217 protein-coding genes, 1 tRNA gene, 5 pseudogenes and 2 other annotated features (2 of these 225 only partly in view) are annotated in these 230,686 nt (G+C 50.2%); of the genes and pseudogenes, 58 read left to right on the forward strand and 165 right to left on the reverse strand.

Annotated features, from left to right (window positions below):
* The 12 genes from NYE29_RS30180 to NYE29_RS30235 all read right to left on the reverse strand — a co-directional run.
* Positions 1–779, reverse strand: the 5' portion of a protein-coding gene (locus tag NYE29_RS30180) for an LTA synthase family protein (protein WP_076111322.1). Its footprint begins 1,027 nt before the window's first position; 779 of the gene's 1,806 nt are visible here — the first part of the coding sequence; it begins with the start codon at positions 777–779; its stop codon lies beyond the left edge, outside the window.
* 183 nt (positions 780–962) lie between these two features.
* Positions 963–1,955, reverse strand: a complete 993-nt coding sequence (locus tag NYE29_RS30185) for an aldose 1-epimerase (protein ID WP_076111321.1) — start codon at positions 1,953–1,955, stop codon at positions 963–965.
* An 86-nt stretch (positions 1,956–2,041) separates the two neighbouring features.
* The gene (locus NYE29_RS30190; protein WP_038590644.1) at positions 2,042–2,764 is read right to left on the reverse strand and encodes an MgtC/SapB family protein; all 723 of its coding nucleotides are present in this window, start codon (positions 2,762–2,764) and stop codon (positions 2,042–2,044) included.
* Positions 2,765–3,026: 262 nt separating this feature from the next.
* Positions 3,027–3,818 (reverse strand): SDR family oxidoreductase, encoded by a 792-nt coding sequence (locus NYE29_RS30195; protein WP_076111320.1) that lies wholly within the window; start codon positions 3,816–3,818, stop codon positions 3,027–3,029.
* 139 nt (positions 3,819–3,957) lie between these two features.
* Entirely contained in the window at positions 3,958–4,797 is an 840-nt protein-coding gene (locus NYE29_RS30200) for a carbohydrate ABC transporter permease (protein WP_076111319.1), read from the reverse strand.
* 3 nt (positions 4,798–4,800) lie between these two features.
* A complete protein-coding gene (locus NYE29_RS30205; RefSeq protein ID WP_038599556.1) occupies positions 4,801–5,685 on the reverse strand; it encodes a carbohydrate ABC transporter permease in 885 nt (294 codons plus the stop codon).
* Between the two features lie 119 nt (positions 5,686–5,804).
* Entirely contained in the window at positions 5,805–7,130 is a 1,326-nt protein-coding gene (locus tag NYE29_RS30210) for an ABC transporter substrate-binding protein (protein ID WP_256718133.1), read from the reverse strand.
* 127 nt (positions 7,131–7,257) lie between these two features.
* A complete protein-coding gene (locus NYE29_RS30215) occupies positions 7,258–8,823 on the reverse strand; it encodes a response regulator (protein WP_340898778.1) in 1,566 nt (521 codons plus the stop codon).
* The gene (locus NYE29_RS30220) at positions 8,816–10,594 is read right to left on the reverse strand and encodes a histidine kinase (RefSeq protein WP_144024343.1); all 1,779 of its coding nucleotides are present in this window, start codon (positions 10,592–10,594) and stop codon (positions 8,816–8,818) included. Before NYE29_RS30220 ends, NYE29_RS30215 begins: the two co-directional genes overlap by 8 nt.
* Before the next feature lie 189 nt (positions 10,595–10,783).
* Positions 10,784–11,578, reverse strand: a complete 795-nt coding sequence (locus NYE29_RS30225) for an ABC transporter ATP-binding protein (RefSeq protein WP_076111316.1) — start codon at positions 11,576–11,578, stop codon at positions 10,784–10,786.
* Positions 11,565–12,491, reverse strand: coding sequence for an ABC transporter permease (locus NYE29_RS30230; protein ID WP_038590622.1), 927 nt, complete (start codon positions 12,489–12,491; stop codon positions 11,565–11,567). The genes NYE29_RS30225 and NYE29_RS30230 overlap by 14 nt, the downstream gene beginning before the upstream one ends.
* A 66-nt stretch (positions 12,492–12,557) precedes the next feature.
* On the reverse strand, positions 12,558–13,628 hold the full coding sequence (locus NYE29_RS30235) for an ABC transporter substrate-binding protein (protein ID WP_038590619.1): 1,071 nt from the start codon (positions 13,626–13,628) through the stop codon (positions 12,558–12,560).
* Between the two features lie 411 nt (positions 13,629–14,039).
* Between NYE29_RS30235 and NYE29_RS30240 the strand changes: the two genes are divergently transcribed.
* Positions 14,040–14,978, forward strand: coding sequence for a C40 family peptidase (locus NYE29_RS30240; protein WP_340898780.1), 939 nt, complete (start codon positions 14,040–14,042; stop codon positions 14,976–14,978).
* Between the two features lie 105 nt (positions 14,979–15,083).
* Here the strand turns inward: NYE29_RS30240 and NYE29_RS30245 are convergent, their stop codons facing one another.
* Positions 15,084–17,816, reverse strand: a complete 2,733-nt coding sequence (locus NYE29_RS30245; protein WP_445322188.1) for a calcium-translocating P-type ATPase, SERCA-type — start codon at positions 17,814–17,816, stop codon at positions 15,084–15,086.
* Positions 17,817–17,955: 139 nt separating this feature from the next.
* Complete coding sequence (locus NYE29_RS30250; RefSeq protein ID WP_256718132.1) at positions 17,956–18,375, reverse strand: DUF2500 domain-containing protein; 420 nt, start codon at positions 18,373–18,375, stop codon at positions 17,956–17,958.
* 181 nt (positions 18,376–18,556) lie between these two features.
* On the opposite strand from NYE29_RS30250, the gene NYE29_RS30255 reads away from it, so the two are divergent.
* The 4 genes from NYE29_RS30255 to NYE29_RS30270 all read left to right on the forward strand — a co-directional run bounded on the left by NYE29_RS30255 (position 18,557) and on the right by NYE29_RS30270 (position 21,644).
* A complete protein-coding gene (locus NYE29_RS30255) occupies positions 18,557–18,922 on the forward strand; it encodes a hypothetical protein (RefSeq protein WP_340898781.1) in 366 nt (121 codons plus the stop codon).
* Between the two features lie 75 nt (positions 18,923–18,997).
* Positions 18,998–19,492 carry a cation:proton antiporter regulatory subunit gene (locus tag NYE29_RS30260; RefSeq protein WP_076111311.1) on the forward strand — a complete coding sequence of 165 codons (495 nt, stop codon included), beginning with the start codon at positions 18,998–19,000 and terminating at the stop codon, positions 19,490–19,492.
* Positions 19,493–19,495: 3 nt separating this feature from the next.
* Positions 19,496–20,743 carry a cation:proton antiporter gene (locus NYE29_RS30265; protein ID WP_340898782.1) on the forward strand — a complete coding sequence of 416 codons (1,248 nt, stop codon included), beginning with the start codon at positions 19,496–19,498 and terminating at the stop codon, positions 20,741–20,743.
* Between the two features lie 31 nt (positions 20,744–20,774).
* Complete coding sequence (locus NYE29_RS30270) at positions 20,775–21,644, forward strand: YitT family protein (protein WP_076111309.1); 870 nt, start codon at positions 20,775–20,777, stop codon at positions 21,642–21,644.
* A 128-nt stretch (positions 21,645–21,772) separates the two neighbouring features.
* Here NYE29_RS30270 and NYE29_RS30275 read toward each other — a convergent pair whose 3' ends face one another.
* The 4 genes from NYE29_RS30275 to NYE29_RS30290 all read right to left on the reverse strand — a co-directional run bounded on the left by NYE29_RS30275 (position 21,773) and on the right by NYE29_RS30290 (position 26,914).
* Entirely contained in the window at positions 21,773–22,060 is a 288-nt protein-coding gene (locus tag NYE29_RS30275; protein WP_038590600.1) for a stage VI sporulation protein F, read from the reverse strand.
* Between the two features lie 66 nt (positions 22,061–22,126).
* Positions 22,127–24,178 carry an ATP-dependent DNA helicase RecG gene (gene recG, locus NYE29_RS30280; RefSeq protein WP_076111308.1) on the reverse strand — a complete coding sequence of 684 codons (2,052 nt, stop codon included), beginning with the start codon at positions 24,176–24,178 and terminating at the stop codon, positions 22,127–22,129.
* Between the two features lie 13 nt (positions 24,179–24,191).
* Positions 24,192–25,052, reverse strand: a complete 861-nt coding sequence (locus tag NYE29_RS30285; RefSeq protein WP_038590594.1) for a DegV family protein — start codon at positions 25,050–25,052, stop codon at positions 24,192–24,194.
* A gap of 83 nt (positions 25,053–25,135) precedes the next feature.
* Positions 25,136–26,914: a DAK2 domain-containing protein gene (locus NYE29_RS30290; RefSeq protein WP_340898784.1), complete on the reverse strand. Its 1,779-nt coding sequence runs from the start codon at positions 26,912–26,914 to the stop codon at positions 25,136–25,138.
* A gap of 191 nt (positions 26,915–27,105) precedes the next feature.
* On the opposite strand from NYE29_RS30290, the gene rpmB reads away from it, so the two are divergent.
* Complete coding sequence (gene rpmB, locus NYE29_RS30295; protein WP_019911441.1) at positions 27,106–27,294, forward strand: 50S ribosomal protein L28; 189 nt, start codon at positions 27,106–27,108, stop codon at positions 27,292–27,294.
* 100 nt (positions 27,295–27,394) lie between these two features.
* Here the strand turns inward: rpmB and spoVM are convergent, their stop codons facing one another.
* The 16 genes from spoVM to NYE29_RS30375 all read right to left on the reverse strand — a co-directional run bounded on the left by spoVM (position 27,395) and on the right by NYE29_RS30375 (position 44,680).
* The gene (gene spoVM / locus NYE29_RS30300) at positions 27,395–27,475 is read right to left on the reverse strand and encodes a stage V sporulation protein SpoVM (protein ID WP_020431362.1); all 81 of its coding nucleotides are present in this window, start codon (positions 27,473–27,475) and stop codon (positions 27,395–27,397) included.
* A gap of 186 nt (positions 27,476–27,661) precedes the next feature.
* Positions 27,662–28,330 carry a ribulose-phosphate 3-epimerase gene (rpe, locus tag NYE29_RS30305; RefSeq protein ID WP_340898786.1) on the reverse strand — a complete coding sequence of 223 codons (669 nt, stop codon included), beginning with the start codon at positions 28,328–28,330 and terminating at the stop codon, positions 27,662–27,664.
* Positions 28,331–28,333: 3 nt separating this feature from the next.
* Positions 28,334–29,239 (reverse strand): ribosome small subunit-dependent GTPase A, encoded by a 906-nt coding sequence (rsgA, locus tag NYE29_RS30310; RefSeq protein WP_038590583.1) that lies wholly within the window; start codon positions 29,237–29,239, stop codon positions 28,334–28,336.
* A gap of 119 nt (positions 29,240–29,358) precedes the next feature.
* Positions 29,359–31,587 carry a Stk1 family PASTA domain-containing Ser/Thr kinase gene (gene pknB / locus NYE29_RS30315; RefSeq protein WP_340898788.1) on the reverse strand — a complete coding sequence of 743 codons (2,229 nt, stop codon included), beginning with the start codon at positions 31,585–31,587 and terminating at the stop codon, positions 29,359–29,361.
* Positions 31,584–32,360, reverse strand: coding sequence for a Stp1/IreP family PP2C-type Ser/Thr phosphatase (locus tag NYE29_RS30320; RefSeq protein WP_076111303.1), 777 nt, complete (start codon positions 32,358–32,360; stop codon positions 31,584–31,586). Before NYE29_RS30320 ends, pknB begins: the two co-directional genes overlap by 4 nt.
* Positions 32,361–32,366: 6 nt before the next feature.
* The gene (gene rlmN / locus NYE29_RS30325) at positions 32,367–33,407 is read right to left on the reverse strand and encodes a 23S rRNA (adenine(2503)-C(2))-methyltransferase RlmN (RefSeq protein ID WP_218642525.1); all 1,041 of its coding nucleotides are present in this window, start codon (positions 33,405–33,407) and stop codon (positions 32,367–32,369) included.
* Between the two features lie 179 nt (positions 33,408–33,586).
* Positions 33,587–35,071, reverse strand: a complete 1,485-nt coding sequence (gene rsmB / locus NYE29_RS30330) for a 16S rRNA (cytosine(967)-C(5))-methyltransferase RsmB (RefSeq protein WP_076111301.1) — start codon at positions 35,069–35,071, stop codon at positions 33,587–33,589.
* Positions 35,068–36,006 (reverse strand): methionyl-tRNA formyltransferase, encoded by a 939-nt coding sequence (fmt, locus tag NYE29_RS30335; protein WP_076111300.1) that lies wholly within the window; start codon positions 36,004–36,006, stop codon positions 35,068–35,070. The genes rsmB and fmt overlap by 4 nt, the downstream gene beginning before the upstream one ends.
* A 5-nt stretch (positions 36,007–36,011) precedes the next feature.
* On the reverse strand, positions 36,012–36,497 hold the full coding sequence (gene def / locus NYE29_RS30340; RefSeq protein WP_076111299.1) for a peptide deformylase: 486 nt from the start codon (positions 36,495–36,497) through the stop codon (positions 36,012–36,014).
* Positions 36,498–36,608: 111 nt separating this feature from the next.
* Positions 36,609–39,140: a primosomal protein N' gene (gene priA, locus NYE29_RS30345; protein WP_076111298.1), complete on the reverse strand. Its 2,532-nt coding sequence runs from the start codon at positions 39,138–39,140 to the stop codon at positions 36,609–36,611.
* The gene (coaBC, locus tag NYE29_RS30350) at positions 39,140–40,375 is read right to left on the reverse strand and encodes a bifunctional phosphopantothenoylcysteine decarboxylase/phosphopantothenate--cysteine ligase CoaBC (RefSeq protein WP_076111297.1); all 1,236 of its coding nucleotides are present in this window, start codon (positions 40,373–40,375) and stop codon (positions 39,140–39,142) included. Before coaBC ends, priA begins: the two co-directional genes overlap by 1 nt.
* A gap of 340 nt (positions 40,376–40,715) precedes the next feature.
* Complete coding sequence (gene rpoZ, locus NYE29_RS30355) at positions 40,716–40,916, reverse strand: DNA-directed RNA polymerase subunit omega (RefSeq protein WP_038590559.1); 201 nt, start codon at positions 40,914–40,916, stop codon at positions 40,716–40,718.
* A gap of 54 nt (positions 40,917–40,970) precedes the next feature.
* Positions 40,971–41,540 carry a guanylate kinase gene (gene gmk / locus NYE29_RS30360; protein ID WP_076111296.1) on the reverse strand — a complete coding sequence of 190 codons (570 nt, stop codon included), beginning with the start codon at positions 41,538–41,540 and terminating at the stop codon, positions 40,971–40,973.
* 18 nt (positions 41,541–41,558) lie between these two features.
* Positions 41,559–41,819, reverse strand: a complete 261-nt coding sequence (gene remA / locus NYE29_RS30365; protein WP_006209218.1) for an extracellular matrix/biofilm regulator RemA — start codon at positions 41,817–41,819, stop codon at positions 41,559–41,561.
* A 51-nt stretch (positions 41,820–41,870) separates the two neighbouring features.
* Positions 41,871–42,767 carry a YicC/YloC family endoribonuclease gene (locus NYE29_RS30370; RefSeq protein WP_340898792.1) on the reverse strand — a complete coding sequence of 299 codons (897 nt, stop codon included), beginning with the start codon at positions 42,765–42,767 and terminating at the stop codon, positions 41,871–41,873.
* 38 nt (positions 42,768–42,805) lie between these two features.
* Entirely contained in the window at positions 42,806–44,680 is a 1,875-nt protein-coding gene (locus tag NYE29_RS30375) for a bifunctional homocysteine S-methyltransferase/methylenetetrahydrofolate reductase (RefSeq protein WP_340898793.1), read from the reverse strand.
* Positions 44,681–45,064: 384 nt separating this feature from the next.
* Here NYE29_RS30375 and NYE29_RS30380 point away from each other — a divergent pair, with 384 nt between their 5' ends.
* Complete coding sequence (locus NYE29_RS30380; RefSeq protein WP_340898794.1) at positions 45,065–45,322, forward strand: hypothetical protein; 258 nt, start codon at positions 45,065–45,067, stop codon at positions 45,320–45,322.
* Here the strand turns inward: NYE29_RS30380 and NYE29_RS30385 are convergent.
* The 5 genes from NYE29_RS30385 to NYE29_RS30405 form a co-directional block, all read right to left on the reverse strand.
* Entirely contained in the window at positions 45,295–46,395 is a 1,101-nt protein-coding gene (locus NYE29_RS30385; RefSeq protein ID WP_340898798.1) for a GerAB/ArcD/ProY family transporter, read from the reverse strand. The genes NYE29_RS30380 and NYE29_RS30385 overlap by 28 nt on opposite strands.
* A 22-nt stretch (positions 46,396–46,417) precedes the next feature.
* A complete protein-coding gene (locus NYE29_RS30390) occupies positions 46,418–47,629 on the reverse strand; it encodes a Ger(x)C family spore germination protein (RefSeq protein WP_340898800.1) in 1,212 nt (403 codons plus the stop codon).
* Positions 47,619–49,271 (reverse strand): spore germination protein, encoded by a 1,653-nt coding sequence (locus NYE29_RS30395; RefSeq protein WP_340898802.1) that lies wholly within the window; start codon positions 49,269–49,271, stop codon positions 47,619–47,621. The genes NYE29_RS30390 and NYE29_RS30395 overlap by 11 nt, the downstream gene beginning before the upstream one ends.
* A 232-nt stretch (positions 49,272–49,503) precedes the next feature.
* Positions 49,504–50,340 carry a diaminopimelate epimerase gene (gene dapF / locus NYE29_RS30400; RefSeq protein ID WP_076111289.1) on the reverse strand — a complete coding sequence of 279 codons (837 nt, stop codon included), beginning with the start codon at positions 50,338–50,340 and terminating at the stop codon, positions 49,504–49,506.
* Between the two features lie 84 nt (positions 50,341–50,424).
* Positions 50,425–53,241 carry a calcium-translocating P-type ATPase, SERCA-type gene (locus NYE29_RS30405; protein WP_340898804.1) on the reverse strand — a complete coding sequence of 939 codons (2,817 nt, stop codon included), beginning with the start codon at positions 53,239–53,241 and terminating at the stop codon, positions 50,425–50,427.
* Between the two features lie 192 nt (positions 53,242–53,433).
* Between NYE29_RS30405 and NYE29_RS30410 the strand changes: the two genes are divergently transcribed.
* Positions 53,434–55,347, forward strand: a complete 1,914-nt coding sequence (locus tag NYE29_RS30410; protein WP_340898806.1) for an Rqc2 family fibronectin-binding protein — start codon at positions 53,434–53,436, stop codon at positions 55,345–55,347.
* A 192-nt stretch (positions 55,348–55,539) separates the two neighbouring features.
* Here the strand turns inward: NYE29_RS30410 and NYE29_RS30415 are convergent, their stop codons facing one another.
* The 12 genes and pseudogenes from NYE29_RS30415 to NYE29_RS30470 all read right to left on the reverse strand — a co-directional run bounded on the left by NYE29_RS30415 (position 55,540) and on the right by NYE29_RS30470 (position 66,901).
* The gene (locus NYE29_RS30415) at positions 55,540–56,427 is read right to left on the reverse strand and encodes a PHP domain-containing protein (protein WP_340898808.1); all 888 of its coding nucleotides are present in this window, start codon (positions 56,425–56,427) and stop codon (positions 55,540–55,542) included.
* 22 nt (positions 56,428–56,449) lie between these two features.
* Positions 56,450–56,551, reverse strand: a pseudogene (locus NYE29_RS30420) (GNAT family N-acetyltransferase); the annotation flags it as partial.
* Between the two features lie 148 nt (positions 56,552–56,699).
* The gene (locus tag NYE29_RS30425; RefSeq protein WP_076111284.1) at positions 56,700–57,599 is read right to left on the reverse strand and encodes a selenium metabolism-associated LysR family transcriptional regulator; all 900 of its coding nucleotides are present in this window, start codon (positions 57,597–57,599) and stop codon (positions 56,700–56,702) included.
* An 87-nt stretch (positions 57,600–57,686) separates the two neighbouring features.
* A complete protein-coding gene (locus tag NYE29_RS30430; RefSeq protein ID WP_340899849.1) occupies positions 57,687–58,124 on the reverse strand; it encodes a hypothetical protein in 438 nt (145 codons plus the stop codon).
* A 115-nt stretch (positions 58,125–58,239) separates the two neighbouring features.
* Positions 58,240–59,208, reverse strand: a complete 969-nt coding sequence (locus tag NYE29_RS30435) for a GGDEF domain-containing protein (protein ID WP_340898809.1) — start codon at positions 59,206–59,208, stop codon at positions 58,240–58,242.
* A complete protein-coding gene (locus NYE29_RS30440; RefSeq protein WP_340898811.1) occupies positions 59,189–60,079 on the reverse strand; it encodes an EAL domain-containing protein in 891 nt (296 codons plus the stop codon). The genes NYE29_RS30435 and NYE29_RS30440 overlap by 20 nt, the downstream gene beginning before the upstream one ends.
* A gap of 532 nt (positions 60,080–60,611) precedes the next feature.
* Complete coding sequence (locus NYE29_RS30445) at positions 60,612–60,875, reverse strand: YlbG family protein (RefSeq protein WP_020432997.1); 264 nt, start codon at positions 60,873–60,875, stop codon at positions 60,612–60,614.
* 39 nt (positions 60,876–60,914) lie between these two features.
* Positions 60,915–61,355, reverse strand: coding sequence for a YlbF family regulator (locus NYE29_RS30450; protein ID WP_340898813.1), 441 nt, complete (start codon positions 61,353–61,355; stop codon positions 60,915–60,917).
* A gap of 46 nt (positions 61,356–61,401) precedes the next feature.
* Positions 61,402–63,390 (reverse strand): helicase-associated domain-containing protein, encoded by a 1,989-nt coding sequence (locus NYE29_RS30455; RefSeq protein WP_340898815.1) that lies wholly within the window; start codon positions 63,388–63,390, stop codon positions 61,402–61,404.
* Positions 63,387–65,096, reverse strand: a complete 1,710-nt coding sequence (locus tag NYE29_RS30460; RefSeq protein WP_340898816.1) for a DNA repair helicase XPB — start codon at positions 65,094–65,096, stop codon at positions 63,387–63,389. The genes NYE29_RS30455 and NYE29_RS30460 overlap by 4 nt, the downstream gene beginning before the upstream one ends.
* Before the next feature lie 125 nt (positions 65,097–65,221).
* Positions 65,222–65,653, reverse strand: coding sequence for a CBS domain-containing protein (locus NYE29_RS30465; protein WP_340898817.1), 432 nt, complete (start codon positions 65,651–65,653; stop codon positions 65,222–65,224).
* A gap of 78 nt (positions 65,654–65,731) precedes the next feature.
* Positions 65,732–66,901, reverse strand: coding sequence for a M20 family metallopeptidase (locus NYE29_RS30470; protein WP_340898818.1), 1,170 nt, complete (start codon positions 66,899–66,901; stop codon positions 65,732–65,734).
* Positions 66,902–67,140: 239 nt separating this feature from the next.
* Here NYE29_RS30470 and NYE29_RS30475 point away from each other — a divergent pair, with 239 nt between their 5' ends.
* Positions 67,141–67,488, forward strand: a complete 348-nt coding sequence (locus tag NYE29_RS30475) for a YugN family protein (protein WP_076112035.1) — start codon at positions 67,141–67,143, stop codon at positions 67,486–67,488.
* Positions 67,485–68,729, forward strand: coding sequence for a putative lipid II flippase FtsW (gene ftsW, locus NYE29_RS30480; protein WP_340898819.1), 1,245 nt, complete (start codon positions 67,485–67,487; stop codon positions 68,727–68,729). The genes NYE29_RS30475 and ftsW overlap by 4 nt, the downstream gene beginning before the upstream one ends.
* A 210-nt stretch (positions 68,730–68,939) precedes the next feature.
* On the opposite strand, the gene NYE29_RS30485 is transcribed toward ftsW, so the two are convergent.
* Complete coding sequence (locus NYE29_RS30485) at positions 68,940–69,305, reverse strand: Asp23/Gls24 family envelope stress response protein (protein WP_019911482.1); 366 nt, start codon at positions 69,303–69,305, stop codon at positions 68,940–68,942.
* Between the two features lie 155 nt (positions 69,306–69,460).
* Here NYE29_RS30485 and cax point away from each other — a divergent pair, with 155 nt between their 5' ends.
* Positions 69,461–70,531 (forward strand): calcium/proton exchanger, encoded by a 1,071-nt coding sequence (gene cax, locus NYE29_RS30490; protein ID WP_076112038.1) that lies wholly within the window; start codon positions 69,461–69,463, stop codon positions 70,529–70,531.
* 105 nt (positions 70,532–70,636) lie between these two features.
* Here the strand turns inward: cax and NYE29_RS30495 are convergent, their stop codons facing one another.
* The 5 genes from NYE29_RS30495 to NYE29_RS30515 form a co-directional block, all read right to left on the reverse strand.
* Positions 70,637–70,939 carry a YlaN family protein gene (locus NYE29_RS30495; RefSeq protein ID WP_038590492.1) on the reverse strand — a complete coding sequence of 101 codons (303 nt, stop codon included), beginning with the start codon at positions 70,937–70,939 and terminating at the stop codon, positions 70,637–70,639.
* Positions 70,940–71,087: 148 nt separating this feature from the next.
* Positions 71,088–71,333, reverse strand: coding sequence for an HPr family phosphocarrier protein (locus NYE29_RS30500; protein WP_038590490.1), 246 nt, complete (start codon positions 71,331–71,333; stop codon positions 71,088–71,090).
* A gap of 104 nt (positions 71,334–71,437) precedes the next feature.
* Positions 71,438–72,553, reverse strand: coding sequence for an aminopeptidase (locus NYE29_RS30505; RefSeq protein ID WP_038590487.1), 1,116 nt, complete (start codon positions 72,551–72,553; stop codon positions 71,438–71,440).
* Positions 72,554–72,651: 98 nt separating this feature from the next.
* Positions 72,652–73,518 (reverse strand): hypothetical protein, encoded by an 867-nt coding sequence (locus tag NYE29_RS30510; RefSeq protein ID WP_340898821.1) that lies wholly within the window; start codon positions 73,516–73,518, stop codon positions 72,652–72,654.
* 163 nt (positions 73,519–73,681) lie between these two features.
* Complete coding sequence (locus NYE29_RS30515) at positions 73,682–75,694, reverse strand: sensor domain-containing diguanylate cyclase (RefSeq protein ID WP_340898824.1); 2,013 nt, start codon at positions 75,692–75,694, stop codon at positions 73,682–73,684.
* Positions 75,695–76,085: 391 nt separating this feature from the next.
* On the opposite strand from NYE29_RS30515, the gene rpsD reads away from it, so the two are divergent.
* Complete coding sequence (gene rpsD, locus NYE29_RS30520) at positions 76,086–76,685, forward strand: 30S ribosomal protein S4 (protein WP_038590482.1); 600 nt, start codon at positions 76,086–76,088, stop codon at positions 76,683–76,685.
* A gap of 170 nt (positions 76,686–76,855) precedes the next feature.
* On the forward strand, positions 76,856–77,389 hold the full coding sequence (locus NYE29_RS30525; protein WP_076112044.1) for a GNAT family N-acetyltransferase: 534 nt from the start codon (positions 76,856–76,858) through the stop codon (positions 77,387–77,389).
* Between the two features lie 21 nt (positions 77,390–77,410).
* On the opposite strand, the gene tyrS is transcribed toward NYE29_RS30525, so the two are convergent.
* The gene (gene tyrS / locus NYE29_RS30530) at positions 77,411–78,664 is read right to left on the reverse strand and encodes a tyrosine--tRNA ligase (protein ID WP_340898826.1); all 1,254 of its coding nucleotides are present in this window, start codon (positions 78,662–78,664) and stop codon (positions 77,411–77,413) included.
* A gap of 68 nt (positions 78,665–78,732) precedes the next feature.
* Positions 78,733–78,988 (reverse strand) — a binding site (T-box leader).
* A gap of 137 nt (positions 78,989–79,125) precedes the next feature.
* On the opposite strand from tyrS, the gene NYE29_RS30535 reads away from it, so the two are divergent.
* Positions 79,126–82,035: a transglycosylase domain-containing protein gene (locus tag NYE29_RS30535; RefSeq protein WP_340898827.1), complete on the forward strand. Its 2,910-nt coding sequence runs from the start codon at positions 79,126–79,128 to the stop codon at positions 82,033–82,035.
* Positions 82,036–82,137: 102 nt separating this feature from the next.
* Here NYE29_RS30535 and acsA read toward each other — a convergent pair whose 3' ends face one another.
* A complete protein-coding gene (gene acsA / locus NYE29_RS30540; protein ID WP_340898828.1) occupies positions 82,138–83,862 on the reverse strand; it encodes an acetate--CoA ligase in 1,725 nt (574 codons plus the stop codon).
* 161 nt (positions 83,863–84,023) lie between these two features.
* Here acsA and NYE29_RS30545 point away from each other — a divergent pair, with 161 nt between their 5' ends.
* A complete protein-coding gene (locus NYE29_RS30545; protein WP_076112048.1) occupies positions 84,024–84,656 on the forward strand; it encodes a GNAT family N-acetyltransferase in 633 nt (210 codons plus the stop codon).
* Between the two features lie 19 nt (positions 84,657–84,675).
* Here the strand turns inward: NYE29_RS30545 and NYE29_RS30550 are convergent, their stop codons facing one another.
* The 3 genes from NYE29_RS30550 to NYE29_RS30560 form a co-directional block, all read right to left on the reverse strand.
* Entirely contained in the window at positions 84,676–85,371 is a 696-nt protein-coding gene (locus NYE29_RS30550; RefSeq protein ID WP_340898830.1) for a 5'-methylthioadenosine/adenosylhomocysteine nucleosidase, read from the reverse strand.
* Between the two features lie 93 nt (positions 85,372–85,464).
* Complete coding sequence (gene ccpA / locus NYE29_RS30555; protein ID WP_038590464.1) at positions 85,465–86,475, reverse strand: catabolite control protein A; 1,011 nt, start codon at positions 86,473–86,475, stop codon at positions 85,465–85,467.
* 335 nt (positions 86,476–86,810) lie between these two features.
* Positions 86,811–87,263 carry a hypothetical protein gene (locus NYE29_RS30560; protein ID WP_340898832.1) on the reverse strand — a complete coding sequence of 151 codons (453 nt, stop codon included), beginning with the start codon at positions 87,261–87,263 and terminating at the stop codon, positions 86,811–86,813.
* A 213-nt stretch (positions 87,264–87,476) separates the two neighbouring features.
* Between NYE29_RS30560 and NYE29_RS30565 the strand changes: the two genes are divergently transcribed.
* A complete protein-coding gene (locus NYE29_RS30565; protein WP_038590459.1) occupies positions 87,477–88,001 on the forward strand; it encodes a type 1 glutamine amidotransferase domain-containing protein in 525 nt (174 codons plus the stop codon).
* An 84-nt stretch (positions 88,002–88,085) separates the two neighbouring features.
* Here NYE29_RS30565 and NYE29_RS30570 read toward each other — a convergent pair whose 3' ends face one another.
* From NYE29_RS30570 to NYE29_RS30585, 4 genes are all read right to left on the reverse strand, one after another.
* The gene (locus tag NYE29_RS30570; protein ID WP_340898834.1) at positions 88,086–89,498 is read right to left on the reverse strand and encodes a DUF4179 domain-containing protein; all 1,413 of its coding nucleotides are present in this window, start codon (positions 89,496–89,498) and stop codon (positions 88,086–88,088) included.
* Complete coding sequence (locus tag NYE29_RS30575; RefSeq protein WP_076112055.1) at positions 89,488–90,021, reverse strand: sigma-70 family RNA polymerase sigma factor; 534 nt, start codon at positions 90,019–90,021, stop codon at positions 89,488–89,490. Before NYE29_RS30575 ends, NYE29_RS30570 begins: the two co-directional genes overlap by 11 nt.
* Positions 90,022–90,214: 193 nt before the next feature.
* Entirely contained in the window at positions 90,215–91,981 is a 1,767-nt protein-coding gene (ptsP, locus tag NYE29_RS30580; protein ID WP_076112057.1) for a phosphoenolpyruvate--protein phosphotransferase, read from the reverse strand.
* Positions 91,978–93,864 carry a glucose PTS transporter subunit IIA gene (locus tag NYE29_RS30585; RefSeq protein WP_340898835.1) on the reverse strand — a complete coding sequence of 629 codons (1,887 nt, stop codon included), beginning with the start codon at positions 93,862–93,864 and terminating at the stop codon, positions 91,978–91,980. Before NYE29_RS30585 ends, ptsP begins: the two co-directional genes overlap by 4 nt.
* 401 nt (positions 93,865–94,265) lie before the next feature.
* On the opposite strand from NYE29_RS30585, the gene NYE29_RS30590 reads away from it, so the two are divergent.
* The gene (locus tag NYE29_RS30590) at positions 94,266–95,384 is read left to right on the forward strand and encodes an IS4 family transposase (protein WP_340898836.1); all 1,119 of its coding nucleotides are present in this window, start codon (positions 94,266–94,268) and stop codon (positions 95,382–95,384) included.
* Positions 95,385–95,706: 322 nt separating this feature from the next.
* Here NYE29_RS30590 and NYE29_RS30595 read toward each other — a convergent pair whose 3' ends face one another.
* From NYE29_RS30595 to aroA, 3 genes are all read right to left on the reverse strand, one after another.
* Positions 95,707–96,375, reverse strand: coding sequence for a hypothetical protein (locus tag NYE29_RS30595; protein WP_340898837.1), 669 nt, complete (start codon positions 96,373–96,375; stop codon positions 95,707–95,709).
* A 241-nt stretch (positions 96,376–96,616) separates the two neighbouring features.
* Entirely contained in the window at positions 96,617–97,051 is a 435-nt protein-coding gene (locus NYE29_RS30600) for a CoA-binding protein (protein WP_340898839.1), read from the reverse strand.
* Between the two features lie 94 nt (positions 97,052–97,145).
* Complete coding sequence (gene aroA / locus NYE29_RS30605; protein WP_340898840.1) at positions 97,146–98,438, reverse strand: 3-phosphoshikimate 1-carboxyvinyltransferase; 1,293 nt, start codon at positions 98,436–98,438, stop codon at positions 97,146–97,148.
* 112 nt (positions 98,439–98,550) lie between these two features.
* Here aroA and NYE29_RS30610 point away from each other — a divergent pair, with 112 nt between their 5' ends.
* A complete protein-coding gene (locus NYE29_RS30610; protein WP_076112067.1) occupies positions 98,551–98,859 on the forward strand; it encodes a rhodanese-like domain-containing protein in 309 nt (102 codons plus the stop codon).
* Positions 98,860–98,884: 25 nt separating this feature from the next.
* Here the strand turns inward: NYE29_RS30610 and NYE29_RS30615 are convergent, their stop codons facing one another.
* From NYE29_RS30615 to NYE29_RS30625, 3 genes are all read right to left on the reverse strand, one after another.
* The gene (locus NYE29_RS30615) at positions 98,885–99,427 is read right to left on the reverse strand and encodes a shikimate kinase (protein WP_038590433.1); all 543 of its coding nucleotides are present in this window, start codon (positions 99,425–99,427) and stop codon (positions 98,885–98,887) included.
* Between the two features lie 156 nt (positions 99,428–99,583).
* Entirely contained in the window at positions 99,584–100,996 is a 1,413-nt protein-coding gene (gene gndA, locus NYE29_RS30620) for an NADP-dependent phosphogluconate dehydrogenase (RefSeq protein ID WP_038590418.1), read from the reverse strand.
* A gap of 266 nt (positions 100,997–101,262) precedes the next feature.
* Positions 101,263–101,859 (reverse strand): hypothetical protein, encoded by a 597-nt coding sequence (locus NYE29_RS30625; protein WP_076112069.1) that lies wholly within the window; start codon positions 101,857–101,859, stop codon positions 101,263–101,265.
* A 310-nt stretch (positions 101,860–102,169) separates the two neighbouring features.
* On the opposite strand from NYE29_RS30625, the gene NYE29_RS30630 reads away from it, so the two are divergent.
* Positions 102,170–102,373: a DUF1054 family protein gene (locus tag NYE29_RS30630; RefSeq protein WP_340898841.1), complete on the forward strand. Its 204-nt coding sequence runs from the start codon at positions 102,170–102,172 to the stop codon at positions 102,371–102,373.
* 108 nt (positions 102,374–102,481) lie between these two features.
* Here the strand turns inward: NYE29_RS30630 and NYE29_RS30635 are convergent, their stop codons facing one another.
* Entirely contained in the window at positions 102,482–103,771 is a 1,290-nt protein-coding gene (locus NYE29_RS30635) for an MFS transporter (protein ID WP_076112072.1), read from the reverse strand.
* Between the two features lie 90 nt (positions 103,772–103,861).
* Here NYE29_RS30635 and NYE29_RS30640 point away from each other — a divergent pair, with 90 nt between their 5' ends.
* Positions 103,862–105,337: an aminotransferase class I/II-fold pyridoxal phosphate-dependent enzyme gene (locus NYE29_RS30640; RefSeq protein WP_076112074.1), complete on the forward strand. Its 1,476-nt coding sequence runs from the start codon at positions 103,862–103,864 to the stop codon at positions 105,335–105,337.
* 120 nt (positions 105,338–105,457) lie between these two features.
* On the opposite strand, the gene NYE29_RS30645 is transcribed toward NYE29_RS30640, so the two are convergent.
* Both NYE29_RS30645 and NYE29_RS30650 read right to left on the reverse strand, forming a co-directional pair.
* Positions 105,458–105,781, reverse strand: a complete 324-nt coding sequence (locus NYE29_RS30645; protein ID WP_019911532.1) for a DUF1292 domain-containing protein — start codon at positions 105,779–105,781, stop codon at positions 105,458–105,460.
* 91 nt (positions 105,782–105,872) lie between these two features.
* Complete coding sequence (locus tag NYE29_RS30650) at positions 105,873–106,424, reverse strand: copper amine oxidase (RefSeq protein WP_038590410.1); 552 nt, start codon at positions 106,422–106,424, stop codon at positions 105,873–105,875.
* Between the two features lie 167 nt (positions 106,425–106,591).
* On the opposite strand from NYE29_RS30650, the gene NYE29_RS30655 reads away from it, so the two are divergent.
* The gene (locus tag NYE29_RS30655; RefSeq protein ID WP_340898842.1) at positions 106,592–107,329 is read left to right on the forward strand and encodes an MBL fold metallo-hydrolase; all 738 of its coding nucleotides are present in this window, start codon (positions 106,592–106,594) and stop codon (positions 107,327–107,329) included.
* Positions 107,330–107,444: 115 nt separating this feature from the next.
* On the opposite strand, the gene NYE29_RS30660 is transcribed toward NYE29_RS30655, so the two are convergent.
* From NYE29_RS30660 to NYE29_RS30670, 3 genes are all read right to left on the reverse strand, one after another.
* Positions 107,445–107,681: a DUF3892 domain-containing protein gene (locus NYE29_RS30660; RefSeq protein WP_340898843.1), complete on the reverse strand. Its 237-nt coding sequence runs from the start codon at positions 107,679–107,681 to the stop codon at positions 107,445–107,447.
* A gap of 85 nt (positions 107,682–107,766) precedes the next feature.
* A complete protein-coding gene (locus NYE29_RS30665; RefSeq protein WP_076112079.1) occupies positions 107,767–108,210 on the reverse strand; it encodes a GNAT family N-acetyltransferase in 444 nt (147 codons plus the stop codon).
* Between the two features lie 82 nt (positions 108,211–108,292).
* Entirely contained in the window at positions 108,293–108,508 is a 216-nt protein-coding gene (locus tag NYE29_RS30670) for a hypothetical protein (RefSeq protein WP_038590399.1), read from the reverse strand.
* A 158-nt stretch (positions 108,509–108,666) separates the two neighbouring features.
* Positions 108,667–108,932 (forward strand) — a binding site (T-box leader).
* 166 nt (positions 108,933–109,098) lie between these two features.
* On the opposite strand from NYE29_RS30670, the gene metG reads away from it, so the two are divergent.
* Both metG and NYE29_RS30680 read left to right on the forward strand, forming a co-directional pair.
* Positions 109,099–110,763, forward strand: coding sequence for a methionine--tRNA ligase (gene metG, locus NYE29_RS30675; protein WP_340898844.1), 1,665 nt, complete (start codon positions 109,099–109,101; stop codon positions 110,761–110,763).
* Between the two features lie 221 nt (positions 110,764–110,984).
* Positions 110,985–111,386 (forward strand): hypothetical protein, encoded by a 402-nt coding sequence (locus tag NYE29_RS30680; protein ID WP_340898845.1) that lies wholly within the window; start codon positions 110,985–110,987, stop codon positions 111,384–111,386.
* Between the two features lie 134 nt (positions 111,387–111,520).
* On the opposite strand, the gene NYE29_RS30685 is transcribed toward NYE29_RS30680, so the two are convergent.
* The 6 genes from NYE29_RS30685 to NYE29_RS30710 form a co-directional block, all read right to left on the reverse strand.
* Positions 111,521–111,742: an aldo/keto reductase gene (locus NYE29_RS30685; RefSeq protein WP_340898846.1), complete on the reverse strand. Its 222-nt coding sequence runs from the start codon at positions 111,740–111,742 to the stop codon at positions 111,521–111,523.
* A gap of 31 nt (positions 111,743–111,773) precedes the next feature.
* A complete protein-coding gene (locus tag NYE29_RS30690) occupies positions 111,774–111,953 on the reverse strand; it encodes an aldo/keto reductase (RefSeq protein ID WP_445322227.1) in 180 nt (59 codons plus the stop codon).
* A 166-nt stretch (positions 111,954–112,119) separates the two neighbouring features.
* Positions 112,120–112,857 carry a creatininase family protein gene (locus NYE29_RS30695; protein WP_340898847.1) on the reverse strand — a complete coding sequence of 246 codons (738 nt, stop codon included), beginning with the start codon at positions 112,855–112,857 and terminating at the stop codon, positions 112,120–112,122.
* Positions 112,858–113,056: 199 nt separating this feature from the next.
* Entirely contained in the window at positions 113,057–113,539 is a 483-nt protein-coding gene (locus NYE29_RS30700) for an NUDIX hydrolase (RefSeq protein WP_076112089.1), read from the reverse strand.
* 21 nt (positions 113,540–113,560) lie between these two features.
* Complete coding sequence (locus tag NYE29_RS30705) at positions 113,561–113,995, reverse strand: NUDIX hydrolase (protein ID WP_076112090.1); 435 nt, start codon at positions 113,993–113,995, stop codon at positions 113,561–113,563.
* Between the two features lie 169 nt (positions 113,996–114,164).
* Positions 114,165–114,701: a cupin domain-containing protein gene (locus tag NYE29_RS30710; RefSeq protein WP_340898848.1), complete on the reverse strand. Its 537-nt coding sequence runs from the start codon at positions 114,699–114,701 to the stop codon at positions 114,165–114,167.
* A 136-nt stretch (positions 114,702–114,837) separates the two neighbouring features.
* On the opposite strand from NYE29_RS30710, the gene NYE29_RS30715 reads away from it, so the two are divergent.
* Positions 114,838–114,909 (forward strand) — tRNA-Val (locus tag NYE29_RS30715).
* 192 nt (positions 114,910–115,101) lie between these two features.
* Here NYE29_RS30715 and NYE29_RS30720 read toward each other — a convergent pair.
* From NYE29_RS30720 to NYE29_RS30750, 7 genes are all read right to left on the reverse strand, one after another.
* Positions 115,102–115,497: a LytTR family transcriptional regulator DNA-binding domain-containing protein gene (locus NYE29_RS30720; protein WP_340898849.1), complete on the reverse strand. Its 396-nt coding sequence runs from the start codon at positions 115,495–115,497 to the stop codon at positions 115,102–115,104.
* Between the two features lie 16 nt (positions 115,498–115,513).
* Entirely contained in the window at positions 115,514–115,648 is a 135-nt protein-coding gene (locus tag NYE29_RS30725; RefSeq protein WP_081965804.1) for a cyclic lactone autoinducer peptide, read from the reverse strand.
* Positions 115,649–115,650: 2 nt separating this feature from the next.
* Positions 115,651–116,175: an accessory gene regulator ArgB-like protein gene (locus tag NYE29_RS30730; protein ID WP_340898851.1), complete on the reverse strand. Its 525-nt coding sequence runs from the start codon at positions 116,173–116,175 to the stop codon at positions 115,651–115,653.
* Entirely contained in the window at positions 116,168–116,797 is a 630-nt protein-coding gene (locus tag NYE29_RS30735) for a hypothetical protein (protein ID WP_340898852.1), read from the reverse strand. The genes NYE29_RS30730 and NYE29_RS30735 overlap by 8 nt, the downstream gene beginning before the upstream one ends.
* Before the next feature lie 337 nt (positions 116,798–117,134).
* Positions 117,135–118,346 carry a copper amine oxidase N-terminal domain-containing protein gene (locus NYE29_RS30740; protein ID WP_340898854.1) on the reverse strand — a complete coding sequence of 404 codons (1,212 nt, stop codon included), beginning with the start codon at positions 118,344–118,346 and terminating at the stop codon, positions 117,135–117,137.
* Positions 118,347–118,723: 377 nt separating this feature from the next.
* Entirely contained in the window at positions 118,724–119,011 is a 288-nt protein-coding gene (locus NYE29_RS30745) for a hypothetical protein (protein ID WP_076112099.1), read from the reverse strand.
* A gap of 221 nt (positions 119,012–119,232) precedes the next feature.
* A complete protein-coding gene (locus NYE29_RS30750; RefSeq protein ID WP_340898856.1) occupies positions 119,233–120,834 on the reverse strand; it encodes a helix-turn-helix domain-containing protein in 1,602 nt (533 codons plus the stop codon).
* Between the two features lie 174 nt (positions 120,835–121,008).
* Here NYE29_RS30750 and NYE29_RS30755 point away from each other — a divergent pair, with 174 nt between their 5' ends.
* A complete protein-coding gene (locus NYE29_RS30755) occupies positions 121,009–121,215 on the forward strand; it encodes a helix-turn-helix transcriptional regulator (RefSeq protein WP_340898857.1) in 207 nt (68 codons plus the stop codon).
* Entirely contained in the window at positions 121,212–121,601 is a 390-nt protein-coding gene (locus NYE29_RS30760; protein WP_340898858.1) for a hypothetical protein, read from the forward strand. Before NYE29_RS30755 ends, NYE29_RS30760 begins: the two co-directional genes overlap by 4 nt.
* 105 nt (positions 121,602–121,706) lie before the next feature.
* Here the strand turns inward: NYE29_RS30760 and NYE29_RS30765 are convergent, their stop codons facing one another.
* Positions 121,707–122,726, reverse strand: coding sequence for an ABC transporter substrate-binding protein (locus NYE29_RS30765; protein ID WP_340898859.1), 1,020 nt, complete (start codon positions 122,724–122,726; stop codon positions 121,707–121,709).
* A gap of 570 nt (positions 122,727–123,296) precedes the next feature.
* Positions 123,297–124,205, reverse strand: coding sequence for an Rpn family recombination-promoting nuclease/putative transposase (locus tag NYE29_RS30770; RefSeq protein ID WP_445322228.1), 909 nt, complete (start codon positions 124,203–124,205; stop codon positions 123,297–123,299).
* Between the two features lie 480 nt (positions 124,206–124,685).
* Between NYE29_RS30770 and NYE29_RS30775 the strand changes: the two genes are divergently transcribed.
* On the forward strand, positions 124,686–125,741 hold the full coding sequence (locus NYE29_RS30775; RefSeq protein ID WP_340898861.1) for a LacI family DNA-binding transcriptional regulator: 1,056 nt from the start codon (positions 124,686–124,688) through the stop codon (positions 125,739–125,741).
* 179 nt (positions 125,742–125,920) lie between these two features.
* On the forward strand, positions 125,921–128,356 hold the full coding sequence (locus NYE29_RS30780; protein ID WP_340898862.1) for a GH36-type glycosyl hydrolase domain-containing protein: 2,436 nt from the start codon (positions 125,921–125,923) through the stop codon (positions 128,354–128,356).
* A gap of 227 nt (positions 128,357–128,583) precedes the next feature.
* On the opposite strand, the gene NYE29_RS30785 is transcribed toward NYE29_RS30780, so the two are convergent.
* The gene (locus NYE29_RS30785; protein WP_340898863.1) at positions 128,584–130,548 is read right to left on the reverse strand and encodes a glycoside hydrolase family 127 protein; all 1,965 of its coding nucleotides are present in this window, start codon (positions 130,546–130,548) and stop codon (positions 128,584–128,586) included.
* A gap of 155 nt (positions 130,549–130,703) precedes the next feature.
* On the opposite strand from NYE29_RS30785, the gene NYE29_RS30790 reads away from it, so the two are divergent.
* On the forward strand, positions 130,704–131,591 hold the full coding sequence (locus NYE29_RS30790; protein WP_340898864.1) for a helix-turn-helix domain-containing protein: 888 nt from the start codon (positions 130,704–130,706) through the stop codon (positions 131,589–131,591).
* Between the two features lie 6 nt (positions 131,592–131,597).
* On the opposite strand, the gene NYE29_RS30795 is transcribed toward NYE29_RS30790, so the two are convergent.
* Positions 131,598–131,810 (reverse strand): hypothetical protein, encoded by a 213-nt coding sequence (locus NYE29_RS30795; protein ID WP_038599512.1) that lies wholly within the window; start codon positions 131,808–131,810, stop codon positions 131,598–131,600.
* A 185-nt stretch (positions 131,811–131,995) separates the two neighbouring features.
* Between NYE29_RS30795 and NYE29_RS30800 the strand changes: the two genes are divergently transcribed.
* The 5 genes from NYE29_RS30800 (at position 131,996) to NYE29_RS30820 (ending at position 135,884) form a co-directional block, all read left to right on the forward strand.
* The gene (locus NYE29_RS30800) at positions 131,996–132,514 is read left to right on the forward strand and encodes a DUF3231 family protein (protein WP_076112114.1); all 519 of its coding nucleotides are present in this window, start codon (positions 131,996–131,998) and stop codon (positions 132,512–132,514) included.
* Between the two features lie 116 nt (positions 132,515–132,630).
* A complete protein-coding gene (locus NYE29_RS30805) occupies positions 132,631–133,212 on the forward strand; it encodes a YitT family protein (RefSeq protein WP_076112116.1) in 582 nt (193 codons plus the stop codon).
* Positions 133,213–133,310: 98 nt separating this feature from the next.
* On the forward strand, positions 133,311–134,573 hold the full coding sequence (locus tag NYE29_RS30810; protein ID WP_076112118.1) for a DNA polymerase IV: 1,263 nt from the start codon (positions 133,311–133,313) through the stop codon (positions 134,571–134,573).
* Positions 134,574–134,669: 96 nt separating this feature from the next.
* Entirely contained in the window at positions 134,670–135,437 is a 768-nt protein-coding gene (locus NYE29_RS30815; protein ID WP_340898866.1) for a threonine/serine exporter family protein, read from the forward strand.
* A gap of 24 nt (positions 135,438–135,461) precedes the next feature.
* Entirely contained in the window at positions 135,462–135,884 is a 423-nt protein-coding gene (locus tag NYE29_RS30820) for a threonine/serine exporter family protein (RefSeq protein WP_076112120.1), read from the forward strand.
* Between the two features lie 158 nt (positions 135,885–136,042).
* On the opposite strand, the gene NYE29_RS30825 is transcribed toward NYE29_RS30820, so the two are convergent.
* Entirely contained in the window at positions 136,043–136,564 is a 522-nt protein-coding gene (locus NYE29_RS30825; protein WP_076112122.1) for a GNAT family N-acetyltransferase, read from the reverse strand.
* A 3-nt stretch (positions 136,565–136,567) separates the two neighbouring features.
* Positions 136,568–138,589, reverse strand: a complete 2,022-nt coding sequence (locus NYE29_RS30830; RefSeq protein ID WP_076112124.1) for a Na+/H+ antiporter — start codon at positions 138,587–138,589, stop codon at positions 136,568–136,570.
* Between the two features lie 258 nt (positions 138,590–138,847).
* Here NYE29_RS30830 and NYE29_RS30835 point away from each other — a divergent pair, with 258 nt between their 5' ends.
* Entirely contained in the window at positions 138,848–139,603 is a 756-nt protein-coding gene (locus NYE29_RS30835) for an MBL fold metallo-hydrolase (RefSeq protein WP_076112126.1), read from the forward strand.
* Between the two features lie 121 nt (positions 139,604–139,724).
* Here the strand turns inward: NYE29_RS30835 and NYE29_RS30840 are convergent, their stop codons facing one another.
* The 16 genes from NYE29_RS30840 to NYE29_RS30910 all read right to left on the reverse strand — a co-directional run bounded on the left by NYE29_RS30840 (position 139,725) and on the right by NYE29_RS30910 (position 151,015).
* Positions 139,725–140,585 (reverse strand): beta-1,6-N-acetylglucosaminyltransferase, encoded by an 861-nt coding sequence (locus NYE29_RS30840; RefSeq protein WP_076112182.1) that lies wholly within the window; start codon positions 140,583–140,585, stop codon positions 139,725–139,727.
* Positions 140,586–140,667: 82 nt separating this feature from the next.
* Positions 140,668–141,543: a VOC family protein gene (locus NYE29_RS30845; RefSeq protein WP_076112128.1), complete on the reverse strand. Its 876-nt coding sequence runs from the start codon at positions 141,541–141,543 to the stop codon at positions 140,668–140,670.
* A 196-nt stretch (positions 141,544–141,739) separates the two neighbouring features.
* Complete coding sequence (locus tag NYE29_RS30850; RefSeq protein WP_076112130.1) at positions 141,740–142,477, reverse strand: metallophosphoesterase family protein; 738 nt, start codon at positions 142,475–142,477, stop codon at positions 141,740–141,742.
* A gap of 42 nt (positions 142,478–142,519) precedes the next feature.
* A complete protein-coding gene (locus NYE29_RS30855; protein WP_076112132.1) occupies positions 142,520–142,903 on the reverse strand; it encodes a hypothetical protein in 384 nt (127 codons plus the stop codon).
* A gap of 11 nt (positions 142,904–142,914) precedes the next feature.
* Positions 142,915–143,466, reverse strand: a complete 552-nt coding sequence (locus tag NYE29_RS30860) for a GNAT family N-acetyltransferase (RefSeq protein ID WP_076112134.1) — start codon at positions 143,464–143,466, stop codon at positions 142,915–142,917.
* Between the two features lie 16 nt (positions 143,467–143,482).
* Positions 143,483–143,662 carry a hypothetical protein gene (locus NYE29_RS30865; protein ID WP_076112136.1) on the reverse strand — a complete coding sequence of 60 codons (180 nt, stop codon included), beginning with the start codon at positions 143,660–143,662 and terminating at the stop codon, positions 143,483–143,485.
* A gap of 421 nt (positions 143,663–144,083) precedes the next feature.
* Entirely contained in the window at positions 144,084–144,506 is a 423-nt protein-coding gene (locus NYE29_RS30870; RefSeq protein ID WP_038590310.1) for an Rrf2 family transcriptional regulator, read from the reverse strand.
* 64 nt (positions 144,507–144,570) lie between these two features.
* Positions 144,571–145,386, reverse strand: a complete 816-nt coding sequence (locus NYE29_RS30875; RefSeq protein ID WP_076112138.1) for a hypothetical protein — start codon at positions 145,384–145,386, stop codon at positions 144,571–144,573.
* A gap of 27 nt (positions 145,387–145,413) precedes the next feature.
* Complete coding sequence (locus tag NYE29_RS30880; protein ID WP_076112184.1) at positions 145,414–145,998, reverse strand: DJ-1/PfpI family protein; 585 nt, start codon at positions 145,996–145,998, stop codon at positions 145,414–145,416.
* A 32-nt stretch (positions 145,999–146,030) separates the two neighbouring features.
* On the reverse strand, positions 146,031–146,777 hold the full coding sequence (gene map, locus NYE29_RS30885; RefSeq protein WP_038590301.1) for a type I methionyl aminopeptidase: 747 nt from the start codon (positions 146,775–146,777) through the stop codon (positions 146,031–146,033).
* Positions 146,778–147,159: 382 nt separating this feature from the next.
* A complete protein-coding gene (locus NYE29_RS30890) occupies positions 147,160–147,789 on the reverse strand; it encodes an SGNH/GDSL hydrolase family protein (RefSeq protein ID WP_076112142.1) in 630 nt (209 codons plus the stop codon).
* A gap of 93 nt (positions 147,790–147,882) precedes the next feature.
* Positions 147,883–148,248, reverse strand: coding sequence for a DUF2785 domain-containing protein (locus NYE29_RS30895; RefSeq protein ID WP_445322189.1), 366 nt, complete (start codon positions 148,246–148,248; stop codon positions 147,883–147,885).
* 4 nt (positions 148,249–148,252) lie between these two features.
* Complete coding sequence (locus tag NYE29_RS34690; RefSeq protein ID WP_342439717.1) at positions 148,253–148,417, reverse strand: hypothetical protein; 165 nt, start codon at positions 148,415–148,417, stop codon at positions 148,253–148,255.
* Positions 148,414–149,154, reverse strand: a complete 741-nt coding sequence (locus NYE29_RS30900) for an alpha/beta fold hydrolase (RefSeq protein WP_340898871.1) — start codon at positions 149,152–149,154, stop codon at positions 148,414–148,416. Before NYE29_RS30900 ends, NYE29_RS34690 begins: the two co-directional genes overlap by 4 nt.
* Before the next feature lie 204 nt (positions 149,155–149,358).
* Positions 149,359–150,537, reverse strand: coding sequence for an NAD(P)/FAD-dependent oxidoreductase (locus tag NYE29_RS30905; protein ID WP_340898872.1), 1,179 nt, complete (start codon positions 150,535–150,537; stop codon positions 149,359–149,361).
* Between the two features lie 40 nt (positions 150,538–150,577).
* Positions 150,578–151,015 carry a DUF1641 domain-containing protein gene (locus NYE29_RS30910; RefSeq protein ID WP_340898874.1) on the reverse strand — a complete coding sequence of 146 codons (438 nt, stop codon included), beginning with the start codon at positions 151,013–151,015 and terminating at the stop codon, positions 150,578–150,580.
* A gap of 326 nt (positions 151,016–151,341) precedes the next feature.
* Here NYE29_RS30910 and NYE29_RS30915 point away from each other — a divergent pair, with 326 nt between their 5' ends.
* Positions 151,342–151,959: a nitroreductase family protein gene (locus NYE29_RS30915; RefSeq protein ID WP_340898875.1), complete on the forward strand. Its 618-nt coding sequence runs from the start codon at positions 151,342–151,344 to the stop codon at positions 151,957–151,959.
* Between the two features lie 82 nt (positions 151,960–152,041).
* On the opposite strand, the gene NYE29_RS30920 is transcribed toward NYE29_RS30915, so the two are convergent.
* Together NYE29_RS30920 and NYE29_RS30925 are read right to left on the reverse strand one after the other, a co-directional pair.
* Positions 152,042–154,231: an alpha-galactosidase gene (locus NYE29_RS30920; RefSeq protein ID WP_340898877.1), complete on the reverse strand. Its 2,190-nt coding sequence runs from the start codon at positions 154,229–154,231 to the stop codon at positions 152,042–152,044.
* A gap of 168 nt (positions 154,232–154,399) precedes the next feature.
* Positions 154,400–155,023 (reverse strand): hypothetical protein, encoded by a 624-nt coding sequence (locus tag NYE29_RS30925; RefSeq protein ID WP_340898879.1) that lies wholly within the window; start codon positions 155,021–155,023, stop codon positions 154,400–154,402.
* Positions 155,024–155,898: 875 nt separating this feature from the next.
* Between NYE29_RS30925 and NYE29_RS30930 the strand changes: the two genes are divergently transcribed.
* Positions 155,899–156,195 (forward strand): transposase, encoded by a 297-nt coding sequence (locus tag NYE29_RS30930; RefSeq protein WP_340893796.1) that lies wholly within the window; start codon positions 155,899–155,901, stop codon positions 156,193–156,195.
* Between the two features lie 11 nt (positions 156,196–156,206).
* Positions 156,207–157,064 carry an IS3 family transposase gene (locus NYE29_RS30935; protein WP_340899570.1) on the forward strand — a complete coding sequence of 286 codons (858 nt, stop codon included), beginning with the start codon at positions 156,207–156,209 and terminating at the stop codon, positions 157,062–157,064.
* 129 nt (positions 157,065–157,193) lie between these two features.
* Here the strand turns inward: NYE29_RS30935 and NYE29_RS30940 are convergent, their stop codons facing one another.
* Positions 157,194–157,904: an SAM-dependent methyltransferase gene (locus NYE29_RS30940; protein WP_340898881.1), complete on the reverse strand. Its 711-nt coding sequence runs from the start codon at positions 157,902–157,904 to the stop codon at positions 157,194–157,196.
* Positions 157,905–157,976: 72 nt separating this feature from the next.
* The gene (locus NYE29_RS30945) at positions 157,977–158,861 is read right to left on the reverse strand and encodes a LysR family transcriptional regulator (RefSeq protein WP_340898883.1); all 885 of its coding nucleotides are present in this window, start codon (positions 158,859–158,861) and stop codon (positions 157,977–157,979) included.
* Between the two features lie 127 nt (positions 158,862–158,988).
* On the opposite strand from NYE29_RS30945, the gene NYE29_RS30950 reads away from it, so the two are divergent.
* The gene (locus tag NYE29_RS30950; protein WP_340898884.1) at positions 158,989–159,729 is read left to right on the forward strand and encodes an SDR family NAD(P)-dependent oxidoreductase; all 741 of its coding nucleotides are present in this window, start codon (positions 158,989–158,991) and stop codon (positions 159,727–159,729) included.
* A gap of 152 nt (positions 159,730–159,881) precedes the next feature.
* On the opposite strand, the gene NYE29_RS30955 is transcribed toward NYE29_RS30950, so the two are convergent.
* Complete coding sequence (locus NYE29_RS30955; protein WP_445322229.1) at positions 159,882–162,953, reverse strand: X2-like carbohydrate binding domain-containing protein; 3,072 nt, start codon at positions 162,951–162,953, stop codon at positions 159,882–159,884.
* Positions 162,954–163,166: 213 nt separating this feature from the next.
* Positions 163,167–164,297 carry a purple acid phosphatase family protein gene (locus tag NYE29_RS30960; protein ID WP_340898885.1) on the reverse strand — a complete coding sequence of 377 codons (1,131 nt, stop codon included), beginning with the start codon at positions 164,295–164,297 and terminating at the stop codon, positions 163,167–163,169.
* Here NYE29_RS30960 and NYE29_RS30965 point away from each other — a divergent pair.
* The 3 genes from NYE29_RS30965 (at position 164,281) to NYE29_RS30975 (ending at position 167,699) form a co-directional block, all read left to right on the forward strand.
* A complete protein-coding gene (locus NYE29_RS30965; RefSeq protein ID WP_340898886.1) occupies positions 164,281–164,967 on the forward strand; it encodes a polyphosphate polymerase domain-containing protein in 687 nt (228 codons plus the stop codon). The genes NYE29_RS30960 and NYE29_RS30965 overlap by 17 nt on opposite strands.
* A 95-nt stretch (positions 164,968–165,062) precedes the next feature.
* Positions 165,063–165,722: a DUF4956 domain-containing protein gene (locus tag NYE29_RS30970; protein WP_052092536.1), complete on the forward strand. Its 660-nt coding sequence runs from the start codon at positions 165,063–165,065 to the stop codon at positions 165,720–165,722.
* 54 nt (positions 165,723–165,776) lie between these two features.
* Positions 165,777–167,699 carry a CotH kinase family protein gene (locus tag NYE29_RS30975; protein ID WP_340898887.1) on the forward strand — a complete coding sequence of 641 codons (1,923 nt, stop codon included), beginning with the start codon at positions 165,777–165,779 and terminating at the stop codon, positions 167,697–167,699.
* A gap of 715 nt (positions 167,700–168,414) precedes the next feature.
* Here the strand turns inward: NYE29_RS30975 and NYE29_RS30980 are convergent.
* The 3 genes from NYE29_RS30980 to NYE29_RS30990 all read right to left on the reverse strand — a co-directional run bounded on the left by NYE29_RS30980 (position 168,415) and on the right by NYE29_RS30990 (position 170,593).
* Positions 168,415–169,065, reverse strand: coding sequence for a YcnI family copper-binding membrane protein (locus tag NYE29_RS30980; RefSeq protein WP_340898888.1), 651 nt, complete (start codon positions 169,063–169,065; stop codon positions 168,415–168,417).
* A gap of 68 nt (positions 169,066–169,133) precedes the next feature.
* On the reverse strand, positions 169,134–169,799 hold the full coding sequence (locus tag NYE29_RS30985) for a response regulator transcription factor (protein WP_340898889.1): 666 nt from the start codon (positions 169,797–169,799) through the stop codon (positions 169,134–169,136).
* Positions 169,796–170,593, reverse strand: a complete 798-nt coding sequence (locus tag NYE29_RS30990; RefSeq protein WP_340899853.1) for a sensor histidine kinase — start codon at positions 170,591–170,593, stop codon at positions 169,796–169,798. The genes NYE29_RS30985 and NYE29_RS30990 overlap by 4 nt, the downstream gene beginning before the upstream one ends.
* 271 nt (positions 170,594–170,864) lie before the next feature.
* On the opposite strand from NYE29_RS30990, the gene NYE29_RS30995 reads away from it, so the two are divergent.
* The 4 genes from NYE29_RS30995 to NYE29_RS31010 all read left to right on the forward strand — a co-directional run bounded on the left by NYE29_RS30995 (position 170,865) and on the right by NYE29_RS31010 (position 174,195).
* Positions 170,865–171,560 (forward strand): response regulator transcription factor, encoded by a 696-nt coding sequence (locus NYE29_RS30995; RefSeq protein WP_038590252.1) that lies wholly within the window; start codon positions 170,865–170,867, stop codon positions 171,558–171,560.
* The gene (locus tag NYE29_RS31000) at positions 171,553–172,641 is read left to right on the forward strand and encodes a sensor histidine kinase (protein ID WP_340898891.1); all 1,089 of its coding nucleotides are present in this window, start codon (positions 171,553–171,555) and stop codon (positions 172,639–172,641) included. Before NYE29_RS30995 ends, NYE29_RS31000 begins: the two co-directional genes overlap by 8 nt.
* A gap of 151 nt (positions 172,642–172,792) precedes the next feature.
* Positions 172,793–173,659, forward strand: coding sequence for a M15 family metallopeptidase (locus NYE29_RS31005; protein ID WP_340898892.1), 867 nt, complete (start codon positions 172,793–172,795; stop codon positions 173,657–173,659).
* A 38-nt stretch (positions 173,660–173,697) separates the two neighbouring features.
* Positions 173,698–174,195 carry a VanZ family protein gene (locus tag NYE29_RS31010; protein ID WP_340898894.1) on the forward strand — a complete coding sequence of 166 codons (498 nt, stop codon included), beginning with the start codon at positions 173,698–173,700 and terminating at the stop codon, positions 174,193–174,195.
* Between the two features lie 40 nt (positions 174,196–174,235).
* Here the strand turns inward: NYE29_RS31010 and NYE29_RS31015 are convergent, their stop codons facing one another.
* The gene (locus tag NYE29_RS31015; RefSeq protein ID WP_340898895.1) at positions 174,236–175,231 is read right to left on the reverse strand and encodes a hypothetical protein; all 996 of its coding nucleotides are present in this window, start codon (positions 175,229–175,231) and stop codon (positions 174,236–174,238) included.
* Between the two features lie 23 nt (positions 175,232–175,254).
* Positions 175,255–176,175, reverse strand: a complete 921-nt coding sequence (gene cysK, locus NYE29_RS31020) for a cysteine synthase A (protein WP_340898896.1) — start codon at positions 176,173–176,175, stop codon at positions 175,255–175,257.
* A gap of 37 nt (positions 176,176–176,212) precedes the next feature.
* On the opposite strand from cysK, the gene NYE29_RS31025 reads away from it, so the two are divergent.
* Positions 176,213–176,467: a hypothetical protein gene (locus NYE29_RS31025; RefSeq protein WP_340898898.1), complete on the forward strand. Its 255-nt coding sequence runs from the start codon at positions 176,213–176,215 to the stop codon at positions 176,465–176,467.
* On the opposite strand, the gene NYE29_RS31030 is transcribed toward NYE29_RS31025, so the two are convergent.
* Entirely contained in the window at positions 176,457–180,314 is a 3,858-nt protein-coding gene (locus NYE29_RS31030; RefSeq protein ID WP_340898900.1) for a galactose-binding domain-containing protein, read from the reverse strand. The genes NYE29_RS31025 and NYE29_RS31030 overlap by 11 nt on opposite strands.
* 649 nt (positions 180,315–180,963) lie before the next feature.
* On the reverse strand, positions 180,964–182,658 hold the full coding sequence (locus NYE29_RS31035) for a methyl-accepting chemotaxis protein (RefSeq protein ID WP_340898901.1): 1,695 nt from the start codon (positions 182,656–182,658) through the stop codon (positions 180,964–180,966).
* A gap of 348 nt (positions 182,659–183,006) precedes the next feature.
* On the opposite strand from NYE29_RS31035, the gene NYE29_RS31040 reads away from it, so the two are divergent.
* The 3 genes and pseudogenes from NYE29_RS31040 (at position 183,007) to NYE29_RS31050 (ending at position 184,598) form a co-directional block, all read left to right on the forward strand.
* Positions 183,007–183,231 (forward strand): hypothetical protein, encoded by a 225-nt coding sequence (locus NYE29_RS31040; RefSeq protein WP_256718172.1) that lies wholly within the window; start codon positions 183,007–183,009, stop codon positions 183,229–183,231.
* Between the two features lie 51 nt (positions 183,232–183,282).
* Positions 183,283–184,377 (forward strand): annotated as a pseudogene (locus tag NYE29_RS31045) (alpha-galactosidase).
* Positions 184,314–184,598: a GH36 C-terminal domain-containing protein gene (locus tag NYE29_RS31050; protein WP_306080833.1), complete on the forward strand. Its 285-nt coding sequence runs from the start codon at positions 184,314–184,316 to the stop codon at positions 184,596–184,598. The pseudogene NYE29_RS31045 and the gene NYE29_RS31050 overlap by 64 nt, the downstream one beginning before the upstream one ends.
* Positions 184,599–184,893: 295 nt before the next feature.
* Here the strand turns inward: NYE29_RS31050 and ltrA are convergent, their stop codons facing one another.
* Positions 184,894–186,711 (reverse strand): group II intron reverse transcriptase/maturase, encoded by a 1,818-nt coding sequence (gene ltrA, locus NYE29_RS31055; protein ID WP_340898904.1) that lies wholly within the window; start codon positions 186,709–186,711, stop codon positions 184,894–184,896.
* 828 nt (positions 186,712–187,539) lie between these two features.
* Positions 187,540–188,511, reverse strand: coding sequence for an aldo/keto reductase (locus tag NYE29_RS31060; protein WP_076114638.1), 972 nt, complete (start codon positions 188,509–188,511; stop codon positions 187,540–187,542).
* 71 nt (positions 188,512–188,582) lie between these two features.
* On the opposite strand from NYE29_RS31060, the gene NYE29_RS31065 reads away from it, so the two are divergent.
* On the forward strand, positions 188,583–189,047 hold the full coding sequence (locus tag NYE29_RS31065; RefSeq protein WP_340898906.1) for a MarR family winged helix-turn-helix transcriptional regulator: 465 nt from the start codon (positions 188,583–188,585) through the stop codon (positions 189,045–189,047).
* 305 nt (positions 189,048–189,352) lie between these two features.
* Here the strand turns inward: NYE29_RS31065 and NYE29_RS31070 are convergent, their stop codons facing one another.
* The 6 genes and pseudogenes from NYE29_RS31070 to NYE29_RS31095 form a co-directional block, all read right to left on the reverse strand.
* The gene (locus tag NYE29_RS31070) at positions 189,353–189,718 is read right to left on the reverse strand and encodes a collagen-like protein (RefSeq protein ID WP_340898907.1); all 366 of its coding nucleotides are present in this window, start codon (positions 189,716–189,718) and stop codon (positions 189,353–189,355) included.
* Between the two features lie 183 nt (positions 189,719–189,901).
* The gene (locus NYE29_RS31075) at positions 189,902–190,324 is read right to left on the reverse strand and encodes a VOC family protein (protein ID WP_076114664.1); all 423 of its coding nucleotides are present in this window, start codon (positions 190,322–190,324) and stop codon (positions 189,902–189,904) included.
* A gap of 79 nt (positions 190,325–190,403) precedes the next feature.
* A pseudogene (locus NYE29_RS31080) lies at positions 190,404–191,378 on the reverse strand (sigma-70 family RNA polymerase sigma factor); the annotation flags it as partial.
* A gap of 408 nt (positions 191,379–191,786) precedes the next feature.
* Entirely contained in the window at positions 191,787–193,415 is a 1,629-nt protein-coding gene (locus NYE29_RS31085) for a copper amine oxidase N-terminal domain-containing protein (protein ID WP_076114547.1), read from the reverse strand.
* A gap of 669 nt (positions 193,416–194,084) precedes the next feature.
* A complete protein-coding gene (locus NYE29_RS31090) occupies positions 194,085–194,534 on the reverse strand; it encodes a WapI family immunity protein (protein ID WP_076114546.1) in 450 nt (149 codons plus the stop codon).
* 233 nt (positions 194,535–194,767) lie between these two features.
* Complete coding sequence (locus NYE29_RS31095; protein WP_340899854.1) at positions 194,768–195,046, reverse strand: helix-turn-helix domain-containing protein; 279 nt, start codon at positions 195,044–195,046, stop codon at positions 194,768–194,770.
* A gap of 137 nt (positions 195,047–195,183) precedes the next feature.
* Here NYE29_RS31095 and NYE29_RS31100 point away from each other — a divergent pair.
* Positions 195,184–195,766 (forward strand): annotated as a pseudogene (locus NYE29_RS31100) (M24 family metallopeptidase).
* An 83-nt stretch (positions 195,767–195,849) separates the two neighbouring features.
* Here NYE29_RS31100 and NYE29_RS31105 read toward each other — a convergent pair.
* Positions 195,850–196,548, reverse strand: coding sequence for a Crp/Fnr family transcriptional regulator (locus NYE29_RS31105; protein ID WP_340898914.1), 699 nt, complete (start codon positions 196,546–196,548; stop codon positions 195,850–195,852).
* A gap of 89 nt (positions 196,549–196,637) precedes the next feature.
* On the reverse strand, positions 196,638–198,137 hold the full coding sequence (locus NYE29_RS31110) for a DUF4153 domain-containing protein (RefSeq protein ID WP_340898917.1): 1,500 nt from the start codon (positions 198,135–198,137) through the stop codon (positions 196,638–196,640).
* 113 nt (positions 198,138–198,250) lie between these two features.
* On the opposite strand from NYE29_RS31110, the gene NYE29_RS31115 reads away from it, so the two are divergent.
* A complete protein-coding gene (locus NYE29_RS31115; protein WP_340898919.1) occupies positions 198,251–199,927 on the forward strand; it encodes an ABC transporter substrate-binding protein in 1,677 nt (558 codons plus the stop codon).
* 76 nt (positions 199,928–200,003) lie between these two features.
* On the opposite strand, the gene NYE29_RS31120 is transcribed toward NYE29_RS31115, so the two are convergent.
* Positions 200,004–200,498, reverse strand: coding sequence for a DinB family protein (locus tag NYE29_RS31120; protein ID WP_340898922.1), 495 nt, complete (start codon positions 200,496–200,498; stop codon positions 200,004–200,006).
* Positions 200,499–200,646: 148 nt separating this feature from the next.
* On the opposite strand from NYE29_RS31120, the gene NYE29_RS31125 reads away from it, so the two are divergent.
* The gene (locus NYE29_RS31125) at positions 200,647–200,874 is read left to right on the forward strand and encodes a DUF2651 family protein (RefSeq protein ID WP_340898924.1); all 228 of its coding nucleotides are present in this window, start codon (positions 200,647–200,649) and stop codon (positions 200,872–200,874) included.
* A gap of 196 nt (positions 200,875–201,070) precedes the next feature.
* On the opposite strand, the gene NYE29_RS31130 is transcribed toward NYE29_RS31125, so the two are convergent.
* From NYE29_RS31130 to NYE29_RS31160, 7 genes and pseudogenes are all read right to left on the reverse strand, one after another.
* Positions 201,071–201,514 carry a GNAT family N-acetyltransferase gene (locus NYE29_RS31130; RefSeq protein WP_340898927.1) on the reverse strand — a complete coding sequence of 148 codons (444 nt, stop codon included), beginning with the start codon at positions 201,512–201,514 and terminating at the stop codon, positions 201,071–201,073.
* A 20-nt stretch (positions 201,515–201,534) separates the two neighbouring features.
* Positions 201,535–202,083, reverse strand: coding sequence for a histidine phosphatase family protein (locus tag NYE29_RS31135; RefSeq protein ID WP_340898929.1), 549 nt, complete (start codon positions 202,081–202,083; stop codon positions 201,535–201,537).
* Between the two features lie 3 nt (positions 202,084–202,086).
* Positions 202,087–202,572, reverse strand: coding sequence for a hypothetical protein (locus NYE29_RS31140; RefSeq protein WP_340898931.1), 486 nt, complete (start codon positions 202,570–202,572; stop codon positions 202,087–202,089).
* A gap of 31 nt (positions 202,573–202,603) precedes the next feature.
* Positions 202,604–203,149, reverse strand: coding sequence for an AAA family ATPase (locus NYE29_RS31145; RefSeq protein ID WP_340898933.1), 546 nt, complete (start codon positions 203,147–203,149; stop codon positions 202,604–202,606).
* 237 nt (positions 203,150–203,386) lie between these two features.
* Positions 203,387–204,475, reverse strand: a complete 1,089-nt coding sequence (tnpB, locus tag NYE29_RS31150) for an IS200/IS605 family element RNA-guided endonuclease TnpB (protein ID WP_340898935.1) — start codon at positions 204,473–204,475, stop codon at positions 203,387–203,389.
* A gap of 231 nt (positions 204,476–204,706) precedes the next feature.
* Positions 204,707–206,116, reverse strand: coding sequence for an NAD-dependent malic enzyme (locus NYE29_RS31155; RefSeq protein ID WP_340898936.1), 1,410 nt, complete (start codon positions 206,114–206,116; stop codon positions 204,707–204,709).
* 208 nt (positions 206,117–206,324) lie between these two features.
* Positions 206,325–206,402, reverse strand: a pseudogene (locus NYE29_RS31160) (TetR family transcriptional regulator); the annotation flags it as partial.
* 83 nt (positions 206,403–206,485) lie between these two features.
* Between NYE29_RS31160 and NYE29_RS31165 the strand changes: the two are divergent.
* Positions 206,486–207,478 (forward strand): acrylyl-CoA reductase family protein, encoded by a 993-nt coding sequence (locus NYE29_RS31165; RefSeq protein ID WP_340898937.1) that lies wholly within the window; start codon positions 206,486–206,488, stop codon positions 207,476–207,478.
* Between the two features lie 72 nt (positions 207,479–207,550).
* Here NYE29_RS31165 and NYE29_RS31170 read toward each other — a convergent pair whose 3' ends face one another.
* The 6 genes from NYE29_RS31170 to NYE29_RS31195 all read right to left on the reverse strand — a co-directional run bounded on the left by NYE29_RS31170 (position 207,551) and on the right by NYE29_RS31195 (position 215,345).
* Positions 207,551–209,890, reverse strand: coding sequence for an ABC transporter permease (locus tag NYE29_RS31170; RefSeq protein ID WP_340898938.1), 2,340 nt, complete (start codon positions 209,888–209,890; stop codon positions 207,551–207,553).
* A gap of 1 nt (position 209,891) precedes the next feature.
* Positions 209,892–210,653, reverse strand: a complete 762-nt coding sequence (locus tag NYE29_RS31175; protein ID WP_340898940.1) for an ABC transporter ATP-binding protein — start codon at positions 210,651–210,653, stop codon at positions 209,892–209,894.
* Between the two features lie 99 nt (positions 210,654–210,752).
* On the reverse strand, positions 210,753–212,012 hold the full coding sequence (locus tag NYE29_RS31180; protein ID WP_340898941.1) for a HAMP domain-containing sensor histidine kinase: 1,260 nt from the start codon (positions 212,010–212,012) through the stop codon (positions 210,753–210,755).
* Positions 212,009–212,692 (reverse strand): response regulator transcription factor, encoded by a 684-nt coding sequence (locus NYE29_RS31185; RefSeq protein WP_340898944.1) that lies wholly within the window; start codon positions 212,690–212,692, stop codon positions 212,009–212,011. Before NYE29_RS31185 ends, NYE29_RS31180 begins: the two co-directional genes overlap by 4 nt.
* Before the next feature lie 152 nt (positions 212,693–212,844).
* Positions 212,845–213,585: a cupin domain-containing protein gene (locus tag NYE29_RS31190; RefSeq protein ID WP_340898946.1), complete on the reverse strand. Its 741-nt coding sequence runs from the start codon at positions 213,583–213,585 to the stop codon at positions 212,845–212,847.
* Between the two features lie 167 nt (positions 213,586–213,752).
* The gene (locus NYE29_RS31195; RefSeq protein ID WP_340898947.1) at positions 213,753–215,345 is read right to left on the reverse strand and encodes a sensor domain-containing diguanylate cyclase; all 1,593 of its coding nucleotides are present in this window, start codon (positions 215,343–215,345) and stop codon (positions 213,753–213,755) included.
* Positions 215,346–215,523: 178 nt separating this feature from the next.
* Here NYE29_RS31195 and NYE29_RS31200 point away from each other — a divergent pair, with 178 nt between their 5' ends.
* The gene (locus NYE29_RS31200; protein ID WP_340898948.1) at positions 215,524–216,378 is read left to right on the forward strand and encodes an alpha/beta hydrolase; all 855 of its coding nucleotides are present in this window, start codon (positions 215,524–215,526) and stop codon (positions 216,376–216,378) included.
* Positions 216,379–216,458: 80 nt separating this feature from the next.
* On the opposite strand, the gene NYE29_RS31205 is transcribed toward NYE29_RS31200, so the two are convergent.
* The 5 genes from NYE29_RS31205 to NYE29_RS31225 form a co-directional block, all read right to left on the reverse strand.
* Positions 216,459–217,025: a YfiT family bacillithiol transferase gene (locus NYE29_RS31205; RefSeq protein WP_340898949.1), complete on the reverse strand. Its 567-nt coding sequence runs from the start codon at positions 217,023–217,025 to the stop codon at positions 216,459–216,461.
* 45 nt (positions 217,026–217,070) lie between these two features.
* Complete coding sequence (locus NYE29_RS31210; RefSeq protein ID WP_340898950.1) at positions 217,071–217,745, reverse strand: HAD family hydrolase; 675 nt, start codon at positions 217,743–217,745, stop codon at positions 217,071–217,073.
* 102 nt (positions 217,746–217,847) lie between these two features.
* Positions 217,848–218,588, reverse strand: a complete 741-nt coding sequence (locus NYE29_RS31215; RefSeq protein ID WP_038590140.1) for a GTP pyrophosphokinase — start codon at positions 218,586–218,588, stop codon at positions 217,848–217,850.
* A gap of 204 nt (positions 218,589–218,792) precedes the next feature.
* Positions 218,793–219,827 (reverse strand): HD-GYP domain-containing protein, encoded by a 1,035-nt coding sequence (locus tag NYE29_RS31220; protein WP_340898952.1) that lies wholly within the window; start codon positions 219,825–219,827, stop codon positions 218,793–218,795.
* A gap of 159 nt (positions 219,828–219,986) precedes the next feature.
* Entirely contained in the window at positions 219,987–220,448 is a 462-nt protein-coding gene (locus tag NYE29_RS31225; protein ID WP_340898953.1) for a hypothetical protein, read from the reverse strand.
* Between the two features lie 200 nt (positions 220,449–220,648).
* On the opposite strand from NYE29_RS31225, the gene NYE29_RS31230 reads away from it, so the two are divergent.
* On the forward strand, positions 220,649–220,954 hold the full coding sequence (locus NYE29_RS31230) for a Dabb family protein (RefSeq protein ID WP_340898955.1): 306 nt from the start codon (positions 220,649–220,651) through the stop codon (positions 220,952–220,954).
* Between the two features lie 4 nt (positions 220,955–220,958).
* Here NYE29_RS31230 and lepB read toward each other — a convergent pair whose 3' ends face one another.
* From lepB to pgsA, 4 genes are read right to left on the reverse strand one after another with little or no spacing between them, the layout of a single operon-like run.
* Positions 220,959–221,453 (reverse strand): signal peptidase I, encoded by a 495-nt coding sequence (lepB, locus tag NYE29_RS31235; protein WP_340898957.1) that lies wholly within the window; start codon positions 221,451–221,453, stop codon positions 220,959–220,961.
* A 22-nt stretch (positions 221,454–221,475) separates the two neighbouring features.
* Positions 221,476–221,877, reverse strand: coding sequence for a DUF4265 domain-containing protein (locus tag NYE29_RS31240; protein WP_340898959.1), 402 nt, complete (start codon positions 221,875–221,877; stop codon positions 221,476–221,478).
* 30 nt (positions 221,878–221,907) lie between these two features.
* Positions 221,908–222,774 (reverse strand): SDR family oxidoreductase, encoded by an 867-nt coding sequence (locus tag NYE29_RS31245; RefSeq protein ID WP_445322190.1) that lies wholly within the window; start codon positions 222,772–222,774, stop codon positions 221,908–221,910.
* 16 nt (positions 222,775–222,790) lie between these two features.
* Positions 222,791–223,381 (reverse strand): CDP-diacylglycerol--glycerol-3-phosphate 3-phosphatidyltransferase, encoded by a 591-nt coding sequence (gene pgsA / locus NYE29_RS31250; RefSeq protein ID WP_340898960.1) that lies wholly within the window; start codon positions 223,379–223,381, stop codon positions 222,791–222,793.
* 246 nt (positions 223,382–223,627) lie between these two features.
* Here pgsA and NYE29_RS31255 point away from each other — a divergent pair, with 246 nt between their 5' ends.
* On the forward strand, positions 223,628–224,440 hold the full coding sequence (locus tag NYE29_RS31255) for a hypothetical protein (RefSeq protein ID WP_340898962.1): 813 nt from the start codon (positions 223,628–223,630) through the stop codon (positions 224,438–224,440).
* A gap of 61 nt (positions 224,441–224,501) precedes the next feature.
* Here NYE29_RS31255 and NYE29_RS31260 read toward each other — a convergent pair whose 3' ends face one another.
* From NYE29_RS31260 to NYE29_RS31285, 6 genes are all read right to left on the reverse strand, one after another.
* Positions 224,502–225,293, reverse strand: coding sequence for a lipid II flippase Amj family protein (locus tag NYE29_RS31260; RefSeq protein ID WP_038590118.1), 792 nt, complete (start codon positions 225,291–225,293; stop codon positions 224,502–224,504).
* A 148-nt stretch (positions 225,294–225,441) separates the two neighbouring features.
* Positions 225,442–226,953 carry a serine hydrolase domain-containing protein gene (locus NYE29_RS31265; RefSeq protein WP_340898967.1) on the reverse strand — a complete coding sequence of 504 codons (1,512 nt, stop codon included), beginning with the start codon at positions 226,951–226,953 and terminating at the stop codon, positions 225,442–225,444.
* Positions 226,954–226,955: 2 nt separating this feature from the next.
* Positions 226,956–228,305 (reverse strand): FtsX-like permease family protein, encoded by a 1,350-nt coding sequence (locus NYE29_RS31270; protein WP_340898968.1) that lies wholly within the window; start codon positions 228,303–228,305, stop codon positions 226,956–226,958.
* The gene (locus NYE29_RS31275) at positions 228,280–229,056 is read right to left on the reverse strand and encodes an ABC transporter ATP-binding protein (RefSeq protein WP_340898969.1); all 777 of its coding nucleotides are present in this window, start codon (positions 229,054–229,056) and stop codon (positions 228,280–228,282) included. Before NYE29_RS31275 ends, NYE29_RS31270 begins: the two co-directional genes overlap by 26 nt.
* A gap of 139 nt (positions 229,057–229,195) precedes the next feature.
* Complete coding sequence (locus tag NYE29_RS31280; RefSeq protein ID WP_340898970.1) at positions 229,196–230,290, reverse strand: sensor histidine kinase; 1,095 nt, start codon at positions 230,288–230,290, stop codon at positions 229,196–229,198.
* Positions 230,287–230,686, reverse strand: the 3' portion of a protein-coding gene (locus tag NYE29_RS31285) for a response regulator transcription factor (protein WP_340898971.1). Its footprint extends 326 nt past the window's final position; 400 of the gene's 726 nt are visible here — the last part of the coding sequence; its start codon lies beyond the right edge, outside the window; the stop codon is at positions 230,287–230,289. The genes NYE29_RS31280 and NYE29_RS31285 overlap by 4 nt, the downstream gene beginning before the upstream one ends.

A 230,686-nucleotide genomic window follows, 5' to 3' on the forward strand; every position in this document is an offset into this window, starting at 1 on the left:
TCAAAGAAGGCTTCGTCCATCATGAACAGGATGTTCGGCTGCTGCGTTGCCTGTACGTTCGGAACCGGATCCGGCAGCTTGCTGTATTTAGCGGCGATCTCCTCAATTGCTCTGCGGCTGTAGCCCTCAGGCTCTTCGATCAGGCTCTGGCGCAAATTGCCGGCAAAGGCAAATAAAAGACCGTTCTGTTTGTAATTCACCTTCTGGTTCCAGAAAATGTTCTGATATTTCATCGAAACAGCCAAAGAAGACTGATGGGCGACCATCGAAACAAATCCGGTTATCATCGCCACCGAAAGCGCGGCAAAGAGCATTCTCAGCGGCAGGGACACCTTAATCTTCGGCAGTTTGAAGAGCAGCCAGACCACAGCGGCAATAAGCAGAACAGCAGCTGCCAGCGCAAGCGGTGGAATCATGCCTTTGGTAATATGGCTCATCTCCCCGGCATTTTTGAGCAGCATCAAATCCCAGGGAAACAGCGGTTCTCCGGTGGTGGACAATTTCTTGTAATCGACAATACCCAGCACGATGCATAACACAGCGGCTACCGCAGATCCGGCGTAGACGCTCGGCAATATCATGGAAAATACCAGCAGGAGAAAGAAAAAGAACAGGCCTCCGGCTAAATACAACCAGTAATATTCTCCGATCCAGCTGAAAACACTCATCGCATCCATATTTAATGAAGCGGCCTGCATGAAGAAATTCAGAGCAAAGCCGCATAGCAGCAGAGCGAGCAGCAGGAAGCCCAATCGTTTGGAAGGTAAAAAATAGCGCATATAATATTCACTCCTAACTATACTAAACGTGTAGTATACGCCATTTAGCTTAAAGCTGCATTAAAAGAACGCACAAAAAAAGCCCCACAAAAGTGAGGCTTGGCTTTCCTTCCCATTTGAGACCTTAGCACCGCACACATCAGTTAGATGCACCCGGCTTGTTCAGCTATGAATCTCTACTCCCTATTTCACGTACAGACGGCTGGTTTCTTCCCAGAATTCGCCCGGCTTCAGGCCGAACAATCCGATCTCATCAGCAGGAAGATCCACCTTCGGCGCATTCACCAGGTTAATCTGCGGCTCCGGACAGAAGAATCCTTCTGTAGCGCCATTGTTCCAGATCATCCATTGCTTGTACGAGGTTCCGACATCATACACGAGCGTAACGCCGGACTTGCTGTCCGTCAGTTCCATCCGGTTGCGGCCATTTTGCGGTACAGCGGTGTAGTGGTTGTCCATCGGCGCAAAAAACGGATTAACTCCTTCATCACGCAACGCGATTTCGTCTGCCGTCAGCTCCTGGAATGCACCGGTAGGCAGCATGCGCTCACTCAACTCCCAGCGCTCGCCGATGGTTGCCTTCACGCGGTAATCCTGAGGCGAGCTGTCCGGTGCAAACGGCGCATTGATCGCCGTGTGGAAGGCCAGCAGGCAAGGCATCAGCTCGCCGCCGTCATTGTGGACCAGCAGTTGCTGGGACAGCCCGGTTGCTTCTCCCAGCGTGTAGCGCAGCTTGACCGTATATTTGAACGGCAGGTATTGATAGGACGGGTGAGTCTCGTCTACCTTGATCGCCACCGTAACGAAGCTTTCGCTCTTACCGCTGCCGAATTCTTCAACTTCCCACGCAGCCGTATGTAAAAATCCGTGCAGATGGTTGCCTGTTGCAGCCTCATTCACCGGAAACTTGTAGGTTTGTCCATTCCACGGAAATTCCCCATCTTCATAACGATTCGGAGGAAACAGTACAGGTATGCCGTGAATTCCAGGGCTGGCCTTAAAGGCCTCCATCTCTGCCGCTCCCGGCTCATGCAGGAAACGGTAACCGTTTTCGGTATCACGGAAGCAAATCAGATTGCCGCCGATGCCCGGCAGGATAGCTGCCTCGTAACGTCCCGCTTTTAGCCAGACTGCAGCTTCTCCTTCATATTGTCCTTCGAATGCAGTAATCGACATGATAACTTTATTCTCCCTTCCATATGTTCGAAATGACTATCTCCTAAATAGATTACCACATCTGCCCAGAAGCGAACATGTCATTTTTACAACTGTTCCACTTCTACGCTCATTACATGTTCAATTTTCTTCACATCATAATAAATTTCCGTCGCATAATCCTGATCAGGCGCAGACAGCACCATGTCAATCAGTTGTCTGCCGTCATCCAGATCCTTGATCTTCATCCGCCGGATCGTCCGTCCCGGTCTTCTCGTCTTTCGTTGATCGGTCATCTGACGTCCCTCGATCTTCTGGATCACCTCGGTCAGCACATAATTGGGCTCCATTATGATCTTGACGGAAATCTCATGCTTGTTCAGCACCTGTGGTCCAACGGCTTTGATCAGCAGCGGCACAGCATTGACGGCAAACATCAGCAGCACAACTGCATACCCCGCTTCCACATAAAAGCCTGCTCCAACCGCGATGCCAATCCCCGAGGCCGTCCAGATCAGCGCCGCCGAAGTTAATCCGGAAATCGCGTCTCCGCCTCTGCGCAGGATTACACCCGCGCCCAAAAATCCGATCCCGCTGACAATCTGCGCCGCCAGGCGCATCGGGTCCATGTTGGGGTGGTCCGTTCCCCCGAACTTGTCATAAGCATGGATCGAGACAAGCGTCACTAAACAGCTTGCGATACTGATGACCATACTGGTCCGAATCCCCAGCGGCTTTTGTTTTAATTGCCTGTCGATACCGATGAACAGCCCGAACAGCATGGCCACAAGCAGCTTTACTATCGATTCCGTGTGCAGATCAATCTCCATAGCTCCTCCTAAAAGTATATTTGTGAATAAACAGATAGAATCAGTATACCTGAAAACAACATGAAAGCTTAGCTTTATTTATAGCATGTTAACCCCATAAAACATTTAAATCTAAATGAACAAGAAGAAACGGCATCCCCGGCCTTTTGCGTCAGCGATGCAGCCCTCTCGGGCTGAGCCTATGACAAGGAACGGATTCCGTTTCTTCTAAGGAAGAGCTATTCAGTTCATTATATGCTTGGCTGCCCTTGGTTAGAAGAGATCAGCCATGCAGCAGCGACTCGGCTCCGTCACAATAAATCTCTGTTCCTGTAATATGATCCGAATCTGCGGATGCCAGGAACAGGGCAAGTTTGGCCACCTGATCGGGCCTTCCGGGACCTTCCTCCAGCGGCTGCCCGCCGTCCGGAAAGTTCACCTCGATCTGCACTTCTTTGAGATCGTCGGAAGGATACGTATTGTCATCAATATTCGTCTTGATCGCCCCCGGACAGATGGCATTCACACGAATTTTGTATTGGGCCAGCTCCAGTGCAGCCATCTTCATAAAAGCCACCTGACCGGCCTTCGTCGTGCTGTAGGCTGAGAAACCGATATTAGAGAACACGCGGTTACCGTTGATCGAGCTGTTGATCAGTATGCTGCCTCCGTTCTCCTTCAAATGCGGAATTGCATATTTGACAGTGGCAAAGGTTCCACGGAGGTTGATATGAATCGTCTGATCCCAGGATTCAATATCCATCGTTTCAATCGGAGTCATCGCTCCGTTTATCCCGGCATTGGCGAACACAACATCAAGCCGCCCCCACTTCGCGGCCGCTTGCTTCACCGCCGCTTCCACCTGCTGCGGTTCGGCAATGTCACATTCAATGACGACGGCTTCCCCGCCTTCCTGTTTCACCTGACGTACAACCTTCTCGGCATTTTCAACCGTCCGGTCGAGCAGTACCACCTTTGCTCCGTTTCTGGCGAACTCCAGCACCGATGCTCTTCCGATCCCGGAACCGCCTCCAGTAACAATAGCTACCTTGCCTTTTAGCTTCTGGTCTGTCATATTAGCCAATCCTCCCAATCTAGATCATCTGTATACGCTTACCGGTTAAGTTCTTTCCTTAACCTTTACCTCACATACAGGGGAGTGAATCGGTGTGCACACCTTTCCTGCTCTGCTCCAGAGCAGATCATACTTTGACTCAACCCTTCAGTCCGCTGGTACTGATACCATCCACTATCTGCTTCTGGAAGATAAAGAATATCAGCATAACCGGCGTGAGACTGAGCACAGACATCGCGAACATCGGCCCCCAATTGGAAACAGATTCACTGTCGAGAAACATTTTTAGACCCATGGATACTGTGTATTTGGATGGAGAGTTCAAATACAGCACAGGCCCGAGCAAATCCTCCCAGCGCCAGTAGAAAGAGAAGATTGCTGCAGTCGCCATAGAAGGCCGGATCAGTGGCAGAATAATCTTGTAATACAATCTGAATTTACCGCAGCCGTCAATCGTCGCCGCCTCGTCCAGCTCCGCGGGAATCGTGCGGATGAACTGCAGCATCAGGAAGATAAAGAACGGGACACCGAAAAATTGCGGAATTACAATCGGTCTGATGCTGTCCAGCCAATTCAGCTTCGTATAAATTATATATTGCGGCACCAGCACTACATCCGAGGGCAGCATCAGCGTCATCATCATGATCCCGAACCACAGGCCATGGCCGGCAAATTTGTTGCGGGCGAATCCGAAGGCAACCAGTGAGGAAGAGAACACCGCACCAAAAGTAGCCACAATGACGATAACGAATGAGTTCTTGATAAAGACGCCGAACGAATATCCTGCGACCCCTTCCCAGCCATTGGCGTAGTTCCCCCACTCCCAGGGATGCGGAAGCAGCTGCTGCGCCGTGACGAACACCAAACGGCTCTCCTTAAAGGAGCTCATAATCATCCATACAATCGGGTACAGCATGATGATGGCGAGTCCGCCGATAAGCAGGTGATAGATCGGCCATTTCATTTTATTCTTCGCCATGGCTCATTTCCCTCCTCCCGATTCATAGAAAACCCATGATCTGGATGTTTTGAACAGAATTCCAGTCATAATTCCGACGAGCAGGAGCATCACCCAGGCCATAGCCGACGCATAGCCCATATTGTTGAACATAAATGCCTGGCGGAACAAATACAGGGAATAAAGCATGGTTCCGTCCATCGGCCCGCCTTCGCCCTTGGAAATAATGTAGGCCGGCACAAATGTCATAAATGCGCTGATCGTCTGCATAACCAGATTGAATAGAATCACTGAACTAAGCAGCGGCAGCGTTATTTTGAAGAACTTGCGGAAGAAGCTTGCACCGTCTACACTGGCGGCTTCATACATTTCACCGGAAATATTTTTTAGACCGGCCAGAAAGATCAGCATCGAGGAACCGAATTGCCAGACCGATAAGGTTATCAGCATTATGAGTGCGGCACCCGGATCTCCGAACCAGCTCACGGGCCCAAGTCCGAAAAATCCCAGCAGGCCGTTGATAATTCCGGTATCGCTAAAGATGTTGCGCCACATAATTGAGACAGCCACACTGCCGCCGATGATGGAGGGCAAGTAATAAACGGTCCGGTAGGCCCCCACCATTCGCGACTTTGTATTGAGGATCATCGCCACGAACAGGGCAAATCCCAACCGCAGCGGGACACCGATGAACACGTACATCAGGGTGACTTTCAGGGAATGCAGGTATTTGGGATCACCTGTGAACATCTTGGTATAATTGTCCAGCCCCACCCATTGAGGGGGGGCGAACAGATTATATTTGGTAAAGGACAGATACAAGGAAATAATCATAGGAACCAGTGTGAAGCTCAGGAATCCAATAATAAAAGGACTGATAAATGCGTATCCTGTCAGGTTTTTGCGCAGCCTCTGCCCTAGCGGTTTCTTCGCTCTATAGACGGGAGGCTGTGCGGTAAGGGGATGGCTGGAAGGCAAGGTTCTCCAACTCCAATCTTTTTAGAATTCACAGTACGGCGGGGTTTGCCTTAACGGTTCGCGAGAATTTCATTCGCTTCCTTACGGAACCGGGCAGCGGCAGCATCTGGCTTAATCTGGCCGAAGTTCATTTGCTCGGCAAGGTCGGTCAGCAGGGCCACCACTTCCGGCGATCCCACCGGCGGACTCATTGGCGAAGTCTTCGGCTCCATGTCCGCTACGAACTGGAAGACCTGTTTGCCGGAATCTGTCAGTTCAGTGGACAGTGATTCTTTGATTTTGCTGGAAATCGGCACGCCGCGTTCACCTTTGATCAGCTTGTTGGCTTCTGCATTATTGATCCAGAAATCAATAAATTTCGCCGCTTCTTCTTTAGCCTTGGAGTTGGCCGTGATCGACCAGTACATGCTTGGCTGCATATAGAGCCCTTTTTCCATGTCCGGACCAGGCATTTGCGCCAGCGCCATCGGACGGTTCACAGCAATTTGCAGGGCCACATACTGGTTCGACCACTGCCAGACCCCGACCCCCGTTCCTTTGACCACATCCGTCTCTTCAATAACCCCTTTATTCTGGCTCAGCTTATCCTGGGAAGGTACAGCCCCTTTGACAATCAAATCAGAGAGCATTCCGAAAAAGTCACTGAACATTGCATCATCTTCATAACCCAGCGCAGAACCGTCCGTGTTGTAGAGCGACACTCCTTTGGTGCGCAGATAGTAGTTGAAAAAGACATCCGCCGCCATCGAGGTGTCTATATACAACCCGGCGTCTTTGCTCTTGAGTGCAATTTCCTTATAATCGTCCCAAGTCCAGTTCTCAGGAATGCTGTCCACACCGGCTTTCTTGAGCAGTGCCGGATCGTATTGGAAACCAAGAACATTGACACCCAGTGGAATGCCGTACTGTTTGCTGTCAATTTTACCGGTCGCAAGCACATTCTCATTCACGTCTCCGACCTGAATCGATTTGTTTAAGTAGGCGCCCATATCCTCCAGCTGACCGTTCGTTCCATATTGATTAATATAGGAAATATCCATTTGCACAATATCGGGCAAGCGGTTGGCCGCCGCCTGGGGAGCCAGCTTCTTCCAGTAATCATCAAAGGAAGCATATTCAGGTTCAATCGTAACGTTCGGATTCTGCTCTTCATACATGTCGATCACTTGCTGAGTATACGAATGACGGGTGTCTCCGCCCCACCAGGCAATACGCAAGGTTACAGGCTCCGCTGAGGTTGTAGCTGCCGGCTTGTTATCTGCTCCTGCTGTCACTTCCGAATTAGTTGCGGTGGCCGCAGTGTTATTGTTTCCTCCGCAGCCGGCAAGCATGGACAAAAGCATGGGAACCGCCAATAAGGCAAATCTCTTTTTCAATTTCAGTTCTCCCCTTTTCGCAAATGGATTAAGAAGGACCCACTTCAATGGTAACGCTTCCATATGTAAATTCTCTCAAATTCAGCAGCATACTTGAATACAAAAAACCGTTCTCTTTGTTCAATAATCAGCTTCCTTGCGGCTTCATAAAGTCTGTAGGGGTCTGGCCGGTCACTTTTTTAAACACCTGGCTGAAATATTGGGCATTCCCGCCGAACCCGAACATTTCCGCCAGCTCAAATACCTTGACGTCACCGCTACGGATAATATGCTCTGAAGCTTTTGTAATCCGGTAATTAGTCACATAGTTGGAGAATTTTTCGCCGGTGATTTTTTTGAATATTTTCCCCAGGTAATCCGGGTTCATATATAACATTTTTGCGGCCACTGAACCAAGCGAGAGCTCCGCATTCCAGTAATCGGTTTCGATGATGTGCAGCATTTTATCTACGATGGAGGATTGGCGGGTGACGAAATGCCGTTCGTACATTGCCGTTAGACGGCAGGCCGCCTCTTTCACATAATCCTTAAGACTGCCGAGGGTACGCAGCTCTACCAGCTCCGCAAGCCCTGAAGTAAAGGCGCCTCTCTCCTCCGGTATACACAGTCTGATCATCGCCGAATACAGCTGCAGCACATAGGAACGGGTCACATTGATATCAAACCGCTCTGCCGATAATACGCCGAATAAGCGATCCAGTTCACTTTCCACCGCATGCCGGTCGCCAGCTTTGATAAGCAGACAAATTTGCTCCTCCTGCAGATCAATCTCGTTTCGTCCGCTGAGTTCATCTTCAGGAATGTCACTTCCCGTAATCAGGCTGCCTTCTTCCAGATAAAAACGATGGTTCATGCACTGCAGTGTCTGCCGGTACAGGCTGCGGGAGTGGTTCATCTGCCCCTGGTCACTGACCGCAATCGTCGGATATATTTTGTAAAAAGTATTAAAAATCTCCTTCACCTCTGAGATCCGCTCCAGCAAACCCGGCTGGTCACTGCCATCCTCCGGCTGCTCCACCAGGATTAATAGATGGTTGCCGATAGTGGTGCTGAGAAGCACCTCATGAAGCATATCCTGGGCGATATTTTGCAGCGCGAACAAATGCTCATATTCACAGCCATCCTCCAGCCGGAACAGGATCAGCCTGACTGATTTATCATCCAGCGTGAGGCCAAACAGCTCTTGATAATAATCCAGGTCACGGCTTCCATAGGTTTTGTTGGAAATCCATTCCTTAAGAAATTGCGCTTTGACATGCGGCAGCACCTTCTTCAGACGCTCTTTCATGTCACCCACAAACTGCTCCCGTCTCTTGATCTCACCCAATTCCAACGTCAATTCGCTCAGCGCTTCATGTATCTGCCGCTCGTTGCACGGCTTCAACAGGTAATGTTTGACCCCGTGCTGCATAGCGCTGCAGGCATAATCAAAATCCTTATAGCCGGTCAGCATAATGAATTTCACCTGCGGAAAGCGCACACTGCACTGCTCTACCAGCTTCAGGCCATCCAGACCGGGCATGGAAATATCGGTGATCACGATCTCCGGCTTAAGCCGCTCCATTTGGGCCAGCGCTTCAATGCCGTTGCGGGCTGTTCCTGCCAGCACTGTGCCTGCCTTCTCCCAATCCACAACCTGTGAGATCCCTTCCAGGATCAGCCTTTCATCGTCGACCAACAGCAGTTTATACATGGCCATGCTCCCCTTTCAAATAAGGAATTAGTACATGAATAACCGTACCCATCCCCGGCTGACTTTCAATTTCGGTTCCCCACTCCCCGCCAAAAACCAGTTGTACACGTTCCTTGATATTCGCCAGCCCGATTCCCTCACCCCGGGTCTGAATCCGCCCCTGCTGCAGATCGCGAATAAATTGATCCGTCATACCGGGTCCATTGTCAGCTACCCTAAGATCCAGTCCGTTTGAAGTACGGCTCACGGAAATTGTAATCGTGCAGGGTTCAATATTTGGTTCCAGCGCGTAGCGGATGGCGTTCTCTACCAGCGGCTGCAGGGTCAGCTTGGGAATCAGCGCATCCTGCAGATCGGCAGGAATGTCCATTCTGAAGTCCAACCGCTCCTCAAAACGTGTTCTTTGAATCGTGACATAACTCCTCACAATACTGAGCTCCTTCTCCAATGTGATCAGCGGGTCTTTCAGCCCTATCGAGCTGCGGAGCAGGTAACCCAGTGCCTCCACCATCTCTGAAATCTGCTCCTGCTTGTTCACCTTGGCCAGCCAGTTGATCGATTCCAAAGTGTTGTATAGGAAATGCGGATTTATCTGCGCCTGTAGCGCCTTCAGCTCTGTTTCCCGGATCACCAGCTGCTTTGCGTAGTTCTCATCAATCAGTTCTCTGATCCGGCGGATCATCATTTTGAACGTACGGTTGAGCTGGCTTACTTCATCCTGGGCATTGCGCGAGACAAGTCCCAGCGACTGCTCCTCCAGATTGTCCAAGTCACCTTTTTCGATCCGTCTCATCTTCTCCGTCAGCTTCGAAATCGGCCGTGCGATGCTTCGGGCGAGACGATAGCCAAGCAGCAGCCCTAGCAGGAGAATGCAGGCAAATACGATGACGACCATTCTTTTGAGAATAGTGATCTGCTTGAACATTTCATTGAACGGTGTCGCGTTAATATAAGTCCAATCCATATAGGAGGACTCCGTCTTAGCAATGAAATACGTGCCTTGGGCGTAGCTGCCGGTCCGGTAAGGTTCAGGCCGTCCCACTTCCACTGCCAGCTCGAGCGGTGTAAGCAGCGGCTCTGCGGGATAGATTGAGCGGTTGCTGGCCGTATCAACTACAATCAGCTGGCCGTCACCCGAGACCATATTCGTGCTGTCGGCAACGATCCTTTCTACCCGTATGCGGATAACCAGCGTCCCCAGATGATCCAGTGTAAAAGTTGAGCCTGTATAAGACTTGATCTGTCGTACGGCAAGCAGTGAGTTTTTGCTGCCCTGGGTGTACCAGACGTTGCTTCCTCCACCCTCTACAGCCAGCGGCTTCAGCTGATCCTGCAGGGACTGCGATACTCCTTCCCGGTTGCCGGCTGTCATCACACCGTCATTTGCATCCATCAGCATCATGGAATACACATACTTCTCCGCACCCGCAAAAGCCACCAGCCGGTTAATAATCTTGTTATGCAGCACCAGCCGCTGATAGGGTGTGGGATGATCCAGCAGCTTGCGCAGACAATCCTGGATCTGTTCATCCGAGCCGACCGCAAAGGACAGCTGCTCCAGCTCCTTAAGCTCACTCTCTATGCTGACTGCCGACATACCAAGGACTTCAGATGACTTTTCATAAATTTGCCGGTCGTAGATCCGGTACACGTACTGAAGAAATATAAGAGAAAACAGAAACGACAGCAGCAGTAAGAAGGAAATGAGCAGAATCATTTTGTTAAAGATCCCCGAATTCCTGTAAGCGCTTTTATTATTTCTCAAGTACATTTCTCTTTTCAATCCGCCTTTCCGTATCATTTATGAGGCCAGTTCGCTTCATGGACATTATTATCATAAACGAATGACACGGTTATGGAAATATAAACCAAAAAAGACCTGAATAGCAGTTCCATGAGAAACTGCCTATCCAAGTCTATAGGGTGATGATTGTAAATGCGTATTTAAGTAGAGCACATATTATCCCAGCATCATCCGGTCATCCGCCAGCTTATGTCCGCTGATGGTTTCGAATTCACCAAGCAGCCGTTCGACGGTCAGATCTTTTTTCCGCTCTGCATCAATGTCCAGGATAATAGTCCCTTTATCCATCATGATCAGCCGGTTGCCCAGCCGGATGGCCTGCTCCATGTTGTGGGTAACCATCAGCGTAGTGAGCTTCATCTCACGGACAATCGATTCCGTCAGTTTCGTAATCAGCTCCGCGCGGGCCGGGTCAAGGGCTGCAGTATGCTCGTCCAGCAGCAAAATCTGCGGCTGGGTAAAGGTCGCCATCAGCAGGCTTAGCGCCTGTCTCTCTCCGCCGGACAGCAAGCCCACTTGGGCGCGCAGCCGGTTCTCCAGCCCGATGCCGAGGCGGCTCAGCTGTTCACGGAACAGCGCCCGTCTGGCGCTGCTTACTCCGAAGGTCAGACCGCGGTTTTGGCCCCGTTTGAAAGCCATCGCCAGGTTCTCCTCAATCGTCATATGAGGGGCCGTACCGGCCATCGGATCCTGAAAGACCCGTCCGATCCAGCGGGCGCGCTGATACTCAGGCAAATGGCTGATCGAGCTGCCTTCGATCCGTGCTTCCCCCAGATCCGGCTTCATTACTCCGGAGATCACGTTCATCAAAGTGGATTTACCTGCCCCGTTGCTTCCGATAATCGTAACGAAATCGCCGGCTTGAAGGTGAAGGTCGATGCCCAGCAACGCTATCTTCTCATCCGGGCTGCCGGGATTAAACAGCTTGGATACATTATCAAGCTTTAGCATCGGCTGTTCCCCCTTTCTTGCTTCTTAGTGCCAGCGCCGCTAGTTCAGCGCTTCTTCTGCGGGCTGTTCTCTTCTGCTTCATATACCGCTGAAGCGACGGGAACAACAGGGCAATAATGACGATAACTGCCGTAATCAGCTTCAAGTCGGAGGCTTTTAACCACGGAACCCGCAGGGCCAGCGCTACAACTATCCGGTAAACGATCGAGCCCAGCACAACGGCCAGCGTAGCCCGGAACACATTTCTGGCGCCAAAAATCGCCTCTCCAATAATTACCGAAGCCAGTCCGATTACAATCATCCCAATACCCATGGTTGAATCGGCAAAAGAGGAAGACTGAGCGATTAGTGCTCCCGAGAGCGCTACTAAGCCATTCGACAGGCTGATGCCGAGAATAGTCGTTGTATCTGTGTTTACACCAAAGCTGCGGATCATTCTTGAATTGTCGCCTGTGGCCCGCAGGGCCAGGCCAAGGTCTGTGCGCAGAAACAGATCCATCAGCAGTTTAACAGCAACCACAATAAACGGCATGACCAGCAAAGGATTTATTGAACTAAGCAGGGTGTCTTCGCCCATGATCGAAACGTTGGGCTTATCTAATATCCGTAAATTAATGGAATAAAGAGCTATCATCATCAGGATCCCGGACAGCAACCCGTTAATTTTGCCTTTGGTATGCAGCAGGCCCGTGCACATGCCGGCTGCCATACCGCCAGCCATTGCACAGAATGTAGCCAGCCAAGGGGAATAGCCCTGAGTAATCATCACTGCGGCGATCGCCCCGCCAGTTGTAAAACTTCCGTCTACAGTTAAATCCGGAAAGTCAAGAATCCGAAAGGTTATATATACCCCCAAAGCCATAAAAGCGTACAGCAAGCCCGATTCCAAGGCTCCCATTATTGAATCATACATAGGTGACTTCCTCCCTCAAGCGGCAAGGGGCGTTCTTCTCGAACCGCCCCGTCATAATATCTGAACTTATTGAATGATGTTGTTGGTCTGATCGGCGACTTCGGCTTTCATGGCATCTGTAACTTCAATGCCCTGCGCCTCTGCAGCCTTCAGGTTAAGTATAAGGTCCAGCTTCTCCTGCATGGTCACTTTCATGTCGCCTGGGCTTGTGCCGTTCTTCAGCACCTCCACAGCCATTTCACCAACCTGATAGCCGTGGTCATAATATTTGAAACCGACAGTGGCAAAAGCGCCCTTCTCTACCGTATCACGGTCAGCGGAGAAGAAAGGAAGCTTCTTCTCATTCGCGGTTTGGATGATCGTATCTACAGCACTTACCACCGAATTGTCCAGCGTAATGTAGAATGCGTCTACACGTCCGACAAGCGATTCAGCCGCCTGCTTCACTTCAGAAGTATTCGTAACTGCAGCCTTCACCAGCTCAATGCCGTGTTTGTCGAGCTCTTCCTTGGCGATTCCTGCCATAACTACAGCATTCGGTTCGCCCTCATTAATGACAAGACCCAGTTTCTTCACCTTCGGGAATTGTGCCGCAATAAATTGCATCAGCCGGGTGATTGCCTCCGGATTGGTATCGGAAGCACCGGAGACATTGCCGCCCGGGTGTTCCAGATCGGTTACAAGTCTGGCATCCAGCGGATCTGTAACAGCGGCGAACAATACCGGTGTATCCTTATCTACCTTTTGCACAATTGATTGAGCCGAAGGAGTGGCAATCGCGAGCACGAGATCGTTTTTGTCGCCGGCAATCTTCTGTGCGATGGACAGGTTGTTGGCTTGATCGGCCTGTGCGTTCTGGAGATCCACCTTCAGGTTCTCGCCTTCAATAAGGCCGGCATCCTTAAGCGCGGCCATGAAGCCTTCGCGCGTCGCATCCAGCGACGGATGTTCTACGTATTGGGAGATGGCAATACTGTAGGATTCTTTGCTGCCTGCATCTGCAGGAGCAGCCGTAGCATTTGCCGGTTTGTTAGCAGCTTTTTCCGTATTCACCGCAGCATTGTTGTTCGATCCGCAACCCGAAGCTACAAGCATCAGACACAAGCTCAACCCTACCCAAATATTCTTTTTTTTCATCATATAACCCCTTTTCTTTTACGGTATCAGCGCGTGCATCAAAGTGAGCGACTCAGCACTATCGCTTTCATCTTTAAAAGCGTTAAAGCGAAAGCTTACACTAACCTCACATAAAATACAGCCAATCTATTAAACATAATATTATATGGCGGTCGTTTATCCGTCAATGACTTATCGGCTCTCCAATTTATTCTTGCAAGATCAGGAAGCTAATCCAAGATGTTCACTCCTTCTGACCCTACAAGAAAAGCTTCGATTGATGTCATTTCGGGGATGTCGCCGAATCCTTCCTTAAAGGATGCTTTTCTTGCAAGATCAGGAAGCTAATCCAAGATGTTCACTCCACCTGATCTTATAAAAAAAATCTCCTTGCGCAAACTGAACTTACAGTCTGAACATGGAGTGTGTCCAATGACATTTACTTATCCAACTAAAACATTCACGAAAACTGCTGTGATCCTTGCCATTGTTATGTCCACCAGCGCTTGCGGGTATTACAAAAACGAGGCAAAGCCAAAAGTCAATTCGGTGACACCTGCCGGCACTTTTGCGGGCAGCTATTATGAGAAGTCCCATGTCACCGACAAGCAGGGAAAGTTCTGGATTCCGCTGAAACCCGCCGCTGCCTCAATCGGCTACCGGATGAAGGATGACACCGCAAGCGGAGGTTATGCCAAGCTCGGCTATACGGATGTGATGTACATGCTGCGCCCGAACTCCACTCAGGTCTTTTCACTGGGGGAAAAAATCACCCTGCCTGACGCGCCAGTTCGCCGTGATGGTCAAATCTATATCACCCCGACAGCTTTGTCCAAGCTGCTCCAAACCGAGGTGGGCTGGAACCCCACCAGCGGTGAGATCAATATTGCTTTACCGTCAGACAAGGAAGCCCTTAGCAATACTGAAAAGAACGGTAACACCAATATAGCCAAACCGCTGCGCATCCAGAGCGCTTCGAGCGTAGATACCGGTCAACTAGTCGCCTTTGCCAAAAGATTTCTGGGTGTACCTTACGATTTTGGCGCCGGTCCTTATGAGGATACCGGACGTTTCGACTGCTCCTCCTTCACAAGACATGTATTTAAAAGGTTTGGCGTGGATCTGCCCCGGCTGGCTAAAGACCAGGACAACATCGGCAGACGGGTAAGCCGCAGTGATCTGCAGGCCGGAGATCTGATTTTTTTCACCGTGCCAGGACGTTTTGACAGTGACGCCATACCGGGGCATGTAGGTATTTATATCGGCGACGGAAAGTTCATCCATACCTGGGGTGATCCCGGTGTACAGATCAGCGAACTGGACAGCGGATATTGGAGCAACGTGATACTGCATATGCAGCGCGTGCTGTAACCACATAGCAGCGTAGGCTGCTGAAGTAAAGAAGAGCCTGGTCTCCTGCTAAAGAAGACCAAGCTCTTTTTTACATTTTAAATCAACTGATGTGATCCGGTTTCACTAGTCCCAACCTTTGCCTTTGCCGCTCAGCCGGACAAACAGCTTCACCAGTTCAACTAAAACAACGATGGACACGGCTGCCCCGCAGACAATCCACCACTGCAAACCGTTCAGATGCTGTACACCAAACCAATCGTTCAGACCCGGAATAATGATGACCAGCACCAGCAGCAGTCCGGAAATCACCGATGCGCCCAGCATATATTTGTTGCTGAACAAGCCGATCTGGAACAGAGATTTCGTATTGGATCTGACGTTGAAGGCATGTGTAATTTGAAGCAGACCGAGGGTGGCAAAAGCCATCGTAACCGCAACACCCTCATCATAATGGGTATGCGCCCAGTAATAGACGAGCAGCGTCAGTGCCGCTTCGATGATCCCCTGATAGACAATTCCAGCCCCCACACCACCGGAAAAAATACTGCTGCTGGACTTGCGGGGTTTCTTCGTCATTACATCTTCCCCGGCTTTTTCCAGCCCCAGTGCCAGCGCAGGCAGCGTATCCGTCACCAGATTGATCCAGAGGATGTGAATAGGCTCAAGAATCCGCCAACCGACCATTGTGGCGATGAACAAGGTCAGCACTTCCCCAAGGTTAGCGGAGAGCAGGAACTGGATGGCTTTGCGGATATTGCTGTATACCTTCCGTCCTTCTTCCACCGCAACTACAATGGTCGTGAAGTTATCGTCGGCCAGCACCATGTCGGATACGCCTTTCGCGACATCCGTTCCCGTAATCCCCATGCCCACACCTATATCCGCCGATTTCAAAGCCGGTGCATCGTTCACCCCGTCTCCAGTCATGGCGACGATCTTGCCCTTTTTTCTCCACGCTTTGACGATCCTTACCTTGTGCTCCGGAGAAACACGGGCATATACGGAATAATCCTCGACCCTATTTGCAAAATCCGCCTCGCTGATCTTATCCAGTTCGCGTCCGGTCAGTACACTCTTGTCGTCATCGATGATACCCAGCCGTTTGGCGATAGCCGCAGCAGTGTCCCTGTGGTCGCCGGTAATCATAACCGGACGGATACCCGCCTTGCGGCAGACCGCTACAGCGTCGCGCACTTCATCGCGCGGGGGATCAATCATCCCGACGAGGCCGATGAATACCAGATCCTTCTCTGTTGTGTCCGGTGAAGGTTTGTCTGGCAGCTCTGCATAATCACGGTAGGCAAAAGCCAGCACCCGCAGCGCTTCATCGGCAAGCGCCTTATTGCTTGCAGTGATCTTGCGGGAATGCTCCTCTGTGAGCGGAATGAGCTCCCCGGCCTCATAAATGTGGCTGCACTTGGAAAGCAGCACATCGGGAGCACCTTTCGTAAGCCCGCGGAACTTCCCTGCCTCCACCTGATGAATTGTTGTCATCAGCTTGCGGTCCGAGTCAAAGGGCAGCTCGCTTTTCCGGGGATACTGCTTCTCCAGCTCCCGCTTGTCAGTGCCGATGCTCAGCGCATAGTCCACAAGGGCTGTCTCCGTGGGATCCCCGATAATCGCTTTGCCGCTTTTGGTCCCGCTGGCTTTATCCCCCTTTGTGTTCTCTGAACCTTGCTTGCCGGTAGTGCTGCCTTCGTCAATGCTGGAATCATTGCACAGCGTCATCGCCTGCAGCAGCAGCTCACCGCCCGGAGTTTCCTTGAGCTGTTCGGTCGCCTCAATAGTTGCTCCATTGGCGTACAGCTTCTCGACAGTCATTTTGTTGAGTGTCAATGTTCCTGTTTTGTCGGAGCAGATAATTTCTGTACTGCCCAGCGTCTCCACCGCAGGCAGCTTGCGGATAATCGCTTTGCGTCCGGCCATGCGCTGAACGCCAAGCGCCAGAATGATCGTTACGATCGCCGGCAGTCCTTCAGGAATCGCCGCAACCGCCAGCGAGATCGAGGTAAGTAGCATATCCAGCATTTCTCTGCCCTGGAGCAACCCTACCGCAAAAATGACTACACACACGCCCAGAATAATATAGGTGAAGTATTTCCCCAGTTCATCCAGCTTCTTCTGCAGCGGAGTGACATCCGTTTCCTCCTCTGCGATAAAGCCGGCAATTCTTCCGACCTCAGTCTTCATCCCTGTGGCTGTAACAACGCCAACAGCTCTTCCGTACGTGACGCTGCTGCTCATATATGCCATATTTGTCCGGTCGCCGATTACGAGATCTGTCCCCTCCAGTTTGTCGGCATGCTTATCCGAAGGCAGCGACTCGCCGGTTAACGCAGCTTCCTCCGTCTGAAGTGATGCTGTTTCCAGCAGCCTGACATCGGCAGGTACGACATTGCCTGCTTCCAGCAGTACAATATCACCGGGCACAAGCTCCTCGCTCTTGATCTCTGTCACCTGGCCGCCGCGGCGGACCCGGGCATGCGGTGAAGACATGCTTTTCAGCGCTTCCAGCGCCTGTTCTGCTTTATTTTCCTGGATGACTCCAAGCACCGCATTCAATATAACAACCAGCAGGATAATGATTGTATCCGTCCATTCCCCGAGAATCCCCGACAACACCGCAGCCGCCAGCAGAATAAAGATCATTACATTTTTGAACTGCTCAATAAATTTAGCCAGCAGCGACTTTGGCTTTGCCTCCTGCAGCATATTTTTCCCGTACCGTTCCAGCAGCTGCGCCGCCTGTTCTGAAGTTAATCCCTCTTCTCTTGTCTCCAGCCGTTTCAGGACTTCCTCTTTCTCCAGCAGGTGAAACGGCTGTTGATCTTGTTGATTTGCAGAGTTCGAATTCAAGCTGTCAGCTCCTCCCATATTATAAAGTGGTGTATAGCAAATCACTTATATGGAGTTTTACCCAAAATTAACCGCAGAATTCTGAAAATTTAAGGACATTTTTCAAAGCTTGCTCAGAAACATCTGCAAACAACGACGATCAGCCTTCAGTATTTTGAAAACCGGGATGCTCAAAGCCCTTAAACCTGGTTCCCTGATATACAAGCTCCCCCCGGTCTCCTTCAACAATCAATCCAAATGCCTTATTTGGTACCTGCAGTTCGACGCGGCGTCCATCTTGAAACTCAAAAGTTACATAGTAGCTCGTGTGGGCCCCGGAGTCGCCTGATCCGCCCCAGACCTCCGTCCTTTTGGTCACGGCCGAAGCGTACGCGGAGACCAAGGGACTGGCATTATTGCTGCTCCAGATACCGATGGATTTGATGATTACAAAGATGAAAATACCAATCACCAGCAAAAACATCAGTTTGAAAAACAAAGGCATTCCATAAATAAAACTCCAAAAAAAACTGCCCTGTGGAAATTGCCCAAAACCGCTAATAAAGCTCTGTCCGTTCAAATCCATCTCTCCTCTTTCAAAAAAAATATTAAAAGTACGATTTACTTTAAAATACGCTTTATTCCTCCATCAGTTTCAGTTTTTCAGCCTTGTAAAATGAAAAAAGAGCTGATTTGAATTTGGCCCGGCACAGGAACGTATGTTATGCTTTATATACAAGATACAGTAAGGAGGTGATCTAATGAGGGCATATCTAGCGTATTTTCCCTACTCAAAACTGCTTCAGGCCGCATTTATTCCGATTCTTCTGTTTACCCTGATAGCAGGAGCCATCGGTGCTTTCAGCACTGTGGAGTATGAAGGCGAGACCCTCAAATTTGAACGCTACGAGCATAAAATGGCGACGCCGGTCCGTGCACATTCAACACCTATTAAATTTGTACCCGCTGTCCGCTTACCGCATCATGGGATCACTCTGGTAGTTCTGCCGGAACCTCCCGTACCTGTACTTGTTGTTTCGCTATCCCCAATTATTTACATTACGCTGAAGCGGCTGCTGCTGCAACCGCTTAGATATACTTCAAATTTGGTGCATCGCCCCATTTAACGACAGAAAAAGAAATGCATATTTGCTCACACAGTAGAACACTCTTAAGACATATCAATTGGAGGCTGGACTTTCATGAACTATAGAGAATCAGATCTGCCGGGAATCGGCAAAAAATTTCTGCTGCAAACACGCAGCGGCGACAAGCTAGTGGTCATTGTGCATGACGACGGCAGACGCGAGCTGTACCATTTTGATTATGATGATCCGGACCAGAGTGTATCCATGGTTACACTGGACGATGATGAAGCAAGGCATATCTCTGCCATTGTAGGTGGAGTCACCTACAAGCCCAAGGCCCTGGAGTCCATTGAGGTGGCACTGGATGATTTGATCATCGAATGGTACCGCCTCGAGTCAGGATTCAAATGCATCGGGCATACGATCGGCGAACTGGATGTACGTGCACGTGCAGGCGTCACTATTATTGCGATCATTGAAAAAAACCACCAGAAACATCTGAGTCCTGGACCGGAAGTTTTGCTGAAAGCGGACTGCACCGTTGTCGCTGCCGGGGAGAGACATCAGCATAAGCAGTTCAAACACATTCTACGAAATGGATGTGGTTAATAGATGAGTCATTATATTATTTTTGAAGTAGGCCTGGCCATTGTCCTGATTGCGCTTGCCGGAATCATCTCCACCAAGCTCCGCTTTTCTGTAATTCCTTTCTATATTCTTGTCGGGATGGCCGTTGGGCCCCACGCCTTTAAAATTTGGCATCTCGATTTCCGCTTTATCGAAAGTGCTTCCCTGATCGAATTTATGGGCCGCATTGGAGTACTCTTCCTGCTGTTCTATCTGGGGCTGGAATTCTCCGTGGGCCGGCTTGTCAAAGCAGGACGTTCGATCGTAACCGGCGGTACGATATATATCCTGATCAATTTTACGCTGGGGCTGGTCCTCGGCTGGGCACTCGGTTTCCCTCTGGAGGAGATTCTGATTATTGCCGGGATCACCACTATCTCTTCCAGTGCGATTGTAGCTAAGGTATTGGTTGATTTGAAGCGAACCGCAAATCCCGAGACTGAAATGATTCTCGGCATCATCATGTTTGAGGATGTATTTCTCGCAGTCTACATCTCCATTCTCTCGGGCCTTGTCCTCAGCGGCTCTTCGTCGCTTGGCGGCGTGCTGCTGTCCGCGCTGCTCGCGCTTGGATATATGCTGGCCCTCCTCGTTATCGGACGCAAGCTAGTTCCCTGGCTCAACCGCGTCCTGAACATCCGTTCCAGTGAATTATTCGCGCTCGTCATCTTCGGTGCCCTCTTTCTCATTGCCGGCTTCTCCGAAACGATCCATGTCGCCGAAGCGATCGGAGCATTACTTGTCGGGCTGGTGCTCGCTGAAACCGAGCATGTGAAACGGATTGAGAAACTGGTCATCCCGTTCCGTGATTTCTTTGGAGCCATCTTCTTTTTCAGCTTCGGCTTGACCATTGACCCGCTCTCCCTCGGAGGAGAAGCGTTCTGGTATTCATTAGCTGCGGTAATCATAACACTGATCGGAAATTTCTTGGCAGGAATGCTGGCGGGACGCAGTGCAGGTCTCAGTCCGCGGGCTTCGTCCAACATTGGCCTAACTATCGTCTCCCGTGGGGAGTTCTCCATTATTATGGCCAATCTTGGCAAAGCGGGCGGACTGATGGCGATCCTTCAGCCTTTCGCTGCCATGTACGTATTGATGCTGGCCATCCTTGGACCGCTGCTGACAAAGGAGTCCAAGACGGTTTACAAGCTCCTGGATAAGGTATTCAAGTTCGAAAAGCGGCATCTCGCCCGCAAAGCGAAACATGCTGCCCCTGTACTCGACAAAGAGTAAATAGAGTTCCCTGTTGAAGGGAGGGACGTGTATGAAGAAACGTTTACGCGGGGAATACACCCCGCCACAGCACAAGGGAATCCGCATTCTCTCCGTTATTGGCGGAGGACTGCTGGCCGCTGTCGGGCTGGAGCTGTTTCTGATTCCGCATAAGCTGGTCCCTGGCGGAATTGCCGGACTGTCTGCTCTGCTCGCCCATCTTACCGAAATGCGGCTTGGCCTGTTTCTGTTTCTGTTCAATCTGCCGTTTATTCTTTTGTCGCGCAGGCAGATTGACTTTCGGTTTGCACTTTATACGATGCTCGGGTTGATCTGCTTGACCATAGGCTCATTGGCCTTGCATCACTTTCCAGCCGTTGTCAGTGAGCCGCTTGCTGCAGCAATAGCTGGTGGTCTCTGCCTTGGCTTTGGAATCGGTATTTCAATCCGCTTCGGCGGCATCAGCAACAAGACCAGTGAACAGGGTTATGTCTTGCTAAGCGGCAGCTTGCCGAAATCGGCGGAAACCGTCATTATGCTGCTCAACTGTGTCATTCTGCTATTCGGAGGTGTGCTGTTTGGCTGGGATCAGGCGATGTACAGCATTATCGCCTATCTGCTGGCCTTTGAAGGCATCCGGATCTCGCTTCGGGACCTATCGCGCTCCCGGGCTGTCTGGATTACCAGCAGCCACTGTGATGAAATCTCCAAAGCGCTCCACCAATCGCTCGAGCGGGAGACCAAACTTGTCCAGGCTTCCGGGCCGGCGGGACAGAAAGGTACACTCTTCTGTCTTGCCAGCAAGATGGAGGAAGCCACTTTGACTTCAATTGTGAAGGAATGCGACGAGGACAGCCTCATTGTCGTGCGCGCAGCGCAGGGCCGGGGCATCGCCGATTTTTTCCGCAAAAAAATCAGCTGAAAGATGACTCTGCCGGACTTTCCTGAACTGTGAATGGCTATAACCTATGAAAAAGGCGTTCCCGCTGCTGCAGCGCGGGAACGCCTTTTCCTATCTGCCAGATCCGGGTCTAGCAACCGCCCGTTTCTTCAACGGAACATGCCCCATAACCGGATCAGGTGAAACGTATTGCTCGGATCAATCTTCTGTGCGATCACAAATTTCACGATTTGCTCTTCCTGGGCTGACGACAGCTTCTCACCCATCACTGCCGCAGCATTGCGTACCAGCCTGCGCACAACTCCTGTGTCCTGCAGCTCTTGCTTGGAAATACCGTTAATCATATTTTTGATGCGTTCCTTGACTGCCGGATTCTTCATCTTCAGCTTGATGCGTTCCACCAGCTGCGGGCTGATTCCGTATTGCTGATAACCCAAGCGCAGCACCTCCCGTCATATCCAATCATTCACAGTATATGAGGGCCGGTTGCCGCATGTGCCTATTTAATCGATAATATCCCCCTGGAATATTTGTTCGTTCTGCAGATAGCTCCGCAGCGGTGCATAATCTGGGGATGTCCAGAAGGAAGAATCCTTCAGCAGCTCCGCAGCATCGTCGCGCGCCTGCTCCAGTATCTCAAAATCCGCAGTCATATCCGCCAGCCGGAATTCCGGCAGACCGCTTTGCTTCGTACCAAAGAAATCCCCCGGACCTCTTAGCTCCAGGTCACGGCGGGAGACCTCGAATCCGTCGTCTGTATCGGTCATGGCGGTCATCCGCTCCCGGCCGATCTCCGATTTGGGATCAGCCACAAGCACACAGTAGGACGCATGCTGACCTCTACCGACCCGCCCGCGCAGCTGATGCAGCTGCGACAAACCGAAACGGTCCGCATCCATAATGATCATCAGCGTGGCATTGGGAACATCGACGCCAACCTCCACGACCGTAGTGGAAACAAGCAGCTGAAGCTCGTTGCTGTAGAAGGCGCGCATCACTTCATCTTTCTCACCCGGCGTCATCCGTCCATGCAGCAGCCCAACTTTATAGTTCGGAAAGGCCTGGGACATCTGGACATGCAGGTCTATCGCGTTCTGCACATCCAGCTTCTCCGACTCTTCGATCAGGGGGCAGATGAGATAGGCCTGACGGCCTTGATCAATCTCACGGCTGACCAGGTTCAGCACACGCTCCATCAGATCATGCTTCACCCAATAAGTCGTGATCGGGACCCGTCCTTTAGGCCGCTCTGACAAAGTCGAGACGTCCATATCCCCGAAGACCGTAATTGCCAATGTCCGCGGGATCGGGGTCGCCGTCATCGTCAGAACATCCGGGTTATACCCTTTGCGCCGGAGGACACTGCGCTGGTTCACTCCGAAGCGGTGCTGTTCATCGGTAACCACAAGCCCCAGCCCGCGGAAGAATACATCATCCTGAATCAAAGCATGGGTGCCGACCACAACGTCCACCACGCCCATTTGCAGTGAGGCCAGCAGATCCTTGCGTTTGCGCCCTGAGACACTGCCCGTTAACAGACCTACCGTGATGCCAAACGGCTCAAACATTTTGGTCAGCGAGCGCATATGCTGCTCGGCCAGAATCTCCGTCGGCACCATCAGCGCGCCCTGAAACCCCGACCTCACGGTGGCAAAGAGCGCAATGGCCGCAAGCACCGTTTTGCCTGAGCCTACATCCCCCTGCAGCAGCCGGTTCATGCAGTACCCCGACCGCATGTCCTGCAGAATCTCCAGCTCTACATGCTTCTGCGCATCCGTCAATTCAAACGGCAGACTGCGCACAAAGGAGCGGACGGTTGAGTTATCAACTGTATGCACTACACCGTCCATTCTGCCGTGGTTCAGCACCCGGAAGGCCTGTACCTTAAGCTGGAACAGAAACAGCTCTTCATACACCATTCTGCGCCGTCCCTGCTGTCCTTCGCGGGTATCCTCCGGCTGGTGGATCGTAGCAATCGCCCGCTTGCGGGGCATAAAATCATATTTTCGCATAATGACGTGCGGCAATATTTCCGGAATCATCTCTCCGAACTGCTGCATGCCCTGATTAATAACCTTGCGGATCCAGGACTGGGTGATCTTGCCGCCCACAGAGTATACCGGCTGCAGGGTGCCTGTCTTGCCCTCCCCGCGGTCCGGGAACTCATAATCCGTCACCGTAATCTGGCTGCGCTTCTGGTCCCATTTACCGGTTAACACGATCTCCCGGCCTACAGTCAACTGCTCGCGCACATAATGCTGATTGAACCATGTAGCGGTGAACATCCAGGGTTCAGCCACCATCTTACAGCTTAAGCGCGACTTGCCGCCAAACCGCTGCAGTACGGGGATGCCAATCACCTTGGCCATCAGGGTAGCCTTGTCACCATGCTTCACTTCACTCAGCGAGCGGGGACGGAAATCCTCATAACGGAATGGATAATACTCCAGCAGATCCTTTACTGTAAAAACGCCAAAGGCGTGGAGCTCGGATTGCTTTTGAGCGCTCACGCCAGTTATTTGCTTCACTTCAATTTTTTCCAAAGACAGGTTCATGTTCATCCCCTATTTACGCGGGCCAAATGAATACGGCTAAGGTACCGTTGCCGACATGGCTGCCTACGACAGGGCCGATGTTGGTCAGCACTTTCTCATTCAGGGTGAAGTGCACGGCTAATTCCTGCAGGAATTCTTCGCCGTAAGCCGGTTCAGCCGTATGACCCACGGCCACATTGATTTTGTCCACACCCGGCAGATCGTTTTTGAACAGCTCGATCATGCGGGCTATTGCCTTCTTCCGGCCTCTGACCTTCTCTACCGCATAAATAATGCCTTCTGCATCAATGGAGAGAATCGGCTTGATATTCAGCAGCGTGCCCAATATGGCGGACGCTTTGCCGATTCTGCCGCCCTTTTGCAGATATTCCAGTGTATCTACCAGGAAATAAAGTTTGCGCGATTGGCGCAGCTTCTCCACAGCTGTCAGAATTTCCTCCGGGCTTATACCTTCTTTAGCCATTCTGGCCGCTTCCACTACCATAAAGCCGAAACCGTAGGATGCGGACAGGGAATCTACCACAGTGATGGCGTCCCCTTCCTCATCCAGCATCGATTTAGCCAGGACTGCAGACTGATAAGTTCCGCTAAGTCCGGATGATATATGAAAAGAAAGAATCGTACTGCCTTGATGACGCTCCAGAATACTGCGATACAAATTCATATATTCCACCGGAGACGGCTGAGATGTGGTCGGCAGCTTTGCTGAGTGGGGAAGACGCTCATAGAACTGCTCCGGTGTCATATCCACATTGTCCCTGTACGCTTCCTCGCCGAACATTAATGTCAGCGGCACGACCTCAATGCCATATGCTTCCGCCAGAGCCGGCGGAATATCTGAGGTGCTGTCTGTGACAATTACGGTACGATTCATGGGTTTCCTCCCCAAACTATGATTAAGCAGTCCGCACGAGGCGGAGTATGCTTTGATGCTGGCAGAAGGAATTCAGTCTCCGCCTATGGCTCTACCGAGAAAACATAATAATACAGCGGCTGCCCGCCCTCATGAACCTCAACTTCAACCTGAGGATAAGCCTCTTCCAGCCAGCTGTTGAGTGACGCGGTTACATCCGCTTCTGCTTCAGCACCGGTCAGAACTGTAACGATCTCGTCGCCGTTCTCCAGCATGCTTGTGAGCAGTTGCTTGCTTGCAGCGAGCAATTCATCGGAAGCAGCAACGATCTTCGAATTGGAAATACCGATATACTGTCCGGATTTGATCTCCAGCTCTTCAATCACGGTATCACGTACGGCGTTCGTAACCTGGCCGGATTTCACATGTGCGATGGCTTCCAGCATGTTGCTTGTATTGGCTTCCACCGCATCATCTTCCTGGAAGGCAAATGCAGCGGCAATTCCCTGCGGGATGCTCTTGCTCGGAATAACCGTGATATCCCGTTCGTCCTCAAGCAGCTCTTTAGCCTGCTGTGCGGCAAGCACGATGTTGGAGTTGTTAGGCAGAATATATACATGCTTCGCAGAGATGGATGAGATCGCATTTACGAAATCCTCCGTACTGGGATTCATGGTCTGTCCGCCTGCTAGAACCGCATCGACCCCGAGGCTTTTGAAAATATCGGTAATCCCGCCGCCGGAGGATACGGCGATGAAGCCGTACGGTGCCATATCGTCCGCCGGAGGAACCGCCGGGGCAGGCACTGTGCTCTTCTCGCTAGGGATATCTGCAAACAGATCCGGCATTGGAGCGATATCCATACCGGTTGTCAGCAGATCGCGATGCTGCTCACGCATATTCAGAATATGGATCTGGGTGATCTCGCCGTAGAGCAATGCCAGGCTCATCACTTCACCAGGAGTCTTGGAATGCACATGCACTTTGATCGTGTCGTCATCGGAAATGACGATGATTGAATCCCCATTAACTGACAACGCTTTCCGAAAAGCTTCCTCATCAAAATCCGCTTTCACGGCTGCGCCAAGCTGGCGGTTGATGAAAAATTCCATATCATATAAAAATTCGATATCTTCCGTGGACAGCTGGGATTGCGCAGAAGACTGCACGGAGGACAATATATTCTCAGGTTTGGTGAGCACAGGTGCCGTTACAACGGCAGGTGCCGGAGCTTGTCCTTGTACAGACGCCGGAGATGCGGAGACTCCGCTTGTCAGATACTGATGAAATCCTTCATAAATGTAGACCAGACCTTGGCCTCCAGAGTCAACCACGCCAACCTGCTTCAGGACAGGCAGAAGTTCCGGAGTATTGGCTAATGCCTCTTTGGCTTTGGCTAGAACCTCCGTCATAAGCTCCGTAATGTCTGTTGTGCGGCGAGCGTAATACACCGCATGTCTGGCAGCTTCTTTGGCGACCGTGAGTATAGTGCCTTCTACAGGCTTGACCACCGCTTTGTAGGCCGTATCCACTCCGGTCTGCAGCGCTGCCGCGAACTGTTGCGTGTTCAATTCATCATATTGGGCTGCGGAACGTCCAAGACCTCTGAACAGCTGTGACAAAATAACGCCAGAGTTTCCCCGTGCACCCATCAGGAGACCTTTGGAGAGTACTCCTGCACATTGTCCGACAGAGGCGGTATTATTCTTTTTCAATTCGTTCGCGCCTGCAGTCATCGTCAAGTTCATATTAGTTCCCGTATCTCCATCCGGAACCGGAAATACATTTAAGGAATTGACGTGCTCTGCATGCTGCTGCAGCTTTTCCGCTCCGGCGAGTACCATTGCGGTAAAATCTGCTCCGTTTATAGAACGCTTACTCAATGAGAATTCCCCTTCCTAACTTCATGCCTAATCAATTCTATGATTAACTGGACATAATACACTAATTTATATTGTACTATAAGAGCCAAAAGAAATAAATGTTTTTGAATCGGTTGACGTAGCAAATTTTGCTGTGATATTATATTTAAGTATTGTTTTATGCAGGTGTTAGTAACAAGGAGGTGTAATCTATGTCCCGCAAATGTACTGTAACAGGCAAGAAACCGGGCAGCGGCAACCACGTGTCTCACGCAAACAACCGCAACCGTCGTTCTTGGGGAGTTAACGTTCAGAAGGTCCGTATCCTAGTGAACGGCAAACCGAAACGCGTGTACGTCAGCACCCGTGCTTTGAAAGCCGGCAAAGTTGAACGCGTTTAGTCTTGGATTATCCTAGACCTAGCGATATCTCATATGAAGCAAAAAGCACCCTTTACATACGTAAGGTGCTTTTTTTCATGTTTTCAGTTCTGATCCTTCCTCAGCTTTTCTGAAAAGTATTCAAAATCGCTTTAACAAAACCTCCCAAGAATCTTGGCAGCTTAAACGTGTAAAATTTCATCATTAACCCTCCCATCAATTCATGCCGTACGCTAGGAGACTTTCCTGTCTTTTCTGTTTGCGCAAACGAGCTGCAGAGCTCCCTTATGGAACAAAAAAAAGGCTACATGAGATTTCTGCTCATGTAACCATATTTATGCGCCCACAACTTGGCCTATACCTCAAGACTAATTAGGCGGCAGCCCGATTAACGGATTGCTGTCTCTGCTGCTTCACGAATTGCTCTGATGGCGGCTGCGCGATCGCTGCGTCCAAACACGGCATTGCCTGCGACAAGGGTGTCTGCGCCCGCTTTAGCCACCAGGGGTGCCGTTGCTTCGGCAATTCCGCCGTCGACCTCGATGCGCAGCCCTTTGTGATTGGCTTCGTTCGCCCACTCCCGGATCTGCCGGATCTTGCGCAGCGTATGGGGAATGAAGGCTTGGCCGCCAAAGCCCGGATTCACGGTCATCACAAGCACCATATCCACATCCTCAAGCACCTCGCGCACGGCTGAAGCCGGAGTTCCCGGATTGATCGCCACGCCAGCCATCAGGCCCAGCTCCTTGATCTGATGGATAACCCGGTGGAGATGCACACAAGCCTCCGCATGTACCGTAATCACTGCTGCGCCGGCAGCGGCAAAATCGGCAATGTAACGTTCCGGATTCTCAATCATCAGGTGCACATCAAGCGGTAAAGAAGTGTGGGACTTCACTGCTTTGACAATGGGCGGACCCAGCGTAATATTCGGCACAAAATGACCGTCCATCACATCCACGTGAATCCAGTCTGCACCACTGGCCTCAGCTTCCGCTACTTCAGTACCAAGTGCGGCGAAATCCGCCGATAACAAAGATGGGGCAATTATAATCATCAGTTAGTACCTCCGCTTTTTGTCTTTCATTTCATTGTAGAACAGCTTGTAATGCTCATAGCGGCTGTCTGCAATTTCTCCAGCCTGCCATGCCTCAATGACACGGCAGGATGGCTCATGCAGATGACTGCAGCCGCGGAACTTGCAATTCTCCGCATAAGGAGCAAACTCCCGGAAGCAGACCGAAAGCTCCTCCACGCCGAGTTCCAGAAAGTCCAACTGGCTGAACCCGGGGGTATCGGCCACGAAGCCGCCATTACCGATATCCATCAGCTCCACATGGCGGGTAGTATGGCGTCCCCGGCCGAGCCGCAGGCTGATTTCACCCGTCTCTAGTTCAAGACCGGGCACCAGCCGGTTCAGCAGCGTTGACTTGCCTACACCGGATTGTCCAGAGAAGACACTGATGACTCCGGCAAGCCGGTTGCGCAGCTCATCGCTGCCAGAGCCGGTTAAAGAGCTAGTAACCATCACTTCGTAGCCGATACGCTCATAGAGCTCTTTAACCATTTGCGTTGCTTTCCCATCGTCATCCGCTAAATCCTGTTTGGTCAGCACAATCAGGGTGTTCAGACCGGAATGTTCGATGTGGACCAGAAACTTGTCCAGGAGATTCAAATTCATATCCGGCTCCCGCACCGAGAACAGCAATACAGCCAGCTTTACGTTGGCAACCTGCGGGCGGATGAGTTCCGATTCACGTGGAAGCAACTCGTCAACCATCCCTTCCCCGTTTTCGGTCAGAACATAAATTATACGGTCACCTACGAGCGGAGCAACCCCTTTTTTCTTAAGAATCCCCCGACCACGGCATTGAACGGCCTCTTCCTCTGTCGCTATTACTCCGTCCCGGAGCGGCTTAACGTAATAATATCCGCTTAACGCTTTGATAATTATTCCTTCAGGCATACATAGTGAGCCTTCCTCTCCTGATTTTGCGCAAATGACCCAAGCTTGAAGCTCCCCGGGTCATTTCGCTGCCGCAGCTTCCCTGGTCAAATTCACCAGTTCAGCTTCAGCTTTTCTCTTTAGGATTTGTTTTTTTCTTTATTTTTACCGTTTGTTTTCTTGTCATTCACCAGTACATTTGCATTCTTGGAGTTATCCGGCAAATATCCGGTCTGATTCTGACCCACTTCACCCGTGTTTTCGCCTTCGCCGGTAGGCGGAGACAGAATCTCCGGTTCAATTGTCTCTTCAGGCGGACTTTCAGTTGGCGCCTGAGTAGGTTCAGGTGTAGGTACAGGTGTCGCTGTCGCTGGAGGCTCAGGCACCTGCACAGTTCCGTTTTTGGCATCCGAGTAACGGATCTCAAAAGCCTCAATATAATCTCCGTTCTGGTAGATCGAGACTGCTCCGTCTTTATTCGGGGCAAGGATCAGAGGTACGGATAAGACCTGACTCTTCGCGATCGTGCGGGTTCCCCATTCCTGCTGGGCTCCATCTTTGGTGGCATCAGAGAAAACAATACGGATTTGAGTCCTCTTACCGTCACTTGACGGAGCTACAGGCACTTTAAAGACATATTCAATAGCCTCCGGCGGAAACCCTGTGCTTATGGAAATGGAGACTTTGTCGCCTGGTGCAGCAGTATCCCCTTCTTCATAAGGCCATTGCTTCATGACCTGTCCCTTTTCAACGGAATAACTGGTATCTTCCTTGACCTCATCAAGAACAAGGCCCAGCTCCTCCAGTTTCGCTTTTGCCTGCTTCTGGGTTGAACCGGTAAGATCAGGCATAGTAACCGTGTCTTTGCCTTGACTGACATAAAGCTTAATAGAGCTCGTCTCGGGATCATAATCACTCCCCGCAGCCGGTTCAGAACGAATGACCTGTCCTTCAGGAATGTTATCGTTGTGCTCTTCAACCGGGGTGATGAGTTCTTGCTCGACACCCTCTGCAATCAGCGCTTTAACGGCTTCGTCGTAGGTTTGTGTGGACAATTCCAGCATTTTAGATGGAGTCTTTTCTGTACTGACTGACAGGATGATATGCGTTCCTTCTTTGACGATTGTTTCAGCCTTTTTACCCTGTTCCCATACGATATTCTCAGCGAAATCCGGGTTGTACTGCATAACCGGTTCCGCAATGAGTCCTGCCTCATCCAGCATGGAAGTGGCTTTCTCAAGCGTTTGGTTAACCACATCCGGCACTGTCACTTCGTCAACGACCAGCTTGGCATTTACATACCACACAACACTGCCCATAGCGAGCAAGATTACAAGTGTAAGACTAATCCATAAAGCTGGGCGGCCCCATCTCCGCTTACCCGGGTTGGAAGGAATGATCTCCGCCTCTTCCCGCTGCACTTGCATCCGGTCTTCACCGCCGCTGCGGTTGCCAAGCCCCCGCTGGAGCGGCTTGATCGCCGGTATAACCCGTGTTCTGTCCTCGTCATCCCCGTCATCGTGGAACAGGGATTTGGCTTCACTGCGCCGCTCAGGCAGCAGGCATGTCTCTAAATCCTGCAGCATCTGCTTGGCCGATTGATAACGTTCCTCCGGATTTTTGCGCATGGATCTCAAGATTACATTCTCCACGCTCTGCGGAATCAGCGGATTGAGCAGACGTGGCTCCTCAAATTCCTCCTGCAGATGCTTCAGCGCAACACTGATCGGACTTTCGCCCAGAAAAGGCAGCACGCCCGTCAGCATCTGATAGAGCACAATCCCCAAAGAATAGAGGTCAGATTTCTCTCCAGTGGTCACACCCTTGGCATGCTCCGGGGAGAAATAGTGCACTGAACCTACAACTGAACCCGTCTGGGTGATTGTAGTGGAAGTAACAGCACGGGCAATCCCGAAGTCCGTTACTTTAACCCGTCCATTGCGGCCGATCAGAATGTTATGAGGTTTAATATCGCGGTGAATGATCTGGTTCTGGTGGGCATGGTCGAGCGCATCGCAAATCTGTGAAGCGATACGCACCGATTCATCTACCTGCAGCGGAGCCCGTTCCTTAATGATCTCATTCAGGTTCTTGCCTTCTATATATTCCATTACAATATAATGAACTTCGTCTTCTTGCCCCACATCATATATACTGACCACATTCGGATGTGATAAAGATGCGGCTGATTGCGCCTCCCGCCTAAACCGGCGGATAAATTCCTCATCATGCACAAATTGATTGCGCAGCACTTTAATGGCGACGTTACGGTTGAGCAATATGTCATGCGCTCTGTAGACGAGCGCCATGCCGCCTCCACCGATCCGTTCGATGACTTGGTAACGGCCGCCCAATTCGTGACCGATCATCTATTCCACTCCTTTGTTTCGGGCACAGCGGCCTCTCCTTGATGTTCTAGCATAGCGAGGCTGATATTATCGCCGCCCCCAGCAAGCAATGCCAGCTGAAGCAACCGATCCGCTCTTTCCTCTAACGGTATTTCTTGTATTCCAGCAACCTTACCCATATGCTCCAGGCTGACAAAATTACTCAGGCCGTCGCTGCATAGCAGCAGAAGTTCCCCCATAGCCAGATTGACAGGAGCCAGATCAGCATGGACCTCGGGATCCGTCCCCAGTGCTCTTGTCAGCACGTTGCGGCGCGGATGGTTGTCGAGCTCCTCCAGGCTGATCTGGCCGTTCTTGAACAGCTCATTGACCAGCGTGTGATCCTCGGTTAATTGCGTAGCTGCACCGTCCTTAACCAGATAAGCCCTGCTGTCCCCTATATGGCCAATATATCCCGCTGACCCCTTCAGTAGAACAGAAACGACTGTAGTTCCCATATTATGGTACTTCTCGTCGCGCGAAGCCTCGCTGTGGACGATACCATTGGCTTCTGTAATTGCGGCAGCCAGCGCTTCCCGCAGCTCTTCCTCTGAAAGATCAGGCTGTAACCCTTCAAGGGCATTCCTCATCGTCTCCAAGGCGAGCCGGCTTGCGGTGTCGCCAGCCAAATGTCCGCCCATTCCATCGGCGATAATACCGAGAGTATAACCGTGGCGCGTCGCGCCGATCCAGACCGAATCCTCATTGACGGTACGTACCCGGCCAATGTCGCTGGCATGAACTGTTCTGATCAAATATCCTCACCCCAACTCCATATGTTTGGCGCGCAGCTGTCCGCATGCGGCCGCAATATCATGGCCCTGCTCACGGCGGATGGTAACATTCACACCCTGATCGGCCAAAATACGCTGAAATTCAAAGATATCGTTACGTGAAGTTCTTACATACTTGCGCTCCGGCACGTGGTTAACCGGAATCAGGTTGACGTGGCACAGCATTGTTTTGAGCACCCCCGCCAATTCCTTCGCATGCTCTGGCTGGTCGTTTACTCCGCCGATCAGTGCGTACTCGAAGCTGATGCGACGCCCAGTCTTGGCCTGGTAGTAACGCAAAGATTCAATCACGTCGTCAAACGGATAGCGGCGGTTTACCGGCATCAGCTTGGAGCGCAGGGCATCATTTGGCGCATGAATGGAAATGGCCAGATTGATTTGTGTATCTTCCTCAGCGAATTTGTAAATGTTCGGTACAATTCCGCTGGTAGAAACGGTAATATGGCGCTGGCCAATATTCAGGCCTTTTTCATGGATCATAAGACGCAGGAATCTCATCGTTGCGTCATAGTTCTCAAAGGGCTCGCCTGTACCCATAATTACAATGCTGCTGACACGCTCGCCGCGCGCATCAAGAATTTGCTGTGAACGGACGACCTGGGCAACAATCTCGCCTGCGGTCAAATCGCGTTTCAGCCCGCCAAGTGTGGAAGCACAGAAGGTGCAGCCGATCCGGCAGCCTACCTGTGTCGTTACACACACGCTATTGCCATAGTTATGTTTCATAATAACTGTCTCGATCGCATGATCGTCATGCAGACCGAACAGGAATTTTACTGTACCGTCCTTGGACTCCAGCTTCGTAATCTCGGTAAGGGCAATGATGCTGAACTGATCATTCAGCTTCATGCGCAGCGCCTTGGACAAATTGCTCATGGATTCAAAATCGCTTACACGCTTTACATACAGCCAGTCGAAGATTTGCCCGCCGCGAAAAGCGGGCTCACCGTTATCTTTCGCCCACTGCTGCAACTCTTCCAAAGAAAAATCATATATTAAAGGTTTCATTATATTCAGCACCTGTTCTTTCATGAAGTATAAAAATGTATTGATTATACGCTTAGGATATGCGTATTATTTCTCATTCTTCCTATTTTAACACAAATTTCAGAGACGGTAAAAGAAAGCCCGCCACGCACAATACCCTGCGGGCGGGACAACTGTAAATCCCTTGCCGATTTACTATTTTACGAGAGTCGTTCCAGCCGGGCAATATAGAACCCATCGCTTCCAAAATGCTGCGGCAGGAGCTGTATGCCCTCTCCTGCGGCAACTGCAGTTTCTTCAAGACGCTCCCATACAGGGGAGCTGAAAGTCACAGGTGCAAACCCGGGATTATTCTTTAGAAAATCAGCGACAATGCCGCTGTTCTCCGCCTGCTCTGTCGTGCAGGTGCTGTAAACCAGCACGCCGCCGGGTTTCAGCAGTCTGGCAACCGATTGCAGCAGCTCGCCCTGCAGGACGGCAACACTGGCGACATCCTCCGGCTGCTTGCGCCACTTCAGGTCCGGCTTGCGGCGGATTACGCCAAGGCCGGAGCACGGGGCATCCAGCAGGATGCGGTCAAAGGATTCCGGCTCAAGCGTATCCTCAAGCTCAAGTGCATCGCGGCTGCCTGTTGTTATGGACTCCAGGCCCAGCCGCAGCGCCTGATCTGCAATCAGCTTTGCCTTATGTTCATGCAGATCATTGGCATAGATGCTGCCTTCGTCTTTCATCAGCTCAGCCATATGCGCGCTTTTGCCGCCCGGGGCAGCGCAGCAATCAAGCACGTTCATTCCCGGCTTAGGATCAACAGCTTCAGCCACCAGCATAGAGCTCTCATCCTGGATCGAGATGTATCCATCACTGTACCAGGAGGTTAATGCCAGATTACCTCCACCTTTTACAACAATCCCGTACGGGCTTACTCTTGACACAGAGGCTTCCATTCCCGCTTGCTGCATCTGTGCCAGCAGATTGTCCCTGCTGATCATCGTTGTGTTCACACGCACGCTGACCGAAGGGGGTTCATTATTGGCCGCACACATGGCTTCAGCCGTTTCCATACCATATTCAGCCGCCCAGCGCCGCACCATCCAGAGCGGATGCGAATGGAGAATGGAAATCCGCTCCTCCCCGCTGAGTCCTTCTTTTAGTACAGGCAGATCACCGGCCCTCAGCACGCTGCGGAGAACCCCGTTTACCATTCCCGAAATCCCTTGGTGCCCACGCTTCTTGGCTATATTCACAGCCTCATTTACGGCTGCATGTGATGGAATCCGGTCGAGATACATGATTTGATACAGACTCAGGCGCAGCAGATTACGCACCCAAGGCTGCAGCTTGGCGATTCCCTTGGTCACGAAATCTCCCAGTACATAATCCAGCGTTAACATCCTAGAGATGCTGCCGTATACAAGCTCTGTGACAAGTCCTGTATCTTCCCGGCTAAGCCCTGATTTCTGCAGGCTGCTGTTGAGCAGCAGGTTACTGTAAGCTCCCTGCTGTTCGACCCGGACGAGAACATCGAGAGCTACCTCACGGGCAGAATCTGCCGACGATTTGCCGCCAGCAGCGCCCTTGCGGTTTGGTTTGGCAGTTGCCCCTTTTGCGCCAGTCCCCGTATTCCCCCCTCTTGAAGAGGGGGCCTGTCCACTTCGTCCTGCGCCATTGTGGCCGCCCGCGCTCAACCGAGCACCGTCCCGGGCTTCATGGCCGCGCCACGGCTAAAGTCGCCAGCGCTCATCGCTTTTTTGCCAGCAGGCTGCACTGAGGTCAACAGCACAACTCCGTCGCCGGTCTTCACCTCAACGCCCCGCTCGTTAACAGCTAATACCGTGCCTGGCGCAGACGTTCCACCCGTGCTGTTCCCGTCAGGCTTTGCTGCCGCCCACACCTTGAACGTTTCACCGTTCCAGAGCGTAAACGCCCCGGAGAACGGGACCAGTCCCCGAATGCGGTTATAAATTTCGCGCGATCCGGCATTCCAGTCAATCCGCTCGTCTTCCCGGCTGAGATTCGGCGCATAGGTGGCTTCACTGTCGTCTTGGCGCGTAGCCTGAAGGCGACCGGTAGCCAATCGCGGCATTTCTGCCTTCAGCAGATCCCGTCCGGCAAGACTCAGCTTCTCAAACAATACCCCTGAAGTATCTTCATCTCCGATGGGAACCTCAACCCGCGATATCATATCCCCGGTATCCAGCCCTTCCGCCATGTACATCAGCGTGACTCCGGTGACCTGCTCACCGTTGATAATACAGCGCTGAATCGGCGCTCCACCGCGGTATTTCGGCAGCAGCGAGCCATGAACATTGACACAGCCATTCACGGGCAGCTCCAGCACCGATTTGGGCAGAATTTGACCGTATGCCGCAGTAACAATCAAATCCGGCTTATAGGCAGCCAGCTCCGCTACGGCTTCCGGCCGGCGCAGCCGTTCTGGCTGCAGGACTGGCAGCCCCAGAGACAGCGCCGCCTCCTTCACCGGAGTTGGTACAAGTGTCTTCTTGCGGCCTTGCGGCCGGTCAGGCTGGGTGACAACGGCCACAACTTCGTAACCTTCCTCCACCAGCATCTGCAGGGAGGGCACCGCAAAAGCCGGCGTTCCCATGAACACTATTTTCATTTCATTCACTCCTCGGCTTCACTGCGTTCAGCTGTATATTCATATACCTTCTCGGCAATATCCGTGAACACTACTCCGTTGAGATGATCGATTTCATGCTGAAAAGCACGGGCCAGCAGACCGCTTCCCGTAATCGTCACTTCCTTGCCTTCACGGTCAAGGCCACGCACCGTAACAGTCTCCGCGCGGCGCACATCGCCATTTAGCCCGGGAATACTCAAACATCCCTCAGGTCCAAATTGTTCGCCTTCCATACTGAGTATTTCCGGGTTGATCAATTTGATCAAACCATGCTCCTCATCGGCATCCACTACGATCAGCCGTTTCAGGATACCCACCTGCGGTGCCGCCAGGCCAACGCCTTCAGCGTCATACATCGTGTCCGCCATATCGTCCAGCAGCTTCTGGACATTGGGTGTTACTTTCGTTACTGTTTTCGCTGTCTTGTGCAGCACTTCATCCGGTTCTTTCACGATCAGCCTGATTGCCATTACCAAAACACCTTCCTTGTTCTGAACATTTCTATAGTTAGTAAAACGAATTAATAAACCAAATCATGCCTAGAGGCAATATTTCCTTACCCATTGTAACATGTCTTCCGGTTACATCAACATCTGCGGATCAACGTCGATGCTGACCTGCAGTCCTGTGTCACGGACCGAATCCTCCAGCTCTTCAGCCACCTGCTTGGCCAGCCCAATCGCATCTATGGCTCCCCGCCATTTAATGATGCACTGGAATCTGTATCTGCCCTTCAGGCGGGGCAACGGTGAAGCCACCGGTCCCAACAGATCAAGCGCGTCCGTGGACAGCTTATCCAAGCTGCCGTACCAGCGGAGCTGTCTCGCTTTGCCCTGAAGGTTCAGCGCATAATTCTCGGCCAGACGCAGCAGCAGCGGCAGCTGTTCATGTGACAGGGTCACGAGAATCAGCCGGCAATAGGGAGGATAATGCAATTCTTTGCGGTGCTTCAACTCTTCACGGACAAAGGAGCTGTAATCATGGCCGCTGGCATGGATAATCGAATAATGCTCGGGGGTATAGGACTGGACCACAACTTCACCGGGTAGCTGATGCCGCCCCGCCCGCCCAGCCACCTGGGTAAGCAGTTGAAACGTCTTCTCCGCCGCGCGGAAATCGGGCAAGTTGAGCGCGGAATCCGCCGTAATAACTCCGACAAGTGTAACATCGGGGAAATCCAGCCCCTTCGCCACCATCTGCGTTCCGAGCAGCACATCCGCCTTTTTGTCCCTAAACTGGTTCAGCAGCTTCTCATGCGAGCCCTTTTCCGTCGTTGTATCCACATCCATCCGGATTACGCGGATGCCGGGAAAAAGTTTGCCTAATTCTTCTTCCACCCGCTGTGTGCCTGTCCCGAAGAAGCGGATATGCTCACTTCCGCATTCAGGGCATACCTTCGGCGAAGGTTCCGCATGGCCACAGTAATGGCAGCGCAAATTGTCGCTGCGGGCATGATAGGTCAGTGAGATGTCGCATTCCGGACAGCCCGCGACATAACCGCAGCTCCGGCACATCACGAAGGTGGAAAACCCTCTGCGGTTCAGCAGCAGCACTGTCTGCTCCCCGCGTTCCAGCCTGCTCTCAAGCGCAGCGTGCAGCCTGCGGCTGAACATGGAGCGGTTGCCTTCCTTGAGTTCATCGCGCATGTCTACCACATGCACCTTCGGCAGTTCATTGCCAAGCGCACGGCTCGGCATCTCTAGCAGAACTGGAGAGAAGTGAATATCGCTTTGTGCCCGGGAAGCATGATAGCTCTCCAAAGAAGGAGTGGCTGAGCCAAGAATTACTGCAGCCCCTCCCTGCTCTGCCCTGCGGACAGCCACATCGCGGGCATGATACTTCGGATTCTCCTCCTGCTTATAGGAGCCTTCATGCTCCTCGTCCATAATAATCAGTCCAAGATTGGCGAATGGCGCGAATACCGCTGAACGTGCTCCGACGGCAACTGCCGCTTTGCCCTCACGGATTTTGCGCCATTCGTCGTATCGTTCTCCGACAGACAAGCGGCTGTGCATCACCGCCACTCCGCTTCCGAACCGGCCCTTAAACCGCTCAACCATCTGCGGAGTGAGCGCGATCTCGGGAACCAGCACCACCGCCTGCCTGCCCTGATCCACTACCCGCTGGATGCACTGCAGGTAAATTTCCGTCTTTCCGCTCCCGGTTACCCCGTGCAGCAAAAACACTTCATGCCGCTGCTCATCCACCGTCCGGACAATCCGTTTATATACGGATTCCTGTTCGTCTGTCAGTGGCAGCGGAGTGCTCGGTTTGAAATCGCGTCCCCGGTAGGGATCACGGTACACTTCAATTTCGCTGATCTCAATGAAGCCCTTGTCTTCCAGCGACTTCACGGTACCGGCTGTAACCTGCAGCACCGACAAAAGATCCTTCATCGGCATGGGTAGCATCGGCTCCATGTCGATCAGGAAGGACAGCACTTCCTTCTGCCGTGCTGAACGTGCCGGGAAGCTGCCCAGTGATTCGCGGGCTGCGGCAACGCCTATCGCCAAATCTACGGCCTTCAGCTTCTTTTTGCCCATTTTATCCTTAATCGACTGGCTCTCGGACAGCACTCCCCGCCGCAGCATGAACTTCACTGTCTCCGCCGCATCTGGAAACGTCCGGGTCAATTGTTTCATGGAGACCTCCCCGGCACGTCTGACAAAATCGGTGATCTGCTGCTCCTCCTGGTCCGTATCCAGAAACAGCGGAAACAGTTCATCCTCAGGGCTCCCTGCTTCCTCTGCCGCTTCTCCGAGGGAGATCAGACGCTCGGCTTTGCCCTTAAGGGCAGTCGGAAGCATAGCCTGCAAAGCGGAGATCCGTCTGCAGGCATATCTTTGACTCATCCAGTCCCCAAGTTCTACAAGCTCTGGCGACAAAGGCGGGAGCAGATCAAGCACTTCCTGGATGGGCTTAAGGGTAGGGCCCGAGCCGGTCTCTCCCGATTCCAGTGAGACTACAAAACCCTGTACAGTCCGGTGACCAAAAGGAACAGCCACTCTGCTGCCCACTTCAATCCACAGTTTCAGGTCAGCGGGAATCAAATAATCAAATGGCCGGTCAGTGCTGCGCACGGGAACATCGACAATGACCTTGGCTATATCCATTATAAAGCAGCTCCAGCGATACGCTCTGCTGCGAGTCCCAGCAAGCGGCGCGCCACTTCATCTTTACTTACCAGGGGAAGATCCAGCACAAGGCCTTCGGCCCCATAAATAGAGACAATATTGGTATCCGTGCCAAATCCGGCCCCTTCCGCAGCCACATCGTTAGCCACAATAAGGTCCAAATTTTTGCGGACCAGCTTGTCCTTCGCGAAGGCTTCGGCGTTTCCTGTCTCGGCGGCAAATCCGATCAGGAACTGCTTGTCCTTCATTTTCCCCAGACTCTCCAGGATGTCGGTTGTCTTAACCAGTTCAAGCGTCATTGTTTCTCCGCTTTTTTTGATCTTGGATGGGGCACTCTGCTTAGGACGGTAATCTGCTACAGCAGCGGCCTTGATCAGAATATCGCATGCCTTCCACCGGCCGGCAACCGCCTCATACATCTCCTGGGCCGACTCTACCCGTACCACTTTGATGTCCGGGTCCTGCGGGGGCTTCTCATCCGTACGCGCAGCAATCAAGGTTACCTCCGCACCCATAGCCCGCGCAGCACGGGCCAGGGCAAAGCCCATTTTGCCTGAGGAGTCATTGGAGATATAACGCACCGGATCAATCCGCTCCACCGTACCTCCAGCCGTCACAATAACTTTTTTACCAGCCAGCGGACCGGATGCAGCGCTGTTCTGAAGAGCGAAGAACGCATCCACACAGCTCACAATCGTCGCCGGCTCCTCAAGCCTGCCTTTGCCTACATAACCGCAGGCCAGCAGCCCTTCACCCGGTTCAATAAACTGCACACCACGCCCGGCAAGAGTATTCATATTGCTGATTACCGCCGGATGCTGGTACATATGGACGTTCATTGCCGGTGCAACCATAATCGGAGCGGTCGCGGCCAGCAGTGTGGTGGACAACATATCATCGGCAAGGCCATGCGCCATTTTGGCGATGATATTGGCCGTAGCCGGTGCGATCAGGACAAGGTCGGCGGCATCGGCAAGGTCAATATGCGATATCGATGACGGGTCGCGTTCCTGGAAGGTATCGCTGTATACCCGCTGCTTCGAGAGTGACTGCAGTGTCAGATCAGTAATGAACTGTTTAGCCGAGGCCGTCATAATGACATGGACTTCGGCTCCCCTTTGTGTAAGCTTGCTGGTCAAATCCGCTGCCTTGTATGCAGCAATTCCCCCTGTAATGCCAAGAATAATCGTTTTACCCTTGATGTTGTTCAACATGATCTCCCCCCTGTTCCTTTCCTGCGCCAAAGCTCTATAGTTCGGATATAAAATGAAGAAAACTTGAAATTCTAATATTTCGGGCAAGAAGAAACGGCTGCATCGGCCTATCTCGAGACGGCATCCGTTTCTGCAATAATATAAGGATAATATAGCGTAAATCCTCGAGTCTTATCTCTTTAAAAAAATAACAACCTTCCGGTTGTCAGGAACAGCCCGGTACGGGCTATGGGTCACTAGGTTCATGCGCTGCCAGCCCCTTAACCTAAGAAGAAACGGTAGCGCCGCCTTATACAAAGGCGGTGTCCGTTTCTACAGTAGGCATGGCAAGCTATCCGGACTATTCTTCGCCGCGTGTTACAATGATGCGGTCTTCATAAATTTCTTCCAGGGCAACGCCAACAAACTTGTGGGATCTCGGCGACTTGATATCAGTCTTGCCGCCTTCACGGAGAGCTCTTGCCCGGCGGGCAGCTGCAACAACCAGCGAATACTTGCTGTCGACTTTGGTCATCATTTCATCAATAGATGGATATAGCACGTAAGACACCTCTTCATCTTTTACTGTTAAATATGATCAATCTTGCTGTGCATATCATCTTACCTTACAATGTTCGGCGATAATAATGCTTTCTATTCGCTTACAGGCCAGATCAATCTCATCATTCACTACGGCATAGTCATAATGCCGGATCAGACCAATCTCATCTTCTGCTACGGACATGCGGTGGTTAATCACATCAGGATGCTCCGTACCGCGTCCGCGGATGCGGTCCTTCAATTCGTCCATGGATGGAGGAAGAAGGAACACAAAGATGCCTTCCGGGAATTTGTCTTTGACTTTGAGAGCTCCCTGAACCTCGATCTCCAGAATAATATCTCTTCCGCTCTCGAGTGTTCTCTCCACAAAATCACGCGGAGTACCGTAATAATTGCCTACGTACTCCGCATACTCCAGCAGCTGGTCCGCTTCTATCATTGCCGTGAACTGCTCTCTGCTCTTGAAAAAATAATTGACGCCGTTCTCCTCACCCTCACGCGGACTGCGTGTGGTGGCGGAAACGGAATAGACAAGCTCGGGCATCTTCGGCCGCAGCGCGGTACAGACGGTACCTTTACCAACGCCGGAAGGGCCGGACAATATGATCAGCAATCCTTTTGACATAGTACACTCCATTTGTTGTTATTCGTCGTTATCGTCATCTTTGCTGGATAAGCGGTGCGCCACAGTCTCCGGCTGAACGGCCGACAGAATGACATGATCGCTGTCTGTAATAATGACGGCCCGCGTCCGGCGGCCGTAGGTCGCATCGATCAGCATATGCCGGTCTCTGGCCTCCTGGATAATGCGTTTAATTGGTGCAGATTCCGGGCTGACAATGGAAATAATGCGGTTGGCCGATACGATATTTCCAAAGCCGATGTTGATTAATTTGATTGCCATGTTCCGGTTGTTCCCCCCATAAGTTACATCTTTGCTTGATTGAACTACCTGTTATTCTAAGTTCGCTGCTTGCTCGCGTATCTTCTCCAGCTCAGCTTTCATATCAAGCGTGAGGTTCACTAGAGTCAGATGGTTGCATTTCGACCCGATTGTATTCGTCTCCCTGTTCATCTCCTGAATGAGAAAGTCCAGTTTGCGTCCTGCCGGCTCGCTTCCCTTCAGCAAAGCTCTGCATTGTTCAAAGTGACTGTACAGCCGGGTAAGCTCCTCATCAATGTTACAGCGGTCGGCAAAGGTAGCAATTTCCATTCCGAATTTATGCTCCTCAAAAGGGAAAGTCCCGTCATTCAGCGCGTTCAGCCGCAACCGCAGCTTATCACGGTATTCAACTACTACTGCAGGAGCAAGTGCGGCCATTTCAGCGTGCAGCTCCTCCAGATGCCCTAGCCGGCGCGTTAGATCAGCGGCAAGATAACCGCCTTCCCGGGCGCGCATTTCCAGCAGGGAATGAAGGCTTTGCTCCAGCCCCAGTTCAAGCATCCCGGAGTACTCTTCAAAGGATGCAAATCCTTTGGCGGCTGCCTCCTCCTTGAGCTCCATTACACCGGGCATAGAAAGTATATCACGTAAAGTCAACTCGCCCGTAAATCCGAACTCGTCCTTCAGCGCTTCCGCGGCTTTCAGATAGGACTTGACCGCCGGGCGGCTCAGCATCTGAACGGAGGCTGTCTCTTCAGTGATTTCTCTATTAATGACGACATCTACCCGTCCCCGTTTGATATGATGCAGAACTTTTCTTCGCAGCATATCCTCATAACCCGTCCAATCCCGGGGCATCCGCAGCACAACTTCGCAGTAACGGTTATTCACCGATTTGACTTCGAACGTAATCTTGTAACCGCCGAATTGCAGGGATGATTGACCGTATCCGGTCATGCTAAATGACAACGGAATCACATCCATTACACTATTGTAATTGATTATTACTAGCGAAACAAGGGGGACAATTTGCGCCCTTGTTTCTCCCAAATGTACTCCAGCAGCTGGACGCTCATCTCGTAGAACATGAATGGCGTCATCAGATAGATGCCGTTAAAATGCTCTGTCGCCGCGTCCAGCAGCTCTTTGGCGATGGCCACGCCTTCAGCCCGGCCAACCTCTCCTTCAAGACCCTGCATCCGGCTGCGCACCTCTGCGGAGAGCTGAATACCGGGAACCTCGTTATGCAGGTATTCTGCATTGCGGCCGCTTGCCAGTGGCATGATCCCGAGGAATATCGGAATATCCAGATGCTCGGTCGCTTTGGCGATGCGGGCGATCAGCTCTGGATCATACACCGGCTGGGTCATAATATAATCCGCGCCGGAAGCGATCTTCTTCTCCAGCCGCTCCACCGCCTTGTCCAAATGTTTGACATTGGGATTAAATGCGGCTCCGATCACAAATTTCGCCTTCTGCTTCAGCGGCTTGCCGGAGAAAGCGATCCCGTCGTTCAATTGCTTAATCATCCGGATGATCTCAAAGGAAGTAAGATCATAGATCGAGCTGGATCCCGGCAGATCCCCGAAACGGGCCGGATCTCCGGTCACCGCCAGCACATGGTCGATGCCAAGCGCATCAAAACCCATGAGATGCGACTGGGTCCCGATCAGATTCCGGTCACGGCAGGCCACGTGCACCAGTGGCCGGAGTCCTGTGCGGGCCTGAACCAGATGCCCGAGAGCCATGTTGCTCATCCGAGTTACGGCGAGTGAATTATCCGCAAGGGTCAGCGCATCTGCACCTGCTCTGCGCAGCGCATCTGCACCTCTCATAAACTTGGCGATGTCCAGATCACGGGGAGGGTCAAGCTCTACAATAACGGTGTGGCGCTCCTTGACCAGATCGACAAGTGTCGGTTCGCCGCCGCTGCGGCCTTCATCCTCGCCGAGATGTTCCTGCACCACAATCCGTTCCGGGCTCTTCTTCTGAGTCGGTTCTGGCAGCGGCTGTGGGGCATAATCACGCAGTGCAGCCGAGATTTCAGCAATATGCTGCGGAGTAGTCCCGCAGCAGCCGCCGATGATCCGGCTGCCCAGCCCGGCAAACACAGGAGCCATTTGGCCGAAATAATCCGGTGTGGCGCCATAGCGGTACTGCCCGTCCACATAATCCGCCACTCCGGCATTGGGATATACCGACGCTGGCAGTGTCAGACTGCCCTGAAGCGTCTTCAATGCACGCTTGATGCCGTTGGGACCGGTCCGGCAATTGAAGCCGATCACATCCGCTCCGTCCTGTTCCAAAATGCGGAAGGCTTCCGGCAATGTCAATCCATCCAGCGTTCGCGCCGTTTCATCTACAGCAAGCTGGCAAATGACCGGAAGCCCGCTGAGCTTCCGCACTGTCCGCAGTGCCAAATGCAGCTCTTCCACATCGTAGAAGGTTTCCAGCATGATGCCGTCCGGCTGCTCTTCCAGCAGTGCGGTGATCTGCTCCGTGAAATAACGCTTCAGCTCCGACGAAGAAAGATTTGCCCGTTTGCCGGCACGAATGGAACCTACCGCACCGACTACATATCCTGCTTCACCGGCAGCTTGCCGGGCAATCCGCACACCTGCACGGTTGATTTCCCCAACCTTTGATTCCAATCCGTATTTGGACAGCCTGTCATAATTGGCAGAGAACGTATTGCTCTCCAGCAGCACGGCTCCAGCTTCAATATAGCTGCGATGCACGTCTTCAATGACCCCCGGAGAGGTCAGATTCAATTCCTCGTAGGAGATGCCGACAGGAAACCCTTTTTGATATAAAAAGGTTCCCATGGCTCCGTCCCCGACCAAAACATTCGTATTCCACGCAGAGCGCAAATCCGGCTTCACCGCAAGAACCTCCCCTATACTGTCATTAGTTTCATACTAATGTAACATAAATCGGGTTGGATGATAAGCATTCAAAGCCCAAAAGCCTAACAGCTCCATCACTGCCTTTGCATGGCAAGGAAAGAAATGATTCATACTATATAGATTGAACTTATGGTTTTAGAGTACAGGATCATTCGCAACTACGGTGAATATTTGGACTTCCGGCCGCTGTTGTCTTCAGATTTCTTGATCAATACCGCTATTAGCGGTAGAAATCCGAAGACAAAGGCGGACACTACCGCTCCTCCAGTTCCAAAATTCCCCTCCGTTGCTCCTTTCCCTTATCTCTAGGTTTTATGTTCAATCTATATAGCTTTATTCTTATATTAAGGAGGAAGTACCTTGAAAAAAAAAACAAGAAGGCTGCTGCTGCGCAAATACGCTGTAATCCTGTTGTTATCCACACTTTCCTTGCTTTACTTATATTTTGGCGACTGGCTGTTCGGCTATGGGATGGGTAACATCAGATATATCCTGAACTACCTGCTCTATTCCGCCTCAGAGAAGCTGGCTGCGGCAATCATGCTGCTGTGTCTGCTGGTTCCAGACCTAATCTATTGGGTTCGCGGCAGTCAGCCCGGGCGGGGGGCCGAGAAATAGCTCTTCAACGCCGTGATTATAATCAGGATGGCTGGGATAACCACTATAAACAGAGGATATACCATATACAGCAGCCTTCCGCCTTCATCCAGATGTTCGATAAAGCTGCGGGCGTCCAGGATGGAGGTAAACAGGATAATCAGCGCGCACGGATAGATCATTCTCCGGTAAGGGATGCCGAACAGCTCGGATATTCCAATCAAGGCGGCGGCAAAAAACACGGACATTTTGAAAAACACGCCGATAATCAGCACCATAACCACAAAAATATCTACCCGCTGAATAAAATCAGAAATGGAAATTTTGCTGATTGTCGGCATCAGCGGTAGCGGCGAGCGCTGAACGATATCTGCACCCAGCACCGATATATTAAGAGCCATGGTAAAGCTCAGCAGCAGCGCGGATACCAGCATGGCTGCGGCAATAATCCATGGGCCTTTTTTTACATTGGACAAGTAGGGCATCAGCATTGTAAAACTGATCATTTCGCCAAAAGGAAACATAAAGTTCTGATGTGCGACTGAGACCAGTACCGGTTTGATCCCGTCCTCCAGCATGGGAAGCAGGCGGTGCAGGTTAATTGAGCCTGACAATACCAGCATAATTGTACTGAACACACCGATGATCATAACGATAGTGGCAAAAACAAGCGAAGTTCTGGTCAGCACCTCTATCCCTTTATGCAAGACATAGGCTCCTGATAAAATCATCAGACTGCTGAGAATAAACATCGGGGTATTATGCATGGTCGCCATGGCCAGCATCGTGCTGCCGTCACGCAAATCCCGTGCTGCCAGGTTGAGATATAAAATGATGTACAGCACCGCAACCGGTACTCCCAGCGTTTTGCCCAGCAGTTTCCGGGTATAGGCTGTAAAAGGCAGCTCCGGGTGTTTCCGGTACAAATAAGTGTAGCCCGCAAACACGACAATTCCTGCCAGACAGCCGACCAGTATTGAGAGCCAGGCATCCCTCCCCGACTCCATTCCCAAATTAACGACAAGTGCCGTCCCAAGTTCAAACAGCAAGGTCAAGCTGAAAAACTGGGTTAGACCAATTTTGATGGTTCCCATCATGCCCCCCCTTTATTTCGCATCACTTATTGACCTGAAAAGAATTGCTCCTCATATCCGTATGCCTGATCACAGCATCCCCCTCGATTCTGACCTCACAATGCGCAAATACATCCTCCCAGTGATCTCTGACCTTTTTCCAGCCGCGCGGATTCCTCCGTTCTACCGCCTCTCCGAAGCCGAGATAATCACTCTTTAGCTCCCTGGCTGCCGATACCGCTGCCTCAATCTGTTTTCTCGTCTCATCGGTCAGCCGGCCCGAAAGCTCTTCCAATACCTGGGGAGAGGTAAGATTAAGCACGTTAGCCGATTCCTTAAGCGCGGCCTGCTGGGTTATTTTAATAGTAATTACAGGATGCTCCGGATCCTTCGCCTGGACCTCCAGATGAACCTGGGATTTGTATACATTGAAGGAAATATAGCCGCCCGCCGGGCTCTTTACTATTACAGGCACCTCTTTAATTTTGTTATGCAAAAGTACGGTACCGAGCGCAGCGTTGCCATCCAGCCAACCCTTCAACTTATCATCCCTAAACGCCGCCATACCAGACACTCTCAGAATAGCGCTCGGAGCAATCGTCTTCATGTTATCGTTGGTGTCTGCGGAATTCCTGTCCCCTGTGGTAAACACCCCGTTAATAATCGGACCTCCTCCTACGGTCTGAATCCCCCTGACGACATCATCCACCTCCACCCTGAAGTTGTAACCGAACTGCTTCGAGGTGGTATCCAGCTTTTCCACCAGATCATTGGCGGGGATTTTGCTGAACACAGTCATCGTTGACATTAGGTCGCTCGCCGGCTGGCCTCTGGAAATGAACATCAGGCTGGTGAGCCGTGTATCGCTCTCCCGTTCCAGCACATCCAGCATGTCCTTAATTCCCTCACGGGCAAACTCCTCCGAGATGACAAGCACCCGGACATGGGCAAGCGACAGAAATCTCGCAGTTTGCCGCGAAGCGTTGGCCAGTGCCTCGAACATCGTGCGGCCGCTGCCTGTATACAAAGACACCGGTGAAGTACTCCGGGTATTCTCTCCGGAGATTTCCTCCGAGACAATCACCTGAAAGGACAGCCGATACTTCTCTTTCTCCGAGGGACCTCTGTCAATGGCCACGCCGGAGACGATGGCCCTCCTGTTCAGCTCGACACTGTCCCAGCAGCCGGTAAGAACAAGCGGCAGCACAATCTGCAGAATGGACAATAAGATCAGACAGGAAGGCTTAATCTTCATTTCGCCCTCCTTCATCGACCGGCATAGCATCGTTTTCCTTAAGAATCAGAGGTGCGAGTTCAGAATCATGACCTGTCGTGACCCTCATGTAGTCCGGCAGTTCCGCTCGCATCTGCTGCGGGGATTTGCTTGGTCTCATCAGCCACAAGGGCAACCGCAGTATCGTATCTTTCTGCCCTTTTATAGAGAGCGGAACAAACGGCGACAAATAGGGAATGCCGAAGGAACGCAGACTGTTCATATGTGCTACGAGTACAATTAAACCAAGGGTGATGCCATAGAAGCCGAACATGGCGGCCAGCAGCAGAAAGCCGAAGCGGATAATCCGTCCGGCAATCGCCATGTTATAAGCAGGAATGGCGAAGCTCGCAATCCCTGTTAATGCAATGACAATAACCATAATCGGGGTAATAATGCCAGCTTCCACAACTGCCGAGCCAAGAATCAGCGCACCGACGACCGAGACCGTCTGTCCGATAACACGCGGCATCCGCACACCCGCTTCACGTAAGATTTCAAATGCACTCTCCATCAGCATGGCCTCTACAAAAGCCGGAAAAGGTACATTTTCCCGCTGGGCCAGCAGATTGATCAGCAGGGTTGTCGGGATCATCTCATAATGATAAGTGGTCAAAGCGATATAGATAGAAGGGCCGAGAAGCAGAACGACAAAGCTCATGTAACGGACGATCCGCATCAGTATCGCAATATCGAACCGTTGGGAATAATCCTCCGCCGACTGAAAAAATTGAGTAAACACCGCCGGCAGAATCAGCACAAAGGGTGTACCGTCCACGATCACTACAACTCTGCCTTCCAGCAGATTACCTGCTGCCACATCGGGCCGTTCAGAATTGTATATTGTCGGAAAGGGCGTAAAGGTCTTGTCCTGAATCAGCTCCTCCAGGAATCCGGATTCCAGCACTTCGTCAATGGCGACTTTTTGCAGGCGGTCTCTGACCTCCTGCACCAAATCCTCACCGGCGATTTCCTTCATATACATGATGGCCACATGGGTTTGGGTTTCCGAGCCGATTTTCATATACTCCAGCCGCAGCTTGGGAGACTTGATTCTCCGGCGGATCAGCGCGATATTAGTTCCCACGGACTCTACGAAGCCATCTTTGGGCCCGCGGACAACGAGCTGCGAAGACGGCTCAGTGACAGAGCGCTGTTCGCCGCCTCTGGTCTCACACACAATAGCTGAAGTGTAACCTTCCACCAGAATCGCCGTATCTCCGGAAAGCAGTGCCAGCATGATATCGTTCCATTCCTCTTTGAAGTCCGCTTCACCTATTTCCAGAGCAGAGCTTAGTATCCGTGATGGCAAGTCCACCCCTCTGTCAGCTTCGTCCATGCCATCCGTAAGCCCTGCGGTATTATCGAGCAGTGACCCCACCACAAATTCATTGACTGCGACGGTATCTGCGAGCCCGCTCAGATGAACAGCCGCGGCTTGCACAGGGTGGACTCCGCCAATTTCGATCTGGCGGACCTTGAGATCAGGGCTGTTACCAAGCTCAGTTTGTATGTTCTCTATGCTCTGTCCAAGATTTTCTGACAGTTTTGGACCGCCGCTGCTTAAACGCTGCTCGCGGGCATCCTTTGCCCCGTTTCTTGTAAGATATCGCTTCGAGTTCACCACGCTCCCCCCTCTCGTACTGGTTCTTATTATTCACGGTTAACTCTGCCATTATTCGGATATGATGCCATTCTGGAACAACAAGTGGAAACGGAAATAGAAGGATGATTTATAGGGTGAAGCATATAAATGCTTATATTTGCAAAAAAAGATGACCTGCAAGCGGGCTGCTTGAGGTCATCCTTTTGTATTGCACACCTTATTCAGTTTCGATAACGAAATCCCTGCAGGATTAAACTTCTACCGAGCCGGTATATACAACCTGGGCAGGTCCGGTCATATAGACATGGTTGTCATGCTCATTCCACTCAATAAACAGATCGCCGCCCTTCAGGCTGATCGTGGCCGAGCGGTCTGTATGGCCATTCAGTACCGAGGAGACCAGCGTTGCGCAGGCTCCGGTGCCGCAGGCCAGTGTCGGTCCGGCGCCGCGTTCCCAGACACGCATATCGACATGGCTGCGGTTTAGCACTGTCGCGAATTCTACGTTCACTTTTCTCGGGAAAAGCGGGTGCACCTCAAGCTTTGGCCCCCAGGTCGCAAGATCAAACGACACGGCATCCTCCACATAGATTACACAGTGCGGATTGCCCATGGATACGGCCGTGAACTTGAATTCCGTTCCGTCCGCCTCGATGGGCTGGTCCAGCACAGGCTCGGCATCTATTGCCACCGGAATCTGCAGGCCCGACAATACAGGTTCTCCCATATCGACCGTAACCTTCTCCACCACGCCGTTCTTCACCTGCAGGGATACCTTTTGTTCACCGGCACCGATGGTTTCAATCACAATCTGCTCCGAGCTGACGAGACCCTGCTCATATACATATTTGGAGACGCAGCGGATTGCATTTCCGCATTGCTCCGCTTCTGAGCCATCCGAATTCATAATGCGCATCATATAGTCTCCGCGCTCCGACGGAAGAATGTAGACAAGACCGTCGGCTCCGATGCCGAAGAACCGGTTGCACAAGGTAACTGCAAGCTCGGAAGCATTGCCCGGCAGCTCCTGCTCACCGAATACGATAATAAAATCATTTCCAAGTCCGTGCATTTTTGTAAATTCCATTGAAAATCCCACTCCTAAAAGTTTTGTTAGCATTCACATCTTCTGAACAAGCATACCTTAAGGAGTGGTCTTAAGCTATTGACTTTATGCTGAAATTTTTGTACTTTTTATCATCGTCCGGCTTCCGCTGCGGCTGCGGTTCTTCTTACCGCCCCACACGCTGCCCGCTCCCATCAGGAAGGTAGGGATACCGGCGGTGACCAGCACCAGACACCATTCGCGGAAGCTGAGCGGTACGGTCTTAAATACCGGCTGCAGCGGCGGCAGATACATAACAGCCAGCATTAGCAAAATAGATGACAAGACGGCCAGCACCAGATATTTATTCTGGAAAGGATTGCGGTGGAACACCGAACGGGAACTGCGGCAGTCAAATACATGAATAAGCTGAGCCATAACCAGTGTAGCAAAAGCAACCGACTGTGCGCGGATGAGCTGCTGCGGGCTGCCTGGATCAATACGCAGCGTCAACCAGAAGGCGCCCAGGGTGCACAGACCGATCAGCAGGCCCCGGCTGATGATTTTCCAGCCCAGGCGGCGGGCAAAAATATTCTCCTTCGCTCCGCGCGGCTTGTGCTCCATCAAATCCTTCTCCGGCTGATCCACGCCCAGCGCCATCGCAGGCAGTCCGTCGGTGACCAGATTGACCCAGAGAATCTGGATTGGCACCAGCGGCAGCGGCAGCCCCAGCATCATAGCGAAGAACATGGTCAGGATCTCTCCGACATTGGAAGCCAGCAGGTAACGGATAAATTTGCGGATATTCTCGTAAATATTCCGCCCTTCTTCTATAGCTGCCACGATCGTTGAGAAATTATCATCTCCGAGAATAAGCGCTGATGCTTCTTTAGTGACATCGGTGCCGGTGATGCCCATGGAAATCCCGATGTCCGCCGCTTTAATTGCCGGAGCGTCATTCACACCATCTCCGGTCATAGCCACAACATGGCCCCGCCGCTGCAGAGATTTGACGATCCGCAGCTTATGCTCAGGGGAGACGCGGGCGTATACATATACAGAGTCTGACACCTTATCCAGCTCATCATCAGTCATCCGCGTTAGCTGGGAGCCGGTCAGAACGGTTCCACCCCGCTGCAGAATACCTAGCTGATGGGCAATGGCTTCGGCGGTAGTTCCGTGGTCACCGGTAATCATCACCGTCTTGATTCCTGCCCGCCGGGTAATGCTGATCGCGTCGCGCACTTCACGGCGCGGAGGATCGATCATTCCGGCCAGTCCGACAAATATCAGCTGGGATTCCGCTTCTTTTTCACTGTCCGCTGCTTCGCCTGATCGCAGCTCACGGTAAGCCATCCCTAATACACGCAACGCTCCGGAAGCCATCTCCTCGTTCGCTTCCAGCACCTTCTGGCGCAAAGTCGGCGTACAAGGGACAACCCCCCCTTCCCACAGCATATAGGCGCAGTTGCTCAGCAGCACATCCGGCGCTCCCTTGGTGCAGATCATGCGTCCGCCGGGATGCCCCACGATCACAGACATCAGCTTGCGCTCAGAATCGAAAGGAAACTCCTTCTCTCTGGCATACGTTACAGCAAGCGACTGGGCAGTAAGCCCCATCTTCGCGGATAAAGCAACTAATGCGCCTTCGGTAGGATCGCCCTTGAGCTCCCATACCGACTGGGTGTCTGCCGCCTTGTCCGTTTCCCCCTTATCCTTTCCCTTGCGTTTCCCCCGGCTGTCACTGGACAGAGACTCAACAATTTCGGCATTGCTGCATAAAGCCCCGACCTGAAGCATGCGCCGCAGGCTTTGATCATGCTTGAGATCAACGGCTCGCCCCTTCTCCATCACTTGTCCGCTGGGAGCATAACCTTCGCCCGTCACGTCCAGACTGCGTCCTCCGGTCCACAGCCGCGTTACCGTCATCTTGTTCTGGGTCAGGGTGCCGGTCTTGTCTGAGCAGATTACGGAAGCACATCCGAGAGTCTCCACCGAAGGGAGCTTGCGTACGATCGCTTTGCGTTTGATCATCCGCTGCACGCCAAGTGCGAGCGCGATAGTGACAATCGCCGGCAGACCTTCCGGAATGGCTGCAACTGCAAGACTGACGCCTGCCAGGAACATCGCTGTAGCGGGCTGACCGTGCAGAATGCCAGCAACGACGACGACAATGGTCAGACCGAGCGAAACGTAGATCAGGATCTTCCCAAGCTGCTCTAGGCGGTGCTGCAGCGGCGTTTCCTGCGATTCAGTGTTTTGGATCAGATCGGCAATTTTGCCCATCTCGGTATCCATCCCTGTACGGACTACAACCGCCCTACCTGTGCCCCGTGTTACCATCGTCCCCATGAAGCCGATATTTTTCTGGTCCCCCAAGGGAATCTCCTCGGCATGAATCGGTTCCGCGTGCTTAGAGACGGGCAGCGATTCGCCGGTCAGTGCAGATTCCTCGGCATAAAGTGCGCTGCACTCCAGCCAGCGGATGTCAGCTGGAATCCGGTCGCCGCTTTCCAGCAGAACGATGTCGCCGGGCACCAGCATTTTTGCCGGTATAACTTCCTGCTTTCCGCCCCGCAGCACTTTGGCAGAAGGTGCCGAGAGCTGCTTGAGTGCGCGCAGTGAACGCTCGGCACGGAATTCCTGGACAAAACCCAGAACTCCGTTGAGTAAAATAATGGCGATGATCGTAATTGCATCCAGATATTCACCTAAAAGTCCGGATACCAGCGTCGCTCCCATCAGCACAAGCACCATAAAATCCTTAAACTGATTCAGCAGCAAGGTGATCGGAGAAATTGTCTTCCCCTCCGAAAGCTCGTTATACCCGCTCTCTTTGCGTCTCTCCTCCGCCTCCTCTCCGCTTAGGCCTACTCCAGGATGAATGTTCAGCATCCTCTGCAGTTCCTCCGCACCGAGCCGGTGCCAACTTTTTTGTTCCATGACTATTCTTTCCCCTCCCGGTCGTTTCTTGACTTCCGGCGGCGCACAGCTTTTCCACCTGTTCATGACAAAGTCTATTCATGGTCGTCCCAAAATATCACAGCTTCAGAGCTTCTCCTTTTGCGCGAATGTGTTAAAGTATGGCATCATAGAGAAGAGAAATTTATTATTATGCGACAGGAGAACATTATCATGGCATTAGACGGCATCGTTACAAGAGCGATCGTGCATGAGCTTGGGCCTTTCATCGGTGCACGCGTCGGCAAAATATATCAACCAAACGCTCACGACCTCATCTTCATCCTGCGCGGCTCAGGCGGCGGAGGCAAGCTGCTGCTGTCGGCCAATCCGACCTACCCGCGACTGCATCTGACAGACCGGAACACGGTTAATCCTGCGGAAGCACCGATGTTCTGCATGCTGATGCGCAAGCACTGCGAAGGCGGCACGATTGAGAGCATCACCCAGGTCGGCATGGAACGCATCATTCATATAAACATCAAGACACGGGATGAGCTGGGAGACGTTTCGGCCAAAAAAATTATTATTGAGCTCATGGGACGGCACAGCAATATCATTCTGACCGATCTCTCCACGGGCACGATCATCGACGGTATTCATCACGTTACCCCATCGATCAGCAGCTACCGGAATGTCATGCCCGGCATCGCCTACCTAGAGCCGCCGCAGCAGCACAAGCTGAATCCGCTGGAGATCGGCAAAGAGGATTTTGTTACATTGTTCTCCTCGGCAGAAGAAGCAGCACTGTTGGCAGGCACCCGGGAGGAGGAAGAGCCAGAGGAAATTATTGAGGGCGAGATTGCGGACCTCCTGCGGTCTCTGGAAGAGCCCAAAGCAGATGGTTCAGGCGGTCCATCGCCAACAGCCGATCCAATCGGATGGATGGTGCATGCCTTCAGCGGCATGAGTCCGCTGATTGCCGGAGAAATTGTGCGGCAGCGCAGCGCCGGCGGTTCCGAAGCCGCGGAGGCCGGACGCGATCAGCAGGATGTTGGTTCAGACGACAGCAGCGGGAATCCGCTCCTGTTGTGGGAGGCCTTTAATCAGGTGCTGGCTCCGGTGCGGGAATTCCGGTTTTCACCGGTTATAGGGACGAATGCCAAAGGCAAACCCGTTTTCTCGGCAATTCCGCTGGCATTGCCGGATGAAAGCTTGAAGCATTACAGCTCGATCAGCGTTTGTATGGAAGACTATTACGGGGATAAAGCGGAGCGGGATACCGTGAAGCAGCGCGTCAGCGATCTGATTCGCTTCCTGGGCAATGAGCGGAGCAAAAACATTAAAAAGCTCGCCAATCTCCAGAAAGACCTGGAAGAAGCGGAAGATGCCGACCGTTACCGGATTTGGGGCGAGCTGCTGTTTGCGTCACTGTATGCCGTGTCCAAGGGCGACAAGGAAGCACGGCTGGTGAACTATTACGATGAGAACCAGGCGGAGACGACCATTCCGCTTGATCCGCTGCTGACGCCTTCGGACAACGCGCAGCGTTACTTCAAGAAATACAACAAATACAAGAACAGCCTGCGGGTCATCGGTGAGCAGCTGATCAAAACCCATGAGGAAATTGCTTATATGGAAACACTGCTGCAGCAGCTGGCCCACGCCTCCCTCAATGATATCGAGGAAATCCGCGATGAGCTTGTCAGCCAGGGTTACATGCGCGACCGCAGCAAAAAGGGCAAAAAGAAGAAGAAAACCACCCGTCCTACCTTACAGGTGTTTACCTCCTCCGAGGGCGTGGACATCTATGTCGGCAAAAACAACCTGCAGAATGAATACGTCACAAACCGGCTGGCTTCTGCCAATGACACTTGGCTGCACACGAAAGATATCCCCGGCTCGCATGTCGTGATCCGCAGCGAGGAATTCGGCGATGCCACCCTAGAGGAAGCGGCTCAGCTTGCCGCCTACTTCAGTCAGGCCAAGCAGTCAAGCAGCGTGCCAGTGGACTGCACCCTGATCCGCCATGTCCGCAAGCCAAGCGGTGCAAAGCCCGGCTTCGTCATTTACGATCACCAGAAGACACTGTTTGTTACACCGGATGAGGCGCGGATCAAAAGTCTGCCGAATGCTTTGAGAAGCTAGCTCCGGGCCCTTCTTCGTTATTTCAAATATCCGGACAGACCAAAGAACCTCCAAGCCTGACGAAACATCGTCTGGGGCTTGGAGGTTCTTTATCTATTCTGGTGTTTAAAATCGTCAATGTTCATAACTATTACTTTCAGCTATTGTATTGACCCCTGTGGTTAATTGGATTAAGCAGGCATACTTAACTCTCTATCCCTTCAGCCGCTCCAGCACATCGGCAGAAACCGTAACGCTTCCCAGATCACCATGGAAGATTACACCCTGCCGCGCACCGTGAAAATCCGAGCCGCCGGTAACAACCAGGCCGAATTCTTCGGCCATCTCCAGATAACGCTCCTCATCGGCAGGAGTGTGGTCGGAATGATAGACCTCAATGCCCCGCAGAGAGCTTCGGGTCAGAATGCCGCGCACCAGCTCATCATCGCCGTAGATGCCGGGGTGAGCCAGCACTGGAGTGCCTCCGGCTTCAATAATCCACTCACAGGCCAGCTCAGGTGTTATCCGCGGGGGAGAAACATAAGCCGCTGCACCAGTTGCCAAATATTTATCGAAGGCCTCACGCATATCCGCTGCCGCGCCCAGCCGTACGAGTTCATCAGCGATATGGGGCCGCCCGATACTTTCATCAGGCTTCAACTCACGGCCGATCCCTGCAACAACATTGTCCAGCGTAATATTGATGCCAAGTCCGCGCAGCTTGCCGATAATAGACGCATTGCGCTTGGCACGGGTATCTCTTTGCTCTGCAAGCCGCGAGAGAAACAGTTCCTGCTGAGTATCGATATAATATCCAAGCACATGAATCTCCTTACCTTCTGCACGGGTGCTGATTTCTACGCCGGGTACAACAGTAATCCCGTACTTCAGGCCCGCCTCCAGCGCTTCGGCAACGCCGCTTACCGTATCATGGTCGGTAATTGCTACTGCGGCCAGCCCTTTATGACGGGCAATCCGCACATTTTCCGCCGGTGGCTGCATCCCGTCCGAAGCCTGTGTATGGGTATGTAAATCACATCGGCCATGTACTCCTGGTTTAGCACCATCTATTATGTTGCTGGCTTCCACATCGTTCTCCATCATGCCACTCCTTGTCCCAAGTTTATAATGTACCTGTTGACTCCCATTCTTCACGAAGAATCCCCATCTTTATGGCATCATAATATTCGCCCCGCACAATCCGCGCTTTACGGACGTGGGCTTTGCGGATATCCTCTTCCCTCAGGTCCCGCAAGACAACCTTCTCTCCGCGCAGCAAAATGACCATCATCAGACTCCCCTATCCCACTATTATTCGCATACCTCTCCTCGTAAACTTCATCCAAGGGATTCCGCAATACCATCCCAATCGCCTACTGGTCGTTCGCGTGCTGGCGTAAAAAGGTCAGAAACGTAACCGCAGAGATCGGCAGCAGCGTTGATTTTAGATGAATCGCATAGAATTGTCTCTTAAAAGAAGTATCCGACAGATTCACAATCTTCAGCAGCCCCAGCGTCACCTCATGCTTAACCGAGGAGGCTGAGATTATGGTCAGACCCAGCCCGGCCTCCACCGCTGATTTTACCGCACCTGTGCTGCCCAGCTCCATCACAACTCGCATAGCGGCCGGATCCAGCCCCTTGGCTATCAGCTGTTCTTCCATCACCCGTCGTGTTCCCGAGCCCTGTTCGCGCAGCACAAACGGATACTCCAACGCTTCCTCTAGTGTAACTTCATCCCTGTCTGCCAGCGGATGCTCACTGGGAACAATCAGCTTGAGCTCATCGCCCATGACTGGTTCAATCTCCATGTCGGGATGGGACACCGGCGCCTCGATCAGCCCGAAATTTAGCTGGTGTTTGTGAATTTCCTCCATGATCTGCGACGTATTCATCACTTTCATCATGATCGAAATATTTGGATACGCTTTGCCAAAAGGGCCAAGCAGACGCGGCAGTACATATTCTCCAATCGTCAGGCTTGCCCCGAGCTGCAGCCGTCCCTCCAGCATATGGGTAAAGGCTGACATCGCCTGATCCGTCTCCCGCATCAGTTGAATGCTGCGCAGCGCGAAGGGCATAAGCGTCCGTCCGGCCTCGGAGAGCACAATTTTTTTACTCGAACGGTCGAACAGCTTGGCTCCGAAATAGTCTTCCAATGCCTGTACCTGCATCGTTACCGCCGGCTGCGTCATATGCAGTGTCTGGGCTGCAGCAGAGAAGCTCCCCCGTTCAGATACCGTATAAAAAATATGAAGCTGATGAAAATTCATGCACTCAAAGCCCCTTCATAGATCATAAATTATTCTAAAAAAGGCATGCAGCCACCCGCCGCATGCCTTCTTTGTAATTGCTGTGCATTATTTGCGTTTGCGGCGCTTCTTCATCAGCTTCATGCGGCGCGAGTTGCGCAGACGCGAATAATAAGCTTGCAGGTCACGCAGTTGGGGAGTCGCGGAGATCCGCCCCAGATAAGATACGATTACCATAACATACAGCGGACGCCCGGAGAGGCTCGTTACATCTTCCAGTTCCCTAAACTCGGCAATAACTAACGTATCCTCGTCAATCAAATACGCGTTATGCTCCTTTTGCTGGTAAGGTTTGATCCGGTTTTGCTTCAGGCATTGCCACATCCATGCACTGAGTTGTCCGCTGTCACTGCTCTCCGGGTTAATCCGGTCCAGATAGCGGCTCTTGGCATGATTGGTAATCACAATATCAGCGACCCTGTAGTCATTCAGCATGATGTGGAAGGGTTCAAACGCCCCCCACCATTCCATCCCCTTGCCATGCATTATCATCACACTCCACCGAAAGGGTCTTGGCATGCTCTCTTATTGTTGTCAATCTTACCGCATTGACGCGGGTTGTTCAAGCACGCCCCTAGTCAGCGAATGCGAAATACCAGTGTTAGTTGCCGGACCCGCTTGCAATTCTGTCTGCGTCATCCACAAGACTGCTGCCTTTGATCATTTTGCATTTTTTCTTGATCCGCGCCGCCTCACCCGAAATGGCTTCGATGGAATCAAAACGCTGGAAGCGGTTGGTCACTATGGCGATGGAAATCGAGACGAGCGGAATTTCTTCCATCACTCCTGAGCGGCTTTCAGTCAGCACATACTGCTGTGCAAGATGGCCGGTATGATAAAAGCCCTTCACCGCTGTCTCAAATTCCCTGATAATGATCCTGCAGCAATCCTCATAATCATAATTATTGATGAAAATGATAAAGTCATCCCCGCCGATATGCCCTAAAAAGCCCTCCAGACGCAGCGCACAGTGCTTTAAAATTTCCGCAGTCGCCTGAATCATCCGGTCCCCTTCCTTAAATCCATAGGTGTCGTTATAAGCTTTGAAATGGTCAAGGTCAATATAAAGTACGCTGAATTGCTCCTGCAGCAGTGATTTCACCATCGATTCATTGATGCTCAGATTACCCGGCAGACCGGTAAGTGGGTTCAGAAAACTGGCGGCTACAGCCTGAATCTCGGCAAAATTAAGCAGCAAATCTCTTACACTCACGGCTCCGAACATTACACCTTCATGGATAACGATCACATAATCATAAAGATTCTCTTCATTTCTGTTCATTGCCAGCCTGCTGACCTCGGTGATCGGTGTTTTGTACTCTACGGCAAGCGGATTTCTGTCCATCACGAGCGAAACCGCTCTTCCCATATACAGCGTATAACCGTATAAAGTGCCTATCTGCTGGTAAAATCGGATCCTCATAATTAATGCAACCGGATGCCCGTTTTCGGTTACCGCTACTCCTTGGAGCTGGGGATTGCTTTTAAATATTTGATCCACGTATTCGCATTTATGATGAGGGGAAATCTCCGGAATTTGCTCCGCGATTTCACCGATCTGAAGAAACATGCTTGTAGCCTCCTCTCACCGGAACTTTAATGATATCGGAGGGGAACGATCCATGCACGGGACGATGGACGGGCCTGCCCAGAGCGTACCCTTGACCGAATTCAATCCCCGCCTGCTGCAAAAATTGCAGCTCCCCGGCTGTCTCGATTCCCTCGGCAATCACCCGGGTCGATGAACGTTCGGCGTATTCCCGGACCAGCTCCAAAAGTTCCTGCTGTTCCCGGTTGCCCTGAATGCCGTGGATCAGAGACTTGTCCAGCTTGATGAATTCCGGCTTTAAATACACCAGTGTCTTCAAGCTGTTATACCCGGAGCCGGCATCATCGACAGCGATCCGGAAGCCCTGCTCGCGGTAGTGGGACAGCACTTTTTCAAAGCCTACATAATCCTGTACAGCCTGCCTTTCGGTCAGCTCAAAGACAATCCGCTCAGGTGACAACCCGAGCTCCTGCAGCAGTCCCAAGGTTTCTCCGCTTTTATGGCGGGCATCATTCAGCACCCCCGGATGCACATTGATGAAGACAAGCCGTTCACTTTCCACACCTGATTTCGGAAACCGCTCCACATACCGTGAAAGCGACAGCCTGCGGCAATCCTGCTCGAAGCGGAACATCTGCTCCGTCCGTCCGGCAAACTCATAGAAATGCTCTGTAGTCGGGAAATGTACCGAGCCAGGAGGCCTGTTCAGTGCCTCATGTCCGATGGTCCGTCCGGAAGACAGCTGCAGTATCGGTTGAAAAAAAGTATCCAGCCGTTTGTTATTCATAATATCCAGGAAGGCGGTCAATCTTCCCAGTTCCTTGATTTCACCTCTCATCCTTCCATTGAGATGCTGAAGGTATTGGGAAATCACTGCTAATTTTGGGGGCATTGCCCACGCTTTGGTCATCATATCACCTATATGCTCTTCTACGTGAATTTTGTCACTCTCTTCCGAGTATAAACAGGAAATATTAAGCAGCGATAAAGTGACCGTCCTACACGCTCTATTTCCCTTTTAATATGACCGCTAAAGACTTCAAGTTATATAAGTTGAACTTTAGATTTACCGGGCCGGTATAGAACGCAACTGCGGTGAATGTTTGGACTTCCGGCCGCTGTTGTCTACAGATTTCTTGATTTATACCGCTATTCGCGGTTGAAATCCGTAGACTGCTTATGCTTTCGAAGCGAGCTTTCCTACGGAAAGCTTTCAGGCGGTCGCTATCGCTCCTACAGTTCCAAACTTCCCCTCCGCTGCTTTAGCCTCTAGCTAGTTCTTTAGTTCAACTGATATAGCCCGCCAACAAAAAAACCTCTGCCTGCAACAGCAGGCAAAGGATTAAGTGGAAAGCCAAACCGAGCGCATAAAAAAACAGGCGCCAGCGGCGCCTGTCATCCTTCGAGAGTTTCAGCTTCAGGAATTACAATCCGTAATAACGGGACTTGTCCGGTCCGTTACTGGTGTATTCCGTCTTCAACTCATTGCGGTAAGATCTTTCAATCTTGCGCACGTAGGAAAGTCTGCGGACATTCTTCATAACTTCCTCGGCGCGTTCCGCGTTCACATACATGACCGCATAATGCATCTTCCGCGATACATAATGCAGTGTTCCATATTTCTCCAGATTACGCGCCGCCTTAACGTCGCTAACCCATACGATATATCCTGTCCGTTCCGCAAACATTAGCTCATCCGCCTTTCTTTCTCTCCCCCTCAGAGGCGCTTATCCGCAGGAGCATTTGCCTCCGCTGCCGCATCCGCCGCCCTTAGGATTCGGGTCATTGCTTGGAACCTTGATGCTCTCCGATACAGAGAACGCAATCGCTTCCGACATGGAATGAAGAATATCGTCCAGCGTCTTCTCGGCCAGCTTGAAGCGGGCAACTTCCTCGAACTGTTCAAGTTCCTGCTCCACCCGCGATACCTCATCCTTGGCCGAATGATAGTTCGGGTGAAAATGTCCGAACCGCTGTGTCTCTTCGAACAGCTCCTTCTTGTTCTGCAGCTGTTTGACCATGGCCTGGATTTCCGGGTTGCAATCTACCCGGCCTTTCCAGTATAAGTAATCCGACACTTCGGCCGATTGGTTAATCATGTCGCCTAATTCATAGGCGTATGTCAGCACTTCGGTCATATCGACCGTATTCAATTCCGCTACGCTCATGAACTTCAACTCTTTTCTACGTTAATGTTCTACCGTACACAGTAGACTACCTTATCATAACATAACCACTTGCTCCAGCAGAAGAAGAATTTCTCAGCTCCGCAGGAATCAACAGCTTCATTTCATCCCAATCTCCCGGGTCCAGTTCCATTTCCGCATCACGAATCTGTGAATCGGAATCCAGCAGGCATCCGGAGACTCTCCATGGATGTCCGCTGATCCGCCCGGGAATAAAGTCGCAAACTTCATCTCTTATGGAAAGCCGGACTTTAATTCCCCACTTCAGCGCCTGCTCCATCACCTTTTGGGCCGTGGAGCTGTGATACTTCCGCCATTCCTTGATCCACATTTGCGGAACGTTTTCTTCACCTGTCCAATTGCTCTCTTCCACTTCAGCTGAGGACAGCGGTAAGGGCTGATAAACAGCTTCCCCGCCAAGGATTCCCCGCTTGGGGTCCGGAGACGGGAGAACGAAGTCAGCCAATGGCAGGCCGGGATCGCCTAGATCAAATAGTTTTTGCTTTACGTTACCTTCCCTGCCGCCGATGATCCGCGGCGGGGCCATTCCGGCTGCCGCAAGCTCCTTGCGCACCTGCTCCACCTGATCACCCTGCACAATAAAATGAAGCGGACCTACACGGGTGAGGCTGCCGCCAAGCCGGGGATGGGCGGCAATATCCGCTCCATCTGCCTCACTGCTGCAGGATAGCAGAATCACCTCGGAGAATGCCGTTCGGCCAATCCCCTTTGCCCACTGTCTTAAAGATAGGTCCACCTGTTCCGGCAATCCCCCTTGTGCATGGGAAGCCAGCCAGGAAATCGCCGTCTCTGGCGACAGTCCCTGTTCAGCGGCATGCTCCAGCCTTTCCCGGGTCAGCCTGAAGCTCCACAGATCATCACTATGCAGCAGCTCCGCGCAACCGCCAAGCGTCCAGCGGATAGTGTATGGCACTTCCGGCGGCACCAGCACCTCGAAATCCGGCTGAACAATAAACGACTGAAGGGAGGAATCTTGTAATATCTGCTTCTCCACGGGCGCTGGAGCATTCAGGTCTTCCACTGTCCCGCAGCCGGGAGCTGGCCTATCCGCAGTGAACAGATTCACGCAGCCGTCTCCTGCTTCCCCGCATGGATCGGACGAAGGCTTGGAGTCCGTCCAGCGGAAGCACCAGTCCCCGTAATCACTATACCCCAGCTCGCACCAGCCAAACCCGGCCAGACAGCTAAACCATGCCAGACAGGAGGCTTCCACTCCTGTTTCAGGATAATCTGCCGCAAGATTTAACTTATGCAACCTGTCCAGAATATCCGGCAGGGAGAACCATTGACCAGGCGCGAACTCTCCAGCGGAAATACAGTATCGAAAATGCTGCCTGACTGGCTCCTGCAAGCCGTAGCGGTTCAAGATCAGGTTATACAAAATATCGTTCATCTGCGGCTCATTGAGCGCAAACCATTGATCCAGCCTTTCTATCTCCAGCACATAAGCCTCACTCTTCCGGCTGATCAGTCCAAGCATGAGCATAAGATCAACCATAACCATGGCTGTCAGAGGCTGGGGCTCAGCATAAGCATCGCCGGGAATCAAACCCCGTAAATGCTCTTCGCGCAAAGAGAGCAGTGCTGTCAGACGGCTGATATTCTTCTTGTGGATCACACCTTTGGCAGTCAGAGGCAATCCTTCACGCGCTGTGAACAGCAACGCACGAAACAGCTCACCCGGCAATCCGCTGCCTGCGCCAAGCTTGAGCATTACCCTGTCGCCTGCCACTGGCAACGGGCTCATGGAGAAGAAATGCTGGTGGATAGCTGCGAGCTGCCGCACGGGAATTTGATACAGCTTCTCCCCCCATATTTTCTGCCGCAGCTCCAGCATTCCAGCCTGACGAAGCTCCTTCAGTGCAAGCCGCTGCTCGGCTCGGCACAGGGTGGCAGGACGCAAGCTGTCTGCCTTCTCTACCGCAAAGGGCTGGGCCGCATGGACCGCGCATATCATTTTCAACACTTCCTGCGCTTCGGGCGATAACCCGTTCATAAAACCGCCTCCTCTTGCGTGTCCACGCCTCTGACGGCGTAATCGTAGCCTTGCTCGGTCAGAAACAGCCGCCGCCGCAGAGCAAAATCCTGTTCTCTGCTGTCCTCCGAGACAAGTGTATAGAAATACGCTTTATTCTCACCCGGCTTCGGTCGCAAAATCCGGCCCAACCGCTGGGCTTCCTCCTGCCGTGAGCCAAAGGCTCCCGAAACCTCGATCGCCACCGAGGCATCCGGAAGATTCACGGCAAAATTGGCCACCTTGGAGACCACCAGCACCGGCAGCTGCCCTTCATTGAAGGCAGCATACAATTGGCTTCTTTCCCGCTGTGGCGTTTTCCCAGTGATCAAGGGTGCCTGCAGGCTTTCGGCCAGCTGCTCCAGCTGATCCAGGTATTGGCCGATGACCAGTACAGCAGCACCGGCATGGGACTTAATGATCTTAGCGGCAGCCGCTGCTTTGGCCGGATTCCCGGCAGCAAGCCGAAACTGCTCTTTTCCGCCAGCATAGATATATTTGCTCCTTAAACCGGAGTTCATGGGTATCAACATCTCTATGCAATCCACAGCGGCGATCCAGCCCTCTTTCTCCAGCGATTTCCAGGGCAGATCATAACATTTCGGCCCGATGAGGGAGAATACATCCCCTTCCCGCCCGTCTTCTCTGACAAGCGTGGCAGTAAGCCCCAGACGGCGGGTCGCCTGTATATCCGCCGTAGCCCGGAATACAGGAGCCGGAAGCAAATGGACCTCGTCATAAATGATCAGTCCCCAGTTCCGTTCATTAAACAGATTCATATGCAGAAACGGTCCGTCTTTGGCCCGGCGAAACGTCAGTATTTGATAAGTGGCCACAGTGACTGGACGTACTTCTCTTTTCTCACCGGTATACTCCCCTACGGCATTTGCATCCAGATTCGTCCACCGCAGCAGTTCATCACGCCATTGTCCTACGGAGGTAGAGCTTGAAGTCAGAATCAGCGTCTCGCATTGCAGATCTTCCAACACAGCAAGACCTACAACCGTCTTGCCCGCCCCGCAGGGCAGAACGACAACACCGCTGCCTCCCGTGCCCCCAATCCCCCGAAACATACGGACAGCTTCCTGCTGATAATCCCGAAGTCCGAATGAGGCTCCCGGTTCCAGCCCCAGTTCCAGCCCCTCTGCTCCCCTCCAGGCGAGACTTAAAGTCTGCCCTTCACGATAACCGGCATAATCCAGCACAGGATAGCCCAGCCTGGTCAGCTCTTGCTTCAGTATCCCGCGCTGTTCAGCGGGACAGACGCTTTCCTGGGGGAGGTGCCTCCGCAGACCCAACGCCTGTAAGGATTGGTTCACTTCCAATTCATCCAGCAGTCCGGGTTGAATGGCACGTAGAATAATATAGCGGGGATCCCCCGTATGAGCATACAGCTCCAAGCTGCCGTACCGGGACATCAGCTCACCAATCTCCTGCTCCAGTTCGGCAGGAAGCCCCCAGCGGGAGAGCTTTTTCAGGCTGGAAATAATGTTCTCCGCTGTATGACCGGAAGCGGCGGCATTCCAGAGCGACAATGGTGTAATCCGGTAGGTGTGGTAGGCGGCAGGGCTTTTGACCAGCTCCGCGTAATCCGCCAGTGCAATTCTTGCCGCCTCGAACCCGGGATGAGCGCAATCCAGCAGGATTGTCCGATCTTTCCGGGTGATGCAGGCCCCTGTTCCATTCATCGAATCCCTCCTGTGTTTATGTCATGTTCAACCTGAGTTGGGGTATGTATCCCGTATCCCGCCCGCAGGATAGCGGAAAAAGCCCATCTCCGCACCAGCGGACATGAGCTTCCCTTGTAATCTTATCAATGCAGCTGCCGCTGCGAAATTTCGCTCAGCGCTTCTCCCGCTTCGTCCGCGAAGATACGCTTCACCGCCAAATCGCCGAGCGATACGATGCCGATCAGCTTCTTCCCCTGGACCACCGGCAGGCGGCGAACTTGTGCTGAAGCCATGAGTTCAGCCGCCTCGTCCACAGATACAGATTCGGAAACAGTGATGACCTCTTTGCTCATCACCGTTTCCACGGAGGTTGATCCGGAATGCTTGTCCGCATAACCTCTAAGCACGAGATCCCGGTCGGTAATTACGCCAATCAATGTTTCTCCGTCATTAGAATCAACTACGGGAACAAATCCGGTGTCATAGTCTCTCATTTTGACGGCAACCTCATATACATTATCGAGCAGTGTAACCGTCGCTGTGTGCGTGGTCATTACCTCTTTGACTGTCTTCAAGAAGCCTTCCTCCTGTCATGTCGCTATGTTATACGGGAGTAGGGTTTCCTCAATGTCTTCAAATTATACGGTAAAAGATTATTCGTTCAGACAAGAATCAGCCATTGCCACCAGCAGCTTGGCGCCATGCAGCATGGCCTCTTCGTCAAAATCGAATTTGCTGTGGTGATGCGGATAAACCGCCCCTTTATCCGGATTGCCTGCGCCCACAAAGATGAAGCAGCCGGGAATCTCTTTGACATAATACGAGAAATCCTCCGCCGGCATAAGCTTCTCCATAAGGATAACATCTGCGGAATCACCTAGTGCCTCAGGAGCCACCCGGAAAAAGCGGTTGAATTCCGCTTCATGATTGACCAGCGGCGGGTAACCCATGAGGTAGTCGATCTTGGATTCCGCACCATATGCTGCGGCTATAGAGGCTGTAAGCTCTTCGATTCTCCGCCGGATTAAATAACGCGTCTCCTCATCAAACGCGCGCACCGTTCCGGTTATCCGGCAGCGTTCCGCGATGATATTCTGCGCAGAGCCTCCCTGGATCGTTCCCACGCTGACAACAGCGGGACACAGCGGATCAACGGAACGGCTGACAATGCTTTGCAGTGCAGTGACAAGCGCTGCACCGGCCACAATGCTGTCGATGGTGCGATGGGGCATGCCGCCGTGTCCGCCTTTGCCGGCAATATCAATAAAAAACTCATCGGCAGAAGCCATTAGCGGTCCGGGGGCACTGCCGATGGTGCCCAGTGGAAGCGGAGTCCACAGATGCAGGCCATAGATAGCGTCCGCCCCCTCCAGTACCCCTTCGGCTATCATGCCCTGCGCTCCACCGGGGCAAATTTCTTCCGCCGGCTGGAACAGAAACCGCAGTTCTCCTGTGATCTCTTCACGGCGGGTGCTGTAATACGAAGCAGCGGCGAGCAGCATGGCTGTATGCCCGTCGTGGCCGCAGGCATGCATGACCCCTGTATTCTGTGAGGCATACTCGCTGCCGTTCTCCTCCGTGATATTCAGGGCATCCATATCCGCGCGCAGGACCACTGTTTTGCCTGGCCGCGTTCCCTTAAGGATTCCTGTCAGTCCATAACCGGCTCCGCTTCTTCTGACCTCAATTCCGAATTCGGCCAATCTGGCCGCTACATAAGCTGACGTCTCCTTCTCCTGGTACGACAATTCCGGATGACGGTGCAGATGGCGGCGCCATTTCACCATTTCCGGCAGCAGCTGTTCGATTGCTAACCTGTCCATATTCGCTCCATTCCCTTCTCCCGATAACCCGCTCCGGCCAAGACAGCAAGCGCTCCGCATCTTCATATCCCGGCCGCAAAGAGCTATATTTCTTTTATTGTAGCAGAAACGCAAAAAAGTGGGTATCTCCAGGCCCCGCCTGCCCTTGCGCAACCTTGGGAAACATACTATCATGAGGTAGACGTCTATAATTGCGATCAGAAATAATCATTATACTTCATAAAGGGGATATGTGCGCTATGATATTTGAGAACACGGGCCTCGTAGGATTGAAAAGCGATCTTCTCTATCTGGACGAAAGCGCGGCCAAGGCCGGGTTCATCCGCTGGCAATGGGAATACTATCGCGCCACTTACGACTGTAAGATCGAAGATCAGCAGAACGGCGGAGAATACTTCCTGCGGATCAATACGCGCGCTGTCGAAGGAAAGCTGGAGAAGCCGGATACCATACTTACCATTGAAGCCGTTTACTTGGGCAAAGCAACCTTTCCCCATGGCCTGGAGTATACATCCCCTGTGCCGCAGCCTGTACTGGACACTGCCGCTAAGCGGATACTTGAACTGAAAGAGCTGTTGGAAGCTTGAGTAGCGTAAAGGGAAAGACAACCAAAAAAGTCAGCCTGCCCAAAAGAGGAACACCCGACTTCCAACTGCTTATTCTCACTTTGCTCCTTGTCGGCTTTGGACTGGTTATGGTTTTCAGCTCCAGCTCCAGTCTCACTCTGGCCAGTCAAAAATTCGGCAATGATTCGTTGTATTTTGTAAAAAAACAAGTTGTCTTTGTCATACTGGGAACTATCGTCATGTTTACGGTCATGAATATCCATTACAGCAAATTCAAAAAGTGGTACGTGCCCATCTTCATCCTTACCTTGATTCTGCTGCTTGCAGTGGCCTTCGCGGAGCGTATCAACGGTGCAAAAAGCTGGCTGAGCATCGGGAAGCTGGGCATCCAGCCTACCGAGCTGGCCAAACTCTCAATTATCCTTTATTTATCTGCACTCATTTCCAAAAAAGGCGAGCGGCTGAGGGATTTGCGCACCGGTTATATTCCGGTGATGGTCATTGTGGGAATTGTGGCCGGTCTGATTATGATGCAGCCGGATCTGGGCTCCTGTCTTATTCTGGTGGCTACCAGCGGGCTTGTCATTTATGCCGGGGGGGCCAGTATGAAGCATATTCTCGGTTCAATCGCCTTGCTAGTGCTGGGGGTTGGACTTGTCATGGGGGCAAAGACAGCGATTGATTCCTTGTCCCCGCCTACAAGTGAGAACATAGCCGCCAATGATTACAGAAAAGACCGGATTTCAGCCTTCCTGGATCCCTCTCAAGATGCTTCAGACAGCGGCTATAATATCATGCAGTCTTTGATTGCCCTCGGAGAAGGCGGAACAACAGGCTCCGGATTTGGACAAAGCGTGCAGAAGCTTCATTACCTGCCATATCCGTATACTGACTTTATATTTGCGATAATCGGGGAGGAACTGGGGTTTGTTGGAACCTCGATCTTTCTCCTGCTGTATCTGTACTTTATCTGGCGAGGCATTCTGATTGCACTCAGGTGCACCGATCCCTTCGGCACACTCGTCGGCATCGGAGTCATGGGACTGATTGCCATCCAGGCCTTTGTCAACATCGGCGGGGTGACGAAGACGATTCCGTTGACGGGGGTAACCCTGCCTTTCATCAGCTATGGCGGTTCCTCTCTGCTTGTTTCCATGCTGTGCATGGGAATCATGCTCAGCATTTCGAGAGAAACCAACCGTCCCGCCAAGGAGGAGGTCACGAAATCCGTGACCACTGTCAGAGGTGTCCGGGCCCGCTAAGGGTACATAGGAGGAAATCTTGGTTAAATCAAGTGGAAACGACTTCTCCGTCCTCAAAAGGACGGTATCCGTTTCAGCGAGAAATAGAAGGATAATTTATAGCGTGAAGCATATAAATTATTATATTTACAAAAAGGCAGTCCGGAGAGAACCTCCCGGACTGCCTTTTTGTCATGCCCCCCGCCTCACTGGAGAGACGGGAATAACCGCTTACGAAATTTCGTCATTCTTGAAGGCTACGCCTTCCACTTTGACATTAACCTCAACAATATGAAGCCCTGTCATGCTCTCTACTGCTTCGCGCACATTCTGCTGAAGCATCCGGCATACCTCGTGAATCGGAGTTTCATAGAGAACAATAATACGCAAATCAACTGCCGCTTCAAGCTGTCCCACTTCAACGGTAACACCCTTTTGCACGTTTTTACCGCTCAGACGCTTAGCCCAGCCTTCTGACAAGCCGCCTGACATGGCCGCAATTCCCGGAGTCTCCAAGGCAGCCAAGCCGGCAATTTTCGAGACGACATCATTTGATATCCGTATGTTTCCCATTTCCAATTGAAGTTGTTCCGCCATGCCATATCCCCCCTACACTCATTATCAATTATTGTAATTCGAAAACAGGCTAAAAAGCAAATGACTTTCTATCATGCCCGTTTACACACTGGATCAATTTGGTTATATTGAATTATGAATTCAACCTACATATACAAGACTGGAGTGTGCCACACTTGAAAAAATGGATTTCACCTTCGCTAATGGTCATTACTTTCCTACTTAGCGCAATTGGTCACTATGCAGATTGGGACCACACCCTTCAGTTCGTGGTATCTGCCATCGCCGTCATTTTTGTGGCAGGCTTCCTCGGAAGGGCCACAGAAAGCGTAGCCCACTACGCCGGTCAGCGGCTCGGAGGTTTTCTTAACGCAACCTTCGGCAATGCGGCCGAACTGATCATCGCCTTCTTCCTGGTCAAGGAAGGGCTGTATGACATGGTTAAAGCCTCTCTCACCGGTTCGATCATCGGTAATCTGCTGCTCGTTCTCGGGCTCAGCATCTTTGCCGGCGGCATGAAATTCAAGGTTCAGAATTTCAATGTCACGTTGGCCGGACTGAACGGTTCCTTGATGATCGTGGCCGTCATTGCCTTGTTTGTTCCCGCCATGTTCTTCAACACCCACTCCATCACGGAGAAGGACACCGACGTGCTAAGTCTTGTTGTCGCAGGGCTGCTTATCGCTGCGTATATCGCCTGGCTGGTCTTCTCCATGATAACACACAAGAAATACTTGGAGGATGTCACTGTGGACGGCGACGAAGAGCTGCCGAACGAGCACGCGCCCGCCTGGTCGAAGAACAAATCCATTCTTTATCTTGTACTGGCTACAGTGATGGTCGCTTTCGTCAGTGAATGGCTGGTCGGGACGCTAGAGACGTTAACCGAACGTTTCGGGTTCAGTGAGCTGTTCGTCGGTGCATTCCTTGTGGCGATTATCGGTAACGCCGCGGAGCACAGTGCCGCAATCATGCTGGCGATGAAGAACAAGATCGGCGCCGCCGTGGAGATCGCCGTCGGCAGCAGCCTGCAGATTGCCTTGTTCGTAGCCCCCGTTCTGATCTTTGCCAGCTACTTTATGGGCGATACGATGGATATTGTGTTCACCATCATCGAGATCGTTGCCATCGCCGTCTCAGTGTTTATCGCTAAATCGATCATACAGGACGGTGCAACCAACTGGTATGAAGGACTTCTGCTGCTCGTTGTTTATATGATTCTAGGTGTCTCTTTCTACCTGGTATAAGGTTGACGCCCCCCAGAAGCTGCTACACTTCATACGAAACAAAAAACGCACATGAGCGGCCCGGCGGTCCTCATGTGCGTTTTTATAAATGGTTAGAGACTTGGCTTACAGCTCGCGCTCTTCCGCCTTCTTATTCAGAGCCTCGTATAGCACGGCCAAATTGCGTTCCAGCTCGCTCAGCACAAGCTTGCCCGTTTGCTCAGGCACCAGTCCCGCTCTGACCGCAAAATCGACCTCTTTGGAGAAGCCGTACATCTGGGTATCCAGCACTTCCTCATAGAGAGGGCAGTAACGTGTCGCCAGATTCTCCATCTGCACTTCGATGAGCTTCTGAATTTTATCGGCATCTTCTTGTAGAAGAGTAATCGCTTTAAGATTAAGCTGTTCCTGCAAATCCGATGAAGTCATGCATTTTCCCCCCCATGTCTAAAAGTTACAGCTGCAAATGCTATTTAATTTAATATTAGTCGAAATCCGAACCCAATACAAGAATTCAGTTTTTAATATATATAAAAACGTCCCACCGCAAGGGCAGGACGTCTTCGGAAATAGTAGATTACTCCGCAACAACTGTAAAATTCAAACCGTGTTTGGCAAAAACTTCACTCATTGCTTTTTTCGCTTCTTCGGCATCTGTGCCATGAACATGAAGCTCGTAGCTTTGGCTGGAGACCAGAGTAGTGAACAACCCAAGAATACTCTTAACATCAATATACTTGTTGTCCGCTTGAAGAACGATAGAAGAGTTGAACTGGCTTGCCGTTTGGGCAATATCCACGATTGCCGCATTGTTACTGGACATAGGAATCCCTCCGCAACTTGATTATGGAACAAAGTCTTTTCTAATCAATTCCATGATACATTGAATCCGCTTACTCGCGCAAGGTGTTTTCTTTTTATTACATCTTATTTCAGGTTTTCGGGGTTCAGACCTTGAAGTTCCGGAATAACGAAGATACCATCCTTGCGGATCAGCACATCATCAAAATAGATTTCTCCGCCGCCGTATTCCGGACGCTGAATCAGCACCAGATCCCAGTGAATGGACGAGCGGTTGCCATTATCAGTCACATCATAAGCCTGGCCCGGGGTGAAATGCAAGCTGCCGGCGATTTTTTCATCGAACAGAATGTCCTTCATAGGATGCAGAATGTAGGGGTTGAAGCCAATGGCAAATTCACCGATATGGCGTGCGCCGTCGTCGGAATCCAGAATTTCGTTCAAGCGAACCGTATCATTGCTGGACGCTTCGACTATTTTGCCGTTCTCGAATTTGAATTTCACATTTTCAAAAGTCACGCCGTTATAAAGTGTCGCAGCGTTGTAGCTGATCGTGCCGTTGACGGAATCACGAACAGGAGCACTGTAAACCTCGCCGTCGGGAATGTTTTTTTGGCCGGAGCATTTCTCGGCGCCGATGCCCTTAATGGAGAATGTGAGCTCTGTTCCCGGTCCCGCGATACGAACCTTATCAGTTGCACGCATCAGCTCGGCAAGCGCATCCTGTGCTTTGTCCATTTTGGCATAATCCAGGTTACACACCTCGAAGTAGAAGTCTTCGAATGCTTCCGTAGTCGTATTTGCCAGTTGGGCCATACTCGCATTCGGATAGCGCAGAACCACCCATTTGGTGTGCTTCACGCGTTGTTCACTATGTACCGGGTGGGAATACAGGGAGTTGTACAGCTTCATATTCTCTTCCGGCACATCAGCCAGATCATTGACATTCTCTCCTGCACGGATACCGATATAACAATCCATTTGCTTCATCCGGTTCAGATCAATCTCCGCCCAGGTCTGCAGACTCTCACGGGTAGCATATTGAAGCATGCTGCGCAGAACAGTCCGGTCCGTCAGCTGCACGAATGCGTTACCTCCGGCTTTGCCGACTTCCTCCACAACAGCTTTAATCAGATCTCTTTCGCTGCCGATCATTTCAACGAGCACGTTCTCGCCCGGCTGCACATTTACGGAATACCCTACAAGGTTTGCCGCAAGCTTCTGAATTCTTGGATCCTTCATTCTTCTCTCTTCCTTCCTCATCACTAAAAATAAACATACTATTCTATTGTAGCACGCCCGCAAAAGAGCGCAAGATCTCATGGTCAGTTAGCTCTGCTTCACCGGAACCCATAAAAATCAACTTTGGTGATGTAAGTTTCTTCGGCGTCACTTCCGGCGGCAGTTGGATATTTTACCTTACGGGTCCAGGTCAGCCGCTTGGGCAGATTGCGCTTCACATCCACCTTCAGATAATACACCGATGAAATTTCGGCTTGCTCGAGCCTCTGCCGCAGCTCCTCGTCCTTCTGCTCCCATAATGCCATCATTGCCTCATTGACCTGCTTAGGCTTGCCTGCGGCCTCCTGTGGCTTGCTGTCACCGGACGGACGGATCAGCAGCATCTCTCTCTCCAGCTCGGCAGACAGCTGTTTCCTTGCCTCTCCTGATGTCAGCTCAATCCGAAGTTCTTTGGTCCCTCTGGCGGCTCCTGCCCGCTTCGTTACCTTTTTCTCATTGCCCTCCAGTTCTTCCAGCTGAAGCAGCGGATTGAGCGCAGGAAGCGGATTACCTGCATTGGCTGCTGGAGCACCGGTCAGCAGCGTCCATTCCCCGTCTTTTTTCTCCAGTTGCGTGAAGTATGCCTCGGGAGTTTGTCTCTGTTCAAGCTTTTTCAGACCAGCTTTAGCTGCTGCCTTGGTCTTCCCATTCTCATCCGGCAGCAAAGTATACAGACTTACCTTGTTGTGATCTGCAACCTTCCCACCATAATAGAGCGCCGATTCCTCAAGCGGCTTCCCTCCCAGCAGTAATGCAGCGGCACCTTCAAAGGATACCCCGTCTGTACCGTCCATCCCGGCCAGAACAAGACTCAGTTCCTGGTCAGCCGGCTTATCCGAAATGGCACCACAACCGCTGCATAGCAGACAATATAAAGATAGAACTACGGCAAGGATCGCCTCGCGCCGCCATAAAAGTAATTTCATCGTGTTCAAGCCTTTCCCGGTCAAGTGTAGTTGCTCCTACAAATTCACCCGGAGGCGGAGCCGAGGCCAAGTAGAAATATCCGGGTGAACAATTATTAATAGGTTCCCCCTGCTGCCCGGGCTTATACTTTGATATATATCTCAAAAAAAAGAATCCCCGCCGTCAGGCCAGAGGATTCTTTGCCGTACTATCCACTTTCTTGGTATCAATGACAACCTGATTGCGGCCGTTGTTCTTCGCTTCGTAAAGTGCCATATCGGCCCTGTAGAACAGTGACTCCACACTCACCCGTTCATCTGTCCAGCTCCATTCCGCGATGCCGCAGGATACGGTAACACGAGGCTCGGTCTCACCCATTACCCGCTTGCGGATCCGTTCGGCTACATAAAAAGCCTGCTGCACCCCCAGCTGCGGCAAATAGACCGCCAGCTCCTCCCCGCCCCATCTGGCAGCGATATCGCCTTGTCGGATGGAGGACTTCACAATCTCGCTCACCTGCTTCAGAATTTTGTCGCCCTTCTGATGGCCGTAGGTATCGTTGACCGTCTTAAACTGATCAATATCAACGACAATCAAAGAGCCGCAGAAGTCCGACGTCTGCCTCTCCTTGATCTCCTCATCCAGGTAATGGCGGGCATAAAGACCGGTGAGACTATCACGGTTGGCCAGGAACCGCACCTCAGCATGCAGCCGGGCGTTGCCTACCGCAAGCCCGATGTGGCCCGCCATCGCCTGCAGCAGCCTGAAGCTGTCATAGGAAAAGAAATACGGTTCCCGGTGGGCAAGCATAATAGCACCGCGTACTTCTCCGCCTACATTAAGGGGAGTAGCAATCAGCGACTGCGAGCAAGTTGCGTCCATGAGCTTCGAAGAGGGTCCCGGCGTATTTAAATAATCCGACAAAATGATCGGCTCGCCTGTAGTGTAGACATTGCCTCCCAGCCCTTGTCCTACTTCTATAAGTTCATTGCGCAGCGGAAGATGATTGCAGGCAATCGCCTCCAGCCCGCCTTTCTCTTCATTCATATGCAGAATGCAGCAATAATCGGCAGCAAACATCTCCAGCAGTTCTTCAAAGGCATACTGAAAAATATCGCCCAACCGCAGGCTTTGGTTCAAACGCTGTGTCATTTCATTGCTCATACGCAATTCACGAATAAGCTGGTTGGAGCGTTCATACAGCTTGGCATTCTCAAACGCTGTCCCGGCCGTATCGGCAACCATCGAGAGGAAACGCAGGTCAACCTCCGAAAAAACGGGCTTATCCATAATCATATGGAAGACACCGTACACGCCTTGCTTCCCTCCGAGCGGGAGGCCGACCTCCACATGCTGACTGTCCTCGCGCCCGGCATGCAGCGCTACCCGGCCGTCCTTGAAGGCACGCGCGCAGACATCATCACTATCCCAAAGCAGCGGAAGCGGCTTTACCTGCGGATGCGTGCTGCGGTGGTCCTGTGACATAAACAGCTCCAGACGGGCACCCGGATACATCGCAGCAATGCTCTCAATGACCTCGGTTAGAACGGCGTCAACATCAATGTTGTCGTGCATCCGCTGGACAATTTGAAACAGGAGCGAACGGCGGATGCTTTCCCGTTCGGCATGCTGGTACACTCCCGCTAGATCTGATACAAAAACATGCTCAAACCTGCGGTAAAAACAGGTCTGGAAATGCATGGCCATTGCTTCAGCCGTATTCTTTCCGCCCTGCTCATACTCCACGGCTGTCATGGAGCAGGCAAGCAGAGCGAAGATTTCCCGTTGACCTCGGGTAAACACCGGCAAGGTCAAGAGGTACACAGCTTGTCCGTTCTTCTGTTCCGGGGCAGCATTGGCCTCTCCGGAAAGCAGGCTTAGTCCTGCAGCTTCCGCCCATTGCGCATCCCAGCCCTCCTCTCGGATACTGCCGGCACCTGAGTCTAAAGGTTCAATCCATTTCCCTTCAAAATCCAGCAGACCCCAGTCCCATGATTCCGCGAAGGGAGGGACAGCCAGTCCACGCCAGTCCGCGAAGCTTTCCGCAATTAAATTGGCTGCATACGGGAAATCATAGGATACAATATCCGTTTCCCTGAGCCATGCGGCGGGATCTATCACATCTCCGCTTGACTGCATAGTGTCCTGCAACAGCATACGAGTGTCTTTGCGGCCGTATGCTTCCTGAACTGACATAAGCGGATCCCCTTTGCGTCTCATATTATTAATCTTCCGATAACATCTAATTAGCTATATTTTACTCTCTTTTTTCCTGTATTGCATTATATTTTCCTGATTTGAGGGATTTTTTTTAGGACCAAAGAACTAACGACAAAGATAGACAAAATCTCCTTAAAGATGCACTTGACTTTAACTGTTGTTTTCATATAATATTTATTGTTGAACAAGACTGTAACAAGTCTTAATTGGGCGTAACGTTGTGTCACCCTCTACGCATTTCGTTACTGCCAGGGCAGCGGCTGAACTTCCCTGGCAGTGTGAAACCATTTGACGCTTTCACGGATACGGATTGCGGCGCAAATAGGCCCTACAATGAAATTTCAAATATAAAGGAGTCTACTATAACATGGCACGTTACACCGGACCTAAATTCAAACTCAGCCGCCGTCTGGGCATTTCCCTTAGCGGTACAGGCAAAGACCTGAAACGCCCTTTCCCACCAGGACAGCATGGCGCTAACCAACGCAGAAAAGTAAGTAACTACGGAATGCAGCTTTTGGAAAAACAAAAACTGCGCCACATGTACGGCTTGGGCGAAAAGCAGTTTAAAACTCTTTTCACTAAAGCACAAAAGATCCAAGGTATCGCGGGCGAAAACTTCATGTTCCTGCTCGAAAGCCGCTTGGACAATCTGGTTTACCGTCTTGGTTTCGCTAACTCCCGTGCAGGCGCACGTCAGTTGGTATCCCACGGACACGTAACCGTTAACGGCAAAAAAGTCGACATCGCTTCTTACCGTGTAAGCGTGGGCGACGTTATCGGACTTCGCGAAAGAAGCCGCGCTATGACTTCTATCAAAGAAGCTTTGGAAAACCGCTCCCACCTTCCAGCTTACCTGGAATATGCTGACGGATCTTTCGAAGGCAAATACATCCGTTTGCCAGAACGCGCTGAGCTTTCCCAAGACATCGATGAGAAACAAATCGTCGAGTTCTACAACCGTTAAGATTTCGCGAACAGCGAATGCAAAGCAAAGCCTCCGGAGAATTCCGGAGGCTTTTTTGTATGCTTGTTCTTGTGCCAGGCGAGATAATTCTATTTAACAAGTCTTTTCCATTCCTTCTGAATTAGCTTCTGTGGTAAATTCAGGATAACTACTGAATCGGAGGAACCTGAATGCATCTAATAAAAGATAATTTAGTCATTCGTGAAGCAACTGCCGACGATGCGCAAATATTGTGCAACTGGTGGAACGATGGAATGATCATGGCCCATGCCGGATATCCTGAAGGTCTCGGTACTACAGTCCAAGAGACTCTGGATATGCTTCAGACTGCTGCCGGCTGCAACCATCGCCTGATCCTGGAAATCGATGGTATGCCCATTGGGGAAATGAACTTTAGAATATTTGCCGGGCACTGCGCAGAGATTGGCATTAAAATCTGCAACTTCAACCACCATAATCAAGGACTTGGGAGTGCGTTTCTTACTATGCTTATCAGCTCCCTGTTTAAGCAGATGGAGATTCAAAAAATCATTCTGGATACCAACCTCAAGAACTACAGGGCACAGCATGTCTATGAGAAGCTCGGCTTTCGCAAAGTTGCGGTTCATCATGACTCTTGGAGAAATCAGCTCGGGGAGCTGCAATCTTCAGTTGACTACGAGTTAACTAAAGAGAATTATGTAATAAAAGCTTCAGCAGATTAGCTGAAATATGCAAAATAACCCCTAAGCTAATGTTAATTTGGCAAACTTCCGCTTGCCTATCTGGACAATGTCGCCCTCCTGCGGCTGGATTTCTCCGTTCGGATCCCCCTGCTTCACCCCGTTCAGCTTCACTGAGCCCTGCTGGATCGAACGTTTAGCTTCGCCATTGGAGCCTGCAAAACCAAGCAGCGTTAACAGCGTGACCAGCTTGATTGTGCCGCCCAACAACTCTTTAGACGGTATGCCGATTGTCTCAATATCCTCCGGGAGCGCACGCTGCTGGAACACCGTAATGAAGTGCTGCTGCGCGGCCTCCGCGGCGGCTGTTCCATGGTACATTCGTACTAATGTATATGAAAGACGCATTTTGACATCCCGCGGATGGGCCGTCCCGTCGGCCAGACCCGCTTTCAAGGCAGCGAGCTCCTGATTGCTGATATCTGTAGCCATTTCGTAGTATTTCAGCATCACCTCGTCCGGCACGGACATCGCCTTGCCATAGATTTCATTAGCCTCTTCATCAATACCGATGTAATTCCCGAGACTCTTGCTCATCTTCTGCACACCGTCGATTCCTTCCAGCAGCGGCATCAGTATAACAGCTTGCGGTTCCAGACCATATTCCTTCTGCAGTGTACGGCCCATCAGCACATTGAACTTTTGGTCCGTACCTCCAATCTCCATGTCGGTCTTAAGAGCAACGGAATCCATCCCTTGCATCAGCGGGTAGAAAAATTCATGAATGCTGATGGCCTGGCCGCTATGGAAGCGTTTGGAGAAATCGTCGCGTTCCATCATCCGGGCTACAGTTACTTTTGCCGCCAGATTTACAACATCCGAGAAGGACATCGGGCTGAGCCATTCCGAGTTGCAGAAGATCTTTGTTTTCTCCGGGTCAAGAATCTTATAAATCTGCTTCTTGTAGGTCTCGGCATTGCGCTGCACATCTTCTTCGCTAAGCTGCCTCCGTGTCTCGGATTTGCCCGTAGGATCCCCGATACGTCCGGTGAAATCTCCGATAACCAGCTGCACCTGATGTCCGAGTTCCTGGAACTGGCGCAGCTTATGAATCACAATGGTGTGTCCCACGTGAATATCCGGCGCCGACGGATCAAGACCCAGTTTGATGTTTAGCGGAATACCCGCAGCAACGGATTTGATCACTTTGCGCTTCATTTCCCCCTCTGGCACTATTTCCACGGCACCGCGCATGATCACTTCCATCTGACGCTCGACTTCCTGCTGTTGGCTGATTGAAAGCTCTTCCCATGTCATTTCCTTATTCCTCCCAGTTTTTCAACACTAATCATTCCAAAGAACGCAAAAAGAGCCTCTCATTCATCCCAAGGGACGAGTAAGAGGCTCGCGGTACCACCCTAATTAAAGATTTGCCGTGCCGGAGCACAAGCATTCTCTTTCACTTCATTGCCATAACGGGCTTGCACCCGGTCCAGGACTACTGAACAAGCGAAATGCGCTTGTAGTTCCTCCGGACAGCTCCAGACTGTAATTCAAAGGGGCCTGCTGCCGGTTCGCACCACCCACCGGCTCTCTGAAACACATGGCTTCCCTTCTACTGATGTCTTTCCACGCTTTTCGAATATCCAATTGAGTAAACTTATACCATAGGACCTTTTAAAAAGTCAACACCTCATGAATTCGACTTTCAGGCAGAAGCGCATTCAAATACGCCAAATTGTGCTATAATAGTTCCGTTAAAAGGAGGATTATCGTCGATGGTTGAGGAGAACAAAAAGAAGACCGTAAAACAGCATCCACCCCGAAGATCCTGGCTCCGCAGGTTCGGTTCAGTCGTAAAGTGGATGTTTATACTCGGCATACTAGGCATTCTGTTTGCTGGTGGTGCCTTGGCAGGCTACATAACTTCCATTGTGAAAGATGATCCTGTGCGCACCGAGGAATTGATTCAGCAGCAAGTCAGCTTGAACGCCGTCACCGGGTTTGCCTATTTCCGGGATGGGCAACCGATCGGTCAGCTTCGAACCGAAGAAGACCGCAGGCTAATTGAATTCAATGATATTCCACAGCTTGTGATTGATGCCGTCCTCGCTATAGAGGACAATAACTTCTATGACCATAAAGGAGTGGATTTCAGCAGTACCCTTCGTGCCGTCAAGCAGAAGCTGCTCAACGAATCGGTCCAGACCGGGGGCAGTACGCTTACCCAGCAGCTCGCAAGACGTGTATTTCTGAATCTGGACCGTACGGAAGACCGCAAAGTGAAGGAAATCCTGCTCTCCCTGCGGCTTGAACGTTTCTTATCCAAACAGGAAATTATTACGGCATATCTTAATAAGGTACCCTTTGGGAACGGCTCCAACGGTTATAATGTGTTCGGTATCAAAGCCGCATCCAAGGGCATCTTCGGTGTGGAGGACCTTGAGAAGCTGAATGTTGCGCAAGCTGCCTATTTGGCCGGTCTGCCCCAGCTTCCTTCCAAGTATTCCGCATTTAACGGGGTGGGTGAATTCAACGAGACGGCCTTTAACAGAGCCATGGAGCGCCAGCAGCTCGTACTGCGGCGGATGCTGGAGGAGAATAAAATCACTTCCTCCCAGTATGATGAAGCGCGCCTCTTTGACATCAAAGGCTCTCTGGCACCGCATTCTAAGAAGGCCTATGCTACATTCCCTTACTTGATGCTGGAAACCGAACGCAAGGCGGCAGAGATCCTACTGTCGATCAACGAAGACAAGAAAGAAGCGAAAGATACCACGAGTTCGGCAGAAGACACAGTGCTTCTGGAGGAAGCCCGTCAGAAGCTAATGACCGGCGGATACCGTGTATACACTACGATTGACAAAAAAGTATACAGCGCTATGCACAGCATCTCCGAGAACAGTGATAATTTCACAAAAGACAGCAAGGCCAGAGGCAAGGAACAGACAGCCGGGATGATGATTGAGAACAAAACCGGAGCCATCCTGGGGATGATCGAAGGCCGGGACTTCAACATTGAACAGATGAACTATGCTACTCAGATGGTCCGTCAGCCCGGCTCGACCATGAAGCCGATTGCTGCTTATCTGCCTGCACTTGATGCAGGTCTGATCCAGCCTGCCGGCATCCTCGACGATGCTCCAATCATATTGAAGGATGGTTCCAAGGGATTCCACATCCCCAAGAATGCCAACAACCGTTATCAGGGTCTGGTTACCGCCCGCTATGCGCTTAACAAGTCTTTGAACATTCCTGCGCTCAAGCTGTTTAATGAGAAGGTTGGCATCGAAGACGCCTGGGCTTTTTCCAAGAAGCTGGGGATTACGACCATCCAGGATGAAGACTACAGTGCAAAAACCGGCGTAATCGGCGGTCTGCGTTATGGTGTATCCGTCGAGGAACTGACCAATGCCTACTCCTCCATCGCGAACAATGGCGCTTTTACCGATGCCTATATGATCGAGAAGATCGTCGATTCGGAAGGAAAAGTCGTTTACCAGCATAAGGTCAATCCGGAGCAGGTCTACTCCAAACAGACGGCATACCTCATGACGGATATGCTGCGCACAGTCATTACCGACGGAACTGCCAGCACTGTCAGAAAGAATTATAAACACTTCAAGGACGTACCGATTGTCGGAAAGACTGGTTCTACCCAGAATTACGGCGATGTGTGGTTTATGGGCTATTCACCGGATGTCACTCTCGGAATGTGGGTTGGCTATAAGGAGCAGATCAATACGCTCCAGGGAGATGCCCAGAAACGGCAGGCCCAGACGTTATGGACCAAGGTCATGAATGCTGTTATTGACAAGCGGCCTGAGCTGTTCGTAACGAAAGAGTTCAGTAAGCCTGACGGCATCGTCAAAAAGACGGTTTCGGCGTACAGCGGCAAGCTGCCTACCTCTTTAACCGACAAGTTTACTACAGACATGTTCAATGCCAAGTATGTACCGACTGAAAGTGATGACGGTATATCCAAAGCCAAATACATCACATACAAAGGCGTGAATTATATTCCGCTGGAAGGAACCCCTGAGGATTTCCTGAAGGAGAAGATCGTGGTGAAACGCGAGAAGCCGATTCAGGATCTGGTCAAGGAGCTGCTCGCTGCTTTCCCTGCAATGAAAGAGCATAAGGATTTGTCATATTATATGCCGGCTGATGCCAAAACCGATTTCCCGACCGAGGTGGATCCGCGTGTCGACGACGGTACAGCTCCTGCTGCTCCAGGCGAAGTAAGCGTGTCTTACAACAGCGGCAAAGCCGTAATCAGCTTTACGCCTAGCAGCTCATCAGACGTTGTAGGCTACCGGCTGTACCGTTCCATGAACGGAGGCCCATTCAAGAAACAGCTTGTACAGTCAGCCGGTGAAGGCACCGCTTTCTCATCAGGCACACCTTCCAGTGTGAATGCCACCTTCTACGTGGCTGCCGTTGATGTGGCCGATCATGAGTCAGCTTCCGGCAGTGTAGCCGGGGGTGCTACCCCGACTCCCGAAGCGACGCCTGCTCCGACAGAACTGCCGGGGACAGAACCAACGCCGGAAGGGGAGATTATACCGGGTGCTACCGAAGATCCCGGTATGATCATCGTTCCGCCAGTGAACGGAACGGAGACACCTCTTGACAGCGGAAGTGGAAGTAACGCTGCCGGAGGAAATGCTACCGGCAACGGGCAATAACCGCTATAGCGGATTGCCTGAGGCAATCCATACAGAACAGCAAAAACACCGTTTCCGCGGATTCGCGGGAAACGGTGTTTTTTGTTATGCTGCCGGTATGGCTTAGTCCTCAATGGTCGACAAATCCCCTTCAGGCAGATGCAGCTCCCAGGCTTTCAGCACCCGGCGCATAATTTTGCCGGAGCGTGTCTTGGGCAGCTTATCTTTGAATTCGATCTCCCGGGGCGCTGCATGAGCGGATAAACCGGCTTTGACAAAAGCGGCGATCTCTTCTTTAAGCTCCGTGGTCGGATAATAACCTTCCCGCAAGGAAATAAACGCCTTGATGATCTCTCCCCGCAGCACATCAGGTTTGCCGATGACTCCAGCCTCGGCTACCGCCGGATGCTCTACCAGCTTGCTCTCCACCTCAAATGGACCAATCCGTTCACCAGAGGAATTGATTACATCATCTATCCGGCCCTGGAACCAAAAATAACCATCCTCATCCATGTAGGCTGAGTCACCCGAGATATACCATCCGGGAATCCGGAAATACTCGTCGTATTTGGCCTTATTGTTCCAAATGGCGCCCATCATGGACGGCCAAGGGGTTCGAATCGCAAGATTTCCCATGGAATAAGGCGGCAGTACATTGCCCCGGTCGTCCAATATCGCTGCTTCAATGCCCGGCAGCGGACGTCCCATGGAGCCCGGCTTAATGTCCATCCGCGGGTAATTGCAGATTAACTGCGCGCCTGTCTCTGTCATCCACCACGTATCATGAATGCGCTGATGATAGAATTTGTCACCCCAGCGGACAACTTCCGGATTTAACGGCTCCCCTACGGACAGCACATGGCGCAGGCTGCTTAGGTCGATGCCCTCCAGGCTAGCCTCCCCTGCTCCCATCAGCATGCGGAAAGCGGTAGGTGCACTGTACCATACAGTAACGGCGAAACGCTCAATCGTCTTGTACCAGTCCTGCGGGCTGAAACGCCCGCCCCGCACCACATTGGTTACTCCGTTCAGCCAAGGGGCAAAGATGCCATAAGAAGTGCCGGTGACCCAGCCTGGATCAGCCGTACACCAATAGACATCGTCAGGCTGCAGGTCCAGTACGATTTTGCCGCTATAATAGTGTTGGATCATTGCTCTTTGTACATGATAGACACCTTTGGGTTTACCTGTGGAACCCGAGGTGTAATGCATAATCAGCCCGTCATCCAAACTGAGCCACTCGGGCTCAAGTTCAGCTGAAGCTGCCACCATCTCTTGTTCAAAGCCTAATATCCCCTGCTCCACATCGGTTGCACCGCCGACAACAATAATATGGCGCAGTTCCGGCAGCTCACTCTGCTTCACCCGGTGTAGGAGCTCCGGTGTAGTCACCAGCGCCACTGCACCGCTGTCCTCAAGCCGGTCCTTAACCGCCGTTTCCATAAATGCCTCGAATAGCGGACCAGCCACTGCTCCGATCTTAAGAATACCCAGCAGACTGAAATACAGCTCCGGCTTCCGCGGCATAAAAATAAACACGCGGTCTCCTTTGCCAATGCCGTGCTTGCGCAGAACGTTGCCGAACCGGTTGGAGCGTTCCTGCAAATCGGAGAAGGTATATCTTTCCTCTCTCGACGAATCGCTGTAAAGTAAGGCGGTTGACGCCCCACGGCCTTCCTGCACATGACGGTCCACGGCTTCATGGGCCATATTCACCTTGCCGGTACTATACCAGGAGAAGTCCCTCTCTACATCCTCCCACCGGAATTCGCTGACTGCCTGGGAATAATCCGCCATATTTGCGTTTTGCACGGTGCCCGGCAAAATTTCGCTGTGGACTTGCCCCATTACTCTTGCCTCCCTTACTAGTTTGATTTAAGCTTTAAGGGCGAGATTGATTTCCATGAAAATCCTGTCAATGTATTAAATGTGAAGTTTTTATGTCGGAATTAGTATATCACAGCAAGCGGTTACATTCCATATTTTAGTTAAGCGAAGGGAGCCCATTCATGGAGCACCGCAAAATCCGCGTTTCCCATACCTTTGTATATAACAGCAAGAATATTACAGTCAGTGGACCTTTATCTCCAGGCCTGCTGGAGGGCCTGCATATGCATCCTGATCTGGATGCCTTCCGCAAACCAAGCGAACAGCTGGAAGCACTCATAGACATCGCAGGCCTGCCTGAGGGGCGGGTGATCGCCGCTGTCGAAGACCAAACTGTTATAGGCTATGTAACCTTTCACTATCCGGATGAAATGGAGCTTTGGTCACAGGGGGGAATGATGGATCTCATTGAGCTGGGGGCTGTAGAGGTGGCTAACGGGTATAGAGGGAGCGGGCTTGGCAAGCTGTTGATTTCCACCGCCTTTGAGCGGGAGCAGTTGGAGAACTGCATCGTATACACCACGGAATATTACTGGCACTGGGACCTGAAAGGCAGCGGGCTTGATGTATGGGCCTACCGGAAAATGATGGAGAAGCTGATGAAAACCGTAGATATGGTATGGTATGCTACGGATGATCCGGAAATCTGCTCTCATCCGGCCAACTGCCTTATGGTCCGTATCGGACGGGAAGTTCCGATGTCGTCTCAGGAAACCTTTGACAGAGTGCGCTTCAGACAGCGCTTTATGTATTAGGATAACCTGCTCTGCCCGATCACATTGCCTTCAGCATATATTCAAGTATGGCATGGGAACGCTCGGAAGCCTCTACTGTGAATTCGTGATAATTGACATTCGCCGACCCGTCAGCCTTATCTGACATTGAACGTAGGATGACAAAGGGGATTTCATTCATGAAGCACACCTGTGCAACAGCAGCCCCTTCCATCTCGGCGCAGGCGCCGTTTAGCTCCAGCCGCAGCTTGGCAACCAACTCTGCACTGGCTATAAATTGATCACCGGACAACACAACTCCGGTCACGGATTGCTGCTTAAGGTCATGACAGGCTTGTTCAGCAAGCTGCACCAGTGTTTGATCTGCCGGAAAGGCGGAAATCTCCTGATAAGGAATAACCCCTCTGGGGTATCCCAATGCAGATACATCCATATCATGCTGAATACACTGCGAAGAAATCACGATATCACCGATGTTCAGTCCAGGATGAACTGCACCTGCTACTCCTGTGAACAATACCCGCGAGACGCCGAAGCTGTCCAGCAGAATTTGCGTCGTGACCGCAGCGTTGACTTTGCCTACCCCTGATTTGCACAAAACAGCCGACTTGCCAAACACCGTCCCTGTGTAGTACTTTATACCTGCCTTAACCGTTGTCAGCCTATTGTCCATACTCTCCAGCAGCAGTTTAATTTCTTCATCCATGGCTCCGATTAATCCGAACACTTCACTCATCGGTACTCCTCCTGATCATTAATTATATGTATACAGCATAAAAAGCCCCAAAAGGAGCTTTTTACGATCTTATATGCTACTTGTAAGCCAGTATTATTTGTTCACATGATTGACGGACAAGCGGAGAATCGTTTCATGCGGCAGAATGACGCGCGGATTCTCAACGGTTTCCTTCTTCATCAGCTTCGTGAGCAGTCTCATAGCTACCGCTCCCAAGTCATACATTGGCTGGGCTACAGTCGTCAATAGAGGGCGAACCATCGAAGCCATGCGGATGTTATCCACACTGATGATCGAGAAATCATCCGGCACCTTAAGGCCTTCATCCTGGATGCTGTGAATGGCGCCAATTGCCATTTCATCTGTTGCGGCAAAGATCGCAGTTGGTTTCTTCTTAAGGCCCAGGAAGTACTTCATGGCTTCGACACCGGATTCGTACCGGTAATTACCGATTCGCACGAGATCCTCCTGATACTCAATACCTGCAGCTTCCAGTGCTTTCTTGTAGCCATGGAAACGTGCATAACCGTTTGCAGGATCCTGCAGCGTTCCGCTGATCATTGCAATCTCACGATGACCGTGGCGGATAAGTGTGTTGACAGCGTCAAATGCAGCATTCTCATGATCGATATCAACCGAAGGATAGGTTCCCTTCTCATCACGCGTTGCGCAAAGAACAATCGGTACGGCAGAAGTCTGGAAGGCTTGGATATGTTCTTCCGTCACTGTTCCGCCCATGAAGAGCAGCCCGTCCACTTGTTTCTCAAGCAGGGTGTTGATGACCCGGATTTCCTTCTCTTTGCGCTTGTCTGCGTTACACAGAATAATATTGTAATGATACATATTGGCGATATCTTCAATCCCGCGTGCAATTTCAGCAAAAATCGAGTTTGAGATATCGGGGATGACAACCCCAACAGTTGTCGTTTTCTTGCTGGCGAGTCCTCTCGCCACGGCATTTGGACGATAGCCCAAACGCTCAATCGCTTCAAAAACCTTCTTCCGAGTCTGCGGTTTCACATTGGGGTTATTATTCACAACCCGTGATACCGTAGCCATAGATACGCCTGCTTCTCGAGCTACATCGTAAATGGTTACCGTCAAATTACTCTCTCCATTGCGATAAATTTTATCGTTCGACTAATTAAAATTATGATACGACACTTTGTACAATTGTGCAATGATAACGCTTCATTTTCCTTTCAAAATTCTTTCAAAGGCTGAACACATCATCCTGACGCGGGCTGTATTCACTAATGCTTCAATATAGCTCTCCACTCGCAAAACTGAAATATCAGCAGCCAGGGAAGGGGTGGAAATCAGCAATAGTTCTCATCCGCGCTGCCACAATTCAACTAACCTAGTACTATCGTAACAAAAAGCGCGTGAAAAATCCAACATTCGTGAAAAATTTTCAATGATTTTGCAGAAAAAACTTTTCATTTAGCGCTTTTTGTACATTGTAACGTCAATTGTGACAGTCTTTGAGCCGTTTCTTCCATCCATTTCAGGTCAGCCAGATCCCCGGCAACGCGATAGACATCAAGTAACAGATCAATACGGCTTTGAATAGCTGAGCGAATGCTCTCTTCCAGCTCAGAAATACCGCCGTGGAAAAAGCCCGAGGAGAAAGTTTCCTTCAGCACATTGGCCCATTCATTTATGTCAGCAAGAGAAAGATGGAGTTTGGCTGGATGCTCCCCCATCTCACCGATCAGTTCGCCCAGATCCCGTTTGATAAAGGGCAAGGGTTCGTAACGGGCACATACTCCGCAGGTGTAGACCGGAACATGGGTAATCTTTATCTTACCGCTATAAATCAATGTATGCATATGTATAGTCATAACTCCGCCGCAGCCGCATGTCTTCTTTACCAGATTGTCTTTTTTCATCTCCCACACCTCAGGAATAATATTGAAACAACACGAGAGTCCGCCTTTTCAATAGCTATATTCGACCTCTCTCTCCATAATCCCTGCTGATTTGCATATAAAGATTTATTTGGCAATTAACCCAGTGTTTTCAATACCGAAAGATGACTTCATATTTCAAATTTGATAGAATGTACAGGACAAGAATCATATTCCTGAAAGGAGCTGCAGAACATGAGACTGGCCGGTAAAAAGGTCATCGCACTTGTAGACGATGAATTCGAAGATTTGGAGCTCTGGTATCCCGTATACCGGGTAAGAGAAGAAGGAGCCGAAGTGCATCTGGCAGGCCTAACGAAGGACAAGACTTATGTCGGCAAATACGGGGTTCCCGCCACAGCTGAATATTCCTGGGATGAGCTCAGCGCAGCCGATTACGACGGCATTCTGGTACCGGGAGGCTGGGCGCCCGATAAGATCCGCCGTTACAGCGCCGTACTAAAGCTGGTACAGGATTTCAATGAAGCCAAGAAGCCGATCGGCCAAATCTGCCATGCAGGCTGGGTGCTGATTTCAGCCAAAATCCTGGAAGGCGTAACCGTTACTTCTACGCCCGGCATCCGTGATGACATGGAAAATGCCGGAGCCATCTGGAAGGACGAGCCCGTGGTTACTGACGGGCATATTATCTCCGCCCGCCGGCCGCCGGATCTGCCGCCTTACGGCAAAGCCTTCTGCGATGCTCTAGCCGGAGAATAAGCTGAAAGCAATCTTCTCACAAAGATAATTAAGCCCTGCCTCTCAACTTACCGAGGTGCAGGGCTTGTTGCCGCGTTAAGGCAGCTATTTGCGGATGGAGAGGGATACCGTTTCCTTCAGCGGATTCGGGTAGCCGTTCAATGTGAATGTCAATGGCTGAGGAAGCTTTGCTTTGCCTAAAGCATAATAATACAATGTTGGCGGTAAGGCCGCCTTGTCTGATGACTCCTTGCGCGCCGGAATACTGATATCGGACATAATGGTGGAGTACACCTGGCCTGAGGCATCCTTAAACTCATCGTTTAACAGCAGTATTATTGAATCAGAAAATCTGGTCTTTGGTGACGGTGAATAATATTCCAGAATCATGGTGGAACCTTCTGCAGTACTGTTTACGGAGACCTTCAAATTTTTATCGGGTGCTTTAATAATCTGCTGCTTCTCTGTGTCGATAATCAATTCCGTTGCATCCTTGGCCAGCGCATGAATTCCGTCAATCTGCAGTCTGAGCGGCTGCTTGGAATTGTTATCATTTGCAAATACCAGACTCTTCTTGCCTTCTACAACTAGTGTACGGAATGAACTTAGACTCATAAATTGATCTTCACTGCCTAATAACATTCTGGGATTAAGCAGTGCGAAAATCCGCTTTGAATTCTGCGGATTATACTCCTCTTCCACATAAATACCGGTTGTTGAAATGTATACCTCATTGACATCGACCTCTTGTCCTGCAATGGTCAGAGTACGGTCTACATGGATGAGTTCTCCTGTTTTAGCCATTTTATCGTGATCAAGGGTGACCGGTACGGACAGTTGTGCCAGAGGCTTTACTCCACTTGAAGTAGCTGTCTGTGTCTTCTCACCAAGATTCAGTTCCAATGTGATCTGATCAGGCAGTGACCTGAAATCGCCGCCCCACTGCAATACCTCATAACCGAGGGTAATACCTGGCTGCACATCTTTAGGAGACCACGCGTTAGGATAGTTCACGGCTGAATATCCTTCACCCGCAAACTGTAGACGGTTCACCTGCGACTTACGGCTCGTATTGTTTTGCAGCGAATACAATATGAGGATTCCCTTGCGGTCGGCGGCGATCCCATCCACCGTTAGCACGTACCCATTCTGCTGTGCCGAAGCACCGCTGATGCGCTGTACTAATCCCGCATCGATTGCCGACGATACCGTAATATTGCTGCTTGCCACTTTACGGTATGCCTCAAATGCATTGCTGCTCTGGGCTGATACCAGCGGACTCTGGGCATTTTGCGGCTCTGACTGCTTACCGATCCAAGGGAAGGCAAACAACATCACAATTGCCAATACCGCCGCTATACCGATCGAATACCGCTTGCCTGCAGATATACGGTAACTTCGGGGTCCAGACATCCCGCTGCGTATCGCCGCATTCAATTTGATCTCCGATATCTCCTCTACCTGCCCAGACAACCCGTCAAAATATTCCTTCAGCAAATTCTCCTCGCTACCGGCCATGTACAAGTCCCCCTTTCATTTGGTCACGCAGCTGCTTTAAGCCCTTATTCAGCCAGGTCTTGACCGTCCCCTCCGGCTTGCCGAGGACTTCCGCAATCTCTGTAAGTGTCATATCACGGTAATATTTCAGTACAAGCACCTGACGGTATTTCAATTTCACACTGTCAAGGGCCTGTTCCATGTCCAGCTTGCGGTCACTGGTCATTTCCATCACTCCAGTACTGCCTGCATTCGCAGGCTCTACGGAAACTAACCGTTTTCTCCGCTTCAGTTCATCGTTGCAGCAGTTGATCAGAATTCGTGTCACCCAAGGTGCAAACCGTTCCGGATCTTTGAGACTTTTCCGTTTGCTCCACGCCCGGTACGTAGCTTCCTGCAGCATTTCGAGTGCATCTGACTCACTGCGGAAGTAACTGAAAGCGATCCCGTATAGTATTTTCTTTTGCTCTGATACGAGCCGGATAAAAGCCTGTCCACTCTCATCACCAAACTGGACCCGTTCAGCCTCCATTAGATTTTCCATTCTCCGCTTGCTTTGCCTCCCTCATACAGCAGCCTCAAAAAGCGCCTTTTTATACTTTCATCTATACTGACTCTCCCAAGGGAAAAACGGTTTTGCTTTTTTTATAAATGGCTGTTCAAGACCAGTAACGCAAAAAGCCCGGCGCGTTCGCCGGACCCTTCACTTCTTCGAATATTATTCTGATTCCCTAAGACTAGGATGTCTTCTCTTTCGGATCTTCACCCGCACTCAGCGATAGGCCACTCCGTCCTGCAAATGCGCTTAGCATCTCTTCTGTCTGCAAACTGGTACGGTGCCGGAAACATGCTTTGGCCATCTCACTGGCTTCCGACGCCAGTGTGTTCAGTGTACGGTGCTTCACCCGGAGCAGCGCCTGCGGCGACATACTCAGCTCGCTGATTCCCAGCTCCAGCCAGAGCGGCAGAGACCGTTCATCGGCAGCCATTTCACCACAAATACTCACGCCGATGCCAACTTGCCGCGCAGCTTCCACTGTCATGCGAATCATGCGCAATACCGCTGGATGATAAGGGTGATACATATGGGCGATCTGTTCATTCATCCGGTCAACAGCCAGCACATATTGCACCAGATCATTTGTCCCAATGCTGAAAAAGTCCACTTCTTCCGCCAGCAGATCCGCGATCATAACGGCAGCCGGAACTTCAATCATAATGCCTACCGGTACATTGCGGTTATACGGAATGCCTTGCTCGTCCAGCTCTGCCTTGACCTCGTTCAGCACCGCTTTGGCAGCTTGTACTTCTTCTACGGAAGAAATCATCGGGAACATCATCTTCACATTGCCGTAGTGGCTGGCACGCAGGATCGCAGTCAGCTGTGTTTTGAACATATCTTTGCGGTCGAGACTGATCCGGATGGCGCGGTAGCCCAGGAATGGGTTCTGCTCGTCAGGAAGCTGGAAATAATCCAGATGCTTGTCTCCCCCGATATCCAAGGTACGGATTACAACGGTGTTGCTGCCAACCTTTTCGGCGACAAGCTTATAGACCTCAAACTGCTCTTCTTCTGTCGGGAAGGAATGGCGGTCCATGTACAAAAATTCCGTACGGAACAAACCAACGCCCTCCGCTCCGTACTTCAGGGCCATATCCAGCTCTTTGACCGAGCTGATATTACCGGCCAGCCGCAGAGATACACCATCTTTGGTAATGGCCTCCACTGTAGCAAGCAGCTCCAGCTGTTCTCTCTTACGCTGCTGCTTATCGCGTCTCGCTGCGTAGTCTCTTACCGTTAGCTCATCCGGATGAAGCTGCAGAATCCCGGTTTCACCGTCGAGCACCAGCAGATCTCCGGTCTGAATCGGATTGGGCAGTTTGTTCTCCAAGCCAGCCACCAGCGGAATACCAAGCGCCCGGGCCATTATGGAGGAATGGGAAGTTTTGCCGCCCATCATGGTGACAATTCCCAGCACATAGACCGGATTCAAATGAACCAACTGAGAGGGAGATAACTCCTTCGCCACCAGTATATAGGGCTGTGTATCAGACGGCAGAGTTACCTCGGGTGCACCCAGCAAATGCTTTAGCAGACGGTTGCCGACATCCTTGATATCAACTGCCCGCTCTTTCATATATTCATCGTCCAGCAGATCAAACATCGCTACAAAATGGTCAATGGCTTCCTTGACCGCCACTTCAGCCGCCTTGTATTGGCGTTCGATAATGCCACGGATTTCACTCATGAACACGGGATCATCCAGAATTGCCAGATGGGCGTCAAAAATACTCGATTCCTCCGGCCCCACGACTTCCCTGAATTCTCTTTTGATAAACTCAATTTCATCTTTCGAGGTGCGGATTCCTTCGTATAAACGCTCAAATTCCTTGGCCAGATCCACCGGATTTACCTGCGTATCCGGCAGGCTCCATTCCCAGTTCGGCAAGACAAAGGCCTTCCCGATGGCAACACCTGCTGCAGCGCCTATGCCTTGTATCATGCTTCAATCCCTCCAACATTGCTTTCATGTAATACCACGGACATTACGGACGATTGCCCCTTTTTCACAGTTTTAAATGGAGCATAGCTCCAGGATTTCACACGGTCAGGGTTGGTAATCACCATCGGTGTAGCAAGCGAAGCCGCATGTTCACGCAAAAAGGTAAGATCGAATCTCACCAGCAACTGGCCCGGCTCCACACTGTCCCCTTCCTGCACAAGCGCCTCAAACGGCCCCTTAAGCTGTGAAGTGTCGATCCCGATATGCATAAGCACTTCCAGCCCTTCGGGCGTTGAGATGCCCACTGCGTGCATTGTAGGGTACACGTGCATCACCTTGCCAAACACGGGTGAGACCAGCTCCCCTTTATCCGGGAAAAAGGCCACCCCGTCCCCAACCAGCTTCGCGGCAAAAATATGGTCCGGCACTTCCTCAATCGGCATCATTCGGCCCTGCATTGGAGAACTGAACAGCACCTGCGGCAGATCACGAAGCATCAGCTTGTCAATCTCCTCACGGATTAGCTCTGAGTAGGTGCCGAATACCACCTGCACGTTCCCGCCGCCCAGCTTTATAATTCCGGCCGAGCCCAATCCCTTGAGCGCCCCGGTATCAATGAATCGGTCATTATGCACAGTTAATCTTAAACGGGTGATGCAAGCCTGAACTTGTACGATGTTCTCTTTGCCCCCCAGCGCCTCCAGAATGAGCGGAGCCTGATACGGGATATTCCCTGCCCAGTCGCCCAGTTCAGAGCCTTCCTCACGCCCCGGCGTCGGAATCTGGAAACGGCGGATCGCCCAGCGGAACACGTTATAATAGACAATCCCATAACCGATCCCGATCGGGATCAGCAGCCAGGCGCGCTGCGACAGGTGCAGGTTCAGGATGAAGTCAATTACCCCTGCCGAATAAGAGAAGCCATGATGGATGCCAAGCGAATAGGTCAGCACCATCGCAAGACCGGACATGACTACGTGCAGTGCGAATAAATATGGCGAAGCGAACAGGAAAGCGAACTCAATTTGCTCCGACACACCGGTCAAAAAGCAGACCATTGCGGCACGCAAAAAAGTTTTGCGGATCTTCGGCTTCAAATCCTCCCGCGCTTCCTGAATAATAGCTAAGGCAATCGCTGGCAATGCGAACATCATGATCGGAAAAAGTCCGGCCATAAAGATGCCCGCAGTAGGATCTCCCGCAAAAAACCGCGGCAAATCCCCCTGGACGACCGCGCTGCCGTCAGGAGTAGCAAAGCTCCCCAGCTGAAACCAGAACAAATTATTTAAAATATGATGGAGGCCAAAGGCCGTAAGCACCCTGTAAAGCACCCCGTAGACGAACACGCCATATCCGCCGGTCGCCTGTATATCCCGGAAAAGCACGTCCAGCCCTTGCTGAAGCAGCGGAGAAACGCCGAGCATCACCCAAGCGAATAAGGCCGAGAACAGGCCCATGAACAGCAGGACAAACCGCGAACCTCCGAAGAATTGTATGGCTTCTGGAAGCTTGATATTTTTAAACCGGTTATGCGCCACGCCGGCGACAATCCCGAGTATGATTCCGATTAATGTAGCAGGCTGAATATCCCCGTTCCCCATATGGGTAACAATCCGGTCATAAGTAAACATTCCAGCCAGTGCAGCCAGCCCAGCCGGTCCGGCTTGATTAGACAACCCCCACGCTACGCCGACAGCAAACAAATAAGGCATGAAATAAAATATTCCCTGCCCCGCATATGTAGTCACTTCGGATACCGAAGAAAGTCCCCATGCAGACCACGGTAAGCTGCCCAGACTAAGCAGGATGGCGGCCGCCGGAAGCACCATGGTAGGAAGCATTATGGCTCTGCCCAACTGCTGCAATGATCCGAGCCAATTCAAGGTGACCCTCTCCTTTCATTCTATATTGAATGGTACGCGCTGCGACAGCTTTTGTCAAAAGAATGCGGCAAGAATTAGGATACCACGGTTCCCGTGATTATGGGAAACTTTATTCGTAATTTAGTGTGGTCTGGATGTGGCGTTCGCTGCTGTGAAGGAAACAGAGAAGTAGGCCTTATAAGGCATTATAACGATCATTAGTGAGCATGCGTGGGCATGAGGAATCGATCCAGCTACTCCAGCTACTCCAGCTACTCCAGCTACTCCAGCTACTCCAGCTACTCCAGCCTCTTAAGTGTATTCTGTATAGGCATGTTGATTAACCAGAAAAAGGTAGAAAAAAGGCCGCTCATTCGGTAAAGTGTTTGTACCCCTACAAACATCCGAAACGAGGCGACCTCATGAAAAAGTCTACTTCATTATCGAATATTCTGCAATTGGTGATTCCCGAAGAAAAAATGCTCCCATTCTTGGAAGAACTAAAGTATATCGATGTGGCGCGAAAGTTTACTGTCTATGATTTATTTCTATTTTTGGCCGAAGCCGCCTTCCAGCAGTGGGAGGGGTATCGGGACGGAGAACAGCGAATGGCCCTTTGTGGGCAGCGTTCTGTGGATCACTCAACCCTCTCGAAAAAAGCCAAAGACGTTCCTTTTCAATTATTCAAGCGTTTGCTAGATCTCATGATTGGGCTGTGCAATCGAAAGACTCGGCGTGTACTCGGTATTCCGAAGGAGCTGCTAATCGTTAATTCCACTACGATTACGGTAGGTCTGGGACGGTTGACTTGGGCTCCGCACAAAGGCCAAAAAGCAGGCGTTAATCTACACGTGGGGATCATTGGAGACCAAGGCGAATTGCACAAAGTTACCGAAACGACTGGATATGAGCCTGATTTGAAGAGTTGCCCTGACCTGCTGGACAGAAGATTTATTTTGGTGGCAGACCGATCTTATGGTAAACACAAGCTGTTTGACAGTTACCAAGAGCAGGAAAACCGGCAGTACTTTGTGATTCGGCTTCGGGATAATACAACCTTTACGAATCCAATCTCACGATGTCGAAAGCGTCCCTTTTCGGGAAGTATTAAGCAAGATTTGATCTGCCAATTGGGAAAGAACATGGCACTCTCCCAGAACAGATTTCGGGTGGTCATCCTAGAGGATCCCAAAGGAAATCCCGTTATTCTCGCCACAAATCTGCACTGGTATTCCCCCGAAGGAATTGCAGAAATCTATAAAAAACGGTGGCAGATCGAAGTCTTTTTTCGTTGGATTAAGCAGCATCTAAACATTCCAAAATTATTCGGAACAACACCAAATGCAGTGTATGGACAGCTGTACACAGCTTTACTGATTTATGTTTTGCTTAAGTTCCTGTTTGAGCAGGGAAATGCTGCGGTGCATCCGAGTGCTAAATTAACATTCGTCGACTTTGACCGGTTATTTACTTTGGAAACTTTACCACCGGAATGGAGGATTTATTTAGCCAATGTAGTGTTTCCCACTTCCATAATTTAGCTAATCAACAGACCTGTATTTTGTACAACTAAAACAGCACTTTCAAACAGTAATATTAGTTTAACTGCACTTTATACATCTACAAATCGCATTTCCTGCTCCAAAGAACCATTTAGCAACTTTTAGTTGTACCAAGTGCAGCTAAACTTCAAAAAAGAAACTTTCAGCATCATTTAGTTGCACGAAGTGCATTTATTCCATTTTTATCCTAGTATTTAATCAAACCTCACCCTAGTTCCTTCATTCCATCTGCACCTCAATCAGACTGCATTCAAGAATGCAGTCAAGATTGCTTTGTTTTGCTTTTCATTTCCCTATCCACTTACCATATTTGATCAGCCTGCATTGCTTTTACTTCGTAGAACCGCACCCTCTGCTTTGGATTTACCGGTTTGAGTAATCCTTTGTCACTGAGTGACTGTAACAGCCTCCGGGCCGTACGATAGTTAATCTTGAAATGGTCGCACACATCTTTGGGGCGGAGCGGTTTAGCGATACGCCAGGCCAGGCGCAGCACTTCTTTCTCTTCGGACAAAATATCTGCGGCTAGCGTCTTTCTGGCTAAATACGGCGCAAGTACCAGTTGCAGGAGCATCCTGCATACTTCAGGATGCTGCTGAACATCGTCGAAGGAAAAGTGGAGCATCCTCCAGCCCATCCCGGTGAGGAAACTATCGCGGTTCAAGGAATAGCTGAACTTCTCGCGGTCCATGTCTTTGACATGACTTTGAAAGCCGTCGCATTCGATCCCGAACCGGCCCCCATTTTGCGGCAGAAAGGCGAAGTCCAAGAACTGCGATTTGCGGTTCCAATCGTAAACTTCATATTCCGGATGCAAATGCTCAAGCGATTCAAACAGCGGCCACCACACATTCTGCAAAAACAGCCGCTCCGCAAAATTGTGACCTCTGACCAGCCTCCCCTTACGCTCCCCACTTCTCTCCGTCGTATGCTGCTCGATGAATAAACGATGTGCTTCCTCAAACTCCATCTGATCCCCTCCCGTAAATAAAAAAAGAACGCCCATCTCCCGCAAAATAATCACGGCTAAATGGACGTTCTTCGTCTAATTCCAGTATAGCAACACAGCCTGGCTATTTCTAGATGAAATAGGATCAGAGCAGCAAAACTTGCTATGTACCCTTCCTTCCCCACCTAGGCTAAAGGGTTCCGGGGTTCCGGGGTTCCAGAATTACGAAAGTACTGGATTCTCCCCGGACTCCCCCTGAATACTACTGCCGGCTGCGCCCGTGCATCGTGATCGCTTCCTCGACCTTGATGCAGCGGTCCATGATTGCCGTCATGCCATGCTCTGCGGCGATGTCAGCAGCCTCCTTGCTGATAATGCCCTGCTGGAGCCACAGCACATGTGCGCCGATATCAGCTGCCTCCTGCGCCACTTCGGCGCAGTATTCGCTGCGGCGGAACACATTGACAATGTCCACCGGCTCCGGTATTTCAGCCAGCGTATGGTAGCATTTCTCCCCTAGAATCTCACCGTCTACTGTAGGATTAACCGGAATAATCCGGTATCCGCGGCTCTGCATCGCATAAGCCACCATATAGGAGGTACGGTCCGATTTGTCAGAAAGGCCTACAACAGCAATATTACCTGCGGAAGCAAGAATATCACCGATTTGCTCCCGGGTCGGGTTCTCAAAGCTCATGTTTGTTACCCCTTTCGCTTTAGTGCCGAATCAGCAGGTGAAACCAAAACTTCCTATTATAAGCCGACTTCGCCTGGATCAGCATCCTTTATTGTTATTGTACCCACTCCACATTTGCTCCAAGCGCGCGCAGGTGGTCGAAATATTGCGGATAGGACTTGGCGACATGATGGGCGTCCTTAATCAGCAGCGGCTTGCGGGCACGAAGGCCCACTACCGTCAGTGCCATGATTACCCGGTGATCATAATGCGCATTGATTGTTACTCCACCTTCGACACCCTCAGGCATGCCATGCACGATGATCTCGTCGCGGCGTTCCTCAACCTTAGCTCCGGCACGGGCCAGCTCCGTCAGATAGTCGGTAATCCGGTCGCATTCCTTGTAACGCAGATTCTCCACGTTGTAGAAACGTGAGGTCCCTTCAGCAAATACCGCCGCCGCCACCATCGCCAGCACGGCATCGGTTGCCGCATCGCCGTCGAATTCCACAGCCTTTAGAATGCCGTTTCCCTGTACATGTACTGTGCCGTCTTCGTGAGTAAGCGGTACTTCCATCATACGCAGCACATCCACAATTGCCCGTTCCCCTTGCTTGCTCTTCTCGGCAAGCCGGTGAATTTTCACATCCGATTGGGTGACAGCCGCTGCCGCAAGTACAGCCGCAGATCCCGGATAATCCCCCTGCACAGTGTAAGATTTGGCCGCATACGCCTGGCGCCCCGGCACCTTAAAGGACATATAATCGTCAGCAGCATGAACTACGATTCCTGCCTGCTCCAGCACCTCCAGCGTCTGGCCGACAACAACCTTCGACTTCAGATCATCCAGTACGATGATCTCGCTGTCCTCTTCAAGCAGCGGCGTCAGGAAGAGCAGTGCACTAAGATACTGTGAGCTTACTGCACCGGAGACGGTAATCCTGCCGCCAACCGGCTTGCCGCCGCGAATGGTAATCGGAAGTCTTCCATTATTATGCTCCACTTGAACACCAATCTGGCCGAGCGCTGCAATGAGATCGTCATGCGGGCGTTTGCCCAGAGAATCCGGGTACGTGTTCACGAAAGTCACCTCCGGGCTCAGCGCAGCTACAGCCATCAGAAAGCGCAGGACGGCCCCGGCATTCCCTACATTAAGTTCCTTGACGTCACGGGGATGCCGGCCAAAGCCTTGAATGACAATCTTCTCTTCATCCTCCGTAAGAACCGCTCCAAGATCGGCGATACATCTGCGGATCGCATCACTGTCCTCACTATGTGCAGGATAGTAGATCGTGCTGACGCCCTCGGACAGAGCGGCAACGAGCAGGTAGCGTGTAGTGTAATTTTTGGAAGACAAAGCTCCAAATTCTCCTTGCAAAGCTGGCGTCGGCCTAACAATAACGTCCATGATATAAGCGCTCCTTAGTTAATGTAGTTGATATATAGTGCTTCGTTTGACAGGCTATTCTCCACTTGTGTTATCATTAAACCAATCTTCCGATAGAAAAGAGGTCACAACCATGAATGAGATCCCCCAAATTACACCGCAGGAATTGCGGAAGCGTCTGGAGACAGGCGAAGACCTTGTATTGATAGACGTACGTGAAGATGATGAAGTCGCCTTTGGGATGATTCCCGGCGCTCAGCATATCCCAATGGGCGAGATCCCACAGCGCAAGGAAGATCTCCCGGCAGAAACCGAAATCGTCTTCATTTGCCGCTCAGGTGCCCGCAGCCAGCGTGTCTGCGAATATCTGCAGCAGTTCGGCTTCAAAGGCTCCAACCTCAGCGGCGGAATGATTGAATGGAATGAAAGTGCAGAGGCGTAAGCCGCACACAAGTATACTTAAAAGCTCAACCGCGGTAATGCATTAAAATATGCTGCGACACTTCTGCCGCACTCAGCTCCGAAGTATCGACTGTGCAATGCGCGAAACGGTAAGCCTCCCGGCGCTGCTCCATGATGGTGCGGACCCTTTCCTGCGCGTTGCCAGCGAGCAGCGGCCGGTTCTGATCTCCGCTGACGCGGGATAAGATGACTTCTTCCGTGGCCGTAAGCGCCACAACAAGCCCTTTTTCCAACATCATCTCGGCATTCCCTGGAGCCAGTGCTGCACCTCCGCCTGTCGAAATAATTCTGCCCTCTCCTTCAAGCATCCGCTGAAGTACTGCAGTTTCAACCTTCCGGAAATACGTTTCACCGCCATCGGCAAAAATATCGGCAATGCTCCGGCCTTCACTCTCTATAATGACATGATCCAAATCAACCAGTTCAAAGCCCAGTTCCTCCGCCAGCATGGCACCCACTGTTGACTTGCCCGTGGCCATCATTCCTACAAGGATAATATTTTTATGCAAGGTATTGAAACTCTGTTGTTGTTCTAACTCCCCAGTCATGACTACCCTCCAACCGCGACATTTGTCATATCATAACACAGGGTGAAAACTTTGCACAATGCGATTCCCGTCCTGCAGATTCCGAAAAAAAAGGCCCGAAAGCCTCCCGGGTGCGGGAAGCCGTTCGGGCCGCTGTTTGCAGCTGAGCCAAATAACCTATTCAGCTAGCCAGTTGTGGTGGAAGACGCCTTCCTTGTCCACACGTTGGAAAGTATGGGCGCCGAAGTAGTCACGCTGTGCTTGCAGCAGATTCGCAGGCAGGCGTTCCGTACGGTAGCTGTCATAGTAGGCCAATGCACTTGCGAATCCCGGAACCGGAACCCCTTGAGTTACAGCAGCGGCAACAACCTTACGCCATGCGGATTGGTACGAACCCATGATGTCTTTGAAGAACGGATCCAAGAGCAGGTTCTTCAGCTCTGGATTGGTTTCATAGGCATCGGTGATATTCTGGAGGAAACGGGAGCGGATAATGCAGCCGCCGCGCCAGATTTTGGCCAGACTGCCGTATTTCAGATCCCAGCCGTATTCGTCGGAAGCTACGCGCAGCTGCGCAAAACCTTGCGCATAGGATACGATTTTGCTCGCGAACAACGCTTTGCGCACATTTTCGATAAATTCTGCTTTGTCCCCTTGGAAAGGCTCGGTTTCCGGTCCGCTCAGCACTTTGCTGGCTTCTACACGCTCATCCTTCATTGCAGACAGGAAGCGGGAGAATACGGATTCGGTGATCATGGACAGCGGCACGCCAAGATCGAGCGAGCTCTGGCTTGTCCATTTGCCTGTTCCCTTTTGGCCGGCGGCATCGAGGATAACGTCAACCATCGGTTTGCCGGTTTCTTCATCATATTGTGCAAAAATATCCGTTGTGATTTCGATCAGATAGCTGTCAAGCTCGCCGCTGTTCCACTCTTTGAAGATGCTGTGCAGTTCTTTGGCATCCAGACCAAGCACATCCTTCAAAAGCTGGTAAGCTTCGCAGATCAGCTGCATGTCGCCGTACTCGATGCCGTTGTGCACCATTTTCACATAGTGTCCTGCACCGTCCGGTCCGATATATGTACAGCAAGGCTCTCCGTCCACTTTGGCCGAAATTGCCGTAAGGATAGGTTCAACAAGCTTATATGCACTTTCTTGACCGCCTGGCATAATGGAAGGTCCTTTAAGCGCGCCTTCTTCACCGCCGGAAACTCCGGTACCGATGAAACGGAAGCCTTTTTCTTCCAGTTCTTTGCTGCGGCGAACCGTATCAGGGAAATAAGCGTTACCGCCGTCGATAATAATATCGCCTTGGTCAAGATGCGGCAAAAGCTGCTCAATTGTGGCATCGGTAGCTTTACCTGCCTGAACCATGATCAGAATTTTGCGCGGTACTTCGAGTGACTCTACAAACTCTTCAATGGAAAAAGTACCCACCAGATTTTTGCCTTCCGCTTCGGCAATAAGATCATGTGTCTTCTCCGGGGAACGGTTGAATACCGATACGGTAAAGCCTCTGCTCTCGATGTTAAGAGCCAAATTTTTACCCATTACCGCTAAGCCAATAACGCCGATTTGTTGTTTTGCCATCTGGTCCTCCACCCTTTGCATCCTATATTTTTGTGAAATCCATTTCTCGCAGTATAAGAATACCACCCTTTGTCAGATACAGCAAAGTTCCGCCTGCGAAATAGAGAGCAATTTCATTGACAAAGTCCTTAAGTTGCAGGAAATTGCTCACAATGACTATTTTAACGTTTTTACCGCCAGAAGTGAACCCCTGTCCACAAGTTGAAATACAAAGTTAAGGGCACCCCTGCTGAGGGATGCCCTTAACCAAATGAAGCCGATCGTTGTTACCATTCAAGCATATTTAGCTCCCGCTGCAAAAAGCTGAGCTCCGCCATACAGGACTCTGCAAGTGCAGCGTCTTCACTGCGAAGGGCCTCATTCAACCGGTCCAGCTGTTCATCAACCTCAATCCTCCGCTGGCGGATCCGTTCTTCTCCTTCACCGGAGTAAAAAAGCTTTGTCAGCTCCTGATCCGTGAGCATCGGCCCTTTCTGATACAGGACACGCTGCTGATACCCTGAAATTTCCACCAGACGGATCACTTCACCAAATAAAATATTCTCAATGATAATCTGGCGGTCGCGGAAACGTTTGACTACGGCATGCCCGCGCATATCGCCAATCAGCTTCTCCATCCATTCGGACAGGCGCGCATCACGGATCATATAATCGCCCACCAGCTTGTAGCCATCCTTAATCCGCTGGAAGCGGAGCTTTACCAGCTTGCGGCCGGTGCGCACCGAAATCAAAAAAACACTTTCATTCTCACTCCAGTAAAGGGAATAGCCATCCTTTATCAAGTCCTTGATAAGATCCTGTATATGCTGTCGGTCAAACCGCAGCTCCAGATTGCAATACTCCACTTCGTCGTTTTTGTTCACGGCACTCCCCCCTAACAGCTTTGCTTCTGCAAAACCAGCTTTATTAGCTTTTTTCCTAGGTAAAATTGACTGCCGGACCTCCACTTGCGATACTTTACTTTGCGTTCGTCTTACTCTTATTTTATACTTCATTTTATGTAGCGGTAACTTGGTTTATTGACTATTTTTACCCGTTTCCTGCTAATCCCAAACGCTTCCCGCTGTTTTTACTGGATTTAGAGGCTTTGAGATGGAAATATGCTGCAGCTGCAGCAATTTCAGCAATCCTTATATGCATGCTAATCTATCTTTTGAACAAGGAGACGCTATAATGCCATTTCAAGGATTTACACATGATGATTTTGCAGTATTTCAAATTGAGGGGCGTAAGCTGAAGGAAGTCAAGAAAGCCGAGATTACTTGCGGTCTGCGGATCGACAAGGATGATCCGATTCTGTCGGATGAGGATAAGCTCCTTGAGCTTATTCGGCAGACCTTCGAGACGCTGCTGCCCCTGTATCGTATGTCCTTCTAGACACATACATAGTCTATGGCTGCAATAAAGCCGCAGGCAGACGGATGAATTCATTCCGTCAGCCTGCGGCTTATTTGGTGTCACCGATCGGTTTAAACCCACCCCAGCTCAGCTAGTTCCTGTCTTTAATTTTGTCCGATGGACAATAAGCAGATGCAGTCCGAAGAGCAGCACCATCACAAATGAGCTGGCCAGAAAAGGAGCACTATGGCTGACTGAATCCCACAGTCTGCCTGACAGTACAGGGCCTGCTACCATGCCGGAGCCTTGGAGTGTCAGGAAAAGGCCCCATACGGTGCCCCGCTCCCCCTTAGGCACCTGGAAAGCAATAAAGGCGTTCCAGGCCGGAAGAATAAGCGCATAACTTACACCAACCAGGGCAACGGCGCAGAAGGCCAGCGGCAGCCAGCGCACCTGGGAGAAGAAGGCCAGTGAACCGGCTGCCAGCAGAAATCCGATGTTCAGAAACACTGTAGTCCCGATCCTGTCCACCAATTTCCCGGCGGGAATGAGCGCCAGCACAGTGATCCCCCCACCGGCAATGAGCAGCAGACTGAACTGATTCGGCGTGACATGCAGCTCTGAATGGGCAAACAACGTAACTACCGGTGTCATAAGGCCAATGGCAAAAGCCTGCAGAAATAATGCCGGGAACAGAAGCCGGCTTACCTTCAGTGAGCTTCTAACCGCGTGCATCGTCCGCTTGAGGCTCTGCAGCGGCTGAAACGGCCTGCGCTGTTCCACAGGAGCTTCTTCACTGTGGATGTCACGCACAACATGGGGAGCATGGCCACCAATTTTGGACGGGAGCAGCAGGGCAACGGCAGCAACGGCAGCTGCACATCCCATAAGCACAAGAAATACCGTGCGGTAGCCTTGACCGCCATGATCCATCAGAAAATTCATGGTGATCGGCCCGATCCCGGTTCCGGCCAGCGAGGCCATCTCTACTGCGCCCATCGCCGCACCGCTGCTGCCGCTCTTCGTAGAACCGGCCAGCTCCGTAATCCCTGTCATTGTGCAAGGCCACAGCGGCGATGTTCCAATGCCCAGAATCAGGCAGGCTATGGATAAACTGACCGCATCTTTGGCATAGACAATCATTCCTACCGCTACTACCAGCAGCAGCAGGGCGCCCGTCATTGTCCAGCGGTAGCCGATACGCTCCATCACCCAGCCGAACGGGCTGCGGAAGAGGTTGTCCCCCAGATATTGCAAGGCAAAAGCAAAGCCTACCACCGTTACCGACAAGCCGAGGATATTCTCCATATACACAGGCAGGAGGGCGACAAGCAGCGAGCCTTTCACAAATTCCACCAAAAAGATAATAGCCCACATTTCCATAATGAAGGGCGAGGCCAAGCTGATATGCATACGTTGTGCTACTTTGCCAGACATTAGATCACATCCTAGTATTATGTTGATTGATTTGTTATACTGATGCTTGCTTGAAAAAAAACTATTCGCGAAAGGTTGTGACAGCATTAAATGGATCAACACCGTACTCCCCTCTTCACTGCTCTCAAAAAGCATGCCGCTGGAAACCCAGTTCAATTTCATATTCCCGGGCATAAGAAGGGGCTAGGAACCGATGCCGAATTCCGTGAGTTTATCGGCGATAACGCTCTATCCATAGATTTGATCAATATCGCACCGCTTGATGATCTTCATCAGCCTACCGGCGTAATACAAGAAGCTCAGAAGCTGGCTGCGAAGGCTTTCGGCGCCGACTATACGTATTTTAGCGTACAGGGCACGAGCAATGCCATCATGACTATGATCCTCTCTGTCTGCTCAGAAGGAGACAAAATAATTGTGCCGCGGAACATTCACAAATCCGTGATGTCGGCAATTATTTTCTCCGGAGCCAAGCCTGTTTTCGTCTCACCTGTACAGGATGAGAATCTTGGGATAGACCACGGCATTACCACCAGCTCGCTGGAACGAGCATTAAGGCGCCATCCGGACGCCAAAGGAGTTCTAGTAATCAATCCAACGTATTTTGGCGTATGCGCTGACCTGCGTTCGATTGTTGACCTGGCCCACAGCTACGGGGTTCCCGTATTGGTGGACGAGGCACATGGAGTATTGATTCATTTTCATGAGGATCTTCCGGTATCAGCCATGCAGGCCGGTGCCGATATGGCGGCAACCAGCGTTCACAAGCTGGGCGGCTCCATGACGCAAAGCTCGGTGCTTAACGTGAATGCCAAAACCGGGCTGGTCAACCCGCAGCGGGTACAGACGATTCTCAGTATGCTGACGACAACTTCCACCTCATATATTTTGCTTGCGTCACTGGATACTTCCAGACGCAATCTGGCTCTGAACGGCCATGAAATGGCCGAGAGAACAATAGCCTTGTCCAATTATGCCCGGGAGACCATCAACAACATCGACGGTCTGTACAGCTTTGGCAGAGAGATTCTTGGCACAGAGGCCACCTTTAATATTGATCCAACCAAGCTTAACATTCATGTCCGCCATTTGGGAATAACCGGTTATGAAACAGAAAACTGGTTGCGCCAAAAGTATAACATCGAAGTAGAACTAAGCGACATGTATAATATTCTTTGCCTGATTACGCCTGGTGATACCCAAGATTCCGTAGATAAGCTGCTTTCCGCCCTGCGGGTATTGTCAGCCATCCATTACAGCAAAGGTGAGATCTATGAGCTTAAGGTGCAGGTGCCGGAAATTCCACAGCTTGCCCTTATTCCAAGAGATGCCTTTTATGCGGATACTCAGGTAGTTCCGTTCCGCGAATCCGCAGGTTATATCATTGCGGAATTCATCTATGTTTATCCTCCGGGCATTCCGATTTTGCTCCCCGGTGAAATAATTACCCAGGATAACATTGATTATATCATCGACCATGTGGAAATCGGGCTGCCGGTCAAAGGTCCGGAGGACCGCAGCATCAACTTTGTCAAGGTAGTCGTGGAAGCTGATCCGATCTCTTGATCGGCCAGCCTTCCGCAAAACATAGGCATTCATACAAAAACCCGATACTTAGGTATCGGGTTTTTGCATGCAAGCCTCAGTGCTGAATTCATGCAACCTCAGGCTGTGCTACACTGAAATCTATTCTTGCTGGGCAAGCAGCTCGTTGTAAGCTTCTTCAACGGCTTTCCATTCAGCTTCATCTTCAATGTTGTAAAGCACCATTTCTTCATCTTCTTCTTCCATACGCAGAATGATGCCATCCGCTTCAGGGTTTTCGCGCTCCAGCAACAGCGCGTATAATTTCTCGCCCACATCGAACGTTTCTACCAGCACCATTTCTACATCTTCGCCCTGCTCGTTCGTCAAGGTCAGCACAAACTCCTCGTGCTCATGGTCGTGATCATGTCCGCAACCGCATGCTTCACCATGTTCATGGCCATGCTCATGTTTGTGATCGCTCATTGAAATACCTCACTTTGAATTGAATTATCCTACATTTGGTATCGTAACACGTATGATAAGTTCAGGTCAATTTGAGGGAGGTGCAAAATACCTAATCTAGTGCAGTGATTACCTTCTCTGACACAAGTACGTAATCTACATTCTTGGAGGCTTTAATATAGAAGCCCACACGGTACTTCCCGGACTCTTTAAAATCATAGGTGAACTCCGAGGTGGAGAACCAGAAATCTTCTTTTTTCGAACCGCCCAGCTCCTGCGACTGAATGTCCTTCACATTTCCCGATGGATCGGTAATGGCTACTTTTACTGCTGCGATGCTATCTGTCAAGCTGTCCACCTGTGACAACACCTTAAATTTGAGTTTTCCGATATTCACGTTACCAAATACATCATCGCCCTTATACAGAATAATCTGTACATTCGGCTTAAGAATGGTCACTTTGCCTGAACCGTCCCAGTTCACGACGCCTCCAGCTTCCCTGGCCGGGATATAAGCCTTGCCATCAATCAAATAGCCGCCATCGGCCATTTCCTTCCCATTGCTCCATACCCTGATTTTCTGATTTACAGCGTCCGCGAACAATAATGAACTTCCCATCAGGGAAAATACAACTACGCACAGAGCAACTTTTTTCCACCTCATAAGCAGAGACCCTCCAAATAATTCATGCTGTTAATATATACTGCCAAGGGTGACACAAGTTGCGCCGAAGTGAGATGAAAATTTCATTTCTGTCATCAAAATGTTACTATATTGAAAATATAACGTTAACCTGCTTTGGCAACAATTAGAACTGGAGGATTTTCGGTATGACAATACAACTGCAAATGATAGGTACGGGCGATGCTTTTTCCAATAACTACTATAATAACAACGGGCTGCTGCTGGATGGCAACTTCTCGCTTCTCATAGACTGTGGTGCTACAGCCCCGCTCGCCATGCGTCAATTAGGGAGATCGTTCCGTGAGGTGAACGCGACGCTAATCACACATATCCATAATGATCATGTCGGCGGACTGGACGAGCTGGCACTGGAGTTGATGCAGTATAATAACCGGAAAATGCAGCTGCTGTTGTCAGAGACACTGCTCAAACCGCTTTGGAATCACATCCGCAAGAGCGCTCACTCAAAGGAAGGCCGTGCAGATTCCCTCGAAGAAATGTTCAATGTAACTGCCCTGCGTCCAGGTCAGTCTTATACCCTTTCCCCGGAAATCACACTGCAATTGATTCGCACCCCGCATATTCGCGGCCGGGACAGCTACTCGCTGCTGCTGAATGATGATATCTTTTACAGCGCCGATATGACCTTCCAGCCTGAGCTGCTGATCAAGCTTGTCCGCAAGCATGGCGTCCGGAAGATTTTTCACGACTGTGAGCTCAGCGGATCGGGTAAGGTTCATACTACACTCCGGGAACTGATGTCTTTGCCTGATGATGTACGCAAGTTAATCTATTTAATGCATTACAGCGACCGGAAGCCTGAATTTGAGGGGATGACCGGAGAAATGGAGTTTCTTGTTCAGCATGAGATATATGAGCTTTGAGGTTCAGTTTCCCGTATCTTTATTAACCGCAGTTTATAACCTTGAAGCTGCAAAAAAAGCCGGATGGGTAGTGTCAACTGACACTGCCTGTCCGGCTGTTCTTATCTATGCAGTTTTAGAACTGCGGCAGCTGATCCAGATTATTCGTGGGATCGCCATCCGCATCGCCACGGATGTATAGTTCGCCATCTCTGCCTTTGAACACATTCACTCCGGCTATACTTCCCGCTAGAACCTCCTGCAGCGCCTGCTGGTAGTCCAGTACTCGTCCTGAAGAGGTCTGGAACTTCATCAGGTCGCCGTCACCGTTTCTTTGGGCCGCTGTAAACCGTTCGCGTTCATTGTTCATCACTTAGGATCTACTCCTTCGCGCTTGGATTGGCCATTAGGCTCAACTCTAGCTTGCCCTGCTAACGAAAGAATATGTACTTTGAGGTTTACAGCGTTTTCTGCATTCTCACATGCAAAATACCCGCATCATAGAATGGCTCTGGAGAGATCACTTCATACCCCAGCTTGTTATAAAAGTCTTCCGCCTGGCATTGTCCATCAAGGATGGATGATTCGAGGCCCAGCTCACGGGCAAGCTCCTCCAGTGCCAACAGCAGGATACGCCCGTATCCCTTGCTGCGGTAGTCTTTGTCGACTGCTATACGCTGCATTTTCGCAGTGCCTGCTTTATAATAAATCAATCTTCCGGTAGCTACCGGGAGACCCTCATCCATCAGCAAGATATGATGCACATTGTCGCCGATTACATCATACTCATCAATTTCCTCTTCTTCCGGTACCTTTTGCTCTTCAACAAATACTTTTTTGCGGATGTCCAGTCCCATCTGGAGCTGTTCATCTGTCGTTACATGTACGATTTCCGCCGCCATACTTCCACAGGTCTCCTCTCTTTATATAAAAACGATAGTTGACCCATTATACAGAATTTTCATTACGCTGTGAAGAGCGCCATTATTCGACCGAATAGACCTCAGTGGAAATCGAGCGGTCGTATACATCCTCCAATACAGGCGATAAAGGGCTGTCTAAACCTTCAGGCTTTCCATCCAAGCCAGTCATGCTCTGGATCTCCACAACACTCGGCGCCTGATAGGACGAAGCACACCCAACTGCCGTCAGAAGCAGCATTAAACACACTACCGCTTCCCATATCTTAATTCTGCGCATCTTTTCCCTCCTATCGTCTTCTGCTCTACACAGCTTTGACGATTCGTGAGGTTATTAAACTGTTCAGCGGTCTTTGTTGAATCCAGATTCAAAAACTGCATTTAACGCTTGACTTCTACCACGTTCCTCCCGTAAGATAACCATTAATTAGGATAACCACAAAAGCTAAGAAGAGAAAGAGTACCTTGGCCAATCTTTCACAGAGAGCTCCGGCCGCTGAAAAGGAGCAAAGAAAATCCAAGGGAATATGGTCTCTGAGCTGCGCATCGAACCCCTCCAGGAGGGTTGTAGGCTGCGCCGGAACCCGCATCCGTTATCATGCTAGGGTATACCCGCGAACAGCGGACGTACCTGAAGAGGTGAATGCCGCAAGGCATTGATGAAGTTGGGTGGTAACACGTGAGCACAGGCTCTCGTCCCTTTTGGGGACGGGAGTCTTTTTTGTTGCCCAAAAATGCTTCTGGAGCGAGTTTTGTTGGAAGGGAATTCAGGGAGTAGCGCTCACAAAACTTGAGCATATGCTTCCGAAGCGAGTTTTGTTCGAAGGACAATCTGGGAGTAATGCGCACAAAACTTTAGGAGGAGATAAAATGTCCAATATCTTTATCGGAGGGGCGTGGCCTTACGCCAATGGCTCTCTGCATCTGGGAAGGCTGGCAAGCATTCTGCCCGGTGACATTCTGGCCCGCTACCACCGGGCTAAAGGTGATCGGGTGCTGTATGTGTCCGGCAGCGATTGCCATGGAACACCGGTTGCTGTCCAGGCAGCCAAAGAGGGCGTAACGCCGGGCGAATTCGCCGACCGCTATCATGAGGAATTTGTGGAGTGCTTCGGCAAGCTTGGTTTTACTTACGATTTATACACGCGGACAGATCAGGAAACCCACCACACGGTCGTTCGTGAGGTATTTCTTAAACTTCTGGACAACGGGCACCTGTACAAAAAGACAACACTCCAGTGCTACTGCGAGCAGGATCAGCGGTTTCTACCCGACCGGTACGTGGAGGGAACGTGTCCGGTCTGCGGGCAGCAGGCACGCGGTGATCAGTGCGATTACTGCTCCACCCTGCTCGACCCGTCCGATCTGCTGGACAGATCCTGTAAAATCTGCGGAACCCCTCCGGTGCTGCGGCCTACAGAGCATTACTATCTTTCTCTTTCAAGCTTTCAAAAGGAACTGGCAGACTATGCAGCATCATCTCAGGGCTGGAGGGATAATGCCGTCCGGTTGACTCAGCGTTATCTGCAAGAGGGACTTCAAGACCGCGCGGCTACCCGTGATCTCGATTGGGGCGTGGATGTGCCGGTAGACGGATTCACCGGCAAAAAAATCTACGTATGGATCGAAGCGGTCAGCGGCTATCTGTCCGCCAGCAAGCAGTGGGCCGCAGAGACAGGAAACCGCTGGGAGGATTTTTGGCTGGAGAATCGCGACAGCATCGATGAGGATGGCAAGACAACCGCTTATTATGTACATGGGAAAGACAACGTGCCTTTTCATAGTCTGATTTGGCCGGGTATACTATTGGGAGCGGGCGGACTGCATTTGCCTGACCGTCTGTTTGCCTGCGAATACATGACACTGGAAGGGCAAAAATTCTCTACCAGCCGCAACTGGGCGGTCTGGGTACCGGATATTCTCAGCCGCTATCAGCCGGATTCAATCCGGTACTTCCTGATTGCAAACGGCCCCGAGAAACGTGATACCGACTTCTCCTGGAGGGAGTTCATCCACAGCCATAATGGCGAGCTGCTCGGCGCCTTCGGCAATTTTGTAAACCGCAGCCTGGCCTTCATAAATAAAGCCTTCGGAGGTTATGTGCCGGACGGAATACTGGAGCCTAAGTGGAGAGCGAACTTCGACAACTTATACGCTGAAGCCGGCAGGCTGATCGAATCCGGGCGTTTTAAGGAGGCTCTGGAGTTTATCTTTGGTTATATTCGCCAAGCCAATAAATACTTTGATGAACAGAAACCCTGGCTGCAGATCAAGGAAGACCGCAACGCCTGCGGAGATACCCTCTACACCTGCGTACAGATCATTGCTAATCTGGCTAATCTGCTGAATCCGTTCATTCCTTTTTCCTGTGATGAGCTCCGCACCTTCTTGTCCCTTGATGAGGCTGGATGGCAGCAGTCCTCTGTTCCGGCAGGACAAACCATCAATGAACTGAAGCTGCTCTTCGAACGCATTGATACTGTACGGATTGAAGAGGAAACAGCCCGGCTGGAGAGCCAGATGCTAAGTAACTAATCCTTATTACACCTGCTGGCTATATGGCGGAGGATGAGTTTAGTATGTAGTAGGCAGCCTCCGCCTGTAAGTTGCAACTTTTTATTCGGGATGATATCAATTCTATTAAAGGTGAAACTATGAGAAAAACTCTAACTCTAGTTCCAATTTTATGTATATTACTTTTTCTGCCTTCTTCTTCTTTTCTAATGAAGCATTCCTTTCGGAGCGCCGACTGGGGAATGAGCATTACCGAGGTTAGGGAAAGCGAAACGTTGGATTTCAAAGATCTCGGCGATGGTGCTCTAAAGATTCTGCAATATAAATATCCGTCACCGGAGTTTGACGATGCTTGGGTGTACTATTTGTTCCCGGAACAGCAGAACCACAAGTTAGGCGGCGCCGGTTACATCTATTATATACAGGATCAAGAGGCCAGAGCAGCACTCGTCCGGAAGCTGTCGGAGAAATACGCGGGCATCTACGGTGTAGGGCAGTATAGCAATGATGCCAATTTCCAACGGTATTACTGGAATTTACCCGACAAGAGGCTGATCATTTACAACGATTTCGGAGCAGAAGCGGCGGCTCAGTTCTACTATGATTATGAATTCATTGAAACTATCAATGCAGGAACACAATAACTGGTACCGTCTCTCGAAAAAAGCCGATTTTTCTATAGCCCGGTTGATATCGTAAGGCTTGTAGAAAAAAACGGCTGTACCGCAAAAGACCACTGTATACCTCATGCTTTCTCTAATTCTACCGGTTATCCAGGTTAATTCTGGCCGGGAAACCACCCGCCGGCTACTGCCCCCTTCGGTGAGATATTTTCGATTTGAGCAAGCTCTTCCGCCGACAGGGATACCTGAAGCGCTCCAAGGTTCTCCTTCACTCTATCCAGCCGCTTTGTCCCCTGGATCGGGACAACACTGTCGCCCTGTGCCAACAGCCAAGCCAGAGCAAGCTGTGAAGTCGTGCAGCCTTTTTGTACAGCCATCGCTTCAATCAGGGAGACGACTTCAAGGTTTTTAGTGAGTATGCGTCACCCCGAATTTGGTCGCAATTACAGCCTTATCCCTGCGGCCTTTAAGCGCCCGCCCCAGCAGGTATTCCTCACCATAAAGATCTGCTGTATCAAAAAGTGTCACACCCAGCTCCAGCGATCCACGGATCGTATCTACCGATTCTTCACTAGCAGCAGCTTTCAGGGAGTTAGGGCGTCTATTTTAATAAAATTCCATTAATTGTTATCCATTAAAACGGATGTTCATCATTGTGCAAGCCTACGCGTTACGCGTCCCCGCAGCGTCAGAATAAAAAAAGTGCCCGAACAGTCATAGACACAACTGCTGCGGACAAACTTTTGTGCAACTTTTACTGAGCTAGAGCAATTTCCTGCAGCATTGCTGCAATGGCTTCAACGGAACCTTTCCACAACTTCTCGCCAAGATCCCTACTGGCATGGGTTGGGTCACCTATAACGCCTGTTGTGGAATATTTGCCAAAATCCAGATTGGGATCATCCCATTCCGGCTCGCTGCTGCCAGGATTAAAGATCTGCGCTTCCCTAATATCCTCAGGATGTTTATAAAGTCCCAGCGAAGTAGTGAAGCTGTCTGCATGACCACCCGGAATGTCGGGATCAGCATGCCTGCACCAGATCTCATGAAACGGATGATGGGGAATATCGACCTTGGCTTTCCCCTCATATTCCTGATTGAACCTTACTGCCACATTGCCCAGCAAATGACCGCCACAGCCGCGAAAAATAACCAGCTGTCTAAAGCCTTGGTCCACCAGGGAAGTCAGAACAGCGTATATTACATCTTCATACAGCTTCTGCGGAATATCGATAAAGCCGTATCCAAAGCTGCGGTGCTCCGGCGTAGGTCCAAAAGGAATTGTCGGTATCACCAGGGACTTGACTCCGTATTTCAGCTTGGCCTGCTGCGCTGCTTCAATGGACAGCTCTGTGGCCAGCCAGGTATCAAAATCAACGGTGGAGTGTGGACCCTGCTGCTCCGTACAGCCCGTCGGAATAATTGCCAGATAACCTTCCGCTGCTTTTTCTTTAATTTCCAAAAAGGTGAGTTTTCCGTATTCGACTGTCATTTGAATTTCCCCTTAGGTTGTCTAATAGTAAATAGTCGAAGCGAGGTGTTTGTTTATGCGCAGATTTTCATTGTGGCTGCCCCTCGGAACCTTTCTTGCCGCAGGAATTCTTATGGATTTCCTGATCCATACCCTTAACGAGAAATGAAGGCTAGCTGCAGCCATCGAAGTGAAGAATAGCAGGATTGCCACGCTGGTTCTATATCTTCCGTTTCAGCGAGACGGCAAACTCTGGTTTGGTCTCATAGGCCATGTAGGATACGATCCCTGCAAAATCCAAATAAGCCTGATAACGCGTGCGGATCGCCATGCTTGTGATCTTGTCCAGCACAAGCTCCTTAGCCACCCAGCAGCTTTCCGACGTTTCCTCTGAAACGGCAAGTTCTCCGCCCACCGGCTTACATACATAATCCAGCATTACTTTCGTCGGAACATCGGTGATGCCGTCATGCCATTTGTACATTCCGGTATTCGAATACACTCCGATCAGGTGAGAGACCTCGGTGTCTATTCCGCTTTCTTCCTTGATCTCCCGGATGAGTGCATCCATCAGATTCTCTCCGGCCTCTACTTGCCCCCCAGGGAACACCCAGCCACCATGAAACGTTTTGACCAAAAGCACTTCTCCCTGCTCATTCTCCACGATCCCGCCGACAGCCACAATATGAGTTGGCATAGCCATGTTATTGACCTCCCATGATCTTTATAGTTGAATATTGCACTGCTCAGCAAATTCATTGACTTTGGACAGCAATACAGGATAGATCATCGGATAGGTTAACTCTTCCGGTACCTCCGTGAACCCGCATATTTCTTCCATTTCATAAGCCGGCAATTGTCCGAACTTATTAACGGTGGCCAGGTAGAGCTTTCCGAAACTATCCGGCATTGACTCTCCGGTAACCGAATAAATACTTATTGGAAATAACGTATAGTCTTCCGCTCCTGTCTCTTCATACAGTTCTCTTGCCGCTGCTTCATCAGGCGTTTCATTCTCATCAATATGTCCACCTGCAAATTCCCATGTGGTACGACCACGCTGCCGAGCTAATATCCACTGCTCATTATGCCTTACGATAATAACGACGTAGGTTAGATTTTCCTCCTTTATTCCCGTCTCGTGTATAGTAACTTTCATTCACAAGCATCTCCTTAGACGGCAAAACCGATAGAGTTTTGGTGGATTACCGGATGTGACGTTCCTATTATCTCTGGTTTTTAACCTATGTATAGAATATCTTGATATTTCTTCCAAAAGTTTCTTCTATTATATAAAAGAAGCATTCATAAGTCCGCCGGCAAAAGAATCACTCACCACCGTCTTCTCCCCGCTTCTCCTCACCCTTGCCCGGAGCGTTCAATTGCGCCCATATCTCCCGGGTCAAATGTTCGCCTTTATAATAGTCCACCCTATCCTCCGTTTCATACAGCTCTTCATACGGCAAAATATTGATTTTCCCGGAGTCAGGGTATTCCGCAACATCCAACCCGTTATTCGTCCGTAAATCGAGATAGCGGCAAGGCGTCTCCGTATGATTGAACAGCTGATGCGCACCTGATGGACCGGTTTCGAAAAATATCGTATCGCCCTCATGGACTTCCTGTAACCCGGCGGGAGTTCTTAACATAGCACTGCCCGCCATAATCACAAACAGCTCTTCAGCATTTCTATGAAAGTGATACGGATACGAGTACTTGCCCGGGTCCAATGACCGGATATCAAAAATCAAATGCTTCGACCCTACCATCCCCGCCAGCTTCTCGCTGGTGTGCCAAGCAAATTCCGGAACCGGAGACTGCCTTTGTTTAAAAGAGATATTCTGTTCATTAAAAATGGTCGCCATGGAATCACTCCCTACGCAAAAGTTAATTTAATCCGAGCATAGAGACTATGGAACAAGTTGTAAGTGAGTAAATTCATATGCCGTGAAAAAAACATTGCCATCTCCTCACATCCTGTGGTATTATAAATTTCGTTGCAGGACGGTAGCTCAGCGGGAGAGCACTATCTTGACAGGGTAGGGGTCATGGGTTCGAACCCCATCCGTCCTATACTGCATCACTACGTAAAACTCCTTATTTTATAAGGAGTTTTTCTTTTTCTATTCCCCACTCGCATTGGGGACGGAATTTTTCGCTTATAAAAACAACCACTCATGTCAGAGTGGTTGTTTTTATAAGTCTGATGCGATTGATAATCAATTTATATGTTTTATCCTGAGTGATTATTTTAGAAAAAAAGAGTTACCATAAAGGCAACTCAATGAAATTGATTTTTGTAGTTGTTAAATTAATATTTTTTCTGACTTCTTTGTATCCTTTTTCAGAAAGGAAACACTTTTGCTCGACTCCTGATAAATTTTCCCCGAAGTAGGCCACATGAAACGACTTATCCACTTGAAAGATATTAGAAACATGAATCAATGTGTTTCTGACTGCTAGCACGAAGTTATATCCCGATGCCTCTAGAGTGCTTAGCCAGTATTTCAATGTGCCGACTGTATAGTAAACTCCTTCTATCGTGTGGACGAGTATCCTATATATGTCTCTCTCAAATTCCATATAATTAATTTTAGGTATTTCAAGAGAAAACAACCCGGTAATGCCTTTTGGGTCTTTATTCACGGATATGATACTCAAACGGACCACTCCAGTATTATTTAAGTAGTTCTTCTGGAACCTCAGGTTGATGCACATACAACGCACTGTTTGTATTTGCAATGAATAACGCTACCATCGATAAGCATGTCGCCAAACCAGACACGATTCGAACATTCGCTTTTTTCAACATTTTTACTTCACCTCCTTTCTGGCAATTAATAGACTTAGAGATTGAGCAAAATAACTCACGGCTATAGCAGATGAACAAATTATGACATTTGTAGCAACCAAGACCAGACCGATTATTTTAAGCTTCGGATAGTGACGCTTGGGAATTCTAGTCTGCTTTTCAATCCCAATAGGCGCTAACCACAAGATGATCAAAAAACTGATTCCATTCATAACCTGTACAACTAATAAATTTACGTTAATAAACGATAGTGCAGTAAACAACGTCGTAGTAAATATGACACATGCTATACCCGACTTAAGGTGAACACCGCCCGACGATTGCCGTAGTAATGCAAAAGAAACTAATATCGTTGAAGCTTCAGAGAAATTACCTGTGAGCAAAGATATCGCAAGTGTAATGACAATGATAAAAACAATATTTAGCACAACCTCTAATGCATACTTTAGAACCGCTTGCGATGCGGGGTGATCAGGAACAACTTTTTTTATGTTGTAGGCTATCCTCTCAGATATACGATCAATCATTTTCTTTTTCCTTCCCAATAGAGTAATAAATGAAGAAAATTGAGATCACTAAAAAGAACAATATATTCAAATAAATTTCGTTGTAGTATAAAAGAATTGACATTCCAATTAGGAAAATTATGATGATCGTCGTTAAAAAAATATCTTCTAATTTAAATCGAAGTTTCTCTATGTCAAAAGTAAAGCCTTTGCCTTTTCTGTAGTAGTGCCAAAAAAAGGAGCAAATAACTACGGAGGTGAGTACTTGTAATATGTATCCATTGCTTTTTTCCCCTTCTATTGCTCCTATTGAACCGAATAAGATAAGTACAATAACAGTTTGTATGACTGCAAAAATAGCATATCCTGATATAGTTGCAATAACGGACAGTATGAGGGGCATCCTAACAACTGCAGCAAAAAACAATATGAATATTACTATCAATATTAAAGGTGCGATATTGCTCATATCAAGCTCTTTCCTCACCAAATAGCTCTGCAAATTTATAATTAAAGTAACAAACAAGGCTTGCCAAGCATGATGTTTCCACTTAAATCTAAAGAGCGACATAATCAAATAATAAATAGACATGAGTTCAATAGTCGAAAAGAACATGAAAAGCATTGGCTCCCATGGCAACACACAACACCGCCTGACATTATTTTCATTCAATGCATTAATTATAAATCCGAAATAGAGTTACCGTATACTACTTATTTACTACGAAATAGGTCCGCTTCCTCATGATAATTGATCGTTACGTTTTACTCGCTCCTTTCTGTTCTGACTCTCAATATCCCTTATCCCTCCCGCGTATGCCCGCCGATAGATTTTTTTGAATTATTTGTAAGTCAGCAGACCAGAAGACGAAGAAATCCCGCCAGCTCAAAAAAGCCCGGCGGGTTATCATATCGTTGGGTCAAACACACGAAACCAAGGCGGATAAGCTAAACATCAAATATCCATTCAAGAGCGGCGTTCATCCCTCCAGAGCATCATTTATATATTGAACAAACAATTTGTCCGAGAACAGAACAACCTTATTGTCCTTCGTCAGCATATAGATGCTTTTAGCATCAGCACTTACATACGCAGTAGTCACATAATAATAGGGATTATTTGCCCCTACAAAACACACTTCGATAACATAGTAATTTTGCTTATTGATTGTCTTAACCTCACCATCATCCATAAGATTAGGTTCATTTCCAAGAAGGGATCTAACTTTTTTATCAAGAACTTCTAAAGCTTTTACTCTCAAAGAAACAGCATTCATACTTTCTGAGAAAGCTTTGTCAGAGAAACCAACAACTTGATGGTCTTTATTCAACATGAGGAAAGTTTCTCCATCTACACTGACATACACAGTGGTAACAACATAAGAGTTAAAATATTTTTCATCTCCTATTTCAACATTAAAAGCGTAGTATTTGTTCCCGTTGATGATTTTAATCTCATCGTTGTCGTCAATAGTTAGTTCCTGTGACTGAGCTTCTATCTTTGCTTCCAAAACTTCAAGGGCATTACTTCGAGATATACTTTGAAAAGCTCCATCAGAAATAGAATAATAAAGCACTTCACCGTTGTACTTATCAACAAGGTACACACCGTTATTGTAACCGTCCAGATTAACGCTATAGTATCTTAGAAGCTCCTGCCCCTTGATTTTTGCTGTGCTGTTGTCTCCATCTATCAGGTACTTAGCTTTTTGTAATGCTTCAGCTTGCGTTGTAACTACCTCACTAGCCGCATGCTTCGATTCGATAGCTACGGTCTTCCACACATCTTTCCATACCACATCTGTATTCATTCCTTTGGAAATTAACTGAATGGGCACCATCATGGTATTGTTGATGTTCTGCGGCGGAACCTCAAGAGCAAGCTTCTTACCGTTCGTATAGGCCGTTTTTTGCCCCAAAGTAAAAGAAACCTCGAAGGAACCGCTTTTGATCACAATCGGCTTCTTAGCAGACTGGAATTTAATAGTAGCATTTAAAGCTTCAGTGACAGCACGCATAGGTACCATTACCCGGCCATTTTTATAAACGGCTGGCTGGTTCATGTTTAAAAGCTGACCATTCACCATTACTTGGATTGTCTGATTCATGTCGGCATGTACATAACTACCTGTGCCAGCGGAAGCCAAAATCAAACACATGATAAATAGCACTCTTTTTACTATATTTCTCAATACGAAAACTCCTTTGTTTCAAAATGATATGACTATGTGTATGTATAATATTTTGCCTAGTACTTGTATGGTTTCGTTCACTATTGATCAGCTCATACAACTTCTAAATAATATCGCAAAGACTCCTCATATTTTCTGATCCGTTTATTTTGCGCTCCCTCCCCCTAGTTGTTCAATAAGCATACAAAATGTGCCAATATACGTCAAAGATATGATTAATTCTTATAGTACGTTCGGAACTGCTTCATACATGGGGCTTCTTGATTCTTCATGATGTCAGCAGCCGAATAAACAATAACAAACCCGTCAGGCACTATGCCCGACGGGTTATGATACACATGCTCTACATTCAAATCTATCTATTGTCGTTTTTAAAACTAGAAATCAGCAGTAGCAATTTGAATTGAACCCGTAGCAGGACCAGCAGCTGTGGTCTGGAGAGCCGCTGCCAACAGCAAAGCAACTTCCAGCGTGAGGCTATTGACTGGAGGTATTTCATAAGTGATAACAGGAGCATTGACACGTGTAACTACAAGAAGGATCGGAAACGGACCGTTGTTATTAACGGTAATTGTAGCATTTGCTCCATTGTTCAAGTTTTCAAAATAAGATTTACCAACATTGGTAGCCAGAGAGTAAAACTGCTGAGGTAAGAGAATCGACATAAGAATCACCTCCTAGAACTAGATATAGTATTCTATTCTTCCAAAGAATAAATGTAATAGATAAGTGAATCAGTAATAAAATACATTTTACTATTATTAAATAGTGGTGAAACTATCTTCTATGGCCTAGATTCAATCAAAATTAGATATAAAAAAAGACCCCGCCGCATCCGGCAGAGCCAAATCATTCATGAACTTATCCCACATAGGTAACCGGCTCTTTACGCCAGTACCCGCAGCACATCCTCGATCTTCCGCTGATGCGAAAGCACACCATAATTCATCCAGGCCATAAAATCCACCTCGTACACGTTGCGGTTGCGCACAGCGGGCAGGCTTCTCCATAGCGGCGTATCCAGCAGCTCCCGGCCTTCACCTTCCTGCCGGTCAAAAGTAATGAACAGATGATCCGCCGTCAGGCCTGACAACTCTTCACTTGTTAGGCTCACGCGCTTCTGTCCCCGGGTGAGCTGCCGGACCAACGGATGCCGCTGGAGCCCGAGATCCTCATGCAATACGCTTGCTGTATATCCCAGACCCTCACATCCATAGAGAGCAACTCCGCAGGAAGAAATTCGGAGTAACGCTACTGTCTGTCCCCGGACGCTGCGGCTGAGGATCCGCTTCGCCTGCTGGGCCTGCTGCTCATAATGGCCGATGACCTCCTGCACATGTTCCGTTCTGCCGAAGACAGCTGCTGCAGAACGCAGTGTTGCACGCCAGTCTTCCTGGTGGAACGGGAGTCTGAACAGCGGAGCAATCTGGCGGCACTCACCCAAATGCCAGCGCTGAAAGCCGTCATCCAGCATAATCAGCTCGGGCGTGTAACGGGAAAGCTCTGACCAATCTCCGCGGGAAATATCAAACGTCGGCACCTGATCCAGACCCAGGTACTCTTGCTTGCCCCACTGGGCATGACAATATTGGGCCACCGGAGTAATGCCCAAAGCCAGCAGATAATCCTCCAGAAAAGGCGCGAATACACGGACCCCATCCTGATGAAGACTCCTGTATTGACCGGGTGTAACACCTACTGCTCCCTTGAAACGCCGGTTAAAATAATACTCATTGCTATAGCCGACAGTCAGTGCAATATCATGCAGCCGGTCCTTGGTCAGAAGCAGCTGCTGCTGCGCCCGTTCGATACGGAGGCCGTTCAAATGCTCCAAGGGAATCCTGCCGGTAATCTCTTTAAAAAGCTGTGTATAACGCGCGCGCCCAATGCCTGCAATCTCTGCCAGTTGGTCGACGGATACCGGTTCACTGTAATGCTCCTGCATATAGTGAATGGAACGTTGTACCGCCTCATGATCATTCTTTGTCTGAACTGCCGGGGAATTGGCTCGCATGATCAGCAGCAGCAGCTCCTGAAAACGGGTATGACCCGCGAACCATTCGATGTCATCGGGGCTCCTGCGGCTATGATAAATGGAATCCAGCAGCAGTGCACATTGTGAAAAAGGTCTGCAGCTTAAGAGACCCGGCTGGAGCATGGCATTCCCGGTCAATTTCCCCTTTCCGCGGTGTCTGCCATCCCCAGTGCCGATAACCTCAAAAGCAAGCCGGTAAAAGCTAAGCCCCCGCTCTCCGGCCTGAATTCTGCTCATAGATCCAGCCTTAATCAGAAAGCCTGCGCCCTTGTCCAAAGGATAACGCCTTTCCTCCGCTTCGAGCCAGCCCTGCCCTTCCGATACTATGATTAATGTGTGCTCCTGAAACACAGCCATTTGTCCGTTTCCCGCAGGGGATTGGGCTATTGCTTCTATGTTAGTCAAGCTGTATAACAGCTTTTTTTCAGTGCTTTCACTGAGCTGTTCTGCCATTCTCCCGCCCCCTAATTGAGAATCATTTTCATTTCCTTAGTGTAAAACAAAAATGAAAGCCTATCAACCATGCTGTTCAAAGGTGTAAAAGATGTTTGACACTTTAACCATGTTATTTTAAAATCTATATGTAAATACTTTTTTACACCCATCTAACGAAGAAGGTGGAATTTAATGCAAAATCATATCAAAAAATTTCGAGAGCAAAAAGATATATCACAAGGCAAGTTAGCAGATTTATGCAATGTTAGCAGACAGACCATAAATGCCATTGAAAACAACAAATATGACCCAAGTTTGCAATTAGCTTTTGATATTGCCAAACACTTAGGAGTTAGAATCGATAAGTTATTCTTACATGAAGGGAGAGAAGAGGAATGAACACCCGAAAAATAGGTGCAATCGCAGTAGGGGCAGCCGCTCTAATTGTGGTGGTTTTTACCATCTATAAGGTCATGGTTGGAAAAGACGTTGGATTTAACGAAATAATAACAATCGCAACGCTATTAATGATGTTTTTTCCTATGATCACCTGGGGAAGCAAGGCAGACAAAGATGGTATATTTGAGGATGACGAGTTAGGAAAAAAGATTACGGAGAGAAGCTCGAAAATAAGTTACTTTCTTCTTCTTTTTTTTATACTTGCAGCTTTAGTTGCTGATGAAATCGTAAATGAAACAATGAACATTTTTTTATTAGGGATATTAGGATTAGCAATGATTACATTACCTATTGTTGAGTTTTTAGTGAGTAAGAAGTATCGCTAGCGGGAACGACAGTTCAATAAAAAAGCGGCAGTCCAGACTTTATTTCTCGTCCATGGCTGCCGCTGTTTATTTTTGGGGGGTTAGTCTATCAGTTTGCCTGGCGTTTTATTGCACCATTGCTTTCAGCAGATCATCCAGCTTCATCGAATTGGCTGTAATCGCGCCGGATTGCCAGTGGGAGCGTTCCATTCTGTAAATATTCCCGTTCTTCACCGCAGGCAGATTCTTCCACAACGGGCCATCAAGAATTTTGATTGCTTCCTCATTCTCCGCAGTGTCCCATCCTCCGTTGTCAGGGAATACAATGATATGATCCGCCTCAAGATCTGGTATCACTTCTTCGGAAATAATGGACTGAAATTCAGTCATCTCCGCAGCCATAGGGACGGGAGTCAGACCGAATTGATCATAGATTACACCCGTAAAGCGGTTTTTGACACCAAATAACGCAAAGGTTTTCTCGGCAACGTTAAGCCGGATTACAGCTACCTTCTCCTGCCCCAACGCCTGCTGCAGCTTGGCTTTTCCATCTGCTACCTTCTGGTCATACTCCGCAAGTACAGCTTCGCCCTTTTCCGGAATGCCCAGCACCTCTGCGATAGCTGTGAGCATTTGTCTTGAATCCTGCAGCACTTTCTCCGGCAGACGGTAGGTTGGCGCTACCTTGGAATATTGTTCGTATTTTGCTGCATCTGCTCCTCCGTCGGCAATGATTAAGTCTGGATTTTTTTCCAACAATGCCTCAATGCTCCCGGTAATATCGTATTCCGGCACATCCAGATTCAAATAATTCTGCTTGCCCCAGCTGGGATGATACCATTGCACGACCGGGGTAACGCCTAACGCCTTCAGGTAATCCTCCACATAGATCCCTGCCACCCGCTTGGGACTAACAGGAATTTCAACCTCTCCGAATTCCCCGACGACAGTCCTTGTGCCATTATCGGCTGGAGTATCGGTACTTGCATCGGTAGATGTATTGCTTGCTGCGGTTGGATTCGCCGCATTCTCTGTTTGAAGGTTTTTTCCTCCGGCAGCATTATTATTCGTGCCGCAAGCCGCCAAAGCGGACATTGCCAGTACAAGTACAGCTGTCCAAATACATTTTCGACCCCAACTTGCCATTGATCTCTTCACTCCTATACATCATTGTGATTGATTATCATTCTCAATAATCCTAATCACAATAGTAGCACGTCTTCATCAGCTTTCAATGCACTTTCTCTGCGGCAATCTTATACAAACTTCTAACTCGCATAGTATCTCACGTCGATTTGCAAACCTATAAACAAGCTGAAACGGATAATTTATAGCGTGAAGCATATAAAAATTCATATAATTTAAAAAACGACCCTGCCAGCAACTGGCAGAGTCAAGAGTTCATGAACGTATATACTACATACAAGCTGGGGATATCTTCAATTTAACACCTGATTGTTAATAGAGTGTGTGAAGAAATCATGGAATGGATAAATTATCCTTCGAAACTTCTAAATCTAACCAAACGTAGTCAGACCCATGAACAAACCTTTTTCCTTTGGCTCTAAACTTATCCTTACCCTCTTCACACAGTGTGGAGAAGTCATATCCATTAGGGTTGAAAAATTCGATAAATTCTAAGCGGACCTCAAAACAAGAAAGCCTTCCGTAGTTTGGAGAGGCTTTCTTGTGCTTGTAGCTAACTATGGCAGATGTTCATTGCAGTGGCTTCAGTTGTTTAATTTCTTCTACCGTCAGGCCAGATGCTTCAGCGATTACAGGCAGATCAACGCCGAGTCCAAGGAGCTTCCGCGCAATCTCTCTTTTCGCCTGAGCTTCACCTTCAGCCTTTCCTTCAGCCTTTCCTTCAGCTTTTCCTTTTGCTTTTCCTTCAGCAACACCTTCAGTGAACCCTCTGGTCTTCGCCGTTTCATACATTGAAGCTTCATCATGTAAATATTTTTGGCGATCTTCATACTGTCTGCGGGCTTCCTCATTCTGACTTAAGAACTCCAGCGTATTCATGGCCTTCTTTAGTATAGGCTCATTCATTGTCAGCACCTCCCATTTGGATTGATCTGCGCCTTTCAAAAAGAGCAACCAATTCGCAAGACCGCCTTGCTCCAGCGAAACGATTTGCTCATCCAGCTTCGGAAGTTCCAAAAAATGAATTTCAATGTCTTCAACCAGCGAAATACCGGTCCGGTCTTCACGCAGATGAAACACGTTATGATACATCTCATTGGGCAGCAATGTATAGTTTAGGATATTAATAGTCACACAACGCTTCAATAGGCTATAAGACTGGCTTTCCTGTAATTGGCTGGAGTATTGTTTACTCCAATAGAACAAAGTTCTCTTCTCTGTATCATATTTATTAAACAATTGCATCTCGACATTAATGATTTCGCCTTCTATTGTTCTGGCACGAATGTCCAGTATAGACTGCTTATCGCGAGGAGAATCTTTGTCTGTGTACGGGTTAAGAAGAATGATCTCGCTTAGTGGCGGCTTCCCAGCCTCAGCAAATGTCCGGTTAAGGAAAGCGAGTAGTACATCACGGTTCTCTTCACTGCCAAATATACGCTTGAACAAAAAATCATTGCGCGGATCAAGTAGCTCCATCTTGACATCTCCGTTCTTGTTCATTATAACATTATCGCTTCCAGTTGCGCATGTTCTATGTAATCCCCGACCATCTCCACATATTTATTCCTGTACTTACTCCCCTCAATGGCGGCAGCTTCCAGGTCGTTCAGCCACCTTTTTTTACAGATTTAGGATTTAAGATAATATAACCTTGATACTAACAAACAAATGTTCGTATATCAAGACATGTTTTGAGGATACTTTTCCTTTTGATACTTACTATCTATCCTATCCATATTCTGAACACAAATAGAGCAACCTCGGGGTTGATCCAGTTTGTTTTATCCGTATGTTTCTCTGTCTACGCCTATAATAGCGTGATTGAAGCTACTGAATTAGTTGAAGCTTAAAAAAGAGCTTCCCCGCAAGGCAAAATTCTTTAGTCTGGTGATTGATTTCTGTAGCGATTTATTTTACAATGAACTCATAAACGCGCGTTTATTTAAAGGGGGCACTATGCGCAGCGAAGATATTGCTAAGCTCGCCGGGGTATCCCGTAGTACGGTATCCCGCGTGATCAACAACTATTCCAATGTCCCTGAAGAGACCCGGGCCAAGGTGCTGAAGGTTATTGAACAGCATCAATACGAGCCAAACAGCTTTGCCCGGGCTCTGGCCGGCAAGAAGACCGATACGATCGGCCTTTTCGCCATCAGCATGAACGAGAAGGAGAATGCAACCCGGATCTATCAGAACAATTACTTCGCGCCTTTCGTCGATGCCGTAGTCGACACGTCGAATGCCCGCGGCTGTTATGTGCTGATTCATACCGTATACTCTCCCGACGATTTCCTGAAGGTTAAGCAGGCTTTCCTGCAGAAACGGATTGACGGCGGCATTATCGTCGGCACCCAGAAGGATATTGATATCGTACGGGAAATGGTTGGACTTGAATCCCCGCTAGTGCTGATCGATTATGACATTTCGGAGATTATGTCGGAGCATCTGGACCGTAATCATCTGGCCATTGTGAACTCCAAGGACTATGAGGGCACAGTCGAAGCCATCGAGTACTTGATCGGCCTTGGCCATGAAGAGATTGGCATGATCTGCGGACGAATGAACACGTACTCCGGACGGGAACGCTATATGGCATACGAGGATACGTTGAAGCGGCATGGATTGCAGCTCAATGAGAACTTCATTCTGCAGGGTGATTTCCTGAAGGAGAAGGCCTACGAAGAGGTCAAGAAGCTGCTGGAGTCCGGCGGCCCATTGCCGACTGCCTTCTTCTCGTCCAATGATGACATGGCTATCTCAGCGATGGAAGCGTTCTCCGAACACGGAGTATCCGTGCCTGAGGATATGTCCATTGCCGGATTCGATGATGTGCAGCTTGCCTCGCGCATTCATCCCAAGCTGACCTCCGTACGTCTGCCGATTTACGAAATGTCCAAGGCCGCTGTCGAGAAAGTGATCGAGCTGTGCGATTCCGCTCAGCCGACCTTTAGCACCATCAGCTTCCCGGCCAGGCTAATCGAAAGAGACTCCTGCCTGCCGCCGAAGAAGTAAAGCTCCCTGCAAGAATGCTGCATCATCCGTCCAGCGTATACCATTTCACTGGATGTACCAGCATTTCTTTAAGGAGTGGCAATCATTATAATGTTTTGCAGGAAAATCCCTTTGCCCCGAGGGAATTTTTTCTCAGCTTTATAAACGCGCGTTCACAATTGAAAGGAGACTTTCCTCTTATGAAATTCGGAACTTTTGACGACACTCGTAAAGAGTACGTAATCAACACCCCTAAAACACCTTACCCATGGATCAACTACCTCGGTAACGAGCAATTTTTCGGCCTTATCTCCAATACTGCCGGTGGTTACACCTTCTATCGCGATGCCCGGATGAGAAGATTGACCCGCTACCGGTATAACAATATTCCGCTGGATACAGGCGGACGTTACTACTATCTGTATGACGACGGCGATTTCTGGACCCCGGGCTGGATGCCGGTCAAACGCGACCTCGATTTCTACGAGTGCCGCCACGGTCTTGGCTATACTTCCATCACCGGCGAACGCAACGGTATTTCTGTGAACCAGCTCGCTTTTGTACCGATGGGCCACAATGCCGAAGTTCACCGCCTTGTTGTGAAGAACACCGGATCTGCTAAGAAATCGGTGAAGCTGTTCTCTTTTGCCGAGTTCTGTCTGTGGAATGCCCAGGATGATATGACCAACTTCCAGCGTAATCTGAGCACTGGTGAGGTTGAAGTCAAGGATTCCGTAATCTATCACAAAACAGAATACCGTGAGCGCAGAAACCACTACGCTTTCTATTCTGTAAATAAAGAAATCGCCGGCTTTGATACCGACCGCGAATCCTTCGTGGGCATGTATAATGGCCTCGATGCTCCACAAGCAGTAGCTGCCGGGGAAGCAACCAACTCCGTAGCCAGCGGCTGGTCGCCAATCGGCTCTCATGCACTGGAAATCACGCTGGAACCAGGCGAAGAGCAAAGCTTCATCTTCGTACTCGGCTATATCGAGAACCCGGAAGATGAGAAATGGGAATCCCTGAATGTCATCAATAAAAAACCGGCGCAGGCTGTCATCGAGCAATTCGCTACAGACGCTCAAGTGGATGCTGCTCTGGCTGTTCTGGCTGCACACTGGGATAACCTGCTGTCCAAATATCAGATCACAAGCGGCGACGACAAGCTGAACCGTATGGTTAACATCTGGAACCCATATCAATGTATGGTTACCTTCAACATGTCCCGCTCCGCTTCCTACTTCGAATCCGGGATTGGCCGCGGTATGGGCTTCCGCGATTCCAACCAGGACTTGCTCGGATTTGTACACCAAATCCCTGAGCGCGCCAAAGAGCGTATTCTGGATATCGCCGCTACCCAGTTCGAAGACGGCAGCGCGTACCACCAATACCAGCCGCTGACCAAAAAAGGCAACAACGAAGTCGGCACCGGCTTTAACGATGATCCGCTTTGGCTGATCCTGGGAACGGCTGCCTACATTAAGGAAACCGGCGACACATCCATCCTGGATGAGCAGGTTCCTTTCGACAGCAACCCGGACAACACTGCTACCCTGTTCGAGCACTTGAAACGCTCCTTCGAGCATGTCACCAACAATCTCGGACCTCACGGCCTGCCGCTGATCGGCCGCGCGGACTGGAATGACTGCCTGAACCTTAACTGCTTCTCAACCGAGCCAGGCGAATCGTTCCAGACGACTGCCAACATCGAAGGCCGTGTAGCGGAATCCGTCTTCATCGCCGGTCTGTTCGTCTTTGTTGGACCGGACTATGCGGAAATTTGCCGCATGCGCGGACTTAACGATGTTGCTGCGGATGCCGTAGCCAAGATCGACAACATGCGTGAAATCACACTAACCCATGGCTTCGACGGTGACTGGTTCCTGCGCGCTTACGACCACTACGGCGACAAGATCGGCAGCAAAGAAAACGAAGAAGGCCAAATCTTTATCGAGCCGCAAGGCATTTGCGTAATGGCCGGTATCGGCGTGGAAGACGGTCAAGCAGCCAAAGCTTTGACTTCCGTTGAGGAACGTCTGGACACAGATTATGGTATCGTGCTGCAGCAGCCGCCATACTCCAAGTACTACCTGAACCTGGGTGAAATTTCTACGTATCCGCCGGGCTACAAAGAAAATGCCGGTATTTTCTGCCACAACAACCCATGGATCATGATTGCTGAAACGGTACTTGGACACGGCGACAGAGCATTCGATATCTATAAGAAAATCGCTCCGGCTTACCTGGAAGACATCAGCGAAATTCACCGGATGGAACCTTATGTGTACTCGCAAATGATCGCTGGTAAAGATGCCGTACGCCACGGGGAAGCGAAAAACTCCTGGCTGACGGGTACCGCTGCCTGGAACTATGTAGCCATTACCCAATCCATTCTCGGTATCCAGGCTGATTTCGCCGGTCTGAAAGTAGATCCTTGTATCCCTGCTGAGTGGGACGGATTCGAAATCACCCGCGTCTTCCGTGGAGATACTTATGTAATCACTATTAAGAACCCTAACCATGTCTCTAAAGGCGTTGCCAGCCTCACTCTCGACGGCGCCGCTGTAGTAGGTAACATCATCGCTCCTGCCTGCGACGGTGCAGTGCACCAAGTGGTAGTTGAGCTGGGCTAAATAGCTGCCGCGACAACATGTTAACCCTTGTTTATTAAACAGGCCTCGTCTTTGCAAAATGACGGGGCCTGTTTTTTGTGGGAAGCTCACTTTCCGGTTTGCAAAAAGATACAGTTATGCCGTTACCATCAACCCAAGGACAATATTCTAAAAAAAGCAACCCAATACATCCGCCATACTTGCGGGATGCATTTGGGTTGCTTTCCTTTTAGATAACGAGCTGCAGCTTAAGCCTTGCCCTCCGGTATCCACACCTTCATCTCTCCGCTGCCGCGGTTGCCCCACAGATAATAAGGGACAGCTGTAACCTTAACGGATTCCAGTGGTGCTTTCTCCCTGCTGTACAGCCCTCCGCTCCAGCCGGACGGATTGACACGGAAGCCGGTTCCTTCAACGACTACGGCTCCGCCAAGCAGCGAGTCCTTAAAGACCTCTTTGAACTCGCCTGTCTCGTTCAGGGAGATAGAGCTCAGCGGCTCACTATTATCGGTTGCCTCGAGGCAATAGACAAGCGGTCCCCGCTGAATAGCAGTTTTCTGCGCATCAGCCCGCAGCTCGGGATGGGCATAGACACGGTGCGCTTCCATCGGAATGCTTACCTCTATGGTGTCCCCGGCAGACCACACTCTGCGGATCACCCGGTATCCCAGTTCCCGGCCTGCGGCAGGATCCAGCACTTCACCATTGATGCTGATCTCCATGCCGCTGCTCCAGGAAGGGACCCGCAAGGCAATGCCGAATTCCGCAGCTTCTGCCGGATTAACCTTCAGCGACACTTTACCTTCCCATGGGTAATTACTCTCCTGGGTAACATTAACCTCCGTTCCGCCAAGCATACCCTTCCATTCACTGCCAATGTACAGATCAGTGTGCAGTGTGTCCCCGTGAACCGTGTAAATATAGTGGTTCAGCGAAGTCAGCAGCCGGGCTACATTGGGCGGACAGCAGGCGCAGCCGAACCAGCCCTGCCGCTCCGCCTTCACATGATGTTTACCCGGACTGCAGCTGCAGGCCTGCGGCCATACCTCAAGCGGATTGACATAGAAATAATGCTTGCCGTCCTGCGCCATGGACCCCAGCACATTATTATAGAGCGCCCGCTCCATCACGTCCGCATACCGGGCTTCCGGGGCTAACTCCAGCATCCGCCGGGCAAAAAAGATCAGGCCGATGGAAGCGCAGGTTTCCGCATACACCGTATCGTTGGGCAGATCATAATCGAAGGTGAACGCCTCCCCATGATGGGTGGAACCGATCCCCCCTGTAATATACATCTGCTTATCTGTCATGTTGTTCCACAGCCTCACACAAGCATCGCGCAACGTGTCATCATCTTTAAGCATCGCAAGGTCAGCCATTGCTGAATACATATAGACTGCACGTACAGAATGCCCTACCGCTTCGCTCTGCTCACGGACCGGAATATGCGCCTGATTGTAGGCTGGATCGAGATGGTCAGTTTGCCCGCTCCAGTGAGTGATCCGCCCCCGGCTCTCCCACTCCTGCCGCAGGAAATTCGGTTCCTGGCCGCGCTGGTCGATAAAAAAGCTGCTGAGTTTCAGATAGTTCTCTTCACCTGTAAGACGGTACAGCTTGATTAGTGCCAGTTCAATCTCCTGATGCCCGTCATAGCCCTTCAGCTTGCCTTCCTCCGGTCCAAAGACCGAATCGATATGATCGACCATCCTGCGCATAATATTTAGCAGCTTGTCTTTGCCTGTAGCCTCATAATACGCAACCGCAGCCTCGATAAAATGTCCGGCGCAGTACAGCTCATGGCAATCCTGCAGATTGGTCCAGCGTTTGCCCGGCTCCTTGATTGTGAAATAGGTATTGAGATATCCATCCGGCTGCTGCGCTTCGCCGATCAGGCCGATAACTTCATCTGCCTGCCGCTCCAGTATGGGATCACGCTTAAGGCTCAGGGAGTAACCTACTGCCTCCAGCCACTTCGCCACATCGCTATCCTGAAACACCCAGCCGTGAAACTCTCCTTCCTTTCGCCCTGCGGCAATCTCGAAATTGGCAATCGCATGACTGGGCTCTGCGTCCGGTACCCGGTCATGCAGCGCCTCATATTGGTATGGAATGACTACATCCTGCGCCAGCCTGATGTAACCTCCCCAGAATTCATCCTGAATCTTTACCGATTGCTGCTTGTCTGTCTGCTGCGTTTTAATAGTTCTGCTCATTTGCCTCTTCCCCTCCGCTATATTTCGTTCTCGCTATTAGCAATTATAGAGGGTAGAATAAATAAAAAATACAATCATAAGCAACCCTGTTTTTGTACTATTTCACACTCAAGATTGCGAATGACACCAGAACTGCAGGCTGCCGACAATTCGCTTTGAAAGGAGTAATCATGACATTCAGCCCTTCTTATATCCATCTGGCTGCTCCCCCGTTCCCCTACTTTCTGGAATGCGACCGCACCGTATATCAGCCGGGGGATCAGCACCCGAACCGCAACCGTATGGGGAAATTCGATCTGATTATTGTAGAACAGGGCACCCTGTTCATTGGCGAAGATGAGAAAGAATGGGAGGTTGCGGCCGGGCACACTTTGCTTCTGCTGCCAGACCGTTATCACTACGCTGTCAAACCTTGCGAGGAGATCACCACGTTTGTATGGATCCATTTTCACACGGTGGGGGAATGGATTGAAGCCGTGGGTGATCCGGTGTATGCCGGCCGTGAAGCACATTTCCAGCAGTTTCTCACACATCCGTACACGATCCGTGTACCGCAATTCGGTCCGCTCCCGGACCCCTTTGAGCGGAGCGGGCAGGCGGAGCTGCTCCTGCAGCTGAGCCGGGACAGACGGTCAAGCGCGGTATGGCAGCAACAGCGGATCTTTGAGGAGATGCTGCGGATGATGGATCTTGCGCAGCAGGACGCTGCAGGCAGCCATGCTGCCGAGATTGCGGAGCAGACGGAAGCCTACATCCGCAACCATTACGCAGAGGCGCTCACCAATGGCTCGCTCGCGGATGCCCTCCATTTTCACTATAATTATCTCGCCCGGTGCATGAAGCGCGTCTATGGGCTGACGCCGATGGAATATTTGACGGATTACCGCCTGGAGCAGGCCAAGCTGCTGCTGCTCAAGACAGAGATCCCCATTTCCGGGATTGCGGAGCGCACAGGCTTCGAGAGCGCTGCCTACTTCTCACGGCGTTTTGCCCGCAAAGTCGGCATCTCACCGCTGCGCTTCCGCAAGCGTTATTCACGGTAAGCCGAATCACTCATTAGCGAGAGCACGAAACTCATACAACTCCCGGCTGTAGGACAGTTCCCCGATACGGACACAATTAGGGGTGTATTCTCTAATCTGCCCGCCAAACTCCAGAATATCATCTTTTATTTCTTTCACGGCGACCGCTACCTTGACTTCTGACAGCGCGGCCGCCAGTAAATCAATATCGCTCTCCAGCACTTTATATGTATAGTCCATCCAACCTTCACCCGCCTTGCTGACTTTATGTATTTAATCGTAATATTTACTATTAATATATATTGTTTGGCTGTCCTGTACAAGTCTTTATTGCTTAAATCAACCCTTCCTTCGAATAAAACAGAGGATGCCGGACAACCTAACTTCACGTTTCACCACCTTATCAGTGAAGGAGTTTTGCAACGATGGGAGTTCTAAACGGCAATCCCAAAGACGAACCGCTGCACTATGGCGAAATATTTAATCTATGGCAATTTTCCGCTACCGCCAAGATGTCATTATCCACCTTACAGGCATTTCATTATCACGCTGGCGATCAGGATCTGAAAAAAATAATTGATGATCTCATGGACCAGTCGCAGCAGGAAATAAAAGATTGCGACAAGCTGCTGAAAACCCATGGCTTCACACCGCCCCCTGCACTGCCCGACCGCCCCTCCGTTAAGCTCGAGGAGATTCCTGCCGGAGCCCGTTTCTCCGATCCGGAAATCGCCGCTTCCCTTGCTGGCGCAGTTTCCCTAAGCCTAGTCGTATGCAGCCAGATTATGGGGACTTCCATCCGTGAGGATATCGGGGCCATGTTCATGAAAAATCATGCGCAAATGGCCGCTTTAGGAATGGCTGTGCTGAAATTGAATAAAAAGAAGGGCTGGCTGGTACCTCCGCCGCTGCAGCTCAAAAAGCCGGAGCCTGCTTTGGTTTAGTAATATCCCCGTCCCACCTAATCCTGCGCAAGCAGGATTTTTTGCTTTGCAGCTATTTTTTCCCATTTCTAAGCATATTCATTAAGACATGCCTAAACGTGGAGATGTTGAAGAATATGCGCTCAAGTGCAAGGTACGCCATTATTTTGCTGGGAAGTTTGCTGATTGCTGCAGGAACTAATTTTTTTCTGGTCCCCTACAAAATTCTCGATGGGGGAATCATCGGCATCGCCCTCATCATCAACTATATGTCCGGCGCAAAAATTGGACTGGCCATTGTCCTGTGCAGCCTGCCGATTTTCTTGCTTGCCTGGCTTAAAGAACGGGACATCTTCTATAACAGCGTACTGGGTTTGCTCACCTCCTCGTTTTTCATTGAATTCCTCGGACCGCTCCAGTACCATTTTCTGTACTATATTGAGCTCGGCTCCATCTCCAGCGCCATTCTCGGCGGCTTTCTAATGGGGAGCGGTTTCGGAATTATGCTGCGCTTCAAGGCCAGCACGGGTGGAACGGATCTGCTCGCCAAGTTTATGAAACGCTATATTCCGCTCAATGTCGGCGTCATTATTTTTCTGACGGATTTCCTGATTATTGGCGCGGGTGGCCTGCTGATCTCCAAGGAAACCTTCTTGCATTCGATTCTGACGATCTTTTCGGGCGGAGTGGCCACGGGGTTATGTACGCTCGAAAAATAAGCCTCTTGACTGAATGGAAATAACTATGCATATACACGATCATATGTTCGTATTATAATAAGGTCAAATTCAGCCGCTTACCTGGAGAGTGTGAACCTATGAACAGAGATCGTGTCATTATGCTATCCGATTGCCAGAGCTTCTATGCCTCGGTCGAGAAGGCTGCCAATCCTCTCTACAGCCATAAACCGCTGGTCGTTGCCGGCGATCCGGCCAGACGCAGCGGGATTGTACTTGCCGCTTGCCCCTTAGCCAAAGAGCATGGCGTTACCACTGCCGAGACCTTAAAGGAAGCGCTGGCGAAATGCCCTGAGCTTGTGGTCGTCCGTCCCCGTATGCAGCACTACATCAACGTTTCCTCGCAAATCACCGATATTCTGCGCAGCTTCAGTGATCTCGTAGAGCCTTATTCCATTGATGAACAGTTCATTGATGTCACCGGCAGCTCCGCCTTGTTCGGCAGTCCGCTGTCCATCGCGGCCGCGATCCAGGATACCGTCCGCCAGGAGACAGGCGTGTATGTGCGCATCGGCATCGGCTATTCCAAGGTTACTGCCAAGATGGCCTGCGATCTGTGGGCCAAGAAAAACGAAGGCGGCCGGTTTACACTCACCCGCGAACAGCTGCCCACCCTGCTCTGGCCGCTGCCGATTTCGCAATTGTTCATGGTCGGCCGCCGGATGTCCGCCCATTTCCATAGCATGGGGCTTACGACCATTGGCCATGTGGCCCAGCTGCCGCTGGCCGAGCTGAAGTGGCGCATGCGCGAGAAATTCCGCAAGAACTGCGATATAGACGCCGAGTTGTACTGGCGGATTGCCAACGGCATTGACGACAGTCCCGTAAACCCGCATACCCACGAGGTTCCACCCAAGAGTGTCGGGCACCAGATGACCCTGCCCCGGGACTACCGCACACTGAAGGAAATCAAGACGATTCTGCTGGAGCTATCCGAGCTGGTGTGCAGACGCTGCCGCAGCCTCAAGGTGAACGGCGCGGTCGTGTCTGTCGGCTGCCAGGGTGCAAGCTTTGAGATGCCGACCGGCTTCTCCCGCCAGACCGTAATGAACGACCCCACCAATGCCACCAATCTGGTCTATGAAGCAGCCGTAGAGCTTTTCCAGCGGCACTGGGACAACCAGCCCGTACGCAGGGTCAACCTCAGTCTTTCCACGCTCTCCGACGAAAGTGAGTACCAGCTGACACTGTTCGAATCCCGCCCCCGTTACCGCGAGCTTGAACGGGCTACCGACAATCTCAAGAACAAGTATGGAGATATGATTATCGGCCGGGCTGCGTCTTTCACCGATGCAGGACAAATTAAGGATCGGGCCGGCAAAATCGGAGGACACTACAAATAAAGTGTTAAAAAATAAATTAAAAGAATAAGGGTTGATATTTTCAGGTATTGCGGCGACAATCGAATATATAACATTCCCGGGGAGGATCGAAAGAAGTTGGATAGCACAAGCAATAACAGCAATACTTCCACGCATGAAATTATCGACCTCTGCCTGCTGGCCGGTAAAATCATGCTGCAGAGCGGTGCGGAAACTTACCGTGTGGAGGACACCATGATGCGTATGGCGGAGGCACTCGGTTTTCCCGGGGCGCACAGCTACGTGACGCCAACGGTCATCATGTTCACAACCAGCAGAACCGAACCGGTGAAGCTGTTCCGGATTGCCGAGCGGACGACCGATTTGCAGAAGGTGTCGGAGGTCAACGACATCTCGCGCCGGCTGAGCGAACGCCAGCTCAGCGCGGCAGAAGCCCGCGAGCGCCTTGGCGTCGTGGACGATGCCGCACATGCCTATCCGGCATGGCTGCAGATCGCCGCAGCTGCCCTCACCGGAGCCTGCTTCACAGTAATGTTCAAGGGGAGTCTGTGGGACGCCCTTCCGGCTTTGCTGGTGTCGGGGCTTGGCTTCGCCGCTGCAACCTATCTGCACCGGCTCGTACAGATCCGATTCTTCGCTGAATTTACCGCCTCATTCCTGATCGGACTGTTCGCGTTCTTCTCCGTCAAATTTGGCATTGGCCGCGAAATGGACAAGATTATCATCGGCTCCGTCATGCCGCTGGTCCCGGGCCTGCTCATTACCAATGCGGTGCGTGACCTGATGGCTGGGCATCTGGTTTCCGGCCTCTCCAAAGGTGCCGATGCATTCCTGACTGCGTTTGCGATCGGGACTGGCATCGGACTTGTGCTGTCGCTTTTTTAACCCACGTGAAAGAGGTAGCAATTCATGATTTTGCAACTGATAACCAGCTTTATTGCCGCTGCATCCTTCTGCATTCTGTTCAATGCCCCGCGGCGCGCGCTGTTGCAATGCGGCTTGGCCGGAATGGTAGGCTGGATCCTGTATTTGGAGCTTGATGAAAGATGGGATACGGTTATTGCCACCTTTGCGGCAACCGTAGTCGTCGGCGTCATCAGCCAATTCTTTGCCCGTTCCTTCAAGATGCCGGTCATTATCTTCAGCGTCGGAGGGATTATTCCACTTGTCCCGGGGGGACTTGCGTATGACGCTATGCGCAAATTCGTGGAGAACGACAATAACCAGGCGATTCAGATCGGCGTACAGGCGTTGCTGCTCTCGGGAGCGATCGCCACGGGACTTGTGCTCAGTGAAGTGCTTGGACAAATGTTCCGCCGGAAGAACAAGTAGACACGCGCAGGAAAGAGGCTCCCCGTACCGATCACCTATAGCTTTGACTAGAACAGGGGCGCCTCAGCTAGAGCTGCTTGGTCTACAGCGCATAAAAAGTCCGCCTGCGGCAAGGAATGCTTCCTTGCCGCAGGCGGACTTTTGGGTATATGGGATATTTACTGCAGCTGCCCAATGATCTTCTGATAGCTGACAATATCCAGCCATCTGCCGAACTTGCTGCCGATCTCTTTGAACAGGGCACTCTGCTCGTATCCATGCTTCACGAACAACCGGCGGCTCGGCTCGTTATCGGCGCACACCGTAGCCACCAGTACATGAAACCGGAGCTCCGCGGCCCGCTCTTCGATAAAGCGCAGCGCATGGCCGCCCAATCCCCGGCCGCCGCAGCCCGGCTTCAGGTAGATGCTGATTTCACCGGAGGTATCATAGGCCTGCTTATTCTTATGTCTGGCAATCAGCACATAACCCAACATTTCGCCTTCCTGCATAATGGCATAGGATTTGAACCGCGGATCGCCGCTCAGCACCGACTGGCGCATTTCCGGCAGGCTCTGCGGCTCGGTATGAAAAGAAACTGTGGTGTTCAACACGTAATAATTATATATATCCAGTACTTCAGCCAAATGCGCTTCCCCGATTTCTTCAAACAACAGCCCGCTCGCAGTGATTTCGCCCATTTATTAATCCTCCCAGATTGATGTTTCCAATTGATCCACGAACCGGCGCAGCTTGCCGGCGACCTTGAGATTAATCGCTCCGTTCTGGTACATCTGCTGCACCGTGTCGCGCTGCTCCTGAATCGCCTTCAGCTTCAGCTCCAGCTTCTCATCGTCGATTACGCCATCCTTGCTCCAGCCTTCCCCCTGCTCCAGCCGTGACTCCAGCCGCTCATATTTGTCAATAACCCGCTGCGAAGCCTGGCGGTTTTCTTCGCTCATCCCGGCACTGACCGCTGAGACGGCGGCCTGGCACATCGCGATCTTCGCTTTCCGGGCACTCTCGGCATTCTGAACCGCCCGCCTTCCTTCCTCACCGTTAAAACGGCCGGTGAACAATCCCGAGAATAAGCGTTGAATCTCTGTCAGGGAGAATTTGACCTGTGTATCGAACCGCCGGCACAGAACGGCCTCCGTATGATCCAGCAGCTCTTCCATCTTCACTGCTACCGGAGATTCAATCTGACCTTGCTCCAGCATACGCCGCAATGCTGCCCGTTCCGCATCGAGGCCGTTCAGCCGCGCTTCAACGCCAAGCCGGCGGAAGCGCTCCGTAGCCACATCATTTTCCGGTTGGGGAGCGCACAGTCTGTCGATCTTGTCAGTGAACTCCAGCAATGCAGGCTGCGTTGGGGAGCCGGGATTCTCCGTCGTCAAGCTCCGCAGCATGGTCATTCCTGCATCAATCACCACCGATCTGGCTGCAAGCTCCGTGTTCTGCGGCTGGACGGTTTCGTCAACGGCCTCTTCTTTTCCCGCAAGGATAGGCAGAAAGATACTGGCAATCACCAGCGACATGAGAATAACACCTGCCGCGAGCGCAATGATTAAATCCCGTTCCGGAAACAGGGAACCATCTCCAGCAACCAGTGGAATGGAGAAGGCACCGGCCAAGGTTACAGCTCCGCGGACGCCTGAGATCGAGATAATCAGCTGTGTTTTGAGCGGTGACTTCTCTGTCTTCAGCCTGCGGCTCTCTACTAGCGAATAGACATACACCCAGAGGAAGCGGAGTACAATGAGCAGCGCCGTAATTGCGAGCACATAGCCGGCCACCATAAAGTTATTCAGCGTTTCATCCCGGTAGATGACTTCAACTACATCGGGAACGGAGATGCCGAGAATGAGGAAGACCATCCCGTTCAGGATAAACAGCAGCACCGACCAGGTACTCGCTGACACAAGCTGCAGCTTGTATTGCGGAGATACTGCCCGGTCTTTCTCGATGGCATATACGATACCGCCGGCAACAACGGCCAAAATGCCGGATACGCCGACTTCTTCACTGATCAGATAAATAATGAACGGAGTAAGAATCTGCAGCAGCACATGGACGGTAACATCCTCCATGCCTAATCTGCGGATGAGCACGCTGAGCCGGATAAGCAAAAATGACAGCAGCGCCCCCAGCAGCAGCCCTCCCGCTGCGATGAGGATAAAGCTGAACGTTGCTTTGGGCAGGGAGAACACCCCGGTAACCGCAGCAGCAATGGCAAACTTGAAGGCCACCAGACCGGAGGCGTCATTCATCAATGACTCGCCCTCCAGAATCCGGTGAATGCCCTTCGGCAAATGAACCCTTCCGGCCAAGGCGCCTACCGCCACCGCATCGGTCGGCGAGAGAATGGCCGCCAGCGCAAACGACGCCGCCAGTGGAATCGAGGGTATCATCCAATGGATCGCATATCCCGCAACAAAGACGGTGACAAAGACAAGGCCCAGCGCCAGCAGCAGAATGGGCGCTCTAAGGTTCCAAAGTTCATCGCGGGGTGTCCGCTTGCCGTCATTGAATAGCAGTGGAGCGATAAATAATACAAAAAACAGCTCAGGCTCAAAGGTCATATGTATTCCCGTGGGCATCAGTGCAGCAATAACGCCCAGTCCAATCTGAATCAGCGGAATTGGCACAAACGGGATAAACCGGTTCACGATGTTGGAGGCCGCGATCAGCCCCAGAATTAACAGTACGGCAAGAAAAGTCTCCAAGCTGCATCAACTCCAAAACTGATTTTCCCATTATTATATCCTAAACGTTTATAAAGGGGCAAAATGCAATTCTCATATTTATGTTTAGCCGAAAAAGTTCACCGATTTATATATTGACAAATAATTATTTTTGTGTTATAATATCATATTTTTCTATTGCGCAACATCTCTGTTTTCAGTATGCTATGCATTAGCCTCACAGCATGAATCTTATCAAGCATGGGAGCACGGGCTCACTAACTTTTTAGGAGGAACATTATGCATATCGCCAAAGGAATAGACATGCTTGAAATTTCCGTTCAAGTTATGGGTGGAACAGAAACGATTTACCCCACCCTGCTTTGGGACGGACAAGCCGCCACTCTCGTAGATACTGGTTACCCGGGGCTGCTGTCCACATTTAGGGTGGCTATGGAAGAAGCCTCTGTACCCTGGAATCAGCTGCGCACTATCCTGATTACCCATCAGGATCTCGATCATATCGGGAGCCTGCCCGCTCTGCTGGAGCAGGCTGAAACCGAGCTGACCGTACTGGCGCACGAAATTGAGAAGCCCTATATTGAGGGCGATAAAATGTTGCTCAAGCATACGCCGGAAGCGCTGGCTGCCGCCGAAGCCATGCTGCCGCCTACAGTGCCGGAAGAATGGCGGCATGCCTTTCTCTCCGTGCTTGCCCATCCACCAAAAGGAAGAGTCGATCAAACGCTCATTGGCGGGGAACGGCTTCCTTGTGGCGGCGGAATCACTGTGATCCATACGCCCGGCCACAGCCCCGGGCATCTGAGCCTGTACCATCAGGCTAGCTGCACACTGATTGCCGCTGATGCCCTCACGGTGCGCGGCGGAGAACTGTACGGGCCAGATGCTGCGGCGACACCCGACATGGCTACCGCACTTGCTTCTTTGCAGAAATTCGCCGATTTGGAGATCCGGCAGGTGATTTGCTATCACGGAGGATTGTACCGCGGTGATGCGGGCCGCCGGATCGCCGCGTTGTCACAGGGGGAAGCGTAACTGGATGCAGAACAAGCAGGAGGCAAGGCCGGTAGATCCGGCCTTGCCTCCTGCTGAAATCCCGTCCGCTCCCGGTAATCGAATCAGGATTGAAGAGTTTTTGACCCAGTGGTCCTAAGGTTCAACCCTTTTGCAGAAGATCCTCGACAATACTGCGGTCTACGTCCAAGTCAAACTTGCGGCCCCAGAAGCTTCCCTGTCCTTGTGTGCGGATTCGTTCGTAATCCACCGCCCTGAGCGTTCTGGGGAACTCCGGTCCGGTCTCCCAGTCTGTATAACGTTTGATTTCATTCACTACATTATCCTTAAACGGACTATTCAAAATAATCGAATGAAAGAATATTTCGTCACCGCAGAATGAGTTCTTGAACAAACGGATGTAACCTGGAGAAGTACGGGTGAATTCCAGAATATACTCCATGCACTCACCGGTAATCGACATCCAGTTTGAGCCTTTATATAGTTTATCCGGGAGATGCTTCAGACTCCGCTTAAGCCAAGGCACCGACATCACCAGATTAATGTACCGGTTGCGCACCTCGGAGACTGCTTTTACCCGCGATACAAGAAATTTTGGATAATAGACAGAAACCCGATAGTAGCAGCCCCACATCTCCGCTTCATTAGGCAGTTGCAAATACTTCACAAATTCCTTCCCCTCGTTCTTCTGGAAGAACTCCACAATCGTCCCATTGGAGACAAGGGGCAAATCCTGCCCGCTTATGATATGAATATAATTATAGTAACCCTGCTGCTTAATCAGCTCAAAACCTTTAAGAATGCATTCAATCTGGCTGTAATGTCCCCACTGCACTTCAACAGGATCTTTTACAAAATGAATATGTTCACGGTGAACAATTTGCTCTTCTATGCCGCTCTTCTTGTCTACATGCAGGAAAAAATCCACATGTTCATCACTTAAACGATCAATCAGCAAATTGATCTGCTCAGGATTTTTATGACAAAGGATTACGTATGCCATTTTGAATTTCTGCAAAATCTACACCCTTTCACTCATTCATTTCCAATTATTATAGGGGAATGAGTGAAGATGGACAAGCAAATTATTCCGATTGCGAGTTCACCATCAGCTTCAAACCGATGTTCCATGGATCTTTGAGCGAAAGGGTGCCGTCTGCCTCAGTTACTGTATAACCAGCCTCCCGCATACGCTCAGACACTTCCGCCAGCTCCTGTCTGCTTGACAGCAGCAGTGTAAAATAATCGATGCCGGGTGCATCAGACGGAGCCGCCGGAGCACCCTGCCCCGCCCAGATATTGAGGCCCATATGGTGATGATAACCTCCCGCCGAGATAAACAGCGCCGAGTCTCCATAATGGGTTGTTGGCTCAAAGCCCAATGCATCCACATAAAATTTCTTCGCTTGGTCAAGATCACCTACATGAAAATGCACATGTCCGATCACGCTGCCGGCAGGCAGGCCGTTCCAGGTTAAGCCTTCAGCAGCGGCCAGCAGACCGTCGGCATCTACCGGGTCCGTAGTCATAATATAGTCCCCTTCTGCATCACGTTTCCATGTATCACGCGGCCGGTCCCGGTACAGCTCAATTCCGTTATTATCCGGATCCTGAATGTACAGCGCTTCACTTACCATATGATCTCCCTGACCGATATGAATCCCAGAGTCAATCAGATTGCGCAGCGTGAGCCCCAGGCTGGGGCGGTCAGGCACGAGAATGGCGAAGTGGTACAAGCCCGCTACCGAATTCCGGCGCAGAATTTGCGCGCCTTCGATCTCCCGCAGGATGAGCAGTACATGCTGCCCGTCTGCCGTCATCTCCACCTGGCGACCGGTCTGGCGCAATATCTTCAGTCCCACAACATTCTGGTAAAAAGCGATCGAACGCTCCAAATTGCTTACTCTTATCTGCACTAAACCAATTTGCACACCCTCATGCAATGTCGCTGTTGCCGTCATAATATCTCCTCCTGAATAAATGCTGGTGTCCGTGTCTAGCCGCTTATTGCAGCTTAGTCTTTACACCTTCCATTTTTGCAATTCACACTTGTAACTGTTTCCGTTACATATTAACTAACTTTAGTATAGTTGCACTCCATAAGTTTGTCAATTACTTTCAAAAAGAAAAGCCAGACCCGTCAGGTCTGGCTTAGCATTAGTGATCCACGCCCTTACCTCTATATTCAGCTGTTCTAAGCTCCTTAATATAGGGTTCCAAGTCAGGCATATGAGATTCCTGTGCCTGCTGCACAGCCAGTTCGATATCGTAGGGAACTCTGACGAATTGCAGATTTAACGGTGCCAATGCACGATCTTGATACCTTCCCTCCATAACTAAATACGAGGCCTGGGTAAGATCGAGCGGATTCCCTACACTGCCTACATTCAGTAACGTCCTTCCGTCCAGATGCTGAAGGTACGCATTATGAACATCCCCATATCCGGCTATATCCGCCATGATTGGTTCCTTGCACAATCCGGAGGATAGGAACAGGGATAAACGCTGTTCGTAATCATCCCAGGGCTGGACCCGCTCATTTAAGCTCCGCGGTGAGGCATGGAATAAACGGATGAACTTTCCGCTCATCCAGAATTCAATCGAGAACGGCAGGGAGTTCAGATAATTCAGGCGGTCCTGGCCGAGCAGCTCCCGATGCCATTGTACAACGGCGATTTCGCTGGGACGGCCGATGAATTCATCCCAGTTGCCCATCACAACTTCTTCGCAGTGCTTCTTCACCAGATCAACTGCCAGGTCTGAGCTAGGTCCTTTGCCAACAATGTCTCCGAGACAAAAAATCCGGGTGATATTACGCCCGTGTATATCCGCGAGTACCGCTTCAAGAGCCGGTACATTGCCATGAATATCAGAAATAATTGCAATTTTCTCCACTGAAGTTCCTCCGTTTGGGTCCATTCTTATTGTCTTGCTTAATCAATTCAGCAATTTGATGCCGCTGTATACTCTCTTCTCTGCGGTGGCTGTCCGAATCCAGTTCAATAAGTCCTCCCTGGTGAACAAGAACTCGTCATCAATTTTAATATAAGGAAGCTTTGCTTTTGTAAAAGGTCCATTATTGCTCAGAATTGCATTTTCCGCTTTCATAATATTGAGCACCTGCTCTTCTTCCAGCCCCAGAAAATATGCAGCCTCCTGAAGCGTCATTAATGCCTTGTCCTGTTGCTGCAGAGTATTCTGGGCTTGCAAAGCATTTCCGTTGCTACCCGCCTTTTCATGGCTGATGACCAGGCAGCCGACAATAAAACAAACACCAAGAATAAGGCTGGCCCCCAGTATAGATAGATGGTTATTTTTCATAAAGTATCCCCTTATTTCGTACTGCCCGCATATTCAATGAGCCAGCAGTCCCTGAATTCTCCCTCATGCCATTCATGCTCTACAAGCAGCTTCCTCCGCACAAAACCAAGTTTCTCATACACTCTCAGCGCCCGGTGATTCCAGCATTGCGGGTCCATCACAATTTTGTCTGCCTGCTTCGACTTGGTAAGATATTTAACTGTCTCCCCCACGAGCTGCGAACCAATTCCTTGATTCCAGAATGCAGTTTCGCCGATAAACTGGTCCATGCCGTAAATTCTGCCTTCAAAATCCGTATACCCGTACTCCGCTTTCTCTTCAGCATCAATAGGATAGAACTGTATGTATCCAACATCCTGCGATTTATAGCAGACAATCCCCCGCGTGATTCCCCCGGCTTCCTCTTCATAAAAGTGCTCCAGCACCATCTCCATTGTATGCGGACGGTCACGGCCTTCATAATACTCCAACAGAAGCGGATCGGAAAGCCATTTCACAAGCAGCTCCGCATCGGGAGCCACCAGTCTTCTAACGCTTAGTTCCTGATTGTGATATAAGATCATTGCAAAACTCCCCCTTTTACAGGCGTTTATCAATAATATGCTTATTCTCCTTAATTTCTTTACGCAGCAGCCTGATCTCCTGAATCAAAATATCCAGTTTGTGCGAAGTTTTCGAATCATCTATCGCTTTTCTAATAATCAGCATAAATACCAAGAGGCTTACCAAGCCTAAAATCACAGCCAGAAAGGTCATCATTCAAATCCCATCCTCTTTCACAAAAATCATTCCATTTCACATGTCTTGTGTCAGTCTAATTCATTTGGAATATTGTGTAAAGCTCCTGCTATGTTATCGCGCTCTCCATTTCCTTATACAGGGACAAAAAAGTGACCCTGCCAGCGTCCGGCAGAGTCAAGGTCTATTATAAGGGGGTCATGTGACTACTATAACCGGCAAAGCTTAAATCCGGATGAAAATTTAATAAAGGTTTGCTGAATTTTGTAGAACCCTCGGATTGCAGCAAACCAAAAAAATTGGAGCCTGCCGAGGCACGGCAGGCTCCTAGCAAAAATGCATCCACTGGGGGGTGGAGATCTTTAATATACTCCTGAAACCTTAAAGAAACATAAGTTTTTGCTAAAAGTTTACTTAAATTACTCTTAATCCCCTTCGCTGCTCAGTAAACAGGGATCTGATTTATAATCTGGTCCAAGGTAACCTCCTGCAGCACATTCTCCATCGCTTTCTGGGCAAGGGAGAATACAGGCACGATGGCACCGGCGATGTTCTTGCCAACCGGACAATCGGGATTCGGGTGCTCATGCACGGAGAATAAGGAATCTTCCTCCACCGCATTAACCGCCCGATAAATCTCCAGCAGCGTGATCTCAGCTGCAGTGCGGTTCAGCTTGGCTCCGGCCACACCGGGACGGACATCAACCAGTCCCGCTTTGTTCAGCATGCCTGTAATTCTGCGTATGACCACCGGGTTGGTATTGACACTGCCAGCGATCCATTCGGAGGTGCTTTTGCCTTCCTTGTTGCTGTCGATTAACGTAAGAATATGAATAGCCACCGCGAACCGGGTGCTGATGTTCATGGAAATCTCTCCTTTATTGCCCTAAACAAAAGAATGCTTTGGATGCAACAATAATAGTTACATTTTAGCACATTGTCAATGCTGTGAGGAGGTCCGCAACCTGGTCAGGATATTTTTTACTCAGCCGGGCTTTGCCCAGATTGCTCTTCACAATCTTCAGCATCCGGGGATCGCCGCTCTGTGCAAATCTGCGGAGCATAGCAAAACCTGCTTCCGGCTCGCTGGCCACAAACAGACTGAGACTATATTCTAAACCCTTGGACAACACGCGATAATGCTCCCGATCGCCTTGTCCCGGCTCAGAGGAGAGGATGCCTTCCATAATGCCGCCGGCCAGATCCAGGCTATACCGTGCATTGGTCTGCTCCTTGAGCAGCGGCGGATGGGCTAAAGCGGCAACAAAGGCGCGCTGTTCCGGCAGTGTAGCCTCCGCTTTCCATGAATCCAGCAGTCCCTGCAGAAGCGAAAAATCATATTCTCCAATGGTCTGCAGACCGATCGCCGCGGCCTCGCGCAGCCGCCATCTGGAATCATTCATGGCAGTCTTCAGCAGGCCTTCTGTCAGGGTGCGCCGCACTGCATCAGCATACCCGTAATGCGCGCAGCTGGCCTGTACAGCACAAAAAGGCAGAAACTCGCGGGGATCATTAGCAGCAGCCTCGTGGTCCGAAATAAGCGCCCATGACGAAAGCATTGCCCATGAGGTCTCCGTTACAGAAGGCCGGGCAAAAGACATCGCGAAGCTCTCTGCCAGCTCCAGATTGGCCCGTGGTCCGGGCAGGCCGCTCCCGTCCAGCATATAACCGGCAAGCAGGGGCCACTGCCCCTCCGTCTCCATCCATTCCCGAATCGGCACTGGCACCGTCTTAGTTACAGTCATCCTAATTCCCCCGTTTTCCTGCACAGCTTATTGCTGCTGTACAATGCCCTGCATCACATAAGGATAATCAATTTGCTTCTTCACGGAGAGCATGGCCTCTTCACCGGCAAGCAGTGACATGACATGCAGCCCCAAATCAATGGAGGCAGACACCCCTCCACCGGTAATTATACTGCCGTCCTGTACAATCCGACTCTTCACCACACTGCCGCAATAGGGCGCCAGCAGATCGTACGCAGCGGGATGCGTCGTTGCACTGCGTCCCTCCAGAAATCCGGCGGCTCCCAGCAGGAGTGAGCCTGTGCATACAGAAACCTTATAAGGCACATTGGCGGCTCCCCGCAGCCAAGAGAGAAAGGACTCATCAGTCCTGAGCCGTCTCGTTCCCATCCCGCCGGGCAGGAAGACTAAATCATATTGCGACAGATCCGGCAATACTGTGCCGATCTTGACCGTAAGCCCCAGCTCATCGGTCACTTCTTCCGCAACACCGCAAATATCCCATTCCAGCCCTTCACCTGGGGCGAATTGTCCCAGCCGGTAGATAACATCATAGAATCCGGCAAAATCGAGAAAAGTAATTCCATCAAAAAGAATAAAGGCCATCTTCAACATCGCTCGCTCCTCTTACCCTCGGCAGGGTTCTATGCGCTTGTCAGAATGATCGGTTTGCCCTTAGTAATTATAATGGTGTGCTCATACTGTGCTACCCGGCTATTGTCCTTCACACTCAGTGTCCACCCGTCCGACTGCTGTTCTACAAAGTCAGCCCCGGTAGACAGGAACGGCTCAATCGTAATGACCTGATTTTCTTTAAGCACCGTAGTTACCCGCGGATTATAAAACGGGAGAATTTCGAAAGGCTTCTCATGCAGTGATTTGCCGATGCCGTGGCTGCATAAATTGCGTACGATTTTGTAGCCGCGTTTGCGGGCTTCACTCTCCATCACTCTGCCAATCTCATTCACCTTCATGCCTGCTCGAAGATGATTGATTACGCTCATCATGGTTTCCTCCGTGCTGCGGCACAGATGTACAAGCTTCTCGTTATAGGGCGGCAGTTGAAAAGAAACGCCGGAGTCACTGTAATAACCGTTAAGCTCGGCAGATACGTCAATATTAATCAGATCACCGGGGTTAATGACTCGTGAGCCGGGAATGCCGTGAGCCACCTCTTCATTAATGCTGATACAGGTGCTGCCCGGAAAATTATAGGTAACCTTCGGAGCCGATTTTGCACCAAATTGCTCCAGGATTTTCGCCCCCACCGCATCAAGCTCGGCAGTCGTCATACCTGGTTTTACATGTTTCTTCATCTCGGCGATAGTGTAACCTACCACCTTACCGGCTGCTTTCAGACCTTGCAAATCCTCTGCTGTATCGCTCGTCATTCTTTTAACATTCCTCTCGCTCTATAAGATGTACTCAATATTTATTATTTCGGTATAGATTGTTAACTTCTTCATTGATAATGTATTCCTGATACGCTTCTCCGAACACTAGCTTCATCTTGAGGTTTGTGCTGACGCCCGGTGGCTCTGAGAATTCCTTCCGTTTATTCAGGCTTAGCCATGAGCTTGTTAGATGAAGTATCGGTAATATGTACCCTACAATTATAACAGTCTTCAGATGCAGAGTGAAATGTCCGTGCATGGGTCTGCCTCATCCAATTTTCAGCTCCGCGCATCAAAAAAAGACCGGTCCGCTATAAAATAACGGACCGGTCTCAGAACACACTCAGATGGGATAGCTTTAACAAAATAATTTGAAGCTCTAGTTAATTGCTCCTACCGCTTTCAGCCAGGCTTCAGCAATGAGGGCATGTCCGGCCGAAGAAGGATGCACGCCATCCCCTGCCCAGAACGCTGGCTCCGCTTTAACGGAAGCCGCAGCGAACAGGCCGTCGAGCGGAACCAGCGGGGCCCCGTACTCACGTGCCAATTCACGCACAACATGGATTTTGGGATCCAAATCCTGACGCCAATTCTTGCGGTCTTCCGGCACAGGCAGTACGAACGGCTCAATCAGCACCAGCCTGGCATCCAGCGCACTCATTGTACGCTCGATCAAATCACGGTAAGCGGCTTCAAACTCGGCAGCAGTAGTTTCCTGGCCGGAGTCAAAGCGGCGCCAGGTATCATTAATTCCGATATAAATGGATACCCAGGTCGGCTTCAAGTCCAGGCAATCCTTATCCCAGCGCTGCTGCAAATCCGTAATGCGGTTGCCGCTGATTCCCCGGTTAATGAAGGTCAGATTCTTCTCCGGATACTGCAGCCCGAGACGTGCGGCGGCCATCATTGCATAACCTACGCCCAGTGATGAAGCGTCTTCATAATTGCGCCCGCAATCGGTGATACTGTCACCCTGGAACAAAATGATATCGTTTTCTTTAAATCCCATGTTTAAATCCTCCTATAAAACCACTGAATGGTATAAACATATTCCATTATATCAAATAGAATTTCTCCGGACACCCTCAATTATGGCAGGATGTCAAAGCAAACTTCGCATCGTGAACTTATTTAATTTCATTTCGGCAGACAGGAAAGCCTCCTCAAGCTGTTGTCCACGGATATGGCTGGCCCGTCTGAAATAGAGAGCCCGGAGGAAATTTTTGCAATTGATCCGGTTAATATCCACACTGCGGGTCCTCGGCAGGCTGCCGCATTCCCCGAGAGCGCTAATCCAGCCGGCAAGCTGTTCCTCCGGAAGCAGGCTATGGAATACCATGGAGTCGACAATAGTGGCTATCCGCTCATCCTCTTCTTCATTGAAAATGTGCGTGCCGTTCTGGAGCATACCCTGTACCGCATCCAGGACTTCCAGCTGCACCGCCGCATCACTCTCCGGGCACTTCACCGGTTCATCCAGTGCATCTGCCGCGTGGGCAGCGCTCCGGGTCCGGGTCGCCGATATACTCCAGCATCCGGCTGATGTAATCTCCTGCCGCTTCACCATCACGCAGCTGATAGTGTTCCTCCTCGATTCTTTGCAAATCCAGCTTTAACCCGTTTCTTGTATCCGTCATTCTTCCACCCCTTCAGGTCTATCGGTACATTGTGCAATCATTGCCGTAATCTCTTCAATGACAATCTCCGGCTCATCATGGTGAATATAGTGCCCGCTGCCTCCCGCGATCCTCTGGCGGCCAGCCGCAGACCACCGCAAGAATCCCCTCTGCAGCTTCTGCTCCAGCTCGAGGATTGCAGTCGACGGCCAATCCCCTTCTCCTTCATCAGGGAGCCCTCTTGTAATAATCGACATCGGGAGAGTACCCGGCCATTGGAGCTCAGTTTCAGCTATCTGCCTATAACTCGCCAGCTTGTCAATGTTCTCGCTGTTCAGCAGGGGATTCTCCAGATAAGCCCTGTTCGCCGGGATCAAATGCACGGGCAGAACCTCCTCATAAGCAAGCTCCTTATACTCCGGTACGCCATCCACCAGAACAAGTCCCGCTGTGCGGGATCGAAATTTAGCGGCAAACTGTCTGGCGACCAATCCGCCGAAAGAATGTCCTACCAAGATATATGGCGGCTCCACTGCCAGCTTGGACAGCAGCCTATGCAGTTCCTGAACCAGGTCATCACAAGTACGGGAACCCGATGCTACTGTGCTTGCGCCGATTCCGGCCCGGTCATAGGAGAGGGTTGTCGTTAACGCTGCTATCCGATCCTGTACCCCACTCCAGGAATCACCCCCGTCTCCCAAGCCAGAGATGAAAATAACCGCCGGTGCGCTTTTTCGTGTGTATCTATAAAACAGCATCATACCGGCCTCCTGTTACCACACGTATTCAATATACATCCCAAAACAAATTTAGTTTAAATTAATTTCCAGTTATTAACTATGCAATTCAGCACAGAAAAAAAACCCCTTCCAGCACCCGCACCTCAAGAAAAAACCAGGTGTTTTCGGGTAACTAAAAGGGGATCCTATGAACTGGCTTCCAGCAAAGCTGGCTAATTTAAATTAATACGCCAGACTGAACAAACCTTTGATATGCGTCAGATAACGGATGTTGCTTGCTTCTTTCATCATCGTTGCAGGCAAGCCCTTCAATGGCGTTGAGTTGCCGCCGATAATAGCAACCCCGTCTTTACGGCCCAGGCTGGCGAGTGTGCCCGAATTGACCGGACTAAAGGTATCCAGCGATTTATTATTCAGGTAAGCATACAGATTATAGCCGATCAGCTCACCCATCTGCCAGGCGATTTGTGCAGTCGGCGGATAAGGACGGCCGTCCGGAGCAAATACAACAGCACTGTCACCGGCAACAAATACATCGGCATGCGATGTGGATTGCAGGAATTCATTTACCGTTGCACGTCCACGGTTAACTTCAAGACCGGATTCACCGATCAGCGGATTTCCTTGTACACCGCCGGTCCATACGAACGTGTTGGCCACAATTTTCTGGCCATCCTTCAGATCAATGGTGTTGCCCTCCACATTAGTAACGGCAAGACCGGTTAGGAATTGTACGCCGCGTGCAGCAAGACTTGATGTAGCGCGTTCGATCAGGTGATCGGGCAGTACCGGGAGAATCTTCGGACCTGCTTCCACGAGCAGCAGCTTGATCGCTTTTGGATCCACCCCATAACGTTTGGTGAGTTTCGGCAGCACGTCGGCAATTTCACCTACAAGCTCAACACCCGTCAATCCGCCACCGCCGATTAGAATCGTCGCGTCAGCCGCATTGCCGGTTTTTGCGTACTCACGGATCCGGTCTTCGATATGACCGTGAATTTTATTGGCGTCGGCAGCCGATTTCAATACCATGCTGTATTGTTCAAGTCCCGGAATTCCAAAATAAGCCGTCGTGCTGCCAAGGCCAGCAACAAGGGCGTCGTAAGTAAGATTCGTGCCATCCGAGAGCGCAATTTGTTTGCTTTCAACGGAGAAGGATTTTACTTTGGCAATTTTAAGATCAATGTCTTTACCGGCAAAAAGCTTCGCCAGCGGCATAGCAACAGCTTTCTCTTCCACGCTGCCTGCGGCAAGACGATGCAATTCGGTAATAATCTGGTGGGTTGGATACTGGTTGACAACTGTAATCTTTGCTTCAGCTTTGCTCATATATTTGCGCACAGTCAAGGCACTCAGCAATCCGCCGTAACCTGCTCCTAGAATAACGATATGTTTTGACATATGATGTTTCCTCCGTCCTTACGTATGAGATTAGAATTAATTATTTCTGCTGGCTGCGTTCGCCGCTGACTTGCAGGTAAGCATTCATAAAGCGGAGAAGCTTCTGAACCTGCGGATCCTTAATCATCTTCATCATTCCGAACACGCTGATCGTCTCGGTGCTTTCATTCGCCCGGTCTTTCGCCTCGATCACAGTAGCCGCCATATTTTTGACGGAACCTACTACCGGCTCGGCAATTTCTTTAATAGCGCCCACCGTATCATTCTTGAGTACTTCATCGGATGCAACCGACTGTACAAAGTCCATAGACTTCGTTAATACACCTACAAGCTGTGTAAGCTGCGGCAGCTGTTCTATCAAGGTGGTTAAAGATTCCTGAACTTCCGGCTTCAAAAGCTGATCCAGAATATCCTCTTTGGTTAAAGAGGCTTTCGGTGCTTCCTGTTCAGGAGTGGTTTGCGTAATTGTTTCTGACATTGTTGGACTCTCCTCTGCATTAGCTTGTAACGCTTGATAATAGTCAATTCAATAACCCATGCGTCTATTATAACACCTATTATGTAATAAACGTCACAATCTTTTTGCCTTTATAACCTTAATTTGTGATTATAATCACTTCTTTTCTGTCGTTTTTATTAATTATCTTCTATTTGAACTTAATTTCACGATTTAGTGTAATACATCATTGACGATTCCCAATTGCCGTGCTATCTTAAGTAAGTAACCATTAGTAAGTTAGTTTATTTACATAAGTTATTGATATTTATTAACTATTAATTTATAACCATTTGGAGGTATTTATCATGAGTACTTTTACAGACTTGGTACAATCCCGCAGATCAGCTATGAATTTCGTGGAAGGGATCAAGATCCCGCAAAACGAGCTGGAGGACATGTTCTCTCTCACCCGGCTCGCCCCTTCAAGCTCCAATTTGCAGCATACACATTACAAGGTGATCAGCGATCCGGCACTGAAGGAGGAAATACGCCGAGGTGCTTATGACCAATATAAAATCCATACGGCTTCCGCCGTTATTATTGTGCTCGGAGATAAGCTTGCCTATCAGCAGGCACCCGAAATTTACAGCGGACTGAAATTGCTTGGCGCCATGAGCCAGGAGGAATATGACAACACCATTCAATCCATCAACGATGCCTATGAAGGAAATGATGCTTTCCAGCGTGATGAAGCCATTCGCAACGCCTCCCTGTCCGCCATGCAGTTCATGCTGATTGCCAAGGATAAAGGCTGGGATACCTGCCCGATGATCGGCTTTGATCCCGATGCCATCAAGGCCACCCTAAATATCCCTGACCATCTTGTGCCGGCTCTGATGATTACCATCGGCAAAGACTACAAACGCAAGATCAGACCGCGCGGCTACCGCAAGCCGGTAAATGAGTTTGTTGAATTCTTCTGAGATGGACCCTTGCAACCTGCAAAAAGGCCTTGCCGCAGTATCGCGGCAAGGCCTTTTTGTGATAATAATAACCAGTTAAATCCTAGACTCTGCGGAAACGCCAGAGCACGCTCTGGAAATCACCGTGCAGATTCGGCAGTGGCAGCCCCGCATACATAAGATGATCTCCTCCGTACACGCCTCCGCCTTCCAGCCACTCATAATCCGCTTCGGGATCCAGTCCTTTCAGGCGCAGATAATACAGCGAATCATTAGGCTCAGCCAGTGTCCGGGCATATACGACGACAGCCTCGGATTTATCTTCAGCCGCAATCAGCCATGCGGTCTCGTTGCCTTCAAACGGGCTGAGCAGTCTGTACTGCTCCCCGAACTGCACCAGCGGCCGCAGCTCCTTGTAGAGCGCTACCTGTGCTTTTACCGTTTCCTTCTCTTCTTCCGTAAACCTTGTCAGATCCAGCTCATAGCCGAAATTGCCTGACATCGCGACATGTCCGCGCAGTTCAAGAGAAGTATTGCGGTGTACCTGATGGTTCGGCACGGCCGAGACATGGCTGCCCATGGAGCTGAGCGGATAGACGATGCTTGTTCCGTACTGGATTTTGAGTCTGCTGATCGCATCGGTATTATCGCTTGTCCAGGTCTGCGGCATATAATAGAGCATTCCCGGATCGAAGCGCCCTCCCCCGCCGGAGCAGCTCTCAAACAGGACATCCGGAAACTCCGAGGTAATCCGTTCAAGCACTCCATAAAGACCGAGCATATAACGGTGCGCCGTTTCACGCTGTCTTTCCGGCGGCAGCAGCGCGGAGCCAATTTCGGTCATATTGCGGTTCATATCCCATTTCACATAGGAGATTGGCGCGCTGCGCAGCACATCGGCTATCCTGTCGCCGATCGCCTGGCAGACATCCTCACGGGAGAAATCGAGCACAAGCTGCATCCGTCCTTCTGTTCTGCGGCGGTCCGGCACATGCAGGCACCAATCGGGATGCCGGGTGTACAGTTCGCTGTCCGGAGAAATCATCTCCGGTTCGAACCAGAGGCCAAATTGCAGGCCCAGCCCGTTTACACGCTTGGCCAGATCATCCAATCCCTCCGGCAGCTTATTCGCGTCCACGAACCAGTCCCCCAGCGAGCTGCGGTCATCATTGCGGTGACCGAACCAGCCGTCATCCAGCACAAACAGCTCCAGTCCAAGCTCGCTGCCGGCACGGGCGATATCTTCAATCTTGTCAGCGGTGAAATTGAAATAAGTCGCTTCCCAGTTATTGACGAGTACTGGCCGGGTACGGTCGCGGTGGGTGCCGCGGCTCAGCCGGGTACGGTACAGCTTATGATAGGTCCGTGACATCGAACCGATGCCATCCGCCGAGAAGACCAGTACGGCTTCGGGAGTCTGGAACGCCTGTCCCTGCTCCAGCAGCCAGTTGAAGTCGAAAGGATTAACCCCGATGGATAAGCGGGTTGTCTTGTACGGCTCAACCTCAGCCTGTGCGCTAAATCCGCCGCTGTAAACCAGGCTGACGCCATATACCTCGCCATGGTCTTCATCCGCACCTTTGGACAGCAGGGCGATAAATGGATTCTGCGCATGGCTGCTCGCTCCCCGGCGGCTCTCGATACCCTGCATGCCGGAAGCAAGCGCTCTGCGTTCCACATATCGCTCCCTCGCCCAGGACCCGGACAAATGAAGCATATCGTAATTCGAGTCACGGAAATCCACGCTCATGCTGAGTCCACGCAGCAGCCTCAGCGACTGGCTGCCTTCATTGACAAACCGCACAGAACGGGTAATGGCATTCAATTCATTAAATACGGTATAGCTGAGGATAATCCGCAGCCCGGCCACAGGATCGAGCAGCTCGATCTCCAGTGTATCGGCTTCCTCTTCATGCTCTGTATATGTAGCTGGCAGCCCCTCAAGAGCAGGCTTTCCCCGGTAAATGCGGTGTTTGTCATACAGCGCCTCGGAGGCCGTAGTTCCGTTCTCAGCCTGGATCTGGTAGGCTGGATGACGAAAATCACCCACACCATATACCGGGTACTCCTGTGCTATCGTGTCGTAAGAGATAGACATGTCCTCAGGATATGGGGCTGGCGAGAAGGAGCAGCGTTCAGCCCGCTGTAGGATGGAGGACAGACCGGTTGAACGGATTTTTCTGCCCCAATATACATGTGCCGGAACTCCGGTAGGCAGCAACTGAATCACGTAGCTGGTTGCCTTGCTCTGAAGATGAAAGATGCGTTCGTCGGAAAAATATTGAATTGCCATTGGAACCTCCTGAAAGTTTGTGAGCATCTGCTTCCTTGACTAGCATCGTACAAACTCGCTTGGGAAGCATCAGCTTAGTTTTGTAGAGCAGCATCTTACTTAATAGGCTTCGTACAACATCACTCTATTATATAGTGAAATCGCTTTAATTTCACCTCTGGTTAACTTTCATTTCGCATAATGGAGAATGGCCGCAGCCGCCCGCTCCCGCCGTTCGGCATCTTCACTGTGCAGCGCAGCCGTGAGAACAGACAGTGCTTCAGCAATTATCTCTTCATCAACTTTTACTGTGTGTTTCGTTTGCTCACTGCTTCCAAGACCCGCATCCGCAAGCCACAGGTCCAGCCTTTCAGGCGGCAGTGTTCCTATATACTGCGAGACTGGCAGAGCATTTGCCAGCAGTTCACCTATCATGGGATTCAGCTCTGCACTATACAAGCTCTTCAGCCAGGTTACACCTCTCCGGTGACAACGGCCATCTTCGGGATGGTCACAGGCTTCCTCATAGAAATAATCGCCCAGATCACCAAGGTAGGCCCACTCCCCGTCTGAGATCAATACATAATCTCCGTCCTGCATTGTATGTACAAAGATGTCCAGGCTGTCCAGCGCCTTTTCCAGTTCCGGCCCGTAGTAGGCAGAGGTCTGATGCAGCCGTCTGGCGATTTCTTCGCGGCTTGCCTGTTCCAAATCACCGATGCCGGGATATCCGGCGCAAACATAATTGTCCTGCACAAACTCCGTCACCCGCTCAATCCCAAACGGCGCCGTCTTCATCTGAAACAGCTTCATATATGCTCTACTCCTTCCATTCTTCCTAACTCCTACGCCATAAGTGAATTATACATTAAGAGCAGCAGCAATTATCCATGGAATATTAGTTAAAAAACTAAGAATAAGCAAGGATAATAGCGCTTACAAGAGGGTTATATGTATAATGGTTCCAGATTCAAATGATACGGCTTTTTACTGCTTATGGGGATCAGGCTATAATATAGACATCAACTCAAGGAACCATACACTGCTAGAAGGAACGCTAATGCGGGCAGGTAAAATCTCTCCGTGAGCAATCTTTTGCAGCTGTAATCCCTGAGCTTGAGACTATATCTTTGATCCTGGCATTAAAGCTTTCAATTTATCCCGGAACGAAATGGTATGAGCTTCTTAAAGCTCAAACGTTGATCATCAATCCAATCGTTACCTGAGGATGATTAGAGAAGATTTAACGGTCAGGATAGGCAAATACACTGCCGCCTCGGACGATTTCTACCCGGCTGAGAACAAAGGATAGGATAAGGAGTCTGAGAAGAACATGGGTATAGTGCTTACAACATAAACCTCTATTGTTGATGAACAATCAATGATAGGGGTTTATGTGTGTTATGCGGGAGCACCCTTACTTCATTTTGATGCCTACCCTCATTAACGGGAAATGCTGCCGCTAATATAGTCCTTATTCCAAGAAATGAACAACTAACGGGAATCCTGCCCTCTAATTTTATGATACAAGGGAACATTGGGGTTTATCTCCATGTTAGCGGTAACAATTCCTTATATTATGACAAAAAGGGGTTACAACTAAAATTAGCGGGTACTTTGCTGTTAGAGTTAAAAGTGGACACTCGTTAAGAGAACAGGAATAATGAGATTAACGAGGAGGTGTCCACATGAGTGGAACACGAAAAAGCTACAATGATGAATTTAAAAAACAGACGGTAAAGTACATCCAGGAGCAGACTAAGACGGTGGCGGAACTGGCCCAGGAGCTGGATATCCCCGCTAAAACCCTGCATCAATGGCTGGGCAAGTTCCGGCAGTTCCCAGACGAGCCCGTGGCCAGCGCCGAAAGGGTACGAGAACTGGAGCGACAGTTGCGGGAAAAAGAACAGCAACTAGCCGATATGGCGGAGGAAATGGCCATCGTAAAAAAAGCAGTGCACATCTTCAGCAATCCAAAGAACTGAGATTTCAGTTCATCGAAGATCATCGCTCCCGGTTTCGTGTGGAGAAGATGTGCAGTGTCCTTGAGGTATCGCGGAGCGGCTATTACAAATGGAGAACGGCAAAACCAAGCCCACAAGCGACCCGAAAGGCGTTGCTTCTCCAGCGAATTACCTATCATTTTAACGATACAGGAGGCTGCTACGGCAGTCCTAAAATCACGATTCTTCTCCAGCGCGAAGGCCACAAGATCAGTGAGCGTACCGTAGGGAAATACATGAGAGAGCTGGGCTTGCGCTCCTGTGTAGCAAAGAAATTCCGCGTAAACACGACCGACTCCAACCACACCTTACCGGTTGCACCTAATCTGCTAAACCAACAATTCTCCACCGAAAAACCAAATCAAACTTGGGTCGCGGATATCACTTACATTCCCTGCCGGGAAGGACGGATGTACCTCGCCAGCGTGCTTGACCTATGCACCCGGGAAATCGTAGGCTGGCGGCTGGACGACCGGATGACCACAGATCTGGTAATGAGCGCTCTAGAAGACGCCTACAAGGCCAAACGCCCAAAGAAAGGTCTCATTCACCATTCGGATCGAGGCTCACAGTATGCCTCAGCCGACTACCGTAAACGTTTGGTGAAATACCGCATGAAGGCCAGCATGAGCCGCAAAGGCAACTGCTACGACAATGCTTGCATTGAATCTTTTCACAGCCTATTGAAAAAAGAGTTTGTGTACTGTACCCGATTCAAAACGAAGAAACAAGCCTATGATGGCATCTACCAGTACATTGAATTTTTTTATAACCGCAAGCGAATCCATGGTGCTCTGGGCTACGTATCGCCGGTTCAGTTTGCAGCTAGATTCAAACAAAAAGCAGCCTAATTTCATTTTTTAATGTCCACTTTCTTGACGGAGGTCCACTTTTACCGCAATAGCGCTCAACTGATGTGAAATGAAATTTTGCCTCACAGCAATGCGGGCGGTTCCATGGGTTGCTTTTCAAGTTGCGTTCTATGCAGACTGCATTCCTCTGCTCCTCGTCATCCGCAGCATGCTGTTAGCGCCTTTTTGAAATTCATAGGAGACTTTAAGCTCTTCTGTATTCCAGCCCTGAGTGTGAATATATTCTATTAAACGGTCCATTTCTTCATATCTGCGGCCGGATAGATCGATAAGCGGGAAGATGCGGATTTCTTCACTTGTCACTCGCATCAGCTCCTGCAGGCTCTGGAGATGAAAATCATAGTCCAGACGGTCACTATACATGAACAGAAGATGCGCGGATAATGTAAGCTCAAAACTTAGATCGGCAAAAGGCAGCTGCGGGAGCACCGCCGAAATATAACGCTCCTCATTCTGTTGTCTGTCCAAAGTGCTGGCTGTTAACGCTTCGGTTCTTGCCTGCTTCAGCTCTTCGATGGATTTAAACTCATTCCACAGGAAATTCTGCTGCACCTTCCCAAGCTGCAGCATAGCGTGCTGAATATCCTTGATTCCCTTCTCCATCAGGACTTCCGCAGAATGGAAGTAGGCAATATCAGCGGCGACGGCTTCAGCGCCGAGCTGATTCGCCGCAGCCGTGAAAGAGCAAACACCCGCAGGACAATCGAGTATTTTCCGCCCGGCCAGCTCCTCACGCTGCAAATTGAACATCCGCAAATATTCCTCAAAGGTCCGCCCAATCACAACAATCCGCTGCAAATCCAGTTTCGCTCCACTCATCTGATCTCATCTCACCTTTCCTCTTCTCTTCTCGTCTCGTTTCATCTTGTCTCGTCTTGTCTTGTTGCAAAGTTAGCGTAACGACAGCTCCCGCTTCAGAAATTGATACAGTCTCAAGCTGGCCGACCGGAGCGGATAATCAGCCACTCTGCAGGCGATTCCGCAGGCCATGTCTACAGTTCCTCCTGCCAGCTGCCGCACTGCCGTTCCCGCCGGTACGGGCGCAAGCGTAGACTCAGGGACAAACGCAAGACCTAAACCAGCCTCTACGTAGAATTTCAGCGCTGTCATACTGCCGACTTCCATGGTATTCAGCGGCGGTCCGGCGAATTCCTGCAGTACGCTCTCCAATTTTTTGCGGTAGGGGCAATTGACGGCCGTAATCAGCAGCCGATGTCTGCGAAGATGATCTGGAGTCACCTCCGGCAGGTCAGCGAGCGGATGGTCCTCCGGCATTAACAGCACGAATTTCTCCGTGAACAGAGGCTCAAAGTGCAGCTCCTTTCCCAGCTCCGGTGCTGAACACAGCACCATGTCGAGTTCCCCGCGGAGCAGCCGCTCAGTAAGCGCCGGTGTTCCGGCGATATCTACCGAGATTTCAATCTTGGGGTAAAGGCTCATGAATTGCTGCAAAAGACGAGGCAGCCGATAGCTGGCAGTCGGATCGGTTGCACCCAGACGGACACTCCCCGCCTCGCCAGATTTCATTTCCGCGAGACTGCTCTGCAACCGTTCCATGTCCTTCACAATGAGCAGGCTCTGTTCATGGAATAGCCGCCCGGCTTCCGTTAAGCTAATCCCCTTGCCGCGCTCGAGCAACTGTACCCCCAGCTGTGATTCCAGCTTTTGTATTTGCATTGTAATCGTCGACTGGGCATAATTCAGCTCCTCCGCCGCACGGTTAAAGCTTCCTGTGCTTACGATCGTCTGGAAGGTAATCAGCGCCTTGAAATCCATTTTCATTCCCCCATCACGATTCAATAATAATGAATCATCACTTCAATTAGTTCAATTATACAAAACCAAGTATGCTCTATAAAATAGTCTGTATCAACCCAAAAAGATATTCTAGGAGTGGATGCAGATGGAGCTTACAAACAAAGTGGCGCTCGTAACTGGCGGGGGTACCGGCATAGGCAGAGCCACAAGCCTCGAGCTGGCACGGCTCGGGGCTGTTGTTGCTGTTAATTATTCCCGTTCGGAACAGGAAGCGCTAGAAACCGTTCAACAGATCATTGATCAAGGCGGACAGGCCATCGCGGTACAGGCCGATGTTTCCCGGGACGTTGAAGTCCGGGCGATGGTTGAACAAATCGCGGCAACATTCGGCCGTGTGGATGTGCTCATCAATAATGCCAGCATTACAAAGCACATCCCTCTGGATGACCTCGATGCAGCTACGGAAGAAGTCTGGGATCAATTATTGGATGTCAACGTCAAAGGAATGTTCTTTTGCGCCCGGGCAGTGGCTCCTTATATGAAGCAAAGCAAGCATGGAGCCATTGTCAACCTCGGCAGCATTGCCGGAAATACCGGCTCCGGCTCCTCTCTTCCTTATGCGGTGTCCAAAGCCGCTGTACATGGACTTACCAAGTCACTGGCCCGCGCGCTTTCACCGGAGATCCGGGTCAATGCTGTGGCTCCGGGAGCCGTCGCGACGAGATGGTGGACCGACCGGGAAGCGCAGATGCTGCGCCTGGCTCCCAATCTTCTACTGCAGCAGATCGCCACAGCGGAAGATATCGCCAGGTTCATTTGCTCGGTTGTTGTGCAGGAGGCCTTAACCGGACAGATCATTACCGTTGACAGCGGACAGACTTTATAGCAGCAGGCACAGCAAAAAAACGCCCAACAGCCTCATCTTCCCAATTCACAAAGGAAGAAGAGGCTGTTGGTTCAAGAAAATTCATGGCTTCTTGCAGCTCATTGTATAATGGATAATCCCGTTATGCCGATCCGGGTTGCGGCCGGATCAGGTCAGGAAGGTTCATTCCCCCATACCAGGCTGCCGGAGAGATAGGCCGGAACGCCAGCCCAATCCGCATAACCCGTACCTGACGCGTTAAAGGAATAATCTCCGGTCTGGGTATAATTGCTCCAATCCGCCTTGGATGCCCGCATCTGGATATCCAGGCCCTCCCCTGCTGCCAGGGAACCCGCTGCGCTTGTGAAACCCAGCTCCAAATAATAATCCGCCCCGGTTATGGCTGCCGGGAGTTTCACAAAGGTGCCGGTAACATTCGCACTGCCGGCCTGTGACCAATCGCAGAAGAAGCTTTGCGGCTGCTCGCCGTCAATCGTGTAATAATATCTGATCTTCACATCCGCCAGCGAAACGGCGCTGGTGCCCGTATTCAGCAGTTTGATCCGCGGATTCAAGACATTCGCCGAAGCCGCTGTGCTGCCATTATACATTTGGACCTTAAGACCACCGGTCACAACCACAGAAGTATCCACTACGGCAACCACCAGCGACTGGGCGGCCCCGGCGCTGAAATTGAAGCTCAGCGTTGTTGTGCCCACCGGTTGTGCTGTCAGATAACCTTTCTTGATCGTGACTGCTGTGCCGCTAACGGTATAATCCGTTCCGGCAGTCAACGTTGCCGTTCCGTTCTTGATCGTGCTTAACGTGTTCCCGTTCAGCGTCAGCGTTACGGCCACATCCGCCTGATTCGCCGTCTTCTTGTCGAAGCCGGCCGTGACCGGCGTAATGGTGGATCCGGCAGCCGGAGGATTCACCGGATCAGCATACAGTGTGCCCCGGCCGTTTGTTCCGAGATATACCCGGCCGTATATCCGCGGATCACCGGTTATGGCCATGTTGATTTTCGCATACTGGTGGGCATCATCATTGATCCGGACCCAAGATGCGCCAACATCATCGGAGCGGAAGACCCCTCTGACGCCATCGATTTGAGCAACCGTATATAGTGACATATAGTTCTGGCCCGGTGCGGCCTTACCATAACCGATCAGATCCGCTTCCTCGACATTAGACAGCTTGGTGAAGCTGGTTCCCGAATTCACAGAATGCCATAAACCGTATTTGTTCTCGACTGTATTGCCTCCGGCCAGCCAGATATCGCCTTCAATGCCCGGCACTGCCTTCAAGCTGATCTGCGCCTGGTTCGGCTGCAGGCCGTCTACATTATTAGTCGGGAAACCCGCTGCCGGCGTAGTGGTAAAGGTAGCTCCGCCGTCCACACTGACATAGAATATTCCTGCATAGAACGCATAGAACTTGTTCGCGTTTACGCGGTCGGAAGCGATTTTGGCTCCGGCCGGTACCCCGCTGCTTGCCGTCCAGGAGTTGCCCGACGATTTGGTGTAGTAGACACCGATATCGGAGGTACTCCACAGGATGGCATTGCCGCTGGCAGATACGGCGACCTGGCCTTGTCCTGCCGTTGTTTTGGTTCCATTCGACGGTTCGGCATTCGGCATATACCAATTAGAGCCGCCGTCATTCGAAATCCCAAGCGATTTCATGCTCGGTGTCTTTTCCTTATCGGCTCCGCCAACACGCACAACGAACGCCGGACTGAGCTCCGCATAATCAATACTTGTCGTTGTCGCCCAGGAAGGGCTCGTTTGGAACTTGACCGGCGCCTGGGTCACATCTTCATACCGGAAGCCCGAGACATCTCCAAGCGCCGTGATCAGATGCGCACTTCCCGACGGCGGGCTGATCAGTCCGAGCACAGCAGTCTCCTCTACGCCCTTGGCCATGACCGAAATATTGACCTTACCGCCTGTATCCCAAGCAGTCAGGTTATTCGAGCCGTAGATTGTAGCTCCTGTTCCGTACATCATCCGGTTGGAGTTGAACGGGTCAATCTCCAGGTCTCCCATCATCCAGCCCAGCTTTGGTGAAGGATCAAGTGAAGTGGAGGTGGTTCCATGATCCAGCCAAGGTGCTGCGGTAATGTTCATTGCGAATTTATAGGTCCGTTCCGGATAGTTGCCCCAATCCCAGATCCGGCTCCAAGTCGCTCCGCCGTTCGTACTGCGGAAAATAACCTCATCCGGCCACCAGGCATTCAGACTGGAGACCATCAGCGTATTCGGATTCTGGGCATCGACAGCAAGTCCTCCGAAGCCGTACCAATTATCCGTTCCGGTCGTCGGGCTGATATTCGTCCAGGAACCGCTGGTTTTATTAAATTTCCAGACTTCACCTTTGCTGCCGTCATAGGGCCCTACGCCATTACTGTACGTAATGTACAGATCCCCGGTTGAGGAAAGCACGCCATGATGCGGCAGAAAACCAGTGGGCTGTCCGGGAAGCGCGGACCAGGTAACGCCGCCGTCGGTGCTGCGGTACACGCTGCTTGCCGTATCCGCTACGCCGACATAAATCGTTCCCGTAGCACTGCCGGGTGTGCCTGTGCTTTTGTCAAAAGTAATCCAGGATAATCCGACGAGGTCATTGCCATAATCGAGCGTCGGGTTCTGAATATAAGTGCCTACGTTAGGAAAAGAGCTTACTTTGGACCAGGTTACTCCCGAGTCCGTACTTTTCCACAACCCGTTGCCGCTGCGTGCCCCGAAGAACAGAATGCTGTTCTTATTGGGGTCGATAACCAGACGCTCACCGGCTGAACGGCCGGGCATATTGCCCCCAACCTTGAACGGCAGCGCAGTCGTCTGCCACGTATTGCCCCGGTCGCTGGAACGCATAATCTGCCCGTTGTCATCCCAATGGTTCGTGTAGGTGCCGGTTGCCATGTATACTTTGTCCGGATCGACAGGGTCTGTAGCCAGCGCATCCACCCCGTTCTTGTTCCAGTCGACCCAGCCCACGGCATCACTGATGGAAATCCAGCTGCCAGTGGTCTGATTCCAGCGGTAGGCGCCCCCGATGTCGGTACGCGCATAGATCAGATTCGGTTCAGTTTGGTTAAAAATAATGCCCGGTACAAACCCTCCGCCCGCACCGGTGACGACACTTTTCCAGTTGTAAGCTTCACTTCCAGCAGCATGGGCAGCCGCCGGAAAGGCGGTAAACAAAGAGCTAGACATCGCGGCCAGCAGGACAATTAATCCCATTCTTCGGATACGGTTACGAATCACGAACCACGCCTCCTATGATTGCTTTACTTTGTTAACGCTTTCATTATAGAGTGTAAGCAGGATTCATAGTGAGGGAAAATGGTTCAAACTTGGAGAATTCCGTCTTCTGTTATCGTACCATTTTCACACTAATTATTACATTTATAGTAAAAAACTCTCCTGAAGGAATGTCAGAAGAGTCTTACTATCTTAGTGCTCCAGCAGAAACTCGTCGAGTTTGTTTCCGTCCACATCATAGGCCTGAAAGGTCAATGTATTTCCGCTGACCGTAATTCCGGCGTACATCTGCTTATTGTTCTGGAAATGAACCTGATGATAGTACTGATCCTCTTTCTTCTCGTTGAATTTTGCGCCGGAGGCGTTGGTCACTACGTACACCGTTCCTCCTCCAGTACTGGCAGAATTCCCGCCCTCCGGGACCACTTTTCCGGCAAGCAGCGGATACGATCTGGAATATTCATGATTATGTCCCTGGAGCACCAGATCAACCCCATACTTGTCAAATATCTCTGTCCAGTCCTCCAGCTTCTTATACATGTTCCCGCCATATGCCGGACGGTGCAGCGCTACGATTTTCCACGGTTTATCTGTAAGGGCTAGATCCTTCTTCAGCCACTTGGCCTGGCTTTTCAGGTGGCTCTCCGTATTCAGCACCGTCACATGCACAGGTCCATAATCAAAAGAATATGAGGTTCCGGCAATGGCTTCCGGGTCCCCGTTATCCGGAAGGTTGAAATGCGAAGTAAAGCTTGCTGCCTTCCCGTCGACCTCATCATGGTTGCCGGTGACAGGCATCAGCGGAATGCCCGGCACCCACCCCTGCACATTGCCGAAAAAGTCATACCATGCACCTGAATCCTCCGGCTCTTCCGTCAAATCCCCGTTATGTACGATAAACTTTGCCGCCGGGAAGGTCTGGAACGCCTTGTCCAGCGTATTGCCCCATAATTTGAAATCTGCCGCCGTCTCCCCTTGCGAATCGGTTACATTGATAAAGGTTACGCTGTCGCTGTCCGCTTCCGCCGTGGTGAACGTAGCTGCTGTGCTCCATTCGCCTTCTTTCCCGCTGCCTGCCCTGTAGGTGTACAGTGTTCCCGGCTCAAGCCCGGTCACTACAGCTTTATGTACGCCTCTTTTGCCATCATCTGTTTTGATCACGCTGTCTATAGCCTGCACCTTGACAACATTTCCTGCTGTAAATGCGGCGCTTTTTCCTTTCACAACCTCAAGCCGTCCCTCCGCGCCCGGAGCTCCGGTAAACCAGGTGAACGCACGGCTGGTCTCCGCATCTTCCTTAAAGGTAGTGACCAGATTTTTCATTAACTATCATCAATACCTTATTTTGCGGCAGCGGCTGCAGAGCTTGATAGATACCGATCAGAACGCCAATGACAGCGGTGAGTACCATATCCGCAGCCTGTATTTTGATGATATTAACAATTCGGCCCTTTCAGACAAGCTGGGCGGACTTAGAGAACGCGCCAAATACCGGATCCGCATCTATAACGTACAGGACAATGTCATACACTTTGAGAAAAAAATCAAAATGGACGACTACATCGCTAAGATCAAGGAACCGCTGACCCGCGAAATGTATGATCAGATTATGGCCGGCAATTACGAGGTGCTGAACGTTCCGCAAAGTCCTTTGTTTATGGAGCTCTATAACCAGATGCGCCACAATTTGCTGCGTCCCAAAGTAATTGTCGATTATGTCCGCGAACCTTACGTCTGCAATAACGGCAATGTGCGGATCACTTTTGACAAGGAGCTGCGTACGGGACTGCATGAGACCGACATTTTTGATAAAGAGCTTCAGCCGGTCCGGGCGCTTGATGAGAACTTTATTATTTTCGAGGTCAAATTTGATGAATACATACCGGAGTACATCAAAATTGCGCTGCAGCTAAACGGCTTAAACCGGCAATCCGCTTCGAAATACGTCATTTGCCGCAAATTTCTAAAAACCAATACTTGGGAGGATTATTAATGAGCATTTTATCCACACTGGGGGCAGCCACGGCCACGCAGACTATAGCTGCAACCGCAGGGCAAGAAAACGATACGGCCACAACTTTTTCCGATATGATTAAAAATTCGGTCGTAGACAACTTCGTTTCCGATATCAGCATCTCCAAAATCCTGATCACGCTCGGCGTCGCTTTTCTGATCGGATTCTTCATCTACCTGCTCTACAAACGTGTGTTCAGCGGCGTATTATACTCCAAAAGCTTCAACGTGTCCCTGATGGGCATGACTATGATCACCGCAACTGTCATTATCGCCATCAACTCCAACCTTGTGCTCTCGCTCGGTATGGTCGGCGCTTTGTCCATCGTCCGTTTCAGAACGCCGATCAAAGATCCAACGGATCTGATTTTCCTGTTCTGGGCAGCCGTTGCAGGGATCGTTACCGGTGCGGGCTTCTTCACGCTGGCAATTATCGGCTCGATCATTATCGGTCTGATTCTCTTCCTCTTCATTAAACACTCTTCAGTCGAAACTCCGTATCTGCTGGTGCTTAACTGTGAAGGCGATGACAGCGAACGCGAGGTGCACAGCCATCTGAACAAAGCCGTAAAACGTTACAACATCAAGCAAAAAACCGTAACCGCAGGCAATATCGAGCTTACGCTTGAGCTGCGTCTGGACGACAAGGAAGGCGGCTTTGTAAACACCGTCTCCGATATTGCAGGTGTCAAAAACGCCTTGCTGATCAGCTATAGCGGCGACTATGTATCTTAAGTCCCGGCCTTATGGAAGCAACAGAATATTCAATGAGGAAAGGCGGTGCTAAAGATGAAGGCACGCGGTAAGCTGACCCTGCTGATTCTTTGTTGCCTGCTGCTGGTTATCGCTATGGCGGGTTGTCAGATTGCAAATCCTTCTGCGGACAATAACAGTATTACGGATACGCAGGAAAAAGCGGTATCAAGCGAGGAACAAAGTCTGGATACGGAGGTGTTCCCGAAGGACAAGGTTGTTGATGTTAAAATCACACTGGACCCGGATGATTTCCAGGATATGCTGGACAATGCCAGCGCCGAGGAATACAAGACAGCCTCCGTGGAATATAACGGGATCAAAATGGACAATGTGGCCGTGCGCACCAAAGGCAACTTAAGCCTGCGTAGCGTTGTGCAGATGGCGGACTCCGACCGTTACAGCTTCAAGATTTCTTTTGACGAGTATGTGAACCAGAATTTATTCGGCATTACCAAAATCAACCTCAACAACAACTACAGCGATGCCTCCTATATGCGGGAGTTTCTGACCTATGAGCTGGCGGAGAGCATCGGTCTTCCGACACCGAAATACTCCTTCGTCAACGTCTACGTCAATGATGAACTGAAGGGTTTCTATCTCGCGGTGGAACAGATCGGCGACGCCTATCTGGAGCGCAACTTCGGCAATTCCTATGGTGCGTTATATAAAGGCGTAATGACCGGCCAAGGCAGTGATTTGACCTGGCTAGGCGACGATGCTTCACTCTACACGGGACTTGAAATGAAGTCCGAGAAATCAAACGATGACATTGTGGTCGACATGCTGGATGAACTGAACAACGGCACCGACTATGAGAAGTATATTGATATCGACGATGCTTTGGGGTATATTGCGCTGAATGCCGTAACCGGCAATATGGACAGCTACCTTGGAGGAAACAAGCAGAATTATTACCTCTATGAAGATGAGGGAATCTTCTCGATCCTGCCTTGGGATTATAATATGGCTTTTGGCGGGATGGGCGGCTCGGATGTGCTGATTGACGAACCGACCCAAGGCGCTCTTGCCGAACGCCCGCTGGTGGCCAAGCTGCTGGCGAACGAGGATTACAAGACGAAATATCATGAGATGATCCGCGAAATGCTGGATGGTTATCTGCAGAACGATACGTTCAAGGCGCGGATTCAGGAGCTGGACACGATGATCTCCAGCTACGTGAAGGCTGATCCATCCGCCTTCTACACGTTCGAGCAATACGAGAGTGGAATTACCTCCGTGGAGACCTTCATCTCCACCATGGCCAGTTCGGTCTCCCAGCAGCTGGACGGCACCCTTCCTTCCTCCGGTGACGGAACGGGAAGCGGCATGGGCGGTGGTCCAGGCGGCGGCTTTGGCGGCGCAGGCGGGCAGGCGCCAACGGGTGCGAATGGCGCTGGTGCAGCGCCAACGGGGCAAGGCGCCAACGGCGCAGCGGCTTCCGGGCAAGACGCCAACGGCGCAGCGGCTCCCGGGCAAGGCACCAATGGCGCGGCGGCTCCCGGGCAAGGTGCCAACGGCGCAGCGGCTCCGGGCCAAGGTGCCAACGGCGCGGCGACATCCGGGCAAGACGCCAACGGCGCGGTTGCACCGGGGCAAGGCGCCAACGGCGCGGCGGCTCCGGGGCAAGACGCCAACGGCGCAGCGGCGACCGGGCAAGCTCCGGCAGACGGGCAGGCCGCGCAAGGCGGTGCGCCGGGTGCCATGGGCGGACCGGCGATGCCTCAAGGCGGCAACGGCCCTGGCGGTGATATGGCCGGCGGCTTCGGCGGTGGCGGTATGGGCGGCGGCTTTGGTGGTGGTGGCTTTGGCGGCGGCATGGGCGGCGGCGAGTTTGGCGGAGCTGGCGGTGCGCAGCAACAGGGCAGCACAGGCGAAGCCATTACAACCGGTGTGTCCATCGTTGTGCTTCTGCTAGCAGCTGCGTTCATCACCTTCTACAAACGCAAACGTCTATAAACTGTGCAAGCTGAACTTAAGTACTAGGTAATGTAAACCGGCGAATACCATAAAATAAGGTTAGTTGGGTTCACGGGAAAAGATTCTTACGTTCGCTTTGTATTTAACTGTATTTCATACAGCTCTAATCCAAGATATTGCGTCGAACCAAAGAATAATTGCACTGTGTGCACTTAAAATGAGGCTTTTGGAATAAACGGGTATTATTTGATATTTTTAATTGCACAAAATACAATTATTACTTAAACACCCCAAATATGGGCCATTTTTATTGCACAAAATACAGTTATTTCGGCAGGACGCGGCTCTGCAAACCTCTCAAACATGTGTCCGCGCAGCCTAGCAACTAAATACTGGTGGAAGGCAACTTCCAGGCAAGTGGAGCCTCAGACGGGTGATCGTCTGAGGCTCTTTTGTTTTTAGAATATGTTAGCTGCCGTATGCCGTACACTTCAGATCTTATCCTGAATATTCAGCTGCAAGGGCACAGAGTGATGCGAAACGTTCTTTGGAAGGCATGTACTCTCTGTTATTTCAGACGGATGATGACTCGTGCCAAATTATAGGATTTCTACCGGCTTTGTCATACACACCAAAAAGCTCCGCGCCTTTGACAGAAAGTGTCAATGCGCGGAGCTTCTTTGCAACAGCATATTCCTTTGGAATTTTGACAGAAGCTACGTTCCACCTGCATTCCGTAAATGTCTGTCTTTCCTTATTCCTTACGCCCTCTTAACAAACTGATGGCAGCTAACAAAAAGGACAGCAATGATATCCCCAGAGCAATATAGAGCAGCGGTGAAGTACCTGAGGATTTATCGAGGTCCTCCACAATGGCTTTGTGCTCATCCATGCTCATGGAGTCATCCATGTCCGCCGATCCGTGGGAGTGACTGTCCCAGTTGCCGGAAGACTGCACAATCGAAGTAACGGAATGCGGCGTTTCCGAGCCTTCTTCACCGGACCACTGCACCAGACTGCCGTCAGCATAATGCTGATAGGCATTCCAGGCAATATCGCCTGCGGCATCCGGGTTCTTGGCCGTGAAGTAGAAACGCTGAAATTGTCCGGCCTGAATGCCTTCGCCGGTTGCGGTCCAGCTGACTTTATTGCCTTCGATGGTTACATTCCATCCGGGCGTTGCCTCATATTGCTTGAACTCCGCCCCCTCCGGGATGCGCAGATCCACCTGAACGGTAGCGATATCCTTCTCCGACGGCACTTTCAGTGTATAGGTCTCCCATGCACCGGTACTGGATTCTGCCGGAGCAATGGTCACATGTGCGCTGGCCACAGCCGCGAACAGCATAAGTGCTGCCACGGAAGGTGCGGCTAAAGTCATCAGTTTACGAAGTATTTTATTCATGTGTGTATATTTCCCCTCTTCTCAGTTTCTATGGTATCTGTCAGGTTCTCTCTTATTAGCCGTTATCACTATGGTTTCCTCGGAAAATCCCGCTCCCGCGAGGCCAGTCCCTGCTCCAGGGCATACCGTGTCAGCTGCGTACGGTTCTGGAGCTGCAGCTTTTGCAGGATGTTTTTCAGATGATTTTTGACCGTATGCTCGGAAATCCCGAGTTCAGCCGCAATCTCCTTGTTGGTGGAACCGGAGGAGACACAGCCCAGTATTTCCTTCTCCCGTGCCGTTAATGCTTCCCGCTCTTCCTTGACCGAAGTAACGGCAAACTCCTTCAGAATCTGAAAAGCCAGCTCCCGGCTCAGCGGGACCTCCTCACTGACAATTGCCAGCAAATATTCGATCCAGGTCGAAGGCGCCAGATTCTTCAGCAGATATCCCTGCGCCCCCTGCTTCAGCGCCTCGAACAGATAGGAGATTTCATCCGACACGGTCACGATGACGATTTTGACATAAGGGTATTCCAGCTTGATCCGCCGCGTCGTCTCCAGCCCGTCCATCCCCGGCATCTCAATGTCAATCAGGATCAGATCCGGCATCCACTGTGCGGTCCAGACCATGGCCTCGGCTCCGCTCGCCACTGCGCCAATGACCTCAAAACGCTCATCCATCGCCAGAATCTCGCACATCGCCTCACGCGCATGAGCATGATCGTCCACAACCAGTACCCGGCAGCAGTTCATTCGGCGTCTCCCCCTTTCGTTATTTCAACTAGGGTCCCGGCGGTATCCGATCCCAGCGATAATCGCCAGCCCATCCGCTCTGCCCTTTCTCTCATAATCTGCAGGCCATAACTTCCGCTCACTGCAAAAGGGTCCTCATGCGGGATACCTGCACCGTCATCCGTGACAGCTACTCTCCAACGCTCCCGGCCGCCTTGACCGGATATGGCTACTTTGCCCGCCCGTGTATGCTTGCGCACATTAATGATAGCTTCACGAATGCAGGACAGCAGCTCTGCCTTTTCAGCGGAAGTGAGTGCTTCGTCATCCAGACTCCAGTCCAGCGACACTTCTATCATCACTTCACTTGCCATCTGCGCCAGCTGCTCCTTAACGGACTGCTCCAGGGTGAAGTTCTGCACAACGCTGACTGGAACCTTCAGGTTCGCAATGGCCTGGCGTACATAAGAATTGACCTCATGCACTGTTTTTTTAATCTGCTCAACGCTTTCTCCGCTCACCTCACCATTCCTGCGGTTCTGCTCCAGACGCTCAATCCGCACGGACAACAGAAACAGCGACTGCGCCATCCCGTCATGCAGCTCTTTGGCCAGACCCTCACGGGCTTCCATGGCCGTTTTGACCGCCCGTTCCTGCTCCAGCTCCCGCTGGTTCCGTTCCAATAACGAGAACAGCGGCAGCAGCAGCACGAAGCTGAACAGGAATACAAGCACAGGCGTCAGATAATTTCCCATGTCCATAGAGATATAAGGCATCAGAAACTGGTGGCGCACAATCTCCCAAATGCCGACCATCACTGTCGGAAGCAGCAGAATAAGCAGCTTGATTCTCGTATACGTTGCTGTCCCCTCCCAAATCTTAATGTATAGAATAGCATTCCCAAGGTAGCGCCGGCATGACTCTTTCGGGCTATACCCTCTTTAAAATGTTACAAATATAAGTATTTAAAATATAAACATTACCGAAAATCGCCGCTCGCGAAAGCTAAACCGATAAGGTAAACTAGGAGCAAAGCGTTAATCGAAGTCCACATTACATGTTAACTTATACAGGAGCGAAAATGAAATGAAACGAATTACGATTCTAATCGCCGATGACGATGCCGAGATCGCCGGACTGGTTGCCTTGCACCTGGAAAAAGAGGGCTACCATCTGATCAAAGTATCTGACGGACGAGCCGCCGTGCAGGCGGTCCAGACCCACTCCATTGATTTAGCAATTCTGGATATTATGATGCCCGGCCTGGACGGGCATGAAGTCACCCGGCAGATCCGCGAGCAGCACCAGATGCCGATCATCTTCCTGAGTGCCAAAACCTCGGACCTGGACAAGATCACCGGCCTTGTAATCGGAGCCGATGACTATATGACCAAGCCGTTTAATCCCATGGAGCTGGTCGCCAGAGTGAACGCGCAGCTGCGCCGTTCCATGCAGCTGAGCCGGCCGGTCTCCGGCAGCAAGGCTGTGCTCGAAGCGGGCGGCTTGATTGTTGATCCTGACTGCCGCACCGTGACGTTATACGGGAACAACATCGAGCTGACACCCAAAGAATTCGATATCCTATACCTTATGGCCAGCTACCCCAAGAAGGTCTTCAGTGCCGAGCAGCTTTTTCAGCAGGTGTGGGGTGAAGCCTATTTTGAGAGCGGGAACACAGTGATGGTGCATATCCGTACCCTGCGCAAAAAGCTTGGCGAAGATCAAAACAAAAATAAATGGATCAAAACCATTTGGGGAGTAGGTTATACATTCAATGGCTAAAATGATCCGCAGCTTCCGCTTTAAAATGATCTTGATGCTGATAATGAGCATGTTTTGTTCGGGTGTCCTTACCTTTGCGCTGTATAAAGTGCTTCAGCTTTATTACCAATCAGAGGTTAAGCTGGAGGACAAGCTGGCCCGGTTCCGGTATATGATCGGCAGCGTCGGCGATCTCAATTTCTTTCTGATCTTATTTATTCCGCTGGCCATCCTCTTTTTCTTCCTCTTTACCAAACCCTATGCCACCTATTTCCGGGAGATTTCAAAGCATATTCATTTGCTGGCAAACGGTGATTTCAAAAGCAGGCTCAATCTCTCATCGAATGACGAGTTCGACGATATTGCCGCAGACCTGAATCTGGCGAGTGAAATGCTGCAGAAAGCGGTGGAACGGGGAGATTTTGCCGAAAACAGCAAGGACAAGCTGGTCTTGAATTTGGCCCATGATCTGCGTACTCCGCTGACCTCTGTACTGGGTTATCTGGATCTCGTGTTGAAGGAAGGTCAGCTCTCTGCAGATCAGATCAAACATTATACGACCATCGCCTATACCAAATCCCAGAGGCTTGAAAAGCTCATTGATGAGCTGTTTGAAATCACCAGAATGAACTATGGCATGCTTAGCATCAACAAAAGGCCGCTTGATCTAAGCGAACTGCTGAGCCAATTAAATGAGGAATTATATCCTGTCCTTGAGAGCAATGGACTGACAGCCCGCCTGAACACCCCTCCCCGGATCGAGATCGAGGGCGACGGCGAGCTGCTGGCACGCGTATTCGAGAATCTGCTGACCAATGCCGCCCGGTACGGCAAAGACGGCAAATATGTGGATATCAGCTGCAGTCCACAGGCGGAGGATATCGTCATTCAGGTGATCAATTATGGCGGCAGCATCCCTGCAGAACAACTGCCCCATCTATTCGATATGTTCTATACCGGAGACCGGGCCCGCAGCCACCAAGAAGGCGGAACTGGACTCGGCCTGTTCATTGCCAAAAATATCGTCGAACAGCATGGCGGCAGCATCTCAGCGCAAAGTGACATCATCCGCACCCTCTTTGAGGTTCGGCTGCCACGGTAGCTGTAACCTTTTCGTTACACGGATTTCAACATGCTTATTATCCGTTTCAGCATTAAATTAGTATATATTTAAGAAAAACTTTATTTTTACCCCACTTCTTTTTAAACGCTCTCTCTTATCCTTAAAGAATGAACACAAGGAGGAGACAGAAATGAAAAAAAAGAAGTGGGTTTTTTGGCTTGTCATCCTGATGCTGCTGGGCTATGAAGCTGTCCACAAGGAAGCGGAAATCACAGGAAATGATCTTACGGACAAGAGGTCCAAAGTGATCACAGCGGGTCCCGGCCGAACTGATATTACAGTTATTTCCACAAAACAGATTTACCAGGGAAACCTGTTACTCGTCAACAAGAAATATCCAGTACATAAATCAGGAGTTACAAAGGACATCGTCAACCTGTTTGAGCATCAGGAGCTGGTGCAAGGATATGGGCTGCTGGACAACACGATAATGCTGTCACAAAGCGTGGTGCAGCGTTTCTCGGAAATGGTTGAAGCGGCGGCTGCCGACGGTGTTTCGAATTTTTTGATCAGCAGCGGATACCGGGATACGGAAGAGCAAAAGCGGCTTTATGAGGAAAAAGGTGCCGAATATGCGCTGCCGGCAGGCCACAGTGAGCATAATCTTGGCTTGTCGCTGGATATCGGATCTACACAAACGGCGATGAACAGCGCACCTGAAGGAAAATGGCTCCAGAAGAATGCCTGGAAATACGGATTTATTTTACGCTACCCGGGTGACAAGACGGCCATTACCGGCATTCAGTATGAACCCTGGCATTTCCGTTATGTCGGTTTGCCGCACAGCAGAATTATGCAGGACAACAATTTCACACTGGAAGAGTATCTCGAATTCATCAAGGAGCAGCAGACCTATTCGGCAACGGTGGATGGAGAGCCATACCAGGTTTCGTATCATTCCGTTACCGGCAACACACCGATCCCGGTGCCGGCTGACCGCCGTTTTGAGCTGTCTGGCGACAATATGGACGGGGTCATTTTGACCGTGTTCCCCTGACGAGCATGGGAGTAATCAATAGAAAGTGAGGAGAAGAAATGAAGCGTACACAAGCTACGAGAGAGATTGCAGTGCAGATCTTATTCGCCTTGTATATCTATGCATTGTTCAAAATCATTTTATTTAAGTTCAGCTCCATAAATTTCATCTTTCTCTGGGAACAATTACAACACAGAGCGCACAACATCGACCGTGCGATGCAATGGGGCAATTTCATCCCGCTGGCCACCATATCGAACACACTCGATAACCTGACAAGTCACACACTGCTCAATCTGGGCGGAAATATCGCTTTATTCCTGCCGTATGGCATGTTCCTTATGCTCCAGTCGAGCGGCCGGAGAATTTCATTATTGCATGTGTTAATTCGCTCCCTGGGTTTAAGTCTGCTATTGGAGTGTGCACAGGCTATCCTCTCTATCGGTACCTTTGATGTCGACGACCTCATTTTGAATACCCTTGGAGGAGTGATCGGCTATAGTATGCTTCGACTGTTCGCGCACAAGAAAAAGGTCCAGCCCGCCACAGAATCATGACGGCTGGACTTTGTGTAACACAGATACGCATTTACAGCAGCTACAAAGGCGAGGTATAACGGCCGTACTGGATATCCAGCTCTTTGAAGGTATCCCCTTCCTGGGACAGGAAAAAGGAGTTAATCCACTCTGCGCCCCACCAATTCAGCCCGAGCAGCAGTCCATCTGTAGTCTCGGCAGCAAATAACAACGAGAACATCTCCGGCAGGATCTCACCGCCGTCATCTACACGCCATACCGAATATTCATCTTCCTGAACAACGGCGGGATAATCCATGAACTTGAGCTTCCCGCCATCCTCTACAACAAGACTGAACAGCATGTTCTTGTTCTGTCTCACGAATTGCATCAGGTACAGGCCACGGTCCGGCGGCAAATCCGCCAGCTTCCAGACGGCCTTGATTTCCCGCTGTTTAGACGCAGAAATGCTCTTTCGCAGAGGATCATCAGCGGTGAGCTGTTCACTTCCTTCTGCTGCCGGCTGAATTTCAAGCAGCGACTTGAGCTTAAACTCAGCGGAATCGGCCAAATAGTAGGTTTCATCCGGGGCTGCGCCGCCTTCATCTACCGTATAGACAACCCCCTGCAGATTGGCAAAATCATTCGCCGACTCCCGGCCGTTACTGTTCTCGCTCCCAGACTGCCATTTCTCGAACGTTAACGTGAGAATTTGGCCGTTATTGCCGACAGCCGTGTTCAGGGATTTCATCTGTTCCATCTCACTGTCATCTTCCCGGGTCATAAGGATATGCTTCCCTTCTGCATCGGCAAACCCGAAAGTGGGATGCAGCCTGGCAGTCTCCGTGTATTCCTTCGATGCTGAAGCCAAGGCCGGAGGGTTCGTAGTTGTTCCACCATCGGTTCCCTTGACCGGCGGTGCACTGGCTTCATCCGTAACCGCCGGAGACGGCGTTGCGCTTGCTACTACGTCAGTCGGCGATGAAGGGGACGTTGTCCCTTCCTCTGTAGCCGCATTTTGCGCAGAACATCCTGTCAGCAGCACGCAAGTAATCACTATACCCCGAAAAAGCTTCATTCTACATGTCCCCCAGAGAAGTATTAGAATATCCCCATGCTCAGGTAACGCTCACCGGTATCCGGAGCAATGCAGAGGACACGCTTGCCGCTTCCCAGACGCCGCGCTTCCTGTAGCGCAGTCCACACCGCTGCCCCGCCGGAAGGGCCAATCAATATCCCCTCCGTGCTGGCCAGCGCTCTGACTGTTTCCAGCGCATCCTCGTCGGACACTTGGACGATTTCATCATATACATCCGTGTTCAGGATGGCGGGGACAAATCCCGGGCTGGTTCCGACCAGCTTATGCGGGCCGGGCTTGCCGCCCGAAAGCACCGGTGAGCCTTGCGGCTCCACCACAACAATCTTGATGCCGGGCAGCTCCCGGCGCAGCACCTCGCCGGTTCCGGTAATCGTGCCTCCGGTTCCGGAGGTGGCGACGAACACATCGAGCCTGCCGTCCATCTGAGCAACAATTTCCGGTGCCGTTGTCGTGCGGTGGATGTCCGGATTGGCTTTATTCTCAAACTGCTGGGGAATGAAGCTGTCCGCGATTTCTGCGCCAAGCTCCAGCGCCTTAGCAATTGCGCCCGGCATCCGCTCCGCCGCCGGAGTCAGCACCACTTCAGCACCATATGCCTTCAGAATATTAATCCGTTCCTTTGTCATATTGTCCGGCATGACCAGTATGGCCTTATAGCCCTTCGCCGCTGCGTTCATCGCCAGCCCGATGCCGGTATTTCCGCTCGTCGGCTCGATAATGGTTCCGCCGGGTTTCAGCAAGCCGCCAAGCTCAGCCTGCCGGATCAGATTATACGCGGCCCGGTCTTTCACGCTGCCGCTGGGGTTGAACATTTCCAGCTTCACATACACTTCCGCATCTTCCGGTCCGGTCAGGCGGTTCAACCGCAGGGCTGGCGTATCGCCGATCAGTTCCGTAATATTATTGACTACCAGGGGTGTCATAGTAAATCCTCCTAACAGTTTTGTGAGCGCTGCATCCATGAGTGTTCTTCGTATAAACTGGCATCGGAAGCATGGGCTTTACTCCATATACTTTGTAACACCCATTGTAGGCTATGGCCCGGCACTTGTCGATTGCCGGGAATCCGGGCTGCTCATGCCGCTTCTTTATTCCGCGGCAAAAGGCCGCCCCCCTGTGTCGGCGGGAGGCGGCCCTGCTGTGAAACGGGCACTGCTAATGAAAGCACAGCACTCCGTTTCTATGGGTCTGTTCAGCTGGCTGTCTAAGGATTAACTTTGATCGTAAAGGTGGACGTATTATTTTTAATAGGAGTGACTGTATTGGTAATCTTCAAGTTGTTGAAGACTACCGAACCCATTGCCGGGCCTTGACCGGCTTCCGCCGATTCATTGGCCCAAATGCCCACTCCCGACTTGGCATCAAATGCGTCCCCGCTCTTCTGCGCACCGGAAATCGTAATATTGGAGAAGATTGTATCCGCGACAGGGAACTGCGATGAAGTGCCCACATAGTTGGTCTGAAACATAATGCCGTGGTAAGTCGGATCGATAATGTCCACATCACTGACCCGGATGCCCTGGAACACCTTCGATGCCGAGAATACCCAGATGGCCGGGAAGGTCTGGCTGCCCCAGAAGTGTCCGCCTGCACGGACAATCGAGATATTCTGGAAGTTCGTCGGCGGTGAAGCGCCAAATCCGTTCATCGGATAGCCGAAGTCCAGTGAGCTGATGGTAATCCCGGAATAACATAACGTGTCGGCGATATAAATGTTGCGGAAGGTATTGGCATAACCGCCATAGACCGCCACACCGGCTGCGCGCCAGGTCAGGATTGAGGTCAGATTCTCATAGACATTGTCCTTCATGTCCGAACCGCCGGAATCAATCGCCGAGAACAGTGCAAAGCTGTCATCTCCAGTGGCACGCGCTTCATTGTTGGATACGAGATTGTTGGTGCTTCCGTTTGTCATATTAATACCGTCGGCAAAGGTATTGCGGATACGCGAGTTTTTGATCACCATGTAGTCGGTATTCGCACCCCAGAACATACATACCTGATGCTCGGTCCAGATGTTGTCAATCGTAATGTTCGACACACTGGAGAAATCGAACACTTTACCGGGTCCGTCGATCCGCGAAGTATAATTGCCGAAATAAGCGAAGCCCGAGAAGGTCGATCCATTGGCGGAATCGGTGGCTCTGAATCCGACATCCGTATTGGACTGGCTGACTGGAGCATAAAACCGGGTGTACCACGGTCCTGCACCGACGATCTTCACGGCTTTGCCGTAGACCTGGAACTTGCTTGAGGTCTCGTAAGTTCCGGCAGGCAGATATACCCCCACAAGGTTGCCGGTGTTATCCATACGGACTTTATCCAGCGCATTCTGCACATCCTGATGGCTGAAACCGGCAGGAACCGCATATTTAGCCGGGTCCGGATTGGCTATTGGCGACACCTGCTCCAGACTGATAAAGTCGATGGCATACTTCGAGGTGTTTGCCGCATCCTTTTGCAGCCTGATCGTGCTTCCTGCCGGAATAGTGCTGTCGAACATAACGTTCGCTTCATCATAGATATGGCGCGGGGAACCGGAGCCCGGGGAGTTGCCGGGACTGGTTTCCGGGCCGTACAACCAGGCGTATTTGGAGGTCAGGCTGATCGCCTTGTTGAACACTCCATTGACGTAAATGTTCAGTGTGGCATTGGTTCCGTCACCGCTGGCCGAATCCGGAATGGAGAACCGGGTAACCAGCGTATTGGTGCTGGCCTTTGTGGTGAATTCCACATAGCTGCCGGTCGTGTTCAGCGTTACCGCCCTCCGGCCCGAAGCTTCACCGGCCAGATCACCGATGGTGCGGTTCGGGGCAAGCTTAACAGCTCCGCCGCCGACAACGCCATCCTCGGCCTCATACATGTCGTAAGGCATGTTCGCCCCGCGGCCGACAAACAGCGGCTGGGTCTGAATATTGTTGGCCCGTTTCACCGGAAGCTCATTGGTATCCACGGCAATTTCGCTCTTCACCGTGTATTTGCCGTTCGCCGCAGTCCATGTGCCCAAAGTGACCGGAGCTGTTGTGGCACCGCTGGCGATTACTCCGTTGTAGGAGCCGGTTAAGGTTTTGACCACGGCATTGGTGGTGGCATCAGTCACCGTCAGCGTTATGTTATGCGCACCGCCGGCGGAAGCTGCTGTCCCTTGGTTTTTGATGGCAACCGAGAAGGTTACGGCATTGCCTCCGGCCGGATTTCCCGGGGTCCAGCTTACCGGGGAAGCGAGCAAATCGGAGCTTGATACAGGTGTAACAGTAAGAGAAGACGGATGGGTGTAATTGTTGTTGCCTTCATTCAGTTCAATAACAGTGTTGCTCTCATCCACCTTGGCGCCCAGTGCATAGGTGGCCGCATCTTGGGCACCGATGTTAAGCGAGACATTGGCTGAGGCTCCTGCAGCAAGTGCCCCTACCGGAGTCGTCCCTACCTTGGTCGTACCCAGATAAAAGCTGACCTTTGTCGCTGTGGATGCTGCGGTTCCTGCATTTTTAATGGCTGCGGTTAAGGTCATGGCATCCGTTTCCACCGGAGCAGAAGGGCTCCAGGACATTGCCGTCACCGTCAGATCAGGATTCGCTGCCGGTGTGCCGGTAATTTGAAATTCTGCAACCTGGCCGGCATTTGAACCGGAGTTGGTGGTGAACTTCAGTTGAAGCTCACTGGCCGTTGCCGTAACCGGAATGGTCACTGAATTGCCGCTGGCCGGATTAAAGATATACAGGGTAGCCGGAACGAGACTTGTAAAGGTGGAGGTTGCCTGATTGTGTCCCAATACCTCAATTGTTTGGGTACGGGTTGCCCAGGCCGCCGCCGGATTCAGCTTCACGACAACAGAAGTAATGCTGGCATTGGCCCCAAGATTGACCGTCAGCGTATTCGGATAGCTGGCAGCCCCGCCCTCCCAGTACGTGGTGACATCGCCGTCATTCGCATGGCCAGGAACAAACGTAAATATGGATGAGGAAGCATTAATGGTTTTGCCGATGGCCAGATTCGATCCTGGACCTGTGCTTGGGGTAGCTGTAGGTGAAACCGTTGGTGTGGCTGTAGGCGTTGGTGAGGGTGTTGCTGTTGGGATTGCTGTTGGGATTGCTGTTGGGATTGCTGTCGGTGTGGTTGTTGGTGTCGCCGTAGGTGTGGCCGCCGGAGTAAGAACCAGATGATCCATATTAACATTGCCGGTATCTCCGGAATCGTATTTATAGGAAATCGTGTTGTTGCCGGCAGCCAAAGTTAATATTTCATCTTGTGTGGACCAAGTGTCCCAGTTCGCCAGATTGGGAAACGAGGTCTGCTTAACCTTTGTTCCGTTCACGTAGACACTTAATGTTCTGGTGCTGCCTGAAGCATTGGCATACCTCAGCGAAACATTGTAGCTGCCTGCAGTGGCTGCAGTAACCGTAAAGGCTGTGGTTGCACCTTGTCCGAGATATCCGTCCACAAATGCCGAGCCTGTATAGCCGGCATGGTCGGTGTTCGTCTTGGCTCCACCGGATAATGCGGCAGCTTCCGCTTCATAAGTGCCGGTTGGCGTTGGGGTCGTCCCATAGACCTCAATCTCGGATACCTGTGCTGCCTGCCAACCCGTATTTGCAGTAAAGTTTAATTTGATGTATCTGGCGTTTGCTGCTGTAAAATTAATAGTTACCGTGTTGGATCCGCTTGACGGATTAAACGTATAACTCGCCGATGCCGCAAGGTTGCTGTACGCAGAATCATTCGTGCTGCCTTGAACTGCTAACGTCTGCGTTCTTGCCTCCCAGGCAACAGGCAGCTTCAGTACCACCTGGTTCACATTGTTGCTTGTGCCCAAATCTATCTTTAACCATTGCGGAAAAGCATTGCTTGCACTTTCCCAATACGTCCCTTGATTGCCGTCATTGGCATTCGCCGCCACATAAACGTCGCCGACCGAGCTTGCGGTAATTGTTTTGCCCTGCGCCAGATTGGCCGCCGCAGAGCTTACAGCCGGAAACAGCGCCAATTGGCCTACAAACAACGCAACAATCAAACCATAGATGAGGAATGTTTTCCTGACAGATGCCTTGTTTCCTGTTAACATATACGAGCCACCTTCCATAATGTTATGGATCATGTTAAAGAAAGCGCATTCACAAACAATTTGTTTCCTCCTTCACCTCCTTGATTAAAGGCTGCCCTCCTGCCCGCACTAATCCAATTTCAATTAGCCAGCTGCAGCGTCTCCCAATGCTGTACATCCACAACAAAAAGCACGATCTACTCCTTGCGCAAACATGCAGAACTACTAGCCGCAATCGCAAGATACACTGACCGAACTCGGAGACTGACTATTAACTAACTAATTATGGTAATAATATAAGATATAACTAGATTTTAACCAATGGCCGTTTCTATGCTTAGTATGTGCAATATTACGTTCTATGATTTTTTTCGCAGCATTTCTAACAGACTTAGACTGGTAGTGCGAATGTGTGGACTCCATCCCGACATTAATTGTTATTCTGTTCTATCCGGCCAAAATGTGTGGATAGCACACTTGTAATCATTTCTCGTTCTTTAAGAGGTAGCTGATCCATTCATATATAGCAGTATATAAAAAAGCGACCCCGCCGTTATCCGGTAGGGTCAAGGTCTATTGTATGGGGGTCATGTGATGAATATACCGCCTGAAGCTTAAAACCAAATGAAATGAAGGTAAAGATTTGCTGAAGAGCGTATTTCCAGTCAAGCTACACATTAAACCTTGCCACCAACCCCTGCAGGCCTTGCGCCAATATGTTCAGCGCACCTGCCGAGGAAGCGATTTGTTCTACCGATGCCATCTGCTCCTGTGAAGCTGCCGACACCTGCTGCGTATTCGCAGCCGTGGTTTCCGATATTTGCGTGACGGTGCGGATCGACTCCACAATCTCTTCGGTAGCCGCCGTGATTTCCTCGACCGCTCCTGACACCTCCTGAACCTGTCCGGCCAGAGAATCGATCGAAATGCGGATCTCCCCGAAGGAATGTCCTGCATTTTCAATGATTTCCGTACCGTCCTGCACCTCGGCAATGCTGCTCTTCATCACCAGGACCGCATCATCGGCATCGGACTGAATCCCTGCCGCCATCTCGGCAATAAGATTGGCCGATTCTCCGGATTGCTCGGCCAGCTTGCGCACCTGATCGGCAACAACGGCGAACCCTCTGCCCTGTTCCCCGGCACGCGCCGCTTCAATTGTTGCGTTCAGCGCCAGCATATTGGTCTGCGAGGCGATGCCTTGGATGACCCCTACGATGCTGCCAATCTCCTGGGAGCGTTTAGCAAAACCAAGCACCTGCTCGGACAACGACCCAATCGACTGGTTAATCGAAGCCATCTGGCGGACGGCAGCCTGCAGCGACTTATCTCCTGCCACGGCGAATTCATTAGAGCGCAGTGATGCATCGGAAATATCCTGCACACTTGCGGCGATCTGCTGGATGCCGGCCGACATTTCAACAATCGTCGTCATGTTGGTCTGCAGATCATTCATTTGTCTCTCCGAACCGGAAGCAACCGTACCCATAATGCCGGCGATCCGTTCCGTGGCCTCGGCTGTCAGCCCGCTGTCGGAGGTAAGCTTGACGGAAGAAGCCGCCAGACCATCCGCAGATTGGCTCACCTGTCCGATGATCAGCCCGAGATTATCCGTCATTTTATTGAAAGCAAGTGCCAGATCACCGATCTCGTCCTTGGTCCGGACTGTCAGCTTGCGGGTCAGGTCGGCATCTCCTTCGGCAATCTCCTGCAGTTGTTTATTTACATCACGGATCGGTTTAATAATCTTGCCGGACAGCAGCAGTGCGATGAAAATAGCCAGCAGAACCGACAAGCCCGTCACGCCAAAGCTGATGCCCATGGCCGAGCTGCGGTGCTCTGCGGACTGACTTTGCGCATGCTGGATCTCCTCATTCAGCGTATTCTCGAAGACCAGCTGCGAATCAATAATCGTATCCAGCGAAAGATTCGTGAACTTCTTTTGCGCATTCGGGAAATTTCCTTCCTTGGCTAAAGCGAAAGCATTTTCCAGCACGGTCAAATAGTTACTCCATTCACTCTCGAGACTCATAATCCCGGCAAGCTCCGCTTCATTAAGGCCCGCATTCGTAAGCACGGTTATCGCCTCGGTAATCTCCGGAACCATTGCCTCATAAGCGGTCAGATAGGTGGTTCTTTCCTCATCTGTATTACTCATCACATATCTGGCGCCGAGCCCGTCCGCTGTGCGGATCTTGTCCGTCAGCTGCTGAACGAGCGTCAGCTTGCTGTAATTGCGGTTAATCTGCTCGGTGAGCATGGTAACCTTGCCTTGAAACAAGGTATTTCCGGCGATTGCGGCGATGAATACGAGAATGACCACTGCGAAGCCAAGTAGTATTTTTGCGCGAATTTTTGTAAACATAGGTATTTCCTCCATATCCGTATGTATTCTTTGCTGATGCAACCACACTAAATCTGTTATGTAACCAGCAGCTCGGGGCCGCCTCTTCCTATGTACTGCTAAACATTTCCTCTGCCCTTATCCTATCTCCCCAGCCTTAAGCTGACCTGAGATTGAACTGAATGTTCGCTTAAAGTGCGGAGGTGGTTGGATTTTGCGATTCAGCCGCATAGCAAAGAAACGGACACCTCCGCGATAGGTAATAAATGTCCACCTATCCCAACTATCCGCTACCGTTTTACAGAAATGAATCTGCTATATTTTAAAAGGGAAAGCGTTCTCTGAAATACGCAGAAAGAAGGAAGAACCATGAGCGATGAAAGCCATACGAACATGAATTCCACCATGTTGACTTCCACTGTGGCGATTTTTATCGATCAGAAAATCAATCGTCATATTTTTGGAATTGAAATTGCTCCAGGATCAGTGGGAACCATTGATACCATTTTCGGCTTGGCCTTGTCCCCCGTCTTTGTCTGCTGTGGACCAAAACACGCGCAACCCATATTCGCACCACTTATAAATACGGATTAGGTATATTGTTCTCTGCTTGCAGCTTGGGCTTGCTGACAAGGCTTGAACAGGATGAGCCAAGTGTTCCACGAGCTGTATCAAACACGGTTGGTCCGAGGCTTCTGGAGGGACAGGGAGCGCCCCATGCTAATCAATAACTAGGAAGCCACCTACATGAATTTTGATGAGGACAAAATACTTAGACTTGCCCGCTCGGCCACCGAGCTTGGAATCGAATTGTTTGTTCTGGATGATGGCTGGTTTGACGAACGTAATACAGACACAACCTCTCTCGGGGACTGGTACCCCAACAAGACCAAGCTGCCCAACGGCATCTCCGGCCTTGCCTCAAAGATTACTGCAATGGGGCTGAAATTCGGCCTTTGGTTTGAACCGGAAATGATCAGCAAAGCGAGCAAACTTTATGAGAAGCACCCGGACTGGTTATTATCCGTCCCCTACCGTACGGTGAGTCCGGGTCGAAATCAATATGTCCTGGACTTGACGAAGGCTGAGGTCATTGATTACTTGGATCAGACCCTCAGCAATCTGTTAGCCCACTCTGATATCTCCTATGTGAAATGGGATATGAACCGCTCTATGTCAGAAGTGTTTTCCCAAGGAAGGGAATGTGATTTTTAAGGAAAGGGTTACCATCAATACATCCTGGGGATATATGAATTGCACGAACGGGTAAGCAGTAAATTTCCTGAGGTCTTGTTCGAGTCATGCGCCAGCGGTGGCGGACGATTTGATCCGGGGATGTTATTTTACTCGCCGCAGGGATGGATTTCCGATAATACAGACGCCGTCGAACGGTTAAAAATACAATACAGCACGTCCATGGTATACCCGCTCAGCAGCATGGGGTCCCATGTTTCCGCGGTACCCAATCACCAGACATCCCGCAGCGTTTCCCTGAATACCCGAGGCAGTGTCGCCTATTTTGGCACCTTTGGCTATGAGCTCGATATCAGCCTACTGTCTGATGAAGAAAAAGCGACCGTTCAGGAACAAATCACCTTTATGAAAAAGTACCGTGGTCTCATGACGCGGGGGACGTTTTATCGGCCAGTCCCTTCCAGGGTAATGAAACAGCATGGATGGTCCGATCCAGAGACAGAAGCCAGGCGATCGTCGGCTATTACCGCATTCTTACGAAGGTAAATGACGGCTATCGGGGATTGAAGCTTGCCGGACTGGAACCTCATAAAAAATATCGCATCGCCCATTTGGGCGAATACGGCTATTTGGGTGAATACGACTATTTCGGGGATGAATTGATGGAGATCGGCATTGTTTTAAATGACCATACATCTGGTGATTACCATTCCAAGGTGCCAAGAGGCGATTTTCTGTCTCGCATTTTTATTTTGGAGGCAGACTAGAAGCAACCCGCTTCTGCAATAAGGAGGTCCGGTAAACCAATGAAATGGTTTACCGGACCTCCTATATATTATCCATATACATGTCCGAAGTATTAGACTGACTCCAATATAAAACCAGCGGCAGTCTTGTTCTGGAAATAAAATCCTGAACTACCTCTGGTTTATTAATCTAATGGTTGCAATAGGTAAGCGTTTGATATAATCTCCGGCTTTTCCCCTGCGCCACACCGGACGTGCCAGTTTCCCGGCATCCGGCGTTCCATCTAATGAAAGCTACTTGATCATTGGTTCCCCGTTACTCTAGGTTCTGGAAAAAAAAACTGATCGGTTCCAATCCGCATTTAGTGCGGTATTGGTTGATCAGGCTCTGCATGGATTCAGTTATTCCAAGCTTAGCCATGAGCCCGTCAATTGTCTGCTTGCATGTAGAATGGATTAACCGATGAACCTCCTTTTGGAGGATACGAAGATTAGAGAATTTATCGTTGCCGCCCAGATGAAGCGGTACAAAATGATGGCAGTGAACATCTGCCGCAGAAAGATACATGCCTGTAACTTCGCATTTCCCCATTTTCATACTGTAGCGACTGATTCGGTTATCCATGTACTCTACACTTCGACTTGGGATATGGGATTTCATTAATGAAGCAATTTCGTGTTGCAAATCTGACCGTAGCTTTTGGTGGATTTGCTCTCTTCCTTCTGCTGTATAAAGGGTCAGCTGTTGACTGAAGCTCATGGTATTTCTTGTCTTCACATCAGCAAGAGGATATAAATACACGTTTGCCAATTTAAATGTCCTGAAGCCGCGACTGTAGAATTTCTTGTACGTTGGCGGCGGGTTTTCAGGGTGTTCGTATTTCCCAATCTGTTTGAGACGATTGAACATGAAGGCACGTAGATCGTAGGCAAGACGTGAGAACTCGGGGTTGACGTGGGTTGCCCATTTGAAATAGTTATGAATCCCTAGAACAAAGCTATTGAACAGCAGTGCATTCTGTGCGGTTGGGGAAGCTCTAAGTTTCTTGATGCGCGCTTTGGCTTCTTCTTTGATCTTCCGCTTGTTTTTGGCTTTAATGCCGGTATGCGCCACTCGTTTGTTGCCCTTTTTAGTCGCACGGATGGTGAAACCGAGGAATTCGGACTCCCGTTTGCGCAGATTCACAATCTGCGATTTCTCCGGGGAGATGTCCAGTTTCAGGCGTTCCTTCAGGTACAGTTTAACAGCATGATACCACTTGTGGGCAGTTCTCCAGTCTCGGCAGAGAACTTTGAAGTCGTCCGCATAGCGGACAATGTATCCTTCTTTCAGAGTAGATCGCTTTTTCGCGTACAATTCTCCTGTTCTCGTCTTGTATGACTCGTTCATGGGAAACAGTTCCCACTGCCCAGCAATCCATTGATCCAGATCGTTCAAGACAATATTGGATAGAAGAGGAGAGAGGATTCCGCCTTGTGGAACTCCTTTGAAAGGTACACCTTCTCCATCAATTTCTGCCTTTAGCATCTTCGAGATGCATGCTAATGTTCGCCTGTCCTGAATGCCAAGGTTCCATAGCTGCTTGATCAGCAATCCGTGATTTACATTGTCAAAGAAGCCTTGAATATCGATGTCGACAACATAGTGGAGTTGCGAATGATTCACTAGAAATTGCACTCTAGCCATAGCATGGTGAGTTGACCGCAACGGTCTGAAACCATAGCTATGGTTATAAAAGTGAGCTTCCGCGATTGGCTCAAGCACCTGCTTAAAGCACTGCTGAATGATACGGTCCAAAATACACGGAATTCCGAGAGGTCTCCATTTGCCGTTATCCTTTTCAATGCGCTTCCGTCTGACTTTGTTGGGGCGGTAGTTCTTTAACTTGTATTGGATATCAAGGACTAGTTCGTCTTCGGATAGCTTTTGGATATCCGTAATGGTTTTCCCATCGGTTCCAGGTGTCCGCGATCCTTTATTCGATTTCATCATTCGATAGGCGAGGAGGATGTTTTTTCTGGATGTGATGATGTCGTAGAGTTGCGGGAAAACTTCCTTTTTCGAGGCACTATCGTATAACGCTGTGAATGTGTCCGTCATGCCGTAGTAATCCCAGTATCGAAGAGCTTGCACTGTGGCATCCCTCCTTGTAGAGGTGATGTTCCCACGTTCCTACCCGATCGGTGCAATTCACGTTGGAGAATGATCGTTCTTTCCATTAGACTTGGGGCTGTTCCTCCACTCCCATTACAGAAGATTCATCAGTCGTGCCCCTGCCCTCACAAGGCTTAATGCATTTCGGCATGTGCCTTATTGCAACCGTCTTGGGTAACAGCCCTTGTTGCGACGTGCCTTGCTTTCCAAGTCCCTTACAACCTAGCTATCCATTCAGGACGTAGGTGCTTCCTCTAAGCCTGTGAGCTGGAAGCTGCCATTGTTCAGCATAGCGTATTTCATAGGGAAAATTATTACTTTACGCCACTCACACCATCGCTTGATGGCCCGCATGTTTCCATACGTTCTAACTTTAGACCCGTACATTCGGAAGTTCGTCAGTTCAAAAAAAAAGAATGAACATTCTCACCATATCCAGTTTTTCAGCCGCGCGGCATATCCATTGGCATACCTTTCCGTGAGGAGGCTTCAGCCTCTGTTCTGCCGACTCCACCTGTACTTCACACCCCATGCTCTGTCAGGCATGATGCATGCAGGAGTATTGGCGGGATGGTTTCGGGAAACATGGTTCCGTCATTCCCATCCTCGGTTATAAAGTTGAGATTCCTAATTTTGAATCTCCTGCTTTTCACACCGCCGGGTGCTTATAGCAGAACTTGTCGTACTTTCCCGTTAGTTCAATTGCCTGTTCTAATTCATATGTTACAGTTCCCCGTAACACCTTAAAAGCGAAAGGAGTCCCTTTTTAGGACTCTCTTCGCTACGAATGGTTAGGTATTACACGATTTATACAAGGGGATGCGGTACATAGAGCTCTTCTAGGCTGGTAATTTCTTCAGGTGTCAATTTGACCGACAACGCTGAAACGGCATCCTCGAGATGGCTGATCTTGGTCGAACCGATAATCGGGGCTGTGACCTCTTCTTTTTGCAGCACCCAAGCAAGGGCAATTTGTGCGCGTGGAAGCCCCCGATTCCGGGCAACCTCTGCCACTCTTTCCGCAACCTTGCGGTCCGCCTCTTCCGTTCTTGCAAACAAAACCTTTGCAACCTGGTCTTTCTCGGATCTTGAGGTCTGTTCATTCCAATCCCGGGTTAAGCGCCCCGCAGCCATGGGCAGGTAAGGGGTGACGCCCACTCCCTCATCTTTGCAAAGGGGGAGCATTTCTCTTTCTTCTTCCCGATAAAGTAAGTTAAGTCTATTTTCCATAGAGACGAATCGTGTCCAGCCATTACGTTCCGCGACATGCTGGGCTTTCGCGAATTGCCATGCCAGCATAGAGGATGCTCCAATGTATCTGACTTTGCCCGCCTTAATCAAATCGTGAAGGGCTTCCATGGTCTCTTCAATCGGCGTATTAGAATCCCAACGGTGGATTTGGTACAAATCAACGTAGTCTGTCCCAAGCCGTAACAGACTTTTATTAATTTCGGCCATGATCGCTTTGCGGGAGAGGCCCATCGCGTTCGGGCCTTTGCGCATTGGAACGAACACCTTCGTGGCAATTACGACTTCATCGCGACGGGAGAAATCCTTTAATGCACGGCCGAGAATTTCTTCTCCTGTTCCGTCGGAGTACATATTCGCGCTACTAAAGAAATTGATTCCCAACTCAACCGCCTTTTTAATAATCGGTCTGCTTTGTTCTTCATTCAGTGCCCATGGTGTGTTTCCGCGCTCCGGCACTCCGAAGCTCATCCCTCCAAGGCTTAGCCTTGAAACTTCCAATCCCGTTCTGCCAAGTCTCACATATTCCATTGAGCTTCACCAATCCTTTATCTTTATTGGTTGACACGTCAACCTAGGGTCACTTTACCATCTTGTGGTTGATGTGTCAACCGTGTTATGATATGCCTATGGAGACTAACGAACTGAACGATGATGAAATGCAAATATGGAATATGTGGAAGGGCTCCTTTAAGCGGATCTTTGGACGTGTGGTCAAAGATATGTCCGATCAGACCGGACTGTCCGAGGGGGACTTTGGAATTTTGGATCGTTTGGCCCAATCGAGGGACGGCCAGATGCGCCAACAAGAACTTGCCGACTCGATGGGCTGGGATAAGACTCGGCTATCTCACCACTTGACGCGGATGGAAAAAAGGGGCCTTGTTCTAAGGAAACCATTAGACACGGAGCGTGGTGTTCAAGTTCTCATTACGTCCGCCGGGCACTCCGCCTTGAATGAGACTCTTCCCATTGTATCGAAGGCCATCCGGACACACTTCCTCAATCACTTAACCGATCATGACATCGAATCGATTACGAAACTGGCGGAACGAACAAAACTTTGAGCTTAGCATATTTCAGATCTCGAGCGGAAAAAGCCCTTTTATTCTGAAGGGGCTTTTTTCGTCGCTGCCATCCTCCAGTAGACCAGAGCAATAAATCTTTATATATCTATGGATAAGAATCTGTTCAATGTCTACTCCAAAATTTTGCGTCACTTAGGGTACGGTTCACCGCGCTGTCTCTAACGGCAAGTTTTAGGGCCATCCTTTTGTGGAATGGCTCTTTCTTTTCCCTCGCTTTGTTCAACAATCGTATCCGTTAGCACAACAAAGAGAACAGCCGCAGGCTGTTCTCTTTGTTATCTGCCTTAGAAGCATGTGAACGAGCTAATCCGATTCAAATCAATGCCGAAGTACGCCCAGAAGAAACCAGTCCATCTGAACCCTGCAATAGAATTACGCCCGACGAATACCGGGAAGAACCAGAATTGCTCGCCGTTGTTCAGCCAAATGTATGTGTTACGGAACAGGCATCGTCTGATTCCCCCGGGGTCGATGGCAAAAGCGGTAGCTGGCATTTGCGGTACGAATTGCGGTGGAGGAGCCGTCGGCGCTTGAACGCCTCCCGGTGCACCTCCCGGAAGCCCCGGTCCTCCCGGCACGCCAGGTCCGCCAGGTCCGCCCGGGAACCCCGGAAATCCTCCGCCGGTCCCCGGTGTTGGAAAAAACCCCATATGTGATCGCTCCTTTCAATGATTAGGCATAATCATCATATGCATTCGCGGAAAGGGCGCTTGGGCCGATGCCCAACAATAAGATTTAATCGACTATGCACAACACGGATGGTTTCGACACAAATCCAAGCTTTACAAAAAAAAGAGTCGCACCATCATCTTGTGCAACTCTTTATCCGTAATTTAGTCTTCAATTTCAGTATAAATTTGAAAAGTCACGCCGAATTTGTCCGTTACATCGCCAAACCCAGGGCTGAAAGGTTCTTCTTTAAACGGCATATTGACCTGACCTTCTTGCCGCAAGGCTTCATAAATCCGTTTTGATTCTTCTACTTCATTCGTTGTAATGCAGATGGTGACCCGTTTCCCGTTTTCACTAGGCGAACCGCCTGGAGCATCCGATAACATGAGTTCCGTTACTCCGACCTTTAACTTGGCGTGCGCTACAAGATTACTCAGATCGTCAGTGAACGTACCAGGCATGTCCGGCATTTCACCGTAAGTCACCATGGAGAGGATTTCTGCACCGATGGCTTGTTCATAAAATTGAATTGCTTCCTTTACCCGGCCCTCCAAAGTAATATAAGGGGTAAGTTTTACCGTCATAAGATTGTTCCTCCTTAAATTTTGATTTGATTCAATGTGGTTCATAAGTATAGACGATCCGGCCACCGTAAACTCATCGCTATATTGAAAAATCCTGCTTCGCGTCCAAACCTGTAGGCAATCCAAATCGAACAAATAAATCGGAGTCAATGAAATAATGGATATGAGCGATCTTATCCTGTTCTATCTCTAGAATATGAATGCTCCACGGAGCCAGCAGCCCATCCCTTCCGGTGGGTACATACTGAGCAAAAGCTGGACTATCCCCGTTAGCCCGAATCGGCAGCAATCTGGAACCCAAACAATGGCTGCGTGTTGTATTGTAGAATGAAGACAGATTAGAGCTGCCACGAACCCACATCTTAAATGGCGGCATCGACAAGCTACCGTTCTCGTGGAATAATGCTAACAATGCATCGATGTCGTACTGTTCGAAAGCTTCCATATAACTTGCAAGCACTTGTTGATCTGCCTGAACATCTCCCCCTTGTAATTCTTCGGACCGAAGATTCGACCGAGCGATCGTCGAGCGAGCCCGTTGCAAAGCGCTGTTGACGGCTGCCGTGGTCATCCCCATCGCATTCGCTGCCTCATTCGCCGACCATCGGAAGACATCAAGCAGGATCAGTACGGCGCGTTGCCGGGGCGGCAATATTTGCAGGATCGCAACAAAAGATAATCGAATGGTTTCTCTGCTAACCACGATATTGGCCGGGTCACCAACGTTATCGGGGGCCGGCCAGATCCACGAACTTCGGGGCAAGCTGTCCCTTGGTTCCATAATAATAGACGCGGGTTCTGAGAGATCCATCGGAAGTGCCCGACGCTTTGCACTCCTTAACCTATCCAAACAAACATTAGTGGCAATCTGATACATCCAAGCTTTACGGGAAGAATTCTGCCTAATCTGGTCCCAGTTCTGCCAAGCGCGAAGCAGCGTATCCTGCACCGCATCTTCCGCTTCAAAAATGGACCCCATCATCCGATAACAATATCCGATTAGTTCAGAACGCAACTCCTCGAGCATGTCTATTCCATGCTTTTGGCTCATTTTACGTTTCCTCCTTTTTGGCGTCCAAAAAACTTATATCTTACTACTCATATTAACATTTCATAAGCGAGAAAACTTGCCTCTATTTGTGATACGGTTCACCGCGGATAATCTTAAACTATCCTGCCCGTTAGTTTAGAAAAAGCAGCCGATCACAAGAAGCCGCGGTTCTTGTAGCCGCCTGCGATCCAAGCATACCAATTTGGCCAAAACCGCGTAGAGAAGTCCGTTATCGATGAGCAGGAATGGCAATATCATAATCTGAATTACTCGGATGTCCTATTTTTACATACAGGGTTTTGATTATTTCCCTCTAAATCGACCATAAAAAAACAAGCCGGACAAATCCCGGCTTGTTTAGGCGATCGTTTATTCGGAGTACTGTAGGGCTCCAACATATATCCAGATCATTCATTGCTTAGGCAGTACTTTCAGGCGCTCAAACTCCTTGATGGTTTGGGCATTGCTAAGAAATATGTTTTTTCCACCAAGCTCGGAACCCATGGCCAGCTTATCCCCGGATGCTCTGTAAATGCTGACCGAATCGCCGGTAGAAAAATTTACTGACATTCCATGGAAGAACGTTACCGGAAATGTCCGAGGCAGCGTAACTTCAACGCCTTCTGCGGTGATTTTCCTTAGGATGCGGCAAACCGTACGGATCCCTTCCTGATCCTGTTTATTCGTTCCGATCAGCGGTTTATACATGAGATCCCCATCCTGAATATCTACAGACACGACCGTATCGGTAGAGCATGAGGATGCCATCTCCTGAAAGCTGCGCTCCTTGGGAAGCGCCTTTCGTTCTTCTTCATAAGACGGTCGTTCGTAGGACAGTCGTTCTGATTGGCTGTTGTTGTTTTGGAACGGACTGAGATAATCGAAATCCAAAACGCCGTGCCCCACGTCCCCACCAAAGCTCAACGAATCCCCAGGATATGGCGTCTGGTTGTCATGGGCATATGCCAAATCTTTTCCTGTCAGGAGCTTATCTGCCAGGACCACAGTAGAGTTGTCTTTCAGGTCGATAAGTGTCAGCAGGCCGCTGCGGTTGGGTCGGACTACCAGAAAATCGGTACCCACAGCCTGGACGCCGAACACGTCGTCCTGCTGGGTCAGCTCCGCCAGATCATACGTTGAGACGACTTTCCCATCATCGTTATATACCAACACGATCTTGCCGTCCGTCAGCACCGTATAATCAATCCAGCCGTTTGGATCATAGACCTGATAATACGACGTATTTGGCTCATACCGTTGGTCATACGACGCATGCTTCTGCTCGACGATCCGGTTATCGCGGATCAGAAGAGTGTAGACTTCATAATGAGGATGGGGACTTGCAAATCTGTCCACTAATGTCAGCACCGTATTCTTACCTTGCTTGCTAGGCTGAACAAAAACCGTACCCTGCAACTGCGCATCCAACTTGCCGATAGAAAGTACATCGGACTGTTCGTCTTTGCCCATATACAGGTCATGGGTCGTATGATTCAACCATATCGCAAACGGGTTCAGCTTGAGGTAATCGTTCGGCTTCGTCATGCGTACGTTATGTGTGGCCGCCTCCCATTTAACTTCTGCTCCAACAGCCTCCGAGAAAAAGCGCAGCGGTACATACACACGCCCATCAACCATTCGGAGGGGCGTGGACAGAGCGACTGGCTGCCCATTTACGGCTGCGCTGGTCGAGCCGAAGGGAATTTTTACCGTGAGTTCCGGATACCTCATCGTCACCGTTTTGGCCTGTGTGTTCCAGGACACCAAGGTTCCGAGCAGTTCCCCGATATCCCGGACAGGCAGATAAACCGCACCTTGGTCTAGGAAAGAAGGTGTTTTCGTCTTTACCACTTTTCCGTTAATCGTGATGTTAATGTCGTTTTTAACAGATGTAGCGAGGGCTTCAGATTTGTCCGCCCATACGGGTAGCACGATGACAAATGCTGCAGCCATGGCCAGAATCGTCGCCGGCAGAAATGAAGACCATCGTAATTTGAAGCGCATCTCGCAGGAAAACTTGGTTTTTAGGTTTTTAATCATCTGTTCATTCCTCCTTTAAGGTGGTTTTAAAAAAATAAATTCTATTGCCCATTTATCTTTGGCTTTTTATGGGTACTCAGACGGCAAATATTGTGAGTGTTGGACCGTTTCTCGAAGCATTTTTTGGACTTATTGTGTTACCTTTGGTTCTTGCTTTACTTTCACAGTGGTGGGCAAGACAGCAACCTCGTGGGGAATGACTCCTTGATGATGCAGTATGGCTCCCTGTGCCTTTAATGGCAGTAACTCAATTTGTTGTCATTGCTTCTCAAATTGCTAAACTTTACACCTCTTTTAATTTTATTGCCCAAGTGATTCCTGTATATATAGGGTGTATGATTATTATACCGATTATTGCTCTATCGTTTCTCGTATATTCCGTCTAGATACAGGGGCAGGGCGCGCTCTTATTTTTAGTGCTGGAACTCGTAACTCCCTTGTCGTTCTTCCCGTTGCACTGGCTCTTACGGAACCTATCAATGCGCTAGTGTCAGCTGTGATCGTAACGCAAACAATCGTCGTAGAGCTTATTGGGGAACTAATTTATACTCGTCTTGTTCCAAATGTCCTTATACGGGAAAAAAATAGCTAAAAGGAGAGTGTTATTACAGATTTGCTTATAAAATCAGTCTTTCGGTCTTTTAACTATCCTGCCCGTTAGTTTAATGGCTACTTAGGACATATTCCTTTCATATCCCCATAGTGGTTAACGATTTGTTTCAATCCGTCGAGCGTCTCCACAAAAAAGCTTTGATCGCTTTCGATTTCAAATATTAACTCATTGCCCTCGTGTGCAAACTCCTTGAAGTAACCTTCAATGATGACCTGCCCTCGCTTGTTAAACTTAACTTCTAGCTTTAGGTTCACTTCAGAATTTATCAATGCTGCAATCCCGTCTAAATCAGCCATACACCGTATCAACTGATCGTAGAACTGGTACACTTCACCTGTTGAGAACCACAACTGACCCTTGAGGTAATAGTTCCCACTCTTAATTTCTACAATTCCTCTAACATCATATCCACCAAAATGGCTTGTCATGTTCGGAAAATCGAATGCCTCTTCTATCGTGATTTGTACAAAACAGCCCTTTTTCCCTCGTACTACAAACTCATGCACTTTAACCAGCTCACTTAATTGGGATTTTCCACTTTGTTTAACTATATTTGCTCGTTTTCACTCCGCAGCAGGCAGCAGGTCTTGAACGGAAAACTTATTGGACGTGCTGCTCCAGGGTTTCGGGAATGCCCGGTCAGGATAGATTGAGTCGAAAAAGGAATAGCCCAGCGGATCATATATCTTTAGCTCTTCCCGAGTATTAGGTTAAGTGGACAACACAACTATGGCTCTCTTCATTTTTTATTGTAATGCTTGTTAAAAAATGTTTTCCTGTATTGGGTGGGGGTGATGCTCTCATATTTTTTGAACAAACGCATGAAATATTTTGAATCCTCGTAACCCACCTCCGAGGCAATTTGCACAATGCTCAAATCTGTTTCCGTTAGCAACTTTTTGGCATGCTTCAATCGAAAGGTAATGATTTGCTCGGAGATTCCGATCCCGGTATTCTCTTTGTAAATTCTCGACAGATAGCTTTTGTTGTATTTGAAATGATCAGCAATTTTATCAATCGTAACGACAGTTCAAATCCTTGGTCAAAGCGGACACGTGGGCTGTAACAGGCTGGGTGGAGAAATTCCGCGAGGTCAAGGATGAAGAAGAGCTTCGAAGTACCCTGGAAGCCGTACGTATAGCTGATAAGACCTTTATGCATATTCTCAACTACATTCGTCCGGGAGTTACCGAGCTCGATGTGGCGACAGAAATGGAATACTTCATGAAGCGGAACGGAGAAGACGGCCTTCCCCACCATCGTGGCATCCGGTATCCGCTCCTCCTATCCCCACGGTGAGGCCAGCCATAAAGAAATCGAGCGGGGCGACACGGTGATCTTAGATTTTGGAGCAACTTACGAGGGTTACGTTTCCGACATCACCCGAACCATTGCCGTAGGTCAGCCAGATTCACGACTTGACGATAGCTATTATCTGGTGCTGGAGGCACAAAAAGCAGGACTTTGCGCAATCCGTTCCGGAATGAAAAGCACGGAGCTGGATTCGATCACCCGGGCTCCCTTTATCCGTGAAGGGATGAATGCCCATTTCACCCATGGCGCCGGTCACAGCATCGGACTGGACATTCATGAAGCCCCTTATATCAGCTCCAAGTCGGAGCATAAGTTTGCAGAGCATACCATTATGACGATCGAGCCGGGATTATATTTTCAGGGGTTGGCGGAGTGCGTATCGAAGATGATGTCCTTGTCAAATCAGAGGATAGCTGTACATTAAGCAAATCACCGAAAAGCGATTTGCTTGTACTACCGTTTTATTGACAGATTCAAAACAGCCCATTCCGCTCTCTCCAATCCCGTTTATTCATATAAATTCCCGTTCGCAAGCCGGGCCAGCTTAGCTTCATCCAGCACACTCAAACGGCCCTGTCTGCGTTCAATGATGCCATCCTCAATGAACCGCCGCACAATCCGGTTCAGATGGCGGTAGCTCGTTCCGAGCAAATCCGCCGTCTCCGTAAGACTTGCCGTGCGGAGCTCCTCCACACGATGCCCGCCGACGCTGTCCGCGAACATGGACATCAGATAGCTGGCAAACCGGTTCTCCACCGGGTAGAGCAGATTCAGCGCGGAGGTCTGGCCGAGCGTGTACAGCTTGTGGCTTAGCTCTCCGACCAGAAAACGCAGCAGCGCCGTGTTCTCTTCCATCTCTTTCAGCAGCAGCTTTCTGCCGGCCACCAGCAGCAGGCTGTCGCCGACAGACTCCACCTCATTTTTAACCGGATACTGCCGCAGCAGCTCCACGTCCCCAATCACGGACATCGGTCTGGCAAACCGCACCAGCATCGATTTTCCGTTGGGGAGCAGCGTGTGAATTTTGAGCTTCCCTTGGACCAGGATGAACATGCTCTCCAGCCGGTCTCCGACCGAGCAGACCGCTTCCCCGTCGCTGTACCGACGCAGCTCCATTCTTTCAATGACCTCAGTGCTGAACATCTCTTCCAGCCCGTTCTTCCCGGCCAGTGTACGGACAGCCTCAAGATCCAATATTGTGTTCATTCCGTGCTTCCTCCTTGACCTCATGCTGGCTTCAATGTACCACAATATATAGTAGAGTATAACCCGTCCCCGATTTCAAAATAAAGTCTCTATTCCGCGAAATATTGCTCCAGGGCCTGCTGCGCCCGGTATTTGGATATATTGAAGGATGGCCATTCTTGTTCAGCAATTGTGTTGCTCTGCCACTTGTCACGCAGGTTCTGATCCAGCAGCCCATCCTCTTTCTTGCTGAATTCAATCAGCTTCGGGACCGCATCCCAGGATAGTCCGCTCAAATAGGCAGCATCCAGCTTGCCGCTGGCTTCATACCGTTCCATATTTCTGCCGGCAATGATCCCGTCCATCCCAATATAATTCATCAGCACGTACGCAAGCAGACCAAGCACAATATAACATTTGGCCAGCGGGAAGTTCACCCGGCTAATCCGCACCGCCGCAATGACCAGCAGCAAACCGAGAAAGATCATAAAGGCGTGCACGAGAAAGCGGATATAGGTGTAGCCGTAGGCTTCCTCATACAGTGCCAGACGGGAGTAGGCAGAATACAACATAACCATGGAGCACAGGACCAAGGTATAGAGCAGGACGTTAATGATCTTTTTCAGCGTTTTCTTCACTTCCCCTACGGACAGCAGCGACAAGAGCAGAATCGCAAAGTTGATGGCTGTAACCAGAATCAGCTCGAAAAATCCGCTCCGGGCATAGTCAGCATACGTGCTGCCTTCCGGCAAAACCCCATCCCATGCACCAAACAAATATGAAAACTGCACGCTGACAAACAACACATACACGGTATTGATCGACACAAGGATTGTGGTGATAATTACCGGATCAATGGAAAAGGTGAAGGGTTCACGGACCGGCTCGCCGTCCAGCGGCGGCACGCTCCAGTCATAGTGTTTAGGATCAGCGAACCCTTGGGCAAAACCGAACAGTCCCATTCCGAGCAGGATGATCCATAAGATGCGGGCTAAGCCGTTACTGAATGAGATCCGCTCCAGCAGCGCCGGTACGTCCGCCAGTATCTCATGAAATACACCGTCGGCTGAAGAGAGCAGTGAGATTACAATCAGCAGCAGCGGGCAGGAGATGAGCAGTCCAATCAACACTTTGACCAGCACCTGCTTGCGCTCCCCTTGCAGATTCCTGCCTCCTGCTTTTTGGATAATCTTAAACACCGTAGGCCAATGCCGCAGGCTCTGTGCAAAAAAGTGCTCGGTCGCAGCGCCAATCAGTGCTAACCCGCTCCAGGACGGAAGGCGATAGCTCAGCATATAGGTCATATGTAAGAAAATCAGCGCCGGAATCACCAGGAAATTCAGCCCGAAGAAAAACCAGTTTGCAAACAGTGCATACGTCAAGGAGAGCAGAAATACGGCTCCCAGCCAAACGTAGCTGAACCACGTGTTCTTACGTAACCTATCCTTGGCAACATAGAGCACAAAGATATAGAGCAAGCATACAAAAGTCGGTATAGAAACGCCTGCCATCTGGCCGTAGAACAGATACTGATGCACGTCAGCCAGCAGAAATGCAGCAATTAATGCGTAAAGCGGCCGCATTGCTGTAACCTCATTTTCATGATCCATGGTAAATCCCCCCATTTTATTGCTTTCTTATCCCAATTTTAGCTGATAAAATAAGAAGAAAAAGAGAAAGAAATGAGTTTGTATTTCCTATTTTAAGAAAGGAACAGCCGACAATGAAACTGCACAGCCAATTTCTGAAGCTGCACTCCCATCATGGGGGGGCGGCGGAAATCATGGTCACCCTTGATGAACTGGCTTTAACTCTGGGCTGCACCCACCGCAATGCATTACATGTAATCAATAAAATGTCGGAGCAGGGCTGGATCGTCTGGACGCCCAGCCGGGGGCGGGGCCGCCGGTCCTCCCTGAAATTTCTCACGGATTCCGAGACAATCGCCCTGCAATCCATGAAGCAGGCGATCAGCAGCAGAGATATCCGCAGCGCCATGGAGGGCATCCGCGGACATGCCCGTTCCTCCTCGCTGCAGGATTCCCTGCAGGGCTGGCTGATGTCCTACTTCGGCCATCACTCCGAGATCCGCAGCAACAAGCGGATTGACAGCTTACGGCTGCCGGTCAACCAGCAGCTCCATACCTTTGATCCGCTGTACATGAATTTATTGGCGGAGTCCTTCGTGTCCAGCCATGTGTTCGACGGGCTGGTAGGACGCGGCGGCGAACGGGACGACATCCTTCCCGGGCTCGCCCATGCCTGGGATGTAGATGACAGCCGCACCAGCTGGACATTCCATCTGCGCAAGGATGTCTTCTTCCATCATGGCAAGGTGCTGGCTGCTGAAGATGTTGTCTATTCCTTCGAACGGATGATGACTTCGTCGCACCGGATGCTGTACAACTCTATTTTCAAAGAGATTCAGGAAGTGAACGCCCTGAACGTTACCACGGTGCGATTTCTGCTCAAGAAACCCAATGAGCTCTTCCTGCCTTTCCTGTGCACGAGCCGGGCAGCTGTCGTTCCACGGGATCTGGAAAGCCAGGGTGAGAGCAGCTTTGGGCGCAGACCGGCAGGCACCGGACCGTTCAAGGTAGCGGAGATGCATGAGGATTCCTGCGTACTGGAGGTATTCCCGTATTACTTTCAGGGCCGCGCCCATCTGGACCGGGTGGAAATTCTCTATGTACCGTGGGGGATAAGTAATTCTTCTCCGGAGACAAGCTCCGGCTTCCACATTGTTACGAATCCTTCTGTCTCTGACCCTTCGGCCTGGAGCCGGATTCATTCCGAGTCCTCTGTGCGGAAATTTGTGACCTTCAATACGAAAAAAAAGGGACCGCTAAGTGATCCCCTTCTTCGGGCAGACATTGTATCCTGTTTGAACGCGGATGTGGAGACGCATGGACCACAGCAGCCAGAGCCTCATCCGGAAGCGCTGCAAATTGCCACGATCCCGCAATATTCCGGCGATGCCGAATCCATTGCCGCAAGGCTGAAGCGCCAGGGTTATACCTGCACGGTACTGACCGTCTCCCCGGAGGAATTCAAAGGCCCGGTCCGCCTGCAAGCCGACCTGATTGTTTTCTCCCTGCTCCGTGATCAGGATGAGCAGCTCCGGCTGTTCGACCTGTATCTGACGCTCGCGCAGCATATCGAGCCGCGTACCCGTGCCGATATTGAAGGCCGGCTGAGCCTCATTTCCCGCGAGCCGCATTTCCAGGCCAGAGCCGAGGGCTTCAAGATCATCGAAGACAGCCTGATCCGCGATCATCAGCTGCATATCCTGTACGAAAAGCCCACCGAAACGGCTTACCTTCCCTCTGTGCGCGGTGTAACCTTCAATAGCCAGGGCTGGGTCGACCTGCGCCATCTATGGTTCCCGCCGGAGCTGTAGAGCCTCCAAGGACAGTTGGCCTGGTCATTCCAGTGGCCGAGGGGGGCGATGAGCGGACGACTTTCAGAGTTAAAGTTCAATTCCGTAAGCCCGGCAGGCTGTCCGCTAACCCTTTGCCGATCACATTGGCGGAAGGCGGCTGCTTCCCGAGCTCTCGGGCCCAGACGGAGAGCTGCCCGGTATGATGAATTTCATGAGCGATAACATGGCGCATAATTTCGCCCCAGGCATCGGTAACCACCGAACCGTCACTGCGCTCATCTGCAAAAACATTCCGCTCAAGACCTTCATGCCAGGCCAGCACAAAGTCTTCCACCTCGGGACGAAACTTTGCATCCAGCTCCCGTACCTTTTGCAGGCTGCTGTACCGGGCAAAATCCTCCTGAAAATCCGGCTTGCCCTCCATCACCATAATCCAGCTCCACTCTACATCGGCAATATGAAACAGCGTCTTCAATATCCCGCCAACGCCGCCTGTACGCGGCTTCAGCAGTTCCTCTTCCGGTATCTCCTCACACCATTTGTACCACTGCTCGCGAACCATCCAGTTATAACGGAAAAACGTCTCCATCCAACCCCTCCAATAATGTTAAATTCATTACAGTTGCAGACAGTTTAACATATAGCAGAACCGGCATGGCATGGAAAAAATAATTATACTTGTCATACAGCTTCTTCCAGGAAAAAGTATATAATTATAGAATATTTTATATTGAGGAGTGAATCCGTTGCTTTTGGTTTTTGTAATCTGTCCTATAATCGTTATAGTCACTTCAATTGTTGGTTTTATGTTGATTAGAAGATGGTTCGTAATGCCGTTATTAACTTTTATTGTTTTCACAGTACTAACTTTTACCGTCTTCAATGAGTCCTTTTTCATTTGGGCGATAGTTTATGCAATATTATCAGTCATCGTAGGTTTAATGATGAAGTCAGCAAATAAGTAAAAATCAACAAACGTAATGATTAACGGCCCCATATTGGAGTCGTTTTTCTATGCCTAAGCGAAAAAAACCAGCCTCTGCAAGGCTGGCGGGATATTCTTAATTCTTCTTTCGCTTCCTGCGGTTTTCCCAGAGAGTATCTGTGATTGCATCAAAGATAATTTCAAAAAATGCCCACACGCCACTCCCTCCCTCATGTTTAATGTGAGCTTAGGTGCTTGCGGTACCCTTCTACCTTTTCATCCCGGTAGCCCATAGACTCATAGAAGACATGCGCTTCCTTACGCTGCTCACCGGAGACGAGGATAATGTAATAGCAGTCTCTCTCGTGGGCGGCTTGCTCAATGGCAGTCATAAGCTTTTTGCCGAGACCCTGGCGTCTGGCGCTGGAGGATACAACTACATTCTCGATCACCATAAACGGCCGGCAGTCTCCGACGAGATCCTGGCATTCAATCCCCATCAAGGAGCCGAGCAGCTCCCCGTCCACGTACGCCCCGAGCAAGATGTACCGGCTGTCTGCCTTTATCCTGTTAAAAGCTTCTGCCAGCTTCACTTGATCTGTTCGATGGCCTATCAATTCACTGTACAGCTCATTTAATGCCTCAAGAGCATCTGCTTCAATTTCCTTAATGGTGACCATTTTGTGCATCCCGCTTTCATTTAATTTTCTATCTTCTCATATGTATAAAGCTGCCCATTTCGCGGATGTCCCATCCGCTTCCCTTGATAGGATCTGCGCCGCAGTTCCCGCTCCAGCTGCTTCATAAAAGCGCCATGCGTGACGATCAGCACACCAGAGCGCTGCGGTACTGACTCCAGGAGATCGACAGCCGCTTTCACGCGCTGACTGGTTGTCTGCCTGCTCTCTGGCTGGGAGCGGTGACCGAATATCCAGGACAGACGTCCGAGAGCCAACCACCAGGGTACCGGCAGCCTGGGACCCGATACACTAACCGCAGCCACTTCAATTTCTCTCAGCTGCTCCGTGAATGTAATGCCGCCTGAGTAGATGCTGCGGGCAGTATCCACCGCTCTGGGCAGATCGCTGCACAGGCAATGATCCCACAGTTCTGCAGGCTGCTTCCACTCCCCGGTCCGGATATCCACTGCATCATACAATCTCACCCATTCATTGAACTGACGGCCGTTCACCCAGCCCTGCAGCGGCGGAGGCTCTACTTTGAAATGTCTGACCAATCCGAATTTCACCGTCTACCACCCGCCTGAATCGATGGTATCGACTTCAATTCCTTTTCCAGCTGTCAGATGAAGGTTCGCATTGCCCTTGCCTTTGTTTCCGACAATTTTAATCCGGCTGTTTCCTTTGATAAGCGGCAGCTCCACCGAACCTTCAGCGCTGCCTTCGGCAATGACTACCGTTTCCTCTTCCGGAGTTATGAGTACGACTTTAAACTTTCCTTTGGTGATATTCTGCTCAAACTCGATGCCTAGCTTGCCTTCCTCCACTGCCTCAATGCTCCACAAAGTATCCGATCCATAGAAGCCAGTAAATGTAAGCTCGGCATCCTGTGCAGTCACTTCACCTATACGATCCTTGTAAGTAAGGCTGTCTCCGCTCTGCACGATCACCTTGTTGTCGCCATACACATCCTTCTGTTTCTGGTCGACACCGCAGCCGGCAAACACCACAGTAGCCAGAACCACACCAAGACAACAAGCAATCCCCCGGTTGTACATCTTATACACTCCCCATGATTACATTCAACTTTTAACTTTTATATTGACTGGACAGATAGCTCAGCACAGCCTCCACACGTTCATCTACCGACATTTCCCCTATTAACCGCAGAACCGGACATCCCAGCTCAGACATCCATTCCTCATGCAGTGTTCTGCTTCTGACCTCCACACCTGCCGTATCATATAAAGCGGCCCATTCCAAAAAAACCTGCACATCTGTAAATTTGCTCCCACCCGGCAGACTTTCCTTCCCATACCGCTCATATTCTCTTGCCTTTAAGCGCTCCAGCCGGAGCTCCGGTGGAATCCACAGAAAGATTACCAGGTCAAAATAAGTGCGAAGTTCATCTCCCCAGCCACAGACAGCCCCGGAAAGTATCCATGGTCCGGCATGATCCAAATCCCGCTTGATTGCAGCCAGCCTCTCCGTCTTGTCACTCTGCTTCGTGAATTTGTGCTCCCAGAAATAGTCGTCGCTATCCAGATGCACATGCGGCAGCTTCTCTGCCAGCGCCTGGCCGAGCGTGGTTGTGCCGGATCCGGAAGCCCCCATAATATGTATCCTGCTGAACATGGCTCCTCCTGAACTTGTAATGATTATTTATAATTGTATAATTTTTCACTTGAATCTCCACCATTTAGCTGACGCTTGAAGGGGTGGATTCTTGCGAACAGAGGAGCAACCTCCTCTTTTGGGCAAGCGATCCCTGCGTTCTCGCAGTTCTACGTTTTTTTCGTAGTAAAAAAATCGAACATCAAAGATTTTTGCGTTTGCAAATATTTACGAGCCAAATATTTTTATAGGTAATAGCTATACCGCTACCTGTTTGATATTATGAGCCGCATTTTCATCCCGATCATGGTGTGTTCCGCAAGCTACACATGTCCATTCTCGAATCGAGAGGTTCTTCACTTCGGGATGGATCGTGCCGCATACGTGGCACTGCTGACTGGTCGGCTCGAAGGTGTCGGCAACCCGGAGGGTTCGTCCATACCAGGATGCTTTATACGTCAGTTGACGCACCCATTCGCCCCAGGACGCATCAGCGATGGACTTGGAGAGTTTGGGATTTTGAATCATATTCGCCACACGCAGATGTTCGATGCTGATCGTTTGGCACTCACGGATCAGCTTCGTTGTCATCTTGTGGAGAAAATCCTTCCGAGAATTTGCAATGTGTTCGTGAATACAAGCAATGTGTTTCTTGGCTTTCTTCCAGTTGGAGCCCCCTGGTGTGCGTCTTGCCAAACGCCGCTGCCACAGCGCAAGCTTTTTCTCGTATTGACGGTAAAACCTGGGGTTGGCAAAATGCTCGCCGTTGGAGCACACAGCGTATTCCTTTAGCCCCAAGTCAATGCCGATATGTGCATCTGCTTGTGGGAGTGGGGTCTTTTCGACCTCGCAAACCAGGGAGACAAAATACTTATCGCTGGCGTTTTGCCGTACCGTAGCGGACAGTATACAACCCTCCAGCTTCCGAGAGTTGGCGAAACGCATCCAGCCGAGCTTCGGAAGCTTCAATTGGTTGCCTTCAATGGCGATATTTCCGTTCGTGAATTTCGTGGTGTAGCTTTGTACTGGATGCCTCCGGCTTTTGAAGCGAGGCGCTTGATTTTGCTTTTTGAAAAAGCGGTCAAAGCTATCTGCCACATGCCGAACGGCGGACTGTAAAGCAATACTATCCACTTCTTTGAGCCAGTCATATTGTGTTTTTAGGACAGGGAGCTGTGTCGCACAGGTCTGATAGGACAAACCTTTGCCTGTCTCGACATAGGTTTGGTTCCATTCTTCCAGGAAATGATTGAACACAAAGCGGCAGCAGCCAAACATTCGACGAATGAGTTGCTGTTGCTCGGTATTTGGGTAGATGCGGTATTTATAGGCTTGATGAACGATCATGTGCGACACCCCCTTTTGTAGTATTTTCTTACAGTATAGCACATACGTTCGCTGAATAGTTGAAAACCGCCGATTCCTCTCCGCCTATAGAGGTCGGAGTCTTTTCGGCTTTTGAAGATAAAAGATACAGCGGCACATTTCACTCCCCTGCGGCAACTATTGAAGCGGAAGCAAAGCAAATAACCCGCAGGCCGTTGTGGCCGCAGGTTTTTCGCTTGCTCTTTGGTGACCTCAGTCCGAAATATCCGGAGGAATACGGCGCGCCGTACGGGTGGTGATAGCTGCCTTGATTACTGCCAGCCGCACCTGCTCCACCACTTTCTCATTAAAAATACTCGGAATGATATACTGCTCATTCCGCTCATCCTCCTGTACAACTGAAGCAATGGCCTGTGCAGCGGCCAGCTTCATCTCCAGATTCACCTCTCTTGCCCTGCAATCCAGTGCTCCGCGGAAAATTCCCGGAAAACAGAGCACATTGTTGATCTGGTTCGGATAATCGCTTCTTCCGGTCGCCAGCACGCGGGCATACGGTTCGGCCAGTTCAGGCTCGATCTCCGGATTGGGATTGGCCATGGCAAAGACGATGTTGTCCTTGGCCATGCTCTGCAGGTGGCTGACGTTCAGAATGCCTCCGCTGGATACGCCGATAAACACATCCGCCCCATGGAGCGCCTCCGTCAATCCGCCGGATAAACCCTCAGGATTGGTATTATCCGCCAGCCAGCGCCATTCGGCATTCCCGTAAGCTTGCTCTCTGCTGAGAATCCCCTCCCGGTCAACGGCATAAATGCTGCGGGCTCCCGCTGCCAGCAGCAGGCGGCAGATGGAGACGCCGGCTGCTCCAATGCCGACCACGACAATTCTGCAGGAAGCGATATGCTTGTCCACCACTTTCAAGGCATTTAACAGTCCTGCCAAAGCCACAACCGCCGTGCCATGCTGATCGTCATGAAACACAGGGATATCCAGCTCGGCAGAGAGGCGCCGTTCAATTTCGAAGCAGCGGGGTGAGCTGATATCCTCCAGGTTGATACCGCCGAAACCGGCAGAAACCGCTTTCACAATCGCGATGATTTCCTCCGGATCCTTGGTGTCCAGGCATAAAGGAAACGCATCGATATCTGCCAATTGCTTAAAAAGCATCGCCTTGCCCTCCATGACCGGCATGGCCGCCTGCGGTCCGATATCACCTAGGCCGAGTACCGCAGTTCCGTCGGTAACGACGGCAACCGTATTTCTTTTCATCGTCAGCGAATAGGCTTTACCCGGATCCTCGGCAATCGCCATGCAGACGCGGGCAACACCAGGTGTATACACCAGTGACAGATCCTCCCGGTTCTTGATCGGCATTTTGGGCGTGATCTCAATCTTCCCGCCAAGGTGGGCCAGAAACGTCCGGTCGGATACATTGATAACCTTAATCCCCGGCATGTTCGACAGTATCGTAATAATCTCCTTATTGCCCGCATCCTGGACGTTTACGGTAATATCTCTTGTAGTCACATCCTTGCCTGCACGGATGACGTCAATGGCCACAATATCCCCGCCAGCTGAAGCAAGTGCTGAAGCAACATCACCAAAAGATGCAACCGATTTGCGGATCTCCAGACGGATTATCATTGTTGTTGCAATGGACATAGAGTAAGCCTCCTTCTCTAAGCGTTCTATACCAATATACTACAGTTCACAGAATGTACAAAAGAAACTTTTCCGTGGAACTATTGGTCCCACGTTCACAATGTAAGCGCCATTCATAGGATCAGCACTTCGATGCTGATGGCTGCACAGCTGTCATAGTAGCCCAGGTTGATTTCCCGGTACAGGAATCCGGCTCGCCCCGGCCAGCCTACTTATTCTCGAAATAGTAATGCACGACCCCCTTACGGACTTCGGCATGATCTGCGATGGTCTGCAAGGTCACGGAATCATAGCCGTTGACCGGTCAGAATAAATATTATATAACTGACTTACCTATCACAGAACGTAGAAGAACAGGAGCGAAAACTCATGCCTGAAACATTTCAAGCTTTGGTTGTGGACAAAACAGACACGTTTAAGGTAGCTGTACAACCGGTGACACCTGGGGAATTGCCTGCCGGTGAGGTGCTGATCAAGGTATCCTACTCCAGCGTGAACTATAAGGACGGCTTAGCCAGCATTCCGAATGGAAACATTCTCCGCAATTATCCCTTCATCCCGGGCATTGATCTGTCCGGAATCGTTGTATCTTCAGCAGACAGCCGGTTCCAGGAAGGACAATCCGTCATTGCCACCAGCTATGGCATCGGCGTATCCCATTTCGGCGGCTTCAGTGAGTATGCCCGGATTCCTGCCGAATGGGTCCTTCCGCTGCCGGAAGGTCTTTCCCTGCGCGAAGCGATGATCTACGGCACCGCCGGATTAACGGCTGCCTTGTCGATTCAAGCGCTGGAGGATAACGGGGCAGCGCCGGACAAAGGCAAGCTGCTGGTAACCGGCGCAACCGGCGGTGTCGGCGGAACAGCCGTAGCGATGCTGGCCCACAAAGGCTATGCGGTCACAGCCAGCACCGGCAGAACGGAAGAAGCCGGTTATCTGCAGACCCTGGGTGCAGCCGAGGTCATTTCCCGCAGAGACGTCGGCGATGGTACAGGCAAGCCGCTTGACAAGCAGTTGTGGCAGGCTGCCGTTGATTCCGTAGGCGGCGGCCCGCTAGCGGCGGTACTCAGCAAGATCGCCTACGGCGGCGCCGTTGCCGCAAGCGGCTTAACTGCAGGAACGGCAGTCCCGACGACCGTGATGCCGTTTATCCTGCGCGGCGTAAGCCTGCTTGGTATTGATTCCGTCTCTTGCCCTATAGAGAAGCGGCTGAAGATTTGGCAGCGTATGGCAAGTGATTTGAAGCCTGTGGTGCTGGAGGAGCTGGTCGACCGGGAGATCGCCTTGAGTGAGCTGCCCGCCGCATTGGAAGACATCCTTAAATCGAATACCAGAGGCCGGGTACTTGTCCGCCTCTCCTAGTCCTAATACAACAGCAGCCACCCGGGAAATCATGCCCGGGTGGCTTTTTTAGTTTAAGCATAAAGAAACTGTCTACTCTGTGATCAATTCATAAGCCGTAATCCGTTTGATCCGGCTGGAGACCAGCATGGATATGAGATAAGCGAACAAGACAAGGCCTATGCCCAGTCCTATGATCATCGGGGCCTGTATATTAAAGTTCACCTGTGCGATTCCCGCACTGGACAGCAGCATTTCGAGCATGGAATTGGTATAAAGACCGCCAAGGCAGGCGCCGATGAGAACGCCCACCGTTACTACAGGGAGAAAGCTCATAGCTATTTGCGATCTCAATTGGAATGTCGTGTAACCTAAGGCACGCATTATGCCCAGTTCCCGCTTCCGTTTCAGGATGCCTGTCTGAATTACCAGGTAGAGAATTAAGCTAACAGTAAGTACAGTAATTGCCAAAATCACAACCATAAGGGTGAAAATGGCTGATATATACACTTTCATCTGATCTGCAATGGATTTTTCGGCATTGGTTACAGACTGAAGCATATCCGGATATTGTGATTTCACAGCTTCAATAAACTCCGGAGAGGTAGTGCCATCCAGATAGACGTTAATAGACATTGCCTGTTGGCCCGGCATCAGCCGCTGCACACCTTCAAGCGCCAGAGATGCATCTGCGCTTAAGGATTGGCTCAGGCCGGTGATCAGAAATGGTTCGGACACTTTGCCCAAATCAACATTTATCGTATCCCCGATACTTTTCCCCAGCAGCCTGGACAAAGTACTGGTAATCACAATTTCGTTATCATATTTCGGATGGCGGCCTTTCACCACTGTGTTATTGTCCATCTGCGCATAATCATCGGAGAAATCAGACGACACCTGACGACCGTTGATCGTTACCGTGAGGTAATCCTGAAAGATCGCTTTTTCGACGCCGTTCATCCCTTTAATCTCCTTCAGCAGCCGTTCACTGTCCTGCCCCTGCTGAACTTGAATTCCAACATTGGGTGTTTCGGCACCGGTCATTTGAAAGAAGGCCGTTTTATCCTCGGCAATATTATAGTAGAACACAGCCGAGAAGACGGATGCAAACGTAATCGCCGTTATAATACAGCCAATTAACAGGTTCTGCCGGCTATTGGCAAGCATTGTTTTGCAGGCCAGCAGAAATTGCAGGCCTCCCTTGGCCTTATGCAGTGGAAGGTGATTGCGCTTGAAATTATGCGTCAGAATCCCGCCCCGCAACGCCGCGACCGGCTGCAGTCTGCGCACACGCCAGGCTGAACCCATCGCCACTGCCCACACAAGCAGCATAAGGATAGCAATACTGAGCAACGAGTTGCCTAATGGGGTTCCGCCAGGCCAACGCAGACCCGTCAGCGTGGCGATGATACCTCCGAACGCTTGAACCGCAGCGTAGGAAAGCGCTACACCGGCAAGGCTCCCGGCAAGACCGGTCAGCGTAAATTGCAGAGCAAAGGAGGATGAAATCTGCCGGCTCGTATATCCCAGTGCCTTGAGCACACCGATGTTCACTATTCCTTCTTCGATGCTGTCCGCAATGCGAAACTTGATGACAATCAGCGACACCACCACAATAATGGCTGCAAAAACAATCAGAATCATCGCGACAATATTGATTGTGAGTGTCGAGCTTTCGGCCTGTCCGATATCACCGCTCCAGTAATTGATGTCGTTCGAGTCGTTAAGCTCCGGAAACTCGGCGCTGTAATCTCTTAAGAATGATGCAGACTGGCTGCTGTCCTTGAACACTGCCGACTGGAGGATCCCCTCTGCATCAGCTCCCAGCTTGTGTTGAAGTTCACTGTAGGTGGTGTCCGGCAAATAAAATTTCATCAGAGCCAGATTGGGCTTGCCCATCAGGGTAGACTCGAAAAATCCGGTGATCTTGTAGCTGTAAGTCACATTCTGATAGGTAAGACTGAAGGAGTCACCCAACTGGTAGCCTCCGCTGGCTTTCAAAGAATATGGGGCTAAAATCCCAGTTTCATCATTTGCCGGCAAAGACTCGACCAACTTAACTGGTGCGATGTTGCGGTTGTTATCTGTATTCAGAAGTGCGATACGCAGACTGAAATCATTATCGATGCTTTTGTCATAGCGGAAAGCAGCCTTGGGGATGAGGATAATCCGTTCCGTTTCCTGTTCCTTTACCCCTTCATAGGATTTAATATAATCCTCAGTGGAGGGCTTAAAATGAGAGGCTGACATTGTAATCGCTGCATGCGCATCATGCAGCTCATCGGCCTTCTTCTCATAGAACCTTCCCATTGAGGAGACAATTGTGATGCCGATATTAAGCAGTAATGAAGCCGTCAAAATCAGGATGAACAGGGAAAAAGCTGCTCCTTTTCTTTTTTTGATATTAGCCCAGGAGAGGTTGAGAACGTTCATCTTACCACCCCATTTCAGCAAGAAAGGCATCCAGCTTGTCATGCCTTTCCTGATGCTGCCCTTCGTCATAATCATCCAGTCGAAGATCACCACAAATCATCCCGTCGCGCAGGTACAGGATCCGGTTCCCGCGCAAAGCCGTTTTGAAATCATGGGTCACCATAACAATGCTTTGTCCGCTCCGGTTGATCCGGGTCATGATATCGAGCACATTGGTGCTTGATGCGGAATTCAGCGCTCCCGTAGGCTCGTCCGCAAATACGATCTTGGGATCATTGATCAGCGCACGCACAATTCCGGCCCGCTGGGCTTCACCACCGGACAGCTGCGAAGGAAACTTGCCCCATGTGGCCTCCTCCAGCCCTACCTGGCTAAGCAATTGCTTCGCTTTAGCGGTCAGCTCCCGCTTATTCCGGCTCACCAGCAGAGCGCTCGCAAGCATATTGTCGAGCACACTCATGTTGTCGAGCAGATAGATTTGCTGGAAGACAAATCCGCAATGGTTTCTGCGGAAAATGGCGAGCTGGTCATTGCTCAGCTTGGCAATGTTGGCGTTCGCGAAATGAACTTCACCGAGAGACGGTCTGTCCATACCGGACAGGGCATACAGCAGCGTCGATTTGCCCGAACCCGAACTGCCCATGATAATCGTGAAATCCCCTTCCATCAGGCTGATATCCAAATTTTTCAGCACATGCTGCTGTACTCCGCCGGAAGAGAAGCTTTTACATAATTTTTCGGTTCTGAGAATTGTATTCTGCATGAATGGATCATCCTTTGTTCATTAGTAGCTTGCAGATCTATCATACACAATCAATTCTTAATCCTTCTTTGCCGGAACCTTAACCATTCCTTAATTCGTTTACACCAGCTTTAATCGCAGGCTGACCGTAAAGCCGCCTTCACGATTGCTGCATTCAATCTCCCCTTGCATGCCCTGCATCAGGTATTTGGAAATATAAAGACCGAGTCCCGCTCCCGCCTGACCGGTAATATTTTGTCCCCGGTAGAATTTGTTGAACAGCAGCGGCAGCTCATCCGGGTCTACACCTTTGCCGTAATCCATAATATCGATTTGTAAATAACCGGAGGTTAGGTAAGTAACAACGGTTACCGCAGTATTTGCATATTTATAGGAGTTGCTAAGGATGTTGTCGAAAACCTGCTGCAGTCGCAGCGCATCCGCATAAATCATGCACTCCGGGATCGGGTCGTGAAATATCCGGTTATCCAGGTCGGTATTTTGCAGGATATCATCCAGGATACAACTGTATTCCTCAGTTCCTTTAACCTTTAATTCCTGCAGCTCCTCCAGCGTCGCATGAAACATATCCGTTATCATAAGATCTATCTGCTCGGCTTTGGCATTAATCATGTTCAGCTGCCGTATGTCCTTCGCATCCATTGCGCGAAGCAGCATCAGTTCGCTGACCGCCTTAATCGAAGCAACCGGGGTTTTTATATCATGACTTAGGCTGGCCACCAGCTCTTTTTTACTGCGGTTGGCTTCATATTCGCTTTTCCTGGCCGCAGCAAGCTGTTCACGCATAATGTCAAAGCTTTCGGTAAAAACGCCGAACGGATTGTTTTTGTTCATGTTGAGCGGAACTTCCAGATTCCCCCGGGCCACGTTCCGTGCGAAACCCTGCAGTTTCTTGAAGGGTGAGATAAAGGCCCGCTGCAAATAAAAAACATAAAGCCCGCCCAATACCAGCATCATGAAAAAGCTGACCGTGATGACCGTCGCCAGCTGGTGCTTGTTCTGCTGGATCTTTGCGCTGTAATCCTCCCGGATAATGAGCTTGCCTGCCGTCACTCCCTGCACCGTTACGTCAAGGATTGCATCCCTATTGCGGATGGCATCATTCAGCCCCGTAAACATTCCATCCGCCGTTTGGTAGCGCAATAAGCCTTCTTGATCCAATACAGCGAATTGCTGCGTGACGCTGCTGTAATCGCCTTGCTCAATCCGCCCCCAGTTCTTCTCAACGGTCTTCAGCACATCGTTGGCCATAACCATATCCAGCCTCATGTCAATGCCTTCCGGGATGATGGACAGCGAAAAAACAACTCCTGCAATAAAAACAGCGAGCATTGTCAGGAGCACTCCCCTGGACCTCATCGCGGACTATCCTCCAGCACATAGCCCTTTCCCCACACGGTCTTAATATACTGCGGACTGTTGGGATCGTATTCGATCTTTTCACGCAGATGGCGGATATGCACATTCAGCGTTCCATCACCGGTAAACGAATCTTCCCATACTTTGGCGAATAGTTCTTCCTTCGGCACCACCCGGTTCTTATGCTGTGCCAAATAACAGAGCAGCTTGTACTCCATGGTTTTGAAACGGATCTCCTCTCCGTTTACGAGAACACGGGAGAGCTGGGTATCAATCCGAACCTGACCGAACTCCAGCTGTTCCGCTTGATCCTTGTTACCGTAACGCTTCAGCACAGCCTTTACTTTTGCCAGCAGCACACTGAGTGTATAAGGCTTATGGATGTAATCGTCTCCGCCAATATTAAGCGCAATCAGAATATCATCGTCGCTGGAACGGGCACTTATGAACAGAATCGGGATCTGCAGTGTCCCTCTTAGTTTTTTGCACAGATCAAAACCCGAGCTTTCACCCAGGTTAATATCCAGGAGAATAAGTGACGGTTCATGCTCCTGCACAAACCGCTCACATTCTGCCGCACTGGTTACATATGCGCTCTGAACCTCAAACATATTCAAATATTCGCAGGTAGTTTCCGCAAGTACGGCCTCGTCGTCGACAATTAAGACATCATATCTCATTTTGCATAATCTCCATCTATCGTTAAAATTTACAAGCCTATAATTCTCTCTCTACGATACCATGAAAATAGAGTCAAAATAAATAAACCCGTCAATTCGACGGGTTCTGGGTAGCGCTGAGGCTTCAGTTGGTGATGGTACGTGAGATAAGTTTACAGATTCTCGGGAGGGTTCACCACATTCTGATAAACCGGATAGGCCTGGGCATAAGGCTGCTGGTGATACTGCTGAACATAAGGCTGGCTATAATAGCCGGGACTGGCGTATGGCTGGTACCCGAAGGAGTGCGCTTGCGGGGCATGCGGAACATGCATAGGCATGTGAGGAGCCATATTGGGGGCTGCGATATTTTCACCAGCCATCTTTGATGGTTCACAGCAGTCCGCGGGCGGTCCGATAAAGGTACCCGGTTGAAGCGGAGCCAGTGCATCCTTCACTTTAGCTTCGTTAAGACAGTAAGTATGGGCAAGTACATTCGCCGGCGTGAGACTCAGAATGTCCGAACCCAGAATCACTTCCGGGACAGGTGCATTAAAGATAGCCAGCAGATGGGTGCAATCCATCGTTGCGACCTCATAATGCCACCACCCCTGCGGCACATTCGCCACTTGACCGGGGCAGATCGGGAAATGCAGCAGCTCATTCGTAAAGGGATTGATTATGGAAACCACTGCCGCACCGGAGATGCAATAGACCAGCTCCGCAGCATTTTGATGATAATGCGGTTCGACGACATTGGATTTGCTGAGGAAAATATCAAGCAGAGATGTGTTATCCAGGGTGTTCAATTCCTTAATCGACAAGGTATTGATATAGTTGTTGGCATCCTTCTTAAACGTTGTATTGCTGTTTACATCAAAAGTAAACTGTGTATTGGGAGACTTGTAATCCATGTATGACGTCACTTTGTTATCCTTCCCTTCTGCTGACCGTTTTTTATTCGTTCTGCAGTAGGATATGTATCCGCCCAGGCCCAGGTGACGACTTTCTCACTCCAAGCCCAGGAATAAAATTGCCCCATGGATACAGCTTATTAAATTTCCGCAAAGATGCTGCGACCTTATTCACCGGCGATAATAGTCCGGTTTCTGCCTCTATTCTTGGCTGCATATAGCGCCCGGTCCGCCTGTCCAAGCAGTTCTTCCAGCGAAACGCCGTGTGTGGGATAATGGGCAATGCCCTGTGAGGAAGTTACCCGCATAGCCAGAGAAACGTCGCTTTTCTCTAATGTCTTGCGGATTCTTTCGGCGACGATATAAGCATCTTCAGCCTTTGTCCTTGGAAGCAGCACTACAAACTCTTCTCCGCCGAAACGGCAGCATACATCTCCTGGACGGACACTGGCGCTGAGAATTCCGGCTACTTGGCGAAGCACCTCATCTCCAGTCAAATGGCCATACGTATCATTCACAAATTTGAACTTGTCCACATCCAGGACGATCAGGGAAAAAGGCATTCGCGCGGCGATCCACTGATTCATACTGATTTCCAGTGATCTGCGGTTCACAAGCCCTGTCAGCAGATCGGTCATCGCCTCCTGGGCCAGTTGATCATTCTGCTTCTGGATATCTTTCCAGGCCATAACGACTGCTTGGGTCAGCAGATCGGCTTCCCGGTTCCAATGAGGTTTCAGTTCAGGCACCTTCATATTGTCTTTGCCGATCCTGTTCACCAGGTCAGCTAGAAACACGAATGGCTTGGCCAACTGGTGGGCCAGCAGAAAAACAAAAATCAGCAAAATTACAAAAGGAATAAGCGTATAAGTAAGAATCTTGCGCATATGGGCCATTAATTGTTCCTGAATGAAATCTACAGGTGATACGACAACAATTCCCCAGCCATTCGCCGGAACGGCGGAAAAGCCGGCTAGCATGGACTGCCCCTTTACGTTTAGCGCCTCCATTTGCCCGCTTTCACCTTTCATCAGCTTCTGTACCACCTTATTAGCGCTAACATCTTCATTCATCCGCTCTTTATCGGGATGGAACAGCACATGCCCTTCAGAGCTGACGATGTAGTAATAAGAGCCGGAATCATCTATGTTATTATTCCCGAATATCATATTGAGGATATTGAAGTCCTGCAGATAGACGGACCCCCCGAGCACTCCAAGATATCCTTTGTCTTCGCTGTACAGCGGCTCACTCATAAAGAAAAGCATTCTTCCGGTTGAGGTGGTGGTGTATGGTGCGGATAAATATGAGTTTTTTAACCGCAGCGCTTCCTTGACTGGAGGAGATACTATCGGTTGCCCGACGATCCCCAGCGATGCAGGTGAATTGTTAAGAACCACGCCGTCAGCGTTTATCAGAATTATCGAATTAAAATAGTTGCTGCTGTTGCGCATTAGCTCTAAATAGCGGTCAATAGCTCCCGGCTGTGCTGTCTCATGCTTGGAAATCTGATCTGCGCTATACAGCAGACTGCTGCGCATGGAACGAAAAAGTGAATCTACTGTCTTGCTCATTCTCTCGGCATTGGACAGATTCAGACTAAGTGTAGTTTCCACCAGTGATTTTTTCTTAGATTCATATGAACCGATGAGTAAAATCGTTGTTGTGAGCAGAAACACGAGTGTTACCAGGGCAATAAGCAGCCAAGTCAGACTAAGCTTCTTTTTGGACCGGGCATCTGCTCCCCGTGGTAAAGGCATTCCTAAACCTCCTTGTATTCGCGAGCCTATTTGTACTAATTATAAACGAATGCGAAACAGAGTCTACCTGCATATTTTTTCCCATTTTCTGCACCTGCCGGCACATCTTTTGCCCGCCTTCAGGGTATCCTTCTCATTGTCGGATGTATAAACCAACAGCAGGAGGTAAACACAAATAATGTGGATAAAAAACAAACTCACCTTAAGCCTGATCGCTGCGTTCCTGATCCTGCTGGCACTTCAGCCGCTGTTGGCCGGACAAGCTGAAGCTGCTGCTGTAAAAGGCAAGCCTGAAGCCAAGCAAAGTCTTACCTTCGTACTTGTGCACGGGGCATGGGTGGATGCCAGCTTCTGGGATGAGACGGCAGCCGAACTGCGCAAAATGGGACATACCGTGTATACGCCGGAATATGCCGGTCATGGCGGGGACAAGAATACGCAGGTTACTCATGAGCAAGTAACAAAGTCAGTGGCCGATTTCATCAAGCAGAAAGATTTGCATGAGATAATCCTGCTTGGGCATAGCTTTGGGGGCTCTGTGATCCAGAAAACCGCCGAGCAGGTTGCGGACCGGATTAAGCGGCTCGTATTTTTTGACGCCTTTGTACCTCTGGACGGACAAAGCGTTGCGGACCAGTTCCCCGCCCCCGTACAGGAGCTGTTCGGAAATCTGCTGAAAACATCCGGCAACAATACGATTATGCTGCCCTTTAGCCTGTTCCGTGACGTCTTCGTCAATACTGCCACACTTGAGCAGGCACAATCCCTATACCGGAAGGTTATTCCCGAGCCGGCAGGTCCGGCATTTCAGAAGCTTGATCTTAAGAAGTTCTACAGCTTACAGCTGCCTAAAAGTTATCTGTTCCTGACGGAAGATGCTGTGCTGCCTCAAGGGGCTTCCGGCTGGCATCCCGGCCAGTCCAGCCATTTGGGAATGTTCCGCTACATTGAAGGGACCGGCGATCATATGACAACCGTTCACGCGAATCCTCGGCAAATTGCCGATAAAATCGTTCAAGCCAGCCGGGACTAAGACATCCGCGGCCGGACAAAATTAAAGAGCAGGCGGCGGGACGTTTTCCCCGACCACTTGCTCTTTTTAATTAGGGGCGATTACCAGCCACTTCGAAGTACCAATGAGCTGATTTGAGCGGTATGATGACGGTTATGCCATACATATCTTTGGACTGCCGCATCCAGCGTCATTGTCCCGAGTCCCAGGCTTACAAAGGTTCGATTATAGTCCGCTTCGTTCAGCGCATCCAGCAAAAGCGCAAATCTCCCGTTGAGGTGCTTCAGCAGCTGAAGAGAAGATTCAATGGGCTCCTCCAGGTAATCGCTTTGTTCCGCCCATAAGTCCTGACGGTACGAAGGTATCTCGGGGGCATCCTCAGTCAATCCCCGCTTAAAACGCAGATAGGCATACATATTCGTATCTGCCAGATGATGCACCACTTGCCGTACGCTCCAGCCGCCTGGCCGGTAGGGTGTGTTCAGCTGCTCCAGTGTCAGCGGCTCTACTGCTTTGCTTAAGACCTCCGCCAGCTGCCGGATATCTTGAACCGACTGATTTCGTACTTCGCCTGTCCGGCATTCTGCCGCTTCGAACCTTCCGATAGGGTAGCGCAAACGGTCCAGTTCCTGATCTGCTGATGTATAGCTCTCCATAATAAAGTCCATTTCCTTCCGGACTGCCTCTCCTTGACGTGCATAAATCGCGCAGCCTTATAGCAAATCGTAAAACTCATCCAAATTCTTCACCATATAATCCGGCTGCACCTCATGGTTCCAGACCTCTTGATTCCGGTTAAGCCAGCAGGCCTTAATGCCTGCTCTTGCTGCTCCCAGCACATCCGAGGCAGAATCACCAATATGGATAATCTGTCCGGGTTCTACACCATAATGCGCAATAACTTCGCCAAACATCCGGTTATGGCTGTCATTCTTATACGACAGGTGCTCTTCTGAAGTAAACAGCCTGATTGGATAACTCTTGTAGAAATCGGGAAGCATCTCCACATCTGTATCGCTGACAATACACACTTGATATTCTCCAGTGATCCGCTGCAAAAAATGCTCCGTCTCCTCATACAACTCTGACAAACGGTGTTCGGCAAATAAAACATCTACTGCCTGCAGGTAATCATACTCCATTGCCTCCTGCTGAAACACTTTCTGGAAGCTGTCGCTGTATATCTCTCTGCTGGTCCAGTAGACCCCGGAATCGCGGATTGTTGTCGCGGCCTTGTAATAGTGGCTTAAGAGCAGCCCGCCAAGCTCTGCCGCCCGTTCCTCGCTATAGCGCTCCTGCAGGATCGGCCTCCACACATTTCCCGTCCGCCCCTGGATGTTTACCAGTGTCTGAAACATATCCAGGCTAATTACTTTGTATGGTTTCATGAACTTCCTCCTACAGATTAAAGCGTGCCGCTACGAACACTGCCGGTGAATTCCAGTAAAAATATGTACATGCTATACGCATCAGCACTGCTTAGACTATGACTAATTCCCTAACAGCTTGATGAAATCGGCGGGCAGATGTAATTGCTGGTTGTTAAGGATGATCCGACGCAACTCTTCAAAGGAATCGTCCTCCTGGGCGTCTTTAATTTCCTGAATCTCACGGTGCAGGCGTTCCATTTGCAGGTCGAGATCAGCTGCTTTATCGGCGGCTTGTTTGAGTTCGCGGGTCAGATGTTCAGGTACCGACTGGCTGTATTTATAGAAAATTTTGTGCTCAAGGCTAGCCCAGAAGTCCATCGCAATCGTACGGATCTGCACTTCAACACATACCAGCTCCGTGCAGTCCGACAGAAATACCGGAACCTCCACTAACAGATGCAGGCTCTGGTACCCATTCGGCTTCGGATTCTTAATATAGTCCTTAACCTCAAGCACCTTCAGATCATCCTGCTTCTGCAGCATTTCACTGACACTGTATATATCCGAGATAAAAGAGCAGGTGATTCGCAGGCCGGCGATATCCTTGATGCTGGATTTCACGGCAGCCAGCGAAAGCTCGCTGTTCTTGCGCAGCATTTTACTCATAATGCTCTCCGGGGATTTGATCCGTGATTTGGTATGCTCTATCGGGCTGTAGTCATGAAGGATCTGAAACTCCTGTTTCAAAATTTCAATCTTGGTCTCCATTTCCTCCAGAGCGAATCTATAAATCATCATAAAGCGGGTCAATTCGTGTTTGATCTGTTTTAAATTTTCCATCTGGTTGTTATCGACATTCATAATTAGTTCTCCTCTTCTAACTTCTACAAGTCCCGCATGTCCATTCGGCTGCCGATCCCTATAGTAATCTTTCATTCATCATAGCTAATCTACCCGCTGAATTCAAATCCAGCGATGCACAAAAAGGCTATCTGACGGGATCTGCTACAGACCCCTATCAGATAACCTTTGCTATGAGCTGGCTTGGTGATACCCCAATACCTTTTAGATAAATACCTCTTCAACCGACAGGCTGCGCTCCCGTGACAAATCTCTGAACGTTTCGTTCACTTTTACCAGCGGCTTGAACATATCCAGCGGATTATTCATTACGATAGTGCCTATTTCCCCGTTGCTAAGCCGGACATTCTTGCCTACGAAGCCTGGCAGCATATGTCCTGTAAGCGCCTGTACTACATTACCGTTCAGCTTGCCGAACCCCATTTCATGCACTTGGCGCAGCACGGTAACCAATCCCTGTTTGGGCTGGTTCAGTCGCGAAGTTGTAAGTCCCATGTAAATGTTAGCTACAGTGACGATTTCGGTATACGGGTGAATTTCACCTTTACGGATCATGTTCGGATAACCTGAACCATCCTCAAACTCATGATGCTGCAGCGCTACCAGCGCCGTACCTTCATCCTTCATAGAACTGCGGATGATATCGTAGCCGTGGGAAGTATGGCGTCTCAGCTCGTCCTCCTCGATAGCGTTCAACATTCCAACTTTATTCAGAATGGACAATGGCACCTGGCTTTTGCCGATATCATGCAGATAGCCGGCACGGCTGATCATGTACCGTTCCTCTTTGGAATAGCCAAGCCAGGAAGCAATATAATAAGACAGCATCCCTACCAGCAAAGAGTGTTGATAGGTGTCAATATCGTCCCGGTCAAGCAGGAGCAGCAGAGAAACCACATCTTTTTGCGCATCCAGTGTTTCCAGCAGCGGCCGCAGAGTGCCGTCCACCATGGACGGGCTAAAGCTTCCCTGAGCCAGCGCCTCCATAAAAATAGATTCGTAATTTTGTATCGCGAGATCAAAATCCTCATTCAAACCGTGGTTTAAATCCGCATCTTCCCCATCACGGGACAGCAAGCGCGCCTCAATATCCACATAATCTATTTTGTGCCGCATCAGGATGGTAATTTCCTCCCGTTCTACGACAGTTCCCTTAGGGAGAACATGCAGGCCCAGACTATTGAAAGTGTCCGTGATAAGGCAATCGCCATTTTTGAGATCTGTGACATGTACTTTCAAGTATCAGCACCCCTTCTTATGTACAGGAATCAATAAATTCCCAGAGCTTTACTTGATCATAGTCAAAAGTGCTCAAAGTAACAATATGGTGAAAGTCGCATTCACGCCGCCGGCATAGTTCAAATGAATCCCCTACTTTAGCCACCCACCGGTATGATTTTACATCCATTTTAAAAATCTTTTGTATTTTAGCTGGATCCCGTTTACTTCAGCCCAGCTGGTCAACCCCTTCATCGCCTGCTCGCGGTCATCCATAAATCTGAAGCATAGATTGACAGGTACGATACGTTTGCCTCTTGGCATAATGCCGATTAAAGGACCATCAATCATAATCCACTTAATCTCTCCCGGCAACAGCCTTCTATTTCGGAGAAAGATGGACTCTCTCCCCCATTTAATTTCAGTTGCCTTCCGCAGCGCTTGAAACATAAAAAATAATAGTAACAAACCGCAGACGCAGAGCCAGGTTACTACGAAATAACTCAGTGCGGGGTGAGGATGAGCCGTGTTAGATGAATTTATATAAATCATTTGAATTTCGATTGCGATCACGAAAACCATACCCAGCATTGATCTTAAAGCTAAGGGGAATTTGATGTTTGTTGCAAAAGTATCCGGCATAATGTACTCCTTTCACGAAACGGGTATTATATACTGTAACTGCTCTCCACAAAACTAAGCGTTTGCTTCCGAAGCCGTTTTGTGATGAAGTTAAACAAAGGAGCGATTGCTCACAAAACTAAGCGTATGCTTCCAAAATAGTTTTGTGATGAAGTTAAACAATGGAGCGATTGCTCACCAAACTTTCAGGAGGTTGTAAAATGTTCGAGCATCTGGTTATTTTTAGATTCAATGAGCATTATGAACCACAAAAAGAAGCGCTGCTGATGCAGACACTTCTGGGTTTAAAGGACCAAATACCGGGGATCGTGGACCTTACGGCAGGTGTGAATGTCACGGAAGAGACTGAGAATATGCATGGATACACACTAGGGCTTCGCGTGACCTTTGCAGATCAGGAAGCCCTCCGCCAATACGGGCCGCATCCGGCACACCGCCATTTTGTTGAATTGTTAGAGGGGATTATTGAAAATGTCGTAGTTGTTGATTACCCCATCTCAAAGTAACGGGTTAGAACAGATCACTGATGTCGACGAGCATCTTGCCGATCAGCTTATCCTTAGCCACAAAAGGCGTCGGCCACAAATGGGCATCATAGCTGACATTCCGGTTGTCACCAAGGAAAAAGTAGTGGTCAGCAGGGACGGTGACAGGTCCGAAAGTATAGTTCATCGTTTCCTTAAGATACGGCTCGTCGAGCTTCTCCCCGTTTCTGAACAAAGCCCCATCTTTAATCTCAACGGTGTCTCCCGGCAATCCCATCAGCCGTTTGACGTATTTTTTCTGCACGCCCTCTACCGGAGGAATAAACACAACAATATCACCATGTTTGAGCGTGGTCAGCCAGAGCATTTTCTCTACAACAAGACGGTCGTTAACCTCGATCGTTGGATCCATTGAATCGGTAGGCACGCGCATCGCCTCAGCTACATAAGTACGAATAAATAAGGACAGGACAACCCCGATTAGGATGCTGGGCACCCATTGCTTCAGAAACTTTTTCATTTTGCCACCTCAGTTGATTAGTTTAGAGTTCAAATCGTTCAATAATCCGGGCCATTTCGCCTTCGACATCAATTCCAGAGCTATGGGGCATATGGATGACAAGCAAACCGCCGAAGATCTGCTCCGTTCTCCCCTCGTCGTCCTCGATGCGCTGCTTCATATCCCGGATCTCCTTCGAGCTTGCCGCTTCCTTGCTGAGCAGCCAGGCGTATCTTCTGAACCCGGATTTCTCCACCGTCTCCACGTAATATGAAATGCCCTGCTTCTCTTTCACTCTGATGATGTCGCCTAGCGCGATACCCGGGTTAAAGATCGGTGTCTCTTCAATGCGGTATTTATCCCGCGCTACCGGGGTCACATCAAGGATTTCAATCTCACGGCCAAGCTCGTCGAAGCATATGTGCAGCCCCACAGTATCCGGCATGGTCACACCTCAATTCTTATGATGTACAGCTTATTTCAGTTTTGCGAGCGACCGGGCGATGATGCGTTCCAGCGTTTTCCAGGGCAACAGCGTTTTACCGAGAATCAGCGTTCTAGTCCCTTTCCCAACGGGATAACGCAGCTTCGGTGCGGACATTGCGGCAATACGCCCGATCAGCTCGGCCACCTGCCGGGGATCGGGAGCCGTCTCTGCGGTTCTCCGGGAATAACGTAGCACCTCTTCCAGCTTCTCCTTGTACGGTGAATCGGCCAGGCTCTGAATTCCCGAGATCCCTTTGCCCCAGATAGGCGTACGGAAAGATCCGGGCTCCACCAGCACAACTCTGATGCCAAATGACGACAGTTCCTGGCGCAAGCTCTCGCTGAAGCCCTCAACCGCGAATTTTGAAGCAGCATATGGCGCATAACCGGGAAATCCGAACCGTCCGCTCACGCTGCTGACATTTATAATAGTGCCCGTCTGCTGCTTGCGCATCAGGGGAATGATGTTCTTAGTGACCTCCACCAGGCCAAAAAAGTTGGTATCCATCTGCCGGCGCCACTCCTCCATACTTACTTCCTCCATAAAGCCGCCGACAGCAAAACCTGCATTGTTAACCAAAACATCGACCCTGCCGAACTGCTCAATAATCTCCGAGACAGCCGATTCAATGGATGCCGTATCTGTCACATCCATTGTCACCAGATGAATCCGCCCTAGAAATCCGGCTTGCTCGGCCTGTTGCACCAGTTCGTCTTTGCGGCTTAAATCCCGCATAGAAGCGATAACCTGATATCCTTTCTCCGCAAGGGTAAGCGCGCTGAGCATCCCAAACCCGCTGGAGGTTCCAGTGATAAGCGCTATTTGGTCATAGGGTTGTTTGTTAGTGTGGATCACATGTACCTCCTGCTGTTCAATGTTGATCAAGCTTCAGAATACGGTAATTATTCTTTATGTATAGATAACCCGAATAGACAGTCAGGACAAGCGCACAGTACATTAGCATCTGATCAATGCGGATAGCCGTGATGAAGCTGAAAGGCCAATTGTTTAACAGGACTGCGGAGATCGCCGCCACTTGAAATACCATTTTCAGTTTTCCGGACTTATCGGCCTGCAGGGCGATTTTTTGCGCGGATGCCGTCATTCTGATCCCTGTTATAATGAACTCTCTGCCGATAATAATAATGGCAACCCAGGCAGCGATATCGTGCCGGCCCGCCATTAAGATCAATGCTGCCGAGATCAGCAGTTTGTCGGCCAACGGATCCAGCAGCTTGCCAAGATTCGTAATCTGATTATATTTTCTTGCAATATAACCGTCCAGTTTATCTGTAACCGAGGCCAGAATAAATACGGCTGCAGCATAATAAACTCCATACAGATCAATATGCTGCAGAAGAGCTGATTTGCTGACTAACCCATCCGGATATATAGGAAACAGCATTACAAAAACGGGGATCATTACTATGCGCGTCACGGTTATCTTATTCGCCAGATTCATCGACGTCCTCCTTGTATATTCTTTCAATCATCATATCATAGAATAGGTTATATCTGGAAATGTAGTTACGTCAATAAAACGAACTGGCGTTCCACTTCGCTCTTGACTATCCATTAATTTCAAGCTATAGTGAGTAACAAATATATACGTTGAGCGGGCGAAGCACCTCGCAGGACAGGCATTTATGCCTTTCTTGGGGGTGCTTTTTTGTGCGCTTTAACGCAATTCAGACGGGAGATGAAGAAGATGATTTATTCGGCAGGCAAGGAAAGTTCCAGGAACAGAAAGGCTGCGCCCGTTTATTTCAGAAGATTGGCTGGTTTGCTAATTGTATTAGTGATCCTTACGGGCAATATTCCGCTGGCCGCAGCAGCAGGAGACTGGGACTCCGCGCTGGAAGAATTTCATGATTTATATGAAGATTACACCGGACTACAGGTTACGCTTAAAGCTGAAATTTCGAGGAATCAGACGCTGCGCAAACAAAATACCAGTGATCTTTCCGCGATTAATTCGCAGCTTCAGTCCATTAACCAGACTCTCCTCAACAGACTGAAATCCGAGGCCGAAGCGACGCAGAAGAAGCATGCACCGTTGCTGGAACAGTACACGACACTCGGCAAGCAGGCCTCAGTCGCCCGTAAAGCCAATAATCAGAAGTCTGCTGCTTCCTTGAATTTGAAGCGCAATAAACTGAAGGCATCTGCAACCGCTGCGCGTGCAGAGATCAAAGTAAAGACTACAGCCCTTGCTGAAGCGCGGAAGTCTACCGCTGCCAAAATCAAACCGGCAAAGGATGCCCTTGCCCCGGTTTCTGCTCTGCGGAAGCAAATTACCGCAGAGAACAAAAAAGTAAGCGAGCTGCAAGCTATACGTTCTGAAGCTGACAAACGTTATAAAGCCGCTGTCAAAGCAGGAGACGCTGTTGCAGCCGCTGCAGGGATGAAGCTGTCTTATGCCAAGATGAGCGAAATACGCGTCATGGTTCAGCAGATGTACAGCTGGGAGCAGAAGATATCAGCTGCGCTCCGGACGGCGGAATCCAAGATTCCAAAGTAAAGCTGCTGCCCAAAGAAACAGCCACACTGCAACGCCTGTCTCGGCGCAGTGTGGTTGTGCACTATATCAGCTGTACCAGCCAGCTGATGAAATAAGAAGCAGGCTCAAGCACAAGCTGGCCCAGCAAGGTTCCGAGGAAACGTGCGCCCATCAGCAGCACATAGATTTTTCCCAACTGGTCGCGATATTCCAAATGCTCCGTAGCCTTGTGCGTGATAATGCCAAGCTGCGGGTCAATGAAGATGGTCAGCAGAATCGTAGCCAGCCCGTTGATAAGTCCTGAAGCTTGAGAGGCGGTTGTGCTGAACTCTGGCGATAAATGCGCCGCGTACAATGAGGAGAGCACCCCTACGGTATAGAACGCAGTAACAAAGATATTCATGATAATAAAACGTTTTGGAATGCCAAGATATCTGAAGCTGGGCAGTTTTATTTTCGGTTTTTTGATATATTTCCGCGTGTTCTTAAGCTGGCCGATGGTGACGCTGGTCAGCAGCTTCGGAATAGAGCCTTCCACCTCCAGCTTGGAAATCACTCTACCAAACAGGCCCACGAAGGTAGGGAATATGGCAATCGCTATCAAAGTGCCAAGCGATGAAGCCAGCATGATGATCCGCAAATAATTGATTAAGGGAAAATCCGGGTGTGTTTTGGCAAAGTCAACAAATTTGGCGGTAAGCGGTGCTTGGATCATATTAGCCGTTCTGGATACTAGTACAATAATTCCGGTCAACGATAATGCTATGGCGATCTTGTTCAGCTTCACTCCGGCAAAGCGAACGGAATACGACAGGGTTTCTGCCGTATGAATGATCATTGTCAGCAGGCATACCACAATTAGACTGTTTGTCATTTGTCGAAATCATCTCCATTTATAAATTTATCCAGTTCATTCTGCATCCTCCTGAGGTGTTTGAAATTACGCAAGAAAACGAGAGCCCGGGTGGATCGAATCGTCCATCCCCAAGTTCTCGTACCTCTTGAACAAGCTTACTTTGTCCTTATGATATTTTCATTTTCTTTGAAAAAATGAGCATTGCTCCAAAGATATAATAGATGATGCATACGGCTATAGCACTACAAAAAGTCACCCAGATCGTAGTAGGAGCCCATACTTTTATAAATGACCAAGGCAATCCTCCAAGTAAAATTTTCGGAAACATGATTATTAATGTTAAACCTGCCGCAATGATCAATGTATGCAGCAGCAATAACAGGATTATTTTTACATTTAACTTTATCCAAATCCGCTGTTTTCGAGCGAGTTTCACCATGATTCTTATTATTAAGAATATGAATAAAACACCCAAACAGCCGACGATTATACATACAATTGTTAAGATTTGGTCTAAATTTTGGTAGCTGTCAGAGGGATCGCTGGTTACGTCCTTTCCTTCCCACAAATCCATAACGCCTTGACCTATTGCAGTTGTAAAACTCGTTTTCATATTGGTCAGGATGGCTACCCCTACCTGTTCATCGGGCTGCATAATGAAGTACGATGTATATGTCGGATTCTCTCCGGCATGAGATATATATTGTTTATCTTTTTTGGTCTGGATTCCCCATCCGCTAGCATAGTAAGTATCCACATCAAAAGGCTCTACAGTTCGGTCAGGAACATGTGATTCTTTTATTAGCTGTTTATCTATGACATTGTCCGGATCAGTTCCTAGCTGCAGATTCATCCATTTCGCTATATCGTTCGCATTACTGATAATATATCCAGCTGGTATATTCCCTCGATATATTGGTGGTGAGTAGGCTTGTGCTTTCATAAATCCTATTTTATATCCGGTAGCCAGCTCTGCAGACTGGGATTGATGCAGCCCAACAAACGAATCCTTCATTCCGACCGGTTCTAAAATATGCTGTTTCATATAAATATCATAAGGCATCTTCGTTACAATCTCGATTACGAATCCCAATACATCATAATTGATTGTTGCATATTCGAAGGAGCTTCCCGGTTTACGATTCAGCTGCTGATCCAGTAATGTTTTAACGGTTAGTTCTAACGCTTCATTTGTATTACCTTCAGGAATGTTGGCTATTGTATTCGATGCTATTCCGCTAGTATGATGAAGGAGCTGATTTAGAGTGATCGTTTGCGGCTCATCATTATAAGTTAATTCCAACCACGGTATATACTTCTTGACATCATCGGTTAGTTTTAACATCCCCTCTTTTTCCAATTTCAAAATGGCTAGACCTGTGAAAGCTTTCGTTGTTGAGCCTATTTCAAATAAAGTATCACCGGTCACTGGTTTTTTCGTCTTTACATCCGCGTAACCGAAACCTTTCTGATAAATCGTTTTCCCCTTCTCTACAATGACTAGCGATATTCCCGGAGTTTTACTCTTACTTCTTTGTTCTTCAACAAAGCGTTCGATCTTCTGTATTTTTTTATTTGATTCGCCTGAGTCGGCGTTAGCTGTAGTCTGTGAATAACCGCTAGTCGACAGAAGAAGAATAGCGATCATTAAAACAACTATTTTTAATGACGATTTCATAACTAATGCTCCTTGGTCAAATTTATGATTTTCATATAGCTGCTACAGGCGACTAGGAAATAAATCGTCTGCAAAACCACATAAATGCCGATGATGACGAACGAATAGAGCCAATTGGATACCATAAGCAGGTTGTCCAGTGCTTTGAGAGCGACTAGCGCATGAACGATGCCGACGAGACAGGGCACGAAGAATAGAATACCAGTCTGCGTAACAACAATTCTCCGAAGCTCGCCTGAAGACATCCCAATTCGGGTCAGCGCCTTATATTGCGCCTGATTTTCCTGCAGTTCCGTAAACAGTTTAAAGTAAATCAAGCTGCCGGAGGCTATGAAAAACAGCAAACTGATGAACACCCCAATAAACATCGTTAGCGATATCACTCCTTGGGCATCATCATACTGCGTCTTGATATCGTCCAGTTGCACCGCAAGTCCAAGCATATAAATCGTACCGGAGGCCGTTAAAATAACCGCACTTAAAATCGATACAATAAACAGCATTCGTGCATTCTCCTTCAGCTTTTGGTCAAGCTGAGCGAATACGATCAGATTCGTTCGGTTGTAGTATATGGCTGTACAACTTTGGATAAATCGAAGCAGCAATCCACTAAACTGCGTAAATAACAGGTAAGTTCCAGGCAAAATGGTAAGCAAAATATACAGCGCCAGCATGTTGAAGTTCTTTGCATTTAACATTAGAGCCATAGTATATGCGGCTGCTATGCATACGACCGAAAGCACAGCAAGCCATGGCGAATAAACGAGTTTCTCTTTCGAGCCGCCCGCTGCATTAAGCAAAACAACAATTTCCGTACGTCCTGCCCGTATCACCGTTCCCAAGGAAATGAGTGTGAACAGCATGAAGAAACTACTTGCCGTCATGCATACCGAACGTAGCGGTATGGCAACCGGGATCGGATCTTTCAACCCTAACAGCACAGCGAGTGCCATAAAGAATGGCTTGCTGAAAAAAATGCCCAAGCCGATACCAGCCCCAATGGCCATAATCGTTATAACTGTACTTTCTAAAATAATAAGTATAAGAAGCTGCCGATGCGTCATTCCAAACAAAGAAAGAAGACCGAATTCCTTCCTCCTCGACTTCAAAAACGCCGAACTGGAATAAAGTACGAACAGAAACGAGAAAACAACGATAATGTATTGGCAGAACAACATCCCCTGTCTTACTTGCACAGACCCTAAGATATGGCCACTCGCGAGGTCGGGATGAGAAAGAAAAGCTGCATACATGTAAAAGATCATTACAGAGAACACGCAACTCATAAAAAATGCGCTGTACGACCGCCAGTTGCCGCGAATGTTGCTAAGCGCGAGCGAACGGAACGTCATTAAAATTCCCTCCGAGCACGCTCAGGGCGTCCAATATTTGTTGGAAAAACGTTTGTCGATTGGAGCCCCGCCGAATTTCCGAGAAGATTCTGCCGTCCTTAATAAATACAATACGCTGGCAATAGCTTGCTGAGAACGGGTCGTGCGTCACCATTAACACCGTTGCCTTCAAATGTTCGTTCAACTCCTTCAACGAATCCATCACATCCTTCGCGGACTTCGAATCCAGATTGCCGGTCAGCTCATCTGCAAGCATTAACGACGGTTCATTAATGAAGGCACGTGCAATAGCCGCTCGCTGCTTCTGTCCACCAGACACCTCATACGTACGTTTGTTCAACAGTTTGGCAATTTCTAACCGCTCGGCTAGCATATACAATCTATGTTCGATTAACTTAGGGGCCACCCCTTCCAGTACAAGCGGTAAGATAATATTTTCTTTAATGGACAGCGAGTCCAACAAATTGAAATCCTGAAAGATGAAACCAAGCTCGCGCCTTCTGAAAAACGCCAAATTTTTATTGCTGAGCTTGCTTGGATCAATACCGTTAATTTCTATGTATCCGGCCGTCGGACGATCAATTGCTGCGAGCAGATTAAGCAACGTTGTCTTGCCGCTTCCGGATGGCCCCATAACACCGACAAATTCGCCGCTTTCTACACGTAAATCAATGTCATGTAAAGCTGTACAAACAACATTGCCTTTGGAGCTGTAAATTTTACTCAGCCCCTGCGCTTCAAGTAAAGTCATTATTCAATTTTCCTCCCCCCGTTTCAGTCAGCATAGTCTGTATGTCTTAACAAAATTTAGTATAGCGGGCCATGCTCGCTGAACCCATCGATTTATATTACAAAATCACACTTCACACATAACAAAGTTGTCACATAGCCTACATGCTTTTTCCTGTTTTGCCGCCTAGAATATGTATGCTCTCAGGTTGAAAAGTGATTGTAAAAGTCGTACCCATGCCTAGTTCCGACGTTACCGATAGTATGTGACCTAGTCTGCCGCACACCTGCTTCGCCAAATACAATCCCATTCCCGTCGATTCTCCTGCAGATTGTCCATTCTCACCGGTAAAGAAAGGATCAAATATTCGTGGTATATCGTGCGTTGCTATGCCGCTCCCCTCATCTGTTATGCTAATTTTACAACCTGTTTTTGTATTCTGCTCTAAGTGAAAAACAAGGCTTTTCACGCCTTGTTTGTGTTTGCTGTATTTAATTGCATTGCTGACTATTTGATTTAGTACGACTGTTATCCACTTCTCATCCGTTTCCGGCCATGCCTCACCATCAATTTGCGGTATTACGGCATGACGGATACAAAGCCGCTTATGTGCAATCAGAACTTCACGAATTACATTGTGCAGCGGCACTTTTTTGAGATGAATATCCATTTCGAACTTATCGAGACGCGCGGTATACAGTAGCATCTCCAGACCTCCCGTCATTCGATCAGCCTCTTCATGCAGACTGAGAATAAGCTCTTTCTGCTCCTCTTCAGAAGAAGGCATCTGCTTCAGGCTTTCTTGCAAGAGTATATCTATAACCGATAAAGGGGTCTTCATATGATGCACCCACTGCAGAACAAAATGGTTGTGGAGCTCTTGCTGACGGCGATATGCTCCAAGTTTATTCAAATAAGCGCTGTTTTGCCGGTCTAACAAGCGTATGACCAGCTGCTGCTCTGCCGTAACGGCTGACTGCACGATCGCTGCCGCCTGCAATTCATCAGATCCTTCAACCGCATTTCTGAGCTGTTTGTGATATTCACGATTTCGAATATAGTTAACAAGCAATCCAAGGCCCCCGATAAAAGCAGCTGCAGCCACAAAATAGAAAATCGTGCTCTTATCCATCATTCCAGGATAACGCGCATTTTCAAGCAGCATTAAGCAGGCACCAACCCCAATAATTGCAAATGTTGATAATACAAAAATTAGCCGATCACGAAAAAATAAAGCAACCGATCGCAATCTCATGAGCCAAGCTCCCCCTGCTCCTCGCCCAGGGCCAGTTTATAACCCATACCACGAACCGTCGTGATCGCATTAGGCAGACCAAGTTCCTCCAGCTTCTTCCGCAACCTTGTCACGTTGACCGTTAACGTGTTGTCATCGACAAACTGTGCATTGTCCCATAACTTTCCCAGAAGTTGATCCCGCGAGACGGTTCTTCCGTATTGCTGCATGAAGCATTCAGCTAACAACTGCTCATTCTTTGTAATCTGGGTTTTCTGATCTTGCCATATAAGTTCATTACGGCTTAAGTTCAGTCGTAAGCCATATGCATTAAATTCACTGTCGGGCAGCAAGACATTCCCGTTAGAAGCCGCATAATCCCCGTAAACTCTCCTTAGAATACTTTTTACCTTCGCG

Origin of the sequence: Paenibacillus sp. FSL M7-1046, assembly GCF_038007405.1 — a bacterium.
In the GTDB taxonomy this organism is placed as follows: domain Bacteria; phylum Bacillota; class Bacilli; order Paenibacillales; family Paenibacillaceae; genus Paenibacillus_AQ.

What these genes read in the sequence shown, in the direction of transcription:
- NYE29_RS30185 (WP_076111321.1), bottom strand. Translation starts at nt 1,955, where the DNA reads ATGTCGATTACTGCATTCGAAGGACAATATGAAGGAGAAGCTGCAGTC.
- NYE29_RS30190 (WP_038590644.1), bottom strand. Translation starts at nt 2,764, where the DNA reads ATGGAGATTGATCTGCACACGGAATCGATAGTAAAGCTGCTTGTGGCC.
- NYE29_RS30195 (WP_076111320.1), bottom strand. Translation starts at nt 3,818, where the DNA reads ATGACAGACCAGAAGCTAAAAGGCAAGGTAGCTATTGTTACTGGAGGC.
- NYE29_RS30200 (WP_076111319.1), bottom strand. Translation starts at nt 4,797, where the DNA reads ATGGCGAAGAATAAAATGAAATGGCCGATCTATCACCTGCTTATCGGC.
- NYE29_RS30215 (WP_340898778.1), bottom strand. Translation starts at nt 8,823, where the DNA reads ATGTATAAACTGCTGTTGGTCGACGATGAAAGGCTGATCCTGGAAGGG.
- NYE29_RS30220 (WP_144024343.1), bottom strand. Translation starts at nt 10,594, where the DNA reads ATGTACTTGAGAAATAATAAAAGCGCTTACAGGAATTCGGGGATCTTT.
- NYE29_RS30225 (WP_076111316.1), bottom strand. Translation starts at nt 11,578, where the DNA reads ATGCTAAAGCTTGATAATGTATCCAAGCTGTTTAATCCCGGCAGCCCG.
- NYE29_RS30230 (WP_038590622.1), bottom strand. Translation starts at nt 12,491, where the DNA reads ATGTATGATTCAATAATGGGAGCCTTGGAATCGGGCTTGCTGTACGCT.
- NYE29_RS30235 (WP_038590619.1), bottom strand. Translation starts at nt 13,628, where the DNA reads ATGAAAAAAAAGAATATTTGGGTAGGGTTGAGCTTGTGTCTGATGCTT.
- NYE29_RS30240 (WP_340898780.1), top strand. Translation starts at nt 14,040, where the DNA reads ATGACATTTACTTATCCAACTAAAACATTCACGAAAACTGCTGTGATC.
- NYE29_RS30255 (WP_340898781.1), top strand. Translation starts at nt 18,557, where the DNA reads ATGAGGGCATATCTAGCGTATTTTCCCTACTCAAAACTGCTTCAGGCC.
- NYE29_RS30260 (WP_076111311.1), top strand. Translation starts at nt 18,998, where the DNA reads ATGAACTATAGAGAATCAGATCTGCCGGGAATCGGCAAAAAATTTCTG.
- NYE29_RS30265 (WP_340898782.1), top strand. Translation starts at nt 19,496, where the DNA reads ATGAGTCATTATATTATTTTTGAAGTAGGCCTGGCCATTGTCCTGATT.
- NYE29_RS30270 (WP_076111309.1), top strand. Translation starts at nt 20,775, where the DNA reads ATGAAGAAACGTTTACGCGGGGAATACACCCCGCCACAGCACAAGGGA.
- recG (WP_076111308.1), bottom strand. Translation starts at nt 24,178, where the DNA reads ATGAACCTGTCTTTGGAAAAAATTGAAGTGAAGCAAATAACTGGCGTG.
- NYE29_RS30285 (WP_038590594.1), bottom strand. Translation starts at nt 25,052, where the DNA reads ATGAATCGTACCGTAATTGTCACAGACAGCACCTCAGATATTCCGCCG.
- rpmB (WP_019911441.1), top strand. Translation starts at nt 27,106, where the DNA reads ATGTCCCGCAAATGTACTGTAACAGGCAAGAAACCGGGCAGCGGCAAC.
- spoVM (WP_020431362.1), bottom strand. Translation starts at nt 27,475, where the DNA reads ATGAAATTTTACACGTTTAAGCTGCCAAGATTCTTGGGAGGTTTTGTT.
- rpe (WP_340898786.1), bottom strand. Translation starts at nt 28,330, where the DNA reads ATGATTATAATTGCCCCATCTTTGTTATCGGCGGATTTCGCCGCACTT.
- rsgA (WP_038590583.1), bottom strand. Translation starts at nt 29,239, where the DNA reads ATGCCTGAAGGAATAATTATCAAAGCGTTAAGCGGATATTATTACGTT.
- pknB (WP_340898788.1), bottom strand. Translation starts at nt 31,587, where the DNA reads ATGATCGGTCACGAATTGGGCGGCCGTTACCAAGTCATCGAACGGATC.
- rlmN (WP_218642525.1), bottom strand. Translation starts at nt 33,407, where the DNA reads ATGAAACCTTTAATATATGATTTTTCTTTGGAAGAGTTGCAGCAGTGG.
- fmt (WP_076111300.1), bottom strand. Translation starts at nt 36,006, where the DNA reads ATGAAAATAGTGTTCATGGGAACGCCGGCTTTTGCGGTGCCCTCCCTG.
- def (WP_076111299.1), bottom strand. Translation starts at nt 36,497, where the DNA reads ATGGCAATCAGGCTGATCGTGAAAGAACCGGATGAAGTGCTGCACAAG.
- priA (WP_076111298.1), bottom strand. Translation starts at nt 39,140, where the DNA reads ATGGATATAGCCAAGGTCATTGTCGATGTTCCCGTGCGCAGCACTGAC.
- coaBC (WP_076111297.1), bottom strand. Translation starts at nt 40,375, where the DNA reads ATGTTGAACAACATCAAGGGTAAAACGATTATTCTTGGCATTACAGGG.
- gmk (WP_076111296.1), bottom strand. Translation starts at nt 41,540, where the DNA reads ATGTCAAAAGGATTGCTGATCATATTGTCCGGCCCTTCCGGCGTTGGT.
- remA (WP_006209218.1), bottom strand. Translation starts at nt 41,819, where the DNA reads ATGGCAATCAAATTAATCAACATCGGCTTTGGAAATATCGTATCGGCC.
- NYE29_RS30385 (WP_340898798.1), bottom strand. Translation starts at nt 46,395, where the DNA reads ATGGGAACCATCAAAATTGGTCTAACCCAGTTTTTCAGCTTGACCTTG.
- NYE29_RS30390 (WP_340898800.1), bottom strand. Translation starts at nt 47,629, where the DNA reads ATGAAGATTAAGCCTTCCTGTCTGATCTTATTGTCCATTCTGCAGATT.
- dapF (WP_076111289.1), bottom strand. Translation starts at nt 50,340, where the DNA reads ATGGAATTTACAAAAATGCACGGACTTGGAAATGATTTTATTATCGTA.
- NYE29_RS30405 (WP_340898804.1), bottom strand. Translation starts at nt 53,241, where the DNA reads ATGGAACAAAAAAGTTGGCACCGGCTCGGTGCGGAGGAACTGCAGAGG.
- NYE29_RS30410 (WP_340898806.1), top strand. Translation starts at nt 53,434, where the DNA reads ATGGCATTAGACGGCATCGTTACAAGAGCGATCGTGCATGAGCTTGGG.
- NYE29_RS30415 (WP_340898808.1), bottom strand. Translation starts at nt 56,427, where the DNA reads ATGGAGAACGATGTGGAAGCCAGCAACATAATAGATGGTGCTAAACCA.
- NYE29_RS30425 (WP_076111284.1), bottom strand. Translation starts at nt 57,599, where the DNA reads ATGAATTTTCATCAGCTTCATATTTTTTATACGGTATCTGAACGGGGG.
- NYE29_RS30430 (WP_340899849.1), bottom strand. Translation starts at nt 58,124, where the DNA reads ATGCATGGCAAGGGGATGGAATGGTGGGGGGCGTTTGAACCCTTCCAC.
- NYE29_RS30435 (WP_340898809.1), bottom strand. Translation starts at nt 59,208, where the DNA reads ATGTTTCTTCAGATCGGTGAAATCGCGGAGCAAATTCCGGAGATTTCC.
- NYE29_RS30440 (WP_340898811.1), bottom strand. Translation starts at nt 60,079, where the DNA reads ATGCCCCCAAAATTAGCAGTGATTTCCCAATACCTTCAGCATCTCAAT.
- NYE29_RS30445 (WP_020432997.1), bottom strand. Translation starts at nt 60,875, where the DNA reads ATGTTTGCGGAACGGACAGGATATATCGTATGGGTTAGCGACGTTAAG.
- NYE29_RS30450 (WP_340898813.1), bottom strand. Translation starts at nt 61,355, where the DNA reads ATGAGCGTAGCGGAATTGAATACGGTCGATATGACCGAAGTGCTGACA.
- NYE29_RS30455 (WP_340898815.1), bottom strand. Translation starts at nt 63,390, where the DNA reads ATGAACGGGTTATCGCCCGAAGCGCAGGAAGTGTTGAAAATGATATGC.
- NYE29_RS30460 (WP_340898816.1), bottom strand. Translation starts at nt 65,096, where the DNA reads ATGAATGGAACAGGGGCCTGCATCACCCGGAAAGATCGGACAATCCTG.
- NYE29_RS30470 (WP_340898818.1), bottom strand. Translation starts at nt 66,901, where the DNA reads ATGGACAGGTTAGCAATCGAACAGCTGCTGCCGGAAATGGTGAAATGG.
- NYE29_RS30475 (WP_076112035.1), top strand. Translation starts at nt 67,141, where the DNA reads ATGATATTTGAGAACACGGGCCTCGTAGGATTGAAAAGCGATCTTCTC.
- NYE29_RS30485 (WP_019911482.1), bottom strand. Translation starts at nt 69,305, where the DNA reads ATGGCGGAACAACTTCAATTGGAAATGGGAAACATACGGATATCAAAT.
- NYE29_RS30495 (WP_038590492.1), bottom strand. Translation starts at nt 70,939, where the DNA reads ATGACTTCATCGGATTTGCAGGAACAGCTTAATCTTAAAGCGATTACT.
- NYE29_RS30500 (WP_038590490.1), bottom strand. Translation starts at nt 71,333, where the DNA reads ATGTCCAGTAACAATGCGGCAATCGTGGATATTGCCCAAACGGCAAGC.
- NYE29_RS30505 (WP_038590487.1), bottom strand. Translation starts at nt 72,553, where the DNA reads ATGAAGGATCCAAGAATTCAGAAGCTTGCGGCAAACCTTGTAGGGTAT.
- NYE29_RS30510 (WP_340898821.1), bottom strand. Translation starts at nt 73,518, where the DNA reads ATGAAATTACTTTTATGGCGGCGCGAGGCGATCCTTGCCGTAGTTCTA.
- NYE29_RS30515 (WP_340898824.1), bottom strand. Translation starts at nt 75,694, where the DNA reads ATGTCAGTTCAGGAAGCATACGGCCGCAAAGACACTCGTATGCTGTTG.
- rpsD (WP_038590482.1), top strand. Translation starts at nt 76,086, where the DNA reads ATGGCACGTTACACCGGACCTAAATTCAAACTCAGCCGCCGTCTGGGC.
- NYE29_RS30525 (WP_076112044.1), top strand. Translation starts at nt 76,856, where the DNA reads ATGCATCTAATAAAAGATAATTTAGTCATTCGTGAAGCAACTGCCGAC.
- tyrS (WP_340898826.1), bottom strand. Translation starts at nt 78,664, where the DNA reads ATGACATGGGAAGAGCTTTCAATCAGCCAACAGCAGGAAGTCGAGCGT.
- NYE29_RS30535 (WP_340898827.1), top strand. Translation starts at nt 79,126, where the DNA reads ATGGTTGAGGAGAACAAAAAGAAGACCGTAAAACAGCATCCACCCCGA.
- acsA (WP_340898828.1), bottom strand. Translation starts at nt 83,862, where the DNA reads ATGGGGCAAGTCCACAGCGAAATTTTGCCGGGCACCGTGCAAAACGCA.
- NYE29_RS30545 (WP_076112048.1), top strand. Translation starts at nt 84,024, where the DNA reads ATGGAGCACCGCAAAATCCGCGTTTCCCATACCTTTGTATATAACAGC.
- NYE29_RS30550 (WP_340898830.1), bottom strand. Translation starts at nt 85,371, where the DNA reads ATGAGTGAAGTGTTCGGATTAATCGGAGCCATGGATGAAGAAATTAAA.
- NYE29_RS30560 (WP_340898832.1), bottom strand. Translation starts at nt 87,263, where the DNA reads ATGAAAAAAGACAATCTGGTAAAGAAGACATGCGGCTGCGGCGGAGTT.
- NYE29_RS30565 (WP_038590459.1), top strand. Translation starts at nt 87,477, where the DNA reads ATGAGACTGGCCGGTAAAAAGGTCATCGCACTTGTAGACGATGAATTC.
- NYE29_RS30570 (WP_340898834.1), bottom strand. Translation starts at nt 89,498, where the DNA reads ATGGCCGGTAGCGAGGAGAATTTGCTGAAGGAATATTTTGACGGGTTG.
- NYE29_RS30575 (WP_076112055.1), bottom strand. Translation starts at nt 90,021, where the DNA reads ATGGAAAATCTAATGGAGGCTGAACGGGTCCAGTTTGGTGATGAGAGT.
- ptsP (WP_076112057.1), bottom strand. Translation starts at nt 91,981, where the DNA reads ATGATACAAGGCATAGGCGCTGCAGCAGGTGTTGCCATCGGGAAGGCC.
- NYE29_RS30590 (WP_340898836.1), top strand. Translation starts at nt 94,266, where the DNA reads ATGAAAAAGTCTACTTCATTATCGAATATTCTGCAATTGGTGATTCCC.
- NYE29_RS30595 (WP_340898837.1), bottom strand. Translation starts at nt 96,375, where the DNA reads ATGGAGTTTGAGGAAGCACATCGTTTATTCATCGAGCAGCATACGACG.
- NYE29_RS30600 (WP_340898839.1), bottom strand. Translation starts at nt 97,051, where the DNA reads ATGAGCTTTGAGAACCCGACCCGGGAGCAAATCGGTGATATTCTTGCT.
- aroA (WP_340898840.1), bottom strand. Translation starts at nt 98,438, where the DNA reads ATGGACGTTATTGTTAGGCCGACGCCAGCTTTGCAAGGAGAATTTGGA.
- NYE29_RS30610 (WP_076112067.1), top strand. Translation starts at nt 98,551, where the DNA reads ATGAATGAGATCCCCCAAATTACACCGCAGGAATTGCGGAAGCGTCTG.
- NYE29_RS30615 (WP_038590433.1), bottom strand. Translation starts at nt 99,427, where the DNA reads ATGACTGGGGAGTTAGAACAACAACAGAGTTTCAATACCTTGCATAAA.
- gndA (WP_038590418.1), bottom strand. Translation starts at nt 100,996, where the DNA reads ATGGCAAAACAACAAATCGGCGTTATTGGCTTAGCGGTAATGGGTAAA.
- NYE29_RS30630 (WP_340898841.1), top strand. Translation starts at nt 102,170, where the DNA reads ATGCCATTTCAAGGATTTACACATGATGATTTTGCAGTATTTCAAATT.
- NYE29_RS30635 (WP_076112072.1), bottom strand. Translation starts at nt 103,771, where the DNA reads ATGTCTGGCAAAGTAGCACAACGTATGCATATCAGCTTGGCCTCGCCC.
- NYE29_RS30640 (WP_076112074.1), top strand. Translation starts at nt 103,862, where the DNA reads ATGGATCAACACCGTACTCCCCTCTTCACTGCTCTCAAAAAGCATGCC.
- NYE29_RS30645 (WP_019911532.1), bottom strand. Translation starts at nt 105,781, where the DNA reads ATGAGCGATCACAAACATGAGCATGGCCATGAACATGGTGAAGCATGC.
- NYE29_RS30650 (WP_038590410.1), bottom strand. Translation starts at nt 106,424, where the DNA reads ATGAGGTGGAAAAAAGTTGCTCTGTGCGTAGTTGTATTTTCCCTGATG.
- NYE29_RS30655 (WP_340898842.1), top strand. Translation starts at nt 106,592, where the DNA reads ATGACAATACAACTGCAAATGATAGGTACGGGCGATGCTTTTTCCAAT.
- NYE29_RS30665 (WP_076112079.1), bottom strand. Translation starts at nt 108,210, where the DNA reads ATGGCGGCGGAAATCGTACATGTAACGACAGATGAACAGCTCCAGATG.
- NYE29_RS30670 (WP_038590399.1), bottom strand. Translation starts at nt 108,508, where the DNA reads ATGCGCAGAATTAAGATATGGGAAGCGGTAGTGTGTTTAATGCTGCTT.
- metG (WP_340898844.1), top strand. Translation starts at nt 109,099, where the DNA reads ATGTCCAATATCTTTATCGGAGGGGCGTGGCCTTACGCCAATGGCTCT.
- NYE29_RS30680 (WP_340898845.1), top strand. Translation starts at nt 110,985, where the DNA reads ATGAGCATTACCGAGGTTAGGGAAAGCGAAACGTTGGATTTCAAAGAT.
- NYE29_RS30685 (WP_340898846.1), bottom strand. Translation starts at nt 111,742, where the DNA reads ATGGCTGTACAAAAAGGCTGCACGACTTCACAGCTTGCTCTGGCTTGG.
- NYE29_RS30695 (WP_340898847.1), bottom strand. Translation starts at nt 112,857, where the DNA reads ATGACAGTCGAATACGGAAAACTCACCTTTTTGGAAATTAAAGAAAAA.
- NYE29_RS30700 (WP_076112089.1), bottom strand. Translation starts at nt 113,539, where the DNA reads ATGGCTATGCCAACTCATATTGTGGCTGTCGGCGGGATCGTGGAGAAT.
- NYE29_RS30705 (WP_076112090.1), bottom strand. Translation starts at nt 113,995, where the DNA reads ATGAAAGTTACTATACACGAGACGGGAATAAAGGAGGAAAATCTAACC.
- NYE29_RS30710 (WP_340898848.1), bottom strand. Translation starts at nt 114,701, where the DNA reads ATGGCGACCATTTTTAATGAACAGAATATCTCTTTTAAACAAAGGCAG.
- NYE29_RS30725 (WP_081965804.1), bottom strand. Translation starts at nt 115,648, where the DNA reads ATGTTGAAAAAAGCGAATGTTCGAATCGTGTCTGGTTTGGCGACATGC.
- NYE29_RS30730 (WP_340898851.1), bottom strand. Translation starts at nt 116,175, where the DNA reads ATGATTGATCGTATATCTGAGAGGATAGCCTACAACATAAAAAAAGTT.
- NYE29_RS30745 (WP_076112099.1), bottom strand. Translation starts at nt 119,011, where the DNA reads ATGTCGATTCTCTTACCTCAGCAGTTTTACTCTCTGGCTACCAATGTT.
- NYE29_RS30750 (WP_340898856.1), bottom strand. Translation starts at nt 120,834, where the DNA reads ATGGCAGAACAGCTCAGTGAAAGCACTGAAAAAAAGCTGTTATACAGC.
- NYE29_RS30755 (WP_340898857.1), top strand. Translation starts at nt 121,009, where the DNA reads ATGCAAAATCATATCAAAAAATTTCGAGAGCAAAAAGATATATCACAA.
- NYE29_RS30760 (WP_340898858.1), top strand. Translation starts at nt 121,212, where the DNA reads ATGAACACCCGAAAAATAGGTGCAATCGCAGTAGGGGCAGCCGCTCTA.
- NYE29_RS30765 (WP_340898859.1), bottom strand. Translation starts at nt 122,726, where the DNA reads ATGGCAAGTTGGGGTCGAAAATGTATTTGGACAGCTGTACTTGTACTG.
- NYE29_RS30770 (WP_445322228.1), bottom strand. Translation starts at nt 124,205, where the DNA reads ATGGAGCTACTTGATCCGCGCAATGATTTTTTGTTCAAGCGTATATTT.
- NYE29_RS30775 (WP_340898861.1), top strand. Translation starts at nt 124,686, where the DNA reads ATGCGCAGCGAAGATATTGCTAAGCTCGCCGGGGTATCCCGTAGTACG.
- NYE29_RS30780 (WP_340898862.1), top strand. Translation starts at nt 125,921, where the DNA reads ATGAAATTCGGAACTTTTGACGACACTCGTAAAGAGTACGTAATCAAC.
- NYE29_RS30785 (WP_340898863.1), bottom strand. Translation starts at nt 130,548, where the DNA reads ATGAGCAGAACTATTAAAACGCAGCAGACAGACAAGCAGCAATCGGTA.
- NYE29_RS30795 (WP_038599512.1), bottom strand. Translation starts at nt 131,810, where the DNA reads ATGGACTATACATATAAAGTGCTGGAGAGCGATATTGATTTACTGGCG.
- NYE29_RS30800 (WP_076112114.1), top strand. Translation starts at nt 131,996, where the DNA reads ATGGGAGTTCTAAACGGCAATCCCAAAGACGAACCGCTGCACTATGGC.
- NYE29_RS30805 (WP_076112116.1), top strand. Translation starts at nt 132,631, where the DNA reads ATGCGCTCAAGTGCAAGGTACGCCATTATTTTGCTGGGAAGTTTGCTG.
- NYE29_RS30810 (WP_076112118.1), top strand. Translation starts at nt 133,311, where the DNA reads ATGAACAGAGATCGTGTCATTATGCTATCCGATTGCCAGAGCTTCTAT.
- NYE29_RS30820 (WP_076112120.1), top strand. Translation starts at nt 135,462, where the DNA reads ATGATTTTGCAACTGATAACCAGCTTTATTGCCGCTGCATCCTTCTGC.
- NYE29_RS30825 (WP_076112122.1), bottom strand. Translation starts at nt 136,564, where the DNA reads ATGGGCGAAATCACTGCGAGCGGGCTGTTGTTTGAAGAAATCGGGGAA.
- NYE29_RS30835 (WP_076112126.1), top strand. Translation starts at nt 138,848, where the DNA reads ATGCATATCGCCAAAGGAATAGACATGCTTGAAATTTCCGTTCAAGTT.
- NYE29_RS30840 (WP_076112182.1), bottom strand. Translation starts at nt 140,585, where the DNA reads ATGGCATACGTAATCCTTTGTCATAAAAATCCTGAGCAGATCAATTTG.
- NYE29_RS30845 (WP_076112128.1), bottom strand. Translation starts at nt 141,543, where the DNA reads ATGACGGCAACAGCGACATTGCATGAGGGTGTGCAAATTGGTTTAGTG.
- NYE29_RS30855 (WP_076112132.1), bottom strand. Translation starts at nt 142,903, where the DNA reads ATGAAAAATAACCATCTATCTATACTGGGGGCCAGCCTTATTCTTGGT.
- NYE29_RS30860 (WP_076112134.1), bottom strand. Translation starts at nt 143,466, where the DNA reads ATGATCTTATATCACAATCAGGAACTAAGCGTTAGAAGACTGGTGGCT.
- NYE29_RS30865 (WP_076112136.1), bottom strand. Translation starts at nt 143,662, where the DNA reads ATGATGACCTTTCTGGCTGTGATTTTAGGCTTGGTAAGCCTCTTGGTA.
- NYE29_RS30870 (WP_038590310.1), bottom strand. Translation starts at nt 144,506, where the DNA reads ATGAACATCAGCACCCGGTTCGCGGTGGCTATTCATATTCTTACGTTA.
- NYE29_RS30875 (WP_076112138.1), bottom strand. Translation starts at nt 145,386, where the DNA reads ATGACTGTAACTAAGACGGTGCCAGTGCCGATTCGGGAATGGATGGAG.
- map (WP_038590301.1), bottom strand. Translation starts at nt 146,777, where the DNA reads ATGACGAGCGATACAGCAGAGGATTTGCAAGGTCTGAAAGCAGCCGGT.
- NYE29_RS30890 (WP_076112142.1), bottom strand. Translation starts at nt 147,789, where the DNA reads ATGGGATTTAAAGAAAACGATATCATTTTGTTCCAGGGTGACAGTATC.
- NYE29_RS34690 (WP_342439717.1), bottom strand. Translation starts at nt 148,417, where the DNA reads ATGACGGATACAAGAAACGGGTTAAAGCTGGATTTGCAAAGAATCGAG.
- NYE29_RS30900 (WP_340898871.1), bottom strand. Translation starts at nt 149,154, where the DNA reads ATGCTGTTTTATAGATACACACGAAAAAGCGCACCGGCGGTTATTTTC.
- NYE29_RS30905 (WP_340898872.1), bottom strand. Translation starts at nt 150,537, where the DNA reads ATGTCAAAACATATCGTTATTCTAGGAGCAGGTTACGGCGGATTGCTG.
- NYE29_RS30910 (WP_340898874.1), bottom strand. Translation starts at nt 151,015, where the DNA reads ATGTCAGAAACAATTACGCAAACCACTCCTGAACAGGAAGCACCGAAA.
- NYE29_RS30915 (WP_340898875.1), top strand. Translation starts at nt 151,342, where the DNA reads ATGAGTACTTTTACAGACTTGGTACAATCCCGCAGATCAGCTATGAAT.
- NYE29_RS30920 (WP_340898877.1), bottom strand. Translation starts at nt 154,231, where the DNA reads ATGGCAATTCAATATTTTTCCGACGAACGCATCTTTCATCTTCAGAGC.
- NYE29_RS30925 (WP_340898879.1), bottom strand. Translation starts at nt 155,023, where the DNA reads ATGAAGCTGTTTCAGATGAAGACGGCGCCGTTTGGGATTGAGCGGGTG.
- NYE29_RS30930 (WP_340893796.1), top strand. Translation starts at nt 155,899, where the DNA reads ATGAGTGGAACACGAAAAAGCTACAATGATGAATTTAAAAAACAGACG.
- NYE29_RS30940 (WP_340898881.1), bottom strand. Translation starts at nt 157,904, where the DNA reads ATGAGTGGAGCGAAACTGGATTTGCAGCGGATTGTTGTGATTGGGCGG.
- NYE29_RS30945 (WP_340898883.1), bottom strand. Translation starts at nt 158,861, where the DNA reads ATGGATTTCAAGGCGCTGATTACCTTCCAGACGATCGTAAGCACAGGA.
- NYE29_RS30950 (WP_340898884.1), top strand. Translation starts at nt 158,989, where the DNA reads ATGGAGCTTACAAACAAAGTGGCGCTCGTAACTGGCGGGGGTACCGGC.
- NYE29_RS30955 (WP_445322229.1), bottom strand. Translation starts at nt 162,953, where the DNA reads ATGGGATTAATTGTCCTGCTGGCCGCGATGTCTAGCTCTTTGTTTACC.
- NYE29_RS30960 (WP_340898885.1), bottom strand. Translation starts at nt 164,297, where the DNA reads ATGAAAAATCTGGTCACTACCTTTAAGGAAGATGCGGAGACCAGCCGT.
- NYE29_RS30970 (WP_052092536.1), top strand. Translation starts at nt 165,063, where the DNA reads ATGATTAAAAATTCGGTCGTAGACAACTTCGTTTCCGATATCAGCATC.
- NYE29_RS30975 (WP_340898887.1), top strand. Translation starts at nt 165,777, where the DNA reads ATGAAGGCACGCGGTAAGCTGACCCTGCTGATTCTTTGTTGCCTGCTG.
- NYE29_RS30980 (WP_340898888.1), bottom strand. Translation starts at nt 169,065, where the DNA reads ATGAATAAAATACTTCGTAAACTGATGACTTTAGCCGCACCTTCCGTG.
- NYE29_RS30985 (WP_340898889.1), bottom strand. Translation starts at nt 169,799, where the DNA reads ATGAACTGCTGCCGGGTACTGGTTGTGGACGATCATGCTCATGCGCGT.
- NYE29_RS30990 (WP_340899853.1), bottom strand. Translation starts at nt 170,593, where the DNA reads ATGGTCGGCATTTGGGAGATTGTGCGCCACCAGTTTCTGATGCCTTAT.
- NYE29_RS30995 (WP_038590252.1), top strand. Translation starts at nt 170,865, where the DNA reads ATGAAACGAATTACGATTCTAATCGCCGATGACGATGCCGAGATCGCC.
- NYE29_RS31000 (WP_340898891.1), top strand. Translation starts at nt 171,553, where the DNA reads ATGGCTAAAATGATCCGCAGCTTCCGCTTTAAAATGATCTTGATGCTG.
- NYE29_RS31005 (WP_340898892.1), top strand. Translation starts at nt 172,793, where the DNA reads ATGAAAAAAAAGAAGTGGGTTTTTTGGCTTGTCATCCTGATGCTGCTG.
- NYE29_RS31010 (WP_340898894.1), top strand. Translation starts at nt 173,698, where the DNA reads ATGAAGCGTACACAAGCTACGAGAGAGATTGCAGTGCAGATCTTATTC.
- NYE29_RS31015 (WP_340898895.1), bottom strand. Translation starts at nt 175,231, where the DNA reads ATGAAGCTTTTTCGGGGTATAGTGATTACTTGCGTGCTGCTGACAGGA.
- cysK (WP_340898896.1), bottom strand. Translation starts at nt 176,175, where the DNA reads ATGACACCCCTGGTAGTCAATAATATTACGGAACTGATCGGCGATACG.
- NYE29_RS31025 (WP_340898898.1), top strand. Translation starts at nt 176,213, where the DNA reads ATGAGTGTTCTTCGTATAAACTGGCATCGGAAGCATGGGCTTTACTCC.
- NYE29_RS31030 (WP_340898900.1), bottom strand. Translation starts at nt 180,314, where the DNA reads ATGTTAACAGGAAACAAGGCATCTGTCAGGAAAACATTCCTCATCTAT.
- NYE29_RS31035 (WP_340898901.1), bottom strand. Translation starts at nt 182,658, where the DNA reads ATGTTTACAAAAATTCGCGCAAAAATACTACTTGGCTTCGCAGTGGTC.
- NYE29_RS31040 (WP_256718172.1), top strand. Translation starts at nt 183,007, where the DNA reads ATGAGCGATGAAAGCCATACGAACATGAATTCCACCATGTTGACTTCC.
- NYE29_RS31050 (WP_306080833.1), top strand. Translation starts at nt 184,314, where the DNA reads ATGGTCCGATCCAGAGACAGAAGCCAGGCGATCGTCGGCTATTACCGC.
- NYE29_RS31060 (WP_076114638.1), bottom strand. Translation starts at nt 188,511, where the DNA reads ATGGAATATGTGAGACTTGGCAGAACGGGATTGGAAGTTTCAAGGCTA.
- NYE29_RS31065 (WP_340898906.1), top strand. Translation starts at nt 188,583, where the DNA reads ATGTGTCAACCGTGTTATGATATGCCTATGGAGACTAACGAACTGAAC.
- NYE29_RS31070 (WP_340898907.1), bottom strand. Translation starts at nt 189,718, where the DNA reads ATGGGGTTTTTTCCAACACCGGGGACCGGCGGAGGATTTCCGGGGTTC.
- NYE29_RS31075 (WP_076114664.1), bottom strand. Translation starts at nt 190,324, where the DNA reads ATGACGGTAAAACTTACCCCTTATATTACTTTGGAGGGCCGGGTAAAG.
- NYE29_RS31085 (WP_076114547.1), bottom strand. Translation starts at nt 193,415, where the DNA reads ATGATTAAAAACCTAAAAACCAAGTTTTCCTGCGAGATGCGCTTCAAA.
- NYE29_RS31105 (WP_340898914.1), bottom strand. Translation starts at nt 196,548, where the DNA reads ATGAACACAATATTGGATCTTGAGGCTGTCCGTACACTGGCCGGGAAG.
- NYE29_RS31110 (WP_340898917.1), bottom strand. Translation starts at nt 198,137, where the DNA reads ATGGATCATGAAAATGAGGTTACAGCAATGCGGCCGCTTTACGCATTA.
- NYE29_RS31115 (WP_340898919.1), top strand. Translation starts at nt 198,251, where the DNA reads ATGAAACTGCACAGCCAATTTCTGAAGCTGCACTCCCATCATGGGGGG.
- NYE29_RS31120 (WP_340898922.1), bottom strand. Translation starts at nt 200,498, where the DNA reads ATGGAGACGTTTTTCCGTTATAACTGGATGGTTCGCGAGCAGTGGTAC.
- NYE29_RS31130 (WP_340898927.1), bottom strand. Translation starts at nt 201,514, where the DNA reads ATGGTCACCATTAAGGAAATTGAAGCAGATGCTCTTGAGGCATTAAAT.
- NYE29_RS31140 (WP_340898931.1), bottom strand. Translation starts at nt 202,572, where the DNA reads ATGTACAACCGGGGGATTGCTTGTTGTCTTGGTGTGGTTCTGGCTACT.
- NYE29_RS31145 (WP_340898933.1), bottom strand. Translation starts at nt 203,149, where the DNA reads ATGTTCAGCAGGATACATATTATGGGGGCTTCCGGATCCGGCACAACC.
- tnpB (WP_340898935.1), bottom strand. Translation starts at nt 204,475, where the DNA reads ATGATCGTTCATCAAGCCTATAAATACCGCATCTACCCAAATACCGAG.
- NYE29_RS31155 (WP_340898936.1), bottom strand. Translation starts at nt 206,116, where the DNA reads ATGTCCATTGCAACAACAATGATAATCCGTCTGGAGATCCGCAAATCG.
- NYE29_RS31165 (WP_340898937.1), top strand. Translation starts at nt 206,486, where the DNA reads ATGCCTGAAACATTTCAAGCTTTGGTTGTGGACAAAACAGACACGTTT.
- NYE29_RS31170 (WP_340898938.1), bottom strand. Translation starts at nt 209,890, where the DNA reads ATGAACGTTCTCAACCTCTCCTGGGCTAATATCAAAAAAAGAAAAGGA.
- NYE29_RS31175 (WP_340898940.1), bottom strand. Translation starts at nt 210,653, where the DNA reads ATGCAGAATACAATTCTCAGAACCGAAAAATTATGTAAAAGCTTCTCT.
- NYE29_RS31180 (WP_340898941.1), bottom strand. Translation starts at nt 212,012, where the DNA reads ATGAGGTCCAGGGGAGTGCTCCTGACAATGCTCGCTGTTTTTATTGCA.
- NYE29_RS31185 (WP_340898944.1), bottom strand. Translation starts at nt 212,692, where the DNA reads ATGAGATATGATGTCTTAATTGTCGACGACGAGGCCGTACTTGCGGAA.
- NYE29_RS31190 (WP_340898946.1), bottom strand. Translation starts at nt 213,585, where the DNA reads ATGGATTACAAGTCTCCCAATACACAGTTTACTTTTGATGTAAACAGC.
- NYE29_RS31195 (WP_340898947.1), bottom strand. Translation starts at nt 215,345, where the DNA reads ATGCCTTTACCACGGGGAGCAGATGCCCGGTCCAAAAAGAAGCTTAGT.
- NYE29_RS31200 (WP_340898948.1), top strand. Translation starts at nt 215,524, where the DNA reads ATGTGGATAAAAAACAAACTCACCTTAAGCCTGATCGCTGCGTTCCTG.
- NYE29_RS31205 (WP_340898949.1), bottom strand. Translation starts at nt 217,025, where the DNA reads ATGGACTTTATTATGGAGAGCTATACATCAGCAGATCAGGAACTGGAC.
- NYE29_RS31210 (WP_340898950.1), bottom strand. Translation starts at nt 217,745, where the DNA reads ATGAAACCATACAAAGTAATTAGCCTGGATATGTTTCAGACACTGGTA.
- NYE29_RS31215 (WP_038590140.1), bottom strand. Translation starts at nt 218,588, where the DNA reads ATGAATGTCGATAACAACCAGATGGAAAATTTAAAACAGATCAAACAC.
- NYE29_RS31225 (WP_340898953.1), bottom strand. Translation starts at nt 220,448, where the DNA reads ATGCCGGATACTTTTGCAACAAACATCAAATTCCCCTTAGCTTTAAGA.
- NYE29_RS31230 (WP_340898955.1), top strand. Translation starts at nt 220,649, where the DNA reads ATGTTCGAGCATCTGGTTATTTTTAGATTCAATGAGCATTATGAACCA.
- lepB (WP_340898957.1), bottom strand. Translation starts at nt 221,453, where the DNA reads ATGAAAAAGTTTCTGAAGCAATGGGTGCCCAGCATCCTAATCGGGGTT.
- NYE29_RS31240 (WP_340898959.1), bottom strand. Translation starts at nt 221,877, where the DNA reads ATGCCGGATACTGTGGGGCTGCACATATGCTTCGACGAGCTTGGCCGT.
- pgsA (WP_340898960.1), bottom strand. Translation starts at nt 223,381, where the DNA reads ATGAATCTGGCGAATAAGATAACCGTGACGCGCATAGTAATGATCCCC.
- NYE29_RS31255 (WP_340898962.1), top strand. Translation starts at nt 223,628, where the DNA reads ATGATTTATTCGGCAGGCAAGGAAAGTTCCAGGAACAGAAAGGCTGCG.
- NYE29_RS31260 (WP_038590118.1), bottom strand. Translation starts at nt 225,293, where the DNA reads ATGACAAACAGTCTAATTGTGGTATGCCTGCTGACAATGATCATTCAT.
- NYE29_RS31265 (WP_340898967.1), bottom strand. Translation starts at nt 226,953, where the DNA reads ATGAAATCGTCATTAAAAATAGTTGTTTTAATGATCGCTATTCTTCTT.
- NYE29_RS31270 (WP_340898968.1), bottom strand. Translation starts at nt 228,305, where the DNA reads ATGACGTTCCGTTCGCTCGCGCTTAGCAACATTCGCGGCAACTGGCGG.
- NYE29_RS31275 (WP_340898969.1), bottom strand. Translation starts at nt 229,056, where the DNA reads ATGACTTTACTTGAAGCGCAGGGGCTGAGTAAAATTTACAGCTCCAAA.
- NYE29_RS31280 (WP_340898970.1), bottom strand. Translation starts at nt 230,290, where the DNA reads ATGAGATTGCGATCGGTTGCTTTATTTTTTCGTGATCGGCTAATTTTT.